This is a genomic window from Exiguobacterium antarcticum DSM 14480 (assembly GCF_000685865.1).
In the GTDB taxonomy this organism is placed as follows: domain Bacteria; phylum Bacillota; class Bacilli; order Exiguobacteriales; family Exiguobacteriaceae; genus Exiguobacterium_A; species Exiguobacterium_A antarcticum.
On the sequence record NZ_JMKS01000005.1, the window covers coordinates 230,686 to 461,371 of the forward strand.

At 45.9% G+C, this 230,686-nt stretch carries 210 protein-coding genes, 17 tRNA genes, 3 rRNA genes and 3 pseudogenes (2 of these 233 running past the window's edge); 177 read left to right on the forward strand and 56 right to left on the reverse strand.

The features are described from left to right. On the reverse strand, window positions 1-908 hold the 5' portion of the coding sequence (locus P404_RS0112450; protein ID WP_014969655.1) for a glutamate-1-semialdehyde 2,1-aminomutase. It extends 391 nt beyond the left edge of the window; 908 of the gene's 1,299 nt are visible here — the first part of the coding sequence; its start codon is at window positions 906-908; its stop codon lies off the left edge, out of view. A 174-nt stretch (window positions 909-1,082) separates the two neighbouring features. Here P404_RS0112450 and perR point away from each other — a divergent pair, with 174 nt between their 5' ends. Further along, on the forward strand, window positions 1,083-1,505 hold the full coding sequence (perR, locus tag P404_RS0112455; RefSeq protein ID WP_251027441.1) for a peroxide-responsive transcriptional repressor PerR: 423 nt from the start codon (window positions 1,083-1,085) through the stop codon (window positions 1,503-1,505). A gap of 14 nt (window positions 1,506-1,519) precedes the next feature. Here the strand turns inward: perR and P404_RS0112460 are convergent, their stop codons facing one another. After that, the gene (locus P404_RS0112460; protein WP_012369565.1) at window positions 1,520-1,882 is read right to left on the reverse strand and encodes a DUF2614 family zinc ribbon-containing protein; all 363 of its coding nucleotides are present in this window, start codon (window positions 1,880-1,882) and stop codon (window positions 1,520-1,522) included. 141 nt (window positions 1,883-2,023) lie between these two features. Here P404_RS0112460 and P404_RS0112465 point away from each other — a divergent pair, with 141 nt between their 5' ends. From P404_RS0112465 to P404_RS0112585, 23 genes are all read left to right on the forward strand, one after another. After that, window positions 2,024-2,893, forward strand: coding sequence for a nucleotidyltransferase-like protein (locus P404_RS0112465; protein WP_026830946.1), 870 nt, complete (start codon window positions 2,024-2,026; stop codon window positions 2,891-2,893). Between the two features lie 344 nt (window positions 2,894-3,237). After that, a 16S ribosomal RNA gene (locus P404_RS0112475) occupies window positions 3,238-4,799 on the forward strand. 167 nt (window positions 4,800-4,966) lie between these two features. Then, window positions 4,967-7,882, forward strand: a 23S ribosomal RNA gene (locus tag P404_RS0112480). Between the two features lie 94 nt (window positions 7,883-7,976). Next, window positions 7,977-8,092: ribosomal RNA gene (rrf, locus tag P404_RS0112485) — 5S ribosomal RNA — on the forward strand. The 16S, 23S and 5S rRNA genes sit together here with 15 tRNA genes alongside, the layout of an rRNA operon. 6 nt (window positions 8,093-8,098) lie before the next feature. Then, window positions 8,099-8,173 (forward strand) — tRNA-Asn (locus P404_RS0112490). A 28-nt stretch (window positions 8,174-8,201) separates the two neighbouring features. After that, a tRNA-Ser gene (locus P404_RS0112495) sits at window positions 8,202-8,292 on the forward strand. Between the two features lie 21 nt (window positions 8,293-8,313). Next, window positions 8,314-8,388, forward strand: a tRNA-Glu gene (locus tag P404_RS0112500). Window positions 8,389-8,398: 10 nt separating this feature from the next. Continuing rightward, window positions 8,399-8,472: transfer RNA gene (locus tag P404_RS0112505), tRNA-Met, on the forward strand. 8 nt (window positions 8,473-8,480) lie between these two features. Next, window positions 8,481-8,556 (forward strand) — tRNA-Asp (locus tag P404_RS0112510). Between the two features lie 7 nt (window positions 8,557-8,563). Next, a tRNA-Phe gene (locus P404_RS0112515) sits at window positions 8,564-8,639 on the forward strand. A gap of 28 nt (window positions 8,640-8,667) precedes the next feature. Further along, window positions 8,668-8,751: transfer RNA gene (locus P404_RS0112520), tRNA-Tyr, on the forward strand. A 5-nt stretch (window positions 8,752-8,756) separates the two neighbouring features. Further along, window positions 8,757-8,827 (forward strand) — tRNA-Trp (locus P404_RS0112525). 13 nt (window positions 8,828-8,840) lie between these two features. Then, window positions 8,841-8,913, forward strand: a tRNA-His gene (locus P404_RS0112530). Window positions 8,914-8,923: 10 nt separating this feature from the next. Further along, window positions 8,924-8,995 (forward strand) — tRNA-Gln (locus P404_RS0112535). Between the two features lie 7 nt (window positions 8,996-9,002). Further along, window positions 9,003-9,077 (forward strand) — tRNA-Gly (locus P404_RS0112540). Window positions 9,078-9,083: 6 nt separating this feature from the next. Next, window positions 9,084-9,157, forward strand: a tRNA-Cys gene (locus P404_RS0112545). A gap of 32 nt (window positions 9,158-9,189) precedes the next feature. Beyond that, window positions 9,190-9,270: transfer RNA gene (locus P404_RS0112550), tRNA-Leu, on the forward strand. Window positions 9,271-9,274: 4 nt separating this feature from the next. Then, a tRNA-Gly gene (locus tag P404_RS0112555) sits at window positions 9,275-9,345 on the forward strand. A gap of 37 nt (window positions 9,346-9,382) precedes the next feature. Then, window positions 9,383-9,453 (forward strand) — tRNA-Gly (locus tag P404_RS0112560). An 87-nt stretch (window positions 9,454-9,540) separates the two neighbouring features. Next, entirely contained in the window at window positions 9,541-10,701 is a 1,161-nt protein-coding gene (gene queG / locus P404_RS0112565; protein ID WP_014969657.1) for a tRNA epoxyqueuosine(34) reductase QueG, read from the forward strand. Beyond that, window positions 10,676-11,164, forward strand: a complete 489-nt coding sequence (locus P404_RS0112570; RefSeq protein ID WP_026831249.1) for a methylated-DNA--[protein]-cysteine S-methyltransferase — start codon at window positions 10,676-10,678, stop codon at window positions 11,162-11,164. The genes queG and P404_RS0112570 overlap by 26 nt, the downstream gene beginning before the upstream one ends. Continuing rightward, entirely contained in the window at window positions 11,164-11,637 is a 474-nt protein-coding gene (trmL, locus tag P404_RS0112575) for a tRNA (uridine(34)/cytosine(34)/5-carboxymethylaminomethyluridine(34)-2'-O)-methyltransferase TrmL (protein ID WP_014969659.1), read from the forward strand. Before P404_RS0112570 ends, trmL begins: the two co-directional genes overlap by 1 nt. A 242-nt stretch (window positions 11,638-11,879) precedes the next feature. Next, window positions 11,880-12,446: a DUF5366 family protein gene (locus P404_RS0112585; RefSeq protein WP_014969660.1), complete on the forward strand. Its 567-nt coding sequence runs from the start codon at window positions 11,880-11,882 to the stop codon at window positions 12,444-12,446. 1 nt (window position 12,447) lies between these two features. On the opposite strand, the gene P404_RS0112590 is transcribed toward P404_RS0112585, so the two are convergent. After that, window positions 12,448-14,223, reverse strand: coding sequence for a transglycosylase domain-containing protein (locus P404_RS0112590; protein WP_026830947.1), 1,776 nt, complete (start codon window positions 14,221-14,223; stop codon window positions 12,448-12,450). Between the two features lie 205 nt (window positions 14,224-14,428). Between P404_RS0112590 and P404_RS0112595 the strand changes: the two genes are divergently transcribed. From P404_RS0112595 to P404_RS0112610, 4 genes are read left to right on the forward strand one after another with little or no spacing between them, the layout of a single operon-like run. Then, window positions 14,429-15,589 carry a glucose-1-phosphate adenylyltransferase gene (locus tag P404_RS0112595; protein WP_014969662.1) on the forward strand — a complete coding sequence of 387 codons (1,161 nt, stop codon included), beginning with the start codon at window positions 14,429-14,431 and terminating at the stop codon, window positions 15,587-15,589. A gap of 13 nt (window positions 15,590-15,602) precedes the next feature. After that, a complete protein-coding gene (glgD, locus tag P404_RS0112600; RefSeq protein WP_026830948.1) occupies window positions 15,603-16,703 on the forward strand; it encodes a glucose-1-phosphate adenylyltransferase subunit GlgD in 1,101 nt (366 codons plus the stop codon). Window positions 16,704-16,717: 14 nt separating this feature from the next. Beyond that, the gene (glgA, locus tag P404_RS0112605; RefSeq protein ID WP_026830949.1) at window positions 16,718-18,169 is read left to right on the forward strand and encodes a glycogen synthase GlgA; all 1,452 of its coding nucleotides are present in this window, start codon (window positions 16,718-16,720) and stop codon (window positions 18,167-18,169) included. Between the two features lie 28 nt (window positions 18,170-18,197). After that, entirely contained in the window at window positions 18,198-20,624 is a 2,427-nt protein-coding gene (locus P404_RS0112610; protein ID WP_026830950.1) for a glycogen/starch/alpha-glucan phosphorylase, read from the forward strand. 42 nt (window positions 20,625-20,666) lie between these two features. Here the strand turns inward: P404_RS0112610 and P404_RS0112615 are convergent, their stop codons facing one another. After that, the gene (locus P404_RS0112615) at window positions 20,667-21,482 is read right to left on the reverse strand and encodes a sulfurtransferase (RefSeq protein ID WP_236624401.1); all 816 of its coding nucleotides are present in this window, start codon (window positions 21,480-21,482) and stop codon (window positions 20,667-20,669) included. 106 nt (window positions 21,483-21,588) lie between these two features. Here P404_RS0112615 and P404_RS0112620 point away from each other — a divergent pair, with 106 nt between their 5' ends. Both P404_RS0112620 and P404_RS0112625 read left to right on the forward strand, forming a co-directional pair. After that, window positions 21,589-23,325 carry a phospho-sugar mutase gene (locus tag P404_RS0112620; protein WP_026830951.1) on the forward strand — a complete coding sequence of 579 codons (1,737 nt, stop codon included), beginning with the start codon at window positions 21,589-21,591 and terminating at the stop codon, window positions 23,323-23,325. A gap of 156 nt (window positions 23,326-23,481) precedes the next feature. Beyond that, on the forward strand, window positions 23,482-24,378 hold the full coding sequence (locus P404_RS0112625; protein WP_026830952.1) for an aldo/keto reductase: 897 nt from the start codon (window positions 23,482-23,484) through the stop codon (window positions 24,376-24,378). Window positions 24,379-24,454: 76 nt separating this feature from the next. On the opposite strand, the gene P404_RS0112630 is transcribed toward P404_RS0112625, so the two are convergent. The 5 genes from P404_RS0112630 to P404_RS0112650 all read right to left on the reverse strand — a co-directional run bounded on the left by P404_RS0112630 (window position 24,455) and on the right by P404_RS0112650 (window position 28,417). Then, complete coding sequence (locus P404_RS0112630; protein WP_014969669.1) at window positions 24,455-24,643, reverse strand: hypothetical protein; 189 nt, start codon at window positions 24,641-24,643, stop codon at window positions 24,455-24,457. 141 nt (window positions 24,644-24,784) lie between these two features. Further along, the gene (locus P404_RS0112635) at window positions 24,785-25,432 is read right to left on the reverse strand and encodes an amino acid ABC transporter permease (protein WP_034770010.1); all 648 of its coding nucleotides are present in this window, start codon (window positions 25,430-25,432) and stop codon (window positions 24,785-24,787) included. Next, complete coding sequence (locus P404_RS0112640; protein WP_026830953.1) at window positions 25,432-26,193, reverse strand: transporter substrate-binding domain-containing protein; 762 nt, start codon at window positions 26,191-26,193, stop codon at window positions 25,432-25,434. The genes P404_RS0112635 and P404_RS0112640 overlap by 1 nt, the downstream gene beginning before the upstream one ends. Before the next feature lie 161 nt (window positions 26,194-26,354). Continuing rightward, window positions 26,355-27,461 (reverse strand): ABC transporter ATP-binding protein, encoded by a 1,107-nt coding sequence (locus P404_RS0112645; RefSeq protein ID WP_014969672.1) that lies wholly within the window; start codon window positions 27,459-27,461, stop codon window positions 26,355-26,357. A gap of 122 nt (window positions 27,462-27,583) precedes the next feature. Further along, window positions 27,584-28,417, reverse strand: a complete 834-nt coding sequence (locus P404_RS0112650) for a PucR family transcriptional regulator (RefSeq protein ID WP_026830954.1) — start codon at window positions 28,415-28,417, stop codon at window positions 27,584-27,586. Window positions 28,418-28,488: 71 nt separating this feature from the next. Here P404_RS0112650 and P404_RS0112655 point away from each other — a divergent pair, with 71 nt between their 5' ends. Both P404_RS0112655 and P404_RS0112660 read left to right on the forward strand, forming a co-directional pair. Then, window positions 28,489-29,625 carry a DUF445 domain-containing protein gene (locus tag P404_RS0112655; RefSeq protein WP_026830955.1) on the forward strand — a complete coding sequence of 379 codons (1,137 nt, stop codon included), beginning with the start codon at window positions 28,489-28,491 and terminating at the stop codon, window positions 29,623-29,625. Window positions 29,626-29,645: 20 nt separating this feature from the next. Next, window positions 29,646-30,023, forward strand: a complete 378-nt coding sequence (locus tag P404_RS0112660; protein WP_012369586.1) for a YlbF/YmcA family competence regulator — start codon at window positions 29,646-29,648, stop codon at window positions 30,021-30,023. Window positions 30,024-30,069: 46 nt separating this feature from the next. On the opposite strand, the gene P404_RS0112665 is transcribed toward P404_RS0112660, so the two are convergent. The 3 genes from P404_RS0112665 to P404_RS0112675 all read right to left on the reverse strand — a co-directional run bounded on the left by P404_RS0112665 (window position 30,070) and on the right by P404_RS0112675 (window position 32,406). After that, window positions 30,070-30,288: a YhzD family protein gene (locus P404_RS0112665; RefSeq protein WP_014969675.1), complete on the reverse strand. Its 219-nt coding sequence runs from the start codon at window positions 30,286-30,288 to the stop codon at window positions 30,070-30,072. Window positions 30,289-30,345: 57 nt separating this feature from the next. Beyond that, the gene (gene dinB, locus P404_RS0112670; RefSeq protein WP_236624402.1) at window positions 30,346-31,425 is read right to left on the reverse strand and encodes a DNA polymerase IV; all 1,080 of its coding nucleotides are present in this window, start codon (window positions 31,423-31,425) and stop codon (window positions 30,346-30,348) included. Between the two features lie 69 nt (window positions 31,426-31,494). Beyond that, window positions 31,495-32,406 (reverse strand): magnesium transporter CorA family protein, encoded by a 912-nt coding sequence (locus P404_RS0112675; protein ID WP_026830956.1) that lies wholly within the window; start codon window positions 32,404-32,406, stop codon window positions 31,495-31,497. Between the two features lie 106 nt (window positions 32,407-32,512). On the opposite strand from P404_RS0112675, the gene P404_RS0112680 reads away from it, so the two are divergent. Together P404_RS0112680 and namA are read left to right on the forward strand one after the other, a co-directional pair. Then, the gene (locus tag P404_RS0112680; protein ID WP_014969678.1) at window positions 32,513-33,433 is read left to right on the forward strand and encodes an HD domain-containing protein; all 921 of its coding nucleotides are present in this window, start codon (window positions 32,513-32,515) and stop codon (window positions 33,431-33,433) included. 60 nt (window positions 33,434-33,493) lie between these two features. Then, window positions 33,494-34,516, forward strand: coding sequence for an NADPH dehydrogenase NamA (gene namA / locus P404_RS0112685; protein WP_026830957.1), 1,023 nt, complete (start codon window positions 33,494-33,496; stop codon window positions 34,514-34,516). A 64-nt stretch (window positions 34,517-34,580) separates the two neighbouring features. On the opposite strand, the gene P404_RS0112690 is transcribed toward namA, so the two are convergent. The 5 genes from P404_RS0112690 to P404_RS0112710 form a co-directional block, all read right to left on the reverse strand. Next, on the reverse strand, window positions 34,581-35,495 hold the full coding sequence (locus P404_RS0112690) for a peptidylprolyl isomerase (RefSeq protein ID WP_026830958.1): 915 nt from the start codon (window positions 35,493-35,495) through the stop codon (window positions 34,581-34,583). A 321-nt stretch (window positions 35,496-35,816) separates the two neighbouring features. Continuing rightward, window positions 35,817-36,908, reverse strand: coding sequence for an IS200/IS605 family element RNA-guided endonuclease TnpB (gene tnpB / locus P404_RS0112695; RefSeq protein ID WP_026830959.1), 1,092 nt, complete (start codon window positions 36,906-36,908; stop codon window positions 35,817-35,819). A 199-nt stretch (window positions 36,909-37,107) separates the two neighbouring features. After that, window positions 37,108-37,677, reverse strand: a complete 570-nt coding sequence (locus tag P404_RS0112700) for an HTH-type transcriptional regulator Hpr (protein ID WP_026830960.1) — start codon at window positions 37,675-37,677, stop codon at window positions 37,108-37,110. An 84-nt stretch (window positions 37,678-37,761) separates the two neighbouring features. Continuing rightward, window positions 37,762-38,103, reverse strand: a complete 342-nt coding sequence (locus P404_RS0112705; protein ID WP_014969682.1) for a hypothetical protein — start codon at window positions 38,101-38,103, stop codon at window positions 37,762-37,764. A gap of 122 nt (window positions 38,104-38,225) precedes the next feature. Further along, window positions 38,226-38,651 (reverse strand): HIT family protein, encoded by a 426-nt coding sequence (locus P404_RS0112710; RefSeq protein WP_034774517.1) that lies wholly within the window; start codon window positions 38,649-38,651, stop codon window positions 38,226-38,228. Between the two features lie 219 nt (window positions 38,652-38,870). Between P404_RS0112710 and P404_RS0112715 the strand changes: the two genes are divergently transcribed. Next, entirely contained in the window at window positions 38,871-39,851 is a 981-nt protein-coding gene (locus P404_RS0112715) for a TcaA second domain-containing protein (RefSeq protein ID WP_209548429.1), read from the forward strand. A gap of 87 nt (window positions 39,852-39,938) precedes the next feature. Here the strand turns inward: P404_RS0112715 and P404_RS0112720 are convergent, their stop codons facing one another. The 4 genes from P404_RS0112720 to P404_RS0112735 are packed head-to-tail and all read right to left on the reverse strand — an operon-like array spanning window position 39,939 to window position 41,061. Next, the gene (locus tag P404_RS0112720; protein ID WP_014969683.1) at window positions 39,939-40,190 is read right to left on the reverse strand and encodes a GlsB/YeaQ/YmgE family stress response membrane protein; all 252 of its coding nucleotides are present in this window, start codon (window positions 40,188-40,190) and stop codon (window positions 39,939-39,941) included. A 32-nt stretch (window positions 40,191-40,222) separates the two neighbouring features. Then, window positions 40,223-40,474 (reverse strand): GlsB/YeaQ/YmgE family stress response membrane protein, encoded by a 252-nt coding sequence (locus tag P404_RS0112725; protein ID WP_014969685.1) that lies wholly within the window; start codon window positions 40,472-40,474, stop codon window positions 40,223-40,225. Between the two features lie 32 nt (window positions 40,475-40,506). Continuing rightward, entirely contained in the window at window positions 40,507-40,758 is a 252-nt protein-coding gene (locus P404_RS0112730) for a GlsB/YeaQ/YmgE family stress response membrane protein (protein WP_014969685.1), read from the reverse strand. A 51-nt stretch (window positions 40,759-40,809) separates the two neighbouring features. After that, window positions 40,810-41,061 (reverse strand): GlsB/YeaQ/YmgE family stress response membrane protein, encoded by a 252-nt coding sequence (locus P404_RS0112735; protein ID WP_014969685.1) that lies wholly within the window; start codon window positions 41,059-41,061, stop codon window positions 40,810-40,812. Between the two features lie 329 nt (window positions 41,062-41,390). Between P404_RS0112735 and P404_RS0112740 the strand changes: the two genes are divergently transcribed. Both P404_RS0112740 and P404_RS0112745 read left to right on the forward strand, forming a co-directional pair. Further along, the gene (locus P404_RS0112740) at window positions 41,391-42,131 is read left to right on the forward strand and encodes an ABC transporter ATP-binding protein (protein ID WP_026830964.1); all 741 of its coding nucleotides are present in this window, start codon (window positions 41,391-41,393) and stop codon (window positions 42,129-42,131) included. Continuing rightward, on the forward strand, window positions 42,128-43,267 hold the full coding sequence (locus tag P404_RS0112745) for an ABC transporter permease (RefSeq protein WP_014969687.1): 1,140 nt from the start codon (window positions 42,128-42,130) through the stop codon (window positions 43,265-43,267). Before P404_RS0112740 ends, P404_RS0112745 begins: the two co-directional genes overlap by 4 nt. A gap of 98 nt (window positions 43,268-43,365) precedes the next feature. On the opposite strand, the gene P404_RS0112750 is transcribed toward P404_RS0112745, so the two are convergent. Continuing rightward, the gene (locus tag P404_RS0112750) at window positions 43,366-44,661 is read right to left on the reverse strand and encodes an ammonium transporter (RefSeq protein ID WP_026830965.1); all 1,296 of its coding nucleotides are present in this window, start codon (window positions 44,659-44,661) and stop codon (window positions 43,366-43,368) included. Between the two features lie 117 nt (window positions 44,662-44,778). Here P404_RS0112750 and P404_RS0112755 point away from each other — a divergent pair, with 117 nt between their 5' ends. From P404_RS0112755 to mscL, 7 genes are all read left to right on the forward strand, one after another. Continuing rightward, window positions 44,779-45,081: a MerR family transcriptional regulator gene (locus tag P404_RS0112755; RefSeq protein WP_014969689.1), complete on the forward strand. Its 303-nt coding sequence runs from the start codon at window positions 44,779-44,781 to the stop codon at window positions 45,079-45,081. Window positions 45,082-45,224: 143 nt separating this feature from the next. Further along, window positions 45,225-46,271, forward strand: coding sequence for a uroporphyrinogen decarboxylase (gene hemE, locus P404_RS0112760; RefSeq protein WP_026830966.1), 1,047 nt, complete (start codon window positions 45,225-45,227; stop codon window positions 46,269-46,271). Continuing rightward, window positions 46,268-47,200 carry a ferrochelatase gene (gene hemH, locus P404_RS0112765; protein WP_014969691.1) on the forward strand — a complete coding sequence of 311 codons (933 nt, stop codon included), beginning with the start codon at window positions 46,268-46,270 and terminating at the stop codon, window positions 47,198-47,200. The genes hemE and hemH overlap by 4 nt, the downstream gene beginning before the upstream one ends. After that, on the forward strand, window positions 47,190-48,608 hold the full coding sequence (gene hemG / locus P404_RS0112770; RefSeq protein WP_026830967.1) for a protoporphyrinogen oxidase: 1,419 nt from the start codon (window positions 47,190-47,192) through the stop codon (window positions 48,606-48,608). Before hemH ends, hemG begins: the two co-directional genes overlap by 11 nt. A 139-nt stretch (window positions 48,609-48,747) precedes the next feature. Continuing rightward, window positions 48,748-50,208, forward strand: a complete 1,461-nt coding sequence (gene cls / locus P404_RS0112775) for a cardiolipin synthase (RefSeq protein WP_026830968.1) — start codon at window positions 48,748-48,750, stop codon at window positions 50,206-50,208. A gap of 72 nt (window positions 50,209-50,280) precedes the next feature. Continuing rightward, a complete protein-coding gene (locus tag P404_RS0112780; protein ID WP_236624404.1) occupies window positions 50,281-51,174 on the forward strand; it encodes a Cof-type HAD-IIB family hydrolase in 894 nt (297 codons plus the stop codon). 21 nt (window positions 51,175-51,195) lie between these two features. Next, on the forward strand, window positions 51,196-51,573 hold the full coding sequence (mscL, locus tag P404_RS0112785) for a large-conductance mechanosensitive channel protein MscL (protein ID WP_026830969.1): 378 nt from the start codon (window positions 51,196-51,198) through the stop codon (window positions 51,571-51,573). Window positions 51,574-51,665: 92 nt separating this feature from the next. Here the strand turns inward: mscL and P404_RS0112790 are convergent, their stop codons facing one another. After that, window positions 51,666-53,840 (reverse strand): ATP-dependent helicase, encoded by a 2,175-nt coding sequence (locus P404_RS0112790; RefSeq protein WP_026830970.1) that lies wholly within the window; start codon window positions 53,838-53,840, stop codon window positions 51,666-51,668. A gap of 246 nt (window positions 53,841-54,086) precedes the next feature. Here P404_RS0112790 and P404_RS17670 point away from each other — a divergent pair, with 246 nt between their 5' ends. Continuing rightward, entirely contained in the window at window positions 54,087-54,560 is a 474-nt protein-coding gene (locus P404_RS17670; protein WP_236624405.1) for a GNAT family N-acetyltransferase, read from the forward strand. 70 nt (window positions 54,561-54,630) lie between these two features. On the opposite strand, the gene P404_RS18275 is transcribed toward P404_RS17670, so the two are convergent. From P404_RS18275 to P404_RS0112815, 3 genes are all read right to left on the reverse strand, one after another. Then, window positions 54,631-56,186, reverse strand: a protein-coding gene (locus P404_RS18275; protein ID WP_236624308.1) for an IS3 family transposase whose coding sequence is annotated in 2 segments (ribosomal slippage) — window positions 54,631-55,547 and window positions 55,547-56,186 — 1,557 coding nt in all. Because the reading frame shifts where the segments join, the coding sequence is not laid out codon by codon here. A 110-nt stretch (window positions 56,187-56,296) separates the two neighbouring features. Continuing rightward, on the reverse strand, window positions 56,297-57,757 hold the full coding sequence (locus P404_RS0112810) for a glycoside hydrolase family 32 protein (protein WP_014969697.1): 1,461 nt from the start codon (window positions 57,755-57,757) through the stop codon (window positions 56,297-56,299). Between the two features lie 93 nt (window positions 57,758-57,850). Then, entirely contained in the window at window positions 57,851-59,449 is a 1,599-nt protein-coding gene (locus P404_RS0112815; RefSeq protein WP_026830971.1) for a sensor domain-containing diguanylate cyclase, read from the reverse strand. 241 nt (window positions 59,450-59,690) lie between these two features. Here P404_RS0112815 and P404_RS0112820 point away from each other — a divergent pair, with 241 nt between their 5' ends. Further along, entirely contained in the window at window positions 59,691-60,608 is a 918-nt protein-coding gene (locus P404_RS0112820; protein ID WP_026830972.1) for an ABC transporter ATP-binding protein, read from the forward strand. Further along, window positions 60,586-61,329: an ABC transporter permease gene (locus tag P404_RS0112825; protein ID WP_014969700.1), complete on the forward strand. Its 744-nt coding sequence runs from the start codon at window positions 60,586-60,588 to the stop codon at window positions 61,327-61,329. The genes P404_RS0112820 and P404_RS0112825 overlap by 23 nt, the downstream gene beginning before the upstream one ends. Before the next feature lie 63 nt (window positions 61,330-61,392). Here the strand turns inward: P404_RS0112825 and P404_RS0112830 are convergent, their stop codons facing one another. Continuing rightward, window positions 61,393-62,019 carry a YczE/YyaS/YitT family protein gene (locus tag P404_RS0112830; protein WP_014969701.1) on the reverse strand — a complete coding sequence of 209 codons (627 nt, stop codon included), beginning with the start codon at window positions 62,017-62,019 and terminating at the stop codon, window positions 61,393-61,395. Between the two features lie 169 nt (window positions 62,020-62,188). Between P404_RS0112830 and P404_RS0112835 the strand changes: the two genes are divergently transcribed. The 15 genes from P404_RS0112835 (at window position 62,189) to P404_RS0112905 (ending at window position 77,259) form a co-directional block, all read left to right on the forward strand. Beyond that, window positions 62,189-62,752, forward strand: a complete 564-nt coding sequence (locus P404_RS0112835) for a glycerol-3-phosphate responsive antiterminator (RefSeq protein WP_014969702.1) — start codon at window positions 62,189-62,191, stop codon at window positions 62,750-62,752. A 190-nt stretch (window positions 62,753-62,942) separates the two neighbouring features. After that, window positions 62,943-63,767: an MIP/aquaporin family protein gene (locus P404_RS0112840; protein WP_026830973.1), complete on the forward strand. Its 825-nt coding sequence runs from the start codon at window positions 62,943-62,945 to the stop codon at window positions 63,765-63,767. A gap of 34 nt (window positions 63,768-63,801) precedes the next feature. Further along, window positions 63,802-65,292 (forward strand): glycerol kinase GlpK, encoded by a 1,491-nt coding sequence (gene glpK / locus P404_RS0112845; protein WP_014969704.1) that lies wholly within the window; start codon window positions 63,802-63,804, stop codon window positions 65,290-65,292. A gap of 133 nt (window positions 65,293-65,425) precedes the next feature. Next, on the forward strand, window positions 65,426-67,081 hold the full coding sequence (locus tag P404_RS0112850) for a glycerol-3-phosphate dehydrogenase/oxidase (RefSeq protein WP_026830974.1): 1,656 nt from the start codon (window positions 65,426-65,428) through the stop codon (window positions 67,079-67,081). Window positions 67,082-67,217: 136 nt separating this feature from the next. Then, the gene (locus P404_RS0112855; RefSeq protein ID WP_014969706.1) at window positions 67,218-67,901 is read left to right on the forward strand and encodes a DsbA family oxidoreductase; all 684 of its coding nucleotides are present in this window, start codon (window positions 67,218-67,220) and stop codon (window positions 67,899-67,901) included. Between the two features lie 30 nt (window positions 67,902-67,931). Next, on the forward strand, window positions 67,932-68,921 hold the full coding sequence (locus P404_RS0112860; protein WP_014969707.1) for a lipoate--protein ligase: 990 nt from the start codon (window positions 67,932-67,934) through the stop codon (window positions 68,919-68,921). Window positions 68,922-68,972: 51 nt separating this feature from the next. Continuing rightward, complete coding sequence (locus tag P404_RS0112865; protein WP_014969708.1) at window positions 68,973-69,860, forward strand: SDR family oxidoreductase; 888 nt, start codon at window positions 68,973-68,975, stop codon at window positions 69,858-69,860. Window positions 69,861-69,984: 124 nt separating this feature from the next. Then, complete coding sequence (locus P404_RS0112870; RefSeq protein ID WP_026830975.1) at window positions 69,985-71,529, forward strand: fatty acid--CoA ligase family protein; 1,545 nt, start codon at window positions 69,985-69,987, stop codon at window positions 71,527-71,529. Window positions 71,530-71,793: 264 nt separating this feature from the next. Beyond that, complete coding sequence (locus P404_RS17675) at window positions 71,794-73,275, forward strand: IS1182 family transposase (RefSeq protein WP_236624406.1); 1,482 nt, start codon at window positions 71,794-71,796, stop codon at window positions 73,273-73,275. Between the two features lie 16 nt (window positions 73,276-73,291). Further along, window positions 73,292-73,726, forward strand: a complete 435-nt coding sequence (locus P404_RS0112880) for a methylglyoxal synthase (RefSeq protein WP_014969710.1) — start codon at window positions 73,292-73,294, stop codon at window positions 73,724-73,726. 97 nt (window positions 73,727-73,823) lie between these two features. After that, a complete protein-coding gene (locus P404_RS18515; RefSeq protein ID WP_014969711.1) occupies window positions 73,824-73,979 on the forward strand; it encodes a hypothetical protein in 156 nt (51 codons plus the stop codon). A gap of 126 nt (window positions 73,980-74,105) precedes the next feature. Further along, complete coding sequence (locus P404_RS0112890) at window positions 74,106-74,771, forward strand: response regulator transcription factor (protein WP_026830976.1); 666 nt, start codon at window positions 74,106-74,108, stop codon at window positions 74,769-74,771. Window positions 74,772-74,782: 11 nt separating this feature from the next. After that, window positions 74,783-76,141, forward strand: a complete 1,359-nt coding sequence (locus tag P404_RS0112895; RefSeq protein ID WP_236624407.1) for a sensor histidine kinase — start codon at window positions 74,783-74,785, stop codon at window positions 76,139-76,141. A 119-nt stretch (window positions 76,142-76,260) separates the two neighbouring features. Beyond that, window positions 76,261-76,746: a competence protein ComK gene (locus tag P404_RS0112900; RefSeq protein ID WP_014969714.1), complete on the forward strand. Its 486-nt coding sequence runs from the start codon at window positions 76,261-76,263 to the stop codon at window positions 76,744-76,746. 102 nt (window positions 76,747-76,848) lie between these two features. Beyond that, window positions 76,849-77,259, forward strand: a complete 411-nt coding sequence (locus tag P404_RS0112905) for a hypothetical protein (RefSeq protein WP_014969715.1) — start codon at window positions 76,849-76,851, stop codon at window positions 77,257-77,259. Between the two features lie 101 nt (window positions 77,260-77,360). Here the strand turns inward: P404_RS0112905 and P404_RS0112910 are convergent, their stop codons facing one another. Together P404_RS0112910 and P404_RS0112915 are read right to left on the reverse strand one after the other, a co-directional pair. Next, entirely contained in the window at window positions 77,361-77,702 is a 342-nt protein-coding gene (locus tag P404_RS0112910) for a hypothetical protein (protein WP_014969716.1), read from the reverse strand. A 59-nt stretch (window positions 77,703-77,761) separates the two neighbouring features. Next, entirely contained in the window at window positions 77,762-78,142 is a 381-nt protein-coding gene (locus tag P404_RS0112915; RefSeq protein ID WP_014969717.1) for a truncated hemoglobin, read from the reverse strand. Window positions 78,143-78,477: 335 nt separating this feature from the next. Between P404_RS0112915 and addB the strand changes: the two genes are divergently transcribed. The 9 genes from addB (at window position 78,478) to P404_RS0112960 (ending at window position 93,982) form a co-directional block, all read left to right on the forward strand. Continuing rightward, entirely contained in the window at window positions 78,478-81,909 is a 3,432-nt protein-coding gene (addB, locus tag P404_RS0112920) for a helicase-exonuclease AddAB subunit AddB (RefSeq protein ID WP_026830977.1), read from the forward strand. Continuing rightward, window positions 81,906-85,457 (forward strand): helicase-exonuclease AddAB subunit AddA, encoded by a 3,552-nt coding sequence (addA, locus tag P404_RS0112925; RefSeq protein WP_014969719.1) that lies wholly within the window; start codon window positions 81,906-81,908, stop codon window positions 85,455-85,457. Before addB ends, addA begins: the two co-directional genes overlap by 4 nt. 148 nt (window positions 85,458-85,605) lie before the next feature. Continuing rightward, a complete protein-coding gene (locus tag P404_RS0112930) occupies window positions 85,606-85,983 on the forward strand; it encodes a response regulator transcription factor (protein WP_014969720.1) in 378 nt (125 codons plus the stop codon). Next, window positions 85,964-88,528, forward strand: coding sequence for an ATP-binding protein (locus tag P404_RS0112935; protein ID WP_026830978.1), 2,565 nt, complete (start codon window positions 85,964-85,966; stop codon window positions 88,526-88,528). The genes P404_RS0112930 and P404_RS0112935 overlap by 20 nt, the downstream gene beginning before the upstream one ends. A gap of 62 nt (window positions 88,529-88,590) precedes the next feature. After that, window positions 88,591-88,971 (forward strand): DUF1516 family protein, encoded by a 381-nt coding sequence (locus tag P404_RS0112940; protein WP_026830979.1) that lies wholly within the window; start codon window positions 88,591-88,593, stop codon window positions 88,969-88,971. A gap of 153 nt (window positions 88,972-89,124) precedes the next feature. After that, window positions 89,125-90,123, forward strand: a complete 999-nt coding sequence (locus tag P404_RS0112945; RefSeq protein WP_014969723.1) for a class I SAM-dependent methyltransferase — start codon at window positions 89,125-89,127, stop codon at window positions 90,121-90,123. 106 nt (window positions 90,124-90,229) lie between these two features. Next, window positions 90,230-91,720, forward strand: coding sequence for a phytoene desaturase family protein (locus tag P404_RS0112950; protein ID WP_026830980.1), 1,491 nt, complete (start codon window positions 90,230-90,232; stop codon window positions 91,718-91,720). After that, window positions 91,717-93,189, forward strand: a complete 1,473-nt coding sequence (locus P404_RS0112955) for a phytoene desaturase family protein (protein WP_026830981.1) — start codon at window positions 91,717-91,719, stop codon at window positions 93,187-93,189. The genes P404_RS0112950 and P404_RS0112955 overlap by 4 nt, the downstream gene beginning before the upstream one ends. Further along, the gene (locus tag P404_RS0112960; protein ID WP_026831250.1) at window positions 93,155-93,982 is read left to right on the forward strand and encodes a phytoene/squalene synthase family protein; all 828 of its coding nucleotides are present in this window, start codon (window positions 93,155-93,157) and stop codon (window positions 93,980-93,982) included. The genes P404_RS0112955 and P404_RS0112960 overlap by 35 nt, the downstream gene beginning before the upstream one ends. Before the next feature lie 441 nt (window positions 93,983-94,423). Here P404_RS0112960 and P404_RS0112965 read toward each other — a convergent pair whose 3' ends face one another. From P404_RS0112965 to P404_RS0112995, 7 genes are all read right to left on the reverse strand, one after another. After that, window positions 94,424-95,896 (reverse strand): phytoene desaturase family protein, encoded by a 1,473-nt coding sequence (locus tag P404_RS0112965; protein WP_014969727.1) that lies wholly within the window; start codon window positions 95,894-95,896, stop codon window positions 94,424-94,426. Between the two features lie 13 nt (window positions 95,897-95,909). Then, window positions 95,910-96,986 carry a glycosyltransferase family 2 protein gene (locus P404_RS0112970; RefSeq protein WP_026830982.1) on the reverse strand — a complete coding sequence of 359 codons (1,077 nt, stop codon included), beginning with the start codon at window positions 96,984-96,986 and terminating at the stop codon, window positions 95,910-95,912. Further along, window positions 96,983-97,681 (reverse strand): lysophospholipid acyltransferase family protein, encoded by a 699-nt coding sequence (locus tag P404_RS0112975; RefSeq protein WP_034774526.1) that lies wholly within the window; start codon window positions 97,679-97,681, stop codon window positions 96,983-96,985. Before P404_RS0112975 ends, P404_RS0112970 begins: the two co-directional genes overlap by 4 nt. Further along, complete coding sequence (locus P404_RS0112980) at window positions 97,650-98,405, reverse strand: carotenoid biosynthesis protein (RefSeq protein WP_026830984.1); 756 nt, start codon at window positions 98,403-98,405, stop codon at window positions 97,650-97,652. The genes P404_RS0112975 and P404_RS0112980 overlap by 32 nt, the downstream gene beginning before the upstream one ends. A 121-nt stretch (window positions 98,406-98,526) precedes the next feature. Beyond that, complete coding sequence (gene pssA / locus P404_RS0112985; protein ID WP_201723121.1) at window positions 98,527-99,273, reverse strand: CDP-diacylglycerol--serine O-phosphatidyltransferase; 747 nt, start codon at window positions 99,271-99,273, stop codon at window positions 98,527-98,529. Window positions 99,274-99,294: 21 nt separating this feature from the next. Further along, window positions 99,295-99,762, reverse strand: coding sequence for a Cys-tRNA(Pro) deacylase (gene ybaK, locus P404_RS0112990; protein ID WP_026830986.1), 468 nt, complete (start codon window positions 99,760-99,762; stop codon window positions 99,295-99,297). Continuing rightward, complete coding sequence (locus P404_RS0112995; protein WP_026830987.1) at window positions 99,722-101,104, reverse strand: MATE family efflux transporter; 1,383 nt, start codon at window positions 101,102-101,104, stop codon at window positions 99,722-99,724. Before P404_RS0112995 ends, ybaK begins: the two co-directional genes overlap by 41 nt. A 197-nt stretch (window positions 101,105-101,301) precedes the next feature. Between P404_RS0112995 and P404_RS0113000 the strand changes: the two genes are divergently transcribed. Beyond that, window positions 101,302-102,075, forward strand: a complete 774-nt coding sequence (locus tag P404_RS0113000) for an enoyl-CoA hydratase/isomerase family protein (protein ID WP_026830988.1) — start codon at window positions 101,302-101,304, stop codon at window positions 102,073-102,075. 78 nt (window positions 102,076-102,153) lie between these two features. Here the strand turns inward: P404_RS0113000 and P404_RS0113005 are convergent, their stop codons facing one another. Then, window positions 102,154-103,305 carry a cation:proton antiporter gene (locus P404_RS0113005; protein ID WP_026830989.1) on the reverse strand — a complete coding sequence of 384 codons (1,152 nt, stop codon included), beginning with the start codon at window positions 103,303-103,305 and terminating at the stop codon, window positions 102,154-102,156. Between the two features lie 119 nt (window positions 103,306-103,424). Beyond that, window positions 103,425-105,212 (reverse strand): glycoside hydrolase family 13 protein, encoded by a 1,788-nt coding sequence (locus tag P404_RS0113010; protein ID WP_026830990.1) that lies wholly within the window; start codon window positions 105,210-105,212, stop codon window positions 103,425-103,427. A gap of 457 nt (window positions 105,213-105,669) precedes the next feature. Between P404_RS0113010 and P404_RS0113015 the strand changes: the two genes are divergently transcribed. The 7 genes from P404_RS0113015 to P404_RS0113045 all read left to right on the forward strand — a co-directional run bounded on the left by P404_RS0113015 (window position 105,670) and on the right by P404_RS0113045 (window position 115,422). Next, window positions 105,670-106,929, forward strand: coding sequence for an extracellular solute-binding protein (locus P404_RS0113015; RefSeq protein WP_026830991.1), 1,260 nt, complete (start codon window positions 105,670-105,672; stop codon window positions 106,927-106,929). Window positions 106,930-107,044: 115 nt separating this feature from the next. Beyond that, window positions 107,045-108,397 (forward strand): carbohydrate ABC transporter permease, encoded by a 1,353-nt coding sequence (locus tag P404_RS0113020; RefSeq protein ID WP_026830992.1) that lies wholly within the window; start codon window positions 107,045-107,047, stop codon window positions 108,395-108,397. Beyond that, window positions 108,397-109,230, forward strand: coding sequence for a sugar ABC transporter permease (locus P404_RS0113025; RefSeq protein WP_012369657.1), 834 nt, complete (start codon window positions 108,397-108,399; stop codon window positions 109,228-109,230). Before P404_RS0113020 ends, P404_RS0113025 begins: the two co-directional genes overlap by 1 nt. A gap of 23 nt (window positions 109,231-109,253) precedes the next feature. Next, window positions 109,254-110,783, forward strand: a complete 1,530-nt coding sequence (locus tag P404_RS0113030) for an alpha-amylase family glycosyl hydrolase (protein ID WP_026830993.1) — start codon at window positions 109,254-109,256, stop codon at window positions 110,781-110,783. Between the two features lie 34 nt (window positions 110,784-110,817). Further along, window positions 110,818-111,846, forward strand: a complete 1,029-nt coding sequence (locus P404_RS0113035) for a LacI family DNA-binding transcriptional regulator (protein ID WP_026830994.1) — start codon at window positions 110,818-110,820, stop codon at window positions 111,844-111,846. A 231-nt stretch (window positions 111,847-112,077) separates the two neighbouring features. Further along, window positions 112,078-114,378 carry a glycoside hydrolase family 65 protein gene (locus tag P404_RS0113040; RefSeq protein WP_026830995.1) on the forward strand — a complete coding sequence of 767 codons (2,301 nt, stop codon included), beginning with the start codon at window positions 112,078-112,080 and terminating at the stop codon, window positions 114,376-114,378. A 192-nt stretch (window positions 114,379-114,570) separates the two neighbouring features. Next, window positions 114,571-115,422, forward strand: a complete 852-nt coding sequence (locus P404_RS0113045; RefSeq protein ID WP_026830996.1) for a YitT family protein — start codon at window positions 114,571-114,573, stop codon at window positions 115,420-115,422. A gap of 97 nt (window positions 115,423-115,519) precedes the next feature. Here P404_RS0113045 and P404_RS0113050 read toward each other — a convergent pair whose 3' ends face one another. Beyond that, the gene (locus P404_RS0113050) at window positions 115,520-116,329 is read right to left on the reverse strand and encodes a Cof-type HAD-IIB family hydrolase (RefSeq protein ID WP_026830997.1); all 810 of its coding nucleotides are present in this window, start codon (window positions 116,327-116,329) and stop codon (window positions 115,520-115,522) included. 194 nt (window positions 116,330-116,523) lie between these two features. On the opposite strand from P404_RS0113050, the gene P404_RS0113055 reads away from it, so the two are divergent. The 15 genes from P404_RS0113055 (at window position 116,524) to P404_RS0113125 (ending at window position 128,941) form a co-directional block, all read left to right on the forward strand. After that, window positions 116,524-116,718: a YjzD family protein gene (locus tag P404_RS0113055; protein ID WP_012369663.1), complete on the forward strand. Its 195-nt coding sequence runs from the start codon at window positions 116,524-116,526 to the stop codon at window positions 116,716-116,718. Between the two features lie 63 nt (window positions 116,719-116,781). Continuing rightward, window positions 116,782-117,915: a beta-aspartyl-peptidase gene (gene iadA, locus P404_RS0113060; protein ID WP_026830998.1), complete on the forward strand. Its 1,134-nt coding sequence runs from the start codon at window positions 116,782-116,784 to the stop codon at window positions 117,913-117,915. 13 nt (window positions 117,916-117,928) lie between these two features. Next, window positions 117,929-118,420: a thioredoxin family protein gene (locus P404_RS0113065; protein ID WP_014969747.1), complete on the forward strand. Its 492-nt coding sequence runs from the start codon at window positions 117,929-117,931 to the stop codon at window positions 118,418-118,420. Next, a complete protein-coding gene (locus tag P404_RS0113070) occupies window positions 118,413-119,192 on the forward strand; it encodes a phosphatidylserine decarboxylase (RefSeq protein WP_026830999.1) in 780 nt (259 codons plus the stop codon). Before P404_RS0113065 ends, P404_RS0113070 begins: the two co-directional genes overlap by 8 nt. 56 nt (window positions 119,193-119,248) lie before the next feature. Continuing rightward, the gene (locus P404_RS0113075; RefSeq protein ID WP_026831000.1) at window positions 119,249-120,598 is read left to right on the forward strand and encodes an ArsB/NhaD family transporter; all 1,350 of its coding nucleotides are present in this window, start codon (window positions 119,249-119,251) and stop codon (window positions 120,596-120,598) included. A 263-nt stretch (window positions 120,599-120,861) separates the two neighbouring features. After that, entirely contained in the window at window positions 120,862-121,446 is a 585-nt protein-coding gene (locus P404_RS0113080; protein WP_014969749.1) for a YqeG family HAD IIIA-type phosphatase, read from the forward strand. A gap of 141 nt (window positions 121,447-121,587) precedes the next feature. Beyond that, window positions 121,588-122,694 (forward strand): ribosome biogenesis GTPase YqeH, encoded by a 1,107-nt coding sequence (gene yqeH, locus P404_RS0113085; RefSeq protein WP_014969750.1) that lies wholly within the window; start codon window positions 121,588-121,590, stop codon window positions 122,692-122,694. Beyond that, entirely contained in the window at window positions 122,694-123,482 is a 789-nt protein-coding gene (aroE, locus tag P404_RS0113090) for a shikimate dehydrogenase (RefSeq protein ID WP_014969751.1), read from the forward strand. Before yqeH ends, aroE begins: the two co-directional genes overlap by 1 nt. A 1-nt stretch (window position 123,483) precedes the next feature. Continuing rightward, entirely contained in the window at window positions 123,484-123,777 is a 294-nt protein-coding gene (gene yhbY, locus P404_RS0113095) for a ribosome assembly RNA-binding protein YhbY (protein ID WP_026831001.1), read from the forward strand. Then, window positions 123,774-124,343, forward strand: a complete 570-nt coding sequence (gene nadD, locus P404_RS0113100) for a nicotinate-nucleotide adenylyltransferase (protein ID WP_026831002.1) — start codon at window positions 123,774-123,776, stop codon at window positions 124,341-124,343. Before yhbY ends, nadD begins: the two co-directional genes overlap by 4 nt. Beyond that, window positions 124,333-124,908, forward strand: coding sequence for a bis(5'-nucleosyl)-tetraphosphatase (symmetrical) YqeK (yqeK, locus tag P404_RS0113105; protein WP_014969754.1), 576 nt, complete (start codon window positions 124,333-124,335; stop codon window positions 124,906-124,908). The genes nadD and yqeK overlap by 11 nt, the downstream gene beginning before the upstream one ends. Further along, on the forward strand, window positions 124,905-125,252 hold the full coding sequence (rsfS, locus tag P404_RS0113110) for a ribosome silencing factor (RefSeq protein ID WP_014969755.1): 348 nt from the start codon (window positions 124,905-124,907) through the stop codon (window positions 125,250-125,252). The genes yqeK and rsfS overlap by 4 nt, the downstream gene beginning before the upstream one ends. After that, window positions 125,252-125,980: a class I SAM-dependent DNA methyltransferase gene (locus P404_RS0113115; protein ID WP_014969756.1), complete on the forward strand. Its 729-nt coding sequence runs from the start codon at window positions 125,252-125,254 to the stop codon at window positions 125,978-125,980. The genes rsfS and P404_RS0113115 overlap by 1 nt, the downstream gene beginning before the upstream one ends. 190 nt (window positions 125,981-126,170) lie before the next feature. Beyond that, window positions 126,171-126,782: a ComEA family DNA-binding protein gene (locus tag P404_RS0113120; protein WP_026831003.1), complete on the forward strand. Its 612-nt coding sequence runs from the start codon at window positions 126,171-126,173 to the stop codon at window positions 126,780-126,782. Further along, window positions 126,782-128,941 carry a DNA internalization-related competence protein ComEC/Rec2 gene (locus P404_RS0113125; RefSeq protein WP_026831004.1) on the forward strand — a complete coding sequence of 720 codons (2,160 nt, stop codon included), beginning with the start codon at window positions 126,782-126,784 and terminating at the stop codon, window positions 128,939-128,941. Before P404_RS0113120 ends, P404_RS0113125 begins: the two co-directional genes overlap by 1 nt. Before the next feature lie 35 nt (window positions 128,942-128,976). Here P404_RS0113125 and P404_RS18280 read toward each other — a convergent pair whose 3' ends face one another. Then, window positions 128,977-129,138, reverse strand: coding sequence for a YqzM family protein (locus P404_RS18280; RefSeq protein WP_012369678.1), 162 nt, complete (start codon window positions 129,136-129,138; stop codon window positions 128,977-128,979). A gap of 102 nt (window positions 129,139-129,240) precedes the next feature. On the opposite strand from P404_RS18280, the gene holA reads away from it, so the two are divergent. Together holA and P404_RS0113140 are read left to right on the forward strand one after the other, a co-directional pair. Next, window positions 129,241-130,242 (forward strand): DNA polymerase III subunit delta, encoded by a 1,002-nt coding sequence (gene holA, locus P404_RS0113135; protein ID WP_014969759.1) that lies wholly within the window; start codon window positions 129,241-129,243, stop codon window positions 130,240-130,242. A 12-nt stretch (window positions 130,243-130,254) separates the two neighbouring features. Then, complete coding sequence (locus P404_RS0113140) at window positions 130,255-130,692, forward strand: GNAT family N-acetyltransferase (RefSeq protein ID WP_014969760.1); 438 nt, start codon at window positions 130,255-130,257, stop codon at window positions 130,690-130,692. A 107-nt stretch (window positions 130,693-130,799) separates the two neighbouring features. Here the strand turns inward: P404_RS0113140 and rpsT are convergent, their stop codons facing one another. After that, window positions 130,800-131,060: a 30S ribosomal protein S20 gene (gene rpsT / locus P404_RS0113145; protein WP_014969761.1), complete on the reverse strand. Its 261-nt coding sequence runs from the start codon at window positions 131,058-131,060 to the stop codon at window positions 130,800-130,802. A 233-nt stretch (window positions 131,061-131,293) separates the two neighbouring features. Here rpsT and lepA point away from each other — a divergent pair, with 233 nt between their 5' ends. The 15 genes from lepA (at window position 131,294) to P404_RS0113230 (ending at window position 148,867) form a co-directional block, all read left to right on the forward strand. Continuing rightward, window positions 131,294-133,117, forward strand: a complete 1,824-nt coding sequence (gene lepA, locus P404_RS0113150; protein WP_014969762.1) for a translation elongation factor 4 — start codon at window positions 131,294-131,296, stop codon at window positions 133,115-133,117. Between the two features lie 66 nt (window positions 133,118-133,183). Next, window positions 133,184-134,329, forward strand: a complete 1,146-nt coding sequence (gene hemW, locus P404_RS0113155; protein ID WP_014969763.1) for a radical SAM family heme chaperone HemW — start codon at window positions 133,184-133,186, stop codon at window positions 134,327-134,329. A gap of 331 nt (window positions 134,330-134,660) precedes the next feature. Beyond that, a complete protein-coding gene (gene hrcA / locus P404_RS0113165) occupies window positions 134,661-135,698 on the forward strand; it encodes a heat-inducible transcriptional repressor HrcA (protein ID WP_014969765.1) in 1,038 nt (345 codons plus the stop codon). Window positions 135,699-135,722: 24 nt separating this feature from the next. Further along, window positions 135,723-136,286: a nucleotide exchange factor GrpE gene (grpE, locus tag P404_RS0113170; RefSeq protein ID WP_014969766.1), complete on the forward strand. Its 564-nt coding sequence runs from the start codon at window positions 135,723-135,725 to the stop codon at window positions 136,284-136,286. A 55-nt stretch (window positions 136,287-136,341) separates the two neighbouring features. Beyond that, on the forward strand, window positions 136,342-138,168 hold the full coding sequence (gene dnaK, locus P404_RS0113175; protein WP_014969767.1) for a molecular chaperone DnaK: 1,827 nt from the start codon (window positions 136,342-136,344) through the stop codon (window positions 138,166-138,168). A gap of 134 nt (window positions 138,169-138,302) precedes the next feature. Next, window positions 138,303-139,409, forward strand: coding sequence for a molecular chaperone DnaJ (dnaJ, locus tag P404_RS0113180; RefSeq protein WP_014969768.1), 1,107 nt, complete (start codon window positions 138,303-138,305; stop codon window positions 139,407-139,409). Window positions 139,410-139,432: 23 nt separating this feature from the next. Further along, window positions 139,433-140,380 carry a 50S ribosomal protein L11 methyltransferase gene (prmA, locus tag P404_RS0113185; RefSeq protein ID WP_014969769.1) on the forward strand — a complete coding sequence of 316 codons (948 nt, stop codon included), beginning with the start codon at window positions 139,433-139,435 and terminating at the stop codon, window positions 140,378-140,380. Between the two features lie 4 nt (window positions 140,381-140,384). Continuing rightward, complete coding sequence (locus P404_RS0113190) at window positions 140,385-141,131, forward strand: 16S rRNA (uracil(1498)-N(3))-methyltransferase (RefSeq protein WP_026831005.1); 747 nt, start codon at window positions 140,385-140,387, stop codon at window positions 141,129-141,131. A gap of 5 nt (window positions 141,132-141,136) precedes the next feature. Further along, complete coding sequence (mtaB, locus tag P404_RS0113195) at window positions 141,137-142,471, forward strand: tRNA (N(6)-L-threonylcarbamoyladenosine(37)-C(2))-methylthiotransferase MtaB (protein ID WP_026831006.1); 1,335 nt, start codon at window positions 141,137-141,139, stop codon at window positions 142,469-142,471. A gap of 337 nt (window positions 142,472-142,808) precedes the next feature. Then, window positions 142,809-143,504 (forward strand): 23S rRNA pseudouridine(2604) synthase RluF, encoded by a 696-nt coding sequence (rluF, locus tag P404_RS0113205; protein WP_014969772.1) that lies wholly within the window; start codon window positions 142,809-142,811, stop codon window positions 143,502-143,504. Between the two features lie 59 nt (window positions 143,505-143,563). Then, window positions 143,564-144,439 (forward strand): EamA family transporter RarD, encoded by an 876-nt coding sequence (gene rarD, locus P404_RS0113210; protein WP_026831008.1) that lies wholly within the window; start codon window positions 143,564-143,566, stop codon window positions 144,437-144,439. A gap of 22 nt (window positions 144,440-144,461) precedes the next feature. After that, on the forward strand, window positions 144,462-145,346 hold the full coding sequence (gene rarD, locus P404_RS0113215; RefSeq protein ID WP_014969774.1) for an EamA family transporter RarD: 885 nt from the start codon (window positions 144,462-144,464) through the stop codon (window positions 145,344-145,346). A gap of 75 nt (window positions 145,347-145,421) precedes the next feature. Then, window positions 145,422-146,087, forward strand: coding sequence for a deoxyribose-phosphate aldolase (gene deoC, locus P404_RS0113220; protein WP_014969775.1), 666 nt, complete (start codon window positions 145,422-145,424; stop codon window positions 146,085-146,087). Window positions 146,088-146,243: 156 nt separating this feature from the next. Continuing rightward, window positions 146,244-147,221 carry a BMP family lipoprotein gene (locus tag P404_RS0113225; protein ID WP_026831009.1) on the forward strand — a complete coding sequence of 326 codons (978 nt, stop codon included), beginning with the start codon at window positions 146,244-146,246 and terminating at the stop codon, window positions 147,219-147,221. Beyond that, window positions 147,218-148,867: a methyl-accepting chemotaxis protein gene (locus P404_RS0113230; RefSeq protein ID WP_014969777.1), complete on the forward strand. Its 1,650-nt coding sequence runs from the start codon at window positions 147,218-147,220 to the stop codon at window positions 148,865-148,867. The genes P404_RS0113225 and P404_RS0113230 overlap by 4 nt, the downstream gene beginning before the upstream one ends. Window positions 148,868-148,930: 63 nt before the next feature. Here P404_RS0113230 and P404_RS19055 read toward each other — a convergent pair whose 3' ends face one another. Together P404_RS19055 and P404_RS0113245 are read right to left on the reverse strand one after the other, a co-directional pair. After that, complete coding sequence (locus tag P404_RS19055; protein WP_034774534.1) at window positions 148,931-150,139, reverse strand: murein hydrolase activator EnvC family protein; 1,209 nt, start codon at window positions 150,137-150,139, stop codon at window positions 148,931-148,933. 327 nt (window positions 150,140-150,466) lie between these two features. Further along, the gene (locus P404_RS0113245) at window positions 150,467-151,216 is read right to left on the reverse strand and encodes an SDR family NAD(P)-dependent oxidoreductase (protein ID WP_014969779.1); all 750 of its coding nucleotides are present in this window, start codon (window positions 151,214-151,216) and stop codon (window positions 150,467-150,469) included. 172 nt (window positions 151,217-151,388) lie between these two features. On the opposite strand from P404_RS0113245, the gene P404_RS0113250 reads away from it, so the two are divergent. The 3 genes from P404_RS0113250 to P404_RS0113260 all read left to right on the forward strand — a co-directional run bounded on the left by P404_RS0113250 (window position 151,389) and on the right by P404_RS0113260 (window position 153,180). Then, window positions 151,389-151,823 (forward strand): YkvA family protein, encoded by a 435-nt coding sequence (locus P404_RS0113250; protein ID WP_026831011.1) that lies wholly within the window; start codon window positions 151,389-151,391, stop codon window positions 151,821-151,823. A 133-nt stretch (window positions 151,824-151,956) separates the two neighbouring features. Further along, complete coding sequence (locus P404_RS0113255; protein ID WP_014969781.1) at window positions 151,957-152,541, forward strand: DedA family protein; 585 nt, start codon at window positions 151,957-151,959, stop codon at window positions 152,539-152,541. 12 nt (window positions 152,542-152,553) lie between these two features. After that, window positions 152,554-153,180 carry an HAD family hydrolase gene (locus P404_RS0113260; protein WP_026831012.1) on the forward strand — a complete coding sequence of 209 codons (627 nt, stop codon included), beginning with the start codon at window positions 152,554-152,556 and terminating at the stop codon, window positions 153,178-153,180. A 43-nt stretch (window positions 153,181-153,223) separates the two neighbouring features. On the opposite strand, the gene P404_RS0113265 is transcribed toward P404_RS0113260, so the two are convergent. Beyond that, window positions 153,224-154,273 (reverse strand): PTS sugar transporter subunit IIC, encoded by a 1,050-nt coding sequence (locus P404_RS0113265; protein ID WP_014969783.1) that lies wholly within the window; start codon window positions 154,271-154,273, stop codon window positions 153,224-153,226. A gap of 199 nt (window positions 154,274-154,472) precedes the next feature. Here P404_RS0113265 and P404_RS0113270 point away from each other — a divergent pair, with 199 nt between their 5' ends. After that, entirely contained in the window at window positions 154,473-155,471 is a 999-nt protein-coding gene (locus tag P404_RS0113270; RefSeq protein ID WP_236624429.1) for an NADP-dependent oxidoreductase, read from the forward strand. A 60-nt stretch (window positions 155,472-155,531) separates the two neighbouring features. Here the strand turns inward: P404_RS0113270 and P404_RS18615 are convergent, their stop codons facing one another. Next, window positions 155,532-155,693 carry a hypothetical protein gene (locus P404_RS18615; RefSeq protein ID WP_014969785.1) on the reverse strand — a complete coding sequence of 54 codons (162 nt, stop codon included), beginning with the start codon at window positions 155,691-155,693 and terminating at the stop codon, window positions 155,532-155,534. 276 nt (window positions 155,694-155,969) lie between these two features. Between P404_RS18615 and P404_RS0113280 the strand changes: the two genes are divergently transcribed. The 13 genes from P404_RS0113280 (at window position 155,970) to pulA (ending at window position 173,519) form a co-directional block, all read left to right on the forward strand. Beyond that, on the forward strand, window positions 155,970-158,612 hold the full coding sequence (locus P404_RS0113280) for a glycosyltransferase (RefSeq protein ID WP_026831014.1): 2,643 nt from the start codon (window positions 155,970-155,972) through the stop codon (window positions 158,610-158,612). Beyond that, window positions 158,612-159,616 carry a class I SAM-dependent methyltransferase gene (locus P404_RS0113285; protein ID WP_236624409.1) on the forward strand — a complete coding sequence of 335 codons (1,005 nt, stop codon included), beginning with the start codon at window positions 158,612-158,614 and terminating at the stop codon, window positions 159,614-159,616. Before P404_RS0113280 ends, P404_RS0113285 begins: the two co-directional genes overlap by 1 nt. Continuing rightward, complete coding sequence (locus tag P404_RS0113290; protein WP_236624410.1) at window positions 159,508-160,830, forward strand: glycosyltransferase family 4 protein; 1,323 nt, start codon at window positions 159,508-159,510, stop codon at window positions 160,828-160,830. Before P404_RS0113285 ends, P404_RS0113290 begins: the two co-directional genes overlap by 109 nt. Next, a complete protein-coding gene (locus tag P404_RS0113295; RefSeq protein ID WP_026831016.1) occupies window positions 160,827-162,065 on the forward strand; it encodes a glycosyltransferase in 1,239 nt (412 codons plus the stop codon). Before P404_RS0113290 ends, P404_RS0113295 begins: the two co-directional genes overlap by 4 nt. Before the next feature lie 302 nt (window positions 162,066-162,367). Next, on the forward strand, window positions 162,368-163,660 hold the full coding sequence (locus P404_RS0113300) for a nucleotide sugar dehydrogenase (RefSeq protein ID WP_026831017.1): 1,293 nt from the start codon (window positions 162,368-162,370) through the stop codon (window positions 163,658-163,660). Then, on the forward strand, window positions 163,657-164,457 hold the full coding sequence (locus P404_RS0113305) for an ABC transporter permease (RefSeq protein WP_026831018.1): 801 nt from the start codon (window positions 163,657-163,659) through the stop codon (window positions 164,455-164,457). Before P404_RS0113300 ends, P404_RS0113305 begins: the two co-directional genes overlap by 4 nt. 11 nt (window positions 164,458-164,468) lie before the next feature. Continuing rightward, complete coding sequence (gene tagH / locus P404_RS0113310) at window positions 164,469-165,299, forward strand: teichoic acids export ABC transporter ATP-binding subunit TagH (RefSeq protein WP_014969792.1); 831 nt, start codon at window positions 164,469-164,471, stop codon at window positions 165,297-165,299. Between the two features lie 14 nt (window positions 165,300-165,313). Further along, window positions 165,314-166,423 (forward strand): non-hydrolyzing UDP-N-acetylglucosamine 2-epimerase, encoded by a 1,110-nt coding sequence (wecB, locus tag P404_RS0113315; RefSeq protein WP_026831019.1) that lies wholly within the window; start codon window positions 165,314-165,316, stop codon window positions 166,421-166,423. Next, window positions 166,420-166,914, forward strand: coding sequence for a hypothetical protein (locus P404_RS0113320; protein WP_014969794.1), 495 nt, complete (start codon window positions 166,420-166,422; stop codon window positions 166,912-166,914). Before wecB ends, P404_RS0113320 begins: the two co-directional genes overlap by 4 nt. Beyond that, window positions 166,904-168,292, forward strand: coding sequence for an MBOAT family O-acyltransferase (locus tag P404_RS0113325; protein ID WP_026831020.1), 1,389 nt, complete (start codon window positions 166,904-166,906; stop codon window positions 168,290-168,292). Before P404_RS0113320 ends, P404_RS0113325 begins: the two co-directional genes overlap by 11 nt. Window positions 168,293-168,307: 15 nt before the next feature. Then, window positions 168,308-169,492 (forward strand): DHHW family protein, encoded by a 1,185-nt coding sequence (locus tag P404_RS0113330; protein WP_014969796.1) that lies wholly within the window; start codon window positions 168,308-168,310, stop codon window positions 169,490-169,492. 12 nt (window positions 169,493-169,504) lie between these two features. After that, window positions 169,505-170,428 carry an LCP family protein gene (locus P404_RS0113335; RefSeq protein WP_014969797.1) on the forward strand — a complete coding sequence of 308 codons (924 nt, stop codon included), beginning with the start codon at window positions 169,505-169,507 and terminating at the stop codon, window positions 170,426-170,428. 178 nt (window positions 170,429-170,606) lie between these two features. Next, a complete protein-coding gene (pulA, locus tag P404_RS0113340; RefSeq protein ID WP_026831021.1) occupies window positions 170,607-173,519 on the forward strand; it encodes a type I pullulanase in 2,913 nt (970 codons plus the stop codon). Window positions 173,520-173,588: 69 nt separating this feature from the next. Here the strand turns inward: pulA and P404_RS0113345 are convergent, their stop codons facing one another. After that, entirely contained in the window at window positions 173,589-174,842 is a 1,254-nt protein-coding gene (locus P404_RS0113345; RefSeq protein ID WP_026831022.1) for a dicarboxylate/amino acid:cation symporter, read from the reverse strand. Window positions 174,843-175,152: 310 nt separating this feature from the next. Here P404_RS0113345 and rpsU point away from each other — a divergent pair, with 310 nt between their 5' ends. From rpsU to P404_RS0113450, 23 genes and pseudogenes are all read left to right on the forward strand, one after another. Beyond that, window positions 175,153-175,326: a 30S ribosomal protein S21 gene (rpsU, locus tag P404_RS0113350; RefSeq protein WP_012369719.1), complete on the forward strand. Its 174-nt coding sequence runs from the start codon at window positions 175,153-175,155 to the stop codon at window positions 175,324-175,326. A 21-nt stretch (window positions 175,327-175,347) separates the two neighbouring features. Further along, window positions 175,348-175,794, forward strand: coding sequence for a GatB/YqeY domain-containing protein (locus P404_RS0113355; RefSeq protein WP_014969801.1), 447 nt, complete (start codon window positions 175,348-175,350; stop codon window positions 175,792-175,794). Between the two features lie 184 nt (window positions 175,795-175,978). Next, window positions 175,979-176,500: an NfeD family protein gene (locus tag P404_RS0113360; RefSeq protein WP_026831023.1), complete on the forward strand. Its 522-nt coding sequence runs from the start codon at window positions 175,979-175,981 to the stop codon at window positions 176,498-176,500. After that, the gene (gene floA / locus P404_RS0113365; protein ID WP_014969803.1) at window positions 176,497-177,480 is read left to right on the forward strand and encodes a flotillin-like protein FloA; all 984 of its coding nucleotides are present in this window, start codon (window positions 176,497-176,499) and stop codon (window positions 177,478-177,480) included. The genes P404_RS0113360 and floA overlap by 4 nt, the downstream gene beginning before the upstream one ends. 13 nt (window positions 177,481-177,493) lie before the next feature. Beyond that, entirely contained in the window at window positions 177,494-177,964 is a 471-nt protein-coding gene (locus tag P404_RS0113370; protein ID WP_014969804.1) for a hypothetical protein, read from the forward strand. 224 nt (window positions 177,965-178,188) lie between these two features. After that, the gene (locus tag P404_RS0113375; protein ID WP_014969805.1) at window positions 178,189-179,151 is read left to right on the forward strand and encodes a PhoH family protein; all 963 of its coding nucleotides are present in this window, start codon (window positions 178,189-178,191) and stop codon (window positions 179,149-179,151) included. Between the two features lie 107 nt (window positions 179,152-179,258). Continuing rightward, window positions 179,259-179,867, forward strand: a pseudogene (locus tag P404_RS19125) (HD family phosphohydrolase); the annotation flags it as partial. 90 nt (window positions 179,868-179,957) lie between these two features. Continuing rightward, window positions 179,958-180,530: pseudogene (locus tag P404_RS19130) on the forward strand (HD family phosphohydrolase); the annotation flags it as partial. Further along, entirely contained in the window at window positions 180,525-181,250 is a 726-nt protein-coding gene (locus P404_RS19135; RefSeq protein WP_414085601.1) for an HDIG domain-containing metalloprotein, read from the forward strand. The pseudogene P404_RS19130 and the gene P404_RS19135, both read left to right, overlap by 6 nt. Further along, window positions 181,247-181,723 carry an rRNA maturation RNase YbeY gene (gene ybeY, locus P404_RS0113385; RefSeq protein ID WP_014969807.1) on the forward strand — a complete coding sequence of 159 codons (477 nt, stop codon included), beginning with the start codon at window positions 181,247-181,249 and terminating at the stop codon, window positions 181,721-181,723. Before P404_RS19135 ends, ybeY begins: the two co-directional genes overlap by 4 nt. Further along, window positions 181,720-182,070, forward strand: coding sequence for a diacylglycerol kinase family protein (locus tag P404_RS0113390; RefSeq protein ID WP_014969808.1), 351 nt, complete (start codon window positions 181,720-181,722; stop codon window positions 182,068-182,070). Before ybeY ends, P404_RS0113390 begins: the two co-directional genes overlap by 4 nt. Window positions 182,071-182,119: 49 nt before the next feature. After that, window positions 182,120-182,518, forward strand: coding sequence for a cytidine deaminase (locus P404_RS0113395; protein ID WP_014969809.1), 399 nt, complete (start codon window positions 182,120-182,122; stop codon window positions 182,516-182,518). Then, window positions 182,511-183,419 (forward strand): GTPase Era, encoded by a 909-nt coding sequence (era, locus tag P404_RS0113400; RefSeq protein WP_014969810.1) that lies wholly within the window; start codon window positions 182,511-182,513, stop codon window positions 183,417-183,419. Before P404_RS0113395 ends, era begins: the two co-directional genes overlap by 8 nt. Window positions 183,420-183,422: 3 nt before the next feature. Then, window positions 183,423-184,172: a DNA repair protein RecO gene (gene recO / locus P404_RS0113405; RefSeq protein ID WP_014969811.1), complete on the forward strand. Its 750-nt coding sequence runs from the start codon at window positions 183,423-183,425 to the stop codon at window positions 184,170-184,172. 285 nt (window positions 184,173-184,457) lie between these two features. Beyond that, window positions 184,458-185,348 carry a glycine--tRNA ligase subunit alpha gene (gene glyQ, locus P404_RS0113410; protein WP_026831026.1) on the forward strand — a complete coding sequence of 297 codons (891 nt, stop codon included), beginning with the start codon at window positions 184,458-184,460 and terminating at the stop codon, window positions 185,346-185,348. Beyond that, complete coding sequence (glyS, locus tag P404_RS0113415; protein ID WP_034774540.1) at window positions 185,341-187,401, forward strand: glycine--tRNA ligase subunit beta; 2,061 nt, start codon at window positions 185,341-185,343, stop codon at window positions 187,399-187,401. The genes glyQ and glyS overlap by 8 nt, the downstream gene beginning before the upstream one ends. Before the next feature lie 19 nt (window positions 187,402-187,420). Beyond that, window positions 187,421-188,050, forward strand: a complete 630-nt coding sequence (gene ccpN / locus P404_RS0113420) for a transcriptional regulator CcpN (protein WP_014969814.1) — start codon at window positions 187,421-187,423, stop codon at window positions 188,048-188,050. 14 nt (window positions 188,051-188,064) lie between these two features. Continuing rightward, window positions 188,065-188,874: a pyruvate, water dikinase regulatory protein gene (locus P404_RS0113425; RefSeq protein WP_026831028.1), complete on the forward strand. Its 810-nt coding sequence runs from the start codon at window positions 188,065-188,067 to the stop codon at window positions 188,872-188,874. 138 nt (window positions 188,875-189,012) lie between these two features. Further along, the gene (gene dnaG / locus P404_RS0113430; RefSeq protein WP_026831029.1) at window positions 189,013-190,806 is read left to right on the forward strand and encodes a DNA primase; all 1,794 of its coding nucleotides are present in this window, start codon (window positions 189,013-189,015) and stop codon (window positions 190,804-190,806) included. 34 nt (window positions 190,807-190,840) lie between these two features. Next, window positions 190,841-191,926, forward strand: coding sequence for an RNA polymerase sigma factor RpoD (gene rpoD / locus P404_RS0113435; RefSeq protein ID WP_012369736.1), 1,086 nt, complete (start codon window positions 190,841-190,843; stop codon window positions 191,924-191,926). Between the two features lie 154 nt (window positions 191,927-192,080). Next, complete coding sequence (gene cccA / locus P404_RS0113440) at window positions 192,081-192,422, forward strand: cytochrome c550 (RefSeq protein ID WP_014969816.1); 342 nt, start codon at window positions 192,081-192,083, stop codon at window positions 192,420-192,422. A gap of 128 nt (window positions 192,423-192,550) precedes the next feature. After that, window positions 192,551-193,267 carry a tRNA (adenine(22)-N(1))-methyltransferase gene (locus P404_RS0113445; protein ID WP_014969817.1) on the forward strand — a complete coding sequence of 239 codons (717 nt, stop codon included), beginning with the start codon at window positions 192,551-192,553 and terminating at the stop codon, window positions 193,265-193,267. Continuing rightward, complete coding sequence (locus P404_RS0113450; protein WP_026831030.1) at window positions 193,267-194,382, forward strand: Nif3-like dinuclear metal center hexameric protein; 1,116 nt, start codon at window positions 193,267-193,269, stop codon at window positions 194,380-194,382. The genes P404_RS0113445 and P404_RS0113450 overlap by 1 nt, the downstream gene beginning before the upstream one ends. A 51-nt stretch (window positions 194,383-194,433) precedes the next feature. Here the strand turns inward: P404_RS0113450 and P404_RS0113455 are convergent, their stop codons facing one another. Then, a complete protein-coding gene (locus tag P404_RS0113455) occupies window positions 194,434-195,381 on the reverse strand; it encodes a 4-hydroxy-3-methylbut-2-enyl diphosphate reductase (protein WP_026831031.1) in 948 nt (315 codons plus the stop codon). 144 nt (window positions 195,382-195,525) lie between these two features. Here P404_RS0113455 and P404_RS0113460 point away from each other — a divergent pair, with 144 nt between their 5' ends. The 8 genes from P404_RS0113460 to P404_RS0113495 all read left to right on the forward strand — a co-directional run bounded on the left by P404_RS0113460 (window position 195,526) and on the right by P404_RS0113495 (window position 203,871). Then, window positions 195,526-197,289, forward strand: a complete 1,764-nt coding sequence (locus tag P404_RS0113460) for a sensor histidine kinase (protein WP_026831032.1) — start codon at window positions 195,526-195,528, stop codon at window positions 197,287-197,289. Further along, window positions 197,286-198,239, forward strand: coding sequence for a sugar ABC transporter substrate-binding protein (locus tag P404_RS0113465; RefSeq protein WP_014969821.1), 954 nt, complete (start codon window positions 197,286-197,288; stop codon window positions 198,237-198,239). Before P404_RS0113460 ends, P404_RS0113465 begins: the two co-directional genes overlap by 4 nt. A gap of 68 nt (window positions 198,240-198,307) precedes the next feature. Further along, the gene (locus P404_RS0113470; protein WP_014969822.1) at window positions 198,308-199,660 is read left to right on the forward strand and encodes a DEAD/DEAH box helicase; all 1,353 of its coding nucleotides are present in this window, start codon (window positions 198,308-198,310) and stop codon (window positions 199,658-199,660) included. A 146-nt stretch (window positions 199,661-199,806) separates the two neighbouring features. Further along, window positions 199,807-200,706 carry a deoxyribonuclease IV gene (locus P404_RS0113475; RefSeq protein WP_014969823.1) on the forward strand — a complete coding sequence of 300 codons (900 nt, stop codon included), beginning with the start codon at window positions 199,807-199,809 and terminating at the stop codon, window positions 200,704-200,706. Window positions 200,707-200,726: 20 nt separating this feature from the next. Further along, on the forward strand, window positions 200,727-201,347 hold the full coding sequence (locus tag P404_RS0113480; protein ID WP_014969824.1) for a hypothetical protein: 621 nt from the start codon (window positions 200,727-200,729) through the stop codon (window positions 201,345-201,347). Between the two features lie 118 nt (window positions 201,348-201,465). After that, window positions 201,466-201,702: a FeoA family protein gene (locus tag P404_RS0113485; RefSeq protein ID WP_026831033.1), complete on the forward strand. Its 237-nt coding sequence runs from the start codon at window positions 201,466-201,468 to the stop codon at window positions 201,700-201,702. Continuing rightward, window positions 201,699-203,675, forward strand: a complete 1,977-nt coding sequence (gene feoB / locus P404_RS0113490) for a ferrous iron transport protein B (RefSeq protein ID WP_034774544.1) — start codon at window positions 201,699-201,701, stop codon at window positions 203,673-203,675. Before P404_RS0113485 ends, feoB begins: the two co-directional genes overlap by 4 nt. 13 nt (window positions 203,676-203,688) lie before the next feature. Next, window positions 203,689-203,871, forward strand: coding sequence for a FeoB-associated Cys-rich membrane protein (locus P404_RS0113495; protein WP_026831035.1), 183 nt, complete (start codon window positions 203,689-203,691; stop codon window positions 203,869-203,871). Between the two features lie 73 nt (window positions 203,872-203,944). Here the strand turns inward: P404_RS0113495 and P404_RS17680 are convergent, their stop codons facing one another. The 3 genes from P404_RS17680 to P404_RS0113510 all read right to left on the reverse strand — a co-directional run bounded on the left by P404_RS17680 (window position 203,945) and on the right by P404_RS0113510 (window position 207,893). Then, window positions 203,945-204,118 (reverse strand): XapX domain-containing protein, encoded by a 174-nt coding sequence (locus tag P404_RS17680; RefSeq protein ID WP_014969827.1) that lies wholly within the window; start codon window positions 204,116-204,118, stop codon window positions 203,945-203,947. 74 nt (window positions 204,119-204,192) lie between these two features. Then, on the reverse strand, window positions 204,193-206,352 hold the full coding sequence (locus P404_RS0113505; RefSeq protein ID WP_026831036.1) for an RNA degradosome polyphosphate kinase: 2,160 nt from the start codon (window positions 206,350-206,352) through the stop codon (window positions 204,193-204,195). Next, entirely contained in the window at window positions 206,349-207,893 is a 1,545-nt protein-coding gene (locus P404_RS0113510) for a Ppx/GppA family phosphatase (protein WP_026831037.1), read from the reverse strand. Before P404_RS0113510 ends, P404_RS0113505 begins: the two co-directional genes overlap by 4 nt. A 222-nt stretch (window positions 207,894-208,115) precedes the next feature. Here P404_RS0113510 and P404_RS17685 point away from each other — a divergent pair, with 222 nt between their 5' ends. The 5 genes from P404_RS17685 to P404_RS0113535 all read left to right on the forward strand — a co-directional run bounded on the left by P404_RS17685 (window position 208,116) and on the right by P404_RS0113535 (window position 213,714). Beyond that, a complete protein-coding gene (locus tag P404_RS17685) occupies window positions 208,116-208,883 on the forward strand; it encodes a metal ABC transporter ATP-binding protein (protein WP_014969830.1) in 768 nt (255 codons plus the stop codon). After that, window positions 208,880-209,749 (forward strand): metal ABC transporter permease, encoded by an 870-nt coding sequence (locus P404_RS0113520; RefSeq protein WP_014969831.1) that lies wholly within the window; start codon window positions 208,880-208,882, stop codon window positions 209,747-209,749. Before P404_RS17685 ends, P404_RS0113520 begins: the two co-directional genes overlap by 4 nt. After that, window positions 209,721-210,143, forward strand: a complete 423-nt coding sequence (locus tag P404_RS0113525; RefSeq protein WP_014969832.1) for a Fur family transcriptional regulator — start codon at window positions 209,721-209,723, stop codon at window positions 210,141-210,143. Before P404_RS0113520 ends, P404_RS0113525 begins: the two co-directional genes overlap by 29 nt. A gap of 88 nt (window positions 210,144-210,231) precedes the next feature. Continuing rightward, entirely contained in the window at window positions 210,232-211,677 is a 1,446-nt protein-coding gene (locus P404_RS0113530; protein WP_051590520.1) for a bifunctional ADP-dependent NAD(P)H-hydrate dehydratase/NAD(P)H-hydrate epimerase, read from the forward strand. Between the two features lie 189 nt (window positions 211,678-211,866). After that, window positions 211,867-213,714: a GGDEF domain-containing phosphodiesterase gene (locus P404_RS0113535; protein WP_026831039.1), complete on the forward strand. Its 1,848-nt coding sequence runs from the start codon at window positions 211,867-211,869 to the stop codon at window positions 213,712-213,714. Window positions 213,715-213,851: 137 nt separating this feature from the next. On the opposite strand, the gene P404_RS0113540 is transcribed toward P404_RS0113535, so the two are convergent. The 6 genes and pseudogenes from P404_RS0113540 to P404_RS0113560 all read right to left on the reverse strand — a co-directional run bounded on the left by P404_RS0113540 (window position 213,852) and on the right by P404_RS0113560 (window position 218,139). Beyond that, window positions 213,852-214,928: a diguanylate cyclase gene (locus P404_RS0113540; protein WP_026831040.1), complete on the reverse strand. Its 1,077-nt coding sequence runs from the start codon at window positions 214,926-214,928 to the stop codon at window positions 213,852-213,854. Window positions 214,929-215,188: 260 nt separating this feature from the next. After that, window positions 215,189-215,356, reverse strand: coding sequence for an IS3 family transposase (locus P404_RS18825; protein WP_256439755.1), 168 nt, complete (start codon window positions 215,354-215,356; stop codon window positions 215,189-215,191). Beyond that, a pseudogene (locus P404_RS19000) lies at window positions 215,339-215,533 on the reverse strand (transposase); the annotation flags it as partial. The gene P404_RS18825 and the pseudogene P404_RS19000, both read right to left, overlap by 18 nt. Before the next feature lie 161 nt (window positions 215,534-215,694). Beyond that, window positions 215,695-216,279, reverse strand: coding sequence for a 5' nucleotidase, NT5C type (locus P404_RS0113550; protein WP_014969834.1), 585 nt, complete (start codon window positions 216,277-216,279; stop codon window positions 215,695-215,697). Window positions 216,280-216,363: 84 nt separating this feature from the next. Continuing rightward, a complete protein-coding gene (ispG, locus tag P404_RS0113555; RefSeq protein WP_014969835.1) occupies window positions 216,364-217,473 on the reverse strand; it encodes a flavodoxin-dependent (E)-4-hydroxy-3-methylbut-2-enyl-diphosphate synthase in 1,110 nt (369 codons plus the stop codon). Between the two features lie 192 nt (window positions 217,474-217,665). After that, window positions 217,666-218,139, reverse strand: coding sequence for a hypothetical protein (locus P404_RS0113560; protein ID WP_236624412.1), 474 nt, complete (start codon window positions 218,137-218,139; stop codon window positions 217,666-217,668). Between the two features lie 222 nt (window positions 218,140-218,361). Here P404_RS0113560 and P404_RS0113565 point away from each other — a divergent pair, with 222 nt between their 5' ends. The 13 genes from P404_RS0113565 to P404_RS0113625 form a co-directional block, all read left to right on the forward strand. Next, window positions 218,362-220,002, forward strand: coding sequence for a Na/Pi cotransporter family protein (locus tag P404_RS0113565; RefSeq protein WP_014969837.1), 1,641 nt, complete (start codon window positions 218,362-218,364; stop codon window positions 220,000-220,002). Window positions 220,003-220,121: 119 nt separating this feature from the next. Continuing rightward, window positions 220,122-220,195, forward strand: a tRNA-Met gene (locus P404_RS0113570). Between the two features lie 11 nt (window positions 220,196-220,206). Continuing rightward, window positions 220,207-220,280, forward strand: a tRNA-Ile gene (locus P404_RS0113575). Window positions 220,281-220,411: 131 nt separating this feature from the next. Then, on the forward strand, window positions 220,412-221,872 hold the full coding sequence (locus tag P404_RS0113580; RefSeq protein WP_014969838.1) for an alpha-amylase: 1,461 nt from the start codon (window positions 220,412-220,414) through the stop codon (window positions 221,870-221,872). A gap of 93 nt (window positions 221,873-221,965) precedes the next feature. Further along, a complete protein-coding gene (locus tag P404_RS0113585) occupies window positions 221,966-222,574 on the forward strand; it encodes a superoxide dismutase (RefSeq protein WP_014969839.1) in 609 nt (202 codons plus the stop codon). A 140-nt stretch (window positions 222,575-222,714) separates the two neighbouring features. Then, on the forward strand, window positions 222,715-224,787 hold the full coding sequence (locus P404_RS0113590; RefSeq protein ID WP_014969840.1) for a peptidoglycan D,D-transpeptidase FtsI family protein: 2,073 nt from the start codon (window positions 222,715-222,717) through the stop codon (window positions 224,785-224,787). Between the two features lie 224 nt (window positions 224,788-225,011). Beyond that, window positions 225,012-225,956 (forward strand): PstS family phosphate ABC transporter substrate-binding protein, encoded by a 945-nt coding sequence (locus P404_RS0113595; RefSeq protein ID WP_014969841.1) that lies wholly within the window; start codon window positions 225,012-225,014, stop codon window positions 225,954-225,956. Window positions 225,957-226,051: 95 nt separating this feature from the next. Continuing rightward, the gene (gene pstC / locus P404_RS0113600; protein ID WP_014969842.1) at window positions 226,052-226,990 is read left to right on the forward strand and encodes a phosphate ABC transporter permease subunit PstC; all 939 of its coding nucleotides are present in this window, start codon (window positions 226,052-226,054) and stop codon (window positions 226,988-226,990) included. A gap of 1 nt (window position 226,991) precedes the next feature. Then, on the forward strand, window positions 226,992-227,900 hold the full coding sequence (gene pstA / locus P404_RS0113605) for a phosphate ABC transporter permease PstA (RefSeq protein ID WP_014969843.1): 909 nt from the start codon (window positions 226,992-226,994) through the stop codon (window positions 227,898-227,900). A gap of 100 nt (window positions 227,901-228,000) precedes the next feature. Next, window positions 228,001-228,777: a phosphate ABC transporter ATP-binding protein PstB gene (gene pstB / locus P404_RS0113610; protein ID WP_051004083.1), complete on the forward strand. Its 777-nt coding sequence runs from the start codon at window positions 228,001-228,003 to the stop codon at window positions 228,775-228,777. Window positions 228,778-228,793: 16 nt separating this feature from the next. After that, on the forward strand, window positions 228,794-229,456 hold the full coding sequence (phoU, locus tag P404_RS0113615) for a phosphate signaling complex protein PhoU (protein ID WP_014969845.1): 663 nt from the start codon (window positions 228,794-228,796) through the stop codon (window positions 229,454-229,456). A gap of 108 nt (window positions 229,457-229,564) precedes the next feature. Continuing rightward, window positions 229,565-230,302 carry a DUF4912 domain-containing protein gene (locus tag P404_RS0113620; RefSeq protein WP_026831043.1) on the forward strand — a complete coding sequence of 246 codons (738 nt, stop codon included), beginning with the start codon at window positions 229,565-229,567 and terminating at the stop codon, window positions 230,300-230,302. A gap of 39 nt (window positions 230,303-230,341) precedes the next feature. After that, window positions 230,342-230,686, forward strand: the beginning of a protein-coding gene (locus P404_RS0113625; protein ID WP_014969847.1) for a 1,4-alpha-glucan branching protein domain-containing protein. It continues 1,839 nt past the right edge of the window; only the first 345 of its 2,184 coding nucleotides appear in the window; its start codon is at window positions 230,342-230,344; its stop codon lies beyond the right edge, outside the window.

Consider the following 230,686-nt stretch of genomic DNA (forward strand, 5'->3'; position numbering starts at 1 on the left):
CCTGCTTGATAGGCGGGACCAAGTGGGGCGACGTGTTCCATGATATCTTGACGCCCCCCATAGGCTCCAATCGGTAAGCCACCCCCGATGATTTTTCCGAGTGCCGTCATATCAGGACGGATGTTTAACAGTTCCTGTGCACTTCCATACATGAAACGGAACGCAGTGATGACTTCATCGTAGATGACGAGCGCACCATGTTCATGCGTAATGTCGTTGATGGCCTGAAGGAAACCGGGTTGTGGTTCGACGATTCCGAAATTGCCGACGATCGGTTCGACGAGGACACATGCGACTTGATCGCCCCACTCTGACATGATTTGACGATACGACTCAATGTCGTTGAACGGTGTCGTGATGACTTCTTTGGCTGTTGCTTTCGTCACACCCGCCGAGTCAGGCGAACCGAGTGTCGCCGGTCCACTTCCCGCTGCAATCAGCATCAAGTCGGAATGACCGTGGTAACAGCCACTGAACTTGACGACCAGTTCACGTCCGGTGTAGGCACGAGCGACACGAATCGTCGTCATGACGGCCTCCGTTCCGGAATTCGTGAATCGAACTTTTTCGAGTGAAGGAATTGCTTGCTGGAGCTTATGAGCGAAATCGATTTCTAAACGATGGGGTGTTCCATATAATAAACCGTTTCGTGACGCGTTTGTGATTGCTTCCGTGATATGTGGGTGACCATGACCGGTGATGATCGGACCATAAGCTGCTAAGTAATCGATATACCGATTGCCGTCGACATCGAAGAAGTAAGCCCCTTCACCACGTTCCATATACACCGGAGCGCCACCTCCGACTGCTTTATAAGAACGGGATGGGCTGTTCACACCACCGACGATACATTTTTGTGCCACTTCATATAACGCTTCAGAAGTTTTGCGACTTGTTTGAGTTGACATGAGGATTCCTCCAATCATTGATACGTGAAAAATATCACGATACGATTGTATCATGTCCGTCAAACGTGGAGCAGAGCCGTTGACGGAAAGAAAGAATGTAGGTAGACTAATTATAAAGATTACAATCTAATAATCAATGAAAGATAGAAATGAGGGGATGACGTGGCGAACGAAATGCTAGATGACGCAGTACGCTCTTTACGTGAATCAGGCGTTCGTATGACACCACAACGTCATGCGATTTTGGAATATTTAACGACGGGACATACACATCCGACAGCAGATGAAATTTATCGTGCGCTCGAACATCGTTTTCCAAATATGAGTGTGGCGACAGTTTATAATAACTTACGGGTATTCCGAGAAAAAGGAATCGTGGAAGAAATGAATTATGGAGATGCTTCGAGTCGCTTTGATTTCGTGACGACACGTCATTATCATATGATTTGTGAAGGTTGTGGAAAAATCGTCGACTTTAATTATCCGGTATTAGATGATGTGGAGACAGTTGCTGCGCACTTGACAGGATTTAAAGTAGATCGTCACCGTCTCGAAGTCTACGGGACTTGTCCCGATTGCCAATCGAACGTGCACTAAAAAACGAGCTTCCTTTAGCGGGGAGCTCGTTTACTGTGTTTATTGTATTTTTCATCAAATTCTTTTCCTTCGAGGTTTCGATCCATCGTCAATGGTTCGTCGCAATGCATACATAAATCAACCCGACCGAGAACTTTTGTTTCTTTCCCGCAGTTCGGACACGTGACGACTGCTGCTTTCGTCGACGTTAAACCAATCAAGAAATAGAGAGCTGTACTCGCTAGGACCATTACGAATCCGACGAGCATTAAAATGACCATGATGATTTCAAATTGTTTTAACAAAAGACCACCGTACATGACGAGCATTCCGCCAAACACTAAGAACATCGCTAAGTTACGGGCACGATTTATTTTGTTTTTACGTTGTTTTTTCACATGAATTCCCCCTGTAGCCAGTCTAGCATATTGTTGGAGCGAGTCTGAAGCAGGAACGATTGATTTTTTGTCGAAAATGGTAACGGACGAACGATCAAAAATCAGCAGGTCGAGTATGGAGTAGAGAAGGGTGAGAAGGAAATGGAGCAAGCAACACGAACGATCTATTCAGAATATGCCGCTTATCCGGACACACAAGGAATCATTTCTGTTGAAAAAAGACAGCCGCGGGACTCGTTGACCGATCAATTTGATGTCTTACTTTTAGTGATCACGCGAGACCCCTCCATTGAATGGACGGTCAAACATTATCGTCTGGATACATTACGAGTTTCATTACAACTCGTACACGAAGACGTGTTGTCGCGTTGGATGGTTTTAAATGCAAACCGACGGGCCGTGCATTGGATATCAGAAGGTTCGATTATCTTTGAACGAAATGACTATTTGACGAATTTGAAAAAGCAGTTATTAAATTTCCCGGAAACAGAACGGTGTTTACAGATGTCGTTATCATTCGCGAAATTGTTACGCCGTTTTCAAGATGGAAGAAACTTGTTCAGTCGTGGAAGTTATTACGATGCATATACACACGTCCACCATGCCCTGCATCATCTCGCCCGGTTATCTGTCTTGGAAAAAGGGGTACATCCGGAAGTCATCGTTTGGGAACAGGCACGGTTGGATGATCCGGATGTCTATAAGTTGTACGAACAATTATTATTAAGTGAAGAGACGCTAGAACAACGGATTCATCTTGCGTTGATTGGTTTAGAGCATTTGTTACAATCGAAAGTGTTGTCAGGTGGTAAGTATTTATTTGAGGTCATGCGAGAACGTGATCGTCCTTGGACGATGTATGAATTGATGGAGGAACAACGTCTGGAAGAATTAAAAGTCGACTTAAGTAGTCTGATTGATTTCTTTATCCGTAAAGGATTAGTTCGGATTTCTTATCAGCGAACAAAGGGATTAGGCGTTGAACTTGTAACGTATGAACCGGTCGTCTAATCGACCGGTTTTCACAATGAAAAAAGAAAAGATTAGGAAACCTATATATAGAAGGAAAAAATAATTCCCATTCTTTTTTAGAAAAATAGTTGACGTTGTTATCTCGAGATAGTATATTAATACATGTCGACAGGCGCATGCCGAAGACGCGATGAAAAACAATAAGGGAAAAACGATTGACGCATAAGTTGTTTCGTGATATCTTATTAAAGTCGCTGAAAACGACACGACGAACTTTGAAAACTGAACGATGAGGCAAAAAACGTATCTTCGGATACAAACAATGAATGAAGCGCAAGCTTCGTCAACGTGACTCCGGTCACAAAAACGAGCAAGTCAAACACTTTATGGAGAGTTTGATCCTGGCTCAGGACGAACGCTGGCGGCGTGCCTAATACATGCAAGTCGAGCGCAGGAAGCTCACGGAACTCTTCGGAGGGAAGTGAGGGGAATGAGCGGCGGACGGGTGAGTAACACGTAAGGAACCTGCCTTAAGGATTGGGATAACTCCGAGAAATCGGAGCTAATACCGGATAGTTCTTCAGACCGCATGGTCTGATGATGAAAGGCGCTTCGGCGTCACCTTGAGATGGCCTTGCGGTGCATTAGCTAGTTGGTGGGGTAATGGCCCACCAAGGCGACGATGCATAGCCGACCTGAGAGGGTGATCGGCCACACTGGGACTGAGACACGGCCCAGACTCCTACGGGAGGCAGCAGTAGGGAATCTTCCACAATGGACGAAAGTCTGATGGAGCAACGCCGCGTGAGTGATGAAGGTTTTCGGATCGTAAAACTCTGTTGTAAGGGAAGAATAGGCGTGAGAGGTAATGCTCACGCTATGACGGTACCTTACGAGAAAGCCACGGCTAACTACGTGCCAGCAGCCGCGGTAATACGTAGGTGGCAAGCGTTGTCCGGAATTATTGGGCGTAAAGCGCGCGCAGGCGGCCTTTTAAGTCTGATGTGAAAGCCCCCGGCTCAACCGGGGAGGGTCATTGGAAACTGGAAGGCTTGAGTACAGAAGAGAAGAGTGGAATTCCATGTGTAGCGGTGAAATGCGTAGAGATGTGGAGGAACACCAGTGGCGAAGGCGACTCTTTGGTCTGTAACTGACGCTGAGGCGCGAAAGCGTGGGGAGCAAACAGGATTAGATACCCTGGTAGTCCACGCCGTAAACGATGAGTGCTAGGTGTTGGGGGGTTTCCGCCCCTCAGTGCTGAAGCTAACGCATTAAGCACTCCGCCTGGGGAGTACGGCCGCAAGGCTGAAACTCAAAGGAATTGACGGGGACCCGCACAAGCGGTGGAGCATGTGGTTTAATTCGAAGCAACGCGAAGAACCTTACCAACTCTTGACATCCCCTTGACCGCTTGAGAGATCAAGTTTTCCCTTCGGGGACAAGGGTGACAGGTGGTGCATGGTTGTCGTCAGCTCGTGTCGTGAGATGTTGGGTTAAGTCCCGCAACGAGCGCAACCCCTATCCTTAGTTGCCAGCATTTAGTTGGGCACTCTAGGGAGACTGCCGGTGACAAACCGGAGGAAGGTGGGGATGACGTCAAATCATCATGCCCCTTATGAGTTGGGCTACACACGTGCTACAATGGACGGTACAAAGGGCAGCGAGACCGCGAGGTGGAGCCAATCCCAGAAAGCCGTTCCCAGTTCGGATTGCAGGCTGCAACTCGCCTGCATGAAGTCGGAATCGCTAGTAATCGCAGGTCAGCATACTGCGGTGAATACGTTCCCGGGTCTTGTACACACCGCCCGTCACACCACGAGAGTTTGCAACACCCGAAGCCGGTGAGGTAACCGCAAGGAGCCAGCCGTCGAAGGTGGGGTAGATGATTGGGGTGAAGTCGTAACAAGGTAGCCGTATCGGAAGGTGCGGCTGGATCACCTCCTTTCTAAGGAAAACGTCCCGTAAGGGACATGCCCATCGTTCAGTTTTGAGAGCTCGTCTCTCAGTCTCGATAAGAGACACTCGCACCTTGAAAACTGAAGACATCAACAAGACATCAAATTTTTTATAACCATGTCATTAGACGTGTGTTCTTAGAATACCAAAATGCTAGATCAAGGTATGAAGGGCGTACGGTGGATGCCTTGGCACTAGGAGCCGATGAAGGACGCGACGAACAGCGATATGCTTCGGGGAGCAGTAAGTATGCTTTGATCCGAGGATTTCCGAATGGGGGAACCCACCATCCGTAATGGGATGGGACATGTTACATGAATACATAGTGTAGCGTGAGGCAGACCCGGGGAACTGAAACATCTAAGTACCCGGAGGAAGAGAAAGCAAATGCGATTCCCTGAGTAGCGGCGAGCGAAACGGGAACAGCCCAAACCGGAGAGCATGCTCTCCGGGGTTGTAGGACACTCTATACGGAGTCAAAAAGGAAGACAGTAGGTGAACGACCTGGAAAGGTCGGCCGAAGAAGGTGACAGCCCTGTAGCTGAAACTGTTTTCCCTCCAGAGTGGATCCTGAGTACGGCGGGACACGTGAAACCCCGTCGGAATCCGGGAGGACCATCTCCCAAGGCTAAATACTCCCTAGTGACCGATAGTGAACCAGTACCGTGAGGGAAAGGTGAAAAGCACCCCGGAAGGGGAGTGAAATAGATCCTGAAACCGTATGCCTACAAGTAGTCAGAGCCCGTTAATGGGTGATGGCGTGCCTTTTGTAGAATGAACCGGCGAGTTACGATAGCGCGCGAGGTTAAGCTGATGAGGCGGAGCCGTAGCGAAAGCGAGTCTGAATAGGGCGCCATAGTGCGTTGTCGTAGACCCGAAACCAGGTGATCTACCCATGTCCAGGATGAAGGTCAGGTAACACTGACTGGAGGTCCGAACCCACGCACGTTGAAAAGTGCGGGGATGAGGTGTGGGTAGCGGTGAAATGCCAATCGAACCTGGAGATAGCTGGTTCTCCCCGAAATAGCTTTAGGGCTAGCCTCGAGGTTGAGAGTTCCGGAGGTAGAGCACTGATTGGACTAGGGGCCCCCACAGGGTTACCGAATTCAGTTAAACTCCGAATGCCGGCAACTTATACTCGGGAGTCAGACTGCGAGTGATAAGATCCGTAGTCAAGAGGGAAACAGCCCAGACCGCCAGCTAAGGTCCCAAAGTGTATGTTAAGTGGAAAAGGATGTGGCGCTGCCTAGACAGCTAGGATGTTGGCTTAGAAGCAGCCACCATTCAAAGAGTGCGTAATAGCTCACTAGTCGAGTGGCGCCGCGCCGAAAATGTAACGGGGCTAAACATACCACCGAAGCTGCTGATTCCGTAAGGAATGGTAGGGGAGCGTTCCAAACCGCTGTGAAGCTGTACCGTAAGGAGCAGTGGAGCGTTTGGAAGTGAGAATGCCGGTGTGAGTAGCGAAAAGAGGGGTGAGAATCCCCTCCGTCGAAAGCCCAAGGTTTCCTGAGGAAGGCTCGTCCGCTCAGGGTTAGTCTGGACCTAAGCCGAGGCCGAAAGGCGTAGGCGATGGATAACAGGTTGATATTCCTGTACCACCGATCCACCGTTTGAACAATGGGGGGACGCAGGAGGATAGTGACGCATGCGGATGGAAGTGCATGTGTAAGTTTCGAGACCGTCTGATTGGCAAATCCGTCAGGCACCAAAGTCGAGGAACGATGCGGAGTCCCGTAGGGACGAAGGTCACGATTTCACACTGCCAAGAAAAGCCTCTAGTGAGGTGGAAGGTGCCAGTACCGTAAACCGACACAGGTAGGCGGGATGAGAATTCTAAGACGCGCGGGATAACTCTCGTTAAGGAACTCGGCAAAATGGTCCCGTAACTTCGGGAGAAGGGACGCTCTACATTGAGTAGAGCCGCAGTGAATAGGCCCAAACGACTGTTTAGCAAAAACACAGGTCTCTGCTAAATCGCAAGATGACGTATAGGGGCTGACGCCTGCCCGGTGCTGGAAGGTTAAGGGGATGGGTTAGCGCAAGCGAAGCTTTGAACCGAAGCCCCAGTAAACGGCGGCCGTAACTATAACGGTCCTAAGGTAGCGAAATTCCTTGTCGGGTAAGTTCCGACCCGCACGAAAGGCGTAACGATTTGGGCACTGTCTCAACGAGAGACCCGGTGAAATCATAGTACCTGTGAAGATGCAGGTTACCCGCGACAGGACGGAAAGACCCCATGGAGCTTTACTACAGCCTGATATTGAGGCTTTGTGCATGATGTACAGGATAGGCGGGAGACGTCGAGACCGGAGCGCCAGCTTCGGAGGAGTCACCCTTGGGATACCGCCCTTCATGCATAGAGTCTCTAACTCGCAGCCGTCATCCGGCTGGAGGACCGTGTCAGGCGGGTAGTTTGACTGGGGCGGTCGCCTCCTAAACAGTAACGGAGGCGCCCAAAGGTTCCCTCAGAATGGTTGGAAATCATTCGTAGAGCGCAAAGGCAGAAGGGAGCTTGACTGCGAGACCTACAAGTCGAGCAGGGACGAAAGTCGGGCTTAGTGATCCGGTGGTTCCGCATGGAAGGGCCATCGCTCAACGGATAAAAGCTACCCTGGGGATAACAGGCTGATCTCCCCCAAGAGTCCACATCGACGGGGAGGTTTGGCACCTCGATGTCGGCTCATCGCATCCTGGGGCTGGAGTAGGTCCCAAGGGTTGGGCTGTTCGCCCATTAAAGCGGTACGCGAGCTGGGTTCAGAACGTCGTGAGACAGTTCGGTCCCTATCCGTCGTGGGCGCAGGAAATTTGAGGAGAGCTGTCCTTAGTACGAGAGGACCGGGATGGACGCACCGCTGGTGTACCAGTTGTTCCGCCAGGAGCATCGCTGGGTAGCTACGTGCGGACGGGATAAATGCTGAAAGCATCTAAGCATGAAGCCCCCTCCAAGATGAGATTTCCCTTTGAGTAATCAAGAAAGACCCCTCAGAGACGATGAGGTAGATAGGTCACGGGTGGAAGCATGGCGACATGCGGAGCTGAGTGATACTAATCGGTCGAGGCCTTGTTCTAGCAGATGATCTTGTTGATGACTTCAGTTTTGAGGGCGCGAGCTTTTCAAAAAAGTTCTTGACGTTATGGAAACATAATGTTAAGATGATAGATGTCTGGTGGCGATAGCCAAGTGGTCACACCCGTTCCCATGCCGAACACGGAAGTTAAGCACTTGAACGCCGAAAGTAGTTGGGGGCTTCCCCCTGTGAGGATAGGACGCTGCCAGGCGATCGTTCCGCAATAGCTCAGTGGTAGAGCAACCGGCTGTTAACCGGTAGGTCGTAGGTTCAAATCCTACTTGCGGAGCCATTATATTTACTTCTTCACCACAAGCAATGGAGAGCTGTCCGAGTGGCCGAAGGAGCACGATTGGAAATCGTGTAGGCGTCATAAGCGTCTCAAGGGTTCGAATCCCTTGCTCTCCGCCATAACATTTTCAATTTTAAGATGGCCCGTTGGTCAAGCGGTTAAGACACCGCCCTTTCACGGCGGTATCACGGGTTCGATTCCCGTACGGGTCACCATTTTTATTAGCGCGGGGTGGAGCAGTCTGGTAGCTCGTTGGGCTCATAACCCAAAGGTCGTCGGTTCAAATCCGGCCCCCGCAATTACATACGGTCCTGTGGTGTAGCGGTTAACATGCCTGCCTGTCACGCAGGAGATCGCGGGTTCGAATCCCGTCAGGACCGCCATTGTTAAGGCTTTGTAGCTCAGTCGGTAGAGCAGAGGACTGAAAATCCTCGTGTCGGCGGTTCGATTCCGTCCAAAGCCACCATATGATTTTCAAATGATTTTCCCATTGTGGGGGGGTAGCGAAGTGGCTAAACGCGGCGGACTGTAAATCCGCTCCCTCGGGTTCGGCGGTTCGAATCCGCCCCCCCCCACCACTCTTAGGGGCATAGTTTAGCGGTAGAACTACGGTCTCCAAAACCGTCAGCGCGGGTTCGATTCCTGCTGCCCCTGTTTTATTATTATGGCGGTTGTGGCGAAGTGGTTAACGCACCGGATTGTGATTCCGGCATTCGTGGGTTCAATTCCCATCAGTCGCCCTTTTATTATTGGGCTGTGGCCAAGTGGTAAGGCACTGGATTTTGATTCCAGCATGCGAAGGTTCGATCCCTTCCAGCCCAGCTTTTGTGCGGAAGTAGTTCAGTGGTAGAATACGACCTTGCCAAGGTCGGGGTCGCGGGTTCGAATCCCGTCTTCCGCTCCAATAAGTGGCGCCATAGCCAAGTGGTAAGGCAGAGGACTGCAACTCCTCTATCGTCAGTTCGATTCTGACTGGCGCCTCCAATTTCTAATTTAATGTTTATGCAAGAGATTGTGCCGGTGTGGCGGAACTGGTAGACGCGCACGACTCAAAATCGTGTTCCTTTGGAGTGTCGGTTCGATTCCGACCACCGGTATCTTGCGGGTGTAGTTTAGTGGTAAAACCTCAGCCTTCCAAGCTGATGATGAGGGTTCGATTCCCTTCACCCGCTTTTACCTTTGTTACAATCTCAAGATTCACCTGATTATGCGGGTGTAGTTTAGTGGTAAAACCTCAGCCTTCCAAGCTGATGATGAGGGTTCGATTCCCTTCACCCGCTTACCTGAAAAGAGCAACGTGTCGTTTTTAATTGACACATTGCTCTTTTTGTTTAGAAATGAAAAAATGATGGGAAAGGAGCGATATGATGGATGGAGCGGCATTAAAAGCTCAGTTGCAGGCGTATGCAACGGAAATTGGGATTGATGAATTCCGTGTCACGACGGCAGATCCTTTTTTAGTGATGAAACAACGACTCATTCAACAACAAGAAAAGGGATATGCGTCGGGTTTTGAAGAACCTGATTTAGATCGGCGAACAACCCCGACGCTGTTATTGGATGATGCAGTATCGATCATTGCGATTGCCGTTGCTTATCCAAGTAAACTAAAGGATGCTCCACGTGGCAAAGAAGGGGAACGACGTGGAATTTTCGGTCGTTCTTCCTGGGGGCTGGATTACCATCAAGCTTTAAAAAACCGGCTCATGCTTCTCGAGGAAAAAATACACACACTCTCTCCAGGGAGTCAGACACGTTCGATGGTCGACACAGGAGAGTTAGTCGACCGGGCAGTCGCAGAACGGGCGGGAATCGGATTTAGCGGAAAGAATTGTTCGATCATCAGTGAGACCCACGGCTCCTATCTCTATCTAGGTGAGCTGATCACAGATTGTTATCTGCCGCCAGATGAGGCGGTAGAAGAGTTGTGTGGATCCTGTACGAAATGTATGGATGCTTGTCCGACAGATGCACTGGTCGAGCCCGGTGTAATTGATGCGAAACGCTGTATCTCGTTTATTACACAAACCAAAACGCTGATTCCGGAAGACTTCCGTTATGCGCTTGGAAATCGGTTATATGGCTGTGATACGTGTCAACAAGTCTGTCCCTACAATCGAAAAAAACACGCAACGCAACATGCAGAACTTCAACCGGATCCAGAACAGGTTAAACCGTTACTGATTCCATTACTGTCACTCAGTAACCGGGAATTCAAGACACGATTTGGTTCCTTATCTGGTGCATGGCGTGGGAAAAAACCGATACAACGAAATGCGGTTTGCGCTTTGGTTCATTATCAGGACCGGACGGCACTTGATGCCTTACGCACGATGGCAGAAACGGATCAGCGGGAAGATATGCGTGCTTTAGCAATTTGGGCAATTGGAAGAATTTCCGGTCAAGAAGCCGAGGGATATGTTCAAGATCGTTTGTCGGTAGATGCGGCAAACGATGTTCAAGTAGAAGGAGCACGTTTACTCGACGAATGGAGGGCGGAACGTGCCGTATCATCAACTGAAGTGTAGTTTTGGTGAACTGCTTGTCGCCTGGAATGATGATGAGCAAGTAGTTTATCTAGATTTTGGGCTCGACAAGACCCGCCTTGGACGCTATCTTGGGAAAGATAGTTATGAGCAAGCACCGTTACCGGAAACACTTGCCGCGGCATTCGAAGCTTATGAGAACGGATGTCCGGAGGCATTTGATACGGTTCCTTGCCGCCTAGACGTGACGGATTTTCAACGACGTGTCTTAACGGCACTGCGAACGATTCCGTTCGGACAAACGGCAAGCTATGGACAACTCGCACGGATGATTGGTTCTGACAAGTCAGCTCGTGCTGTTGGCGGAGCACTCAATCGAAATCCAATTGCTTTGATTTATCCGTGCCACCGGATCATCGGGGCATCCGGTAAGATGACAGGTTTTGCTAGTGGTATTGCCCAAAAAGAAGCGCTACTTGCGCACGAGTCAGGAGAGAATATTTAATGGCTATTCATGTAGTAATGTATCAACCAGAAATCCCGCAAAACACAGGAAACATCTCACGGACATGTGCGGCGACACATTCGGTCTTACATTTAATTCGTCCACTCGGTTTTTCGACGGATGACAAACAACTCAAACGAGCAGGCCTTGATTATTGGGAGTTCGTAGATGTGCGTTACCATGATTCGTTAGAAGAGTTATGGAGCAAACACCCGGACGGGACGTTTTATTACATCACGAAGTATGGCGAAAAATATCCTAGCCAAGTGGATTTATCCAATGTCGAAGAAGATTACTTTTTTGTATTCGGACGTGAAACGAAAGGACTCCCTTTAAACGTCATCGATGAAAATCTCGACCGTTGCATTCGTCTGCCGCAGTCGAATCTCGTTCGTTCGTTGAATGTATCGAACACAGCGGCCATCATTGTGTATGAAGCGTTACGCCAGCAAGGTTACGCAAACTTACTATGAATCAACAAATCCCCCTGTCCCGAACTAACGGGCAGGGGGATTGTTTTATTCGTTACCTTCAGGTTTTTTGTTGTAGCCTGCGGTGAAAATCGCTGTCAAGAAAGCGAGACTAACGCCTACCATTAAAATAAATGCCATTTTTGCTTCCCCCTTTAGTCTCAATAACCGATATAATCTATTATAGTATACTTGTTAGTGTAATTGTGTGCTACATATGAATTTTCTATGAATGGAGACCGAACATGCGGACGAACGTCTACTTATTGAGTTATGCCCCTTTGATCAGTATCTTGCTGTTTAGCACGTCACTTGCGATTGCTACGTCCGAGCTGGCGCTTACTTGGTTAAACGATGTCGGGGTATATGACGAGCTGCTGCAAATCCTCAGTGCACGGAATACGAAGTTGTTGGTCTGGCTTGGTTTTTTGATCGTCTATTTCATGATTTTCAGTTCCTTGAAACTGATTTCCGATACGATCAATCAGCTTGGATTTGCTTTTTTCATCAAAGAGCAAGTTGGAACGACTTTGAGCCTGTTACGTCCGGGCAGTATTTTATTATTGATTGGCGGATGTATCAGCTTTGCCTTCATGACATCGTTCCCACTCGTCTGTCTGGTATTAGCGATCTCTTTTTTGATTTACTTTTTCTTTTACGTGTTTCAAATCAGTAAGATGACGACTTCAGCAGGAGCAATCGGATTAGTTGTATTTCTTTTTCTCGCCTGGGGTATGCTGTTGGCTGGACTTGCATGGGTCGGCTTAAGTTTATTCAATTCACTTGGAGAAGCGGTCCTGTTCCCGAAGTGAATCATCGTAAGATTTCTGCCCATGTCTTGACTTGAAGCGTGCTGTTGGCTTCAACAGGAAAAGCTCGAGGAAGATCCGCGCCGAGCCAAATGCCACCAACGTGTTGATCCTTCATGCCGACGAACCACATGTCCTTGTTATCGTTTGTCGTGCCTGTCTTTCCACCGATATAGGCAGGCCGTGTATCATAGCCGAGACGTCCGGTACCGTACGTCATGACGTTATGGAGTCCTTTCCGTAGTAACTGGTTCGTTCGACTGGACCAAATCCGGTCCGTCTGCAGCGAATGGCGGTAAAGAGTCCCTTGATCCGTCGTGATGGTCCGAATCATCGAGGACGGACTGTAGAGGCCATCGTTGACGAACGTCGTATAGGCATTGGTGAGCTCAAGCGGACTGACGCCATATTTCAGGCCGCCCAGAGCACTGTTGTATGAATTGTCTTCATCGGTCCATTGACTGAACCGAAACGGTCGAATCGTCTTTAACCCTTCGTTAAACGAAACCGCAAAGGCACGTAAGGCCGGCGTATTATAGGAATAGGCGATTGCATCCGCAATCGTCACGCGCCCGAGTATCCGGTTACTGCTATTTTGTGGACAATATCCATCAAAACAGACGGGGCTTCCGTCCAAGCGACTCGTTAACGTTTTTTTCGTTTTTTCGAGATAGGGTCCATAGACGAGTAACGGTTTTAACGTTGATCCAGGTTGTCGATAAGACTGGACGGCTCGATTCAGTTGTCCCGGTAAAGTCGATTTGTTCCCGACGAGGGCCGTGACTCCACGGGACCTTCCGTCAATTCCGACGTAAGCGCCTTCAATCGGACTGGGAAGTTGTTGAATCGCTTGTTTCGCCCGTGTTTGTTCCGCAGGGTCGAGATAAGTCTCGATGACGGCACCATGCTGATGCAGATATTGTTTCGCCTCTGAGGAACTGATGTTTTGGACGGAAGCCGTGTGACGAATGGCTTCCGATACACTAGCATCGATGTAGTCCGGATAACGGATCAGAGGTTTACGGAACGTGACTTGAACCGGTTGCTTACGTGATTTGCTTGAGATATCACGTGTCTGTTCTAACGCCTTTAAGATCCGTTGTTGCCGTTTACTCGTATTTTTCGGGAAACGTAACGGATCATAAAGGGACGGATTGTTCGGAATCGCAGCTAAATAACTGACTTCCGCCCAGTTCAAATCGGTGGCATGTTTGCCGAGATACGACGTCGCGGCCAACTCGATCCCGTAGATATTATTGGCAAAGTAGGCTTGATTGACATAGGCTGTCAAAAGTTCTTTTTTTGAATATTTTTGTTCGAGTGAAATCGAAATCAAGATTTCTTTTATTTTTCTAGTATATGTTTTTTCAGTGGAGAGATACGTCATTCGGGCTAATTGTTGGGTGATCGTACTCCCACCCTGGCCTTTACTATCACCCGTTTGGTTTTCTGTGAAGGCCCGTAAAATGCCCGTGATATCATACCCGTCATGCTGGTAAAATCGCCGGTCTTCAATCGCGATGAAAGCCTGTTCGATTTTTGGTGGTAACGCACTTGGCGTTAAATCGTTTCGTCGTAACCCATCGTATAATTCAAGGCGCTCTTTTTGATACGTGACGGTAATTGGTTGGTAAGAAGACAGAGGTCGATCGGTCGTCTGTTGATCCGCCCAAGTGAATAAATCCGAAGCGACGTTTAACTGATCACGAACCGAAAATAATGTCATGACTAAACCAAGTGCTAAAGCAACTACTAAAACATATCCTGTCGTAATTCTCATGTAAACTCCTTTCAAAAGGCATTTCATCCCTATTATCGGTCTTTTTTAGGGAAAACAGTAGAATTTTTTAGAAATTTGTATTTTAATAAATCTATTTTGCAGGAATGTTATATTAAAAAGAGAAAAGGTGGGTATATAAGAGTATCTGTATAAATTAGATCATACGACTATTGTAAAAAAAGAGCATGAAACTGGAGGGGACGAAATGGCTAAAAAGAATGTCGTCGCGATGTTGCTTGCGGGCGGAGAAGGAAAACGTCTAGGAGCACTTACGAAACATACTGCAAAACCGGCGGTCGCGTTTGGAGGGAAGTATCGGATCATTGATTTCCCATTATCGAACTGTACGAACTCAGGAATCGATACAGTAGGGGTTTTAACACAATATGAACCACTCGAACTCAACCGTTACCTTGGAATCGGAAGTGCGTGGGATCTCGACCGACGAAATGGCGGATTAACGATTCTTCCTCCGTACCAGGCCCAAAACGGAAAGAACTGGTATGAAGGGACGGCTAACGCCATCTACCGGAATATGAGTTACATCAATCAATACCATCCCGACTATGTGCTCGTGTTGTCAGGGGATCATATTTATAAAATGGACTACGAAAAAATGATCGAAGAACATCGCCAAGGCGGAGCAGACGTTACCATCTCTGTCCGTGAAGTCCCATGGGAAGAAGCTCCGCGCTTCGGGATTCTAAATACAGATGACGATCTTCGAATCAATGAATTCGAAGAGAAACCAGAAAACCCAAAATCGAACTTAGCGTCGATGGGGATTTACGTCTTTAACTGGGATATCTTGAAACGTCACTTGATTCAAGATGCAGGCGATGCGGAATCAAGCTTTGACTTTGGAAAAAACATCATTCCGAACATGTTGTTTGAAAACTTGAACATTCGTGCGTATAAATTCAAAGGGTACTGGAAAGACGTAGGAACAATTCAATCACTTTGGGAAGCAAACATGGACTTGCTTGCAGCAGACCCTGAGTTTGATCTGTACGAACCTTCATGGAAAGTACATTCCGTCAACCCGAATCAACAACCACAATACATTGGAAATAACGCCGAGATTGAGACTTCGATCATCAATGAAGGATGCCATATCGAAGGTGAAATCAACCATTCGGTTCTGTTTTATGGAGTCGATGTCGCAGAAGGATCACTTGTCAAGGATTCAGTCATCTTCCCGAACGTCAAGATTGGGAAAGACGTCACGATTCACCGGGCGATTCTCGCGGACGGTGTAGTGGTGGAAGATGGTGCGACGATCGGAACACCAAATGGTGAAGTGTTCGTCATCGAAGCCAACAGCGTCATCAAGAAAAATGAAGTCATCAAAGAAGCGATCCAATAAGGGGGAAGTACCGATGAAAACAGATTTACTAGGGGTTATCAATCTGAGCGGAGAAGAAGGATTCTTTAAAGAATTGACAGAACACCGAAACCTAGCCGCTGTACCGTTTGCGGGTCGTTATCGGTTAATCGATTTCACGTTGACGAACATGGTTCAAAATGAGATTGCGAATATCGGTGTCTTTACACTTGAAAAATACCGGGCAATGATGGATCACCTCGGTTCCGGTAAGGAGTGGGATTTGGACCGTTCGAACGGTGGACTCTACATCTTCCCACCAGCCTTATCGCAAGATGCGCATGAATTCCGCGGCGATCTGTCGAACTTCCATTTACACCGTGACTTCTTCTTACGGAGTAAAGAAAACTATGTCGTCATCTCTGGATCAAATATCTTGTCGGCAGTCGATTATCGCGATGTCCTCCGGGAACATAAAACATCGAATGCAGACATCACGGTCGTCTATACGAAACGTGATTTACCATGTAACTATTGCCGTCCGATCCGTTTCAGTGAACAAAACCGAGTGACGGCAATCGGTTCACGTGGATATGAACCGTCAGATGAGACGTTCTACATGGAGACGGTCGTGCTTTCAAAAAACCTGTTTGTCCGTCTCGTTGACGAAGCGATCGGTCGCGGAGAATATGATTTACTGCAAAGCATCATCCGTTCGCAGTTAAACCGACTGCATGTCCATGGTTACGAACATACAGGGACATCACAAGTCATTCATTCACTTCGTTCGTACTACCGCGAAAGCATGTTGCTGCTCGAACAGTGGGGAGCGATCAACGATTTCCAACATGTCTATACGAAGATCAAACACGAACCACCGACCCGTTACTTACCGGGATCAACGATCAAGAACTCACTGGTTGCAAACGGCTGTAAGTTAGAAGGGACCGCGACGGACAGCATTCTCTTCCGTGGAGTCAAGGTCGGGAAACATGCCCGCATCAAAAACTCGATCATCATGCAAAAATCAATCATCGAAGAAGGCGCTGTCGTCGAATACGCGATCCTTGACAAAGAGGTAACGGTTAAACGTGGACAAGTCATCCGCGGAACGGCTGAAGAACCGATTGTCATCAAAAAACAAACAATCGTTTAAAAGGGGATGTCATCATGAAGGTATGGTTTGCTGCCACAGAAGCGACACCATTCATCAAGACAGGGGGGCTAGCTGACGTCGTCGGCTCGCTCCCTTTAGCGCTTGCTGAAGAAGGTGCGGAAGTTTCGGTCATCTTGCCGAACTATGGTCAAATAAAAGAGCAATATAAGTTAGAGATGGAGTTTCTGTTTGATTTCATCGTTCCAGTCGGGTGGCGTCAACAATTTGGCGCAGTCCTACGCTTGAAACAAGATGGCGTGACATTTTATTTCATTGACAATGAATATTACTTCAAACGGGATGGCGTGATTTACGGTCATTATGATGATGCCGAGCGGTTCGCCTATTTTTCGAGAGCAGTTCTCGAAATGGTTCAACGTGTCGAAGAATCGGAAGTACCGGATATCATTCATTGTCATGACTGGCAGACGGGTGTCCTTCCTGCCTTTTTACGGATTCATTATCAACACCTCAACCGCTATCATGACATCAAGACAGTCTTTACGATCCATAACCTGCAATACCAAGGTGTTTTCCCGGAAGAAGTCCTGGGCGATCTGCTTGGTCTTAGCCATGAACACTTCACGGCAGACGGTATCGCACACAATGGTCTGGTCAACTACATGAAAGCGGGACTTGTGCACGCCAATCAGATTACGACGGTCAGTCCGTCCTATCGTGATGAAATCATGGATCCATACTACGGTGAGACGTTAGAGCCCGTTTTACAGCATCGTGCAGTAGATGTGCGGGGGATTCTTAACGGAATCGATTACCGACAGTTTAGTCCTGAGACGGATGAACATTTAGTGGAAAACTATGATGTCAAAACGGCAGAAGCCGGAAAAGCCGTGAACAAAGCTGCGTTGCAAGAAGAACTGGGATTACCGATCAATCCCGATGTGCCACTCTTTGGATTTGTGTCGCGTCTCGTCGACCAAAAAGGAATCGATTTACTCGCGCATATCTTACCTGACCTATTTGAACTGGATGCCCAGTTCATCATCCTTGGTTCAGGAGAAGCGGAGTATGAAGGATTATTCCAGCACGCTTCAACGATTCGTCCGGATAAAGTAGCCTCGTATATCGGATTTGATGTTGGGCTAGCCCAACGGATTTATGCCGGAAGTGATGCGTTCTTAATGCCGTCTCGTTTCGAACCGTGTGGACTCAGTCAATTGATTTCGATGAAGTATGGTTCGTTGCCTGTTGTCCGTGAAACAGGTGGGTTACGCGATACGGTTCAACCGTTTAATCAGTTCACATTAGAGGGAAATGGTTTCTCGTTCTCGAATTATAATGCACAAGAGTTTTTAGATGCGATCAAACGAACGATCGATACGTATCATGATAAGCCGGTCTTCCAGCACTTGATTGAAACAGCGATGGAAGAAGATTTCAGTTGGATTCGTTCAGCTGACGAGTATTTGGCGCTTTATCGTTTAATCGCACCGTCTGTCGACTGATTGGGATTACGGGAAATGGGGTTTTTTGATGTTCAAAGACAAAGAGAAGTTCAAGAAGAGGTTTAATGAACGATTTATTTCGATGCATGGTAAGGCGATGGAAGATGCGACAGAAAATGATGTCTATCAGACGTTAGCTTACATGGTGCGGGAATACGTTACATCGGACTGGATGCGGACAAAGGAAACGTATATTCATAAAAAAAGCAAACAAGTCTATTATTTTTCACTTGAATTTTTACTTGGTCGGTTCCTGTACAACAACTTGCTGAGTCTAGATGTGTTAGAAGACGTCCGGAGTGGTCTTGAAGAACTTGGGTATGATTTGGCAGACTTGACGGAAGAAGAACCGGAACCGGGGCTTGGGAACGGGGGACTAGGGCGTCTAGCGGCCTGTTTCCTTGATTCACTCGCAGCACTCGGCTTGCCTGGTCACGGAAACGGGATCCGCTACCAATATGGTCTCTTCAAACAAAAGATCATCGACGGATATCAGGTCGAGTTACCGGATAACTGGCTGAAAAACGGCAACATGTGGGAAATTAGACGGTCGGACAAGGCTGTTGATATCCCATTTGGCGGTCACGTCTGGTTAGAAGAAGTCGAGGGTGGTGGTTATCGTGTCCACCACGAGCCAGCTGAGATCGTCCGGGCTGTCCCGTATGATATGCCAATCGTCGGATATCAAAATGGGATCGTCAACAATCTGCGCCTCTGGAGTGCAGAGTCTCCGTACGACGACGATGAGCTGTTGAATCAACACCGAGGAAACTATAAAGATTTGCTCGTCCACAAACAATCGATCCAGACGATTTCTGAATTCTTGTATCCAGACGATACGACGTATGAAGGAAAAGTCTTACGTCTGAAACAACAATATTTCTTTGTCTCAGCCGGATTACGAAGTATTTTGTTGTCACATAAAAAACGCAATACATCGTTTAAGCATCTTGGAAACCAAATTGCGATCCATATCAACGATACGCATCCTGTCGTGGCGATTCCGGAACTGATGCGGATTTTGATTGATGAAGAGGGATATGCCTGGGAAGAAGCGTGGCGGATTACGAAAAGCGTCATGTCGTTTACGAACCATACCTTACTTTCGGAAGCACTGGAACGTTGGCCGGTCGATCTGTTCCGCAATCTGTTGCCGCGTATCTATCTGATCATCGAAGAAATCAATCGTCGGTTCTGTAAGGATGTGCTTGATAACTATCCCCACTTGGAATCGAACATGGGAGAAATTGCCATCATAGCGGACGGTATGATCAACATGGCGAACTTAGCGGTCGTTGGGACACATTCGACGAACGGTGTCGCACAGATTCATACGGAAATCCTGAAACAACGGGAAATGCGTTTGTTTTATGAAATGTTTCCCCTTCGTTTTAACAACAAGACGAATGGCATCACACACCGTCGTTGGTTCTTGCTGTCGAATCCGACACTTGCGAATCGTGTCACCGAGGCGATTGGGGACAGTTGGATCAATCATCCGTCAGATTTACAAAAATTGACGAAGTTTGCTGAGGATCCGATACTTCAACAAGATATCCAAGCAATCAAACTAGCGAGCAAAAAAGAGCTAGCCGAGTTGATTGAAACAGAAACGGGAATCGTCGTCGATCCACATTCGATTTTTGATGTCCAAGTGAAACGACTCCATGCGTATAAACGACAGTTACTTAATGCTCTGCACATTCATTCTTTGTATTATCGCCTAAAAGAAGACAAGTCGTTTAAGATGACACCCCGGACATTTATTTTTGGGGCAAAGGCGGCACCGGGTTACCACTACGCCAAAGAAGTCATTCGGTACATCAATGCGCTTGCTAAACTCATCAATACGGATCCGGAAGTCAGTCCGTACATGAAAGTCGTATTCCTTGAGAACTACCGCGTCTCATTAGCCGAAAAGATTTTCCCGGCGAGTGATGTCAGCGAACAAATTTCAACGGCCAGTTATGAAGCATCTGGCACAGGAAACATGAAGTTTATGATGAACGGAGCCTTGACGGTCGGGACGCTTGATGGAGCGAACATCGAGATCCGTGACGAGGTCGAAGATGCGAACATCTTCATCTTCGGACTGACGCCGCAAGAAGTCATGAATTATAAGCAGTACGGAGGATACAGTGCGTACGATCAGTACAGTGCGCAACCGGAACTTCGTCGCATCATCGACAGCCTTGTCGATGGCTCTGTATTCCCGACAGGTGAATTTCAGGCGATATATGATTCCTTGTTGACCTACAATGACGAGTATTTGATTCTAAAAGATTTCCTATCGTATCAACAAGCACAAGAACGAATTGGTCGCGCGTACCAAAATCCGGAAAAGTGGTACAAGATGGTCATCATGAATATCGGGAAATCAGGTGTCTTCTCGAGCGACCGGACGATCAAGGAATATGCAAACGCGATCTGGAATATCAAGCCAGTCCAAATGTAAAGAAAGTCCGATCGGAATCGGACTTTCTTATGATAATCAGGTTCACTTAGTGATGTCATTTGTCTGACTGATCCAGTCGCTATAGGATCCAGCGTATAACCTGACATCGGTTTTCCCTAATGCATGAAGGGCTAGGACGTTGACGCAGGCCGTGATACCGCTACCGCAATATAGAATCGGTGAATCGGCATCAAGAAGGTCGGCGTACAGTTCTTTCAGGTCTTCTGCATCCTTTAAGCGTCCGTCAGGTGAAATCGCGTCTTCAAAAAAACAATTTACAGCACCGGGAATGTGACCGGCAATCGGATCAATCGTTTCGTTCTGACCACGGAATCGATCCGGTGAACGGGAATCCACGAGGAGTGTCTCTTTCGAACGGTGTAATACTTGTTCGTAATCTACGAGCATCGCGTCTTGGAAATCTGCTTGATAGCTTGAACGTTCAAAAGTGATCACGTCATCGCTCATCGGAAAATCAAAGGCCAGATAAGAAGACAGTCCACCTTCAAGGACAACGACACGTTCATGACCAGCCCATTTCAATAACCACCAGGCGCGGGCGGCATAAGGGAATCCATCATCGTAGAGGACGATAAAATCGTCTCGATGTATCCCATGTGATTCTAACGTCTGAATCCATTGTTCCTTAGAAGGCAGCGGGTGGCGTCCTCCTGTTGCGGCACGGGGCCCGGATAAGTCGGTTGCTAAATCCATGTATTGTGCGCCCTGAATGTGACTCGTCTGAAAGGCTCCCCGGCCGTAATCTGGATGTTGCAGATCATAACGACAATCAAACCAACGAATCTGATCGGTATGAACAAGTTGCTGCAAGTCTGTCATTTGAATGGTTGGAAACATAAACATCACCTCGACCCTTTCTAAAGTAATCATATGAAAGGTGACGCGTTACCGCAAGTCGTAACTAAAAGTCTCAAATAAACGAAATCAAAGGAGTGGACAGCATATGTCATGGAAAGAAACCTATCAAAAATGGAATCAGTTTTCTGGACTGGAAGCAGAACTCAAACAGGAACTGACAGCTCTTGCAGCCGATGATAAAGCGGCAGAAGATGCCTTTTATAAAGAATTAGAATTTGGAACAGGTGGTATGCGTGGAGAAATCGGCGTCGGAACGAACCGGATGAACGTCTATACGGTTCGTAAAGCGTCACAAGGATTTGCAGATTTCATCAAAGCGGAAGGGGCAGAAGCGGTCGCACAAGGAATCGTCATTGCCCACGATTCCCGTCACTATTCTCCAGAGTTCGCGTTAGAAGCAGCGAAAACACTTGCAAGCAACGGAATCAAAGCCTATTTGTTTGACGGTCTCCGTCCGACACCCGAATTATCGTTTGCGGTACGTGAACTTCGTGCAGCAGGTGGGATCGTCATTACAGCAAGCCATAATCCGCCGGAATATAACGGGTATAAAGTGTACGGTAATGATGGTGGACAGTTACCACCAAAAGAAGCCGATGATCTTGTCTCGTACGTCGATCAAGTCGCGGACGAGTTGGCGATTGAACTCGAAGCAGAAGAAGTCTTACGGGCAAACGGATTGATTGTCCGTGTCGGTGAACAGTTGGATGATGCGTATCAAGAACAATTAAAAACGATTCGTGTGTTACCAACGATTCAAGACGAGTTGACAGCACCTCTAAAAATCGTCTTCACACCCCTTCATGGAACAGGGCTCGTACCGGTGACGGTTGGTCTGAAAAATTACGGTTTTGAACACGTGACGGTCGTTGAAGAACAAGCGAAGCCAGATGGGGCGTTCCCGACGGTATCTTCTCCGAATCCGGAAGAGCATGCTGCCTTTACATTGGCTATCGAATACGGAAATCGTGTCGATGCAGACGTCTTACTCGCAACGGATCCAGATGCCGATCGTGTTGGCGTCGCAACACGTGATGCGAATGGCGAGTGGGTGGTGCTGACAGGGAATCAAACAGGTGCTTTGTTATTGGACTACATCCTGTCCCAAAAAGCGGCACAGGGAACATTGCCGAAAAATGGTTTTGTCGCAAAAACAATCGTCACGTCCGAGCTCGGTGCCTTGATTGCCCGCCATTACGACTTGCACGTTGAGAATACGTTGACTGGATTCAAGTTCATTGGAGAAAAAATCAAACAATACAATGCCTCTGGTGAATATGAGTATTTATTTGGCTATGAAGAAAGCTACGGATATCTAATCGGTGACTTCTGCCGGGACAAAGATGCCGTCCAGGCGTGTCTCCTTGCAGCAGAGATGGTAGCATACCATAAGAAGGAAGGACGGACACTCTATGAGGCATTACAAGCCATCTATGAGCAATTCGGTTATTTCGAAGAGTCACTTCGTTCGTTGACGTTAAAAGGAAAAGACGGAGTAGAACAAATCGGACGCATCATGGATACGTTCCGGGAACATCCACCAAAACAAGTTGCTGGTGAAAAAGTTGTCTTGTTTGAAGATTACGATGCAAGCATTGCCCATGATTTGATTCAGCATAAACCGTCGCCCATCAATCTACCCAAATCAAACGTCTTGAAATTCACGTTAGAAGACGGATCATGGTTCTGCCTGCGTCCTTCCGGTACTGAACCGAAAATCAAGTTTTACTTCAGCGTGACGTCTCCTGACGCAGCCGAAACATCGCGTAAACGTCAAATGATTGAAGATGAAGTCATGCAGGAAGTCGAACAAATTCAATAATCCAGCCTAGATGGAAAAGCCGACAAAAGGAACAGCATGTTTGTCGGCTTTTCGTATGGTTTCCTCCAAAAAGAAAGCGTAGGCCGTGCAACCGTTATCAATATCATGTAGAGTGAACGGTGAAGCAAGAAATCGAGATAGAGGAGATGACGTATGATGGAACGAATCCACTTAACAGAAGAACTTTCATTTTCAAGAATTGTTCATGGTCTATGGCGGTTAAACGAATGGAACATGACAGCAGAAGAACGACTTACACTAATCGAACAATGTCTGGAGCTTGGGATTACCACCTTTGATCACGCAGATATTTACGGGGACTATACGAATGAACGGTTGTTTGGTGAAGCGTTGGCACTTAAGCCAGAACTCCGTGATCGCATGGAAATCGTTACGAAAACAGGAATCAAGATGAAAGGGAATCACTTTTCACAGCAAAAACTCTCTTTTTATGACACGACAAAAGCACATATCATTGATCATGCGACACGTTCGTTAAAAGAACTGGGTGTCGAGTACATTGATACGTTATTGATCCACCGTCCGGATCCGTTGATGGACCCTAATGAAATTGCCGAAGCATTCGTCGAGTTGAAGGAATCAGGAAAAGTCCGGACCTTTGGATTATCGAATCATTCACCGGCACAACAGAGTTTGATTCAATCCCGTCTACCTTTCATGCTCGTGACGAATCAGCTCGAACTATCTGTCGCAGAGCTCAAACATTTTGAAGATGGATCAGTTGATCTATGCCACGAAAACGAAATGCCGGTCATGGCATGGAGTCCACTCGCAGGCGGGCGTTTGTTCAAGGAAGAACAGTTTGCACCGTTACGTGAAAAATTAGAAGAAATCGGGCGTGACCTTGGGGCGAAAGATATTGATGAAGTCGCCTATGCGTGGTTGCTGAAACATCCAGCACGCATCATGCCAATCGTCGGTTCAGGTAAAATCGAGCGCATCGAATCAGCGGTTCGAGCGACGCGTCTTGACTTGTCTCGTGAGCAGTGGTTTGAAATCTTAAAAGCATCCCGTGGACGGGACGTCGATTGAAAAATAGCCTTCGGGCTATTTTTTTGCAAAAAAAGTCCCATCTCAAGGGGGAGTTGAGATGGGAGTATCTATAGGGTTATGCTTCGAGGCGAAGCATTTCCTGACGATATTTATCTAGACGTTCTTTACTAGCAACAACGGCTGCTTGATCACTGACTTGGATAGCATCGAAGAGCGTACTGAGCTCATAATCGATTTCGAGGCGTAGCACTGGAATCCGCTGCTCTGCATCTTGTCTACGGAAAGCTTCAATTACTTGTTTCATCTCGGCCACGCTCCTTTTAAAATTATCAGATAATTCTGATTTTTTTTAGTATACTTGATTATTCCCGACTTGCCTAGTATTAAACCCTAAAAAGATTAAAAAAATACACTTGGAATGTGTAATCATTCCAAGTGTATAGAATTATTCCGGAATACTGAATCGTGCTTCGAGTCGATGCTGAACACCTTGAATCAAGGTAGACATGATCCAATAAATCGCTGCCGAGAACAGTAGTAAGGGCATGACGAGATACGTCGTCGCCGAGATTTGATCGGAGACATACGTCAGTTCTTCAACAGCAACAATCGTCCCGAGTGACGTCGATTTAATGATATCGATGACCGAGTTCGAAAGAGGCGGAATGGCACGAGACAAGGCTTGCGGAAGAATGACGTCCTTGAACGTCTTACGGCGTGGAATGCCGAGTGAATCAGCCGCTTCCCATTGTCCACGGTCGACAGATGAGATGGCTGCCCGGAATGATTCCGAAATGTAAGCCGAGAAGTGAAGCGATAGACCGAACGCTAACGCTTGAAAACCAGTCAGTTGCAGTACGACGAGACCATTATATAAGATCAGAATTTGAAGTAACAATGGGGTTCCTCGGAAAAACGAGACATACAATCGTGCGAAGCCGCTTAAGACGGCGAAGCGGCTATCCCGCATGACAGCAAGAATCAGACCAAGAAAAAGCGCAAAGACGATGGCAAATCCACTTGCAAGAAGTGTAGTGCCAATCGCCTTTCCGTAGACGTCCGCGTTATCACGGACGATTGTAAACAATTCCATCACTTACTGATGTCCTCGTTAAAGTATTTTTTCCCAAGATCTGCGAGCGTGCCGTCTTCTTGCATCTCTGCGAGTGCTTTGTTGAAGTCTTCCGTATACTTGCTGTTTTTAGCCATCATCAGACCAGATTCGTTTTTATCAAACGTCTCACCGACTGCTTTCACTTTATAACCCGCTTTTTTGAGTTCCGTTAAGACAAACAGACGGTCGTTCATAGCAGCATCAACTCGACCTGCTTCAAGGTCTTTTAAGACTTGGTTCGCACCTTTATAGTATTTCACTTTTGCGCCAGCTTCTTCAGCCGTTTTAGCGTAAAGTGAACCTTGTGTCGAACCAACGACCTTTCCTTTGAGATCATCAAGCGTTTTGATATCGTTTGTTTTATTGTTGACGATGATTGTTGAACCAGAAACCGTATAGGCATCAGAGAAGACGTATTTTTCTTTCCGCTCATCCGTGATTCCCATTTGGTTCGCGATGACATCGATCCGTTTTGAATCAAGTGCTGGAATCAATCCTTTGAAGTCCATCGCTTTGTACTCGACTTTATAGCCGGCACGTTTTGCGACTTCATTCATGACTTCGATGTCATAACCAGTAAGCTTTCCTTTTTCTTTATACGTAAATGGTGGGTACGTTGCTTCCGTCCCAACTGTCACGATTTTTTCATCTTTGTTTGCTTCTTCGTTAGAAGCGCCGCACGCCGCTAACACCCCCGCTGTTGATAGTGCTGCTACTGCTAGCTTTAGTCCGTGTTTCATAGCGCTCTCTCCTTTAATAAATAAATGATTTCAATTCCTAGTTTTCGAATAGGATTAATTTAAGACTACAAGCAGTATCATACAAAGTTACAGGAACGTCTGTCAATAAAAAAGACTGCCCATGAATGGACAGCCTGACTACGGTCACTGAATCTCGAAGATTAACGGATTGTTGCTTCTGTTGCCGCGTCGAAGAAATGTGCTTTCGTCATATCGAAGAAGAGGTCTAAATCTGAACCCATCTCAACGTGTGAACGCGAATCGACACGTGCCGTGAATGCCTGGTTTCCGACTTTTGAATAGAGATAAGATTCAGCGCCCATCAATTCAGAGACTTCGATGTGAGCTTGGAAGCGGTGTGCTGTTTGCGTATCTTGATAAATCAATTCAGCATGAATGTCTTCCGGACGGATGCCGAGAACAAGATCTTTACTTGTATAACCACGTTCGCGGAGAACTTTCATTTTGCCTTCTGGGACTTCGAATTTCTCTTCTGTGCCTGTGACATGGAACAGACCATCTTCAGCGAGTTTTCCAGTCAAGAAGTTCATCGATGGGGAACCGATGAAACCTGCGACGAACATGTTATCCGGGTGATCATATACTTCTTTTGGTGTACCGACTTGTTGGATAAGACCGGCTTTCATGATGACGATCCGTGTAGCGAGTGTCATCGCTTCCGTCTGATCGTGTGTCACGTAAATCGTTGTCGTCTCAAGACGTTTGTGCAACTGGATGATTTCCTTACGCATTTGCACACGAAGTTTTGCATCCAAGTTCGAGAGTGGCTCATCCATCAAGAAGACTTTAGCATCACGGACGATGGCACGACCGATCGCGACACGTTGGCGTTGTCCACCCGAGAGGGCTTTTGGTTTACGCTCCAAGTATTCTTCAAGTCCAAGAATTCGGGCTGCATTGTCAACACGTTGTTTGATTTCGTCTTTTGGGAACTTGCGCAGCTTCAGTCCGAATGCCATGTTGTCATACACGTTCATATGCGGATATAGGGCATAGTTTTGGAAAACCATTGCGATATCACGATCTTTTGGTGCCACGTCGTTCATCCGTTTGCCATCAATCGTAAAGTCTCCACCTGAAATTTCTTCAAGACCAGCAATCATTCGAAGTGTCGTTGATTTCCCGCAACCTGATGGTCCAACAAACACGATGAATTCTTTATCTTTAATATGAAGGTTAAAATCATCAACCGCTTTTGCTGTTCCAGAATAAACTTTATCAATATGATCAAGACGAATATCTGCCATGTGTACATCCTCCTGTAAATTAAGTAATCGATTAATATAACGCTTACAAGGATTAGTATAGGAGAAAAGGGCAAAAAAGCATATGGACAACATGACTAAATGTAACCGTTATCATTTGGTCACTATGCTACAAGTAACAATGTGTACAAAAACGTAGCTCCTTCGAAGGAGCGTATATCGATTTCCGTTTGTTCGGTCAACCGGTCGAGTCGGTACTGCAGGCTATTACGATGTAAAAAGAGATGTTTTGCCGTCAGTGACACATTGAGATTAGCGCGACAAAAAGCATGGATGGTTTCTCGCGATTCATATTCGAGTGGCGTGATGAAACGTTGGGTCAACTCATGACGGATCTCCGCAGATAAGAGAACCAATCGTGTCAGCGCTGGAAGGAACCGTTCGATATGCAAAAGTGGAATTTCTCGTAAGGCGGCCTGCTCTAGGCGAAACTGAGTAGCGATATCACCGGACTTACGTTGTTGTCCGATCAACACTTTCCCATCGATCAGAAAATCAGATTGGAGTGCTGTAAAAAAGTCGTGAAGATCCTCTTCAGGAACAGTTTCTTCACGTTCGATGACGACAAGACGATTGGCGGTCAGTGGAATGATCAAGCTGGATGAATGAAAAAAGGAATACAGCAACTGCTGTAAATCTTCACTAGTCCGTTCATCCAGTTGTTCAAACAAAAAATGAATCATCCGAAAGGGAGAGGGTTCTTCTGCTTGATTTCGTTCCAGTCGATGGCGCCAGGAGGTGACTTGATCAGAACTCGAGGTGACGACGCGTTCCGCAAGCAAGTCGAGCAAGTCTGCTTCTCGAGTCGTTAAGATGGTATTTTCGACACCGAACCGAAGTCCATCTGCCAACTGATATACGGTATACTTATCGGTACAGTAAACAGTGGGATCGGTCGAAAGGTGATCTTTGAATAAGACGGTTAATTGTTGTAACATACGAGGCGCCTCCTTAAAAAAATTCTACTTTGACTTTACCACAATACTAAAATTGGAAGGAACGAGAACCTATGCAAGTGGAAGTAGATTTTATCCTGAAAGCCATTGGAATGATCTTGATTGGAGCATTGATCGGGGCGGTCACCAATCATCTCGCGATTCGGATGTTGTTTCGGCCGCTCGAAGCGAAGTATATCGGAAAGTACCGGATTCCATTTACACCCGGATTAATTCCGAAACGACGTGATGAATTAGCAGCAAATCTCGGACGAACGGTCGTCAAACATTTATTGACGCCGGAAGGAATCAGCAAGCGGCTTCAGCAGCCGGTCGTATATGAAGCGATTACCCGAATGATTCAGCAGGAGTTACAGAAGTGGACGCGGTCGACGATAACGATTCGTGAAATCGCTGAACGGTTCGTCACGAATCCGGAAGAAAGATTGCACCATCAAATGGAACGGCGGATTGATCAGGAATTGGCAACAATGGTAGACGCAATTAAAACGGCACGACTATCAGAAGTCATCGGGGATGGTGGGACAACAAAAATCAAGGCCGCAATTCCTGGAATTGTCGAGGCGTTACTTCATCAAACCGAACAGTATTTTGAAAGTCCTGCCGGGAAAATGAAACTGGAAGAAACCGTCGCTCAGTTCATTCAAAGCAAATTAGGCGGAGGAATGTTCGGGATGTTGCTTGCCAATGTCAATATCGTCGAAATGATTCAACCGGAACTTAAACGGGTAATACAAGGAAAGTCGACACACCAATTCATCAGTGAAATGGTCGAACAAGAAGTCGGTACATTATTAGAACAGCCGGTCGAATCACTCCTCGAGGTGGAGACGGAACGACAAATCACCGAGCGGATGAAATCAGAGATTTTAACGCGTATTCCATTGACGAAATTATGGGATACGCAATTGCACGAACTACTGGAACCGTTCGAAGCCCGGATCAGTCAAGAGATGGTACCGGTGCTTTCTAAACAAGTGGTGGTCCGCCTGGTCGAACAAGTCGAGAGAATCCTGGCGACACTAGATCTCGAAACGATTGTCCGGGAAGAAGTTGATTTACTTGATACGGCGTATCTGGAAGAAATCGTCTTGTCGATTTCAAGAAGGGAATTCCGGGCTATCACTTGGCTTGGAGGACTGTTAGGTGGTTTAATTGGAGTAATACAAGCGATACTTCTTATCGTTTAACTAAATTGGAGGGTTCAAACATGTCTGAAACAAACTTATACGATCATGCTTACACACTCGAGCGTGCACTTCGCGAAACATCAGAATACACGACATTAAAAGATCTTTATGCTCAAGTCAATGCGGATCCGATGTCAAACGAACTATTCGCTTCATTCCGGAATGTTCAACTGGAATTACAACAAAAACAAATGCAAGGTGAAGAAATTACACCTGAAGATATGGCATCGGCACAAGCGAAGATGCTGGAAGTCCAAAACAATCCGTTGATTGGTCAACTGATGCAGGAAGAACAACGCATGCACACGATGCTGACGGAAGTGACACAAATCATCATGAAACCGCTCGAAGAACTATATGCGCCGATGATGGAACAAAATCAAGACGACGTTCAGTGAAAACATAAAAAAGCCTCGGCTCCATTCAATTGGACCGAGGTTTTTGTTATGACGTTTTTCCTGTTGGAACGAGACGAGGAAGGTAGGCCCGTTCAAAATGAATCAACTGTCCGGCACGGGTCACGCGTGCCCCGCGATGTTCCAAGTCTGCTTCTTTCAGACGACGGATGCCTTCCTGACGTGCCTCTGCATCTGAAGGGGCGTCAAACGTATCATCCAGTAACGTGTCTCCTCGATCTGAAAATGCGGTAATCGTATAAAGCATGGCTGATTCCTCCTTGTCGGAAATGACTAACTTAAGTGTAATGAATAGTGGTTCATTTTACAAGTAGGAATCAATATCTTGCCACGTCAACTGTTTAGAAGGAGAGGGGGACTCAAGATGACTGACACTCATCCCGATTAAACGAATCGGACCTGTAAATTCAATTTCATTAAACAACTTGGTCGTAACGCGTAGTAACGTTTCCTCATCAGCCGTTTCTTCTAAAAACGTATACCGTCTAGATCGGGACTGAAAATCTTCCGTTTTCCATTTAATCGTGACGGTTCGGCAGACCAGTTCCTTTTGATTAAGTGTCTTGACGACTGATAGAGCTTCACGTTTCAACGTCTCAAAAATGGTATCGATATCTTCTGTATCTTCTTCGAATGTACTTTCGGAGCCGATTGATTTCCGTTCACGGTGCGGCCGGACCATTCGTTCATCTTCTCCATGCGCCATCGTATACAGTTCGGTTCCCCGATCCCGACCGAGCAGGCCCCGCAGTTCGGCAATCGGCGATTGTTGGAGATCTGCGACCGTGTTGAAACCATGTTTCCGAAGCGTTTGCTCGGTTACTTTTCCGACCCCATGTAAATCCCCGATCTCTAATCCTGATAAAAATGGTAAAACAGCATCCGGAGGCAAAACGGTTAATCCGTTCGGCTTTTGATGACCGGAGGCAATTTTGGCGACCAGCTTTGAGTTCGATACGCCGGCAGAAGCGGTCAAACCTGTCCGTCGTTTGATTTCCGTCAGGATGTACTGGGCGATATGCGTCGCGCTCGTCATCTGCAGGTTATTTTCTGTGACATCAAGATATGCTTCATCGAGTGACAGTGGTTCGACGAGTGGTGTGACTTCTAGGAACAACTCCATGATTTGGGCACTGACAGCACGGTACACTTCAAAACGAGGGCGCAGGAAAACTGCCCGTGGACACAGTTGGAACGCTCGTCGAGATGGCATGGCGCTGTGAATCCCATATTTTCGTGCTTCATACGAACACGTTGCGACGACACCCCGCGCATGAGGAGGACCACCGACGATGACGGGAACACCTTTTAGATGTGGACGGTCGCGTTGTTCCACGGATGCATAAAAAGCATCCATGTCGACATGAATGATTTTTCTTCCCATCATCGTCTCCTCCTTTCCTTCAATCTGATAGTTCGTTACACTAAGTATAACGAACTTATGTTCTGTTATCTATTTTTTTACACTCGACTTCTTGTTTGGCATGCGGACGAGCGCTCCTAACCAGCCACGGCGTTTCATCCAATAAAAGATTCCGCCGGTCGTGAGGAAAATCAAAAACAAGGAACTCGCGTATCCATATTTCCAATCGAGTTCCGGCATGTTTTTAAAGTTCATTCCCCAAATTGCGCCGAGGGCCATCATCGGAGTTGCGACGGCCGTGAAGATCGTTAAGGCTTTCATGATTTCGTTTCCCCGGAAGTTCGACACGGTCGTCGAAAGATCGAGCAATACTTCGATGTCTTTCTGATAGTGCTCGATCAACATCAAAAGCCGTTCGACACGTTTTTCTGCCAGTCGAAAGGCAAAGGCATCCGAATACGTGGTGTGTCGGATGAAGGCTTCAGGACCGGCCAAAACAAGCTCACGGAACGGAACGATCAAATCAGACCAATTTTCAATCGTGTCACGTAATCCGAAGATGCTGTCGAGCGAATTTTCGTCAATGCTTCCCCGGAGTTCATCTTGTCGTAAAAAAAGTTCCGTCTCGAATGCATCGATGCCGTTAAAGTACGTGTTCATTTGAAGGGCGAGAATCGAATAAAAGGCTTCAAAAGGTGTCGTCGCCTGATAGGGTTTGACCAAAGAGACGGTATGGTCCGATAAACCAATCGTGATCAGTTCCGTAGGTGAGACATAATAACAGATGGAACGGCGATCACTTTTATCATCAGGATTTTGCCAAGTCACGATTGATCCATATAACACGTCGAGTTCGACGCGTGTAAAGTTCATGTCTTTCGTTCGAAGTTCAGTCAACCAGTCTAGTTTAGATGAAGTCGTGTGTTCAAGCTGGCTGAAGTGTTTTTCGTATGCGGCAAGTGTCGGATAACGATGCCAGTTGAATCGTAAGTTGGATTCCATGTTTTGAGCTCCTATATAGTAAAATGGTAAAGTGATAGATGACGGTCAGATGGCTGTGTGAATATACCCGCCAAAAATGAATTCAGATAAAAGGACGTGTTGTGAAATGAAAGGTATCGGTCAGTTAGCAATTGGAGAAATGCTCGATCAGCGAGTCATGATCAAGCAGGCATTAAAAGGAATCGCGGCAAACGGAAAACCGTATCTGACATTAATCTTAGCAGATAAGACCGGTGAAATTGAGACAAAGATGTGGGATACGAGCGATCTTGATAAATACGCGCCAAAGTTTATCGTCCATGCTGCGGGTGAAGTGATGGATTACCGCGGACGGACACAATTGAAACTGAAACAGATTACGGTTCTTGATGAGACGAACGTTGAAGAGTACATTCAGTCCGCACCGCTCCCGCGTGAACAAATCGAAACCGAGGTCCTGAGCTTCATTGAGTCGATTCACCATGCCGACATGAAAAAGCTAGTTAAACATTTAGTCATCAAGGAATTTGATGCATATTTCACGCATCCCGCAGCGGTCAAAAATCATCATGCCTTCTACTCGGGGTTATCGTATCATGTCCTGTCGATGTTGAAGTTAGCAGATCAAATCGCACGTCTTTATCCGACGTTGAATCGAGATTTATTGATTGCTGGTGTCGTCTTACATGACTACGCGAAAATCAAAGAATTATCCGATCCTGTGACACCAGAGTATACGCTCCCAGGGAAATTGGTGGGTCACATCTCGTTGATGGTGGCCGAATTAGGAAAAGTCGGTGCCGAGTTACAAATCGATGCCGAGGTCTTGACGGTCTTGCAACATTTAGTTCTGAGTCATCATGGTCGTCCGGAGTGGGGATCGGCTGTCGCACCACAAATGCGCGAAGCAGAAGTCCTGTTTTTGATTGACAACTTAGATGCTCGGATGACGATGATGGATCGTCTACTGGAGTATGTAGAACCCGGACAATTTTCGGAGCGGTCGTTTGCGCTGGATAATCGGTCATTTTATCGTCCGAAACTCTAATCAGTGAACAACATACGAAGAGCGCAGAAATGATTTTAAATTGATCAGAGGAGTGAAAGCATGAAAACCAAGTTATTTGAAGCTGTCCAAATTGGACGAGTTCTGTTCCGAAACCGTGTCATCATGGCACCGATGTGTATGTATAGTGCAAAAGAAGATGGGTTAGTAACGGATTGGCATGTCACACATTACGCGTCACGTGCCGTTGGTGGTGTCGGTGGTGTCATCTTGGAAGCAACGGCAGTCACACCGGACGGACGGATTTCAGCGGGGGATTTAGGCGTCTGGTCAGATGATCATGTCGAAGGATTACGCCGGATTGCCGATCAAGTGAAGGCAGCCGGTGCAAAGGTGGGTGTCCAATTGGCACATGCCGGACGAAAAAGTACGACGGCAAAGCCACCTGTTGCCCCGTCAGCCATTGGGTTTGATGATTCGTACGAGGAGCCACGTGAATTGACGCTTGAAGACATCGAAATCGTCAAACAACAATTCGTCGACGCTGTACTTCGAGTGGAGGAGGCAGGTTACGATTTCATCGAATTGCACGGTGCGCACGGATATTTGATTAATACCTTTTTATCTCCGCTGTCGAATAAACGACAGGATCAATATGGAGGATCAATGGAAAATCGGATGCGCTTCTTATTAGAAATCATCGATGCGATTCAAGAAAAGTCGAACATCTCGTTATGGGTTCGGATATCTGCTGCCGATCATGCAGAAGGTGGGATGACGGCTACAGACTATATCCCACTGGCCGACGAATTACTGAAACGAAAGATCGATTTGCTTGATTGCAGTTCAGGTGCAGTGGTGGCCAATGCGGTACCTGATGTGTATCCGGGGTATCAAGTCCCGTATGCGGCTGAAATCAAACGAGCGACAGGCATGAAGACGGGAGCAGTTGGTTTGATCACAACAGCGACACTTGCGGAAGAAATCGTTCGCAGTGAACGAGCCGACGTCATCTTGCTCGCGCGTGAGCTATTACGTCAACCGTACTGGGTCTATCACGCGGCAGCAGAGCTCAAGGACGAAGTGAGTTTGCCGAAACAATATGAACGGGCTCCGATTCGTTAACGAGAATAAAAAGTAGAACCAAAAAAATCCCTGCCTTCCAAGATGGAAGCAGGGATTTTTAAGCTTATTGTTGTTGCTGTTGCATTTGTTGTTGCATTTGCTGTTGTTCTTGTTTGTCGAGATCAAAAGCATCTTTGAAGTCTTTGTTTTCGATTTTAACATCGTATTTTTTGATCAATGAACGATAGATATCGTTTGGATTGACTTGAGCAGCTTTTTCTTCTGCTAATGCTTTTTTGATACGATCTGATTCTTTTTCGAGCGTAAAGTCTTTTTTCTCTTTACGATCCGTTACTTTAATGATGTGGTATCCGAATTGCGTTTTGATTGGGTCAGAAACTTTACCTTCAACGCCATCTTTGAAGGCATAGTTTTCGAACTCCTCGACCATTTTACCTTTTGTGAAGTATCCGAGGTCGCCGCCCTTCGTAGCACTACCTGTATCTGTTGATTTTGCTTTTGCGATTTTTGCGAAATCGCCACCGTCATCCAATTGTTTTTTGATTGCTTTTGCGTCTGCTTCTTTTTCAACAAGGATATGGCTTGCTTTAACTTCGACTTTTTCTTGATTAAAACGGTCTTCGATTTCTTTATCCGTTACTTTTGATTTCGCAGATTTTGCTTCAGTCAACAGAAGTTGTGTGCGAAGGACTTTTTCAAATTCTTTTTCGTTTTTGATTCCAGCGGTTTGCAGTGTCGTATTGAACTGTTCCTTATCCGGGAACTGATCTTTCGTCTTTTTGACTTCTGCATCGACTTCTTTGTCCGTTACTTTTTTGCCGTATTCTTTTTCGAGCAACTCGTTCATTGTTTGTTGGAAAGCAATTTGTGCACCTGCTTTTTGATAGGCTTCTTCTTGGACGTCCGCTTTATTGACTTCGCCACCTTTGTAGTTGATGACGGCTTCGTCGTTTGAACCACATGCTGCTAATGTGAAGACACTTGCTACTGCTGCTACGCTTAAAAGTTTCTTTTTCATACATACACCCCTAATTTACCATTTATTTCAACCGTTATATCATATCATATCTTCGTTATCTTGACAGCTTTCCTCAAAATCGAAAGTGATTTGTTCTTACCCCATGCTATCATAATCATTACATCGTGAGACGACTATTTTTGTGGGAAATTGTGAAGGACCTGAGCGTTTTGAGACAAAACGGTAAAAGGAACGTCACTGTGAACAACTCACCACTTATTTGCTTCGCAAATTGAAGTGGGAGCTTCTTGGGAAGACCGTACTTTTACGAGCTACGATTATTTACCAAGCTCATCGGATGGTTCCCACCCTGAAGGGTTTTCAGTCTGCTAACATCAACAAGTTGATACTTGCGTTGATATCTCGATCATGATGCACACCACAAACACATACCCACTCGCGCACATCCATTGTTTTCTTCTCACCTTTTACTCCACAAGAAGAACAGATTTGGGTCGAGGCGAACCATTGATCCGCTTTGATAAGTGTTCGCCCATAGAATGTGCATTTGTATTCCAGCTGTCGGACGAACTCATACCAACTGACATCTCCAATCGATTTGGCAATCTTATGGTTCTTCATCATGTTCTTCGATTTAAGTGTCTCGACGACGATGACTTGGTTATCGTCAACCATCCGTTTCGACAGCTTATGAAGAAAATCTTGACGTTGATTTGCAATCTTTTCATGCTTCTTGGCGAGGATCATCCTAGCCTTCTCTCGGTTCTTACTCCCGATTTTCTTGCGGGACAGGGCGCGTTGCGCCTTCTTTATCTTCTCTTCGGACTTTCGAAGAAAACGAGGATTGTCAACTTTCTCAGAAACCCTCTCATCATTTGTCATGATGGCGAAGTGCTCCAAACCAAGGTCGATTCCTACTTTATTCTTGGCTGGAACCCATTGCTCTTCGGCTTGATCTACAAGGATGGAGATGAAGAATTTCCGGGTCTTCGTCATCGAGACCGTCGCGGACTTGATCACACCATCAAACGGACGATGTTGTGTCAACTTCACAAAACCGATTTTAGGAGGTTTCACCTTACGATCTTCGATGCGGATGCTTCCCTTCAGATTGTTTGTTGTGTAAGAGGCTCGGTCGTTGTGCTTCGATTTGAACTTCGGAAACCCGACAGACTGATCTCGAAAAAAGTTGTGATACGCCTTGTTTAAGTCCATCTGAGCGTTCGCAAGAGAAAGACTGTCGACTTCTTTGAGGAAAGGGAATTCGGGCTTGTACTTCGCTGGGGTTGGGAGCTTCTGCTTCGCGTCAGGATTGAGCTTCGAATCTTCGTACAATCGGATACGCTCTTCGAGCATCTTATTGTAGACGAAACGGACACAACCGAACGTCTTCACGAAATATTCTTGTTGGGGTTTCGTCGGATAGAGTCGAAACTTGTACGCCTTTAGCAAAGCAATCACTCCTTTCAATTTGATTCGTTATACTCATTTTATCGAACGATTGGAGTCTTGAAAAGACAGGCGATTCATCTCCCACCTACGCTGGGTTTCACCATGAGACGCTTAGAGGTGGGAGAATTCTCGCTAAATTTAGTTAAAAAAACAAAAAACGTCCTAGGCCCTGGAGGCTTAGAACGTCGGTGCTAACATCTCAGGCTTTCTTGATGGATTCGACGACTGGATCTTGTGGGCGACGATCGGCTTCTTCTGTAATCATTTTGGATGTTTCGGCAAAGATGTCCATAAAACTATCGCCGTACAGACGACGGACAATCGCAGATATGTCGGTCAGCTCGGGGAATTTCCCGTAAAGCTCTTGAAGCGGTAACGAAGCACGGAACACACCATTTTCCTCTGGACGGAACGCTTGAATCGTTTCAAGTAACAAACTTTCGCCTTCCGGTGTCAGTTGGACGTAGGTATTTCGTTTATCGGTCTCTTTTTTAGAAAACGTTAAAAGACCACGGTCTTCTAATTTTTTCGAAAAGTTAAAGGCCGTCGAAACGTGCATCACACCGTATTTTGCAATTTCAGAAATCGACGCACCACCTAAGGCATGAGAAATCCATAAAATATGGTGTTCGTTAATGTTTAAATCAAATGGCTTGATCCAATTTTGCCAATCTTTTTCTACCGTTTTCCATAGTGCTTTGCTCAGTTGGACAATTTTATGACTGTATAACAGTGCTTCTTGTCCAGGATATAATTTTTCTTGTTCCATATCTGACTCATCCTTTCGAAAGGTGACAATGGCTCAAACGCGCAAAATGCAAACTATACAAAAACAAATCGAAGCAGTGGATCTTTACTGTTGGGGAGTGAGATGATTGACGTCTTGTTTTGCCTCATCGGCAAGTTTTTGAAGACGTGTCAGCGATTCTTGAACCTCTGATTGATACTGAGAGACATCTTTTGTTACTTCTTCTTTAAACGTCATGCCAGAAAGTTTGGCTGTCTCTATTAGATTCTTTCCCTCCTGCGTCAAATCCTGCACGTTCGTTACGATTGTAGAATAAGAATTTCGACGTTGTTTACCATTCGAAGAGTCACTTTTAGTACCTTGGCGAAGCGCCTTCAAACCGTAAAAAGTCACAAGCGACAGCGTAGCACCAAAAGCGACCCAGTTACGATGGGGACGCTTCGACATAGTTTACCTCCTTTTTGATATTAAAATATTTGTTTCATATTATTTTACCGAAAATCCGATATTGGAAACCTATTTTGGCAATATTTCTAAAATGAGTCAGTAATTGATCTGTTTTTCAGTCATTATAGACGGCTTTTGATCGATTCAGCGATTGTAGCTAACTCTTCAGCCGTATAGTCGTCGTTATGAACTTCCCATTTGGCGCCAAATCCATCGTGCTTATCATGGCGGGGGATGAGATGGAGATGGAAGTGGGAAACAGACTGTCCGGCTACCTTTCCCGTATTCGAGAGAATGTTCATTCCGGCTGCTCCTGTTTCTTGTTGCAAGGCGCGGCTGATTTCTGGAACAGCTGCAAAAACGGCTTGAGCATCTGCTTGAGATAAATCATAGACATTGTCTGCGTGTTGTTTTGGGATGACGAGGGTGTGACCTTTCGTGACTTGAGATAAATCAAGAAACGCTAGAACCTGTTCATTTTCAAATAATGTGTAGCTTGGAACTTGATGATTTGCAATCTTACAGAAAATACAGTTTTCTTTTTGCAATGAGCTCACTCCTTTAATATAGATGTAGTATCAGTATACTCGAGGAAATCCGTCTTGCGGGCGATTGACAAGGATATGAAGGGTTTCTAAACTAAAGGAAATCGTCGGAACAAGAAAGTAGGGGAAATTGAAATGCCATCTCGCATCACCGCATACGAAAAAAAGAGAAAAAGAAATCAACGGATAGGTCTCATTGGCGGCATCGTACTTTTGGTACTTGTGATGGCTTGGTTTGGCTGGAGCCAGGTCCGACCAGCAGCAGAACGTCAACAGACAGATGAAGTATTTAAAAAGGCGCTACAAGAACGGGATCGTAAAACGTTTCAGGAACTGATCTACCTCAATAACAAACCGCTACAGATGGCGGATAGTAATCGACTCATGGACTGGTTCTTGGCAGATCCGCAACGACTCGACCGTGCTGTCGCTGAAATCACGTCTGACCAAAAAAAATATCCACAAAAAACGAAAAAAACAGCGGAACAAGATTTATTTGCACTGAAAAAACAAGCCGGACGATTTTGGTATGATACCTATATCCTTCATTTGAATAAGCAAACATTAGAAGTGACAAGCGATACTGAAGGAACAGAAATTTCAATCGAGGATGCACCGGTCGGAAATCTGAATCAGGAAAAACCATTAACAATTGAACGATTTCCAGGAGAGTATGAAGTTTCAGCCCGCGTTGAAGCAAACGGTAAAACCGGACGTGCGAGTAAAATTGTACAGCTGGGTGACCAAAAAACGACGACGATTGCTTTTCAGCTGGCCGAGCAAGTTGCTCCGGATCAAAAAGAGCAATATGGTATCGATATTGAGAAATTACTAGAGGCAGAAGTCAAGGCAAGAACAGGTAAAACGGTCGAACAAATGACGGATTATATCGGTCAAAGTCAAAAAGAAGTGGAGCAGACGTTTGGTCCACCATCAACACGTGTCGCGAATAAGACAACCTATGACGGATTTGAAGTGACCTATGACAAACAAGAAGTACAAAGTCTGTTGATTGATTTAAATAAAACACCTTCCGAACTCGAAGCGGTAGCGGGAAAACCGCAATCAAAAGCAAAAGAATCGGTTGGGACGGTCTGGAAGTACCCGGCAAACTTTTTTGAAGAGTTGTTAGGATGGTTAAACATTAAGTCAGAGAAACGTGTCATTGAGCGATCAGGTAAGATGTGGCTTGAATTACGGTGAATTTTTTAGATAGAGGTCTCATATCAAAAACAGACGAAAAACCACTAAAGACAAAGCGTCTTTAGTGGTTTGTTGTAGTAAATTAGATTATCGTTTGTTGACCGCACGAAGGATGAACGAAACGATTAAGATTAAGATGATTGCACCTAAGATAGCAGGTACGATGGCGAAGCCAGCGATATCTGGTCCCCAGCTACCGAACAATGCTTGTCCGATCATTGAACCAACAAAACCTGCGATGATGTTACCGATAATTCCACCTGGTACATCTTTACCGAGAATAAGACTTGCTAACCAACCAATAATACCACCAACGATTAAAGCCCATAAGAATCCCATTTAAAACACTCCTTTTAAATTTAGTAGTCTAATTATTTACGACGAACTGAACGAAGAACCAACGATACGATGAAGATCAAGATGACTGCACCTAAGATTGCTGGAATGATTGCGAAACCAGCGATATCTGGTCCCATTGTACCGAAGATTGCTTGACCGATCATTGCACCGACGAAACCTGCGACGATGTTACCGATGATACCACCTGGTACATCTTTCCCGATAATAAGACTAGCTACCCAACCGATTAATCCACCGACGATTAAAGCCCATAAGAATCCCATTTAAAACACTCCTTTTAAATTTAGTAGTCTAATTATTTACGACGAACTGAACGAAGAACCAACGATACGATGAAGATCAAGATGACTGCACCTAAGATTGCTGGAATGATTGCGAAACCAGCGATATCTGGTCCCATTGTACCGAAGATTGCTTGACCGATCATTGCACCGACGAAACCTGCGACGATGTTACCGATGATACCACCTGGTACATCTTTCCCGATAATAAGACTAGCTACCCAACCGATTAATCCACCGACGATTAAAGCCCATAAGAATCCCATTTAAAAACACTCCTTTTGTAAGTTTACGTTCTGATTTGTTATTTCGATAAATTATTTACGACGAACTGAACGAAGAACCAACGATACGATGAAGATTAAGATGACTGCACCTAAGATTGCTGGAATGATTGCGAAACCAGCGATATCTGGTCCCATTGTACCGAAGATTGCTTGACCGATCATTGCACCGACGAAACCTGCGACGATGTTACCGATGATACCGCCCGGTACATCTTTCCCGATGATGAGACTAGCTACCCAACCGATTAGCCCGCCAACGATTAAAGCCCATAAGAATCCCATTTGAAACACTCCTTTTCTTACTTAAGATTTACCTGTTTTCAGGTAGTTGTAAACACATTGAAAGATGAAAGTCTTTAAATACTCTTTAGTAAGCGAGGTAAATTATTAAAAGTAAAATGGCTAGACGATTATACCAGTTACCTCTCAAAGAAGTTTGTATTTAAAATACTACTTTCAATTTTTGTAAGTCGTTTTCATATATTGATGTAACGATTACACTTAGAGTAATTACCGTAAAAAGATGTATTCAAACCTTTTCTTAATAAAAAAAATGATCAGGAGTAGAAAAGTGAGAATGATTTGTCTAGGATAGTTAATGAAGGGAGTGCATGATCGTGTTATTAAAAATAAATGATTTGTCAGGTGGGTATGGATCCAAAAAAGTGTTGCATCATATTGATATAACAGTAAAACAGGGGGAATTGGTTGGACTGATTGGTTTGAATGGTGCCGGTAAATCGACAACGATTAAGCATATCCTCGGTTTGTTACCTGTGAAATCGGGAGAAATCTTAATTAATGGTGTCAGTTTGGAAGCAGACGAACAAACGTATCGAAAACAAGTAGCCTATATTCCGGAACAACCGATGTTATACGAACAATTGACGTTGCGGGAACATCTACGGTTGATGGCACAAGGATATGCCGTTGATGAAACAACAGCGGAAGAACGAATCATCCATTATGCTACGCGCTTACGCATGACGAAACAATTGGAATGGTTTCCAAGCGTTTTTTCTAAAGGGATGAAACAAAAAGCGATGATTCTCTGTGCACTGATCACGGGAAGTGAACTTTTGATTGTCGATGAACCGTTCGTAGGACTCGATCCGTTAGCGATTCGTGAACTGTTGGTGATTTTTAGTGAATTAAAAGCAGATGGAAAAGGGATTTTGATGTCAACTCATATACTAGAAACGGCGGAACGACATTGTAATCGATTCATCTTGTTACATGAAGGCCATATTGCAGCGGAAGGAACGACGGAAGAATTACGGAACCGGTATGAACTCCAGCAAGGTTCACTCGACGACATTTATGTAGCGGCCATCGAGGAGGCGGAACGATGACCAGTTCCGCACTATGGAGAACACGTTATCAAGCCGCGATGGCAGAAATGACAAAGTACACGCGGTACATGGCGAACGGCGGATTGTTATTTACGGTTTACTTCGTGGTTTTATACGGACTGGTCGTCTATGGTCGATTTTTGGATCAAATCGATCCTGATTTCCCCGGGCACCTCCTCATGGGGGGGTTATTCATTTTATTAGCATTCTACCGATCAGCACGAACATTTTTAGTTGAGGCCGATCAAGTATTTTTATTGCCTAGTCTGCCACGTTTAGATGGATATATGAAACGTGTCCGGGTATACAATGCTCTGTACGGAATGATCCGGGTGATTCTCCCGTTTTTAGCGGTCTCTGTTCTATATGTACGGACAGAACAGACGACAGCTGGCGAATTGATTTTGTTATTCGTCTCTTTAGGGATGATTGGAGCTGCTGCGAACTTATCGAAACTAGAAGGAATCAGTCATCGGATCGTTCTTTTGTATGCGACAGGTGCAGGAGTCCTCGTCATGCTGGACATGGGATCGTTCAGTATCGTCGTTACGAGTTTGTTGTTGCTTACGCTTCACCTCAAAAAACAAGAACAGTTACCTTTGATGGAATGGATTACGCTCGAGCAGGAATCACGTGATCGGTTTTACCGGATTGCGAACTGGTTCGTGGATGTACCGCGTTTGTCAACGACCTATAAGCGCCGACGTCTGTTAAGTCATCTCGTCGAGAAAATCGGATTTGATCAGAAGCGAACATTTGATTATCTCTACATGAAACAATTTATCCGAAGTACAGACGGAATTGGTTTGATTGTCCGATTGACATTGATTGGTGCAGTGTTCATGTGGCTTGCAAAAGACAGCGGGTGGCTCGTGACGTTAGCGATTCCGGCGTTCAGTGGATTGACGAGTTTTCAACTTGCACCGTTTACCCGGGCGATTGATTCTCATCTGTTGACACGCCTGTTACCATTTGGAGATGCGGTATCTTCAAAACGAAAAGTCATCCGTGTCGCGTCATTCTTACAGGTGATGGTCCTCACACTGGCAGGGGTTATTCTCAGTGGTGAAGTTACTGTTTTTGTAGGGGCAATCGTGGCACTTGGCATTGGCGAGTACTATGCGCGAAAAAAATAAGTAGATGGCTTCACGCGCTTTTTTAGGCGAACAATGAGACCCGATTCCCGTCCGAGCAGACAGGGAATCGGGTCTCATTTGTTTGACGAAACAACTGGTTAGTTGACCTTCTCCGTTGTTTCTTCTTCGTAAGCCTTTTTCAACTCTTTGCTGATGGGAGCGGGAAGGTCGTAAGACGCCTGTCCGTGTTCAGCAACATCCAGTCCACGTAACTCATCTTCCCGGGTAATCCGTAGACCAATCGTGACATCAAGCAGTTTGAGGAAGGCGTAGCTTAAAACGCTGACGATAACGACGGCGAAGACGACACCCAGTGCCTGTACGCCAAGTTGCGTAAATCCGCCACCGTAAAACAGTCCGGCTTGACCGATTCCTGTAATTTCAACGAGTCGTGGTGAAGCGAAGAATCCGGTTGCAAGTGTTCCCCAGATGCCGGCTACACCATGAACAGAAAAAGCACATAACGGATCATCGACACGACGGGCAAGTAAGATGCTTGTTCCATACGTGATGACACCAGCGAGGAAACCAATGACGACAGCTGCCCACGGTTCGACGAAGGCACAAGCAGCCGTGATGGCGACGAGCGCTGCGAGGACACCGTTGATGATCGAAGGGATATCTGCGACCCGTCGATGCCAGAAGGAAATCGCAAGTGCGCCGAGTGCACCGGCTGCTGTCGCAAGAAGTGTCGTCAAGGCGACATAGCTGAAGAATCCATCGGCAATCGTCAAGGTTGAACCAGCGTTAAATCCGAACCAACATAACCAGAGGATAAAGGCACCAACGACAGAATAGATGACGTTATGACCAAGCAGTGGTGTTGTTTCTGCGCCAATCCGCTTTTTCAAAATTAAGGCCGCGACAAGTGCCGCAATCCCACCTTGCAAATGGACGACCGTTGATCCAGCGAAATCTTGCATACCGAGTGAACCAAGAAAACCACCGGCCCAAACCGAACGAGCGATGATTGGATAGATGATGGCAACGAAAAATGTACCGAACAACAGATAAACCGAGAGTTTGGCACGTTCTGCAAAACCACCCCAAGCAATTGCTAATGACACGGCAACAAAGGAAAGTTGGAAAAGAAACTTCACATCGATTGTCACATTTGACCAATCAAGACTTGAGAACCCACCTTGAAGGAAAAAACCTTCCGTTCCGATCAAGCCAGGTCCATCTCCGAACGTTAATCCAAAGCCAATCGCCCAAAAGGCGAGGGCGGCGACGGAGAAACTAATCAACTGTTTGATAGCGACGTGTCCAGCATTTTTAGCTCGTAACATCCCTGTTTCAAGTAGTAAAAACCCAATCTGCATCGTAAAGACAAGTAAAGTAGCGAATAAGACATAAAACGTATCAACTGAGACTAACATTTCTTCTAGATTCATCATCGTTCCTCCTTTATCAATTTAAAGTATGTGTTTACTTTAGACGGAAATCCTTTCCAAGAAACGTCTTGTGTCAGAAAATCTGACATGGTATTTTGGAGGAAAGGAGTGACGAAGATGAATTACCGGGAGAAAAAGGTGATGACGATCGGTATTGTCTGTGAATTGACCGGTTTATCAGAACGTCAAATTCGTTACTATGAAGAACGGAAATTGATTTTCCCAGAACGGACGAACGGGAAAACAAGAAAATATTCATTTACCGATATTGAACGACTAGTAGAAGTCGCGGAGAAAATCGAAGAGGGTTGGCGGACGCATGAAATTCGTGAAAAAGATCGGAAAGTGACCGAACAACAACGCTCGGATTTGATTCGTGGACAATTGAATGCAGCGTTTGGTCTTTATAAGAAACGGTGAACATTTGATGAACGGGTAACGGAACTGTAATTTTGTAAACGATTTATTGGCACACCGTTCTGAATTTCAGATATAATGTTTCTGTGTTCACAAACTTATCGTGTGTTATTTTAGGGCGTTAGAACGAGTATAAAGGGGTAGTTATGATGAAAAACTTTAATGATACATTTTTACGAGCCATTCGTGGTGAAGAGGTAAGTCATGTACCCGTCTGGTATATGCGACAAGCAGGTCGTTATCAGGCAGAGTATCGTGAAATCAAGAAAACACGGACGTTGTTTGAGATTACACATGATTCAGAGTTATGCGCGTACGTCACGGAGCTACCTGTCAAACAACTAGGGGTTGATGCAGCGATTCTCTATAAAGACATCATGACACCTTTACCATCGATGGGCGTTGATGTCGAAATTAAAAGTGGGATTGGTCCTGTCATCGCAAATCCGATTCGGACGATGGACGATGTGCAAGCCTTACAACCATTCAACAAAGAAGACATTCCTTATATCTTTAAGACGATTGAACTGTTACGTGAGCGTCTCGAAGTTCCATTGATTGGTTTCTCTGGGGCACCCTTCACGCTAGCCAGTTACATGATTGAAGGTGGTCCGTCGAAAGGCTATCACAAAACAAAAGCATTGATGTATGGTCATCCTGATGTATGGCATGCTTTAATGGAGAAACTCGGAGACATGGTGATCGAGTATATCAAGGCACAAGTCGATGCAGGCATTCAAGCCTTCCAAATCTTCGACTCGTGGGTCGGTACGACAAGTCGCAAAGATTACGTCCTGTATATCAAACCAACAATGGAACGGATTTTTACTGAGTTAAAAGAAACAGGCGTTCCAATGATCATGTTTGGTGTCGGAGCAAGTCACTTAGCAGAAGAATGGCACGACTTACCGCTAGACGTCGTTGGACTCGATTGGCGTCTGTCGATCGACGAAGCCCGTGAACGTGGACTGACGAAGACATTACAAGGAAACCTTGATCCATCCTACTTGCTCGCACCTTGGGAAATTCTCGAAGCCAAAGCAACGGAAATTCTTGATATGGGAATGAAACGTCCCGGATTCATCTTTAATCTCGGTCATGGTATCTTCCCGGAAGTCGATCCGGAAGTCTTAAAACGTCTCACTGCATTTATCCATGATTATTCGAAAGAAAAAATGGGGGTAGCGAAATGAAAACACTAGGATTACTTGTCATGGCGTATGGTACGCCGTATAAACCGGAAGACATCGAACGTTATTACACGCACATTCGTCGCGGACGGAAACCGTCTCCAGAAGCATTGGCTGAACTGACAGAACGGTATGAAGCGATTGGTGGTGTTTCACCGCTTGCGCAAGTCACGATTGACCAGGCAGAGGAATTGCACCGCCAATTGACAGAAAAATATGCAGGTGAGATCGAATTCAAGCTGTATCTGGGTCTGAAGCACATCGAACCGTTCGTAGAAGATGCGGTCGAGCAAATGGCGAAAGACGGCATTACGGAAGCCGTTACGGTCGTACTGGCACCACACTATTCGACGTTCAGCATCCGTTCATACAACGGTCGGGCGAAAGAAGTAGCGGATAAACATGGTATTCATCTGGCGTCTGTTGAATCCTGGTATAAAGAAGAAGCATTTATTGACTGGTGGGGGACAGAAATCCGGAAAACATTTGACGCTTTACCGGTTCCGGAAGAGAAAGCCGTATTGGTCGTATCAGCACACAGTTTACCGGAAAAAATCATTGCAAACGGTGATCCGTATCCGGAACAATTAAAAGAAACGGCAGAATTGATTGCAAAACGTGCGGGCGTCCAACATATGATTACCGGATGGCAGTCAGCTGGGCAAACACCAGAACCATGGCTCGGACCAGACGTTCAGGATTTAACACGTGACGTCTATGAAGCAGAAGGCTATGAAGCGTTTATCTATGTGCCAGTTGGCTTCGTCGCAGATCATTTGGAAGTCTTATTCGATAATGACTACGAATGTAAGGTCGTCTGTGACGAACTTGGAATTCACTATGCCCGTCCGGCTATGCCGAATGCGGATCCTGCCTTCATGAAAGCCGTGACAGAAGCTGTTTCAAAACAGGTTGGTAGTTATGTCAAGTAAACGTCTCGTCATCGTCGGCGGTGGTATTACCGGTCTTGCCGCTGCCTATTACGCAGAACGTTCTTTTCCGAACTTAAATATTACGTTACTCGAAGCAGGAGAGCGTCTTGGTGGTAAAGTCGCGACGTATCGGGAAGATGGATTTATGATTGAACGTGGACCCGATTCATACGTTGCACGAAAACACATCTTGACGGATTTGATTGAAGCGATTGGGCTTGGGGATCAACTAGTCCGGAACAATACATCACAAGCCTTTATCCTGGATCCGGTTGGTCTCCATCCGATTCCAAAAGGATCGGTCATGGGTATTCCGACAGATTTGGAACTGTTTCGAGAAACCACATTATTGACAGAACAGGAAAAACAAGAAGTCACGGACTTATTGTTACATCCTTCTGAACAGTTGACGATTCCGGAACACGATATCCCGCTTGGTGAGTATTTACGACCGCGGTTGGGGGATGCTTTAGTCGAAAAATTGATTGAACCGCTGTTATCGGGTATCTATGCTGGAAACATCGATAAAATGAGTACGTTTGCGACATATCCTCAATTTGTCGCAAACGAACAAAAAGCCGGTTCCTTGTTTGAAGGGATGCGTTTGATGCGTCCGCTAGATCAAACTCCTAACACGCCACAAATGACAATCAAAGCGACTGGACAATTTTTATCATTAGCAACCGGTCTTGAGTCATTGATTGAGCGGTTGGAAGAAACGTTAGAACAATCCGAAATCCGTCTGGAAACACCGTTGCTTGAGATTACACGGGAAGACGGACGCTACCGCTTGAAGACGGATCATGGTCCGGAATATGCGGATTATGTCCTCTTGACGATTCCGCATCCTCAAGTCGTTCAGCTATTACCGGAGGCGCATGTACCGGAACTCGAACAGTTGACGACCCATTCGACAGCGACGATCACCCTGATTTTTGATCAGCAAGAATCGTTGCCGATCGAAGGAACAGGGTTTGTCGTTAATCGCCGAGCACCGTATTCGATCACAGCCTGTACGGCGATTGATCAAAAATGGAATCATTCGGCACCAAACCATACGGTCTTACGTGCCTTTGTCGGCCGACCGGGCAATGATCATCTTGTTCATGAATCGGATGAAACTCTGCAGAGAGCTGTTTTGCAGGATTTAGAAAAAATTTGCAATCGGAAATTAGAGCCGAAACAAGTCATCATCAGCCGATTAATAGATGGTTTGCCTGCTTATACCGTCGGACATGCGGAACGGACACAACGTGTTCGGGATGAAGTGTCGGCAAAGTATCCAGGCATCTATCTCGCAGGTCTTGCTTACGATGGTGTCGGCTTACCTGACTGCGTTGCCAGTGCAAAAACGATGATTGAATCGATTGCACTGGAACAATCACATGCTGGCGAGTCGATCAACTGACTTTCATGTTTTCATAAAGTGTACGAACATCAGGATTGTTCTGATGTTTCGTACACTTTTTTGTTTCAATCTCTACAAAAATAAGGAATAGCTTATACATTGGGGAAAAGTCCTGACAGACACGAAGGAGGGGATTGCTTTGCTTGAGATTTTAAGCACGTTTCTCGTCATTTTGGCGTATGGATTGATCATCATGAATCTGTTGGCCGTCGTCACCGTCATCTTTTTAGAACGGCGCGATATCGGTGCAACGTGGGCCTGGGTCTTGATTCTGTATTTTGTGCCGCTCATTGGATTTCTCATCTACTTATTTTTCGGACGCCTCTTGAAAAAAACGGACTTCTATCATGTCGAAGAGAAGGAAAAACAAGAACAGGCACGGCGTGTGGCATTACAACTTGAAGAGCTGAATCATCCGCAGACACAGATGCGTCATCCTGCTGTCGTACGGTATGACCAGTTGATCCGAATGAATTTAATGTCAAACGACGCGTTACTCAGTTTTAAAAATGAGGTCGTGATTTTATCGGATGGAGAACAAAAATTCAATCGGATGATGACTGATATTTTGAACGCGAAATATGAAATCAACATTCAGTACTACATCATTCAAAAAGATTCGTTAGGACAGGCGTTGATCGCAGCACTGACAAAAAAGGCGAAAGAAGGGATAAAAGTCCGGTTACTTTATGATGCCGTCGGTTCGCGGGATTTAGGACGAAAAGATTTCAAAGAGCTGTTGCTTCATGACGGGGAAGTGTTTGCCTTTTTTCCACCGACGATTGGTTTGATCAACTTTCGGCTCAACAATCGGAATCACCGGAAGTCGTGTATCATCGACGGAAGAATCGGCTACATCGGAGGATTTAATGTCGGGACTGAATACCTCGGGATTGATGATAAGTTTGGGTACTGGCGGGATACGCATTTCCGGTTAGAGGGAGAAGTCGTACACGACCAGTTGGATCGTTTCATTCTCGACTGGAATCAGGCGAGCGACAGTTACACGGCCAAAGAATTTTTCCGTTATGGCACGCATTCGGTCGAACAGGCCTTGCCGATGCAAATCGTGACATCCGGACCGAACTCGAAAACAGAGCATTTAAAAAATATGTTAATCAAGATGATTTCGTCAGCCAGACAATCCGTTTATATCCAATCGCCTTATTTTATCCCGGACGCGAGCTACATGGATGCCTGCAAGATGGCATTATTATCAGGGGTAGAACTGAGAATCATGATCCCGAATAAACCGGATCATCCGTTTGTCTACTGGGCGACGACAGCAGCAGTCGGAGAACTGATTGATTACGGGGCAAAGATCTACACGTATGAACCCGGATTTCTACATGCAAAAACGATTGTCGTCGATCAAGAAATCGCATCAGTCGGAACGACGAACATCGACGCAAGGAGCTTTAGGTTGAACTTCGAGATGAATACCATCGTTTACGACGCAAAGGTCGCAAGCGCACTAGCCCGTTTGTTCGAAGAGGATTGTCTTGTCTGTGAACGATTGACTGCTGAGAAATACGCAGAACGGTCACGCATGATTAAATTCAAAGAGAGTATCTCGCGACTGCTGTCCCCGATTTTGTAGTGTGAGAAGAAGGGCGAAAACAGGAAAAGGACAAGAGAAATGGTATAGTGTAACTGAAAAAGACAAAGGAGAGTGAACGTTTTGGCAAAAGCAATCAAATTATTGATCTCAGACATGGATGGTACGGTATTATCCAGCAAACAGAAAATAGAACCGGAAACGATTGCCGCGATTCAAGCGGCAAAAGAAAAAGGTATTGAATTTGCGATTGCGACAGGACGAAATTACTTAAACGCTAAAGAATTGACGGATCAGGCAGGAATCGTTTGTCCGATCATCGCATCAAACGGTGCACGTGTCTTGACGGTTGACGGAGAAGAATTAAGTGCAACGACATTGACGGCTGAACAAGCGCAACAGATTTATGGCATCATCAGCCAATATGAAGTCTTCTTCGAGATGTTTTGTGATCAAGGTCTTGTCACCGCTCAAGGATCAACGATTGATGCAGCCTATGATTCGCTCAAGGAGATGAGTGAAGAAAGTGATCGTGCGAAAGATGTCCTCGAGTTTTTCCATAACCGATATTATGTCAATGAAGACGTCAAGATGATTGATGGATTCCGGTCGTTCATTCGGAATCAAGCAGGGCAAGTCTTTAAATTCATATCGTTTTCATTTGATCAAGACTTGATGAAAAAGATTTGGAAAGAGATTGAAGAAAAAGTGGACGGCATTTACGTAACCTCATCCGGTCATGATAACATCGAAGTCATGGCACTTGGTGCTGATAAAGGCACGGCTGTCAAAACACTGGCGAAACATCTCGGCGTATCCATCGACGAGGTGGCAGTGATCGGCGACAATCTAAATGATGTACCGATGTTCAAGGTTGCTGGAATGGCGATTGCGATGGGGAATGGTCACGAAGAAGCGAAAGCAATCGCCCATCAAGTCACAAAAACAAATGATGAGAACGGTGTTGGTTACGCGATTGGCCAATTGGCGGACAAAGCGTGGACGTAACGTCGGAGGAGGTCACCAACCGTGTTCAAAGCGTTTAAGGAGTTTGCGTTTCGCGGAAATGTGATTGATTTAGCCGTCGGCGTGATCTTGGGAGCCGCTTTTAGCGGTATCATCAAATCTTTAGTCGACAGCATCTTCATGCCGCTGATCGGAATAGTGATCGGTGGGATTGACGTGAAAGAGTTATCAGTGACGGTCGGGAAAGCCAAGTTGCTTTACGGACAGTTCCTTCAGGCAAGCATCGAGTTCATTTTGATTGCCTTTGCTTTATTTTTGTTCGTCAAGGGCATCAACAGCTTCCGCCGGAAAGAGGAAGTCCCAGCAGAAGTGGTCGTTCCGACAACGGAAGAAAAGTTATTGACCGAAATCCGGGATGCGTTAGTGCGTCGCAACGATTGACGACTAAAAAGAATCCGTAAAAAAAGGAAAATCGCTCATTCTTAGCTGCAGGACTACGCCTGATAGTTAAGAAGTAGAGCGATTTTTTTAACTTAGAGAATCGTTAACAAGTGATTTTCAGAGCAAACTTGCAGGGATAGTTGTTTGTCGATGCCTTTATCGAATTGAATGTCGAGTACATCATCCATTACATGAATAATCGTACCGTCACCAAACGCGGTATGACGGATCCGCATGTTTTGCTGAACAGGCAAAATAGGGATGGACGCTTTTTCAGTTACCCGTTGACTCCGCGCGTGTGCTATTTTGGCGGTGTCATTTGGATGAAGAATGTGCCGGATATTTCCGATGAACAGGGACTCTTCGACCGGCTTTGATTTATACCGGTAGGACAACAAATGAAGGTCGTGACGTGCCCGTGTCATACCGACATAAAATAAGCGGACCGCCTCTTCCATCTCTTCTAACTGCCCGTCTTTGTAAGACTTGATATTATCAGAGGACGGAAGTACCCCGTTGATCAAATCAATCATGAAGACCCGATCGAATTCAAGACCCTTTGCACTATGAAAAGTCGACAATGTGACGGCATTCTGATGTTTATTTGATTTTGCTTGCCGCATCAATTGTTCAAGATGCAGGATACGTTCCTTAAAAGCAAGCGCCGTCGGAAGGTCACTTGCGACATTTTCAATCGTATTAAGCATCTCGAGCAGAAAATCAATGCTGAAGCCAAGACTATCACTCATTTTTTTAAGGTTTTTTTCATAACCGAGTTCGTTTCGGATCAGCGTTAATGCCGATGCAGGTCGAGCCGTCCGAATGGCAGCGAAAACCGATTTGATGGTCTTTAATTGTTTCTTTTGATAAAACTTCATCTCGACATGTTGGATCAATAAATCAAATACATTTTCACCATTTCGCAGCTCATATAAACGTTGGAGTTGGACTTTCGAGATGTAACCGGCGAACTTCGTATGGATTTGTGCCAATAGATCAACGTCTGAAGGATCATTCGCCAGTTCAATGAAATGTAAGATATCCTTTAAAACCCAATGGCTAAAGAATTTATGGTCGATGTCCTTGATATAAAAAGGAATCCCTGCCAGATCAAGTGCGTTCATGACATTGATCGAAGAAGAATTGTTTCGATACAAAATCGCGACTTCCTGATAATTAGTTTCTTCCCGTAAGTGACGAATGACATAACGGGTCTGGTCTTCATAGGCAGGTAATGTTTCCACGACAATCGGGCGGGAAGAAGGGTTTTTTGTAAACATTTTTTTAGGATGCCGGACTTTATTTCGTTGAATGAACCGATTGGCCGTCTCGACGATTTCTTGCGAAGAACGGTAATTCTGCTCCATATACAAGACGGTAGCATCCGGGTACGTATCCTTAAAATGGATGATTTTAGAGACATCTGCTCCGCGCCAGCTGTAAAGGGTTTGGTCATCATCGGCGACGACACACAAATTGTTGTTCGGTAATGCTAATTTTTCAACAAGCTGGTGTTGGACCAGTGAGGTGTCCTGGCTTTCATCCGTCAAAATGTACTCAAATCGTTGTTGATACGTCGCTAACAATGAAGCATTTTCTGCTAAAATCGTATTGGCATACGTCAACATATCATCAAAATCCATTAAAGGGTGAAGCGGATCACGTAGTTTGAATTGTTCATAAGCAAGATAGATTTCCGGAAAATGTTTGATGGTCGTTTTTAACGTTTCGAGATCTTTTTGTGACAACAAACGGTTTTTGACAAATGAAATCATCCGCAACAATTCATCCATCTGATCTTCCGTGATGACGCTCCGATTGATGTCTTGAAAAATTCGACGGAGGATCATCCGTTTATGCAACGGTTGTTCGGAACGGGGAGAAGATGATTTCTCGATTGCCCCTTCGATGATCGTATAATGAAGGCGATTCGTTGCCGCATAGTCACGAACAACCTGAAAGGCAAAGCTGTGAATCGTCGAAAAAGAAGCGGTCGTTCCGATTAGATGATGGAACCAGTCGTGAAAACGTTCTGCCATTTCGTGAGCAGCAGCTTTACTGAACGTTAAACCTAAGATGGATCGTGGATTCACTTTTTTTTCAAGAATCAAATAAGCAATTTTAAAATTCAACGTTGTTGTTTTCCCGGATCCCGGGGAAGCGAGTAATAGAAGGGGACCTTGATCATGTTCAATCGCTTGGCGTTGCACATTGTTTAGCTTGGTTCCGGTTTCAAGCTCCATACGTTCGAAAAAGTCTGTCGACATCGTTTTGTTCACCTCTTACATCTGTAAACTCAAATTTCTCTTCTTAGTTTAGCATTTTCAGTTCGACAATTGATTAAGTCTACAAAAGAAGTGGAATAGAAGTAAAGAGAAAACCTTTCAGTCAACATCCCTCAAACATTGGCTAAAGACATCTAGAACATGTAAAATGTAAATAGATGTAAGGAGAGAAGCGTATCTCTTCGATTAATGGAAGGCGGAAAAAATATGTCTCAAGTGAAGTTAGTTATGTATACCAATGAACACTATGAACAATGTGATGCATTTATTCTTCCGGAAGAACAAATCCAATTTACGACATTTCCGACACAGGTGGTGTCAGAAGCGTTAGAAAATCCCGATAAATTTCCGGTTGTCATTAAAAAGGATACAGAAGTCGTCGGTTTTTTCATCCTGCATTTACATCCTCCCAAAACACATCGGACAGATGAGAAAAGTGTACTGTTGCGTGCCTTTTCGATTGATGCCCGGCATCAACAGCAAGGATATGCGAAAGAAGCGATGATGCAGTTGCCGGCCTTCGTGAATAAACATTTTCCTGAAGTGACAGCCATCACGTTAGCCGTCAATAAAAAAAATATCGCAGCAAAATCGTTGTACTTCAAGACAGGATACGTCGATACGCTGCAGTCTGTGATGGGACCGATTGGAGAACAGCATATCTTAGCATTTGATCTTCAAAAAGAAATCACATTCGGATAAAAAAAGCACACTCCTCAGTTCAAACTGAACTGCTCCCCGTCAAGTAGACAGGCGAAATAATAAAAATCTTTTAAACGGCTTGAGCCCTGAATTCCAGCGGACTCAAGCCGTTTAGTCGTTCTTGGTATCGTTCTTCGTTATAGAATCGAATGTATTGCTGAATCGCATGACAGAGTTCGTCGAACTCCTCAAACTTATGTAGATAATAACTCTCACACTTCAATGCGCCCCAGAACGATTCCATCGGACCATTATCGATGCATTTACCGACACGAGACATACTTTGTGTAATGCCTGCTGCTTTCGTCATTCGACGGAAAGCATGCGACGTATATTGAAACCCACGATCGCTATGTAGAAGTGGTTGGCTTTCTGGTGCGCCCTGAAGGGCGCGTTCAAGCGTATCGAACACGAGTTGATTGTTATTCGAATGACCGATGACAAACGAACGAATGGATCCGTCGTACAGGTCTAGAATGGCACTTAGATACGCCTTTTGGGATGCGCCATACTTCAGTTCCGTGACATCCGTTACCCATTTCTGATTCGGTCCCGCCGCATGGAAATCACGATTCAGGATATTCTCTGTCGTCTGTTGAGGAAGGTGGCGCATATATTTGGGACGCTTTCGACGGATGACACAGTAGATTCGGGCAACGCCCATCAAGCGACGGATTCGCTTCGAGTTGACGTTTCTGCCAAAGCGACGTTTCAGGTTCAGTGTCATTCGGCGGTATCCGTAAATTCCGTTCACCGAATAGTGAATCTGGCACATCTCTTCGATGATCCGTGTGTTCTCGGTCTCCCGTACCGTCGGTACACGATGTAACCATTTATAGTAAGCTGCACGCGAGATACCCGCAAGGTCACATAAGGCTACGATGGGATAACCGAATTGCGCTGCGAATGACTGGATCGCCTCGTATTTATCTCGATTACGAACTTGGCTTAACGTGACCTCCTCTCGATCTCCTCTAACTTTTTTAGGAAAGCGTTCTCCATTCGCAGACGCTCATTTTCTTTCTCGAGTTGTTTCATTTCAATAGTGAAACGTTCTCCAGCGGTCAATTCTTCCTTCGGTTTCCGACGTCCCCGGCGGTCCAACAGTGCGTCTATCCCGTCTTTCTCGAACTTCCTTACCCAGCTGTAGATTTGTTGATACGAGACCCGATGGGTCTTCATGGTGTGTTGATAGTCTTTCCCGTTCTGTATGCAGTCCATAACTGCCTCGACGCGCTCTTCGAATGTTGTTTTTCTTGCTTTGGTCATAGTGAATCGCTCCTTCAACGGTTTCCCTTGAGTACTATGACCAGTATACTGGCTAATCCATCTTTGAAGCACGCTCTTACTCGAGATGCCGAATCTTAGCGTGGCACTCCTGAGTGATTCCTCACGGTCTAGCACTGCGCGTACGGCCTGTGTTTTCAGTTCTTCTGAATAGCGTGTCCATCCCGTTCTATTACTTAGAGCTGAGGCACCACCGTGACGGTATCGTCTTCGCCAAGTATTCAACGTATCGAGTGAAAGCTCGAAGAGCGACGCAATCTCCTTTAACGTATATGTTCCGTTATCGTACATCTGTATGATGTGTATTTTTTCATCAAGCAAAAATTTAGATGTGGCCATAGAAAAAGCTCCCTTCAAAAGTAGACAGTTTTGTTATTTCAACTGTCTACTTTTGTGGGAGCATATCAAACTGAGAGGAATGTGCTTTTTGCTTGTTTAAACATCGATAGTCAGAGTGCATAAATCGCAAGGTGGGCAGTTGCTTTACCGCTTAAGACAATTCCTTGACTGGTTGATTTCGGGAAGATACGGGCAGAAGCCACCGCTTCTCCGTCGTTCAAGAAGACTTCGATCGACGAACGGTCGACGAACAGCCGCAGCGTGTGCAGTGGTTCAGTTAACGGGATGGAACGCGTCGTTCCGTATTCGATAGCGGGAACCTCTGCGCCAGACCGTGTACGATCCATTGTAAATCGTTTCGTCTGTGTATCATACCGCAGAATCGTTTCTTCTTGCTCACTCGCACGAACCTTTAATTCGAACTGTCCGGAAGAAATAGCAAGATGAGACAGGACCAGTTCAAAGACTTCCGCTTGGACAGGACTTGCCTGTTGTTCGACTACAAGATGTTGTTCATACAGGGTGTCTTTTCGTAGAGAGGTTAGTTCGCGGACCGGATTTTGGCGTAAATGCCCCTGTTCGAGTGTCAATTCTCGTGGCAGTGTCAAAGCGTGCGCCCATTTATAACGATCACTTGGATACGTGATATCGGGTAAACCCATCCAACCGACGAGAATCCGGCGACCGTCTGCTGCTAACGTCGTCTGGGGTGCATAAAAATCAAAACCAAAATCAAGTTCTAAAAAGTCTTCATGTTGATAAGACAGATTCGGGAAGTCGACCGTCTGACCGATGAAGTAACCGGATTGGAAAATGTTTTGGTAGTGGTCCCCTGTCGGTTCGATGCCTTGTGGACTAAAGAGCAACAATCCGTGCCCATCCAGCTCAAAATAATCGGGACATTCCCACATATAGCCGAAGTCCGGATAACGTGTATTCAGTTCTCCGAGTAACATCCAGGATTCAGCATCTTCCGAGTGATAGACGACCGTAGCGCCGGTCAAATCATTTCGCTGGGCACCGATGATACAATACCATGTCCCTTGATGTTGGAACACTTTTGGATCCCGGAAATGTTCGGTATAACCATCAGGTACCGTTGCGATTGCTGGCGGAAGATGTTTTTCAATCCGACCATCTGAACGAAGATGTCCAACGATTTGGCTTGTATGCCGGACCCAATCCTGATCGCGTTTATTGCCTGTGTACATGATATGGACTTTATCATCCTTGACGAAGCCACTACCAGAGTAGGCACCATGCGAATCGGGATCATCATTTGGGATCAGTGCCGCGCCTTCATCGAACCAGTGAACCAAATCCTTTGACGTCAGATGATACCAGTATTTTAATCCATGAACCGGTCCGAGTGGGAACCATTGATAAAATAGGTGGTACGTACCATCGTGATAGACAAAACCATTCGGGTCATTTAACAATCCGGTTGGTGGTTGAACATGAAAAGAGAAGCGCCAAGGGGATGTCCGGACTTCTTCTTTCATGAGTTGGTACACTTCCGGTGCGAGATCGGAGAGTGGGCGGTAGCGTGCTTCGCGTGTCCACTGATTCATGCTGTCAGCTCCTTGTTGTAAGTAGTTGTGTAGTTTCTTCTATTTGTTCACATTACGGAGAACGGTCTGGCTTGTCAATCGTGTCCATCACTATTACTGATGGAAGGTGAGGCGACTTTTACCGTGTTTTTTAGAATCGTATAATGCCATATCGGCACGTTGGATGACATGTTCAATCGACTCTTCAGATGAACGGATGGCGACACCAATACTTGCTCCGATCTGGAGTACATGTTGGTTTAGGACAAACGGATAGGAAAGTGTATGGATGATATCTTTTCCATAACGATCAATCTCCTCAAGTGAAAGTATTTCATTAAGAATGATCAAAAATTCATCACCACCAAGGCGTGCCACCATGCCCTCGTAACGGAATGATTTTTGGAGACGATCGGCGACTTCAATCAGGACAAGATCTCCCATCGCATGCCCATACTGATCATTGATGGCTTTAAAACCATCTAAATCAAGATACAAGTAGACTTGGTTATAGTCTTTGAGCGACAACAGATCTAAGTAATCCGATAATCCGTTGCGATTGGGTAAACCGGTTAAGGCGTCATGTAAAGCGAGTGATTCATACGTTGTCCGTTCTTGTTCCGTATATCTTAACGTGGTCGTCAATTGACGTAATGCAATCGAAAGAACCTCCACTTCACGAATTCCTTTGTGGTATGGAATCGATTTTAACGGATCATGCTGCATCGCTTCTGCTGCCTGAGTAATCTGTTGTAAGGGACGAGTCAGCAGTCTCGCGACGAACCAACCGATGAGGGCTGTGAGGAGCGATGCAATTAAACCGGCAATCAGAATATACGTTTTTAGTGTACTGGCATCTGAGAAAGCGACCTGACTCGGCTGACGGACGAGGACAGTCCAGCCGAGACCATCATAACTTTTATACCCTTTACTTTTAGCCAGACCTGTCAAATACTCCTGACCATTTTTCCAAGTCGACACTTGGTAACCGGCCTGATTTCCTGACAAGAAGGAAGCGGGGAGCGTTTTACCACGCCACTGCTCCGGACCGAGTAAGACCGTTCGATTTTGTTTACTGACAATAAAGACTTCAACATCCTTGATCTGAGCCGTCGAACTTTGGAAACTCTGTTCGATTTCCTTCGCCCATTCAAAACTCAGATGCGCTGCGAGAACACCAGTCAGTTTTCCATTCGTAAATAAAGGTGTGCTGATATCAACGAACTGTAAAGGCTCACCACTAGGGTTCGGGAGTAATTTGGCAAGCAAGACGGCATCATGGACGTCACCGATAAACGGTTTTTTTTGTGCTTGTTGAAAGACCGGACGCTCTTTGATCGATTGACCTTCTAAAATTGTTCCGGTTGAAGCAAGGACTTGACCATCGGGTGCGACAACACCAATCCAAGAAAAGTCAGGAATTTGTTGTTGCAGTTGCTGTAGCGTATCACGGGTTTCCTCTGTGTTCTTAGGTTGCTGAATCGTGGGTAATGTCCGCAATACATTGACTTCAGCCGTCCGTGACCACATGTAATGATCGAGTTTATCGGATAACTGATAAGCGGTTGCAGACAAGGTCGTGCCTACTTCTTCTTTTAATCGGTCGGTCGCGCGGTGACTGATTAAAAACGTCAAACAAAGTGTCATGATGAAAAATAGAACGGCAATCAATAAGGCAAGTAAGGCATCAAAACGAATAGACCAGTTGTGCATACAATAAACTCCATTTCAAGAACGAGATAGGTAAGGAAGATCTTTTTTAACATTTTAACATAAGCGATTTATCTGGTTTGATTTAATTCAAACTTTATGGATTATCGTCACAGGGCAGACAAAGGTCGTCGTTAAAGTAAAATGGAATTGGAAGCGGATTACATAATTGTAAGAATAGGAACTTTTTTATCTGTAATGACGTACACTAGAACAAGAAGCGCAAGCAAGAGGAGGAAAAAAGATGCTGAAAATTGAACATGTGTCAAAACGGTTAGGAAAAGAAGAAATTTTAAAAGACGTCAGTTTTGAAGTATCACCGGGAGAAGTATTTGGATTTCTAGGACCAAACGGTGCCGGGAAAACAACGACGATCCGTATCATTACCGGGCTGCTCGAACAAGACGCGGGGACGGTCACCGTCAATGGTTTTGATGTCGTTCAGGAACGTTCGAAAGCGTTGACACAAATCGGGGCAATCGTCGAAAATCCTGCATTTTACCCATACATGACCGGAAAACAAAACCTTGTCCAAGCGAAAAACCTGATTCCCGGCCTTGCGACGGTTGATTATGAGGCGTTGGCGCAACTCGTTGGTCTAGAAGGAAAACTTTCGAAAAAGGTCGGCGAATATTCCCTGGGGATGAAACAGCGTCTAGGAATCGCACGTGCCCTGTTACATAATCCACGTGTCTTGATCCTGGATGAGCCGACGAATGGGCTGGACCCAGCGGGAATCGCAGAACTACGAGAATACTTACGGAAAATGGCGCGGGAACAAGATATCGCCATTCTGATTTCGAGCCATATGCTAGGTGAAATGGAACAGATCAGCGACCGGTACGCGATCATTGATCAAGGGGTCATCAAATCCGTCGAATCCGTCCGAAATGAGACGGGAGCAAAAATTTTAATCCGTGTACCGGAAGCAACTATTCTGGATGTGATCGAAGTATTGCGGGCCGCTAATTATCCGGCAGAACGCTGGAAGGACAAAATTGTCATCACGGCACCTGAAAGTGAGACACCGGCGATCGCCCGACTGATCGTTCCGATTGCTGATCTACATGAACTGACGGTCAAGCGTCAGACGCTCGAAGAACAATTCTTACAAGTGACGAAAAAAGAGGGGGATTCACATGCTTTCGCTCATACAAAATGAATGGATGAAATGGTGGACGATGAAAAAATCGAAAATCGTTTTAGCACTATACCTTGTCATCGCCGTTGGACTGGTCATCATCGCTAAAACCAATGACTTTGATTTTACGCGAAGTGAATATTACACGTTGGTTTCGACGATCTTGTTTGGATTGCTTGGAATCATCACGATTGTCTTCACGGCAGAGACAGTCGGGAACGAGGTCCGTTATGATACGATGAAACATCTGTTGATGAGTCCGTACTCGCGGATGACGATTTACTTCTCGAAATTACTGTTTTCGATCTTGATCATGCTCGGTCAATTCCTCTTTATCGCCCTGATTACGTATGCGGCCTCGTTTGCCTTTTCTGAAACAGGAGAAACACTTCAATTGCGAGATACGGTCTTGGCGCTCGTCAACCCGATCTTCACGATTTTCATGACGTTGTTCTTTTCGCTTGTCTTCCGCTCCGTCGGGATGATCATCGGCTTTACGGTCTTGGCACAATTCTTTACCTCGATTGTCGGAAATGTTTTGTTAGCATTCAAACCGGAAATCGCTAAATGGATCGTCTTCATGCATTTGGATTGGTCGATGTATTTTAAAGGTGCATTGACATACGGGATGGCTGAACCGATGGGAACGACGCTGACATTTTCAATCATTTTTGTCATCGCCCATATCTTAGTCTTATTCGGTAGCTCGATCTTGATTTTCCAAAAAAAATCGTACCTGTAAGCCGATTCGTCCAAAAACAGATCCTCTCCCTGCGAGAACATCAGCAGGAAGAGGATCTGTTTGTCATTGGACACGACGCGTGATGGGAAAGGCGTTTTGGAAAAACTCGATCAACGGACCATTCAGCAACAAGAAGACAAACGTTCCGACACCAATTCCAATCAGTTCGTGTTCGACGAGTGACAGGATGCTCGCAATCAAAAAAGGGATTGCGAGGCTGACTGTCGCACCGATTGATGTACTTTTAAACCGGCTAATGAGTGATTTCATCAAATAGTCGGGTGGCATCAGGACAAAACCGATTTGCAAATACAAAGCCAGACCAAGTGAAATCAACGGCATCCCGATCACCATGTAGAGGATACGCATCCAAAGTGTCGTTGGTATATAAAGCAATTGATGAATCGATAAGAAAAAGTCAATCGCCGTTCCAAACAGGATGACTAAGGAAAAACTAAGTAGGATCGTCCACCAACTAAATCGACTACCAAGAATCAAGGCACTTCCAAGTGCCAAAACGTGTAAGACGACAATCGCCAGCCCGACGGTCAAAGGCGAGAGGCGAGCTAAGGCTTCGCTTGCAGATGTCCAAGGGGCGCTACCGATAGCGGCAGTCACCATAAAACTATTTCCGAGTGCGTTGATCAAGATGGAAAATAAATAAATGAGGATTCGTTTTTGTTGACTCATGGGAGGCACAGGCAAAAAAGACTGCGCTTCTCACCTCCATTTCAAAGCAGTATCGTTAAGGTATACCCTATTTTAATCGTTCTTTTCACTCGTTTTCATGAAAAGAAGATTGCGAAAAGTCTTGAAAAGGCGACATACTAGGAAGAAATTAAAGAAATGGGGATACGACATGACATACTTCGGTCAAAAGATTTTACCGTCCGTCAGAAAGTTAGAAGACTTTGAAAAAATGTTGAAAAGTCCGTATGAATACGGTGTGTTACTCGAGATGCATGTCTCGCGATTAAAAGCTGTCTACGAATTAGCACATCGTTACGATAAAAAAATGTTTTTGCATATGGATTTAGTGCAAGGATTAAAAAATGATGAGTTTGCGACGGAATATGTCTGTCAAGAACTGAAACCATATGGTGTCATCTCGACGAAGGCAAGCGTCATCGTAAAAGCGCGTCAGAAAAAGGTGAAGACGATGCAACGAATGTTTTTGCTCGATTCGAGTTCACTCGAAAAAAGTTATCACTTGATGGAACGGACACAACCAGACTATATCGAAGTATTGCCTGGCTTGATGCCGAAGTATATCGCAGAGGTCAAACGAAAAACCGGGAAACTAGTCTTTGCCGGCGGATTGATCGATACGGTTGAGGAAGTGGAGCAAGCAATCGCAGCTGGTGCATCGAGCATCACGACCTCAAATAAAGAATTGTGGCGATACTTTGAACCAGGTAAATGAAAACGCTATGATAAAAATCACCTAAACCGTTTGACAGCGTTTTCATCGATTGTTATAGTGAAAACAAGTTGATACGAAGTGACGGAGAAATCGGAGATTCACGCTTTCATGTTTTTTGAGAACATTCAAAAAGCCGAGGCGCGAATCTCTTTTTTTGTTGCTTCTTTCACATACAAAGGGGGAAGAACACATGTCACCAGTACTAGCAGAATTTTTAGGAACGGCTCTTCTTGTTGCACTTGGGAACGGTGTCGGAGCAGGTGTCACGTTATCGAGATCCTATGCAAAAGATGCAGGATGGATCGTCATCACCTTCGCCTGGGGATTTGCAGTCGCTTTATCCGTCTATGCAGTCGGGCAATTTAGTGGGGCTCATCTTAATCCGGCCGTGACGTTAGGTCTTGCGTTTGATGGTTCGTTTGCCTGGTCAGATGTTCCCGGCTACATCATTGCCCAACTATTAGGTGGGATTGTTGGTGCCAGTATCGTGTTTGTACATTACTTACCGCACTGGGCGGAAACAAAAGATCCGGCAGCAAAACTGGGTGTCTTTGCGACATCACCTGCGATTCCGCATACGTTTTCGAACGTGATGAGTGAATTGATCGCAACGTTTTTACTGGTCGTCGGGATTTTGTCGATTGGTGCCAATACGTTTTCAGATGGTCTGAATCCATTGATCGTCGGCTTCCTGATCGTCAGTCTCGGGATGTCATTTGGCGGTACGACGGGATACGCGATGAACCCGGCACGTGATTTAGGTCCGCGAATTGCGCACTTCCTTCTGCCGATTGCAGGAAAAGGTTCTTCGAACTGGGGCTATTCGTGGATTCCGGTCATCGGTCCTATTCTTGGCGGTAGCCTCGGCGGATTGTTTTATCGGTCTGTCTTCTCGGGCAAAGATACACCGGCATTTGTGGTCGTTGGACTTGTGACGATTGTCATATTAGGCTTATGCTATAGATTCGGTGTTCGTCCGAATAAATCAACGTCAGTGAAGTCGAAGTCAGCTTAAGCTTAACTTACTAGATATAAAGGATGGGGAAAAGATGGAGAACTACATTTTGTCACTAGATCAAGGAACGACGAGTACACGAGCGATTTTATTTAATCGGTCAGGTGAAATCGTTCATTCCGCACAACGTGAGTTTACACAGTATTTTCCGAAGCCGGGTTGGGTTGAACACAACGCCAACGAGATTTGGGGGAGTGTCCTTGCTGTCGTTGCGACCTGCCTAACGGAAGCCAACGTCAAGGCCACACAAATCGCTGGAATCGGGATCACGAATCAACGCGAAACAGCGGTTGTCTGGGAGAAAGATACAGGGAAACCGATTTATAATGCAGTTGTCTGGCAATCAAGACAAACAGCTGGAATTTGTGATGAATTACGAAATGCTGGACATGCGGATTTGTTCCGTTCTAAAACAGGTTTGCTGATTGATGCGTACTTCTCTGGAACAAAAGTCAAATGGATCCTTGATCATGTCGAAGGGTCACGTGAACGGGCGGAACGCGGTGAGCTGTTGTTTGGAACGATCGATACGTGGTTGATCTGGAAGCTGTCTGGTGGAAAGGCTCACGTCACGGACTATTCCAATGCGAGCCGGACGTTGATGTATAACATCCACGAACTCCAGTGGGACGATGAGTTGTTAGCGATTCTCGATGTTCCAAAAGCGATGTTACCGGAAGTTCGTCCGTCTTCTGAAGTGTATGCCCATACAGCGGGTTATCATTTCTTCGGTGAATCGGTTCCGATCGCGGGCGCAGCGGGTGATCAGCAAGCTGCCTTATTCGGTCAAGCCTGTTTTGAAAAAGGTATGGCAAAAAACACGTATGGGACAGGGTGCTTCATGTTGCTCAATACGGGTGAGAAAGCCGTTTCATCTGAGCATGGTCTATTGACGACGATTGCGTGGGGGATTGATGGAAAAGTCCAGTACGCCCTTGAAGGGAGTATCTTTGTTGCTGGTTCAGCGATTCAATGGCTACGGGATGGTCTTCGCCTCATTAATGATGCCAAGGAAACGGAAGCATATGCGACGCGTGTGACGTCATCAGAGGGTGTTTATGTCGTTCCAGCATTTGTTGGTCTTGGAACGCCTTACTGGGATAGTGATGTCCGCGGTGCTGTTTTTGGTTTGACACGTGGAACAGAAAAGGAACACTTCATCCGAGCGACACTTGAATCGCTTGCCTATCAGACGCGTGACGTCTTGACGGCGATGGAGCAAGATTCCGGGATCGAGATGTCGACCTTGCGTGTTGACGGGGGCGCGGTCAAAAATGATTTCCTCATGCAATTCCAGAGTGACATCATCCAAGCACCAGTCGAACGTCCGGAAATCAATGAAACGACGGCACTCGGTGCTGCCTACTTGGCAGGACTAGCGGTTGGTTTCTTCGAAAATCAAGAACAGATTGCCGCGCAGTGGCAGATGGATCGCCGTTTTGAGATGGAGATGGCGGAACAAGAGAGTGAAGATCTTTACCACGGTTGGAAAAAAGCTGTACAGGCTACGATGTTGTTTAAGTAATGTGAGATATGTTATAGTAAGAACAAGTTAATAAACCGGTCGGAGAATATGGAGAGACCACAGCAACAGTTGACACCGTCAGTCTGTTTGTTGTGGTCTCTTTTTTTTCGAACCTAAACAGGGGGAACTATTCATGGCAAACCAATCATTTTCAAGCAAAAACCGTGCAGACGTCTACAATCGATTGACACGTGAAGAACTGGATCTACTTGTTGTAGGTGGAGGAATCACAGGAGCGGGAATCGCATTAGATGCCGCGTCACGTGGTATGAAGATCGGACTCGTTGAGATGCAGGATTTCGCAGCCGGAACATCAAGTCGTTCAACGAAATTGGTGCATGGTGGTTTACGTTATTTGAAACAATTCGAAATTCAAATGGTTGCGGAAGTCGGAAAAGAGCGTGCCATCGTTTATGAAAACGGACCACACGTCACGACACCGGAATGGATGTTGTTACCGATGCATAAAGGCGGCACATTCGGACCGTTCAGCACATCAATCGGTTTACGTGTCTACGATTTCTTAGCAGGAGTCAAACGTTCAGAGTGGCGTTCGATGTTATCGGCGAAAGAGACACTGGCAAAAGAACCGCTCGTCAAGCAGGATGGTCTAAAAGGTGGCGGTTACTACGTCGAGTACCGGACAGATGATGCCCGTCTGACGATTGAAGTCATGAAAGAAGCGGTCGCGCACGGCGCCCGTGTCGTCAACTATACGAAAGCCGAAGAGATTCTCTATGAAGCCGGTAAAGTAGCCGGTATGCGCGTGACGGATCTTGAGACAGGTGATGTCCATGAAATTCGTGCGAAAAAAGTCGTCAATGCAACAGGTCCTTGGGTCGATGAGTTGCGCGAAAAAGATGGCTCAAAAGTTGGAAAACAACTTCGTCTGACGAAAGGGGTCCATGTCGTCATCGATCAATCGAAGTTCCCGTTAAAACAAGCCGTCTACTTCGATACACCGGACGGTCGGATGATCTTTGCCATCCCACGTGAAGGAAAAGCCTACGTCGGGACGACAGATACGTTCTTCGATAAAGATACAGCCCATCCGAAGTTCACGGTTGAGGATCAAGAATACGTGCTGGACGCGATTCATTACATGTTCCCGGATGTCAAAGTGACAGCGGAAGATGTCGAATCAAGCTGGGCCGGTGTTCGTCCGTTGATTTACGAACAAGGAAAAGATCCATCAGAGATTTCACGGAAAGATGAAGTCTGGCAGTCCGAATCAGGCTTGATCACGATTGCCGGCGGGAAACTGACAGGTTACCGTAAAATGGGCGAACATGTCGTCGATCTTGTCGCGAAACTATTAAAACAAGAAACAAACCGTGCTTATGCCCGTTGTTCAACAAAAAACATGCCGATTTCAGGCGGACACGTCGGGGGAGCGAACGGGTTTGCGAAGTTCCTTAAAGCACAAGCGCCGGCAAACGGATTGACTTCGGAAGAAGTTTTGTTCCTCGCGAAACGTTACGGATCAAACTTACCGGAAGTACTTCGTTATGCCGCTGAATACGATGGCGCAGAAACAGAGTTGCCACGTGATGTCTACGCCCAGTTACACTACGGAATCGACCACGAGATGGTCGCGCGTCCAATCGACTTCTTCATTCGTCGGACAGGTGCGGTCTTCTTTGATATCGCTTGGGCACGGACACATAAAGAGGCGGTCATCAAAGAGATGACGCGTCACTTGAACTGGACGTCAGCACAAACGGCACAGTATACAGAAGAGTTAGAATTAGAAATCAACGATGCAGCACACGCGCTCGTTACAGAATAAATGATTTTTCATCAAAACTCCTTCGCTTGCGGGCAAAGGAGTTTTTTGGCATAACGTGAAATCAGATTCATTGCACGCAATCGTTCCGGGGATTATGCTAAACGTACAAAATCATAAACAAAGGAGCTGGAACAAGATGAAAGTGGAAGTCTGGTCAGATTATGCGTGTCCGTTTTGTTACATTGGAAAAAAACGTTTGGAAAAGGCAATCGAGGAAAACGGAGTTACAAATGTAGAGGTGGAATTCAAGAGTTTTGAACTCGATCCAACAGCACCGGCACAACCGACGATGGGATTATACGAAATTTTGGCATCCAAGTACGGCACATCGGTCGAACAAGCCCAAACGATGTCGCAAGGTGTCGTCGACGCTGCGAAAGCAGATGGTTTGATGTATGAAATGGACCGTGTTATCCCTGCCAATACGTTTAAGGCGCATCGTCTGACTCAATTCGCCAAAAAACATGGTAAAATGGATGAGGTATCGGAAGGATTGTTCCAAGCCTACTTCATGAAGGGCGAGAACTTAAACGACGATTCGATTTTGACGCGGATTGCGACCGAAGCCGGTTTGGAGACAGCATCCGTCGAGGCATTTCTTTCATCTGACGAGTCGTCCGATGAAGTTCGCCAGGAAGAAGACATGGCTCGTGAACTTGGTGTCACGGGGGTGCCATTTTTTGTGTTCGACCGGAAATACGCCATCTCAGGTGCCCAACCGGTAGAAGCGTTCAGCCAAGTATTGGACCGGGTCCAACAGGAACAAAAAGTAGAAATCGTAGCCGAGGGTGATGCCTGTGGTGTGGACGGCTGTAACTAAATTCGATTGTAAAAGGAGAACCTGAAACTTATGAAATTCATTTTTCATCCAGAAATTCACGATGCACGGATTAACCTTGCCGTAGAGGATTTCATCTTAAACAACCTGAACGTCAGCGAAGAGGATTATTTCCTCTTTTACATCAATGGTCCATCGATCATCGTCGGTAAAAACCAAAACACGAATGAGGAAGTGAACTTAAAGTATGTCGAGGAGAACGGGATCCATGTGGTCCGTCGCCTGTCGGGTGGTGGTGCCGTCTATCACGACCACGGAAACTTGAATTTCAGTTTCTTGACGAAAGATGACGGGGATTCCTTCAACAACTATAAAAAGTTCACGGAGCCGGTTGTACAAGCGTTGCATAAACTCGGGGTCGAGGCAGAATTATCAGGTCGAAATGATATTCATGTCGGCACACGAAAAATCAGCGGTAATGCCCAGTTTACGACAAAAGGCCGCATGTTCAGCCATGGCACGCTGATGCTTGACTCAAACATTGAAGAGGTCGTCAATGCTCTGGTCGTCAGTGAAGAGAAAATGCGTTCAAAAGGAATCAAATCAGTCCGCAGCCGTGTTGCGAACATTTCAGAATTTTTGACGGAACCATTGACGATGGATGAGTTTGTCGCCCATTTACTTGAGTCCATCTATGAAGGAAAAGAAATGGAACGTTATGTGTTGACGGATGAAGATTGGGCGAAGGTCCATGCGATTTCCGCAGAACGGTACGGGAACTGGGACTGGAATTTCGGTAAATCGCCGAAGTTTGATGTCATCCATAAAAAACGTTTTCCGATCGGCACAATCGATTTTCGTTTAAATGTGAAAAAGGGAATCATTGAAGAAGCGAAGATCTATGGAGACTTTTTCGGGGTCGAGGATGCATCGGAAATTGCTCAGGCATTAGAAGGAAAACGCTACGATCGAGCGTCGTTACGTGAAGTGTTAAGTCAGTATGAGCTGAAGAAATATTTTGGTGCCGTCGAGCTAGATGAGGTACTTGACGTTTTAGCATAAGCTTTTTTGGGAAAACTCTTTCTATCAACTTGCATAGGGGGAGCTTTTTTCATGGGCTACAATAAAGATAACTTTTTAGAGGGTACGTTAACGGATTTCATCAACTTTGAAAAAGTCTCAGAAGGATTACCTAAAACGGAAGATCAACAACCGTTACCATACTATGAGCGGGACGATTACCGTGCTGCTGGAAAATTAAAAGGCAAAGTCGCGATCGTGACAGGTGGTAATTCAGGAATCGGACGTGCCATCTCGATTGCCTATACATTAGAAGGTGCTAAAATCGTCATCGCGTTTTACGGCGATCAAGAAGGCGCAGAAGAAACAAAAGCGCGTCTTGAAGAACTCGGCGGCGAAGTGTTACTTTCACAAGGTGATATCGGTGATGGGGAATATTGTGAAGAACTCGTCAAAAAAACGATTGCACGATTTGGTCGTTTAGATATCGTCGTCAACAATGCGAGTATGCAAAAACCAGAAGAATCATTGCTCGACATCACGGACGAATCGATGGAAAAAACATTCAAGACGAATATCTTCGGGATGATGCGCTTAGCGCGGGCCGCACTACCTCACTTGTCACTGGGGTCAGCCATCATCAATACGACGTCGTCGACAGCGTATGAAGGAAATCCATTGCTGATTGATTATTCGTCGACGAAAGGAGCCATCGTCAGCTTTACACGTAGTCTGTCGATGAACCTTGCGAAACAAGGAATCCGTGTCAATGCGGTCGCACCAGGTCCGATCTGGACACCATTGATCACAGACACATTCCCGGACGAATCGGTGAAGACATTTGGTAAAAATACACCGATGGACCGTCCCGGACAGCCGGCAGAAATGGCGTCAGCCTACGTGTTCCTAGCATGTAACGATTCAAGTTATATGACGGGTCAAGTCCTTCATCTAAATGGCGGCGTCATCGTCAACGGTTAAAAGAAAGAACGTGAAAACGTTTCCATAAAATGCTACACTATCCATACAGGCGGACACGTCATGAATGGATTTTTTTTACGTTAAAAATGAACGGTTATTCATTCGAAGGGGGAAGCGAGTTATGATGGGATTGATTCATTCGGTGGAAGAAACGGCCCGGCAACGTCCGGACAGTATTGCCTATGTGTTTGAAGATACCGCGGTAAGTTACCGGGAATTTGTTGAGAAATTTCACCGGGCGGCAGGAGCACTTGAGGCGCACGGAATCCGTAAAGGGGATCATGTTGCGTTGATACTTGGAAATAGCCCGGCTTTTTTAGTGGGTTATTATGCAGTGATGAAACAAGGAGCGATTGCGATTCCGATCAATCCGACCTATACACCGGATGAGCTGGGGTATATCTTGATGAACGGGGATGTCAAAGGAATTTTAGGAATCGCACCACTTGTCGAGGCCGCGAAGGATCGTTTGATTCATTTGCCGCACCTCGCTGTTGTCGTATCCGTTCCGTTTAATGGTCAAATCGGTCCGGATGAGCAAATCGGGAAAGTTCGTTTCACGACACTGGAGGCATGGCTTGAAATTGAACATCCGATTCAAGAGGTGACGTATGAACCGGATGAGACGGCTGTCATTCTGTATACGAGCGGTACGACCGGGAAACCGAAAGGGGCGATGTTGTCCCATCGGAATTTAACGTCGAATGCCCGTTCGATTGGAGAATACTTACATGTTTCGGAACGAGACCGGACGCTTGCGGTCTTGCCGATGTTCCATGTCTTCTGTTTGACGGTGGTCGTCAATGCCTCACTCGCCCATGGAGCAACCGTCATCATCGCTCCTCGCTTCTCACCGCAGGAGACATTTGAACTTGCTAAAAAAGAACAGGTGACGATTTTTGCAGGAGTGCCAACGATGTATAACTTCTTATTGCAGACCGTCAAGGCTCATCCGGAGTACACCCATCACTTCGATTCGATTCGCCTGTTCGTTTCTGGTGGGGCAAGCTTACCGGTCCCGTTGCTGCAAGCATTTGATCAGACATTCAACTGCCACATTCTTGAAGGATATGGTTTGTCAGAAGCTTCTCCCGTCACCTGTTTTAATCCGTTGAACGGTGTCCAAAAACCAGGATCGATCGGTCCTTCGATCATCGATGTCGAAAATAAAATCGTTGACGAATTAGGACAGGACGTTCCGGTTGGACAAGTCGGCGAATTGATCGTTCGTGGTCCGAACGTCATGACAGGTTACTATAAAATGCCGGAAGAGACGCAGGCGACGTTAAAAGAAGGCTGGCTCTATACAGGTGACCTGGCAAGACAAGATGAGGACGGATACTTTTATATCGTCGATCGAAAAAAAGATATGATCATCGTCGGAGGATACAACGTCTATCCTCGAGAAGTCGAGGAAGTCCTATACCAACATCCGTCTGTCGTGGAAGCAGCAGTCATTGGTGTGCCGGACGAAGAAATGGGTGAAGCGGTCAAAGCATTTGTCGTCGTACGCGAACCGTTGACGGAATTGGAAGTACTAGATTTTTGTGCGGTCTCACTCGCGAAATATAAATGTCCGACACGGATTGAATTCATTGATCAATTACCACGAAATACGACTGGTAAAATTTTACGGACGGTCTTAAAAAAACAACCGACGAATTCATGAGTCAAAAAGTAGAAGGAAGAACTTCAGGTTTCTGAAGTTCTCAGACTGAAGACAAAGTAGTGGTTTTTCTCTTAATCGGGAAGAACCGCTTTTTTTGTTCGCTTCGAATCGTTTTCCTGGGACAAGCATCGCGCCGCATCGCTTCGCTGCTGGGTCGCTCCTGCTTGTTTTTCCCTAGGAAGCGATTTCGAGCGAACAAACGCTTTTTCTTTCACGCTTCCGGGTATACAACTAGCATAGATATTCGAAAGAGGAGGAATTCTTATGATGGGAAAAAGAGGCCAACATCATCGTTCTGAGAACATCACCATCACATTGGAACAATTGGTCCCGCAGGACCATCTCGTTCGAAAAGTAGATCAGGTCATGGACTTTGAATTCATCTATCCTTTAGTAGAGAAACTGTATTGTGAAAATAACGGAAGACCCAGTATCGATCCTGTTTTATTGATTAAGATGGCGCTTCTCCAATACTTGTTTGGTATTCCATCGATGCGTCGGACCATCAAGGAGATTGAGACGAACGTCGCATATCGGTGGTTTCTCGGAATCGGACTGGATGAAAAAGTGCCTCATTTCTCTACTTTCGGAAAAAATTACGTCCGGCGGTTTCAGGACACGGATGTGTTCGAAACCATCTTTTATCGTATCCTCTCACAAGGTGTCGAAGCTGGGTTCGTGGACCCTTCGGTCCTATTCATGGATTCCACACACATCAAGGCGAACGCAAATAAACGGAAGTTCACGAAGAAAAAGATTGTCCGTCGCGCTATCCAACAGTATAAAGAAGAACTCGACCTGGAAGTCAACGAGGATCGGGTACTGCATGGAAAAAAGCCCTTCGCCCTCAAGGAGAGCCGTCTTGAAACACGCGAAATCAAGGAAAGTACAACAGATCCCGAGAGTGGTTACTACGTGAAGGGGGAACGTGAACAACTATTCGCTTATTCTTGTCATACAGCTTGTGATCGAAACGGATTCGTACTTGGATTGATCCTCACACCTGGAAATGTACATGATAGTAAAATGCTTGAACCTCTTCTTGAATCCGTCACTCATCATTTCAATCAGCCATTCGCCGTCGTAGCCGATTCTGCTTACAAGACAGTCCAGCTCGCACATCATCTCCTTCAACGAAACATCTTACCGGTTTTTCCTTATACACGCCCCAGAAGGGTGAAGGGAATGTTCAAAACGAAAGACTTCTATTACGACGAATACTATGACTGTTATTTGTGTCCCGACAATCAAGTTCTTCGTTATCGGACGACCAATCGAGAGGGGCATCGGGAATACGTCTCTGACCCAACGATCTGTGCGTCGTGCTCTTTTCTTTCACAGTGCACGAAGAGCCAAGAGAATAAAAAAATGATCCTACGCCATATCTGGCAGGAAGCAATGGATGAGGTGGAGCATTTGCGGCATACTTCTGTGAACCGGGCATTGTATCGAAAACGACAGGAGACCATCGAACGTGTCTTCGCAGACGCAAAAGAAAAGCATGACATGCGTTGGGCCCGATATCGTGGTCTGAAAAAAACAATGCTACAAGCGATGCTTACTTTTAGTGCCCTGAACCTCAAAAAATTGGCGAACTGGTCATGGGATTCCGGTGGGAATCCTTGTTTTCAACATCACTTTTTACGACTACATAAGACAAACCCTCATTTCAACGTTGAAATGAGGGTTTGTCTACGATCTGAAAACTTCAGGTTTCTGAAGTTCTTTTTGTGTGCATATAGGTAAGGAAGGGGGAAAAGATATGAACATTGCTTTGATTGCACATGATGAAAAAAAGGACGAAATGATGATGTTTACACGGGCGTATGAAACCTACTTCGCCAAAAATACATTGTATGCGACGGGGACGACGGGGCAACGAATCATGGAAGCGACGGCATTATCCGTTCACCGCTGTAAGTCGGGACCACTTGGAGGAGACCAAGAAATCGGTGCGATGGTCGCACGGGGCGAGATTGATATCGTCATCTTTTTACGGGATCCTTTGACCGCCCAACCCCATGAACCGGATGTCTCAGCCTTGATCCGCTTATGTGACGTCTATGATCTGCCGCTTGCGACGAATGTCGGGACAGCTGAAATTTTGATTAATGGTCTGGAGCAAGGTGAGTTTAAATGGCGTGAAATCATTCGAAAACGACATGAAGTGGAACAACAGAAATTTTTAACCGATTAAATCTGTGAGAATGCTTCTCATTTTCTATCAAGCATGATATAGTCGTATTGAGGATGATACTGATTATCAATTGCGATAGAAAAGGGTGGCGAAAACAGTGGAAATTATTTTAATGACTGGCGTAACAGTCTTACTTGGTGGCGGCGCAACGTTCCTAGCACACGTAGTGAAAACGGAACGTCGTCATGTATCGGCGAATGTTAAAACACATGTAGAACGTGCGACGTATCCATCGTTGCGTCTCGTAAAATAATTTTTTTGTGACGTGCGCCTCTCTTTTCTAAAAAGAGAGCGTTTTTTTTGTACAATTTTTGATTCTCCCATAATTTTGCGGAAATCCTTTGTTACACTAAAAAAAACAACTTAAGCAGGAGTGATGATGATGCATACGATTTATTTAGTGGACGACGAAGTAAACCTGAACCGTGTTTTAGTCAAGTATTTGGAACAAGAAGGTTGGCAAGTTAAATCGTTTACATCAGGAGAAGCTGCAGCATCGGCCATCATCGAAAAACCTGATTTATGGATACTTGACATCATGTTACCCGACGTAGATGGTTTTCAGTTAATTAAGCGGATTAAAGCCCATGATGAGACGACACCCGTCATATTCATCTCGGCTCGTGACGAAGACATCGATAAAATCATTGGACTGGAAATGGGGTCTGACGATTATATAGCCAAACCATTTTTACCCCGCGAACTGGTCATTCGTGTGAAGAAAATTCTAGCACGGACCTATGTAACACCCAAAACAGGAGTCATCCGGTACGGAGATTACACGATTTATCCCGAAAAACGGATTATTGAAGAAAATGGTCAGGAAATTGATTTGACCTCAAAAGAATATGACTTATTGATTTTATTTGCGACGCAGATTGGGACGCCGATGTCCCGGGAGCAAATCCTGATCAGTGTATGGGGCGATGATTATTTCGGATCAGATCGTGTCGTCGATGATCTTGTGCGGCGTGTCCGTAAAAAACTGTCGAAACTTGAACTGGAGACGATTTATGGGATTGGGTATCGTCTGGTGGCTGCATGAAAAACCGGAGTTTGGGTTTTCAGATTTGGGCGATGTTCTTACTCGTCATTGCCACTCTTTCAATCGTCATTTTGGTCGTCATCCGGTCATCCATCGGCAACTTTATCGATGAACAAGTCTATGCGACGCTTGAAAACAGTGAAGTCTTTTTCTCGGAAGATGCTTCCGTCATCGAGATGCTGCAAGAAAATCCGATTGAATTTGATCGACGCAAACAGGAGTCACGATCCGTCAATGTCTTGTTGTTATCGAAAAATGGGAAGTTGTATTATGGTGGTGCACCGCAACAGTTAGTGAATCAAATGTATCGGGATGCCATCAATCAAGAGGATAAGATGGAAAAATATACGACACGTCTTGACAAGGAAGATGTCTACTACAGTATTCTGAAGATGGAAATAAAGGGTGAGACCTATTACCGGGTCTCGTACGTCTGGGATGCCTATCGTCAAGAACTGATTACACAATTATTTTCAAAGATTGGCTGGGTTGTCGCGATTGTCAGTGTCCTGACATTGTTCATCGCTTTTTGGTTAGCTCGCCGATTGACGCATCCGTTGATTGAAATCGAAGGGGCGGTCGGGAAAATTGCAGCCCAAAAGTGGGATACTCCGTTGCCACTCGACCGGGGGGACGAAATCGGACGGCTGGCCCGCTCGGTGGACGCGATGCGAATGGATTTAGAGAAACAAGACAAAGCACAAAAGTCCTTACTCCAAAACATCTCGCACGATTTAAAAACACCGATCATGGTCATTCGTAGTTATGCCCAATCGATTTCGGATGGGATTTATCCAGATGGAGATTTGACGGGGTCCGTCTCTGTCATCGAAGAGGAAGCTGAACGGTTAGAGAAGAAAGTAGCTGCCTTGTTGTATGTAACGAAACTCGACTATTTTGAACTGGATCGTTCAAAATGGGATCATGTGGATTTAGATCGGATGGTTCATCTGCTTCAAAAACGGTTTGTCGGGACAAAAGTGTTGACCTGGAAAATTTCCGGTGAAGCCGGCATCGTCTTAGGGGAAGGTGAACAGTTGCGGGTCGCACTGGAAAACGTGTTGGACAATGCGATTCGTTATGCAGAGACGACGATTGAGATTCGCTTATCCGGAACAGCAGAGACAGCGACGATTGAAATCGAAAACGACGGTCCGCCGTTAGAGACGTCGTCACCACTATTCCATCAATTTTCTCGTGGGAAAGAGGGAAAATTTGGTCTTGGTTTGTATATCGTCAAGCGGATTGTCGAGCGGCATGAAGGAACAGTGACGATTGAGAATAAGCCGTCGGGAAATGAAAAAGATAAAGTTTGTGTGAAATTTAATTTTCCACGTCATTTTCAGGAACAGTCAGCTGAAAAAAAATAAGATCTTCAAAAACGAGATAGTCATATCTCGTTTTTTATTTTGGGAAATAATCCTGACACCTAAACCGAATCGTGTGGAATTTGATATAACCAACTTAATACAGGAAGGGAGAAATCAAAATGCGACATAAAATTACGGAAGAAACATTAGCACTGATTCCAAAGTACGGTCCGTATGGTGAACCACAAACTTTACTTATTCAAGAACAATCAGAAGTTGTATTAGAGGGGCATCCGATCAAGTTGATTGAAGAATCATGTTTGTATTTTGGTTCATCGATGCGGGGACGAATCGAGGCGGCACGCCATATTTTGGGGCCGAATCGAAAAACGCCGGTTTTGATTGACTGGAAAGCACAGACAATCTTTTTCCCGACGACAGCTAAGGAAAAAGCAGAGTGCATCTGGATCAACTTTAAACAGATGAAAACGGTCCAGAAAATCGGTAAAACCGTCCAAGTTGAGTTTCAGACAGGACAACGGATTGATACGGATGCTTCTGCCTACAGTATCGAACGACAACGGATTAAAACGTTAGAACTGGCTTACGAAATGCAACGAAGATTTCAAGAAGAACGACCAATGACGTTTAATAAAGCACGATAAGTGGAACAATCTAACAGGAATCATTACTTAACAAAGCGAATAGGAATGAATGAACGAGAGAGAGCCTAAAGGGAGGTGAAGCGGTCAAATGACCGCTGCACAATGAATGAATCATACGAATGGTTAAACAGAAGAAAATTACAACCTGGATTTGGTGTGAATGGAGGACGACGTTTCATCAGTTCGCGAATCGTCCGTCCGGAAAATACACCAGGTAAACGCGTTAAGGGTGTCAAACGAGCCCGTCAACTAATCGTCGATGACGCAGGAAATCGACGTTGGGTGACGAAACGGATTGTCGTAACAGATGCAGCAAAACATATGACGATCAATCGTCGCACATCCGTTGCCCAAAAAGAAGTAACGGAATCCCGTCTGCAACAAGTCAAACAAAAACTGACGTCGAAAAAAGTGCTTTTACCTGTACTGGCGGCAACAGGACTAGCGGTTGCGGGTGGCGTATTGGCATACGTCCTGCGTCGAAAAAAACGAAACACGCCCGAACAGAATTAATGAGCTTGTAATAGGTACATGCAAAAAGCCGTGCTCCCCATCAACTGATTGGGGGAACACGGCTTTTGCATGAGTAAACAGTCACAAGACGAATACGTTTTTTACAAGAATCGTTTACGAATCGACGTCGCGAGTGCTTTTTCAGAAATCTCTTCTAATTCTTTTTGGTTGGTCGGATCAAAACTGTCATTGTAGAAACGGCCGACAAACTCTACGCGATCATAATCAAGTTCTTTGAAAATCAAATGTTTATGATCATCATAGAAGACAACACGGTAATAATCAGAACCACGTTCAAGCGTAACGAGTGCGCGTATGTGTTCGAGTCGTTTCTGTTCATCGGACTTTTCTTCTTCGACAGGTTCCTCTGTCGTTTTGGCAGCCTCTGCTTGTTCGAGGGCACTCTTTACCAATTCACTCTTTTTATCTTGTTCTTCAGTCATAGTTATCGCCTCCACTTTTCATTTTACATTGAAATGTACCGATGAGAAAGAAAAATCCCTTATCCGTCTTGATGAGCATCGCAAATCCGAAGAACATTCATTGCACCAATCCGAAGACGTTCGATTAAAAGAGCAGCGGCTTCTTGATTTTGGATCGTCTCCTCGATGGCAGCAGTCATCAGTTCGATCCATCGTTCAGCATGCACACGTCTGATCGGTAAAAGACGATGAATCATCGCCAGGTTCATCCGTTCATCGTACAACTCATACTGCTTTGGACCACCCGTGAGCTGAGTCAAAAAAACGATTTGTGCGTGCTCGACACGTTGTCGATCAGCAGGGAATAAGGGACGGAGAAGGTCATCGACATAAACACGTTCATAAAACCGCATAACAAGTTGTTCGATTGCTGGTTGTTTTCCGAGTTTCTCGTAGAGCATGAATGTCCCTCTTTCCATTAACTATTCCTTTGAAATACATTATTATCTCAATCTTTACCCGCTTTTTGCAACTACTGACCAAAAGTTAAGGAATCTAATCGTTTCATCAAGGAAACCTTCGTTTCAAACCGGACGTTTGTTCGTATTTATGCGATAATCATACATATAAGAAAAAATGACGTGAAGCGACAACTCATGTCGCATTAACTAATAAAGGAAGTACTCGCAGCATCCGAACACAAACAGCAACGCAAACATTCGCCGACACTATACAAAGGAGGTGAAGGCCGGCTCCTCCCAAGACGGAAGTCAGGGAGCTACGCCGGCTGGAAACTATGAATTATATGCACTTAGGTCGTGCCGGTACAGGTAAGACTACCAAGTTAATTGAGGACGTCGTCGAACGACTCGTGAAGCAGCCATTAGGACCTCCGATTTATTTTATCGTCCCTGATCAAATGTCATTTGAAATGGAGCGGCGGATTGCGACCGATCCGCGTCTGTCCGGTCTTGTCCGAATGGAAGTCATGAGCTTACGGCGATTTGCCTTTCACATCATCCGTGATCATGGAAACCAAGCGATTCCTTTCTTAGACGAAACGGGGACACAACTTTTATTGCGACAAGTCGTGGAAGAAGCGGAAGAAGAGTTAAAAATCTTCAAACGGACTAAAAACATGCCCGGTTTTTATAAAGGATTGGATGAATTGATCGCATCGTTTAAACGTTCCTTAGTGGATCCTGACATGTTGCGTCAAATCAGCAGTGCTTCACCTGAACGTTCTCCTAAGCTAAACGACTTGGCGTTGATTTATGAACGGTTCACAGAACGGATTGCGGACAAAGCCCTCCATGCAGATGATTATTTTACGACACTCATCGATCTGTTACCGGAAGCGAATCTAAATGAGGCATGCGTATTCGTCGATGGTTTTTATGAATTTTCCTTACAGGAGCAACTCGTGTTACTCCGTTTGATGGAACTGACACAAGAAATGCATCTCAGCTTTACACTCGATGTCGAGGACGCCTATGCCAAACAGTCTGAATTTGGTGTATCACAACGGTGTTATATGCAGTTGATTGAACAGATGAACGAACGTCAGATTGAGCATGAAGAAATTCATTACGAGCAGCCTGTTAAATTCAAGAGCGCAGGATTACGGATGCTTGAACAAGCATTACTTTCACCGGGGTATCCGGCTGTCGATGAAGAAGTGGACGGATTGACGATTGTTGCTGCGGTAAATCGTCAGGTCGAGGCGGAAGCGGCTGTCAGAAAAGCTATCCAATTCGTACGGCAAAATGGATACCGCTTTAATGAAATTGCCTTTCTCGTGCGTCATCTCGAACCGTATGCGGATCATTTAGAACGGGCTTTCCAATTGTATGATATTCCGTACTTTCTGGACCAACGGGAATCGATGGTTCATCACCCGATCGTCGAACTAGTCCATGCGGTCCTCGAAATCGTCATGACAGGTTATCGGGAGGAGTCTGTTTTTCGATTGCTAAAAACAGAACTGATTCCGCTGCCGGCAGAGGACGCGCGATTAGCTCTCGATCGATTAGAAACCTTTGTGCTCGAACGAGGAATCAAAGGGTCGATGTGGAAAAAACCATGGCAACTCAAACGTCGTCTGGCGGATGAAGTCAGTTTGACGGATGATGAATTAAAAGAAGAACTCGAGTTGAACGAGTGGCGTCAATTTTTGATTGAAGCGATTGAACCCCTTGAAAAACGCTTTAAGGCTTCGAAGACGATGAGCGAATATACGCGGGCCTTATACCGTTTTTTAGAAGAACATCAGCTGACGGATCGTTTGATGGTCTGGAAACAGCAGGCGCTCGAGGCAAATGAATTGAGTCAGGCACGGGAACATGATCAAGTGTATGAAGCGGTACTACACCTTTTTGAACAACTAGAAGCAGCAGCTCCTGAGACGGTTTTGTCTACTGAACTATTTGTTCAAATGGTTGAGACAGGACTTGAAAGTCTTCGTTTCTCGCTTGTTCCTCCGTCACTCGATCAAGTGATTGCAACGGACTATGTCCGAGGTCGTTTACAACAGGTCAAGGTAGTCTTTTTACTTGGTGCAAACGATGGCTTGATTCCACTGGTGGAAGATCAATCGAAGCTGTTATCGGAAGGGGACCATGACTTTTTACATGATCAAGGGATCCCGGTCGGAAAAGCATCACTTGACGTGTTTGATGACGAGTTGTATTACCTGTACCAAGGTGTAACGGCACCAAGCGAGTCCTTGCATATCAGCTATGCACTTGTTGACGAGGATGGAAAGGCACTTCAACCGGCCTCGATCGTCAAACAAATCAAACGTCAACTCCTGCAGGACCGTCCAGTAAAAACCTATTTTGCGGAGGCCGGCGACCATGTACCGGATGATCAGCTACAGTTTGTGACGAGTCCAGACCGGGCAGCAGCTGCGACGGCAATTGAGTTAAGACGATTGCAACGTCGTTATCCGATTCAACAATCGTGGTTTGATGTCTACAATCTGTTGCTTGAGAACGGACGAGGGCGAGAACGGATGGCCCTGTTCTCGAGTGCGTTATTTTATCAGAATCAGGCAAAACCCTTGCCGGACGATTTAGCTCGGACCTTGTATGGGGACACGATCAAAGCGAGTGTTTCACGGTTTGAAACATACAATGCGTGCTCCTATAAACATTTTGCTCGCTATGGATTACGGTTAAAGGAACGGAAATTGTATAAATTCGAAGCGCCAGACATCGGGAACCTGTTCCACGGGGCACTCAATGATCTATCGATGAACATCAAGGCGTCAGGGAAACACTGGCGTGAACTCGATGATGAGTCGTGTAGTACCCTCGCAAAAGAGGCCGTCGAAAAAGTGACACCAGAAATTCAAAATGCGATTTTAATGAGTTCGAACCGATTCGGATACATCAAGAAAAAGTTGACCGATGTCGTCGAACAAACCGCAAAAATGCTTGTCAAACAAGCGGAACGGTCGGATTTCGAACCGGATTTATTTGAGATTAGTTTTGGGAATGCGATGTTTCCACCACTTCGGTTCACATTACCGGATGGAACAGAAATTGAATTTACGGGTCGAATTGACCGAGTGGACCAAGCGACGATCGGCGATCAGCTGTACGTCCGGATCGTTGACTATAAGTCGAGTGCCAAAGAGTTGGACTTTGCTGAAATTTATTATGGATTGGCGATTCAGATGCTTTTGTATTTAAAAACCGTCGTCGAACAGTCCGAAGTTCTATTTGATCGACAGGCCAAACCAGCCGGTGCCTTGTATTTCCATGTCAAAAATCCGATGTTACGTGGTGATTTGTCTGCTGATGAAACTGAGCGCAGTCGATTACTCCTCGAATCGTATCAGATGCAAGGTGTCATCGTTGAAAACGATGAGGTGTTGCGTGCGATGGATCAGATTGCATACGATGAACGAAAAAAATCACCGCTTGTCAAAGTGACATTTACGAAAACGGGTCTTCATAAATCGCATACGAAAGGTGTCGTCAAGGAAGAAGAGTTGAATGCCTTGATGGATCATGCCTGGGATGAATTGAAAACGAGTAGCCAATCAATGTATGAGGGGGATATTGCAATTGATCCGTTTGATTATCAAGAACGGACACCGTGTACGTTTTGTGAATATCGCTCCGTCTGTCAGTTTGATGAGTCACTTGGAAATGACTACCGCCAACTGGACACGTTGTCGGAAAAAGAAGTCTTGGAACGGTTGAAGGAGGAGACAGAATGAGTGTGCAATGGACGGATGAACAGCAACAGGCGATTGATGCGAGGGGAGGACATATTTTAGTCTCTGCCGCTGCCGGTTCAGGAAAAACAGCTGTATTAGTGGAACGGTTGACACAACGTGTCATCAATCAAGATGATCCATTGACGGCAGACCGGATGCTTGTTGCAACATTTACGAATGCAGCCGCAAAAGAGATGAAAACCCGTGTCATCGAAGCGATCGAAGCAAAGATAAAACTAGCCCCGGACGACATTTATCTGAAAAAACAACGGCAAATGATGAACCGGGCTCAAATTACGACGATTCATTCATTCTGTTTGTCCATCTTACGAGAAAACTATTACCGGATTGGTCTTGATCCTGCTTTTCGGATTGCTGAAGAAGCGGAGTTGTTATTGCTACAAGATGACGTACTAGAAGAAGTGTTTGAGAGCTTCTACGCAGCGGCGGATCCCGCATTTTATGAACTGATTGATAGCTATACGTCAGATCGAGACGATCAAGCGATGTTGACATTGATTTCGAATCTGTATCGTTTTTCCCGTTCACTTCCGGATCCTGAAGCCTTTTATGATCATTTGATTGCTCAGTACGATCAACCGATTGATCCGGATGAATCCACGTTATTGACGCGATTGCTTGAACTCGAATGGGAACGTGTCGCGCCAGTCGTCAACCGGTATCTGGAACTGTCCTATCGTTTACGGCAATCGGGATACGATGAGATGGCTGAGATGCTGATGCAGGATGTAGCACCGATGCGACAAATCAACCCACAAACTGACCGGTGGACGACCATTGCCCTTGCCTTCCAAGCGGTCGAGTTCGGACGCTGGAAAGGTGTACGTGGAGATGAAGAGATGAAACTGTTTCAAGCAGAACGGACACGACTCGTCAGTGATTTGAAAAAAATGCGGGAGTTGTTCGTTGAAAAGGACGGAGTCGACTATCTAGAGGACTTACGTTCACAGCTGGGGCATGTCCAAATGATCGTTATGTTGGTCCGTCATTTTTCGACCGCTTATCTAGAAGCGAAACAACAGCGCGGAATCGTTGATTTTTCGGATCTTGAGCATTTTGCGTTAGCGATTTTGGAACAAGATGGGGAAGCGACCGATGTTGCCCGTTTGTTGCAAGAGCGTTTCGTTGAGGTATTGGTCGATGAATATCAAGACACAAACGAAGTACAAGAACGGATTTTAAAACTCGTTTCGAAATCGGATGAGGCGACAGGTAATCTGTTTATGGTCGGTGACGTCAAACAGTCGATTTATAAATTCCGTCATGCTGAACCGGGGTTATTTCTCAATAAGTTTAAACGATTCCGACTAACCGATGTCGGGACACGAATTGATTTAACGAAAAATTTCCGGAGCCGTTTAGAAGTGTTGGACGGAACCAATCATATTTTCCGTCAGGTGATGGATGAAGCAGTTGGGGAAATTGATTACGACGAAGCGGCTCATTTACGATTGGGGAACCTGGGTTATGTCGAGTCGAACCAGGTAGAGCCAGAATTGTTGCTGGTTGATCAGACGGATACGAATAAAGAAGAACTCGAAGCACAAGTCATCGCAACACGAATCATTGAGATGGTAAACGATGAAAATCCGTATCTTGTATTCGATGCCAAACAAAAGCGATTCCGTAAATGCGAATACCGGGATATCGTTGTCCTCGTGCGTTCGAGAGGAAAACGGGTTCAGGCACTCGTCGATGTGTTTGAACAATATGAACTGCCGGTATACGCCGATACGACAGGTGGTTATTTCCAAGCAACTGAAATCCAAATCATGATGGCGTTATTAAAAACGATTGATAACCCGTTACAAGACATCCCGCTAGCCGGTGTATTACGGTCGCCGATTTTTGGATTGACGGATCGGGATTTAGGGCGTATCCGTGCCAAATCGAAAGAGACTACTTTTTATGAAGCGGCAGTGTTGGTGGCGCAAGAGGAGACACCGCTAGGGTTACGGGTGGATGAAGCACTTACACGATTACAACAATGGCGTACGGAAGCACGCGGCAAATCATTGGCGAGCCTGATTCGTTCCTTGTTCGATCAGACAGGGTACTTCGAGTATGTCGGTTGTCTGAACGGTGGACGAAGCCGGCAAGCGAACTTAAATGCGCTCTATGAACGGGCCAATCAGTATGAAGCATCCGGTTATCGGGGGTTATACCGATTTTTACGTTTGATCCACCGTCTAGTGGAACGAGGGGAAGATTTTTCAGAAGCCCGTTCTTTAGGAGAAGATGAGGACGTGGTCCGAATCATGACGATTCACCAGTCAAAAGGGTTGGAGTTTCCTGTGACAATCGTCAGCCAGCTCGGAAAACAATTTAATAAACAAGATCAGATGCAAGCAATCCAATTACACAAAACGTATGGGATTGCCCTGGATGCGATTGATCCAATTAAACGTCTTCGGTCCGGAACCTTGCTGAAAGAAGTCATTCGTCGCGAGATGGACCGTGAGATGAAGGCAGAAGAGATGCGGGTGTTATATGTCGCGATGACACGTGCTAAAGAAAAGTTGATCTTAGTAGGGGCAATCAAAGGACTGGAAGAGCAACTTTCGAAGTGGCAAGATCAACCGCTGGATGAGTTGCTTTTACCAGAAATCGATCGACGTAACGCCAAAACATATGCCGACTGGGTCGCACCAGCCGTCCTTCGGAAATTCATGTTAGACGAGCAGGAACAACAGTGGTCGCTCCGAATCATGACGCGAGATGACATTGCACCGTATCAAGAATTGACGAAAATGATTGATCAACTCGAGCATGTCCGAGCGCTCGAAAAAATTGATCATGTCGGGAACGAGCCGTTCAAACAACAAATCGAAGCGGCATTTGCCTATCAATATCCGTATCAAGTTGCTACTGATACGGCCGCCAAACAAACCGTCACAGAGTTAAAGCGGACGGAACAGCTAGAACGGGCTGCATTTGAATCGACATACCGTCAATCGACCTATTACCGGACACCCCAATTTTTAGGTCCGACATTGACAGGGGCTGAACGGGGGACCGTTCTGCATTTAGCGATGCAGTTGTATGAAGCTGGTCGAACCATCGAAGATCAGATTGTTGACTGGGAACGAACAGAACGGATTTCTGCTTTAGAAGCCGGTACGATGCGAGAAGCGATTCCGGAGCTCACGACGTTCCTGTCTTCAGCGATCGGACAGCTGTTTGAACAACGCTTGGCGACAGGGGATGTTTACCGGGAACTGCCGTTTACGTATAAAATTGATTCGGCGCGTTTCCGGAAGGACTGGCATGGTCCGAGTGACCAGGCTGTCATGCAAGGAATCGTGGATTGTTTGATTCAGGACGGTGAGACTTATATCCTGTTGGATTATAAATCCGATCAAGTGTTTGAGGCGATTGATGGTCAGGATCAGCATGACTTGTTACGAGAACGGTATGCAACGCAGTTGAATCTGTACCAAGAAGCTTTGGAATCGATTTTAAAAATCACGATTTCCCAAAAATTGATTTACGCTTTTGCACTCCATGAAGTGATTGAAATTCATTAAGGGACCTACGTCTAACGAATCGTTTCTGTCACTTATCCAGTGATCGGAGCTAGTTCGTTAGACGATTTTCATTTCTAAATATGAAAGAACTGTGTAAAATGAGAAGGTATGCAAAAAGATCAGTGATATTAATTAGGAGGGTTTATAGATGGCACGTATATTATTAGCAGAAGACGAAGATGTGTTACGTATGCTGGTATTAGATACATTGGAAGATGAAGGATACACAATCGATGAAGCGACGGATGGGGACGAAGCCTATCAGAAAATCATGAGTCAGCATTATGACTTGGTTTTACTGGATTACATGATGCCTGGCATGACAGGGATCGAAGTCATTGAAAAGGTCCGCCGTCATCCGGATAAACAACACTTGAAAATCATGATGTTAACAGCAAAAAGTCAACAATCCGACCGCGAACGGGCAGAAGAAATCGGAGCCAATTACTTCTTTTCTAAACCGTTCAGTCCGTTGGAATTAATTGATGTCGTAGGAGGAATATTGAGTGATCATCCAGTGGATTAATCGGAAAATCGGACGCCAGTTGATGGCATCCTTTTATATCGTGTTAACGACACTGATGATTTCTTCACTGATTGTTTATAATTATACCGATACGAAATTACAAGAAACACGACAAAAATTAGAAGATATCAGAGACCGGAGCGCACGTGCCGGCGCGCTGTGGGAAGAATGGCAAGACTTGCAATTCAATATGCGGGGATATGCCCTCATCGGTGATCGGGAAATTTATCAGAAGATGGTAGATCAACGAGCGACGATTGATGAACAAACACGTTGGTTCGAGGAAAATGCGATTTATACACAAGGCAAAGATTATGCACGTTCCTCACGTGAACTGTATGCCTATTATTTTGAATCGATTTTGCCGTTGATTGAATCCTACGTCGAAGCAAAGGAAACAGGCACCGTAGATGAATCCTTTTTACGCGGAACGACGTTGACGTCGCTACCGCTTGGGAAAGAGTTGTTAGCAAGCGGACGAATTAAGCTAGACGGTGCTGGAAACATCGATGTCTTGTCTGAAATCAATAAAAGTGAGCTGGCGCTTGGTGGTTACCGAGAGTTTTTGGAAGAGTGGTCAGAAACGACGAGTGGTCAACTCGAACGAGAAATTCAGACGACACAATTGATCTGGTTATCGAATATCGTCGTTCTAGTCGGTGTCTTAATCTTCTTGATCTATCCGTTTATTCGACGCATTACGGCGGAACTGCTATCGCTCGTTAAAAATAGTGAACGTCTTGCGAGTGGAGAAGATGTCTCGCGCGTGAAAATACCGGATCGTACAGATGAGATTGGTATTTTGGCAGTATCGTTTAACCAGATGGCGAGTTCAATTTCAGATAACAAACAGCATTTGTTAGCAAAAAATGAAGAATTACAGGCGCAACAAGAAGAGTTACAGGCACAACAAGAAGAATTGCAGGCCCAGCAGCAAGAACTTGAGGAAGCGTTGGAACTGACGATGCGAAATGAACAACATCTCCAATATCGAAATGATTTGACGGAAACACTGGCAGCGCGAGAAGCATTGACGGCTTATCCAGAAATCATCGAGAAATTGGTCACAATCACTGATTCTGAAATTGGAGCGCTTGTATTCGTCGATGAAGGCGCCGCCTATTCAATCGTGACACATGGCATGACGGAAGAATTATCCGAACAGTTATTAGGTGGCGATTTTTCTTTATTAAAACGAGCAGAATCACTAAAAAAAGCGGTTCATTCGTCGAAACAAGTTGCGAGTGACCATCCGTTACCATATCCATACTACATGTATGAGACGGCTGTGCCGATTCTTGATCCGGCGTCGGAAGAAATCATTGCCTTCATCTATCTTGTCCGTTACCGTGATCAGTTTACGAACGAACAGATGCGTGACGTCATGTCATTTTCACGTCAATTGTCGCTTTCTTTGTTACGGATGCGGTTATTTGATGAAATGAATCGGGAAAAAACCAAAACGGAGCGAATCCTCGATTCGATTCGAGAAGCAGTCATCTATATCGAACCGGGCAAACAGGAAGTGTTCGTGAACCGTCCCTTGTACGATTTGTTTCCAGAACTCCAACACGGAACGACGAAGACGGAAACCCTCCAAGGATGTCTGGATACGATCCGTGCTGTCGTCGATGAACCTGAAACCTTCTCGCGTTATGTGGAAGGGGTCTTACAAGGAGAAGTTCCGAAAAATAGCCTTCAGTTTTCGATTCGCCAGCAAGTCGTATTCATTCATTTTTATGTAGAACCGATTGAAATTGATGGAATGCGAAAAGGGACGATGCTTGTATTACGTGACGTGACGAAGGAAACGGAGATGGATCGACTCAAATCCGAGTTGGTCTCGACAGTGTCCCATGAATTGCGGACACCGTTATCGTCGATTTATGGTTTTACCGAATTGATGTTGAACCGGGATATCGATTTATCAAAACAAGACCGGTATTTAAAGACGATTCATTCGGAAACGGAACGATTGGCGAATCTTGTCAATGACTTTCTAGATGTACAACGGATGGAATCAGGAACCCAGTCCTATCAAAAGAGACCGCTTGATTTACGTCCTTTATTGGAGGAAACGACCCAATTCTATGCGGCCTCAACGACGAAGCATACGATTACGTTCCGTTCATTCAATGAGACGGGTCCATGGATTGAAGCGGATGAAGAGAAGATGAAACAACTGATGAATAATTTACTGAACAATGCCGTCAAATATTCACCGTCTGGTGGGACGATCGAAGTCGTGTTAACAGCCGATCAGCACCATGTCCAATTCACCGTACGCGATGAAGGAATCGGTATTCCGAAAACGGCTCTAGCGAAGTTGTTCGAAAAATTTTATCGGGTCGATAATTCGGATAGTCGAAAAATCGGAGGAACCGGTCTCGGACTTGCCATTTGTAAAGAAATCGTCGAAGGACATGATGGGGAAATATTAGTGGATTCGGTCGAACGGAAAGGTAGTCTCTTTACCGTAAAATTACCACAAATGGTCACTTCTCATTCCGCCGTTTCGGAAATGATTGATATGTCAGGAAAATAACACTAGGTCTCATGCTGAAAATCAGCTACGATAAATAAGGAATGATAAAAGGGGGAACAAAAATGCCGATTACTGCATTTGTATACACACACGTCTTATTATGGGTTTTATTGTTGGTCACATTTTTTGTTGCGTTTTCGATGTATAAGAATGGTAAGAGTGCTGCTAAGGGCGTACACATGGCGTTTCGTTTGTTATTGCTGTTGACGTTCGCAACAGGTCTTTACCTGTACATCAAGATCATGGGAATGTCTGCTAATCCAGATGGCTTGTACCATGCAAAGATTACAGCAGGAATTCTTGTTTTGATCTTTGGTGAGTTGACACTCGTTCGTCTGAAAAAAGGCAAAGCCTATTCTGGTTTCTTGCTTGGGTTTGCTGTCCTCGTTCTTGTGACGATTTTCCTTGGGTATTCGTTGCCATACGGTATGCAATTCTTTTAAACGATACTGGGCTGTTGAATGAAGAGGTACGGATCGTTCGATTGACTGAAATACACGTTTTGTCCATTTGCGACGAAACGTGTATTTTTTTTGGTTACAATTTGTTGTTATTTGGGAAAAGGGATATATTACGCAGTCGAGAGGGGAACGCTTGTGGCACAGTTGAAAGAATGGACAAAAGTTTTCCGGGCAAGAAAATGGATGAAACGGGCAGAGCCAGTCTTACCGTTATGGCACGGGTATATTGGATACAAGTATGGTTTGTTTGACGTCCTAGGGTCAGGTGCAACGCAAGCGGAAGCACAAATCCGATTAAAACAACCGCTGACGACAGAAGCCTTGTCGCGTTGGTTTGAAGTCGGTCTAGCCGTCGGACACTTAAAAAAGAAAGATCTTCGTTACACGGCGACACGCCATGTCTTACCGGAGTTATCGAAATCAGATGATCGAAGTATCGGTTTTATGTTATCCGAGTTAATGGAATTGCATCTGCCTGCACTATTTTCCTATCCACAGTTTTTAGAAGACGGTCAACAAAAGACATTTAATGGTGAAGAACACGGGGATATCGTTGCTGAAACGTCTGCTTTAGTGGAGACCGTTGCCTTTCCTGCTGTGCGACACATTATCCGTAGTCAAAATGTGACGTCCTTGCTTGACATCGGTTGTGCCTATGGAGGGTACTTACGTAAAATACATGAAGCATTACCAGAGTTGCGACTAGCAGGAATCGATATCGAGGAATCTGTCATTGCGGAAGCAAAACGGCGAGATACGACAGGTGAAATTGATTTTGTGGTCGGGGATATCAAAAGTTTTGAAGTGAAAGAAACATATGATGGTGTGATGATGAATAACATTCTGTATTACTTCCCAAAAGAAGAACGACTTCGTCTTCTAGAAGGCGTTCGGCGTTTCGTCAAAGATGCGGGAACGGTCATCCTCGTCACGCCACTGCGGGACAGCGAGTATGGGGCTCCTTTCTCTGCTGCGTTTAACGCGTTCATGACGCTACATGACAATCTTTATCCGTTACCAGGCAAACAAGAATTGACGGAACAACTACATGCTGCCGGTTTCGAAAATGTATCGATTTCACCATTTTTGAAAGAAGGAGCTTGGTATATCGTGACTGCAAACGCCACTTCCTAAAGGAAGCTTGGCGTTTTTACAGTTTTAGGACAGTTCAAATTTGTGGGGAGTAGTATGTGATTAGTATAATAGTTAAAACAAGTAGAGAGAAAAAGGAGAGATTCGTGTGAAGCAGCGTGTAGCCGTTATTGGAGCAGGACCCGGAGGACTCGCGTGTGCGATGTTGCTTGCGGGCAGAGGAGTAGACGTGACCGTGTACGAAAAACAACCGATTGTTGGTGGACGGACATCTCGTGTACAAGTAGGTGACTATCAATTTGATCGCGGACCCACATTTTTGAATATGCCGCATATTCTAGAAAATCTTTTTACGAGTATCGGTCTAAAACTGAGTGATTATTTAGAACTGAAGGCCCTTGATCCTATGTATACGCTATACTTTAACGGGGGCAACGATCATTTCACGATGACGACGGACCGTGACCGGATGAAACAGACGATTGAACATCACTTTCCTGGAAATGGGGAAGGCTATGATCGTTTCATGGCAGAACAGGCATTGAAGCTTGCCAAAATGATGCCGATTTTACAGACGAAACACGATAAACTAACGGATTATCTGTCGCCACGTGTCATCACGGCACTGCCACGTCTCTCGTTAGGACGTTCCCTATATGATGTTCTCTCTGACTATTTTACGAGTGAAGAATTAAAATATGCCTTTACGTTTCAAGCCAAATATTTAGGGATGTCAGCATGGGAATGCCCAGGCGGTTTTTCGATTTTATCTTACATGGAGCATGCTTACGGTGTCCATCATCCGATTGGAGGAATGAATCAGATTCCGGAAGCGATGAAACGGGCAATCGAAGAATTAGGTGGAACGGTCCATCTCGATACAGGAATCAGCCAGCTGATTTTAGACGGAAAAACAGCGACGGGCGTAATACTTGAGTCGGGCGAACATGTTTTATACGATGACGTCGTCGTCGGTGCAGACTTTGCACATGCGATGAACCATCTTGTTCCGGAAGGTGTCCTGAAAAAATGGTCACGTCCGAAAATTGATCGAAAAAAATTCTCGTGTTCGACGTTCATGTTGTACTTAGGTGTCAATCAAACATTTGATGCCCCGCACCATACGATTTATTTTGCTGATGATTACGAAAAGAATGTTCGTGAGATGACACAGACATTAGAATTATCGGAAGATTTTTCATTTTATGTCCAAAACCCTTCTGTGATCGATTCGACATTGGCTCCGGAAGGAAAATCGGCCCTTTACGTGTTAGTTCCGGTTCCAAACAACTATTCAGAACTTGATTGGGCGATTGAAGGACCGAAATTACGTCGCCGCGTCCTTGATGCGCTAGAAGACCGTTCTCCGTACAAAGGGGTCGAAGCGGCAATCGAGGTCGAAGAAATGTTTACACCGGATGACTGGGAAGCAATGGGAGTCCATCAAGGTGCTACGTTTAACCTGGGACATCAACTGACACAAATGATGTATTTTAGACCACATAACCGCTTTGAAGAATTGGATCATGTGTATTTAGTCGGCGGCGGAACACACCCTGGAAGCGGACTTCCGACCATCTTTGAGTCGGCCCGGATTACAGCAGACTTATTGACAAGCGAAGTAGGTGTTGGAAAATGAAAATCGGATTTGTAGGAGCCGGTGTCGGAACGTTACATGCGGCGTTATTGTTAACGAAACGATACCCTGAAATCGAGATTACTATTTTTGAAAAGGAAACACGTGCGGGTGGACGACTTGCATCAGTCGATTTTGAGTCGGGTGGACGAATTGATCAAGGTCCGACAATCGTCTTGATGCCTGGAAAACTTCAGGAACAACTGAAGGAAGCAGGTCTGGAAGGTGTGGAACTAAAACGGATTGATCCGCTATATGATCTACACTTTGATGATGGGACAGTGGTCACGAAACAGGCAGATGTCGTCGATCAGGCGATTGCGATTGAACGTCAATTCGGAGAAGGCCGTGGTTTTCAAGAATTTATGAATCAAAAATCAAAGGATTATGACGTTAGCGTATCGAAATTTTTAGAACGGAGTTATTTCCGTAAACGTGAATTGTTGCACCCTAGTATGCTAGCACCACTGGTGAAGATGCATGCGATGGAGACGGCACATGATCATTTAAAACGTTTCTTTAAAAGTAAATATCTCAGAATGGCCTACAGTTTTCCAACTTTTTATATCGGTGGGAATCCGTACACGACCCCATCGATTTATGGTTTGATTCCTTACCGGGAGCAAGAAGAGGGTGTCTGGTACGTCAAAGGTGGTTATTTTTCCTTGGCGGAACGAATGTATGAGGCATTAATTGAACGAGGTGTCCAGTTCAAGTTTAATCAATCCGTCGAACGTGTAATGATTAGAGAAGGACAGGCAAAGGGGCTTATTGTCGAGGGGCAAGAATATCATTATGATAGCGTCGTATTAAATGGCGAATTTCCGCTGATGGAATATCTGGTCGAAGGGAAACAACCTAAAAAATATGTCCCGTCTGGTGGTACATTATTGTTGTACTTTAAGATACACGGAAAAGTCGATTTGCCAGTGCATCGTTTTTTGATGCCAAGTGACTTAAAACCCTTGATGACATCGATTTTTCAGAAAGATGAGTTGCCAGAACATCCGGCTGTCTATCTGTTTAATCCAAGTAAGGTAGATGATTCGTTAACTGAAGCGGATGACAGCGTTGTGTATGCGTTAGTTCCTTCGCCACGTGGATATGATCAGGAAAAATATGAAGCACATGGATTCATCGATCAAGTTTTAGCAAAAATCGAACAGCATCTTCCTGGTTTCCAAAGTCAAATTGCAGAAATGAAGATCCGCACACCTCAAGATGCACAAGATTTTGGATTGTATGAAGGGGGCAGTTTTGGAATCGCTCCGACGATTCGCCAATCAGCTGCTCTAAAAACCCAAGCAAAACCGTATGCTGATATTGAACGGTTGTATGCAGTAGGCGCATCTGTCCATCCGTGTGGAGGCGTTCCGATCGTCATGATGGGAGCGACATTACTTGTCAATCGAATGGAACAAGAGATGAGGTGGAAAAATGGATACAGTGACGAACGCATACGTAGTATGTGAACAGACGATTCAAAATGGGTCAAAAACCTTTTATAAAGCCTTTTCCCTATTACCGAAACAAGATCGGATGGCCGTCTATGCGATTTATACGTTTTGTCGGTTTCTTGACGATACGGTGGACGAGTCAGCGACGCCAAAAGAAAGCTTAGCCGAATTCTTGGAGGAATTTCGTCAGTTCCGATCGGGTCAACACATTGACAAACCACTCTGGATTGCGCTTTCTGATGTATTTACTAGATATGAGATGGATGAAACACCATTTTTGGAATTAGCAGAAGGTATGCGGTGGGATATTGAGAAAAACCGCTATCATTCTTTGGAAGAAACAGAAAAATATAGTTATTACGTCGCGAGTACGGTCGGTTTGATGTTACTCCCGATCCTTGCACCAGGACAACCTGAGTTACGAGATTCAGCAATCCAGTTGGGCATTGCGATGCAACTCACGAATATTTTGCGTGATGTCGGTGAGGATGCGAAACGAGGTCGCGTCTATCTTCCTGAAAATTGGATGGACGAATATAGTGTCACGACAAACTCCTTACTAGCAGGAACCCCATCCGGAGACTTTGCTGGTCTTTGGGAAGCATTGGCGTTCCGAGCCGAACAACTGTATGATGCAGCGACTCCGTCTTTTGAACAGTATCCGAAAGAAAGTCGTCGGGCATTAAAAGTAGCGGCTTTACTTTATCGTGGTATTCTAGATGCGGCGCGCGATAATCAATATGATGTTTTTACGAAACGTGCCTACGTCAGTCGTTGGCAAAAAATGAAATTGCTCGCAACGATTTGATGTCACTGCTTAAAAACTCCATAAAAAAAAGACCTTGGCGGGGACCAAGGTCTTTTTTTATTGAGTTTAGACCGGGGAGTCTAAACCTGATCTGTGTGTACATGATCGGATACATACTTCCAACAAGGCAGGTCAGCGATCCACGGGGATGAATCTGTTGGTGATTGAGCTGCCTGTAAACTAGTCAGGATGAGACGATCTAAGGGGGAACGTCGTAAGTCATGCCGAGTAGTTTACGGTGGTGTATCTTCTGAACAAGTGGGTCTTGAACAAGCTATCAAGACACAACAGATATGTTAAGTTCCTAAACGCTTTTGACTCGGGGAAGTCACCATGCGCTTGATTGAGGATGTGGGGTCAATCACTACCTCTTGAACTCGAAGTAATCGTATCAAATCTAAGTTGTCCGTACAAGTAATTGATATGCAATTCACATAACGTTCACAGGGTGGAAGCGACGGCGGACACGATTCGTTCGCTTGCCAGTTTTCCTGAAAGCGTCACCATTGGACTGCCACCACCGGGATGCGTCGATCCACCGGCAAAAAACAAATTGTGAACATTCTTTGAACGGTTGCTCGGACGCATGAAAGCACCACGCGTTCCGTTCGATGAAAGACCGTACAGTGAGCCGTGATATGCTGAAAATTTCTGTTCGATGTCTTGTGGTGTGATCCGTTGCTCAAACAGAACATCAGACGTAATATCGATGCCGAAGTGCTGCAGACGCTGATCAATGATCTTGTCATACGTGTCAAAATCGATGATGGGTCCTTTATGGGTAGCAGGGGCATTGACGAGCACAAACAAATTATCACCGGCAATCCCCATTTCCGGTGCAGTGACCGAAGAGTTGGAAATATAAATCGTTGGTTCCTCCGCGTAACGGTGTTGATCAAACAGTGCCTTGAACTCCGCTTCATAATCGGAAGAGAAAAAGACATTATGATGTGCCAATCCCTCGATGCGACGTGAAAGTCCGATACAGCGGACATACGCAGAAATCGATGGTTCCATCTGGGAGGGGGTTGGATTTTTAAAGTCCGGTCGGATCGTTTCTGAAATCAAGCGAGGATATTGCGTCAGGAGATCCCCGTTTAAGACGATGAAATCAACGGACAGATAATCGATATGATTTAGTTCGATTTCTGTTGCCAGCTGGTTCGTGACTTCGATTTGTGTCACTTCTTCTCCTAATCGGAAGACGACACCAAGTTCGCGTGCACGACGGGCAAATCCTTCGGCAATCGCAGTGTTTCCTCCGTGCGTGAAGTAGACACCGTCATTGAGTTCAAGATGAGCAATCAAACCAAATGTTGCCGGTGCCTGAAACGGACTACTGCCAATATAAGTCGCATAGCGATCAAGTGCTTGGATCAGCTGGGGATCCTTAAAATATTTTTTGTGTAGCCCATGTAAGGTCTTTAACGGGTGTACTTTCGTCATATCGCGTAACAAAGAAAAATTGAAATAAGAATCGATATTAACGAAAAATTGTTGTTTAGCAATCTGGAAAAGGTGTGCGACTTCTTCTTGATAACCCGTGATATCGTTTTTAGCGAGCTGCCCGTTCGTGAAGCGGTCGACTTCGGTTCGCATAGCTTCGCGTCCAGTCGCAAACGTCAAGGTCCGACCATCTGGAAAATGGTTGACGGTATGACGTGCCAATTTTTCAAATGTAAAATAATCATCAGGGTCTGCACCCGACTCTAAGATGACAGATTGAAAAATTTCAGGCATCGTGATGGTGTTTGGACCAAAGTCAAAACGATGACCGTCCGCGGTAATGGGCATCATCTTTCCACCAATATGTTCGTTGCGTTCGATGACAGTGACCTTAAATCCTTTTGAAGCGAGGGAAATCGCGGCACTTAAGCCACCTAACCCCGCACCAATGACTGCAATATGTTTCATACGTAACGCCTCCTTAAGAATATGTCCGACCTTTCCAACTGATTTCCCTTTTCTTGAGTCTTCGAATCATTGCCGTTGCGAGCAGTACTACATAAAGGACCGTCGCCACCGGATGCCAAAACCAGGCATGAGAAATTTGAGCATTTCGGTCAATCCGGTAACGGGCTAACAAGAGGAAGAATAATGCGCCAATCGTGAAGAACGATGGGAACAAGATGGCCAGTGGTAAGATGGTGGCCTGTGCGAGATAAAATAGAAGAAAATAGCTGCCGATCAAGTACGAATCATTCATCCCCCGAAAGACATTTTTCAGAAAACCTTGCCAGACATCAGGATTGGTCGCATACATATCACAGCTGACGTATGGAGCAACATGAACGAGGGTCGTCGTGAATCCGTTTCGTTTGAAGGTCCGACACAGTTCTAAATCATCGACGAGCGCCATTTGAATGGATTGATGACCACCAACTTGTTCATAGGCTTGACGTTCCACTAAGACGACCATCCCGTTTGCAGCGGCAAACGCAGGATGTTTGACTTTCCGGAAGGGGATGGGAAGATGTTGCGCAATTAACACATGTTGCATTGGAATCAGACATTTCCCTAAAAAAGTCGGAACAGGAAACGAAGGAAAACCGGATAAAAAGACAGCTCGTTCTTGTTTCATCGTCGCATACAGTTTAGGGATCGTCTCTTTTGTCAACGTGATGTCGGCATCTAAAAACAACAGATACTCTTCTTTTGACGCCAAAGCGAGTTGGTGGCAGGCATGGACTTTTCCGGCCCAACCAGTCGGTAAGTCAATCCCGTCAATCATCGTGAAACGGTCATCTGCGCCGATCTGCTCGAGCAACAAATCGCGTGTCCGGTCGGTCGAACGGTCTTCATATAAATACACATGTACATTAGCGTGGAGTGCTTGTTTCAGTGATGTCATTAATTTTTCGACATTTCGTTCTTCGTTTCGAAGTGGAATGCAGACCGCAAGACTTGGAGGTGCAACGGGTCCTGTTAGCTTTGGTAAAAATGCTAGATTGAGGAACGTGTAAAGACAGACTAAAACAGAAAAGATAAAAATACCTATAATCATTTTCGGATGGCCTGTAACCACTGTTCTGTTTTGACGGGCAGTGGATCCTTTCGTTCAGTTAAAAGTTGATACGCGGTTGTCTGTCCTTCAATCGCATCAGAGCGGACATCGTCATAGAGCGAAGTCATCGCATCCGTTAAGTATTGCATTTGGACGGATGAACGATCGTTAGGCAATTGAATCTTTCGCGTTCGAATGTAAACATCCGGTTGTTGCTCATGCCCAAACGAATAATAAAATGAAAACAAGGAAATCGACGGAGCACTTTTTGCTAAATGGGTCGCTCCACTGCTCAACTTGAGTGGCCGTTCTTCTTGATGTCGTTCTTCACCTTGTGGAAACATCCAGACGCTACTGCCGTTGGCCAGTTGATCCTTCGCATATTGAAGGCTTTGTTTAATTTCTTTATATGAGCTGCGATCGATTGAAAATCCACCGAGCCGTGTGAAAAAAGGAAACCGTGCGAGTCCTTGTTGGTCGATCATGACGTAAGGGTCATGATGAAGAGTTGTCTGATCGAGGTGGAACAAAATCATTCCATCCCACCACGAACCATGAGTCGCAAGCATTAGTCCCGGTGTCGGCAAATCATCCGCCCGGTATAAGATACGATGAAATTGTTTTCGAATCAAACGTTGTTTGACATAGAGATGAAAAGTGTACTCAGCTAATTTGTTTTTGTTTGCTTTTTGCAAAAAGAATACCTCCTCGTGTGAGCCAATACGTGAGACCGGCGAGGAGACTAATCATCGTGACGCCGTAAAGTCCCGCAACACCTGCCGTCAAACCGAACAATGCATGGAGCATTAAGAATAGATACTGATTGTTTCGTTCCAGTTCCGCGAGGGTGACTTTTTGTTCGAACCGAGCAAGCAGTAGTGAGAAGAACAGGGCCGTCCCGTACCAACCAAAGAAGTTTTGGGTCGGGATATCGTAATACAAACCACCGTCTTGCCAAAGCCAATACGATTTGACGTTTGCAGCAACGGGGTCGATCGCTAAATCCAACCAGACTGCAAACAGCGGGACTAAGATCACTGTGTTATAACGAAACGGAAACCGACGTGAGAAGGCAAGGCTAGCTCCCATGACAGATAACCAGGCGGCGCCGATCGTGATGGGTACACCAAGCAGTTGAACACCAAAGTCCGCTTCATAAGCATATGTACCAAACGGCCAACCGGTGTGTACACCAATGGACTCGATCCCGATTGACCCAAAAAAGATGACTGGAATGATGAAGCGACCTTTTGGGAGGACGTCCCATAAGTAAAGGGCGGCATACAAACCAGAGGCGAATAAAAAGACCGCATTTGCCCATTCAAGCCAAGGAGGAAGTAACGAAAAACCAACTAAAATCAAACCGATGACAAACCAAATCGTAAAAAATAACCAGAGACGTTTTTGAAAAACATTCATAGTGTCTGTCCTCCATATCCAAGTATTCTGATGTAAGTATACCTGTACAAAAGGGAAACGAGCCAGAAATGAGGTGTGATTGCAATAATCAAAAAAAAACAAACCGGGATACGGTCTGTTTTTAATCGATTTGATGATTTTTTTGTTTTTTCTTCTTGATGAAAGAAAATAGCAGGAACGCGACATAGAGAGGAACGGCGACAAACCAAAACGTCGACCACTCATTGCTTCTCGCAATCATGACATAAGTAACGTAAAGCAGCGTAAAAGTGATGACGAAGGTATGTCGTGGAACCGGAATGTCTTTAAAGCTTGGAATCTTCACACGACTGACCATGAGGAAAGCGAGTGCAGTGAACACAAGCGGAACCATCAAATCATTCATTCGTCCACTGAACAGCGTGACAACGGCCAACATGCCTCCGGCAGCGGTAATCGGTACACCGGAAAAGTAGGCAGAAGCTACGTTTGTTGCTGAAAGGTTGAAGCGTGCTAAACGAAACGCTCCAAATAAAGGGAACAAAGCTGCAATCAATAAACCGATTTCTCCAAAATCATAAAAATAAGTGTAATAAGCCATCATAGCGGGGGCGACACCAAACGTCACGACATCAGCAAGTGAATCCAATTCCTTTCCGAAGTCGCCTGCGACGCCAAGCATCCGGGCAATTCGACCGTCCAAACTATCGAGCATCATCGCAATGACAATCAGTAAGGTCGCATTTTGAAAGTCTCCTCGAGCAGCCATGACAATGGCAAGAAATCCACAGTATAAATTTCCGAATGTAAAGAGATTCGGAATCGAGTTACGTACACGTTCTTTCCACAAAATGATTCCTCCTGCCACATCTTCGATACTATCCATCATATCATAAATTTCCAGTACGTATCAGCGGTTCGTGAAGAGAATCCCATTCGTGAATGTTAGAAAATCGTCAGGAGCTAATTTAATCTGCCAGCCACGTTTACCAGCGGAAATGATCATATAGGATTGACCGACTGCCCGATCCGATAAGAGGACGGGAAATGTTTTTTTAGCACCAATCGGGGCGACACCTCCTCGGATGTACCCCGTCAGTCTCATTAAATCGTTCATAGGCACCATTTGTACTTTTTTTGTGGAAAGCGCCAGTGCTACCGCCTTCAAATCTAACTCTTCTTCTCCAGAAATGACGGCAAAAACATGTTGTTTTTGGTCTGTTTCTAAAACAAGAGTTTTAAAAATAGATGAAAGCGGGTAATTAATCTTCCTAGCCACATTTTGAGCGGATAAATCCTTTTCATCGACAGTGTAAGAAAGCAAATCAAATGGAACATCAGATTGCTTCAGAAGTCTTGCGACGTTCGTTTTGCTCATGTTGATCTCCTTTGACGACAGCATATTGTGCCCATTTCCGGCTGTTCCAACGTTTCATGGCGAAAATTCCGCGGAACCATTCATCGGCAGAGAAGGCGATCCAAATACCAAGTAGTCCAAGTCCGTACTGAAGTCCAAGTGTATAACTGAGGACAACGGCGATTCCCCACATCGAAAGGATACCGATGGCTACCGGGAAGCGGACGTCTCCGGCTGATTTCAAAGTTCCCATGAGTACGATATTCATGGCACGGCCCGGTTCGAGGATGACACTTGCCCAAAGCAATGGAATGCCGATGGCGATGATTTCAGGACTTGAAGTAAATAAAGACATAATCGATGTTCCGAATGAAGCGAGAGCTACAGCAGAAACAAAACTAGCAAACACCGCGATTTTTAATGTTTTTACAGCACGTTTGTGTGCTGCTTCAAATTGTTGTGCCCCCACTTGGCGGGCGACAAGCAATTGTGTTCCTTGTGCAATCGCTAAAGTGAATAAGAAACAAAGCATCGTAATGTTTGAGACGTAAACACGTGCAGATAGGGCGGACTCGCCAATCGTCGCAATGAACCCGGTAATGATGAGTTGAGAAAATTGGTACGAGACGCCTTCGCCAGCAGAGGGAATGCCGATATTCATGATACTTTTGATATCACGACGATTAATTTGAATTAAATCTTTTAGTTTGAAACGTAATGATAGTTTGCGGTAAACGACGAAAAACAGAAGGACGACTGCGACTGTCCGAGCGATGACGATTGACCAAGCGACACCGGCAACACCGAGTACGGGAATACCAAACAGTCCGAGGACGGCGATGACGTTACCGAAGGCACTGACAAAGTTCATCAACAACGTGACATACATAGCATTTTTCGTAAAACCATGACTTCTTAAGATGGCACCTAACGTTAAGGAGATAGCTTCTAAAAACAAGAAGAGACCAACAATCTCTAAGAAGGTTTCGCCGTAAGCTAATGTTTTTCCTTCTAATGAGAAGAAACCAAGTAATTGTTTGCCGAACAAGGCAACGAGAACAGAAATGATTAAGCCGATATATAAATTAATGGAAAAAGCAGATCGTGCAGTTTGACGAGCATCCTGGACTCTTCTAGCTCCCAGGTATTGTCCGATGATAATCGTAGCTCCAACAGACGTAATGTTAAATAAAATGATGAAAATATTGAGTACCTGATTGGAGACACCTACGGCAGCAGCTGCACTGTCCGAATAGTAACTAAGAATCAGGGTGGCGATGATTCCTAGGCTCATATGAAGCGCGATTTCAATGAATAGTGGCCAAGTAATTTGGAATAATGATTGTTGTTTAGCTGTTTTCATAAAATAAATTCCCCTTTAAGTCCTTAAAACGTATTGTCTTTCTGTATCTTTTGGAAACTATACGCCTTCAATTTTCATAATGAAAGAGTAAAAACAGTCCTTTCATAAAAAAGTAGGAGATTTAAAAGGATTTTCATAAAACATCACGAATACATCATAATGAATTGATATTCATTTTTAGGATGGAGGGGAATGGAGTGAAAAGTGAGGTCGATTATCTAGTAAAAGGGCACATCGCGACGATTACGTTGTCACGTCCTGAACGATTAAATGCGCTCACATCGACGCTTTTGACAGAATTAGCAGAATCAATCGAAGAAGCGAATCAAGATGAAAGTGTTCGGGTAATTGTTATGACGGGAAAAGGACGAGGATTTTGTGCCGGACAAGATTTAAAAACTGTCCAACCTGGCATGGATCATGGTGAGTATTTAAAGAATTATTATCATCCGGTCATTCGAGCGCTGGCAACAACAAATAAACCAACCGTTGCCGCTATCAATGGTGTCGCTGCAGGAGCAGGTCTTTCCTTGACGTTAGCGTGTGATTTTCGGCTTGTACGGGAGGATGCGAAACTATCTTTAGGATTCATCAACATTGGGTTGGTACCTGATGCGGGAGCACCTTATTTCTTACCACGATTGATTGGAAGTGCCAAAGCATTGGAACTGGCCTTATTAGGTGAGACGATTACAGCGCAGCAAGCGTATGATTATCATTTAGTGACAAAAGTCGTCGAAGCGGAACAGTTTGAAGATGAGGTAACTGCTTTTTCAGAATTTCTTTCCAATCGCCCAACAAAAGTCATCGGCTACATTAAACAATTGCAGGCGGCGAGTTCAGAATCGACGTTAGAAGACATGTTGGCTCAGGAAATCATCTATCAATCGCGTGCGGGTAAAACGGAAGACCACCAACAAGCAGTTCAAGCTTTTCTTGAGAAAAAAGCGCCGGTTTTCGTCGGGCGTTGACGAAACGGTTCTTATATAATAATTCTATCAAAAACGAGACCTTCCGACTATTTAATCGGAAGGTCTCGTTTTCAGCGCTTATTGCATCTTTTGTTTGATTTTCTTAGCGGTCGCATGTGTTCGATCGGTCAATCTACTAGAAATACGGAACAACATGATCCCAAGAAAGGCGGATACAAAAATGTACAGACCAGTCAAGGTCACAAAAGCTCCACTAGCAAGCGTAATGAATAAAATCGAAAATTCTCCACGCGGTCCTAAACAAAACCCGGATTCAATCGCATGGTAGTTAGAGAGTCCAAACGATCGTCCTCCTAGGAAACCAACAAGGAACTTCGACAAAAGTCCCCAGACGACAAGGGCAAAGAAAAACCAGTCTAATGGAAGTCCTTCCGTCATCTCAAACGACATTCCGAATGAAATAAAGAATAATGGTAAAAGCAAATCTTGAAATGGTGTTACAAGCCGTTTTAAATAGCGCGTCTCTTTGATTTCCGTCAATAAAATCCCGACGATGAATGCACCGAGGACTTCGGACAAACCAAACATGATCCCAATTCCTGAAAAGGTCAAAATTAAGCCGATGATGCCGATTCCGGCGTCTGGATGACGATAGAGAGAGTCAACGACTTTGGATTTTTGACGAATGAAGACGGTTAAAAAAATCAAAGCACTGAACAAGAATACAAAACCAAGGAAAATCGTTCCGACCTTCATGAAGGTGAATTCTTGTGTTCCGAGGACAAATGGAGCTGTTGTTAACAAAAGTGGGGCCGCCAAGTCTTCAAAGATGAGCAAAGAGAGTACGAAGCGATTCACATCTTTATGTTTATCAGGTTCACGATCGAGTAAGCGGGCTGAAATCGAAGAACTTGTCGCATACAGGACACAACCGATTAAAAATGCTTCCGGTACAGAAAAACCAAAAGCTAACGTTAAAAGGAAAGTACCACCAAAAGATAACAAAAGATCAATCAGTCCCGCTTTCCAAATGTTTCGGAACTGAATAATCAAATCGGCGACAGAAAACTTTAAACCGAGCAAAAAAAACAGAACAATGATACCCGCTTCTCCACCAAGTTTTAGTTCTTCAGGAAGATCGAAATAAAGACCAAGTACAATCCCGATTAAGATGAAGGCTAAGATGCTTGGAAGATGAAACCGTTCGCTCAGATAACTGACGGCAAACAGACCAATCAAGATGAGTCCAGTGTAAAAAATTAATTCCATGAGAGAAGAATCACCCCTTTCTTATTTTTATTTACCCTAAATTGAAAAAATAAATGAGCTTATCATACAAATGAAAAAAGACAGTCTTTTCGCAAAAAAGCGAAAAGACTGTCTTCAGATCAAATGACTTGAATAATTGTTCCGGTATACGGAGCAAGTGTCACATCCAATGAAGGAAGCGGCGTGTTCGAAAAGAGATCCATGCCTTGTCCAGCCTGAGGAGCTGGAATCGTTGCTTGGTGGTTTGAGTTGTTGAAGTAGACATAATAGGTCCCATCTTGACTCATTCGACGCATGACGATGGTATTGGTTTCATCGTCAGCGTGGACAAAGGAAATATGTCCGTGATTGGCCAGTGTCTTATGGTGGCTTCTCAAATGAAGCAAATGTTTTGTATACATCAACAGATTTAAATCCTGTTCTGCAGTATCCCAAGGCATACACTTTCGGCAACCTGGATCTTGATCGCCACCCAGTCCGATTTCGTCACCATAGTAGATGACCGGGCTTCCAGAGAACGTCAACATCGATAATAAGAGTAACCGCATTTTATTTTTATCATTGCCGGCTCGTGTCAAAGCCCGTGGCGTATCATGTGAGCCAATCAAATTAAACGTCACTTCGTTGACATTCATCGTATTCGAGAACAGGACATGCGACATATCATTGGCATAGGCAGAAGCGGTCGTCTTATCGAGAGCAAAGAAGTTTAAGGCAGCGTTCGTAAATGGATAGTTCATGACGGCATCGAATTGATCGCCGAGCAACCATTCTTGGGAGTCGTGCCAAATCTCTCCAAGAATATACGTATCGGGATTCGCTTCTTTGACGACGTTTCGGAAATCGCGCCAAAAGGCATGATCGACTTCGTTCGCGACATCTAATCGCCAACCGTCGATCCCAAATTCTTCGACCCAATAACGAGCGACATGAAGCAAGTAGGCTTTTACTTCCGGGTTTTCCGTATTGAATTTTGGCATTTCCGGGACAAACGCAAAAGTATCATAGTTGGGCATAGGTTCTGTCACCAGCGGGAAGTTACGCAGGTGGAACCAATCTCGGTAAGATGAATTGCTACCATGTTCTCGAATGTCAGCAAACGCCTTGTGGTGGAAACCAGCATGATTAAAGACGGCATCAAGCATGATTCTGATTCCTTTTTCATGGAGCAGATCCACCATTTCCTTGAACTTTTCTTTTGTTCCGAATTGAGGGTCAATCTCGAGATAATCAATCGTATCGTATTTATGGTTTGATTTGGCCTCAAAAATTGGGCAGAAATAGATTCCTGTAACGCCTAACTCTACGAGATAATCAATCTTATCAATCACACCTTGAAAATCGCCACCGAATAGATTGGTCGTCGTCGGTTCAGTACTGTTCCAAGGCAGTGTGCCGGCAGGATCATTGGCCGGGTCACCGTTCGCAAAACGATCAGGGAAAATTTGGTACCAGACCGTATCTTTGACCCAGTCAGGTGCATGAAAGACGTCCACTTTATTCAAATAAGGGACACAGAAGTAGTAGCCAGTATCATCTAAAGGTTTTTCATCAAACCAGCCACGTTCTGTGAAAACATGGCTTGACTGTCCGTCGTGTAGGCGAAAACCATAGCGGAGACGGCGAAATGGAGGAATGACATCGATGAACCAGTAATCAAACAGTTCATCAGAACCACTGCGTGTCATCGGAGTCTCGAACGTATTCCAGTAGTTAGCCTTAGACGGATCAAAATTCCAGTCAGCATCATCTGGATTTTCAGTATGCCAATCGTACGGGTCACCCCAGATCAACTCGACGTGATTGACATCATTTTTTTTAGTTTGTAATCGAATGTGAATGGTTTTTTCATCATATTTGTAGACGAATGGAGACATGGCGCGGTGGAAAACGGCTTCTTTCAGCATTGTGGTCACTCCCTAAGTGCAATCGCTTGCATTATAATGTAATAGTCCTCGACCTAAGAATAGTGAAGCGCTTTCTTAAAGTCAATTGGAATTCAAGAAAAAGATGACGGATTAAACAGAAGACGCGTATACAATGCAATCGATTGCACCTGTTTGTGCAAAAGGTCTAAATGTAAACGTTTTCTTTTTAAATCGATTTTACTAATACAGACAAACCGTTTTCGAAAAAAATTTTAAATAATCTTTTTGAAATGTAGGAAAATATTTAATAAAAAGGACTTGTCAAAAGGATTTTAGATTGTATAATAAAAATGTAAAGGTGATGCAAACGTTTTCATAAAACGCTTACAACCCCTCGGTTGTTATCACGAGAAAATGGTTGTGCCTTTATGCAAACGTTGTGCATCAGAACTTATCATTCGTACGTTAACTTGGGGAGGAATTTTCAAACATGGAAATCAAAAAATTAGTAGCAGGTCTTTCGGTATCTGTCATGGCAGTCGGTGCTCTTGCAGCATGTGGTGGTGGCACGGATTCAGGTTCTTCGGACACAAGTTCAGAAGGCGGAAAAAAACCAGCTAAAATCGTCATCTGGGAAGATACAGAAAAAGCTGAAACAACAAAAGCAGCTGCTAAAGCGTTTGAAGAAAAAGAAGGCGTCAAAGTTGAAGTCAAAGAAGTAAAAATGACGGATCAACAAAAGAAAGTCGCTCTTGACGGTCCTGCTGGAAAAGGTCCTGACATCATTCTCCTTCCACATGACCAAATCGGAACAGTTGTTGACCAAGGGTTGATCGCTGAACTCAAAGACGGCGAAAAAGCACTTGAGCCATTTATCGATACAGCGAAATCAGCAGTAACGTTTGACGGAAAAGTATACGGTTATCCAAAAGCAGTCGAAACACCAATTCTTCTTTTCAACAAAGATGAGTTAAAAGAAGCACCTGCTTCAATGGATGACTTGTACAAGATTTCAACAGATCAGAAAAAAGACGGCAAATACGGTTTCCTCGCACTTTGGGATAACTTCTACTTCGCACACGGTCCGATTGGTGGATACGGTGGATACGTCTTTAAAGATAACGGTGGAAAACTTGATCCTGCAGACATCGGCCTCAATAATGAAGGCGCAGTCGAAGGAATGGACTACATCGGCAAATGGTACAAAGAAGGTCTCTTCCCGAAAGGTTTGATCGGCGGTGGCGGTGGTCAAGCAATGGACCAATTGTTCGGCGACAAAAAAGCAGTCGCAGTCATGAACGGACCATGGGCAGTCGCAAGCTACAAAGAAAAAGGTATCAACTTAGGGGCAGCAGCTCTTCCGAAGCTTCCTAACGGCGAAGCAATCAAAACATTCGTTGGGGTAAAAACATATGCCGTTTCAGCATACTCAGAAAACGCAGAGTGGGCTGAGAAGTTCCTCGCATCACTCACTGGCGAAGAGAATGCCAAAGCGATGTTTGAGAAATACAACGAGATTCCACCAGTAACAGCACTTCAAGAAGATGCAACGATCAAAGACAACGAAGTCGCAGCAGCTGTCTTCGCACAATCTAAAGATGGTGTTCCAATGCCGAACATCGCTGAGATGGGTCAAGTTTGGGAGCCGATGGCAGCAGCACTTCAACTCGTTGCAACTGACAAACAAGATGCCCAAAAATCAGCTGATGATGCTGTCAAACAAATCAAGCAACAAATCGAAGCAAACAATCAGTAATCAACTGAATCGATGAGACAGAATTAAAGAGAGGGGGATCTTCGATTCCCCCTTATCTTTATGGTTGGAAGAGAAGCCTGAGGTCAGACATGACCTTTGGAAAGGAGAACAGACGATGGCGGCCATTGCGACACCAAAACCAACAAAGACACCAGAACCTAAAACGAATCACCGGACGATTGCGGCGGTGATATCGATCGTTCCTGGATTGGGGCAACTGTACAACAAACAATTTTTAAAAGGCGCGACTTTTTTTATCGTCGTTCTATCGTATTTTTTAGTTAACTTCGAACTGTTTTTTAAAGGAGCTGGGAACGGTCCTGGAGATCGCGGTGCGATTTGGGGATTGATTACACTCGGTGAGGTACCAGGCGTAAGGGGGGATCACTCGATCTTCTTGATGGTCGAGGGAATCATTGCATTGATTCTGCTTGTGTTTGGTATCGCCATTTACGTCTGGAACTTTATCGATGCGTATCGGATCGGTAAGCTCCGTGATATGGAATTAGAAGTACCTTCTTTGAAAATGCAGCTCCGGAACTTCCGTGATAATGGATTCCCGTATGCCATGCTGATTCCATCGTTGGTTCTCCTAGTCTTTACGGTCGTCTTACCATTGATCTTTACATTTTTGATTGCCTTTACGAACTACAAGTTCAATAACTCACCACCCGCAAAACTCGTCGACTGGATTGGAATTCAAAACTTCTTGAACATCTTTACAGTGGATATCTTCCGAGACACGTTCATCAGTGTATTAGGATGGACCTTGATTTGGACAGTCGCTTCGACAACCGGTGTCATCGCGATCGGAATCGGTCTTGCTGTCTTATTGAATCAAAAAGGCTTAAAGGGAAAACGATTCTTCCGTTCGATTTTGATTTTATCGTGGGCAGTACCAGCGTTCATCACGATTTTGATCTTCCGTTCGATGTTTAATGAAACGTTTGGTGTCTTCAATACGACATTACTTCCGGCAATCGGATTAGACGGTGGTGTCGAGTGGATGACGGATCCGACCTATACACGACTCGCTTTGATCGGTATTCAGTGGTGGCTCGGATTCCCGTACATCATGACGTTGACGACGGGTATCTTACAGTCGATTCCAGAGGATTTGTATGAAGCAGCGACGATTGACGGAGCGACTTCAGGCGAAAAATTCCGTTTGATTACGTTACCGATGATCTTGTTTGCAACAGCACCGATCTTAATCACGCAATATACATTTAACTTCAACAACTTCAACATCATCTATCTCTTTAACAACGGGGGACCGGCTGTTCCGGGTCAATCGGCTGGCGGAACGGATATCTTGATCTCCTGGATTTACAAACTGTCGCTTGGTTCGAATCCGCAATATGGATTTGCCGCAGCGATTACGCTCGTGTTGTCGTTCTTTATCATGACGATTGCCGTCATTCAGTTTAAACGTTCAAAATCATTCAAAGATGAGGATATGATCTAATGAGAAAACAAAACCGAATCAATATGGCGTTGTCATACCTCATTTTGACGATCGCCTCGATAATTATCGTGTATCCACTGCTATGGGTTGTCGGGACATCACTGAACCCGGGGAAAAGCATCACTTCTGATATCTTCCCAAGCAATCCGACATTGATCCATTACTTTGACTTATTTGATGCGACACAAACGGATTACGGCATGTGGTACTTAAACACTATCAAAATCGCTGTGATTACGATGGTTGTCTCGGTGGCATTGATTACGTTGACGGGATACATTTTTTCACGGTACCGGTTCGTCGGCCGGAAAAATTCACTGATCTTGTTCCTCGTGCTGCAAATGGTGCCACAATTCGTTGCCATCATCGCGATCTACGTCTTGTTGAACATGTTGCAGTTGTTTGATACACATTTGGCATTGATTCTCCTCTACGCAGGTGGCGCGATTCCGATGAATACGTATCTTGCAAAAGGATATTTTGATACAATACCAAAGGAACTAGATGAAGCGGCACGGATGGACGGGGCAGGACATCTTCGGATCTTCTGGCAGATCATTCTTCCACTCGCTAAACCAATGGTCGCGGTTATCGCCTTGTTTAACTTCATGGCACCATTCAACGATTTCATCTTGGCATCACTCGTTCTCCGTTCACCGGAGAAACAGACGTTAGCCGTTGGACTCTACAACATGGTTTCAGAGCAATTTGATAATAACTTCACATTGTTTGCGGCAGGTGCCGTGTTATCAGCAGTACCAATCGTTCTCCTGTTCTTCGCTTTCCAGCGCTTCTTCGTATCTGGACTGACAGCAGGTGGAACGAAAGGGTAATCAATCAAGGGGGAATCAGCGGCATGAGACGAGGCGTGATGCTTCTCCTCTTGCCGCTTCTCTTGTCTATCGGAATATTTCCGCAGACGAGCGAAGCAGCAGGATGGGAAAAAGAACGGATGTATTTCATCATGGTCGACCGGTTTGAGAACGGTGACCCGAGTAACGATCTAGAAGCAAATTCCGATGATCCAAAAGCCTTTCAAGGTGGCGACTTAGCAGGGGTCACAAAACGTTTGGACTACATCAAGGAACAGGGGTTCACATCGATTTGGTTGACACCAATCTTTAAGAACCGACCGAACGGATACCACGGATACTGGACGGATGATTATTATGAAATCGATCCACATTTCGGGACAAAAGAAGAGTTCAAGACATTGGTCCAGGAAGCGCATAAGCGTGATCTTAAAGTAGTGCTTGATCTGGTCGTCAATCATTTAGGACCTAACCATCCACTTGTTGAGGAAAAACCAGATTGGTTCCATAAAGAACAAACCATCATAAACTGGAACAACCAAGCAGAAGTCGAAAACAATTGGTTATTTGACTTGCCAGACTTCAATACGGAAAATCAAGAGGTCGTCAACTATTTGATTGATGTCGCCAAGTATTGGGTCGATGAGACGGGAATTGATGGCTATCGTCTTGATACCGTCCGGCATGTTCCACCCGGTTTTTGGGAAAAGTTCATTCCGGCCGTCAAACAAGATCATCCGGATTTGTTCTTGCTCGGAGAAGTATTTGACGGGGATCCACGAAAGATTGCGACGTATTCAAAATTAGGATTTGATTCCGTCACGAACTTCCCGTTTTATTACGGCATCAAAGATCAATTCACTCGAAAAAATGGTTCGGCGGAAGAGTTGGATTCGGTTTATAATCGAGATACTACGTTTAACCCGAAAGCGATGTCTTTAGCGAACTTCATTGATAATCATGACTTAAAACGCTTTATCACAGAAGCGAAGATTGGTGGAGCCGAAGATGAGGAACGTCAACTGCGTCTCGCGTTGTTTGCCTTGTATGCAGCACCAGGAATGCCGATTGTCTATCAGGGGACAGAAGTGGCGATGCCTGGTGGAGACGATCCAGGAAATCGGATGATGATGGAGTTCGACAAAAACGATAAGATGCAAGAATATGTACAGACGTTAAACAAGATGCGTGATGACTATTCTGCCTTTGAAACAGGTAAACAGCGAATGGTCGCGAAAACCGATCATATGGCTGTGTTTGAACGAAAAACAAAAAATCAGACAGTCCTGTATGCGATTAACTTAGGGGAAAAGAAAACGACATTACGTGTAAAGGCATCAGAAGTGGGTGACGATCAACGATTACGGGGGTTACTGTTCTCGGATGTCGTTCGCCAAGATGGTGATGCGTATGAAGTGACGCTTGATGCGAACAGTGCCAATGGATATGTGATCGAGCGTTCGCAAGTGAATTGGGTCTCGCTTGTTGCAATTGGGTCAATCGCACCGATTCTTGCCTTAATCATTTTGTTCGTGCATCGAAGACGGATCAATCGGACGAAGGAAACACTCTAAAATACATTTGTAGGGAAATGATGAGGTGAAAGGGATGCAAGTAACAATCAAGGATGTCGCAAGAGAAGCAAATGTCGCGCCCTCTACTGTATCGCGTGTGATTGCAAACAGCCCGCGGATCAGCCAAAAAACGAAGGAACGTGTCCGTCAGGCGATGGAGGAGTTGGGATACTATCCAAACGTTCATGCCCGGAGTCTCGCGAATCGGACAACCCAGGCAATCGGTCTTGTCATGCCAAGTGCGGCGACGAAAACACTTCAAAATCCATTTTTCTCAGAAGTGATTCGGGGTATCAGTACGAAAGCACATCAAAACGGATACTCGCTATACATGACGACAGGTGTCTCGGAAGAAGAAGTATACGAAGGTGTCGTCTCGATGGTTCAGGGTCGTCGAGTCGATGGGGTCGTCGTCTTGTATTCACGGACGGATGATAAAGTCGTCCAGTTTTTACAGGACTCTAAATTTCCGTTCGTCGTCGTCGGTAAACCGTTTAGTGATTCTTCCCATGTGACGTATGTGGATACGGATAACTACCTCGCAGGGCGTGAAGTCACAAAATATTTACATCAACTCGGTCACGAATGTATCGCCTTTGTCGGTGGATCACAGGACTTAGCGGTCACACAGGAACGTGTTGGTGGATACAAAACGGCACTGATGGAAGAAGGCATCCCGATTCATGACTCGTATATCGTCAGTGCGCCGTTCATGACGACAGGCGGGGCCGATGCCGTCAAACGTTTGATGTCGCTTGAACATCCGCCGACTGCTGTCGTTGTCAGTGACGACATGATGGCACTTGGTGTCATGAGTACGCTCAATGAGATGGAAATCAGTGTCCCCGATCAGATGGCAGTCGTCAGTTTTAATAACTTATTCATCGCGGAGTTCTCTAGTCCCCCGTTGACATCAGTCGAAATCAACATCTTTGGTCTTGGATTTGAAGCGACGAATTGTCTGATCGAACAGATTAATGAAGAAGCGACACCTTACGGAAAACGGGTCATCGTGCCTCATTATCTGGTCGTTCGCCAATCATGTGGTGGAACCGCCAAGTAAGTCTTAAACACCATCAGTCCATCACGGACCGGTGGTGTTTTTTTTGAGGGAAATGCCGTGAAGAGGGCCGTCTTGTCCAAAATAGAAAGAGACGCAGAAAAAGAATTTTATTTTCGTGCAAACGATTGCATTAGTGGTTATTATGTGTAAAATAAAGAAGGTAGAGAATATTAAAACGCTTACAAAAAGGCTTGTGCGTCCATGTGATTAAGAATGAAGGAGCGACTTAAAATGAAACGATTATTTGATATTAACGAATGGAAGATTACAGAACAAGGATTCCATCCGGAAGATAACCGTCTAGCTGAATCGATGACATCGATTGGGAACGGACATATGGGAATGCGAGGGAACTTCGAGGAAGATTATTCGGGCGATACCCATCAAGGCATGTATGTCGCCGGTGTCTATTATCCGGACAAGACGCGTGTCGGCTGGTGGAAAAATGGCTATCCAGAATACTTTGCAAAAGTATTGAATGCCGTCAACATCATGGGTATCCGTGTTTCGATCAACGGAAAAAACGTTGACTTGAACGAATGGGATGTCGTTGATTTTAAACGCGAACTCGATATGCAACATGGTGTCCTCACGCGGACGATGTTGATCAAAAATGGAACCGAAGAAACGAAAATCGAAGCAAAACGTTTTTTCTCGATCGTCGATAAAGAGCTTGCCGGACTCCGGTATACCGTCACTCCTGTTAACTTTGACGCAGAAATCGTCATCGAATCCTACCTTGATGCGGATGTCGAAAATGAAGATTCGAACTACGATGAAAAGTTCTGGCTCCCCGTCGAACATGGAGCAGAGGAACGGTTTGCCTATGTCACGTCTAAAACGAAAAAACTGGATTGGCATGTGACGGCAGCAATGATTACAGATGTCGAAGGAGCAAGATGTGAAGTGCTTGAAGGCACATTGCAGTACGTTTCGAATCGCTTCACGAAGCAGGTACCCGCGGGAGAATCCGTTACAGCTGAAAAGTTGGTTGCACTCGTGACGAATCGTGATTATGAAATCGAGGACTTGCTTGCTCAGGCGATGAAACGGGTCAATGATGCGTTCGAAGCTGGATTTGATCATGTTCTGGCTGACCATGAAGCAGCCTGGTTAAAACATTGGGAAGAGGCAGACGTAAAAATCGAAGGCGATATCGAAGCCCAACAAGGTATTCGATTCAATATCTTCCATATGTTCCAGACGTACACAGGAGAAGACTCCCGTCTAAACATTGGACCAAAAGGGTTTACGGGAGAAAAGTATGGCGGTGCGACATACTGGGATACAGAAGCCTACTGTCTCAACTTCTACCTCGCGACGTCGAAGCCGGATGTCGCTTGGAACTTACTCAAATACCGTCATAACCAATTGCCGCAAGCAAAAGAAAACGCGGATAAGAATGTTGGAATGAAAGGTGCCTTGTATCCGATGGTGACGATGAACGGAGAAGAATGTCACAACGAGTGGGAAATCACGCACGAAGAGATTCACCGCAACGGGGCGATTGCTCACGCTATCTACAACTATACGAACTATACAGGTGATACGTCATACCTTGGACAATATGGATTTGAAGTGCTCGTTGAGATTGCGCGTTACTGGGCGAGTCGTGTCAACTATGTGCCACATAAAGACGTCTATATGATCTTGGGTGTAACAGGACCAAACGAATACGAAAACAATGTCAACAACAACTGGTACACGAACCTGATGGCAGCCTGGTGTCTTGAGTATGCCCAAACGGTTCACCGTCATTTAGAACAAGAAGAACCGACACGGTTGGAAGAATTGATGCATCAGCTCGCGTTGACGGATGAAGAATTGGCGCACTGGGCAGATATCGATCAAAAGATGTATTATCCAAAAGATGACTCTGTGCCGGACGTCTTCATGCAACAGGATGGTTTCATGGATAAGGAACAAATCATGGTCGCAGATCTTGATCCGAAACACTTACCATTAAACCAAAACTGGTCGTGGGACCGTGTCTTACGTTCCGTCTTCATCAAACAAGCGGACGTCTTACAAGGGTTATACTTCCTGACGGATCGTTTCTCTATTGAAGAGAAAAAGAAAAACTTTGATTTTTACGAGCCGCGGACGGTCCACGAATCGTCGCTCTCGCCGTGTATCTATTCAATCATCGCGGCAGAAGTCGGGTATGAAGAAAAAGCAATGGAATTATATCAACGTTCGGCGCGTCTCGATCTTGATAACTACAACAACGATACAGAAGACGGTCTACACATTACGTCGATGGTCGGATCTTGGATGTCAATCGTCCACGGATTCGCGGGACTTCGTGTTCAAGACGGTGCCTTGTCCTTTAAGCCGATGTTGCCAAAAGGCTGGACAAGTTATTCGTTCCGGATGCAATGGCGCGGTCATCACATCCTCGTGCACGTCAAACAAAACGAAGTATCTATCGAGCAGAATATCGGCGAGGCATTTACGTTGCAGCTACATGGTGACAGCGTAGAAGTTCCGGCAGAAGGTACGGTTACGATTCCAGCATCGATGACAGTATGACAAAAATTCCGACATGGTCAGCATGTCGGAATTTTTTTAGTTTTTCCTAAACGTTAAGTTGTGTTCAACTTCCGAAAATGAGAGCGGTACCAAAAAAAGAAATACAATTCTTTCGTCTTCTTGACTATCCGGACTCATTTGTTATGTGCTAAAGTGTTCCAAGATAGTTTACGAATGAGAGGAGAACAAGGTGTGACAGCGGTTGTAAAGGAAAGTATCTTAAAGGTAATTGTCGCCTCGATTGGCGGGTTCGTCATTGCTTTAGCAATGAACTGGTTCCTGATTCCAAGCGGAGTTTATTCAACAGGATTTACAGGACTCGCCCAGATTTTAACGCAGACCTTACAGGGGACGGCATTCGCTTTTGGTGAAAACGTCTGGTTCTTAGTCCTGAATCTGCCGTTGATTGTTTTAGCATGGATCATGTTAGGACGTAGTTTTACCATCGTTACCTTGATTTCAGTTTTGGCGACGACGATTTTTATTGGACTGATTCCACAGTATGCTGTCATTCCGGGTGATCAGACACTAAATGCTGTATTTGGCGGTGTGTTGCTTGCGATTGGAACAGGAATCACGATTAAATTCGGGGCCTCGACGGGTGGATTTGATATCGTTGCTTTGATTTTTGCTCGTTTTTCCGATCGAAGCGTCGGGCTGTATCTGTTTGTCCTCAATTTCTTGATCGCGATACTCGCAGGTGCGTTGTTTGGTTGGTCGACAGCGCTCTATACGATTGTCTTCATCTATGTGACATCAAAAGTCGTCGATGAGATCCATACGAGTAACCAACGCCTGACGATTTTCATCATTACCAATCATGCCGATGACATCACGACGGCACTCCATCAACATATCATTCGTGGAATCACACAGATGCCATCGATCGGGACCTATTCAAGAGCGGAGAAGTCGACGCTGATGATGGTCATCGAACGACATGAATTACGGGATGTCGAACGGATTTGTCGTGACGCGGACGAGACGGTTTTCATCAATGTCGTCGCAACAGATTCAGTCGTTGGCTATTTCCGAAAAGGGTAAGGGTATAGCGTATGAATCAACGGTCCTTGAAGGACACGAATAAGCCGTCTTCCTTGTCGTATAGACAGAGAAGACGGCTTATGTTGTTTAGGATGGCTTAAATCAGTCCGAGCACATGCTTCAGATAGTAGGTAATCCCGTCTTCTTGATTGGTTTTTGTTGTCCCGTTGGCGATTAGCTTGAGCGGACCAATCGCATTGCCCATCGCGACACCATGACCCACGTAATCGAGCATTTCCAAATCATTTTCTTCGTCACCAAAGGCGACGATCTGTTTTTGATCAATGCCGAGATATCTTGAAATCTGTTGGAGACCAATTGCTTTACTCGTTCCTTTGCGCATCACTTCGACCATATATTCAGGTTTAATCCACTGCCTGTTCAAGACCGTTTCGGCATGGATGCTCGACAACTCAGAACGGATGTCTTGGACGTGTTCACCTTTCGCATGAATCAGTAACGATGTCGGTTCGTGTTGTAAGACCTTTCGGAGGTCACCTGTCGTCACGGATAAAGCATGGTCCGTATAAAATTCATAAATACCGACCGGATCACGTTGGAAATAAACATGATCGGTCACTTCACAGACGATATTCTGCGTTTTCGTCTCGGATACCGATTCTAAAATATGCTGAACCGTCTTCAGTGGAATCGGATGGTGACTGACTTCAAAGTGTTGATCGTGTGGATGATGAACAAGCCCACCATTGAAATTGACGATCGGTGTCGTCAGACCGAGTTCGTCGTAATAGCGTTTGGCATGTCGAAAAGGACGTCCGGTTGCGATGACGACTTCATGACCGTTTTCCCGAGCGGTCCGTAAAGCCTTTAAGTTCGTTTGACTGATTGTCTTGTCGTCACGTAGTAAAGTACCGTCTAGATCGACGGCGATAAGATGACGTTGCATAAAATAACCCACTCCACTCTTGATTCATTATGTTTACTGTAGCATATCCCTCTAAAAAACATCTGGAATTGCCTGCTTTCCAGAATCAAGAAAGCGTTTAAAAAAAACAGAGAAAAGCTGTCTGTCGTACTAAAAAATGATATACTACAAAACGTAGGACATTAAAAAGTAAGCTAAGAAATGGAGGGGGAAGAATGCGTTTTCTCGTTACATTCTTCTGGTCGTTCTTACTCGTGAACACAGCCGTGTTCATCGTATCAGCGGTCGATGCAGTCACGTACAACTTCGGATTTGCGACAGCTATGTCAGTCGTGACTTCACTTGTCGTCTTCGCACTTGATGCAGTCAATGAAGATCTTGGTCTTGGTCAAGGGACAAAGGCAGAATAAGTTAAAAGCGAGATATCGTCATTCGGACGATAGGCTCGCTTTTTATGGTTTAGGAGGCAAGCGATGATAATTCTTAAAAATGTAAGTGTAGCAGGTGAATCCACCGATGTATGGATTGGGGCAGGTAAGGTTCTGGCAATCGGATCCTATGCCATCGATGAACGGTTGATTACAGAGACCATCGATGGGACAGGGAAACAGCTTATTCCCGGTTTGATTGACGGACATGTCCATCCGATTGGTGGAGGTGGAGAAGGGGGATTTGCGACGCGGACCGCTCCTCTTGTGGCAACAGACTTCTTAGCCGGTGGCGTCACGACCGTCGTTGGTCTGCTTGGGACGGACGGCTGGACCCGGACAGGGATGGACTTACTTGCACACGTTCGTGGGTATACAAGTCAGGGCATCCGTCCTTTTTTATTGTCCGGTAGTTATGCCGTGCCCCCTGTATCAATTACGAATTCAATTGCCGAAGACATTCTTTTAATCAACGAAGTCATCGGCATCGGTGAGATTGCGATCAATGACCATCGTTCGACGCAACCGACTGTCGAAGAGTTAGCGCGTCTCGCTTCACAAGCCCGGATTGCCGGTCTTCTAAAAGGAGTCAACGGAACGATGAATGTCCATATCGGTGACGGCAAACAAGCACTTCGTTTACTGGAAAAAGTGGTCGAAACAACAGACATTCCCATCACACAATTTTTGCCGACGCACATCAATCGAAGCGAACGGATTTTCGAAGCCAGTTTAAGGTGGGCCAAACAAGGTGGGCGAATCGATTTCACGACGTGTACGACGGAGGCCTTCATTCAAGAAGGGGAATTACCGGCAGGACTTGCATTAAAACGTACGCTCGATGCGGGTATTCCGCTCGATCAGATTACGATGTCGAGTGATGCCGGAGCCAGTCTGCCTGCGTTTGATGAGAACGGAAAACTGTTGCGTTTAGAGACAGGAAAACCAAACTCGATTCTTGAAGCAGTCCGTGATGCCGTCCGGCACGGTGTTCGACTGGAGGATGCAATCCAGACGGTCACGTTGAACGTCGCACGGGCATATGGGATTTCTGGTGGAGAAATCAAAATAGGAGAACGCGCTGATCTGTTACTGATTGATGACGCTTTGCAAATCGATACGATTCTTGCGAATGGGCGTGCTATAATGATTCAGAAAAAATGGCTTTTGCCAAGATGACGGAGGGATCGATGTGTCAAAGAAGTCTAACCGTGTCAAACCAACAAAAAAACCGCAATCAAAAGCCAATTGGATTACAGCTGGTGTCATTGCGCTAATCGTCTTACTCGGAGCGGGCCTGTTACTGTTCATGGACCGAGAAGATTCGGCTTCTAAAAACGGAAACTTAACTGCAAGTCAAGTGTCCGATAAACTGCAATCCGGAGATGAGTTCTACACATACTTTTATCAAACGGGATGCGTCCATTGTGAAAAAGTAAAACCGTACTTAGTTCCGCTCGGCGAGAAGCAGGATATTCCGTTCGAACAAATCGATCTTGCAGTTGAGCAGTCGGCTTGGGATACGTTTGCCATCGAAGGGACACCGACCGTCGTTCATTTTAAGGATGGAAAAGAAGTCAGCCGTGTGTCAGGTGAGCAGACAGAAGAAGCGTATAAAGAATTTTTTGCCGGTAAAGACGTTAAAAATTCAGAAGAAGAATCGTCAGGTGATTTAAATGATTAAAAAATGGTTTTTTACTCAACTGTTTGAGTTGAACGGACATCCAGTAGTTGCGAAACAATTACGGCGATTTGCAATGAGTCCAGCGAGTCGACCATTGATCCAACCGTTCGTAAAGATGTATGACCTGCAGATGCAAGAAGCAGACCAACCGCTTGATTCATATAAAACCTTACACGACTTGTTTGTCCGACACTTAAAAGAAGATGTCCGTCCGATTGACGCGTCTCCGAACGCCTTCGTCAGTCCGTGTGACGGTATGTTATCCGTCGTCGATGATTTGACGGAAGACAGTCGGTTTGTGGTAAAGGGTCAAACCTATTCGGTGTCAGAGTTACTCGGTTCGCACCACGAAGCTCAGAATTATGTTGGCGGACGCGTCATGATCTTTTATCTCAGTCCACAAAACTATCACCGGGTCCATGTACCGATCGATGGCATGGTTCGGACAAGCTATACGCTAGGACGCGATTCAGCGCCTGTCAATGAGCTGGGACTCGAGTATGGGAAACGTCCGTTGACACGAAACTACCGACGTGTGACCCGAATTACCCAAGGAAAACACGCACTCGAACACGTCATGGTCGGAGCATTGAACGTCAACACGATCGTTCAGACGAACCCACGTCGTGAAGTCAAACGTGGCGATGAGTTTGGTTATTTTTCGTTTGGTTCGACGGTCGTCTTGATCTGTCCGAAAGATGCTGTCACGCTAGCGGGCGACATCACGGGCTCCGTCCTCATGGGGCAACAAATCGGTCACTGGAATTCATGAACACGAGACGCTCTCTCTACAAGGGAGCGTCTCGTCATGCTTAGGAGGAATCTGTCATGCAGATTTTGATGTTTACAGAAATGACGAACTCATCGCTTCAAGTATATGGAGCCTTATTTATTTTTTTAGTGACGTATGCCTTTATCATCAGTGAAAAGGTGAGTCGAGCGATCGTCGCGCTGCTTGGTGCACTAGCAATGGTGATGTTCGGAATCGTGGAGCTCGAATCCGCTTTATTCGAATACGTCGAATGGGGAACGATCGTCTTACTAATTGGGATGATGATTCTTGTTACGATCGCCAATCAATCAGGGTTATTTGAATACATTGCGATCCGAGCAGCGAAACGGACAAAAGGAGACCCCATTAAAATTTTAATTATGTTGTCGGTATTGACGGCGTTTGGGTCGGCATTTTTAGATAATGTCACGACCGTCCTCTTAATTGTTCCGATTACGTTTTCGATTACAAAAGTCTTGAAAATCAAGCCCTTTCCGTTCCTTCTAGCAGAAGTTTTGTTCGCGAACATCGGCGGAACGGCGACGCTGATTGGAGATCCTCCGAATATCATGATTGGGGCAGCGAATCCTCATCTGACGTTCAACGCCTTTTTATGGAATCTAGCCCCATTGATCGTTGTACTTACGGTCGTGACGATCGGTATTTTATATCTGATTTTCCGGAAACAGTTGCATGTCGAACCGGAAAATCAACAAAAATTGATGGAAATTGATGAAAACAGCTATATCATCAGTCGTAAACTGGTTTTACGCAGCAGTATCGTTTTGTTGAGCACGATCGCGTTGTTCGTCCTGCACCCAGTCCTTGGTCGTATCGGGATTCATCTCGAAGCCCCCGCGATTGCGATGCTTGGAGCGACCGTGTTGATGTTACTGACGATTGAAAACAATCATCAGTTAGAAGAAGTGTTCGCTCGGATCGAATGGACGACGATCTTTTTCTTTGCCGGTCTGTTCATTTTAGTCGGAGGGATTCAAGAAGCTGGAATCATTCGCTTCTTGGCCGAAAAAACAATCACGTTAACAGGTGGAGATATCAATACGACCGCGACTGCCGTCCTGTGGTTATCTGGGATCGCAAGTGCGACGATTGATAATATCCCGTTTGTCGCGACGATGATTCCACTCATCAACGATGTCGCAACTGGAATCGGTCTATCGCCGGACAGTCAACAAGTCGAGGTGTTATGGTGGTCGCTATCGCTTGGGGCCTGCTTGGGTGGGAACGGGACACTGATCGGTGCATCTGCCAATGTCATCGTGGCAGGGTTGGCCACGCGACAAGGTGAGAAATTCACGTATGGACGGTTCTTATTGTATGGAGCGCCGATCACACTCGTGACACTGATTTTATCGCAACTGTATTTGTGGATTCGTTATTATTAACAGTCGATGATACAGGCGGCGGACTCAAAAGTCATTTTTACAGAGAACAGTGTGGTGGATTAAAATCTGCCACACTGTTCTTGTCTAGGAAAAAATCACTTGGTTCACGCGACTCGTGCAGGGAAAGGGGATTACCTTTGGGTTAACCCCTTTTCGTTTGGTCGTCGCTCTATCAAATTGATTGTGCTATAATCGAACGATAAGAACATAACTGTTTCTTAAACTTAACTATAGAGCTAGACCATCATCTGGAGGTTTTATTCGTGTTTAAACGACTTTATCCAAAACATTTTGTAGCGTCGATTTATGATATTGACTTAGAAATGTTAAAACGAAACGGTGTCAAAGCAATTTTAACGGATCTCGATAATACACTTGTCGCTTGGAATATTGCCGATGCTCCAGACGAATTGGTGTCATGGCTCGATATGGTGAATAACCAATATGGATTTGACGTCATCATCGTCTCGAATAACAACGGCGATCGAGTCAAGAAGTTTGCGGATCCACTTGGCCTACATTATATTGCACCGGCACGTAAACCATTACCGATCGGTTTCAAACGGGCGCTGACGGAATTCGGTTATCACGCGAAGGAAGTTGTCTTCCTTGGGGATCAACTGTTTACGGATGTGTTAGGCGCAAATTCAGTAGGTATCGAAGTGATCCATGTTCAACCCGTCGTCAAGACAGACGGTGTCGTCACAAAATTTAATCGCCTGATGGAACGCGTGATTTTTCGACGGATGAAACGTAAAGGGATCTATAAATTGACGCAACGTGTCAAAGAGGATCCAGCAGTGTTAAAACATCCAATTGAAGCGATTCGTCAAGATAAGCAACAATGACCCTGTCATACCGGTAGATGAAAGGATAGGCAGCAGTCGCAGCATGTACGGCAAAAGGTCGGAAGTTACGCTCTTGGAGTGGCGAGCAGGGCGCTACGTTGAATAGAGAAGGGAAAGTTCCCGATGCGGCTCAACACACACATGGAAGAAATCAATTGCGCAGGCTGTGGTGTCGCGATCCAAACAGAGGATCCGAAAGCACCTGGTTATGCGCCTAAATCTGCACTTGACCGTGAAATGGTCATCTGCCAACGTTGTTTTAAACTCAAGCACTACAACCAAATTCAAGACGTCGCATTAACGGACGATGATTTTGTCAAAATTTTAGATGGAATCGGTCAAAAAGATGCACTTGTCGTCAAAATCGTTGATATTTTTGATTTCAACGGAAGTTGGTTACCAGGCTTACATCGTTTTGTCGGAAAAAATGATGTATTATTGGTCGGAAACAAAGCCGATCTCTTACCGAAGTCACTTAATCCGAATCGTCTGATGAACTGGATGCGCCAAACATCGAAAGAACTTGGATTACGCCCAGTGGATGTCCATCTGATCAGTGCGAAAAAAGGACACGGTGTGGACGAACTGGCAGAAAAAATCGATTATTACCGTAAAGGACGCGACGTCTATGTCGTCGGCTGTACGAACGTCGGTAAATCGACTTTAATCAATCAAGTCATCAAACGATTCGGGGAAGAAGAAGAGGCGGTCATCACGGTCAGTCACTTCCCGGGAACGACGCTGGATCTGATTGACATCCCACTCGATGATAACTGTAACCTCTACGACACGCCAGGAATCATCAACCATCATCAGATGGCGCATTATGTGGATGGAAGAGACTTGAAATTGATTACGCCTAAAAAAGAAATCAAGCCGCAAGTGTTCCAAATCCATCCGCAACAAACGTTGTTCTTCGGTGGTCTGGCTCGTCTCGACTACATGGAAGGAAACAAACGGTCATTCGTCATCTACATGTCGAACGACTTGAAGGTCCATCGGACGAAGCTCGATAAAGCGGACGATCTGTATGCGAATCATAACGGAGAACTGTTGTCCCCTCCGAATGAAAAAACGCTTGAGATGCTTCCTCCGCTCGTTCGACACGAGTTCAGTCTCCGCGACAACATGAAGACGGATATCGTCTTCAGTGGACTTGGCTGGGTTGCTGTTCATGGAAAAGGCGGACGAGTTGCTGCTTACGCACCAAAAGGTGTTGCCGTCTCTCTACGTGAGGCGCTCGTCTGATGCATTTTGCTGTCATCGGTCATCCGATTGCCCATTCACTTTCGCCCATGTTGCATGAAACATGGCTGAAGGCGGCTGGGCTTTTCGGCTGTTATACCATGGTGGATGTCGAAGCAGACGCATTAGAGTCACTTGTCATGCGACTACGAAATCGGCAGTTGGATGGAATCAATGTCACGATTCCATATAAAACGGCGATCATTCCCTTTCTCGATCGCTTAGAGCCTGCTGCTGCGCGTGCAGGAGCGGTCAATACGGTCTATTGGGATGGGGATGAACTGGTTGGGGCCAATACAGATGGCATCGGATTTGCGCGTGCCTTAGCAACACAGGGAACGACGACAACGAATCTATTGGTGATTGGTGCCGGTGGAGCAGCCCGTGGAATCATTCCGGCATTATCCGGGCGTGTGACCGTCATGAATCGAACGGATGCGACGGCGCAACAGGTCGCGACTGAATTCGGATGTAACAGTATCCCGTGGTCGACGGTCGTGGATTTAACACCGTACGATGTCGTCATCAATACGACATCGGTCGGAATGGCGCCTCATCTTGAAGTGATGCCGATCGAGTTGACAGAGACGACGGCCTTGATTTGTGATATTATTTATCGACCGACTCCGACCCGTCTCTTGCGTGAAGCAACCGCAAGCGGACTTGCTACATTAGATGGTGTCTTGATGTTCGTACTACAAGCAGCTGAAGCGTTTGAACGTTTCACTGGTCAAAAACCTGATCTCGCACTTGGCGAACAGGTGATTAGAAAGCAATTGGAGGAATCATAAGATGTTAACAGGTAAACAAAAACGGTATTTACGGGCAACTGCCCACGATTTAAGCCCGATTTTCCAAGTTGGAAAAAATGGAGTCGGTGAAGCGATGTGTGCTGATTTGATGGACGCACTCGAAAAACGTGAATTATTGAAAGTACAAGTCTTGCAAAACTGTGCGGAAGCACCAAAAGATGTCGCGTCGGAACTCGTTGACGGAACAAATGCAGATTTGGTACAAGTCATCGGTAAGGTCATTGTTCTCTATAAAGAGTCGAAAGAGAATAAGACACTTCAATTACCACGATGAAGATTGGTCTGATGGGCGGGACATTTGACCCGCCGCATATCGGACACCTGTTGATCGCAGAACAAGCGAAGGAACAACTTGGACTCGATGAGGTCTGGTTTTTGCCGGCAAAACTTCCGCCGCATAAACAATCGACAATCACGAGTGCAACGAAACGACTTCAGCTCGTTCAAGCCGCGATTCAGTCCAATGAGGCCTTTTTTGTATCGGATATTGAATTTGAACGTGAAGCGAAGTCGTATACGTTGGATACGATTCGTGAACTAAAGAGTCGGTATCCGGAACAGGATTTCTTTTTTTTGTTAGGCGCCGATTCGTTAGTCAATCTGGATACTTGGTACCGGGCGGAAGAATTGTATGAAGAAATTCGCTTTGGGGCTGTTGCCCGTCCAGGAAATCAGTATTTGATACCGGAGGGTGCCCGGGTCACAGCCGTCGATATGCCGTTGCTTGAAGTATCTTCGACCGATATCCGGCAACGGGTCGCAAGAGGACGCAGCATTCGTTATCTTGTACCGGAACCGGTCCGACAATTAATCGAGGAGTGGAAACTCTATGCGACTTGAAGAAGCCAAACAAATCATTGAACAGACCTTACCGGAAAAACGGTACATTCATACGTTAGGGGTCGTCGAGACGGCGATTCAACTGGCGCAACAGAATGGAGTTTCAAAAGAGCAAGCCGCATTAGCCGCAATGCTACATGACTACGCCAAGTATCGGAATGTATCCTATATGCGTACGATAGCAGTCGAGTTAGGTTTGGATGATTTATTGATGTATGACGATGAATTACTGCATGCACCGATTGGGGCAGAACTCGTCAAGCGTGAGCTTGGGATCGAGGATGCATCCATCTATCAGGCGATTGCGAATCATACGACGGGTGCGCCTAATATGCCGTTACTCGATCAAGTGATTTTCGTTGCGGATGCCATTGAACCGAACCGGAATTATCCGGGTGTCGAACAACTCCGGCAGATTGCACAAAAAGATTTGACGCAAGCGGTCATTGCGACACTTGTGCAGACGATTGAATTTTTATGTAAAAAACAAACAGTGATTTTTCCGTTGACGATTGAGACGTACAATGCGTTCGTCGCGGAAAAACGAAAGGGGACCGTCCTATGACAGTCGAACAAGAATTAAAATTAATCGTAAATGCTATTGATGATAAACGTGCCGAGGACATCGTCGTACTCGACATGTCGAAAATTTCACCGATTGCGGATTACTTCGTCATCTGTGAAGGGAACTCCGAAAAACAAGTTCAAGCGATTGCACGTGAAGTAAAAGAAGTTGCTCACAAAAACGAATTGCCGATCAAACGACTCGAAGGAATGGATGCGGCACGTTGGGTCCTCGCTGACCTTGAAAACGTCGTCGTCCATGTGTTCCACCGCGATGACCGTGACTATTACAACCTCGAGAAATTATGGGCAGATGCTCCTAAAGTAGAAGTCGAGATCGACTAATGGCGTACGAACAGTTTGCGTATGTCTATGACGAACTGATGCAAGATGTTCCGTACCCCGAGTGGGTGGCGTGGGTCCTCAAACATGTGGAGCCAGGGAAAACAGTTGCTGATATTGGTTGTGGTACGGGAACAGCGACGTTGTTACTCGCCGATCATTACGATGTCACAGGCGTCGATTTGTCAGAGGAAATGCTTGAAATCGCTCAAGAAAAGGCGATGGAAACAGGACGACATATTGACTTTTGGGTACAGGACATGCGGGAACTCGAACTGCCGGCACCGGTCGATGCGATTACGATTTTGTGCGACTCGTTGAATTATCTGCAAACAGAAGCAGATGTCAAACAGACGTTTGAGAGTATGGCACGTTTGCTACAGGACGGTGGATTATTGTTATTTGATGTCCATTCGCCACATAAGATGGAGACCCTTTTCAACGGGAAAACATATGCGACCCATGCCGAACAAAGTTCGTATATTTGGTTTGCCGATCCCGGTGAGTCTCCGTTGTCCGTCGTCCATGAACTGACGTTTTTCATTGAAGGGGAAGATGGACGATATGACCGTGTCGACGAAACGCATCACCAACGGACGTATCGACCTGAGCAGTATATCACCTGGTTACGCGAGGCGGGTTTCCGTGTGCGTGCGGTGACGGGCGACTTTACGTCCGATGCTCCGACCGAGACAGCTGAGCGCATTTTTTTCGTCGCTGAAAAACTATAAGAGTTGCCAAGACCATCAACCAAGTCCAGGTTGATGGTTTTTTTTGCGTTAATCGCGAATAGCCGCAAATAATCGCCCATAAGGAAGGACGGACGGCGATTAGTGTTCAAGAGACGGAGGAGAAAAAGAAGTTAACGAAAAACGATGGTCGCGGAAAAATTGATACAGTCGAAAGACAGGAGGGATACTGATGACGATTCCACGCTTACAACAATTTGCTACTGGAGCAGTAGTCGTGTTACTACTTATCGTATTATTCGTTCCACTGCCTTCTTGTTCGAACGAAGCGCTTGTTGAAAAACCAGCGATCGTCAAACATGAACAGGATGCACAGGCGGAAGATCAATCAGAAGAGCAGCTTCTCCAAAAAAAAATCATGGTCGACATCAAAGGAGCCGTAAAACGTCCCGGACCGTATTCCTTCCGTCTCGGGGACCGGGTTCAAGATGCCGTCAAGCGAGCAGATGTGACAGCGGAAGCAGACACCCATCAATTGAATCTAGCTGCACGTTTGATTGACGGTCAGGAGTTGATTGTTCCGACTAAAAAGAAGGGACGGTCGTCCAAGTCCAAGTCACCGGAAAAAACGGCGGCCGATGTCCCGAAAGGACTGCTTGACTTGAATGCGGCGACGGAAGAACAGTTATTAGAAGTCCCTGGTATCGGTCCGGCGAAAGCAACTGCGATTTTACAATACCGAGAGGATAAGGGTGGATTTGCGACATATGCAAATTTAGGGGACGTCAAAGGCTTTGGACCGAAGACGTTGGAAAATCTGAAAGCCTATTTGATTGTCTACTAATGCCTCTATTTCCTTTGTTTTTTATCATTCTGCTCATTGCCTGCAAAGAATCCCTCTGGTTCGTCGCGGTGCTCGCAAGCATCGGAGTCCTCAAAGCATGGTCGCTGTCGACGTTTCATCTACTGACAATCTGTGGACTGAGTCTGCTTTTCCTGTTTCATGTCGTCACGCCTCCCACGTTAAAAGAAATCACGGTCATCGACATCCTTGATGCCAAACAGAACGGAGACCGGATTCGTTATCTGGCAGAAGCGCAAACACAAACAATCGTCGTCGCGGCAACGCTTGATGATGCAACGCATCTTGATTACGAACGGATTGGACAGCGCTGTGAGGTGACGCTAAAAGAAGTACCTGTCCTGCCGAGGATGAACGAGGGTGGTTTTGATGAGGCACGCTGGATGCGGACAGAACAGTTACGAGGGAAGTATGAGGTCGAACAGTGGGGAGACTGTTCCGAGACACCGGGATATGAAGCGAACGGACGCCGCATTCGACAACGATGGATGGCGCGGATTGAGCAACTTCCCATCAAACAAGCCCTTTATATCGAAGCACTTGTCTTAGGAGAAGACCGTCTGATGGATCAGACGACGCTAGAGCGGTTCAAGAAGTTTGGATTACTCCACGCCATCGTGATTTCCGGCTCGCACATCGCGTTTTTGATTTGGACGATGTTATGGGTCTTAAAGAAGCTCCGATTGACAAGGGAGCGTCGATACGAGTTCCTCTTAGCATTGTTACCGCTGTACGGTTGGTTGACAGAATGGAGTCCTCCGGTGACACGTGCTGTATGTGTCGCGATGTTCCTCTTGTTTTGCTATCGCATCAGCCGCCGACCGGACCCTTTGATGGTCGTTGCTTGGGTAGCGTCCCTTCAATTAGCGGTCTCCTTTACTAGCTTATATGATGTTGGTTTTCAATTGACGGTGGGGTTAACGATTTTTCTCTTATTGTCCCGTAACTTGTGGGAAGGCATCCCTCGTCCGTGGAACTGGTTGTTGATCAGTATGTGGGCACAAGTCATGACGAGCCTGTTTTTACAACTAACGGAGCAGACGGAACTTTCCGTCTGGTCTCCAGTGTTGAATATCGTCTTAGGGGGATGGATTGAATGGATCATCCTACCGCTGTCGTTTCTCGCGAGTGCGACCATCTTGCTGCCAACGTCGACGACGATCATTCCTCTTCATGGTCAAGCCATTTCATTACTCGATCAGTCCTTAGCATGGGTAGAACGATTACCGTTGTCTTCGCTAGCACTGCATCTGTTACCACTCCCGCTCTGGGCGGCTGTCGTAGCTGGTGTGTTTTCGGGGTGGTGGGTAGCTGAACGCAAATGGTTCGGGCATGTGATCCCGCTACTGTGCCTCGCATTAGCGAGTACATGGATGGATGTGCGGACAGGGGAACGGATTACCTTTCTTGATGTCGGACAAGGGGACAGTACGGTCGTCGAAAAAGACGGGGAGACGTTTGTTGTCGATACAGGCGGTGCGTATTCACTCTCGAAACGCCCTCCTTTACGCCCCTTCGATCCAGGTGGGCAAATCGTCGCTCCTTTTCTGTATACACGATCTGAGAAGCAAATTGACGGTTTGATCCTGACCCACGCCGATCACGACCATATCGGTGGTCTTGTCGGACTACTGCAGAAAGTACAGGTTGATACGATTTACCTGGGACGATACGATAACGAAGACGAGAAACGACAAGAATTGGTCAAAACGATTGAAGCGACGGGGGCACGAGTTGAATTCGTCCGATCCGGGCAACGGATTCGCCCCTGGTTGCGTGTCCTTGCTCCGCGAGGGAGTGAGGAGGAAGAAAACGACCGTTCGATCGTCCTGCTGGCCGATGTCGCAGGAAAGCGGGTTTTATTGACAGGAGATGCCAGTGTCGATGAAGAGGAGGAGTGGTCAGTCGGGAAAGTAGACATCCTGAAAGCCGGACATCATGGTTCAAAGACATCGACAGGAAAAGAATTGTTGGAACGGACTGACCCGGAGATCGTCATCATTTCAGCCGGACGAAACAATCGGTATGGTCATCCCCATGCAGAAGTACTGGAGCGAATAAGAGGTCGGACCATCATGCGGACCGATCAAGAAGGAATGATAACTTGTTCAGCAACGGGTTGTGAACCTATGCTAAAATAAAAAACAGCAACCCCCCAAGGTTGCTGTTTTAGTGATTATAGACTTAAGAATTTGATTACAACGCCAATGATGAACAAGACTGCGAAAAAACCGAACGATGCGCCAAAACCGACGGCAGAGTCAAGCGCGTCATTACGTTTTGATTGAATATCGTTTTCAAACGCATTCTCACTTGGTGGGCGTACTGAATGTGCCATGCTGCATTCCCCCTAAAAATAGATTCCGCTTCTAGTATAGCGGAATAAAAGAGGATTATCTATGATGAAGTTAAGAACAAACTGTGAAATGTGGTGGGGAAGATGAAAACTCCTTGGCTTGTCAACGGAAAACTGGCGAACCTTTATTTATTATACGGAACTGAACGGCACCTTTTGGAAGAATGGGAACGTGAAATCGTGAAAGCTGCCTTGCCGGACGGCGAGCGGTTTGATTATATGAAAATCGATTTGAATGACCAGCCGCTCGATGCCGTACTCGATGAAGCAGAAACCGTTCCTTTTTTGAGTGACTACCGTGTTGTCATTGCAAAACCGGCGACTTTTTTAACGGGAGCAAAAGATAAAAAAACACATAACGTCGACCGGTTAGCGGAATACATCATCAAACCAGCTGATTATGCGATCGTCGTCCTGATTGTCGAAGCTGAGAAACTGGACGAACGTAAGACGATCGTCAAACGTCTAAAAGATCGTGCGGTATTGCTTGAAGCGAAAAAACCAACAACGGAAGAATTATTTCGTTTTGTGATGGACGCGGTTAATGACAAAGGATATCGAATGGAACGCCCGGCCATCGAACGACTGATTTTTTTGACGGGTGAGATGTGGGCGACGCTGACACATGAACTGGATAAACTGATGCTGTATGCAGGAGATCATCCGACGATTGAGCTGGAGGATGTGAATCTACTTGTCCCGCGGACGTTGGAAGACAATGTATTTCAATTGACCGATTATTTGATGAAACGCCAACTCGAACCAGCGATTCGTTTGATCCGTGATTTAGAGAAGCAAGGTCAGGAAGTATTGGCTTTACTTGGATTGATGGCGCGTCAATACCGGATGATGCTCTTAGCGAAACGGTTAGCCGAGCAAGGTTATGGAGAGCGACAAATCGCTTCGAAAGTCGGTGCCCATCCTTATGCCATCAAACTGGCATTACAATCCGGAAAACGATTTACGTTCGCCCAGCTCGAACAAGCCTTGATTGCCATTACGACGACGGACGAAGGGATGAAGACCGGACGAGGCGATAAACGCATTTTATTTGATGCGCTCGTCGTTCGATTAGCAACTTTGTAAGGAGGAGATTACGTGGAAATTCGAATGATCCAAGCATCCGAAGTGATTCCGCTTCGACATGAAGTCTTACGTCCGCATCAACCGATCGAAGCATGTATGTATCCGGATGACCATGCGGAAGAGACATTCCATCTCGGTGGAATCAAAAATGGGCGTGTTGTTGCAATTGGTACATTTTCAAAACGTTCGTTTGAACAAGATTCTGAATTGACGTATCAATTGCGCGGGATGGCGACGAGTCCTGATGTTCGGGGTGAAGGGTTCGGGAAGGCATTGATTGAAGAAGCGCGAAACGTGTTAGTCGAACGACAAGCGCGTGGTTGGTGGTGTAATGCCCGACTCGTGGCAGTTCCATTCTACGAGCGGATCGGGCTGACCATCGCAAGTGAATCGTTTGAAATTGAAGGAATTGGCCCGCATCATGTGATGGTCGATCGATTTAAAGCTTGAAGAAAACCACCTGACAGTACTCTGGCCAGGTGGTTTTTAGACATAAAAAAATCACCACTGGAGCAAGCTCCAAGTGGCGATCGATCACTGTATTCTTCAGAAAAGAATTAAAGTGCGTTTACGAGTTTAGCGAGACGTGATTTGTCACGACCAGCTTTGTTGCTGTGGATAAGACCTTTAGCAGCAGCTTTGTCGATTTTCTTAGACGCTGTGTTGAAAGCTACGAGCGCTTGCTCTTTGTTGCCTTCAGTAGCGAAAGTTTCGACTGCTTTGATTGCTGAACGCATAGACGATTTACGTTGTACGTTAGCGACGCGGCGTTTTTCAGCTGTTTTAACACGCTTGATTGCTGATTTAATGTTAGCCATGGATGATTCACCTCCAAGAAAACTCATTCGAGATTTATATTCGCATATCTGCATTTATCGTTCAACAGAACAAACACAATTGTAGCAAACGTTTTTCTTAAAAGCAATAACAGCTCTAGGGTTTCTTTGGATTTTTGTTTTTTGGGAAAACAAAACGAGATGGTACACCCCGTGTGATTTTTGGTATAATGAAGCGTATGTACGTTTGACTATAAGGTAAGGTGACTATAAACATGAATAATGCAGACCGTTTAAAGCGGCAAAAAAGTATTCGAAATTTCTCGATCATCGCCCATATTGACCACGGGAAATCGACGCTTGCAGACCGTATTTTAGAAAAAACAGGTGCTTTGACATCACGCGAAATGAAAGATCAGACGCTGGATGCGATGGACTTGGAACGTGAACGTGGAATTACCATTAAATTGAATGCCGTCCAGTTGAAGTATACGGCAAAAGATGGTGAGGAATATATCCTCCATCTGATCGATACACCGGGACATGTCGACTTCACATATGAAGTATCACGCTCGCTTGCTGCTTGTGAAGGCGCTGTACTCGTCGTCGATGCGGCGCAAGGAATCGAAGCCCAGACGCTTGCAAACGTCTATTTGGCGCTTGATAACGATTTAGAAATCTTGCCGATCATCAATAAGATCGATTTACCGTCGGCGGATGTAGAACGTGTCCGTCAAGAAATCGAAGACGTCATCGGACTCGATGCGTCTGAAGCTGTTCCGACGTCGGCGAAAGCCGGAATCGGAATCGAAGAGATTCTCGAACAAATCGTCGCAAAAGTTCCGGCACCAACAGGAAATCCGGAAGCACCACTCGAAGCGTTGATCTTTGATTCATATTATGACGCCTATCGTGGTGTCGTGGCATCGATTCGTGTCGTCAACGGGACGGTGAAAATCGGTGATAAGATTCGTATGATGTCGACAGGAAAAGATTTTGAAGTCCTTGAACTGGCCGTATCGACACCAAAACCACTTCGTCAGAAGGAATTGACAGTCGGAGACGTTGGAACATTATCGGCGTCCATCAAAACGGTTGGAGACGTCCGGGTCGGAGATACGATCACGCTTGCGAAACAGCCAGCTACTGAGGCCTTACCGGGCTATCGGAAAATGAATCCGATGGTGTACTGTGGTCTCTATCCGATTGATGCAGCACGTTACAATGATTTACGGGAAGCGCTCGAACGTCTTCAGTTGAGTGATGCGGCCCTCGAATTCGAGCCGGAAACATCACAGGCTCTTGGATTTGGTTTCCGCTGTGGATTCCTTGGTATGCTTCACATGGAAATCATTCAGGAACGGATTGAACGTGAATTTAACATCGATATGATCACGACGGCGCCATCGGTTATTTATCATGTGACGACGACGGCTGGGGAAGTTCTCCACGTCGATAACCCGTCGAAGATGCCAGAACAACAAAAAGTCGAGTTCATCGAAGAACCTTACGTCAAAGCGGCTGTCATGACGCCAAACGATTATGTCGGGGCGATCATGGAACTGTGTCAAAAGAAACGTGGGACGTTCATCGATATGGAATATATCGATACGGCACGGGTCAAAATCACATACGAACTCCCGTTGTCGGAAATCGTTTATGATTTCTTTGATCAGCTGAAGTCGAGTACAAAAGGATATGCATCACTTGACTATGAATTGATCGGGTACCAGCAGTCACGTCTCGTCAAGATGGACATCCTCTTGAACAATGAAAACGTCGATGCCTTGAGCTTCATCGTTCACCGTGATTTTGCGTATGAACGAGGTAAGGTCATCGTTGATAAATTAAAAGCATTGATCCCACGGATGCAATTTGAAGTACCGATTCAAGCAGCGGTCGGAACGAAGATTGTCGCCCGTTCGACAATTAAAGCGTTGCGGAAAAACGTTCTTGCGAAATGTTATGGTGGAGATATTTCACGGAAACGTAAATTGCTTGAGAAGCAAAAAGAAGGTAAGAAACGCATGAAGATGGTAGGCTCGGTAGAAGTGCCGCAAGAAGCCTTCATGTCGGTTCTATCGATGGATGAAGATTGAGGAAATAAACCAAGGGGGCGTCTAACGCACCCTTTTTCTGTTTAAGTTGAGAAAGGATGAGGCGAAATGACACCACGCGCCGCATATGTCCACATTCCATTTTGTGAACATATTTGTTATTACTGTGACTTTAATAAAGTATTTTTAAAAAACCAACCGGTCGCCGAGTATCTCGATGCGTTAGAACGGGAAATCGAACTCACGTTACAGCAGTACCCAACCGACCGCCTCGAAACGATTTTCATCGGCGGAGGAACGCCGACCGCGTTGAATGAACCCCAGATGCAACGGTTGATGGACATCATTACAAAACATTTGCTTCCGTTAACGGATGAGACGCTTGAATATACGGTCGAATCGAACCCGGACGGCGTCTCACCCGAAAAACTCGACATCATGAAAGCGGGAGGGGTCAACCGGGTCAGTTTTGGTGTCCAGTCGTTTGACGACGGATTGCTCGAGCGGATCGGACGGACACACCGGGAGGCGAAAGTCGCGGAGACGCTTGATCACGCAGCGAAACGGTTTGATAACATTTCCGTCGATCTGATGTTCGGACTACCGAATCAAACGCTCGAACAAGTTAAATACGATGTCGAACGGGCTTTACGGTTGCCGATCACCCATATCTCATCCTATTCCTTAATCCTTGAGCCGCATACGGTCTTTGCGATTCAAGAACGCAAAGGAAAGTTACCTTTGCCGACACAGGATTTAGAAGCCGATATGTATCGCTTGATGATCGAGACGATTGAAGCAGGTGGCTTAAAACAATATGAAATCTCGAACTTCTCCTTACCGAATCGGGAAAGTCGTCATAACCGGGTTTACTGGGAGAATGACGAATACTACGGATTTGGGGCTGGTTCCCACAGTTACATCAATCAGACACGTCGGGCGAACATCGCACCGATTCCACACTACATCAAAGCGGAAGGGTTACCGGTCCGTAATGAAACACTGTTGACGATAGTCGAACGGATGGAAGAGGAAATGTTCCTTGGTCTCCGGATGAAGGAAGGCGTATCCGAGAAACATTTCGAACACAAGTACGGACTGTCCCTCGACAAAGTGTTTGGGAAAACGATTGCGAAGTTATTGCCACGCGGATTAGTCGAGCGGACAGCGACACACATCCGCTTGACGGATGCAGGTGTACCGCTCGCCAATGAAGTGTTTGCCGAGTTCATCGGGGAAGCGGAGATGGAATAACGAAAAATCAGCACGATGACAGGTTCAATTTCGACAACAAAACGGCGTCCATACGAAAGTATGCAGACGCCGTTTTATTTTTTGGATTTTCGCAAGAAGTATGCTGTTGTTCCAAGGACTGCGATGAAGACCCAGACGAACACGCCGGCCATTGCAAACAGTTCTAACATCTCACTCCTCCTTTTGGTTGTTTGTTTCACTGTATCGCAGAATGGGAAAGTCTTCAAAGGGTTCAGCAAATTGGTTGACATCATTTCCGGGATTCCTTATAGTAAAGATGTAATTAGCACTCGTTAAAAGTGAGTGCTAACAAAATAAGGTGGTGAAGAAGGTGCTGACGGATCGCCAATTGTTGATTTTACGTGCAATCGTCGATGATTATATCAAAACCGCTCAACCCGTCGGCTCACGGACGCTCTCGAAACGGAGTGACGTGACGTTCAGTTCCGCGACCATTCGAAATGAGATGGCGGACCTCGAAGAGATGGGATTGATTGAGAAGCCACATACATCTGCTGGCCGAATCCCATCCGAGCTTGGATATCGATTTTATGTCGATCATCTGATTCGTCCGGAAAGCATCTCACCGCAAGAGGCAAAAGCATTAAAATCGTTATTTGCCCATTCCGTGAATGAAAATGATCGGTTGATCAGACATACAGCGGACCTGTTGAGCGAATTGACCCATTATACGACGCTTGTATTAGGACCAAAAGAAGAAGGGCAACGCCTCCATCACTTAGAGTTGATTCCGTTAGCGGAAGGACGTGTCGTCATCGTTCTCGTGACCGAAACGGGGCATGTCGAACATAAAACCCTTCAGTTAGCAGAAGCACTTTCACGAGAGGCAGCAAGTCGCCTGATGGAACGGTTGAACCAAACGTTGCGCGGTACACCGCTGAGTCAGCTTCGTGTACGTCTGTTAGAAGAAATCAGACGGTTTCGTTCCGAACATTCGGAACAGACGACGTTGCTGTCAAAAGCACTTGATATCGTCCTGATGGATCAAGACAACGAACGTCCGTTGATTTATCTGGGCGGTAAAGCAAATATGTTTGACCAACCGGAATTTCAAGATGTCGCCAAGTTGCGACCTGTTCTTGAGTTGATTGAACAACAGGAAGCATTGTTTGATTTCTTGAGTCCGAATCTCGATAATCAGATTTTGATTACGATCGGTAGTGAAAACAATGTCGATGCCCTGAAGGACTGTAGTGTGATTCGTGCGCATTATTCCGTAGACGGGATTTCGCTTGGCACACTTGCGCTGATTGGTCCAAAACGGATGGATTACAATCGAGGCATCAATTCGATCATTCATCTTCTCCAAGCATTCCAAACCGAGTTGCGTAAAAACAGCTTGGATTGAATATAGAAAGGGGCTCGATTCAGAGTGGAAGAAAAAGAGCAGAATCAAAACCTCAATAATAATGAAGAAGTTACCGAACAAGCAACAGAAACAGTCGAAGTAACGGAAGAAGAGGTCGTTCAAGCTGATCTCGTCGAAGAAACACCGGCTCCTGATTTTGAGGCACAACTTGCGGAAGCAAAAGCGTCAGAGTTACGTCTTCGGGCAGACTTTGATAATTTCAAACGCCGGAACCGGATTGAAGCAGAAAACCGGGCGAAGTATTCTTCGCAAGCGATCGTCGAGAAATTACTCCCGCTCGTCGACAATTTAGATCGTGCACTTCAGATTGAATCAGACAATGAAGAAACGAAATCTGTTTTAGCGGGTGTTGAGATGGTCAAACGACAATTGGTTGAGACGCTTCAAAATGAAGGTGTCGTTGAGATTCCTGCCGTTGGCGAAGCATTTGATCCAAACTTACACCAAGCTGTCGTTCAAGAAGCAAGTGACGAACATGAATCAGGCGTCGTCACGGCCGAGTTCCAAAAAGGGTACAAGTTACACGATCGTGTCATCCGCCCAAGTATGGTTAAAGTCGCAGAATAAATAAGAGTACCATCTGGTTTCACTACACTAACTATTCGAAGGTGAGGAATTTATCATGGCAAAAATCATTGGTATTGACTTAGGAACTACAAACTCATGTGTCGCAGTAATGGAAGGCGGAGAGCCTGTCGTTATCGCAAACGCAGAAGGAAACCGGACAACACCATCTGTCGTTGCCTTTAAAAACGGCGAACGTCAAGTCGGTGAAGTCGCAAAACGTCAAGCGATCACAAACCCAAACACAATCATGTCGATCAAACGTCACATGGGAACAGACTACAAAGTCGAGGTTGAAGGTAAGGACTACACACCACAGGAAGTCTCAGCCATCATTCTTCAAAAATTAAAAGCCCAAGCAGAAGACTACCTCGGTGAAAAAGTTACAGAAGCGGTCATCACGGTTCCTGCTTACTTCAACGATGCAGAACGACAAGCAACAAAAGATGCAGGTACAATCGCTGGTCTTGACGTTAAACGGATCATCAACGAACCGACAGCAGCAGCACTTGCATACGGTCTTGAAAAAGGCGAAGACCACACGATCTTGATCTATGACTTAGGTGGCGGTACGTTTGACGTCTCGATCCTTGAACTGGGTGACGGTGTCTTTGAAGTTGTTTCAACAGCTGGTGACAGCCGTCTTGGTGGAGATGACTTTGACCAAAAAATCATCGACCATCTTGTCGCAGAATTCAAAAAAGACAATGGAATCGATCTTGCTCAAGATAAAATGGCACTTCAACGTTTGAAAGATGCTGCTGAAAAAGCGAAAAAAGACCTGTCAGGTGTTTCTTCGACACAAATCAGCCTTCCATTCATCACGGCTGGCGCAGCAGGTCCACTTCACCTTGAAATGACATTATCACGTGCGAAATTTGACGATCTGACTGCTGACCTCGTCGAACGGACGATGGCACCAACACGTCGCGCACTTAGCGATGCTGGCATGACTCCAGATAAAATCGACAAAATCATCCTCGTTGGTGGATCAACACGAATCCCAGCGGTTCAAAAAGCAGTTCAAGACTTCACAGGCAAAGAATCATTCAAAGGCGTTAACCCGGATGAAGTCGTTGCTCTTGGTGCAGCAGTTCAAGGTGGCGTATTGACAGGTGACGTCAAAGACGTTGTTCTTCTTGACGTGACACCACTCTCACTCGGAATTGAAACAATGGGTAGCGTGATGACGAAACTGATCGATCGTAACACGACGATCCCGACTTCTAAATCACAAGTCTTCTCGACAGCAGCTGACAACCAGCCAGCCGTTGATATCCATGTTCTTCAAGGGGAACGTCCGATGGCGTCTGACAACAAAACGCTTGGTCGCTTCCAGTTGACAGACATTCCGCCAGCACAACGTGGTGTACCACAAATCGAAGTTAAATTCGACATCGATGCAAACGGAATCGTTAACGTATCAGCCAAAGATCTTGGTACAAACAAAGAGCAATCAATCACGATCCAATCATCAAGCGGTTTGACTGAAGCGGACATCGACCAAATGGTCAAAGATGCAGAAGCGAACGCAGATGCGGATAACAAACGTAAAGAAGAAGTGGAACTTCGTAACGAAGCCGATCAACTTGTCTTCGCGACAGATAAAGCAGTCAAAGATCTCGGTGAGCAAATTGACGCAGCTGACAAAGAAAAAGCAGAAGTAGCAAAAGAAAAAGTCACAACTGCCCTTGCGGGAACAGACATCGAAGCGATTCGTACGGCAAAAGACGAATTGTCGACAGTCGTTCAAGAGTTGACACAAAAAGTCTACGAAAACATGGCTCAACAACAAGCGGGCGCTGAAGGCGCACAAGCTGGTGGACAAGATGACAACGTCATGGACGCAGAATTCGAAGAAGTCGACGACAAAGACAACAAATAATTCAATCGACCGATCTTTCGGGCGCTAGAGAGAGCCAAAGCGTAATCCGCGCTTTGGCTCTTTCCATGTCGCATGAAGTTCGGTAAAATCAAACAGTATGAAATGAATCGGAACCAAAGAGAGGAAGAATGCACGTGGAAAAACGCGATTATTATGAAGTCTTGGGCGTCGCGCGCGATGCCTCAGCAGCAGAAATCAAACGAGCTTACCGAAAGTTAGCTCGTACGTATCATCCGGACGTCAATAAAGAGGCGGATGCCGATCAAAAATTCAAGGAGCTTTCTGAAGCATACGAGGTGTTATCGGACGATAATCAACGCGCCCGTTATGATCAGTTTGGTCACCAAGATCCATCACAAGGTGGAGCTGGCTTCAGCGGAGCTGAAGGATTTGGCGATATCTTTGATATGTTCTTTGGTGGCGGTCGCCGTCAAGATCCGAACGCACCACGTAAAGGACAAGACCTCCAATATGTCGAAGAAATTGACTTCATGGAAGCTGTCTCGGGTGTCGAGAAAGTCATCACGATTCCAGTCGAAGAGGATTGTGGCACTTGTCACGGTTCAGGCGCTAAACCAGGCACGCATCCAGAAACGTGTAAGCGTTGTGGTGGATCTGGTCACATCAACGTTGAACAAAACACGATGTTTGGTCGTGTCGTGAACCAAACAACATGTTCGACATGTCACGGACGAGGTCAAATCGTCAAAGAACCATGTGAAACATGCCGTGGTGCCGGTCGCGTTCGTAAAAACAAAGATGTTCGTGTCAAAATTCCAGCAGGGATCGATAACGGACAACAGATTCGTCTTGCTGGTAAAGGAGAAGCAGGCGTCAATGGTGGACCGTTTGGTGATCTGTACGTCGTCGTCCGTGTCCGCGAACATGAATTGTTCGAACGGGTGGATGATCACATCGTCATGGACATGCCACTGACATTTGCCCAAGCGACACTTGGGGATGAAATCGAAGTGCCGACCGTTCATGGAAAAGTGAGCCTCAAGATCCCAGCAGGCACACAAACCGGATCACGTTTCCGTCTGCGGGGCAAAGGGATGCCAAACGTGCGTTCAGGACATCAGGGGGACCAATACGTCAATGTCGTCATCATCACGCCGAAAAACCTGACTGATCGTCAAAAAGAGTTACTGCGTGAATTTAATGAAATCAGTGATGAAAAAGGTGTCGAGGAACAACACGAAGGCGTATTCAGCCGAATCAAAACATTCTTTACAGGGTGATCACTAAAGGAGCGTGACAGATAATGAAATGGTCGGAAGTCAGTGTCCATACGACACAAGAAGCGATCGAGGCAGTCTCGAATATTTTACATGAAGCAGGAGCGAGTGGGGTCGTCATCGAGGATGTAGAGGATTTCGAAGTGATGTCACACCGTGAAGATAACTTCGGTGAAATTTGGGATGAGAAGAAACGGGACGAATATCCGGATAGCGGCGTCCTCGTCAAAGCGTATCTTGCAGAAAGTAGCGATTTGACGGATACGATCAAAGGAATCGAACGTGATATTCAAATGCTGACGAAATTCGGTCTGACGATTGGTGCAGGAACTGTCACGCTCACTCAAGTGGATGAAGAAGACTGGGCACATTCGTGGAAACAGTTTTATAAACCGGTCAAGATCAGCCGGCATTTGACGGTCGTCCCGATGTGGGAGGACTATACACCACAACCGGATGAGAAGATCATCGAACTGGATCCCGGAATGGCATTCGGAACCGGAACACATCCGACGACAGTCCTCTGTATTCAGGCGATCGAAAACTATCTCCAAGACAACGACCGGGTCGTTGATGTTGGTACGGGTTCCGGTGTCCTGGCGATTGCAGCGGCTAAACTCGGAGCAAAAGACGTCTTTGCGCTTGATTTAGATGAAGTCGCGGTTCGTTCGGCAACGGACAATGTGGCATTAAATCAAGTCAGTCAACAAGTCACCGTCCGTCAAGGCGATTTGATGAAAGAACTGAAAGAACCGGTTGAGTTGATTGTCGCGAATATCTTAGCTGAAGTCATCTTATTGTTCGTAAACGATGCCTATGAACTGACTTTGCCGGGCGGTCACTTCATCGCTTCCGGCATCATTGGTCAGAAAAAAGACATGGTGCGTGACGCGATGGTGGAAGCCGGATTCACAATTGTCGAAACGACGAAGCTTGAAGACTGGGTCGCAATCATCGCGAAACGTGAGGCTTAAGCCGATGCAACGATATTTCGTCGAACAGACCGCACGTGCGGGAAACACCTTTACACTGTCAAAAGACGACGCCCATCATATGAAAAACGTCATGCGGATGGATGTCGGTGATGAGATTTTAGTGTTGGACGGAACAGGACTGTTTCGTTGCCGACTTGAGCAGCTCGAAAAGCAAACGGCCGTCGCGGAAATGATTGAAGAATTGCCAATCGAGACGGAACTCCCGATCCACGTGACGATTGCTTATGCGTTACCGAAGGGTGATAAGATCGAACTCGTGGCACAAAAAGCGACCGAACTTGGAGTTCATCAACTACTTGTTTTTGAATCGGCCCGTTCTGTCGCCAAATGGGACGCCAAAAAAGTTCCGAAAAAGCTGGAACGACTCGAAAAAATCGTCAAAGAAGCAGCAGAGCAATCATACCGGGCGCACTTGCCGACGGTTGAGTATGTGACGTATGATGAAGTCCTACAAAGTACTACTGATTATACGGCGTGTCTGATTGCCTATGAAGAATCGGCGAAAGAAGGGGAGGCGTCAGCCTTCGCTTCTACGCTGTCGCGGCTTCAGTCCGGCGACTCCTTATTGGTTGTGATTGGTCCGGAAGGTGGACTGACGGAAACAGAAGTAACGCGTTTAACCGCTGGTGGTTTCGTGCCGGCATCACTCGGACGACGGATTTTACGGACGGAAACGGCACCACTCTATGTCCTGTCCGCCGTATCGTATCATTTTGAATTGAAAGGGTGAGTGAAATGGCAACTGTTGCCTTTCAAACGCTTGGTTGTAAAGTCAATCATTACGAGACAGAAGCCGTCTGGCAACTGTTCAAGGATGCGGGATATGGACGTGTTGACTTTGCAAATCATGCCGACGTTTATGTCGTCAATACATGTACAGTAACAAATACGGGCGACAAAAAGAGCCGCCAAGTCATCCGACGGGCCATCCGTCAAAATCCAGACAGTGTCATCTGTGTCACCGGTTGTTACGCCCAGACATCTCCCGCTGAAATCATGGCGATTCCCGGGGTCGATGTCGTCGTCGGGACGCAGGACCGGCACAAGATGATTGGTTACATCGAACAATTCCGCGAAGAACGGATGCCGATCAACGCCGTCGGTAACATCATGAAGGCAAAAGTCTACGAAGAACTCGACGTCCCGGCATTTACGGACCGGACGCGGGCTTCTCTGAAGATCCAAGAAGGTTGCAACAACTTCTGTACGTTTTGCATCATTCCTTGGGCACGCGGTCTGATGCGTTCACGTCAACCGGAAGATGTCTTGAAACAAGCACAACAACTAGTGGATGCGGGCTATAAGGAAATCGTCCTGACCGGTATTCACACGGGCGGTTACGGGGAAGACCTCAAAGACTATAACTTGGCGAAATTGTTAAAAACGCTGGAGTCCGTGACAGGTCTCGAACGGCTTCGGATTTCTTCGATTGAAGCGAGTCAAATCACAGATGAAGTACTGGACGTCTTAAAAGATTCGCCGATCGTCGTCCGGCATCTCCATGTTCCGATTCAATCGGCATCGGATACGGTCTTGCGCCGGATGCGCCGGAAATACACGATGGCGGAGTTTGGTGAACGGATTACTCGCTTAAAAGAAGTCTTGCCGGATTGTGCGATCACGTCTGACGTCATCGTCGGTTTCCCGGGGGAGACGGAAGAAGAGTTCATGGAGACGTTTAACTTCATCAACGATCACAAGTTCAGCGAACTGCATGTCTTCCCGTATTCGAAACGGACCGGAACACCGGCTGCGATGATGGAGGATCAAGTGGATGAACACGTGAAAGAACAACGTGTCGCTCGGTTGATTGCCTTATCGGATCAACTGGCGAAAGAATATGCTTCGAAATACGAGGGAGAACTGCTTGAAATCATTCCGGAAGAATTTTCGGAAGAAGCAGGGGGTCGTCTCGTCGGCTATACCGACAATTACTTACGTGTCGCGATCGAAGGGGACGAATCATTGATTGGTCAACTCGTTCGTGTCAAAATCACTAAAGCGGGTTATCCGATGAACGACGGACAATTCGTCCGCGTCATGGAGACATTAAAAGAACAAGCGATCTGAAATGGGGGCTGACTCAAAAGTCATCCTCTACAAAGATAAGGGTGGCAGAATAATAATCTGCCACCCTTATCTCGTAAAAAAAAGAATTACTCGTTACACGCAACTCCTACAGGAAAAAGCGCATTTTTGCGCTGTCAGAGACAAACAAGACCAGCTTTCCTGCCTGAATGAGGCAGGAAAACTGGCTTGTGTCTCGCCTGAGGAAAGGGCGTGAAAAGACGAGTAATTCTTTTTTTGAGTCAGCCCCTTATTTTTGGAGTGACAAATTATTTTGTTTTCAAGTAACGGATACGCTACACTGAGTAAAGATTATAAAAGAGAAAGAGGACACAAACTTATGCGAATCAATAAATTCATCAGTGAAACAGGATATTGTTCCCGGCGGGCTGCCGATAAATTAATCGATGCCGGACGTGTGACGATCAACGGAAACGTGGCCGAGCTCGGCTCGCAGGTCGAAAAAACAGATGCCGTCGAGATTGATGGACAACCGTTACAAGCGAAGCCGGAGCTCGAGTATTTGATCTTAAACAAACCGGTCGGGATCACGTGTACGACAGAGCGTGACATCGAAGGCAACATCATTGATTTCGTCAATCATCCGAAACGGATTTTCCCGATTGGGCGACTCGACAAAGATTCCGATGGATTGATCATCTTGACGAACGATGGGGATATCGTCAACCGGATTTTACGGGCGGAAAACAACCACGATAAAGAATACATCGTAACGGTCGACGCACCGATTACGGAAACGTTCATCGAAGGTATGGCGAGCGGCGTCGACATTCTTGGAACGACGACGAAGGAATGTGTCGTTGAACAGCTCGAGTCGCGGACGTTCCGAATCGTTTTGACACAAGGGCTGAACCGGCAAATTCGCCGGATGTGCAAAGAATTTGGTTACCGGGTCAAACGCCTGCAACGTGTCCGGATCATGAACGTCGAACTCGGTGATTTACCGATTGGTGAATGGCGCGACTTGACGGAGTCAGAAATGAAGACATTGTTCCAGATTCTTGATCAACAATAAGCTGAAAAAGTCGCCATGATGATGGCGGCTTTACTTGTATATACATAAGGAGGTTCATCGTGGATAAACGGGGAATGAGTGCGACCTTCGTCGCCTACGTGATTGGAGGATTGTTACCGATCTATAAACTGTTTGCGGATGAGGTACCGGCATGGACGGTCGTTTCGATTCGCATCATCAGTGCCTTTGTCTTTGTCAGCCTGTTATTACGGATGACCAAGAAATTCAAGCATGTCAAACAGCTTTGGAAAAATAAACGCCAGCGTAATACCGTTCTCGCGGCTGGTCTCGTCCTTGGTGGGAACTGGACGCTCTATCTGTATGCAATCGGGGAAGGGTATATCGTCGAGTCGTCACTCGGCTACTATATCAATCCGCTCGTCAGTGTACTGTTCGGACTATTGTTTTTCGGAGAACGTTTAAACCGGGCCCAACTACTGGCAATGGTCAGCGCTATCAGCGGTGTCCTGATTTTGACGTTTGGGTACGGAAAGTTTCCGATCATCGCGTTTTCACTCGCGGTATCGTTTGCTTTTTATGGTGTTCTCAAGAAAAAGGCGGCAGCGGAACCGTTGTCCGGTTTATTTCTCGAGACGTTGGTGACGTTACCATTTGCTCTAATGACGCTTAGCATCACTGGTTCAAATCCAATGGCTTTACCGACAGAATCCTTATTTGCCATCATCATGCTGGGTGTAGCAACCGCGATTCAATTGATGTTGTTTGGATACGGTATGCCGAAAATTCCATTCGTCTATGTCGGGATATTACAGTATATCGCCCCGACGTTGACGTTGGTGTTGGGTGTCTTTTTATTCAATGATATCTTCACGACGATTCATTTGATCGCCTTCTTGTTTATCTGGTTGGCTGTAGCCTTATTTACGATCAGCGGGATTTCAAATGGTCGGATCAAAATGAAAAAAGTGTCGTAATCCAGAAAAGAGGAAATGAACAATGAATAAATCGGGCTTAATCGCAACATTAGCCGCCTATGTCATTTGGGGATTGTTGCCGATTTACTGGAAGTTGCTCGCAAGCGTCTCGAGCGAAGAAATTTTAGCACATCGGATTGTCTGGTCCTTCATCTTTTTGATGTTGTTACTATACGTCCAAAAAGCATTACCAAAGTTCGCGGGAGCCTTAAAAAATCCATTTACACGTCGACTCTTTTTTCTAAACGGACTGATCATCAGTATGAACTGGTTCATTTATATTTGGGCAGTCAATCATAATTTTATTGTCGAGGCATCACTTGGGTATTACATCAATCCGATTGTCAGTATCATCTTCGGAGTATTCTTTTTTCGGGAAAAACTATCGCGGATTGAATGGCTGGCGATTGTACTTGCGACGATCGGGGTCTTGATTTTGACGATTGGTTACGGGAAATTTCCTTGGATTTCGCTGGCGCTTGCTTTCAGCTTTGGGTTTTACGGTGTCGTCAAAAAACAACGCCCGCTTGAATCAACCGTCAGTCTGACCATCGAGACGTTGGCACCGTTACCGATTGCGATCCTATTTTTAGGTTACATGGGGATCAGTGGACAAGAGACGTTTACTTCGTCCGGCTTCGTAACGATCGGGCTCGTTTTGACGGGAGTCATCACGGCTGTGCCCTTGTTATTGTTCGGTTTTGGCGCCCAACGGATTCCGTTTACGGTCGTTGGTTTTCTTCAGTTCGTCGCCCCGACCTTGTCGCTTGCGATCGGTGTCCTCCTGTACGACGAACCCTTTACACGAACACACTTGATTGCGTTTACATTCATTTGGTCGGCTGCTTTGGTCTTTACGCTAAACGGATTGTTGATTCGGAAAAAACAACTGCGAAAAGTCGCGTAAAAAGATAGAAGTCAGACTTCTCACGTGATAGAATGGAAACAGAGTCTAAGGGATACCCTTAAGGAGGAACTAATCATGAATTTAGCAGGAATGATCGACCATACAGCGTTAAAAGCAGAAACATCACGTGCTCAAGTCGAAACACTTTGTAAGGAAGCACTCGAATACAAATTTGCAAGTGTCTGTGTCAACCCGACAAACGTAGCACTCGCAGCAGAACTCTTAAAATCAGATGATGCAGTTAAAGTCTGTACCGTCATCGGCTTCCCGCTTGGTGCCAACACACCGGAAGTCAAAGCATTTGAAACACAAGATGCGATCAAAAATGGTGCAACGGAAATCGACATGGTCTTAAACATCGGTGCGTTAAAAGACGGCGATCTTTCACTTGTCGAACGTGACATCCGTGCCGTTGTCGAAGCAGCAAACGGAACACTTGTCAAAGTCATCTTCGAGAACTGTCTCTTAACAAAAGAAGAAATCAAAACGGCTGCTGAATTGTCAGTTAAAGCAGGCGCAGACTTCGTCAAGACATCAACTGGTTTTTCAACAGGCGGCGCAACGGTAGAAGATATCCGTCTGATGCGTGAAACAGTGGGTCCTGACATCGGTGTGAAAGCTTCAGGTGGTGTCCGTGATTTCGAAGGCGCAAAAGCGATGATCGATGCAGGTGCGACACGAATCGGTGCTTCTGCCGGTATCGCGATCGTCACAGGTGGTTCTTCAGACAGCGATTACTAAGTTAAACATAAAGAAATGTGCGCGTCCTTTTTTCAACGAAAGTTGGGAAAAGGACGCTTTTTTTGTTGTGGGATAATTCTGAATTTGATTTTAAGGTTAAGAAGTCAGACATCCCTTCCGATAATCCAGTGTAGAACAGTGGAGGGAAGTGGAAAAATGTCAAAACGAATCGGGTTATCCGGACTTGCACTGACGATGGGTCTAGCAGGTTGCGGCAGTGTCATCGATGATCCTCAGCAAGCAGTCAAGGAACGACGCGAAATGGCAGTCGTGTTGTCTGATGTAGGATTAGGCGATCAATCATTCAGTGACGCTGCGATGAGTGGGATGTCGTTGCTTCGGGAAAAAGAAGATTGGTTCATCGATTATAGAGAATTGAGTGAAACGAAGTCATATGGCGTCGCTTTTGAGACATTGGCCAAACAAAAGCCGACCGTTGTCGTAGGTCTTGGTTTCATGGGGCAGGCAGATTTAGAAAAAGTCGCCAAACGTTATCCGAAACAACAGTTTGCGATTATCGATGCGGTATCTGAGTTGCCGAACGTCTTATCGGTCACATTCAAAGAAGACGAGGGAAGCTACTTAGCCGGGGCAGCAGCGGCGATTCAGTCAGAAAGTGAAACAATCGGATTCATTGGTGGGATGAAGTCGCCTCTCATTGAAAAGTTCGAAAAAGGATACGTGGCAGGGGCAAAAGCTGTCAATCCAGATATCCGTGTCCTGGTCGATTACGCGGAAGACTTTGCCGCACCGGATAAAGGAAAACAACTTGCGGATGCCCAGATGAAAAAAGAGGCGGATGTGTTGTACGCCGCAGCCGGTTTAACCGGGAGCGGCGTCCTCGAAGCTGCTGAGAAAAAAGGTAACAAAGCGATTGGTGTTGACAGCGATCAGACGGCGATTGCACCGGATGCGGTCATGACATCGATGCTGAAACAAGTTGATCTCGCGATTACGAAAATTGGGGATTCGGTAAAAGAGTCGGGTCTCCAGTCGGGTCAAATCGTCTTAGGTGTCAAGGACGGCGCAATCCAGCTCGCACCGATTCGTAATGTCAGCTTCACACCAAAAGAATTACAGCAACTCGAACAGCTGAAACAACAGATTCTTGAAGGGAAGGTGGACGTGCAATGACGTTACGGAAACGCTTTTTAGTATCGACACTCGTGACGATTGTCAGTGTCGTCGCCTTGATGGGCTGGACCTTATTCGAACTACGACAAATTCAATCCTACAACGAAGATTACGGCAAACAGTTAGTCGAGATTTCAGAACTCGAGACAAAATTACTGTACGAGCAGGCTGCTTGGAACCGACTAGCCAGTCAACCTTCAGAAAATCAGAAGGAGCAAGCGCTAGCGTTGAGTAAAAAAAATGAAGCTGCATTGAATTCGCTTCAAAAAGCGTACTTGATCGATCGTTTTCAACAAGATTTGGACCGGGCTAAAATGAAATATACGACGTTATCCTCGGAACGGGAGACATTGCTAAATGAGTTGAATCCGATTACGATTCGATCATATGCTGCCCGAATCGAAGGGGTGTTAAGTGACTTATATACGTTACATACGAAGAACGGGGAATTTTATGATGTCTTACAACAAGAGGCAAAAGACAAGACCTTGAATCTGACGCGTTCTGTCCTGATTGCGACATTCGTTCTGCTGATTGCTTTAGCACTGTACAATTGGTATTTCGCACGGAGCATCACACGACCGATCAGTCGTGTCGTAAAAACGGCAGAACAGATTTCGCAAGGGGATGTGTCACAACAATTAAAAATCTCGGGGCGAACGGATGAAATCGGTCGACTTGAGTCAGCAATCGCCCAGATGCAAGGGACGTTGCATGGGGTCATCGGAACGATCAGTCAAACATCGACGACGATCAATCAGATGAGCGAACAGGCGACGGCCGAAAATGCCAATATCGTTGAAGTATCTGGAAACATGACGCATGCCATTAACGAGATGGCGAGCGGGACCCAGACCGTCTCCGACGATTTACAGACGACCGTGAGTACGATCACGGATATGAGCAGTTTATTTGAACAAAGTGAACATCGGGCCCAACAGGCGTTAAGCCAAGGACAACTTGCCGATGCGACGATGGGGAAAAGTGCAAGAATCATGCAAGAGCAGGCAGAATCATTAGAAACCGCTTCGCTTCAAAATCGAGAGCTTGGTCACCAACTTGCCGGGTTTTTACAACAAACCCAACAGATTGAACAGATGGCGCAACTTGTCTCGAGTGTATCTGCCCAAACGAATCTCCTTTCATTAAATGCGGCAATCGAGGCAGCCCGAGCGGGAGAAGCCGGGCGTGGATTTGCCGTCGTTGCCAGCGAAGTGAAGAAGTTGGCTGATGAGACACACCAAGCGACACGATCGATCTTTTCACTCGTGCGTTCGATTCGAGCAGACGGTGCGGTCTTACAAGACGCTTTGCTTCGATCCGAAAAAGAACAAGAACATCAAGTACAAAACTTTGCTGAAGTCAAAACGGCGTTTGAAGAAACAAGAAGTCATGTCGGAGAAGTCACGGAAACGTTACAGTTCATGGCGACACAGCTCGTTCACTCGAAACAACAAGCCAATCAGGTCGTCAATCAGGTCAGTTCGGTCAGTGGTGTGATGGAAGAATTAGCTGCAGGGAATGAAGAAGTCGCCGCATCAATGCGTGATCAACAAGCTTCATTTGAACAGATTCATCAACTGATGTTAGAACTGGAACAAACGACGATGTCACTCGATCAACAAACAAGTCAGTTCAAACTGTAATTCGAAAGGATACACCAAAAACCCTCACCGGACTTATTCCGGTGAGGGTTTTTGCATCAACTGTTAGAAAAAGTCACTTGGATTCAGTTCGTTCGTCCGACCATTGGCATTATATTGATAACCGCCATCATGAATTTCAAAATGAAGATGGGGACCTGTCGAGTTTCCGGTACTGCCCAGTTTTCCGATTTGTTGGCCTTGTTTGACCTGTTGTCCTGCTTTTACGTTCAACGCGTTCATATGTGCATAGACCGTCGTATAGGTTTTTCCGCCAATGCTGTGCGACAAGTAAACATGGTTGCCGTAAGGACCACCAGAGCTTGCCTGAATGACAGTCCCGTTCGCCGAGGCGATGATGGGGGAATTAACGGGACCGGCTAAATCAATCCCGTTATGATAAGCGTATCCATTACCTCCACTCGCGGCACCCATGCCTTGGGAGATGGAACCAGTTGCCGGTTTGATGAATTTACCTTTTGCTTTTGAGAGCACTTTTGTACTTGTTTTCGTGATGGAAGCAGCTTGTTTTTCGGCTGCTCTTGCGGCACGGGCAGCAGCTTCTTGGGCTTTTAATTGTGCGGCGGCATCCTGTAAGCTCAAGATGTTTGTTTCGATCGACCGTTTTTCTGTTTTTAATCGACTGAGTAACGCTGTCCGTTTGATTTTTTCGGCTTTGAGTTCACGTTGTTTCTTTTTTAGCAGTATCCGATCATCGATCAAATCCATCCGCGTCTGCTTCAAGTCTTTTTGAGCAAGTGCCAATTGATGTTTGTTTTGTTCGTAATCTTTTAACAAAGAAGCATCGCTTTCGGCAATCGTGTTAAAAGCATGGAATCGACTGATCATATCGCCGACATCCTTAGCACCAAAGACGGCTTCGAGTAACGGATCATCGTCTGCTTTGGATTGTCGGACGGCTAAGCGATCGCCTAACATTTTTTCTTGTTTGTTGATCTTTTCTTTTAAGGTACGGATTTTTTTTTCCAATTGATTGATCTGTTTACGGTTGTGATTCATTTTTTGTTGATTCTCGACGACCTGCAATGTCAATCCATTAATCTGCTGATCGAGTGCATAGACCTTTTGTTGTGCTCGTGATAATTGTGTTTTTTTCTTGGAGAGCGCTTTTTTTTGTTTCGATTGTTGTTGTGTATGCTGTTGTTGTTTTTCTTTATAAGAACTCGTTGCCCCAACTGGATGCACCAGCGGGCTGAAGAGTAGTGTCATCGTCATGAGTGAAAGACCAAGCGTTTGCTTTAAAGAGGATTTCATAGGTAGACCGTTCATTCCTTTCTGGATGTTGTACATGTTTTGAAATGATACCTGTTCTACTCTAACAAGAAATGTCTCCAATCATCGTTACAGTTTCATTAAAAATATTATATGGGAATTATCAGGAGGTGATATTTTTTATCAGGAGCGATTAAGTTATAGTGACAACAGTTAAAGAAAACCGCTTGAAGAAAGGAAAAGATGAACAACACAAAAAAGTGAATGAAGACATTCACTTTTCATGAGGACCTGATATGTTTTTGTAACATTAAGAAAAGGGCATTAAAAAAGGTTTAAGTCCGTTGGAAAAAGGTTACTAAATCCGATTCACTCTTCGTAAATCATCTTTCGTGTCATTCCACCATCGAGGACCAACGTCTCACCTGTTAAAAAGTCATTTTCCGGATCTGTTAAAAACAGGGCCGCTCGTGCGACATCTTCCGGTTTTCCGACCCGACCAGCCGGGTGTTGGCTATGATCTTCTGGTGATAGTTCATGATAATTACCAGTCTCAATCCAACCGGGAGCAATCGCATTGACGAAAATCCGGTCCGGTCCTAAGGAAACGGCAAGCGCATGTGTCAAGGCAACGATACCACCTTTCGTAGCGGCATAAGATTCCGTATCCGGTTCGGACATGAAGGCGCGGGTCGAAGCCAGGTTGACAATCCGACCCCCAGCTGAATTCTTCTTCAGATAAGGAGCTGCGGCTTTTGTCGTCAAAAAGATACTGCGAAGATTCGTGTGTTGAACCCGATCCCATTCATCGAGTGATAGTTCAAGGAGAGGTTTTCGGACGATGATGCCCGCATTGTTAATGACGACATCGATGCGCCCTGTATGTTCGATGGCCTTATCGATCAATAGATCGACATCCTGTTCATCCTGGACATCTAGATGATAAAAATAAGCCGTTCCACCATCTGCTTCGATTTCTGATGCAAGATCATCACCTGTCATTTGGTCGATGTCTGCTAAAATGACTGTTGCTCCTTCTTTTGCATAGGTTTTGGCAAGTGTCGCTCCAATGCCGTTAGCGGCACCGGTAATGATGACGGTATGGTTGACATGGTTCATCTGAATCACTCCTAGGATGAGATCATATATCTAAGTAGACTTGCTTTATTCAAATAGCCGAAAATGAATCGATTAAAACCTACTGAAGACAAGGTGAGAGGATTATGAACATCACCTTTAGGGAACATAAGCAATAGCTGACTTTACTATTATGTGAATGGGGGATTTTTTGATGGATTTATCAAATCAAAAGCTCGAGACAGAACAAGAAAAATACGCAAATGAAGCTAAGTCGTATATCAATCAACCGAAAAAGACCAATTCCATGCTAAGACGAGCAACTGATAAAATAAATAAAAACTCAAGTTTATCAGTCGTGTTTTCTCCAGTCCGTTTATTGATTGATATGGTCCGGGCTTATCAATCAGGCGAATATCGAAACATTCGTCGGACGACGATTTTGAAAGTAATCGGTGCATTGATTTATCTCGTGTCGCCGATTGACCTCATTCCAGACTTCGTCCTTGGATTTGGATTCGCGGATGACATCGCGCTTATCTTATTCGTGACGAAAACCGTCTTTGAGGAATTGACACGCTTTAGTGATTGGCAGGACGAGCAACAAAAAGCACGCACACAACCACTCCAAAGTGAAGACGCCTATTGAGCATGTTCAGCCTGTTGTTGACTATGAGTCAGCAATGGGCTTTTTTGTCGTGAAAAAACGTGATTTCTGTACGCTACCTGAAAAGTTCGTTACACTAAAGACAGAAAAAGTTTTCGAGGGAAGGAGGTATGTGATGGCTTGGCACTCATGGGTTGAATCATATGGCTATTTCGGGATGATGTTGACGTTGATGTTTCCCTTTTTACCGAGTGAAGTCCCACTTGCCTACGCGGGTTATCTTGTTCATACGACTGAATTTAACCTGATCATCATGTTAATTGTCGCGGTCATCAGTTTTGTGATCAGTCAAAACATCTTTTTTACGATTGGACGGCTCGGAAGTGACCGCCTGCTGACACGTGTGTTTAAGTGGTTTCGGATTTCTGAAACGAAGATGAACCAATTTCAACGCCAAATGGATACACGGGGGCGCTTCATCCTCTTGTTGTCACCGATGTGGCGGATGGGATTTGCGATTGGAGCAGGATTAACGGGTGTCTCACGGTTGACGTTTACGATTGCGACGACGATTTCTTTTTTTGCCTGGTCGGTCTTTTTTATCTGGGGCGGAAAAAAACTGGGACACGGTATGATGGGACGACAACATGACCTGCACCACTACATACCTTGGTTGATTGGTCTTGTTGTGTTCGGAGCGGGGTACCTGTATTTCCGGAAAAAAACGTTAATGAAAAAACAAGAGGTATTAAAAAAATAGAGGAGTGTTCCTATGGCAGTGATTTTATTTGATATTGACGGTACGCTGATTGATTCGACAACTCAAATGACCGAAGCGATTCATTTGGCGATGGACGATATGCCACATCTCGTCAAACCTTCAAAAGAGAGTGTGCAATCGAGTTACGGATTAGCGGGGAGTGCCTTTTGGCGTCAGGCAATTCCAGATGCATCAGAGGAAGACATTCGGGCGATTCGGAAAAAACGCCACCATCATTTGGAACAGACGATGGTTGGACAAAAAATTTTATTTGACGGAATCCGGGATCTGTTAGCTGAACTGACAAAACGAGGACATATCGTATCGACAGCGAGTAACTGTGGTGTCCACTATTTAAATCTAGTCCTCGATGGTCAATCGATTCGTTCATATTTCACGAGTCCCAAATGTTTAGAGTCCGTCAATGGGAAACAAAAAGCTGATATCCTAGCTGCACACCGCGAAGAGTTTGGGGATGTCGAATATGTGATGGTCGGCGATCGTTCTTCTGACGTCGAAGCAGCACGACTCGAACATATGCCTGTTGCGATTTGCCATTTCGGATTTGGGACGGAAGAAGAATGGAAAACGGCTGATTATCAACTGGATACACCAGCCGATCTCTTGAAATATGTCTAACAAACAAGAAGCAGCCGCGTCAGCGAGCTGCTTCTTTTTCGTATCAATCGAAATCTAACCGATACTGTTCCGGATTCGTCCACGGCCGGAAGCGGCGAAAGAGTTGGTGGAACAGCAGACAAAGGACAATCGGTAGGACGATGAATAATCCGAAAACGAGAATAACATTCACCCAGGTCCAACCACCTGCCATCAAGTGTAAGGCGTTGATGGGACCAATCAGACCAGACATGCCGAAGCCGGCACTGAACGGAGTTCCTTGGATACCAAGCCATCCGGCTAACCCACCGAGAACAGCTGCACTGCAGATGACAGGAACAATCATGAGCGGATTTCGAATGAAGTTCGCCATTTGGATTTTGGGAGATCCTAAAAAATGAGCAATCGAAGTCCCTCGTGAATTAGCTTGCCAGCCGGCGATAGCGAGCCCGAACCCAGCCGCACAGACACCAAGATTAGCAGCACCTGCTGCAACACCAGACAGACTAATTGCTGTTGCGATACCGACTGTCGAAAGCGGGGAAACAATCAGGACAGAAAAGCTGACAGCCAAGGCGATTCCCATCCAGATCGGTTGGAGGATGGTGAATTGTGTTATCAATTGACCGATGCCGGCTGTGATTTTAGTGACGAACGGATAAGTAAGGACGCCAATTCCACCTGCACCGACGATGATCAAGGTCGGAATGACGAGTACGGTGTATGTCTTAAAACGATTGCCAATCCATAAAACGAGTGCTGTCGCGATGGCTGCCGTCAATCCGGCATTGATGACATCCCCCGTTCCGACAAATAAATAACCAGCCGTCTCGGTGCGGCTCGCGACTCCGGACCCCACGACGGTCGCAAGACCAATCGAGGTCGTTTCAATCGGTGTTGTCTTAAACTGCATCGCAACGGCGACACCGATCACCATCGGCAACAACCGCATCGCGAGAGCCGTCGAGTCGATGATATGTTGTGCGGGAGAAAAGTAAGGAAGCAAGGCTTTGGCAAGTTCGCCCAGCAATGCCCCGGGAATAAGAGCAACTAAAATACCGATACTGAGACCGTTCAATACGTGTACACCGAATTGCCGGTCAAACCGTTTCATGGTCGTGTTGATGAAAATCCACTCCTTAATGTATTGCTTTTATGCATAACAGTATAAAAGCGATGAATTGTGATTAATCATACGAAAGACCTTGCAGTACGTCAAGAGGAAAATGGAATTTTCTGAAAAAAGAAAAGCAAAGTATTCGCACTTCCAGAATAGGACTGCTAGAGTGAAGAGGTAAAAAATCGGGGAGGTAATAGTTATGTCAGAACAACAAATCGTATTAGCGAACAGACCAGACGGACGTCCGACACGGGAGACGTTCCGGTATGAATCAATTGAATTGAACCCACTGAAAACCGGTCAAGTCCTGTTAGAAACGCTTTATATCTCAGTCGATCCGTATATGCGTGGGCGGATGAATGATGCCCGTTCCTACTCGCAACCCTTTGAACTCGGTGCACCGATTCAAGGTGGAGTCGTCGCGCGGGTCATCGAATCCAAAAGTGATCTTCTCGCAGTTGATGATATCGTCGTCGGGATGCTCGATTGGGCGACGAAAAAAGTCGTCGATGCGAAACACGTCCGTAAGATCGATGCGACACTGGCTCCTGTCTCGACGGCACTTGGTGTGCTCGGCATGACAGGCATGACCGCTTATTTCGGCTTGCTTGATATCGGTAACCCACAACCCGGGGAAACGGTAGTGGTTTCAGCAGCGGCAGGCGCAGTCGGCTCGATTGTCGGTCAAATCGCTAAAATCAAAGGGGCACGGGTCGTCGGGATTGCCGGCAGTGCTGAAAAGATTCAATATCTTAAGGATGAACTTGGATTTGATGAAGTCATCAATTATAAAACCGAGCAAATCGGAGAAGCATTGGACCGGACATGTCCGGACGGAATCGATGTCTACTTTGAAAATGTCGGCGGTGAAATTGGTGATGCGGTTCTCGATCGTCTGAATCCATTTGCCCGTGTCCCGGTCTGTGGAGCAATTTCCGGATACAATGAAAAAGAGAATGTCGGTCCACGTGTTCAATCAAAACTGATCATTGCCCGCGCACGGATGCAAGGTTTCCTGGTCGGGGATTACGGCAAACGTTTTAAAGAAGCGGCGGAACAACTTGGTCAGTGGGTCAGCAATGGGGAGTTGAAGTACGAAGAAACGATTTTTGAAGGCTTTGATCAAGTCCCAGACGCATTTCTTGGTCTGTTTGACGGTTCGAATACCGGAAAATTGTTAGTCAAGTTATAAGAATACGTCAAAAAGGTTTTGCTTTCCTGACTGGAGAGCAAAACCTTTTTTTGGTCTGATTTATTGATCAGCAGGATTTGTCTTTAATTCTTCGACGTCTGGATCCGGATGCTGTGTTTCTGCCGGTTTGATCCCTGGATCAGATGTTTTTGCTGGTTCTGGATCCGGGTGTAAGCCGACATCCGCTGTTTCGTTTGGCAAGTCTTGTTTTTTATCCGTCATGAATGTTCATCCCCCTTGTCTTCGATATTTTTATATGTACCCGAAATATGGATTCTAAAAACGAAACAGACAGTTTGATGAGATTGATGTTTTGTGGCAAAACAAGACACGAACAAACTCGACTCCACACAATCGCATCCTCATTTGATGACAAATGTAAGGAAACAGGCCAGTTGCTTCACCAAGTCTTTACAAAAACCTTGCACGACCTTTAAGTCCTCTTTGAACTGGTCTCGTAGACTGAAACAGAGATGAATGAAGGAAGGGTGTATACGCGTGAGTGAACAAAAGTGGAAAAAAAGCATTATTGAACAATTAAACTGGGTGCGGACCGAACAGAAACGAATCCAATCGGCACCGGCGGCAAACCGTGCTTCAGTCGAGGGATTGAAACAGCTCGAGGTCTTACGGATGAAAACAACGGTTCGTCCTAAGTCATCACCACTTGAATCAAAAACGAAGCGTTATCACCAAGAAAGCAACAGGGAGTTGCTGAAGGAGATTGCGTATGAGGAAATCCCCGTGACGGGTGGCTCGCGTTATTACGAACGCCGTCCGCTTGAGGTGGCGATTGTTTGTTCAGAGTTCATGCATGCCTATTATCAGGACGCGTTACATTTACATTATGTCAATCCGGCAACGTTTACGGACGTCTTTGAGAAACCGATTGATCTGTTTCTCGTCGTTACGTCCTGGAAGGGTTTAAACGGTGAGGATTGGAAAGGGGTTGCGACACCAACCTCTAAAAAACGGCAGCGTCTGCTCGACATGATGAAGCAGGTGAAGGCAAAAGGAATTCCGGTTGTCTTCCAGTCGACGGAGGATCCAAGCAACTTTGACCGGTTCAGTGATTTGGCGAAAGCAGCCGACTATATCTTAACGTCAGACGAGGCGATGATTCCGGAATACCAAGTACTCTGTGGACATGATCGGATTGAAGCGACATCGTTTGGTGTCAATCCAATCATCCACAATCCGATTGGAGCGACACGAAGCCGCAAAAAACATGTTCTGTTTGCCGGCAGCTGGATGGCGAAGTACCCGGAACGTGTCAAGGATACCGAGATGCTATTTGATGGTGTTTTACGTTCCAATCACACACTCGATATCGTTGACCGCAACTACCAGTTAAATTTACCGGACTATCATTTTCCGGAACGTTACGTCTCGCGTGTTGCTCCGGCGATTCCCTATGATGCGTTGCAACAGGTCAGCAAATGTTATGACTGGGTGTTGAATCTAAACAGTATCAAGTACAGCAAAACGATGTGTGCGCGTCGGGTCTATGAATCGCAAGCACTCGGCAATCTGATTTTGTCGAACTACAGTATCGCCGTCAATAATGATTTCCCGAACGTCTTTACCATCCATGACCACCGAGAGGTGCAGGCGATTCTCGAACGGACGACACAAGGCGAGATTGATCGGCTCCGGGCGGAAGGGATTCGTTCCGTCATGTCGTCGCACACGGTCTATGACCGGATCGATCAATTGACGCGACTTCTCCAGCTGGAGATGCCGCCGGTAAAGCGGACACTCCTCGTCATCCTGCGCAATGCGACGCCGGAACTGGAACAGATGTTGACACGTCAATCAATCACAGCTGATGTAATCTGCCGCGAAGAAGACTTGACCGGAGCGCTTTATGCCGCAGCGGATCTCGTGACTGTGCTCGACGGTGCGGAATCGTACGGAGAGTACTATTTGGAAGACTTGGTGAACGGGTTCAAATACAGCGATGTGTCGATCACCCGCAAAACGTATACTGACGAAGCTCATTTCGTGATCCGGGAAGCCGCGGGTTCGACGGTGAACGCCATGATTTGGCGTGAGGCATTTCCGTATGAACAGTTCACCGAAGGAAAGATTGAGGGAGCGACCTTATTCCTGGATGCGCTCGAGTGGAACGAAGGTGGCGGTACAGCTGTCATAGAATCACCTGTTTTATCTGTCGTCGTCCCTATCTTTAACAATGGAAAGTATCTGACGTATAAATGTTTTGCCAGCCTCAAACGGATGGATCGGTTTGAGGAGGCGGAAATCATCTTAGTGGATGATGGATCGACGGATCGATTTACCCGTCAAGCGATCGATCGTCTGGCACGACGTCATGGGAATGTCGTGACCTACCTGTTTCCGACAGGCGGAAGCGGCAGTGCCTCGCGTCCGCGAAATAAAGGGGTCGAACTGGCCCGCTCGGAACGGATTGCTTTCCTTGATCCCGACAATGAGGTCTTAAGTGATCGGTATGCCGAATTGTTAGCCGAGTTGGATCAAGATCAGACACTCGACTTTGCCGTGGGACATATGAAGAAGTTGGCAGAAAAAACGAGTATCATCGCGTTGCCGAAGATCCGTAAACAAGGGCGGACAGTATGTGATCAACCGAAAGCCTATTTGTTAGAACACCGATTTGCCGTCCAAAGTATCCAGGCGTTGGTCGTCAACCGCCGTTTTCTGCAGGAACATCAACTGGAACAGGTCGTCGGAGCCGTCGGACAAGATTCACTGTTTTTCCAAGAGATGATGCTGCACGCAAACCGTGTCTTGCTTGTTAATCGTGTCATCCATTATTACTATGCCGCGGTTGCCGGTTCGACCGTCAACTCGTTGACGGTTCGTTTCTTCGAACGGAGTGTCGTCCGGGAAAAGGCACGGGCAGAAAAATTTGCCCGTTACGGTGTGCTCGATGCCTATAAGGCGACACGTTTTGAACATTTCTTTGAGCATTGGTATTTAGTGAAGCTACGGTATTGCAGTGATAAGGATTTTGCTCCTAGTGTCGCGTTACTGCGAATGATTGTTGCTTTTTACGAACCAATGAACTTAACGAACCCGCTGATTCGTCAATTCGTTGAGTTGGCGGACATGAAACGGACGGATGCGATTCAAACATTATTACTGGAGGAGGTCAGATGATGCAGACAAAACAGATGATGCGACCGAAAGATGAAATTCGGGCCGCCTATTATGATCAACTCGGTGTCGCATTCGGCAAAAAAGTCCGTTCGCGGGTCCACTGGATCATTCGGGAAACAAAAGGCAATCAAATTCTCGATATCGGTTGTTCCGGTGGATTGGTCCCGATTCTGCTCGGACGTGAAGGGAAGCAAGTTGTCGGTATCGATGTCTCGCCGGAAGCAATCGTGGAAGCGACGGCGGCATTAAGGGAAGAGGCACATTCCGTTCAAGAATTGATTCATTTGGAAGAGGCCAATCTGATGACATTCCAAACGTCTCAACGATTCGATACGGTCTTGATGACCGAGGTTTTAGAACATATCGGGGAACCGGAACGGTTTGTGGAAAAAGCCTGTTCCTTCTTAAAACCCGGTGGTCGGCTTGTCGTGACGGTTCCGTTCGGCGTAAACGATTATGCCGATCATAAACGGACGTACTATTTACAGCATCTGTTGGAACAATTAACACCGTACGGGACGATTGAACAATTGGAACGCATCGATAAATGGTTGGGTGTGACGTTGACGCTTCACCCGGAAAAACAATACTCGCGCACCGTCACGGAACAAGAAGTCAGCTGGCTCGAAACAGCATTCGAAGCGGTCGAACGGTTACATCTCACGGAAATCGTCCGCTTGAAGCAACTCAATAAAAAATGGGAACAGAAGCAACAAAAACAAGCGGAGATCGAGCTGGAACATACGGAGTTGATATCAGAGCGAGATCAACTCGCCCAACACATCATGGAGAAAGAAGAAGCGATTGAGTTGTTGACACAACAGTATCAGTTGGTGCTCGCACGATACGAAGGGGCACTTGTGTCGAATCTGGATGTCTTGGAGGCGAATGCAGAATGGAAATCAAAATACCGGTCACTCGCAAATTCAAAGCTCGGAAAAATCGTCATCCGTTACTGGAAATTCAGACGAAACGTAAAGAAACGACGGGGCCGGAGACGATGAACGTCCTGATGATTTGTCAAAATTTTTATCCGGAAATCGGCAGTGCTGCGAACCGGATGAAAAATATCTTCAAACGGATGGAGCAACAAGGCAGTGAGGTCCATGTCTTGACGTCGGAACCGCTCTATCCGACGGCTGAATTGTATACAGATGCAATGTTCTGGGATGAGCCGAGCTTAGATGCTGCCAAAATCACGCGGATTCAGCCACGTGATCTTCGGGCGACGACGAATTTATGGCGCAGACTTCACTTATTCATTGAACAGTTCGTCTTAGCTGTGCAAGAGGTACGTCATGATAAAAAACAATATGCCTACATTTATGCGACGACACCGTCGATCTTCATGGGACTGGTCGGAGTCGTCGCCAAACACCTTAAAAAAGCACCACTGATTCTGGATGTTCGCGACCTATGGCCGGAATCACTGGTCGGTGTCGGGATCACGAAATCACGGTTGCTATTAGCACCGCTCTACTGGCTCGAAAAATGGATGTATCATCAAGCGGATCAAATCGTCATCAACAGTGAAGGATTTCGGTCCTATATCGAAAGCAAAGGAATCGCCTCGGAGAAGATTCACTACATTCCAAATTCGATTGAAGAAAATGAATGGTTGATCAAACGGCGAAAAGTGTCGGAACAAGTCCGCGTCGTCTATACCGGCAACATCGGGCTGGCGCAGGATGTCTTTTTATTGCTCGATGTCGCAGAACAATTAAAAGAAGATGCCCAGATTGAATTCCATGTCGTCGGATACGGGTATCACAAGGAAAAATTTGAAGCACACGTCTTAGAGCGTGGACTGACGAATATTCATTTCATGAATGCGATGCCACGATGGGATGCGCTGAAACAACTCGCCAAAAGTGATATCGCCTTTGCGACGTTAGTCGAGAGTACGGCGTTTGATACGGTAACGCCAGGTAAGATCATCGACTACATGGCGATGGGGTGTGCGGTTGTCGGAGCAGTCTCGGGACACGCTGCAAAAGTGATTGAGGACGCAGGTGCAGGGTTCGTCTCCCGCGAGCGCAGTCGCGAAAAAATCGTCGAGCATATTCGTTATCTGGCGGAACATCCGCAAGCACGCAGCGCGATGGGGCAATCGGGTGTACGGTATGTCCAGGCTCATTTTGACTGGGAGCAAAATCAAGAGCGGTTGTTTGAGGCGATCCGCCAAACCGATCTTCAGATACTAGGGGTGAGCAAATGAAACGAGTCGGTATGTTTGTCTGGAACACGTTTACGAATGACGCCCGTGTCTTACGGGAATGTACGGCGCTCGCTGAAGCTGATTACCACGTTGATCTGTATTGTCTCAATGATGGAAGCTTACCTAAAATGGAACACCATCCGGCAGGGTTTCGCATCCTTCGCATCGACCGGACGCCACCACTTGAAACCATCCTGCGCCGGATCCGCAAGCGTAATCCAATTACGCTGATGGCCGGCGCAGGATTGCTGTTGTTATTTCCTTGGCTAATCCCGGTCTTATTGATTCTGTATGTGTTGCAGAAAAGTCGATTTGTCCGCTACGCGCTTTACAACAGCTTCGGAATCGTCCGCATGACACGTGCGGCGCGCAAGCATTCGTATGACATCATGCACGCAAATGATTTAAACACGTTACCACAGGCAATTTTTTCCGCAAAAGGAGCTAAAATCGTCTACGATTCGCATGAGGTCCAGACAGACCGGACAGGTTATGGAAAAGGACAAGGTCTATTCGAGCGTCACTTGTTACGTTTCGTGGATCGAACGATTGTTGAGAATGAGACACGAGCCGATTATCACGCGTCACTGTATGGAGAACGGCCTGCCGTTCTCCATAATTACCCGTTCTATCAAGAATTTGTACCCAGCCCACGACCGTTACATCAAGAACTTGGTATTAGTGAGGACGAACCGATCCTGCTGTACCAAGGCGGTATCCAGGAAGGACGGGGGCTCGAACGACTGATTGAAGCGATGCCTTTTATCCGAAGCGGGACGTTACTGTTCATTGGTGACGGAAAAATCAAGACGCGGCTTCAAGAGTTAGCGGCGCAATCCCCGGAACGAGAGCGGATTCATTTTCTGAATAAAGTACCCCTCGATCAATTACCAACTTATACGGCAGCTGCGACAGTCGGTTTTCAAGTCTTACAAAACGTTTGTTTTAATCATTATTCCGCTTCTTCGAATAAGTTATTCGAATACATGGCAGCACTCGTTCCGGTCGTTGCGGCAGATTTGCCGGAAATCCGTCGTGTCGTCGAGACGGAAGCCGTCGGGTTACTCGTTGACGTCGAATCTCCGGAAGCGATTGCTGTTGCCGTAAACCAAATCGTCGAGGAAGACGGCTTGCGTCAGGCGATGAAAGAACGGACAAAGCAGGCGCGCCGGAAATACAACTGGGATAAAGAAAAAGGCCGGTTGTTGCATGTCTATCGTGAAATGATGAGGTGAATGAACGAGAAAGATGGCGGAAATCAATCAACATGCAGGCAAATCCACGACAGGAAGCAACGAAATGGACCGGATTCGGTTGTTTGTTTGACGAATGAAAAGAATCTTCGTCGATTATTTACAAGCTTTACAAAAAGGATAGGAAACGTCTTGAATGTAAGGTCTGTGAAGAATGGTTTAAGAGATGGTTAGAACCATTGGAAACACAAGCAATTGTCGTTATGGTCTAGTTACAGCCACGACACAGCCGGCGTTTTGCCGGCGTGAAGGACTAACTCGTAACTAGATGGAGGAATGACAAAATGAAACTTTGTACAATTGGACTCGGATATATTGGATTACCTTCTTCAGCCATGTTTGCAGATCACGGAACGGACGTCGTCGGGGTCGACATCGACCCACGCATCGTCAAGATGTTGAATGCGGGAGACATTCATATCGAAGAACCGGGACTCGAGGACGTCATCAAACGTGTCGTCGCAAACGGAAAGTTTCGGGCAACGTTGACACCGGAACCGGCAGATGTCTTTTTGATTGCTGTTCCGACACCGAATTTAAATGACACCTATAAATCATGTGACTTGAAGTATGTCCTTGCCGCTGTTCGGAACATGTTGCCGCACGTTCAAAAAGGGAATGTCCTCATCGTCGAATCAACGATCGCACCGCGGACGATGGATGATCATGTCCGTCCGTTGATTGAAGCAGCCGGCTTCGTCATCGGAAAAGACGTCTTTGTCGTTCATTGTCCGGAACGTGTGCTTCCGGGACAAATCCTACATGAGTTGATTCACAATAACCGGATTGTCGGTGGATTGACACCGGCGTGTGCGGATGCCGGTGCGGCCGTCTATGAAACGTTTGTCCAAGGTGAAATCGTCAAGACGGATGCGAAGACGGCAGAGATGTCGAAGTTGATGGAAAATACGTTCCGTGATGTCAACATCGCCTTAGCGAACGAATTGACGCAAGTCTGCCATAAGCTTGAGATCAATGTCCTGGATGTGATTGAGATGGCCAACATGCATCCACGTGTGAATTTACATCACCCGGGACCCGGTGTCGGTGGACACTGCCTGGCGGTTGACCCATACTTCATCGTCGCCAAAGCACCGTCCCTTGCGCGGATCATTCATACGGCACGGGAAACGAACGTCAATATGCCGCACTTCGTCGCGGAACAGGCAGAACGCCTTGTTGCGTCGCACGTGCGACCAAAAATTGCCGTGTTCGGTGTCACATATAAAGGAAACGTCGATGACATGCGCGAAAGTCCGGCTGTTGATGTGATCGAACAATTGATTGACCGTGGACTCGATGTAGCAGTCTGTGACCCACACGTCGCACGTTCGATTTCGTCACGTTTTGAGCTCGTCGATGAAATCGAAGCAATCAAAGGGGCGGACCTTGCGCTTGTACTCGTCGATCATGACGAATTCAAACAGTTTGATTCCCGACGTCTGGCGAATCAGATGCGGACACCGGTCTTATTTGATACAAAAGGTATCGTCCAGCCGCTTGAAGACATCACCGTATTGAACTTCGGCAACTTGCATACGTATCAAACGACGGAAGTGGATGCGAAGGCGATATGAACGGGGTTGGCACAATTGGGAAAGAGTTGAAAGATCATTTTTATCTGATCTTTCGTCTTTCGCTTTATGAAACGAAAAGTCAATACAGCATGCAATATCTCGGTTGGTTTTGGGAAATCATGACGCCGCTCCTGCAGATTGGTGTCTACTGGGTCGTGTTTGGCTTCGGGATCCGTGGAGGAAATCCGGTCGACGGGATTCCGTTCGTCTTTTGGTTGGTCAGTGGATTGATCGCCTGGTTCTTCATCGGCAGTACGATTCCAAGCGGTTCACGATCGATTTACGGGCGGGTCGCCCTTGTTTCGAAAATGCATTTTCCCCTAAGTACGATACCGGCCTATGTCATCCTGGCACAATTTTACCGTCACCTCGCGATGATTGTCCTGACGATCATTCTCGGCATGGCCTTTGGTTATTTTCCGGGGTGGCATACGTTGGAATTGTTGTATATCGTCCCGGCAGGCGTCATCTTCCTGTATGCGGTCTCACTGTTATTGTCGGCACTGGCGACGATGATTCGAGATGTCCAAAACATGGTGACGTCAGCTATCCGGATGTTGATGTATTTGACACCGATCATGTGGATTCCACCGGACCACAGTTTATTCAAGACCTTGTTGATGATCAATCCGCTCGTTTATTTGATCGAAGGATATCGTTCTGCTCTGATTGGAACGGGATATTTACTGGATCACGTCTGGTACGGTGTCTACTTCTGGACCATCACATCCGTTTTATTAATAGTAGGAGCAGCGGTCCATCTACGATTCCGGCGGTACTTCATTGATTATGTCTAGGAGGAAAAACCATGAGTCACGTCGTATTCGAAAATGTTTCAAAACGCTATGTCTTGTATGCCCGACCGATTGATAAATTAAAAGAAGTGTTGTTCGGTAAAGTCAGCGGCAAACCGTTTTATGCATTAAAAAACGTCTCGTTTTCCGTCGAACAGGGGGAAATCGTTGGTGTGGTCGGCATCAACGGGAGTGGGAAGTCGACCTTGTCGCATCTGCTCGCAAACGTCACACCACCGACATACGGGCGTGTGACGCTTGGCGGGAAGTCGGCGTTGATCGCGATTTCCAGTGGTCTCAACAATCAGTTGACCGGACGGGACAACATCGAACTCAAAGGGTTGATGATGGGACTGACGAAAAAACAAATTCAGGCCATCACACCGGACATTCTCGAATTCGCCGACATCGGCGACTTCATTGATCAGCCCGTCAAGACGTATTCGAGCGGGATGCGGGCACGTCTTGGTTTTGCCATTTCCATCAATATCAATCCGGATATCCTCATCATCGATGAAGCCTTATCGGTCGGTGATCAGACATTTACGGAAAAATGTCTGGATAAGATGCGAGAGTTTCGGGATCAGGGCAAAACAATCTTTTTTGTCAGTCATTCCTTAAATCAAGTCAAAAGTTTTTGTACGAAAATTCTTTGGCTCGAGTATGGAGAGGTCCGGATGTTCGGACCAACGGCAGAAACAATGGCGGAGTATAACAAATATTTATACTGGTACAAGCAACTGACAAAAAAACAAGCCACGCATTATGTCACGAAAAAAAGAACAGGGCGAAGTGATGAGATCGAGCGTTCGACACGCGGTGAAACGATCGAGTTGTCGTCATGAATAATAGATAGGGGATGGAACGAATGAAACGAGTCATGTTAGTGTTCGGAACGAGACCGGAAGCGATCAAGATGGCGCCTGTCGTCAAAGCGTTAGAAAAACGAGAAGGCGTCGAACCGATTGTCGTCGTCACGGCACAACACCGGGAGATGCTCGACCAAGTCCTTGAATTGTTCCAAATCGTTCCAGACCATGATTTAGACTTGATGCGACCACGTCAGACACTTGAAGAGATGACAGCACGGATTTTAAATGCGATGCGTCGTGTCTTAGAAAAAGAGCAACCGGATTTGGTGTTAGTCCATGGGGATACGACAACGACATTCGCTGCTTCGCTGGCGGCCTTTTATCAGCAGATTCCAGTAGGTCATGTCGAAGCCGGATTGCGGACGTATCAGAAGTATGCACCGTTCCCGGAAGAGATGAATCGTCAACTGACAGGCGTGCTCGCTGATTTTCATTTTGCGCCGACCGAGCAAGCAGCGGAAAATCTGCGCCGTGAAAATAAACAAAGTCCGATCATCGTCACGGGAAATACCGTCATCGATGCGTTAAAAACGACGGTTTCTCAGGACTATACACATACTGTGTTGACTGATCTCGAAGCAAGTGGACGTAAGTTGATTTTGTTGACCGTCCATCGACGGGAAAATCATCTCCAGTTGTCGCGTATCTTTGATGCCATCGAACGATTGGCAGACAGCCATCCCGACATCGAAATCATCTATCCGGTCCATCCGAATCCAATCGTACTCGAGGCGGCGGAACAATTGAAACATCACCCGCGAATTCGGTTGATCGAACCGCTCGATGTCTTTGATTTTCATAACTTAGCAGCCCGTGCGACCTTGATTTTGACGGATTCTGGCGGGATTCAAGAAGAAGCGCCTTCGCTTGGCGTACCGGTACTTGTCTTACGCGAGACGACGGAACGTCCGGAAGGTGTCGAAGCGGGAACGTTGAAACTCGTCGGGACGGATCCGGAACGCATTTATACAGCGGGACATCTGTTACTGACGGATGAAGTCGCCTATGAAGCCATGGCGCAAGCGGCGAATCCATACGGAGACGGTCATGCGGCAGAGCGGATCGTTGATGCGATTTTGAGTGAGGTACCGGTATGACTGCTCGCTCACTTGAACTGGCAAGCTATCAGTTCTTTCCGCAGGGGAATCGAGAAAAAATTCTACTAGAAGAAAATGCAGAGGGTGTCTGGTTCGATTTTCAACAGGCGGATCCGACGGATAAATTGTACATTCAACTGTTTGATCAAGGGTTTCAATATCCGCCGTCGAAGCTGTATCGCGCAGACGCAGCATTTGAGCAAGCGGATGTCATCACGATCACCTGTGAGCTCGAAGCAAATCAATCGTGCGACATCCAAATCTTCAAGATGCAGTACGGGCAAAAAAAACGGATGCACTCAGAAACCGAATGGCTGACTTTAGACGGTCCGACGACGTGTTCACTTCAACTGAAGCGAATCAAAGGAGCCGATTATTTCAAGATTGCCTTCAAATTTTTACTTGAAGGGGATATGCGGGTTCGGTTGACGGCACTACACGTCAACCGGCTTGTTCCGATCAAGCAGGAGGAATCCTATCATGTTATTTAGTTCGACGATTTTTTTATTTTTATTCTTACCAATCGTGTTGCTTGTCTACCACTTGTTGCCTCGCGTGTTTCGAAACGGCTGGCTCCTCGTAGCGAGCCTTTTCTTTTATGCCTGGGGTGAACCGAAGTTTGTTTTGCTGATGCTGACCAGTATTCTGATTAATTACCTGTTTGCGTTGGCTGTACACACGTATCGCACACGAATTGGTGTCAAATGGATCATGTTCAGTATGATTGCCGTCAACCTTGGTTTACTCGGTTGGTTTAAGTACAGCGGTTTTTTTGTTACGTCACTCAATGAGACGTTCCAAACGTCCTTGTTTGTCCCGGAAGTCGTTTTACCAATTGGGATTTCATTTTTCACTTTCCAAGCGATGAGTTATGTCATCGATGTGTACCGTCAAGCGGGGAAGGTCCAAAAAAATCCGCTTGATCTTGCGCTCTATATCGCTTTGTTTCCCCAGTTGATTGCCGGTCCGATTGTCCGTTACGAAACGGTTGCGGACGAAATCAACCATCGGCAGGAAACATTGCCGGAATTTGCACAAGGTGTCCGTCGCTTCATCATCGGTTTATCGAAAAAGCTGATTTTAGCCAATGGATGTGGACAGGTCGCGGACACGATTTTTAACATGAAGGATTTATCGATGGGACTCGCCTGGATTGGGATCATCGCCTATGCCTTACAAATTTACTTTGATTTTTCCGGATACAGCGATATGGCGATTGGACTTGGATTGATGTTTGGGTTCCATTTTCTTGAGAACTTTAACTATCCCTATATCTCAAAATCTGTCTCTGAATTTTGGCGTCGTTGGCACATTTCGTTAGGTTCTTGGTTCCGGGACTATGTTTACATTCCACTTGGCGGAAATCGGGTCTCACCGTGGAAGCAGTATCGTAATCTCGGAATCGTCTGGATGCTGACCGGACTGTGGCACGGTGCAAGCTGGACGTTCGTTGCCTGGGGGGTCTACTATGGGATCTGGATCATGCTCGAGAAAGCATTCCTTGGGAAACTGTTGGCACGGGTTCCGGTGTTCGCGACCGTCTGGACACTCGTGCTTGTCTTAGTCGGTTGGGTCTTTTTCCGGGCAGAAACGTTCCCGGAAGCGATCACATACATCCAAGCGATGTTCGTCCCAGATGTGTTGTGGGATGACCGCGCCAGTTATCAACTCGTCCAAAATGGTGTCATCTTAACGCTTGCTTGTTTTGCTGCGACACCGATTCCAAAGCGGATCGGAGAACGATTTGTCGAGTCAGCGGGTAAGGTTGGACAGACAGTGCAGTATGGTTATGCGATGGTCTTGTTGTTTCTCGCGACATCGGCGCTTGTCGCAAGCACGTTCAATCCCTTTATTTATTTCCGTTTTTAGAAAGGAGAAGACGAAATGGCACAACCAATCGAACGTAAACCAACAGAAGTCGGTCAACCGTCCTCTTCCTTTGAACGGACGATGATGTGGCTGACGACAATCAGTTTTTTCGTCATCCTGATGACGATCGGGGTGGGGACGATCCTTCGGGAAGACCGGGGCAGTTCCCAGCTTGAAAATCGAGCGCTTGCTCAGTCCGTCGAGCCGACTGTCCAAGGCATTACTTCGGGTGACGACATGGTGAAGATGGAAAATTATTTCACGGACCAATTACTATTGCGCGGCACCTTTGTTGAGATGCAGGCAGGATTGTCTAAAAATGTCTTGCGGCAACCGTTTCGTAACGGCATTTACACGGCGAAAGACGGTTACTTGATTGAGCCGAGCCAAGCGGCGCAACCGGTCGTCCCTGACGCCTTTCAACAGTTCACGCAAGATGTTGGCCGTCCGGTCTTCTTTGCACTCGCACCGTCGAAAACCGTCATTGCAGAGCGGGACGGAATCATTCCAAGTTATGTCGCTTCGAATGCGGAACAACGGTACGAAACGATGCAAGCCGGGTTCACGAAAGCGGGCATCACATCGATTCCCCTCGACGCGTTACGGTTATCCGATTACTTTAAGACAGATCACCACTGGAATGTAGACGGCGCCTATCAAGCCTATGGTGAAATCATCCGGACGGTCGGGAAAATCGAACCGACGTTAAAAAAGGTTGAAGTGGACCCTGAATCAAAACGATCGTCGGAATATCCTTACTTTGGTTCACTCGCCCGCAAGACGACACTGGCGTATGCGAGCACAGGAGACATGATTGAATATTACGACGCGAATCAATTCAAGGGAATTGATGTCTGTTATGACAAGGCGTGTGGACAACCTTTGATTGATGAGCAGTTCATCAAGGAAGAAGGAGACTATGCCGATCGGTATGAAGTGTTCATGCGCGGCAACCACGGCATTTTATCGATGACATCGAAGACGAAGGGACCAAAATTACTTGTCCTCAAGGACTCGTTTGCGAATCCTGTCCTCCCATTTCTCGCCAAGAGTGCCAATCTGGAAGTCGTCGATATTCGGTACGTCACTAAAGATTTTGATGCTTCTGAATTCGCGAAGCAAAAAAACGTCGATGCCATCGTCTTTTTACACAATGCGAACATCGCTGGCTTGATGAAGACGTATCAGCAGAAATTGTAAGGGAGGTGCCGCATGAGATCACGTCTACGAAAAAAGCAACGGCCGATTGGCTGGCGAATCGTGAGTGCCGTGTTGTTATTGTTTGTCTTAACGATCAGTGCGACGACAGGATATGCATTTTTAAAATTTCAGCAAACAGCTGATGCGTTCATCACGCCATTAAAAGGGGAAAAAAAGCTTCCGCTCGAAGTGATGCAACCGGTCAATGTATTATTGATTGGAGTGGATGAACGAAAGAACGATCCAGGACGCGCCGATGCGATCATGTTGCTATCGTTTAACCCGAAAACAAAACAAGCAACCTCCCTTTCGATTCCACGTGATATGCAGGTGACGCTTAAAAACGGTGAGAAAACAAAAATCAATCACACGTATGCTTATGGCGGGGTCGAAGAGACGATTGAAACGGTCGAGCAGACGTTTGAGACTAAAGTCCCGTACTATGCCAAAATCAATATGGATGGATTGATTGAACTCGTTGATGCGGTTGGCGGGGTGACCGTTGACAATCCAGCTGCCTTCAGTTGGAACGATCGACGTCTGCAGAAGGACTACGCTGAAGGGAAAATCAAACTGGACGGACTCGAGGCGAGTGGATACGCGCGGATGCGAAAACAAGATCCGCTTGGGGACATGGGACGGCAAATCCGTCAACGTCAAGTGTTAGAGGCAGTCGGCATGAAACTTGCCGGTCCTGATGTTCTGACGAATTTAGAAGAAGTCAGTCGTGTCCTGAAAAATAACTTCAGTACGAATATCACGTTTTCAGAGGCGGCTCAACTGGCGCAAGAAAATCAAACCGGTTTTGAACGTCTAAAACCGTTGAAACTGGACGGTGAAGGATACATCGCGAGTGATGGTGTCTGGTATTTCTTTGCCTCGGATCAATCGATGCAAGAAGCCAGACAGGAAATCGATGAAGTGACGAAAAGTTAACGACACCACTGTCAACGACTGACGCAAGAGGGCATTCCTTTTGTGCAGTCTTTTTTAGTGTTCCTGTTGGTCCAAAAGTCTTATTTTCTTTAGCGGACTAAAATAAGCTTTGACAGAACTGCAGAACGAATGGAAAATGGAAATGAAAACGATTACATAAAACCAAGGAGGATACGGTATGAATCGATTGAAGTCAGTCTGTGCAGTTGTGCTAACGTTTGCACTGATATTTAGTTTATTTCCAGTAAACGGTTTGGCACTGGAAAAAGGAAAATCGACACTCGTCATCATTCACTATAAAGAGGATAAAACGTCACAAAAAGATTGGAATCTCTGGTTATGGGCCAATGGACCGGATTACTTCCCGAATAAGGCACACGCTTTTAATGGCGAGGATGCTTATGGAAAGATCGCAGCTTATGAATTTCCAGTCGATCAACCGGAAAAAATTGGTTTCATCGTCCGGGATGACGATTGGAACAAAGATGCTGGTTCAGAAAGCGACCGGTTCATCACAAAAGACATGATCAAAGACGGCGTCGCAGAAGTGTGGATCGAGTCAGGTAGTAAAGAGGTATCACCTGTCAATCCAACGGGTGGTAGTGACGTCGAATCCGTCAATACGAATATTCATTATTACCGTTACGATAATGATTATGACAAGTATGGAGTATGGGCATGGCCAAATGCTCAAGACGGAAAACGGTTTGAATTCGACGCTCAAGATGAGTTTGGTGCTGTTGCCAACGTCACACTGGCGAACACGACAAAGGAACGTCTTGTCGGAATCATTCCTCACATCGAAGGCTGGTCGGAAAAAGACGGCGCGGATCGTTTTTATTACGCGGGAGCAAAAGACATTTGGCTGATCGAAGGCGATCAGACCGTGTATTACGGTAAACCGGACATCGACCGGACACCAAAATTCACAAGCTTTTTAGCCGATGATTTTAAGAAGATGACGCTCAAAACGAATTCACCGATGACGGCAGAGGATCTGAAAACATTAACGTTCAAAGGTCTTAACAATCCGGTCGTGAAACAGGTAGATGCGAAAACACTTGAAGTCACGGTAGCATCGGACATTGATCTCGCGAATATCGTCACCGTGTCACATCCGGTGTTTGGCGAAGGAATCTTAGAAGCAGGGAAAATCTTGCGTTCCGATGCCTTCGATCAAAAATATGCGTATGACGGTAAACTCGGCACTTCGTACCAAAAAGGCAAAACGACGTTCCGTGTCTGGGCACCGACTGCCCAAGCTGTTGAACTCGAGCTGTACAAGTTACCGAAAAAACAAGCGGCAACAACAAAAGATATCGTCCGTGAAGTCAAGATGGTCCGTGGCGACCGTGGTGTCTTTACGGTCACCGTCAAAGGAGACCTTGACGGAACAGGGTACACATATGAAGTCAAACATGCCAAAGAAACGACACGGGCAGTTGATCCGTATGCGACGGCTGTTGCTGTCAACGGGGACCAAGGGGTTGTCGTCGATTTAAATGAAACAGATCCAAAACGTTGGACGAAAACAAAAATGCCATTAAAACAAGCGACGGATGCCATCATTTACGAAACACATGTCCGTGACTTGTCGATGTTCGACGTCACGGGGACTACGTATGATTCAGGCATCAAACAAAAAGGGAAATATCTTGGCGTCGTCGAACCCGGCACACGTTTGATGAAAGACGGCAAAAAAACAAAAACGAAGACCGGTCTTGATCACTTAAAAGAACTCGGAATCACCCATGTCCAGTTCATTCCTGTGTATGATTTCAATACGGCTTCTGTTGATGAGACAAATCCACTCAAAACATACAACTGGGGCTATGATCCGAAGAACTATAATGCACCAGAAGGTTCGTACGCAACCAATGCCTATGATCCGAAAGTCCGGATCAAAGAGATGAAACAGATGATTCAAGGGTTACACGACAACGGATTACGTGCCGTGATGGATGTCGTCTACAATCATATGTTTGACGCAAAAGCCTCGAACTTGGATAAAATCGTTCCAGGGTATTACTACCGCTACACAGAAGGCGGCGATTTAGCGAATGGAACGGGTGTCGGTAACGATACGGCTTCTGAACGGAAGATGATGCACAAATTGATCGTCGATTCGGTTGACTACTGGGCAAAAGAATACCGTTGGGATGGATTCCGCTTCGATTTGATGGGGATTCATGATGTCAAAACGATGAATGCCGTCAAACGGACGACAGCGAAAATTGATCCGTCGATCCTCGTCTTTGGGGAAGGTTGGAGTTTAAGCACACCACTCCCGGAAGCGGACAAGGCCAATCAGACGAATGCCAAACAGATGCCGGGTATCGCACATTTCAACGATAACTTGCGTGATGCGATCAAGGGCAGTGTCTTTGAAGATACGGAAGCTGGTTTCGTCAACGGCAAGACGGGTCTTGAAACACGAATCAAACGCGGAATCGTTGGTGAGATCGCCTACAACAAAGACATCACCGGATTTACAGCAGAACCGGGTCAAGCGATCACGTATGTCGAAGCCCACGATAACCACACATTATGGGATAAGTTGAACTTAACGAACCCGACGGATACAGATGCAACGAAAACCAAAATGCACCGTCTCGCGTCAGGTATTTTACTGACGTCACAAGGAACAACATTCATCCACGCAGGGCAGGATTTCATGCGGACAAAAGGTGGCGACCACAACTCGTACAAGTCACCGGACTCCGTCAACCAGCTCGACTGGAAACGAAAAATGGATCGTCAAGCCGATGTCGATTACATGAAAGGACTGATCCAAGTCCGAAAAGCGAACCCAGCGCTTCACTTAGGTTCAGCAAAAGACATCCGACGTTATCTGACGTTCAACGACGCACCGGAACAGGTCGTTGCCTATCAGTTAGCGGATGAGGCACCACAGCAAAAAACTGACCTCTACGTCGTCCACAATGCGAAACGTCAAGCGGTCAAGATGACGTTACCAAAAGGGACATGGCATGTGATCGTCGATGGTAAGACGGCAGGAACGAAAACACTTAAAAAAGTGTCTGGTAGCCTTACGGTCGATCCGCTCAGCTCGTACGTATTAAAAAAATAAAGACTAAAAAACGAGCCGCCCCTGTGAATGACTCACAGGGGCGGCTCGTTTTTTAGAATCAAGGAAAAATTAAGCGTAACGCTCGTCTTCTTCCTCTTCTTCTTTTAGGTTATCTTTTTCTGATTTCGCAACGATGACAGCACAGGCGGCGTCACCTGTAATGTTGACGGCCGTCCGCATCATATCAAGCAGACGATCGACACCGATGATCAAGGCGATCCCTTCGACAGGGAGGTTAACCGATTGCAGGACCATCGTCAACATGACGAGACCAACACCCGGTACACCAGCCGTTCCGACAGACGCAAGTACGGCAGTCAAGACGACCGTCGCCAGTTGCGCAGGTGATAAATCAACTGCATAGACTTGGGCAATAAAGACGGTTGCGACCCCTTGCATGATCGCCGTTCCATCCATATTGATCGTCGCACCGAGCGGTTGGACGAAACTGGACACAGAACGCGGAACCTTCAGTTCACGCTGTGCTGTTTGCATCGCAACCGGTAACGTCGCGTTCGACGATGAGGTTGAGAAGGCAAACAACATGACAGGAGCAAACTTTTTGAAGAAGAAAAACGGGTTCATCTTTCCGAGCAACGAGACAGTTGAGCCGTACGTCAACAAGGAATGAACGACAAGTGCCAAGATAACGACTCCCATATAGAGTGCCATTGCTTTCAGTGAATCAAATCCTTGTGCACCGACGGCCGAAGCGATCAAAGCAAATGCGCCGAGCGGTGCCATCTTCATGACGAGACCGATCAAGTACGTCATCAAGTCGTTACCTTGTTCGATGAACGAACGTAACGTCGAGGCCTTGCTACCGAGGAATGTAATCCCAAACCCGATGAAAACGCTGAAGACGATCAGTTGTAACATGTTGCCTTCTGCCATCGAAGCAATCGGATTCGTCGGGAACATCCCGACGATCGTATTGATCAGGCTGGTATCCGGTAGATTTCCTTGATCATACTTTAAATTGTCTGTCGCGAAATTCCCGAACGTCCCTGGTTTGATTAATAAAGCCAAGCCAAGGGCGATGACGATCGCAACAGCCGTCGTCGTCATGAAATAGCCGATTGCCTTTCCGCCGACACGGCCAAGTTCTCTTGGATTCCCAAGGCCCATGACACCAAGTGAAATTGAAAAGAAGACGATCGGTACGACAAGCATCTTGATCAGGTTCAAGAAAATCGTCCCGATTGGTTGGAGCGCATACTTATTCAATCCTTCATAGATTGATTTGTCCGGTAATGTCGCGAGAATGATTCCGAGGACAATCCCGAGAACCAATCCCCAAATGATTCGTTTGGCTTCTTTCATAAATGAGAACAACTCCTTTTTCAGATAACTGTTTATATTTTGACACATCATTCACTGTTTTGACAAAACATTTCATAAATATTACGGAAGCGCTTACAAAATATTTCGGTTTTTTTCAGCAAAAAATCATGAATCTGTTGTAAATAATCAGGCGACGTGAGAGGATAGAAAAGAACAAAAAGGAACATCTCAGGAATAGATTAAAACCGGTCAATCAACTATTGACCATTTTGTATATTCCTACTATAATGTTGTATGACGTGTCTGACACGTTTCCTTTAGTCGGTAATATCGGAGGGAGGGAAAACTAGTGGAAACTCGTGTACGTAAAAATGAATCACTTGAAGACGCACTTCGTCGCTTCAAACGTGGTGTTTCAAAAGATGGTACGCTTGCTGAAGTTCGTAAACGTAAACACTACGAAAAGCCAAGTGTAAAACGTAAGCTTAAATCGGAGGCTGCGCGTAAGCGTAAGAAGTTCTAACGTTAGAGAGGGTGTATCCTCATGAGTCTTCAAGAGCGTTTGACAGTGGATATGAAGGAAGCCATGCGCGCGCGTGAGAAAGATCGTCTCACGACGATTCGGATGGTGAAGTCGTCCCTGCAAAATGAAGCGATTAAACTCGGTAAGCAAGAATTAACTGATGAGGAAGAGCTAACTATACTCTCACGTGAGATGAAACAGCGCAACGACTCCCTCCGAGAATTCGAACGCGCTGATCGTCACGACCTCGTCGAGAAGATTCAAGCAGAGATAATCGTGCTCGAAGCTTATATGCCAAAACAACTTTCTGAAGAAGAAGTCCAGGAAATCATCGATGCAGCGATTGCGAAGACGGGTGCCTCGGCTCCTTCTGATATGGGGAAAGTAATGGGGATCGTCATGCCGCAACTTAAAGGTAAGGCGGACGGTGCCTTGATTAATCGTCTTGTTAAACAACAATTACATTAATCGGTTTTAAAAGGTGTCCTGCGGGACGCCTTTTTTTTTTTTTTTTTTTGAGTTATTAGAATTTTCGGAACTTAAAAGAGTTCTGAAACCTTTTTTGAGATGAAAGCGTATATAATAATAGTAACAACGAACCATGCTCAGAATGAAGAAACATCGTATGTCGTCTGATTCCGATGAAAAAGGGGTGAACGAAGTAATGTCTTTTAGCTTAGGGATGATTTTAGCGGTCTTCATGATCGGTGTCATCATGTTGCTGATCGAAATATTCGTGACAGGATTCGGTATTTTTGGTGTGCTTGGCATCGGTGCTGTCCTCGCGAGTTTAATCATGGCCGGAGCAACGGTTGGTCAAGTTGGTCTCGCGATAGGATTGGCAGTTTTTTTATCACTCGCTGCTGGGTTTTGGGCGTATCGTCGGATTAAATCAAACCAATCGCTCTTATGGAGAGGCTTGATTTTGACGGATTCGACATCGTCGGAAAAAGGATATCTATCTCATCAAGACAAAGAACAACTGCGCGGTAAGGTCGGGATTAGTTTGACCCAGCTTCGCCCTGCAGGAACGATTGAAATCGACGGGAATCGTGTCGACGCCGTCACAGAAGGTAGTTTCATCAACTCGGGCGAACAAGTCGTCGTCCAAGACGTCACCCACGGACGAGTCATCGTTCGAGTCCAAAAAACGAAGGAGGAGTCACTCACATGACACCTGAACTATTGACCATTTTACTCATATCGGGAGGAATACTTATTTTCCTCGCAATCTTCTTTACGCTTGTCCCCATTCCACTCTGGATTAGCTCGCTCGCTGCTGGAGTCCGTGTCTCAATCTTCACGTTAGTCGGGATGCGACTGCGTCGTGTCACACCATCAAAAATCGTGAATCCATTAATCAAAGCCGTCAAGGCCGGCATCGACCTCAATACAAACCAACTGGAAAGTCATTACCTGGCCGGTGGTAACGTTGACCGTGTCGTTAACGCCTTGATTGCGGCACACCGGGCGAACATCGAACTAAGTTTCGAACGAGCGGCCGCGATCGATTTAGCTGGGCGGAACGTTCTTGAAGCCGTACAGATGTCCGTTAACCCAAAAGTCATCGAAACACCATTCATTGCGGGTGTTGCGATGAACGGGATTGAAGTAAAAGCAAAAGCGCGGATCACGGTTCGGGCCAACATCGACCGTTTAGTTGGTGGTGCGGGTGAAGAAACTGTCATCGCGCGTGTTGGTGAAGGTGTCATCTCGACGATTGGTTCGTGTCAGGATCAAAAAGAAGTGCTCGAAAATCCTGAAATGATTTCTCGGACCGTCCTTGCGAAAGGTCTGGATTCAGGAACAGCGTTTGAAATCCTCTCGATTGATATCGCGGACATCGATATCGGTAAAAACATCGGAGCGGTTCTTCAGACGGATCAGGCGGAAGCCGACAAAAACATCGCCCAAGCGAAAGCCGAAGAACGTCGTGCCATGGCGATTGCAAGCGAACAAGAAATGAAATCACGTGTCGAAGAAATGCGCGCCAAAGTCGTGGCGGCAGAAGCAGAAGTCCCACTTGCGATTGCAGAAGCATTACGTGACGGCAACTTCAGCGTGATGGATTATGCCAACTACTTGAACGTGACAGCTGATACGAAAATGCGTCAAGCGATTGGTGGTCAATCTTCGCCGAATGACTCACAATAAAGGGTGATCTAGGATGGAAAGTTTAATTTGGGTCGGATTGATGATCGCCTTTGGTGTCATCTCTGTCATCTCCAAGGCAGCTGATCAGAAAAAAACGAGTTCTTCAACACGAGTTCCCTCGAAGGAATTTGGCGACTATGTCAAAAAAATGGTCGATCAGGTCGAAACGCGGTTACCGGAGGAACGTGATCTGCCTCCTGCGATCAAGCGGAAACAACAAAAACAAACACAACCGGTCAAACATCAACGGACTGAATTGCAACAACGATTGGATGAACGAGATCGTCTGAAAGCACAAAAACAACAGTCGAAATCGAACATCGGTAAAATCACGGGGAGTATTGCAAGCGATGAGATTGGTACACGACGTAATCGGCAAAAGGGTATGCATACGACACAGGAAGAAATTCGCCAAGCCATCATTTGGAGCGAAGTCCTTGGACCGCCGGTTTCGAAACGTTCCTCGAAAACGCCGCCTCGTTGAAAAAAGTGATCCTCGTTTTTTTACGAGGGTCACTTTTTTGCTTCAAGGAGCCGTCTGTTAGTGGTCACGATGAACCGCTGGGAATCAAGATGCGGTAAAACTAGGAAACAACGTGTTGGGGATGGGTTTTTCTTTCCATCTATTCTTTGGAAATGCTAAAGTGGACTAGAATAGACTTATAGAGATGACATACTGTTATCCATCATTAGGAGGCCAATCATAACGTGATATTTAATGAAAGAATCCCATTTGCATTTTCGAATTCAGAACAGATTCAAGCATTCGTAGGACCGAACGATGCCGTACTAAAAACGATGGAAGCGGAACTGGATGTGCAACTGACACCCCGGGGAGATGAATTACTGGCGCAGTCAGAAGAAGAACGGTCTGTTATTTTAGCTAAACAGGTGGTCAGTGTCTTAAAACAGCTTGTTGATCGAGGTGCTGTCTTGACGGAACGTGATGCAACCAGTGCGATTCAACTCGCTCGACAAGATCGTGTGGATGAATTACTGGAATTGTACGATACGGTCATTCATACGAATCATAAAGGAAAACCGCTGCGTGCCAAAACACTTGGGCAGGCCCGTTATGTCCGGGGGATCGAAAAATGTGACCTGACGTTTGGGATCGGACCAGCCGGGACCGGGAAAACGTATCTTGCCGTCGTCATGGCGGCACGTGCCTTGAAGGAAGGGTACGTCAAACGACTGGTGCTAACACGACCAGCGGTAGAAGCAGGTGAGAATTTAGGGTTTTTACCAGGTGACTTAAAAGAAAAGGTCGATCCGTATTTGCGTCCGCTCTATGATGCGTTACATGATGTTCTCGGAGTCGAGCATACCGCCCGTTTGCTGGAACGTGGTGTGATTGAAATCGCGCCGCTCGCCTATATGCGGGGACGGACCCTCGAGCACGCCTTTGTTATTTTAGACGAAGCACAAAATACGACACGAGAACAAATGAAGATGTTTCTGACACGTCTCGGATTCCATTCGAAGATGATCGTCACAGGCGATTTGACACAAGTCGATTTACCGCGCGGGAAGGCATCCGGTTTACAAGAAGCCTTAAACTTACTCGGAAATGTCCGGGGCATTCACTTTGAACACTTCAGCTCGGCTGATGTCGTCCGACATCCACTTGTTCGAAAAATCATTGATGCGTATAGTCAAGAACTCGGCTAACACGCAATAGGTGAGTCTTAGGGTGGAAAGGAGACGAACGAATGCGGAAAGTAGGTATATGGATTGGTCTGTTGACGCTTGGGTTTTATATCATCATCTCAACGATGATGTATGTCAGTGTCCGACCGGAAGCGTTATCGGCAGAACCATTTTCGATTGCGGAAGAAGATATCCGGTCACCGCTGACGATTGAAGACCGTGAAGCAACACGGTTACTCAAAGAAAATACCGTCGCAGCAATCGACAGTCAATATACGATTAAACAAGAATACGCAACACAGCAGATTGATAAAATCGAACAGCTGTTTGCGGGTCTTAAAGGTATCAAGCAGGCAGAAGATATCGGACGAATCAAACAGCGTCTCCGAGGGACGGAAGCTGCTGACTTGCTACAGGATGATGAGTTACGTTTGCTTGCAACGTCATCGAACTCGGTCCGAAGCACGGTCCGTGACGTCGTCATTACGGCGATTGAAGAAGCGATGCGGCAACGGATTTCTTCTGACGGTGGTGAAGTCTCAGAAGCCCGTGAAAATGCACGACTTGACATTGAACGGTCGCCGTTGTCATTTTCGATGAAGGCAGTTGGAAAAACGTTGACCGATCAATTGATCGTGACGAACTACGTCTATGATCCGGAAAAAACAGAACAACTACGTAAGCAGACGAACGAAAAAGTCGAACCCGTACTGATCTCTGAAGGTGAAGTCATCGTCAAACGTGGAGAAGTCATTTCTCAGGATGCGTACCGGCAACTGCAACTCGTTGGATTGATTTCTGATCGTCAATCCTTTAAGCCGCTGCTTGGGACATTGATTTTAAGCGCACTGATGACTATATTATTATTCGGATTCATCGGTCGTTCGAATCTCCGTTATGCGAAGATGGGTAAGGTGAAACTATTTAGTCTCGTCTATCTAGTCGTCATTCTCCAACTCATCGTCACATACGGGATGGCGTTTTTAGCGGATGACATCAATCCAGCTCTCTATCTACTGACACCAACAGCTTTTTCAGCACTTGTCCTACGTAATTTGCTGAACGAACGAATTGCCTTATCGAGTACACTGTTCATGGCGCTAGCGGGGACCTTTTTCTATAGTGTGAATCAGAACTTCAGCTTTAACATTGCGATTTATTTATTGGTCGGGGGATTGGTTGCGACGTATTTTCTGCGGTCCAGCTTGTCGCGCCGACGGATTTTCATCAGCAGTTTGACGATTTCTGCGGCCAATATCGCTGTGTTCCTCGCGTTTGTCTTAATGCGTAGTGGGCAACTGGAACTAAAAGAAACATCGATTTTGATAGGGTTTGCGATTGCAAGTGGCGTCTTAAGCGCAATCTTAGCCATCGGATTATTGCCGTTCCTTGAGATGACGTTTGGTATCTTGGCGCCCACCCGTCTTCTTGAACTACTAAATCCGACGCATCCGTTACTGAAAAAATTATTGGTCGAGGCACCCGGAACCTACCATCACAGTATGATGGTCGCGAACCTGGCTGAGACAGCTTGCGAAGCGATTGGGGCCGATGGATTATTGGCGCGTGTTGGAGCTTACTATCATGATTTAGGCAAAACCCGTCGTCCACTCTACTTCATTGAAAATCAACATGGTCTTAATCCGCACGATCGTCTGAAGCCGGAAGAGTCGGCACGCGTCATCCTGGCGCATACGGACGATGGAGTTGAACTGTTGGAAGAAGCAAAATTACCGAGTGTCATCGTCGATATTTGCCGGGAACATCACGGGACCTCGTTATTACGTTATTTTTACGTCAAGGCGACGGAACAAGGGGAGGTCGACGAAGCCGATTTCCGGTATACTGGTCCAAAGCCACAATCGAGAGAAGCGGCTGTCATCATGATTGTCGATTCGATCGAAGCGGCGGTTCGTTCCATGAAAGCACCGACTGAAACAGGAATTCAAGAATTGGTCAAAAAAATCATTCGTGAAAAGTTACTCGATGATCAATTTTCAGAATGTGACATGACGACACGTGATATTTATCGCGTCGGTGAGAGTGCGTGCCACACATTATCTGGACTTTTCCATGAACGAATTGAATATCCTGAATTAAAGAAAGAGGAACTGACATGAACATTTATACAACAGATGAAGGTACATTGTTGACGGAAGATCAGATGAAGTTGGTCGAGTCGATTTTAGTCTATACGGCAACGGAAGAAGAGGTGGAACAAAACAGTGAATTGTCGGTCACATTTGTGACAAATGATGAAATTCAGCAGATTAACCGGGAGTGGCGTGGGAAAGACCAAGCGACAGACGTCATCTCGTTTGCGATGGATGAACTCGGAGAGGATGAAATCGATTTTCAACTGCTTGAAGACGAACCGGTTGTCCTCGGGGATTTAATCATCTCGGTCGAACGATGCCGGGAGCAGGCCGCGGAATACGGTAATCATTTTGAACGGGAACTTGGATTTTTAGCCGTGCATGGTTTTTTGCATCTGCTCGGGTATGATCACATTGAAAAAGCAGATGAAGACATCATGACAAAGCGTCAGGAGGAAATCCTGCATCACTTCGAGTTGTATCGAGGAAAATTGTGAAGACGTGGTGGTTACCGTTTGTTCATGCGATGAACGGGATACGCCAAGCTGTCAAGGAAGAACGGCATATGAAAGTCCACTTCCTGATTGGTCTGATTGTTTTACTCGTTGCCTTTTACTTACCACTGACTTCGACGGAACGGGCCATCTTGTGTTTAACGGTGGGGGTCGTGCTCAGTGCGGAGATGTTTAACACGGCATTCGAGCGAACCGTCGATCTCGTGACACAAGAGTGGCATCCGTTAGCCAAAGCGGCGAAAGACATCGCGAGTGGTGCCGTTCTTGTGTTGGCGCTTACATCAATTGCGATTGCACTATGCATCTTCGTTCCATATTTGGTACAATAAGAATCCGGCCTTTTTTGGCCAACAAAGTTGCTAAAAGGGGAAAAATGACATGAAAACAGAACAATTACTCGAACAAGCGAAACTCGCACGCGAAAAAGCATATGTTCCTTATTCAAAATTCCAAGTCGGCGCTGCCTTGCTTACGAAAGACGGACAAGTATTCCACGGTTGTAACATCGAAAATGCAGCATACGGTCTTTGCAACTGTGCTGAACGGACGGCTATCTTCTCTGCATGGGCACAAGATGCACGTGAATACGCAGCGATGGCTGTCGTGGCAGATACAGAAGGACCTGTTGCACCATGTGGACAGTGTCGCCAAGTCTTATTTGAGATGTGTGATGCCGATATGCCTGTCTACTTGACGAACCTGACGGGTGATGTCACGGAAACGACGGTTGGTGCCCTCCTACCAGGTGCATTCACGAAGGGAGATCTTCATGTTTAAAGAAGGATTTAAATCAGGATTCGTCTCGATCATCGGTCGTCCGAACGTCGGGAAATCAACATTCTTGAACCGTGTGATTGGTCAAAAAATCGCCATCATGTCGGATAAACCACAGACGACACGGAATAAGATTCAAGGTGTCTACACGACAGACGACTTGCAGACGATTTTCATTGATACACCAGGGATCCATAAACCAAAACACAAACTCGGTGATTTCATGATGAAGGTCGCAACCAATGCGTTGCGTGAAGTCGATGCGATTCTCTTCATGATTAATGTGACGGAACCTAAAGGAAAAGGGGATGAGTTCATTATCGAGAAGCTAAAAGATCTCGATACACCAATCATCCTCGTCATGAATAAAGTTGACTTGATTCATCCAAACGACATCCCGCCAATCATCGAATCGTATCAAAACGAATTGGATTTTGCGGCAGTCGTCCCAATTTCGGCGCTCCAAGGTAACAACGTCGAACCTCTTTTACAAGAGATCGCGAAAATCCTTCCAGAAGGACCAATGTATTACCCGGCAGATCAAATTACCGATCACCCGGAACGGTTTATCATCTCGGAGATGATTCGTGAGAAAGTCTTGCAAAAGACGCGTGACGAAGTCCCGCACTCGATTGCTGTGGCGATTGATCAGATCAAGACACGGGAAGACGGCAACATGGTCGACATCCATGCGACGATTTTGATTGAGCGTGATTCACAAAAAGGAATCATCATCGGTAAACGTGGTGCCTTGTTAAAAGAAATCGGGTCAGAAGCCCGGACGGATATCGAGATGTTACTCGGGACAAAAGTTTACCTCAACCTTTGGGTGAAGGTGCAAAAAGACTGGCGGAACAAAGCCGGACAATTGCGTGAACTCGGTTTCCGGGACGACGAGTATTAAGCGATGATTGATAAGGCGGAAGGGCTTGTATTACGCACGGTCGTGTATGGTGAATCAAACAAAATCATTACGCTGTTAACACGTGAATATGGCAAGCTCGCCGTCATGGCCCGTGGTGCGAAAAAACCAGGCAGCCGTTTTAACGCTGCGAGTCAACCGTTCATTCGGGCGGTTTACGTGTATCCACGTTCACGTGGTCTCGGTCAATTGAAGTCAGCCGATGTCATTACCGGATATTCGAACATCCGCCAAGATGTTTTTTTGATGGCCTATGCGATGTATGTCCTGGAACTGGCGGATAAGGCACTGGATGAACGGGTACCGCAACCGGCACTGTATGACTTGTTCGTTGATGGTCTAGAGGCGATGAACGAAGGACTTGATCCGGACGTCGTCTCGTTTATCATCGAACTTCGATTACTTCGGCATCTAGGAATTGCGCCACATCTAAACGGCTGTACGATTTGCGGCAGTGCCGAAGCGCCATTCGCGTTTTCACTGAACCACGGTGGCTTATTGTGCAGGCGGCATCGGCACGAAGATGAGCATGCTGTCTATTTGACGGAATCGGTCGCTAAGATGCTCTATGTATTTTCCGTCTATGATTTTTCCCGGATCGGTAAGGTTGAAGTGAAGCCGGAAACAAAACGTTTGTTACGGCAAATCATGGATGCTTATATGGAACGGTACAGTGGTCTTCGTCTTCGTTCGAAACGGGTTCTGGATCAATTACTCAATCTCGGAGACGATTGACAGACTGGTCGATCGTTCGGTAGAATAAGTGCGGAAGAACTAACTAAACGAACACGATGAGAAAAAGGAGTAACACCTGACGTTCAGTCAAGCGATTTCGGGATAGTGTGAGCCGAAAATGAATTAGGTGTGAACGGCATTTTTGAGTGTTCCTGATCAAAGAGTGGCATGCTTGTCATGCAAGTAGGGTGGAACCGCGGGCTTGTCTCGTCCCTATGTACAACCTTGTTGTACATAGGGACGTTTTTGCGTTCCCGCATAAATTTGGAGGTGGAAGTCTTGAAGATGACAGTACAGGAAATGATCTTAACACTGCAAAAGTTTTGGGCTGAACAAGGCTGCTTGACGATGCAGGCATATGATGTGGAAAAAGGTGCCGGGACGATGAATCCGATGACATTTTTACGGAGTCTCGGACCAGAACCATGGAACGTCTGTTACACAGAACCATCACGACGACCGGCGGATGGACGTTACGGAGAAAATCCGAATCGTTTGTATCAACACCATCAGTTCCAAGTCATCATGAAACCGTCACCGGATAACATTCAGGAATTGTACTTACAAAGTCTTGAACTGCTTGGGATCAATCCGCTTGAACACGATATTCGTTTTGTTGAGGATAACTGGGAGAATCCGACGTTTGGTGCAGCGGGTCTCGGATGGGAAGTTTGGTTAAACGGAATGGAAATCACGCAGTTCACCTATTTCCAACAAGTCGGTGGGATCGAATGCAGTCCGATTGCTGTTGAAATCACGTACGGAATCGAACGTCTCGCGTCCTATATCCAGGACGTCGAAAGTGTGTTTGATTTAGTGTGGACGGACGGATTCAAATATGGCGATATCTTCTATCAGCCGGAATTCGAGCATTCAAAATATACGTTTGAGACATCGGATGTCGACTTGTTGTTTACATTGTTTGATCAATACGAAAAAGAAGCAAACCGAGCGCTTGATGAAAATCTGGTGTTCCCAGCCTATGACTATATCTTGAAGTGTTCACATGCCTTTAATCTATTGGATGCCAAAGGTGCGATTTCCGTCACGGAACGGACAGGGTTCATTCATCGTGTAAGAAACATGTCACGCCGTTGTGCACAAAGCTTCATCGAAGAACGGGAACGGTTGGGATTCCCATTGATTAAATCGAAAGCAGGTGAATCGCATGCATGAATTATTACTTGAAATCGGTCTTGAAGAAATGCCGGCTCGTTTTGTCCTGCAGTCGGAAACACAATTAAAGGACCGGATTAAGACGTTCTTGAAAGAAGCGCGGATTACGTTCGAGACGATTGAATCGTTTTCGACACCACGCCGTCTTGCGGTCCTCGTCACGGGTATGTCGGAGCGTCAAACGGACTTAGAAGAAACGTTGAAAGGTCCTGCTAAGCGGATTGCTCAGGACGAAGAAGGTAACTGGACCAAAGCGGCACAAGGGTTTGCACGTGGAAAAGGATTGACGACGGAAGACCTGTTCCTCAAAGAAGAAAAAGGTGTCGAATACATCTTTGCGACACGCAAAGAAGTAGGGCAGGAAACAGCGACATTGATGCCGGGATTAAAACAGATCGTCGAAGCGATGTCCTTCCCGAAAAACATGCGTTGGAGTACCCAGTCCTTACGTTACATGCGTCCGATTCGTTGGATGATTGCCTTGCTTGACGAGCAAGTCATACCGTTTGAAGTGGCCACTGTCGAGACGGGACGGACGTCACGCGGACATCGTTTCCTTGGTCAAGACATCACGATCTTACGTCCAAACGCGTATGTCGAGGCGCTCGCAGCAGAACATGTCATCGTCAGTTATGACAAGCGTCGTCAGATGATTGAAAAACAAATTCAAACATTGAGCGAACAGGAAGGTTTTGACGTGCCAATCGACCCAACCCTTCTCGAAGAAGTGACGAATTTGGTCGAATATCCGACTGCTCTGTTTGGTGCGTTTGATGAAGCCTATCTCGAACTACCGGAAGAAGTGCTCATCACGACGATGAAAGAACATCAACGGTATTTCCCAGTGAAGAAAGACGGAACATTATTACACTATTTCGTCACGGTCCGTAACGGAAATGCAAATCATCTGGAGAACGTCGCACGTGGTAACGAAAAGGTCATCCGGGCACGTCTTGCGGATGCCCAGTTCTTCTATGAAGAAGATAAAAAAGCGGATATCGATGCGCAGGCAGCACGGTTGGATAAAATCGTCTTCCATGAAAAACTCGGAACGACAGGCGAAAAAGTCCGCCGTGTTCGTGAGATGGCCTTACAACTTGCCGATCGTTTCGGAGCAGAACAGGCTAAAGTGGAACGCGCCGGAACAATCTATAAGTTTGATCTCGTCAGTCAAATGGTCTACGAGTTTACAGAACTCCAAGGGATGATGGGCGAACGTTATGCCAACATGAAAGGCGAAGATGCAGAAGTTGCAGCATCGATTCGTGAACATTACTTACCACGGTTTGCTGGGGATGAAAGTCCAAGCACGGCAACGGGAACAGTATTAGCTGTTTTGGATAAGATGGATAGCGTCGCCGGTTTCTTTGGTGTTGGTATGATTCCAAGTGGTTCTGCTGACCCTTATGCGTTACGACGCCAAGCGCAGGGGATCGTTCAGATTCTTTCAGACCGTCAGATTGACATGACGTTGTCGGAACTGATTGAATTCGTTGTCGCGGCACAACTAAAAGCAGGGCTTTATCAAGCCGATGCAGAACAAGTAAAAGCAGCGATGGAAGACTTCTTCAATCAGCGCCTGAAATTCCGTCTGTCGGAAAAAGGTCATCGTCATGATGTGATTGAAGCGGCACTTGAACCCCAGTTGACGGTCGAAGCAAATGAAAAACGAGCAGCGATGCTCGAACAGGCGACGCAACGTCCGACGTTTAAGAAAACGGTCGAACAGCTCAGCCGTGTCTTGAACATTTCGAAAAAAGCGGAGACCGTGGTCACTGTCGATCCGACACTTTTTGAAAATGAAGCGGAACGTGCGTTGCATGAACAGATCGAACAGCTGATTCCAGAAATTGAAGCAGCCGTCGAAGTCTCTGACTATGAACGGGCGATTCAAGTACTCGAAGCTAGCGTGCCGACGATCACTGCCTATTTTGACGGGACGATGATCATGGCAGATGATGAAGCGGTTCGGACAAATCGCCTTAGCGAGATGAAACGATTTGCGACGGCAATCGAAAAAGTCGCACGATTCAATGCACTCACTTTAGTGTGAATAAAGGACGGATGAGCCGATGAAGTTAAATGAACGGCAGAAAAAAATACTCCAAATCGTCAAAGAAAATGGTCCGATCACAGGAGAGCAGATTGCGTCTGAACTCTCCTTGACCCGGGCGACCTTACGTCCGGATTTATCGATTTTGACGATGACAGGGATGCTAGAGGCACGTCCGCGCGTCGGCTATATGTATGTCGGTAAAAAAAATGCGTCGATGTTACACGAAAAACTGGATACGTTGACGGTAGGCGAATTCATGTCTTCTGCGAAAGTCATTCATGAAGGGATGACGGTGTATGATGCGATTGTTCACTTGTTTCTCGAAGACGTCGGCTCGTTGTTCGTCGTCGGAAAAGATCATGCCCTAGTAGGCGTCTTGTCCCGAAAGGACTTTTTACGTGCTGCGATCGGGAATCAGGAGCTTGACTCGTTACCGGTCAACATCATCATGACCCGGATGCCGAACTTGACCGTTTGTGAAAAATCAGAGACGTTGATCGGTGCCGGAATGAAATTGATCGAAAAACAGATTGATTCGATGCCGGTCGTCGAACAAGTGGACGGGATCTTAAAAGTTGTCGGACGCATGACGAAAACGAATATGACAAAAGTATTAGTCGCATTAGCACGAGATGAAGAACTTTAAGAGGAGGTTCGCAGATGAGACAACGCATTTATGTAGTCAGTGACTCGGTTGGTGAGACGTGTGAACTCGTGGTGCGGGCAGCCGCGATTCAGTTTCCGGAACAGGCGATCGAAACCGTCCGGATTCCCTTCGTCGATGACGATCAAGTCATTTATGATCTTGTGTTACATGCGAAAGAAGAGCAGGCGACGATCGTTTATACGATCGTTCAAGCGACGCACCGGCGTCTGCTTGCGGAGACGGCGCATGCTCATGACGTCAAAGCAATCGATTTGTTAGGTCCTTTGCTCGATACGATGGAAGAACGCCTCGGCATGCAGCCGAAGGAAGAGCCGGGTTTGATTTACCGGCTAGATGAAGAATATTTCCGGAAAATCGAAGCGGTCGAATTCGCCGTGAAATACGATGATGGACGCGACCCGCGGGGAATCAAACGAGCGGACATCGTGTTGATCGGTGTGTCGCGCACATCGAAAACACCACTTTCTCAGTATTTAGCATTAAAACGATATAAGGTTGCTAATGTGCCGCTCGTCCCGGAATCGATTCCGCCAGAGGAACTGTTTGATATTCCAAAAGAAAAATGTTTTGGATTATTGATTTCTCCTGAAAAGCTGATTGATATTCGGATGGAACGGTTACGCTCACTTGGCTTGAAGCCGGAAGCCGCTTACGCGCAAATCGACCGGATTAATCGAGAACTCGACTATGCTAAAAAATTGTACGACCGGATTGGGTGTCAGGTCATCGACGTGACGAATAAAGCAGTCGAGGAAACAGCCAATTTAATCTTGACCGGGATTTCCGGCAAATCACATGACTAGTAAAGTGATGATTCACGTAGTATACTAATCTAGCTGCTTAAATGAGATGATGTAACTTTTCTAATGAAACGGAACGAGTATTCGTTCCGTTTCATTGCGGGTATATGTATATAAACGTTCGAAAGGAGAGGTGACCGATTGAAACGGCTTCCTGACGAATTGGTTGACCAAGTCCGACAAGCAACGGATATCGTTGAATTGATATCAGAACGTGTAGAATTAAAAAAACAAGGGAATCGTTATTCAGGGTTATGTCCATTTCATTCTGAAAAGTCCCCTTCTTTTTCTGTTTCTCCGGATAAAGGCATGTATTATTGTTTTGGTTGCGGAGCAGGGGGCAATGCGATTACGTTCGTCATGGAAACGGAAGGGATGAGTTTCCCAGAAGCCGTCACGAAGCTCGCAGATCGAACGGATATCAAATTACCAGAGTTTGAACGATCTGATCAAACGGAATCGACACCAGATCAAGAAAAGAAATACCGGATGCGGGAAGCTCACCGAATCGTAGCGGATTTGTATCATGAAGTCATGTTACAGACGGCTGCCGGTGATGTCGGGCGAGAATACCTGGAAAAACGGGGGATTCAAGAACCTGCCATGCGGGAATTCAAGTTAGGGTATGCACCTGATCAAGAACGATTCACAGTCGACTCGTTGGCAAGAAGAAATTTTGATCTGGATGAAATGGTAGAAGCTGGGCTGATTTCTGTAGGTAGAGATGGCGATTATCGCGATCGGTTCAATGGTAGGGTGGTATTTCCAATTTCAGATCGTGATGGCACGATTGTTGGATTCAGTGGACGCTCCATTGACGGAAGAGACCCGAAGTATGTCAACACAGCGGAAACCCCACTCTTTAATAAAAGTGAATTGTTATTTGGTTTTGCACAAGCACGTGGTGCGATGCGTAAAAGTAAGCAAGTAGTGCTAGTGGAAGGGAATTTAGATGTTGTACGTGTCGCTCAAGCGGGTATACCCTATACGGTAGCCTCTTTAGGGACGGCCTTGACACCGATCCATGCTCAAAATCTGGGGCGAATCGTCGATGAAGTCATTGTTTGTTATGACGGAGACAAAGCCGGGCGTGCCGCAACCTTAAAAGCGTTACGCCTGCTAGAAGACATTGCGGTCGATTGTTCTGTCATTCGTCTTCCGGATGAGGAAGATCCCGATTCTTTTATTGGGACACAGTCGGAAGAGTCCTTTCTTCGTTTAATCGAACAGGAGCGGATTTCAAGCCTTGAATTTAAATCTTTTTATTTTCGGCAAGGAAAAAACCTCCGATTAGAAGGAGAACGGGTCCGTTATATTGAAACTATGCTTGAGGAGATTGGTCGGACGGCCAATCCATTGTTACGCGACATCTATTTAGGGAAACTAGCGGAAGAGTTCCACTTGTCGAAAGAATCATTGCTGTCACAAGTTAAACCGTTGCAGACGCAACACATTAAACCAAAACAAGAACGACGGCAAGAGACACAAGTAGTTACCTCTTCCCCTCAAGACCGCACCTTCTCGAACTGGAAACGAGCAGAACGATTTTTGCTTGCGTATATGATTCGTTCAGAGGAAGTTGGCCTTGAGGTACGTGATCAGCTTGGTGTGGCATTTAACGATCCGGCCCATCAATTGATCGCAGGAAAACTATATGAATTTTACGGAGCAAATACCCCAGCGGATCCCGACCGGTTTCTGACGATGCTTCACGATGCTTCGCTTCAGCGAATCGTAGCCGATCTAGAGTTTATGTTAATGCCGGAATATGATCCGGATTTACTGAGTCATTATATTCGTGCCGTTCAAAACGAACGACAACGACGGATGCTGGACGAGGAAAAGTCGCAGTTAAGTCAACAAACAGATATCCGTGCTCAAGCGGAACTAATGCAGGCGATCATCGAACGGAAACGGCGTTTGAAAGATCGGTGACCTGTTGCATGATGTGGAAGGAGTGTATGGTTCGATGGCAGAAAAAGCAAGATCAGAAGCAGAAATACTCCGTCTCGCGAAGGATGAACTAATCGCGCTCGGACACAAGAATGGTGAACTATCGCATCAAAAAATCGAGGATAAACTCAGTTCGTTTGAATCGATGGATGCACAACAATTCGAAGAGTTCCTTCAATTGCTCGAAACCGAAGGCATCAAGGTCAACAACGATGGAACAGGGGACGACAAGGAAGAAGCCGACTTAAACGATCTATCTGTTCCGCCAGGTGTCAAAATCAATGATCCGGTCCGGATGTACCTGAAAGAAATCGGTCGAGTGGATCTTTTGAATGCAGAAGATGAGGTCGAACTCGCAAAACGGATCGAACAAAATGATGAAGAAGCCAAAAAGCGTCTAGCTGAGGCCAACCTGCGTCTTGTTGTATCGATCGCAAAACGTTATGTCGGTCGCGGCATGTTGTTCCTTGATTTGATTCAAGAAGGAAACATGGGATTGATCAAAGCGGTTGAAAAGTTTGATTATACTAAAGGATATAAATTCTCGACGTATGCCACGTGGTGGATTCGTCAGGCCATCACACGTGCGATCGCTGACCAAGCACGGACGATCCGGATCCCGGTTCATATGGTTGAAACCATCAATAAATTGATTCGTGTCCAACGTCAGTTGCTCCAAGATCTTGGACGTGAACCGACACCGGAAGAAATCTCAAAAGAGATGGAAATTACGCCGGAGAAAGTTCGGGAAATTCTCAAGATTGCTCAAGAGCCGGTTTCGCTCGAAACGCCAATCGGGGAAGAAGACGACTCACATCTCGGAGACTTCATCGAAGACCAAGATGCGACAGCACCTCAGGACGCAGCAGCGTATGAGTTGTTAAAAGAACAGTTGGAAGATGTACTCGATACATTAACGGATCGGGAAGAAAATGTCTTACGTCTGCGCTTTGGTCTGGATGACGGTCGGACACGTACACTTGAAGAAGTTGGGAAAGTGTTTGGTGTCACCCGTGAACGAATTCGTCAAATCGAGGCAAAAGCATTACGTAAATTGCGTCATCCAAGTCGTTCGAAACGTCTCAAGGATTTCCTCGATTAATTTTAAAGTGTGAAGAAAATATGAAATTTTAGTGAGAAGGGAGAAAAAGTTTTGTTTTTTTCTTCCTTCTCTGTTTTTTTTACAGTAGAATAGTAACGGGGAATACCATTCAGTCACCAACTTGGTTGGGTATAGAATATGGGGGGGAATCCAAATGCGTAATCCGTTAGTACCGTTCGCAGCGATTGCGATCATCGCCATCATCGCCATGATTTCATTGTCATACTTTGGGGTCGATCAGGTAAAACAAGCTGAAAAAGGTCCATCAACAGCTGAAATGAAGCCGGAAGATCTGTTTGCATCAAAAGGATGTACAGGATGCCACGGTGGAAATCTTGAAGGTGGAGCAGGTCCGAACTTAACTAAGATCGGCGCGAAGCTGAAAGAAGAAGAAATTAAAGAAATCGCAATCAACGGTAAAGGGCAAATGCCTGGTGGTCTTGCGAATGATGAAGAAGCCACTGTTTTAGCGAAATGGCTTGCTGAAAAGAAATAAGTCGATCAACATCTGTCTCTTCTCCGAGATAGATGTTTTTTGTTGTCCTGCTACATCAGGTGACTATTTCTTTTTTTCATCAATTCGGCTATTTTTAAAAGAGATTGAACAGAGGAAGGATGAAAGAAATGCAAACGAACGTCATACTCGACCAACGCTTACAAAAAGTAGTGTCCTATATTCCACAAGGGGCGGTCTTAGCAGACATCGGTTCGGATCATGCCTTTGTACCATGCTACTGCATCCAACAAAACCTAGTCGAACGGGCAATCGCGGGTGAGGTCAATCTTGGACCGATGGAAGCAGCGCAAGCACAAGTGGCGCTTGTCCAGCTAGAAGAAAAAATCGAGGTCCGACTTGGAAGTGGTCTCACAGTTTTAAGACCAGGCGAAGCGACGGCCATTACGATTGCTGGAATGGGCGGGACATTGATTGCGACGATTCTTGAAGAAGGAAAAACACATCTATCAGGAGAGGAACGTCTGATTCTCCAACCGAATGTTGATGCCGTTGATGTCAGAAAGTGGCTTTTAGCGAATGGATATGCCTTGTTATCCGAAGCGATCGTCAAAGAAAATGAAAAGATCTACGAAATTCTTGTCGCCCAAAAAGGCGAAGAGTCCTTATACGCCGATAATCTTGAACGACGGGAATGGGAACTGTTTTTTGGTCCTCAACTCACACGGGAAAAGGCGCCTGCTTTTGTGGAGAAATGGCAAACGGAAAAACAAAAACGGCAGTATATTCTAGAACAGATGCGTCGTGGAAATGATTCCGAAGTATTGCAGGGAAAAATCGAGACGATCGAGCGGCTGATTCAAAAAATGGACGAGGTGACGGGGTAATGGCGAACGGACAACAGATTATCGAACAATTCGAATCGTTTGCACCGAAGAAATTCGCTTTTGAAGGAGATCCAATCGGATTACAAATCGGAACACTGAACAAAGAAGTCAAACGTGTGCTCGTGACACTCGATGTCTTAGAGTCTGTGGTCGATGAAGCGATTGAAAAAAACATCGACTTGATCATCGCGCATCATCCACCGATTTTCAGCAAATTAGCGAAAGTCACGGATCAATCAGCGGCGGGACGAATCGTCATGAAATGTATCCGCCATGATATTGCTGTCTATGCAGCGCATACGAACCTGGATGTTGCGGAAGGAGGTGTCAACGATCTGATGGCAACTGCCTTAGGGTTGACCGATACAAGCGTATTGGCACCTTCTTTCGAGAATACCGTCTATAAACTCGTTGTCTTCGTTCCGGAATCAGCAGCTGAACAGGTCGCTGAAGCTCTTGGAAGAGCAGGAGCAGGGCATATCGGCGCATATAGCGACTGTCAGTTCCACAGCACGGGCATCGGTCAGTTTAAACCAACAGCGGATGCCAATCCGTATAGAGGTAAGCCGGGGCAGGTGGAACGGGTGACAGAAGTCCGAATCGAAACGATCGTAACGGAATTGAATCAGAAACAAGTCATCCGTGCGATGAAAAAAGCCCATCCGTATGAAGAGGTGGCGTATGATCTGCTCCGTCAAGAGATAGCAGCACCCTCACTCGGTCTGGGACGGATCGGATATCTAGAAGAAGCGATTCCACTGAAAGCATTTGCCGAACACGTACGGACAGCCTTCGCTGTTGAGAACTTACGTTTTGTTGGAGATGAAAACCGAATGGTCCGTAAGATTGCCGTATTAGGGGGGGATGGGAATAAGTATGTGTCAACGGCTGCTTTTGCGGGGGCCGATGTGTTAGTGACAGGTGATTTGTATTTCCATGTCGCTCACGATGCGATGGCACTTGGCCTTGCTGTCGTCGATCCGGGACATCACGTCGAATCGGTCATGAAACAAGGAGTGGTTGATCTCTTGACGGAACGGTTCGACAAACAGAACATCAAAGGTGTCGAACTGTTTGTGTCCGTGACCAATACGAATCCATTTCAATTCCTATGAAAAAACGATTCCCACCGCCTGAGACGGTTTGGGAATCGTTTTTGTTTGAGATTAAAGAATTTTGACTTTCGGTAAGATCCGGCGCAGCTCAAGGAACGGTGTTTTGTCATGTGTGCTGATATCAGCAGGGTCATACTGCTGTAAGAAGTCGATGACTTTTTTTGTGATCGGCGTAGGTGTTGAAGCACCTGACGTCACACCAACTTGATGTACACCTTCGAGCCACGATAGATCAAGTTCTGTTAAATCGCCAATCCGGTGAGCCGGAGTCTCGGCGATGTCAAACGACACTTGAGCCAAACGATTGGAGTTATTCGAACGTGGATCTCCGACGACGATGACTAAATCACATTCACCGGCCTGCTCAGCGACAGCTTCTTGACGTACTTGCGTCGCATTACAAATTTCATTATGGACTTCGACATGTGGATATTTTTCGCGAACATGTCCCATCAACGCTTGGACGTCCCATTGACTCATCGTCGTCTGATTCGTGACAATGATTTTTTTCGTCGCCAGATGAGCTGGTAAGGCTTCGATATCCTCCACTTTTTCGATGAGGTGAACGTGTTCTGGTGCTACACCAACTGCGCCTTCAGGTTCCGGGTGACCATGTTTGCCGACATAGATGACTTCGTAATCGTCTGCAACGACGGTCCGGATCAAATCATGGGTCCGGGTGACATCAGGACAGGTCGCATCGACGACTGTCAATTTCTTTTCGGCAGCCCGTGTATAGACCGCTGGTGAAATGCCGTGCGCCGTAAAGATGACCGTACCTTCTTGAATCGTTTCGAGCGCTTCTAGGCGATCGGGACCATCTACGGTCAAGACACCCATTCGTTCGAATTCACGAGTGACATGGGCATTGTGGACGATCATACCCAAAATATGAATAGGTCGCGGCAAATTTTCATTCATTGCGGCTTGTTGGGCAAGTTTCATTGCATCAACAACACCATAACAGTAACCACGAGGACTGATTTTTTTTACAAGCATAGTCTAGATTCTCCTTTAGTATAGAAAGAGTGATTATGTAGAGTGTACCATTGATTCAAGTTGAATGAAAATAGAGGAGTCTGCGTCGGGCGGATAACATGATATACTATTTGAGTTGTAATGAATGGAGGAGGGGGTGGAAAGATGGAGACGAAAAAGATGATGCGGTCCTATTTTTTCCAGATCACGGCTGTATTATTCATTCTTATTTGTCTTGTCATCTCAGCACTTGCCTTCACGGCGGATCGTGTGACGATTTCACGAGTGGAACAGCAGACAGAAAAGCAGAGTGAAAAAAGTGTTGAAGTCTCGAGCAATGCACTTCGGGATAGTATTGGAAATTTACACGAAAAAACCATGGGTCTTCAATTGAATGTCACCAATATGAAGAGCCTCGAGCGGGCGATCCGTGACACGAACTTGCTTGATATCGATACCGGCTTTAAGAGTTTCTTTTATTATGACCGGAAAACCGACAAGATTACATGGTTCTCAAGCGAAGATCGTCGCATTCCGGAAGCGTCCGTTCGACGAGATGATGCTTTTTTACAGGCTTTAACGAGTACGGATTTTCATATGAGTAAACGGTATAAGCTGGACAGTGACTATTTGTCTTATATGTATGTACCTGTCCGGAATGGGAACGAACGTGTCGGCGTGTTTGGCGGTGGACTCAGTCTGATGAATTCCGTCGTCTTTCGAAATTCACTTGAATCGTTTGATGATGACACGATGGCGTACCTTTTTAATAGTCAAGGTGAACCACTTGCGACGTCAAGAAATCTGGTCACGGATCAAGAACGTGTCTTGAGCCAAAGTGTCGTTGACCGTGCCTTTCAGAGTACAAAACCATACGAAATCTTTAGTACGAATAAAGACATGTATTATTTCGCGCGTGATTTGAAGGTGACGGACTGGAAAATACTAGTTCGAACGCCGCGGAGTGTATTTTACGAACCGGTCTATACGACACGCCAACAATATTTGGTCATTGCGGCACTCACATTAGTATTGAGTCTGATCGTCGGCTATTTGATGTCGCGGCAATTGACGGCACCGTTACTGGAATTGGTTCAAAAAATCGAAAAAAGCACGACACCTCAACCGATCACTCTTGAACGGTCTGGTTCAAATGAAATCAAGACGTTGGTCTCTGCCTATAATGAATATGCACAACGGATGGAGCATGCGCGGCTCGAGCAGCTCAGTCAACAACAAGTCATCCTGCATCAAGAAAAGTTAGCATCACTCGGGCAGCTGGCAGCAGGGATTGCCCATGAAATCCGAAATCCGTTGACACCAGTCAAGATGGCACTTCAGCTCTTGTCGGAAGAAAAACAAAATAACCCGGATATGATGCAGATTGCCTTATCGGAACTGGATCGTGCCAATCAGTTGATCCAGACGATGCTTGATTTATCAAAAAATGATAGCACGGCGTTAGAAATGATCCAGATTGATATGAAAAAGCTGATGGAAAAGCTGACATTCATTCTCGAATCAAAATCACATCCATATGAAGCGGATTGTAAAATCTATACGCCGGCACACATGCCGTCACTGTATGCCTCTGAAAATGGATTGTTGCAGGTGTTATCGAATTGTATCGGAAATGCCCTCGACGCTGTCGAATCAAAAGGCATCGATGGCATCTGCCATGTCCACCTGCACGTTTATCCGGATCAGTTTGTGTTTATCATTCAGGATAATGGAGTCGGGATGGATGCGGAGCAGATTAGTCTGATTGGGCAAGCATTTAACACGTCTAAAATCAATGGGAATGGTTTAGGGTTATTCATGTCGAGTCAAATCGTTCGCCAACACAATGGACGGATCGAAGTGGATAGTAAAGTCGGAGTCGGAACGACCGTTCAGCTGTTTTTCCCAAGGCGGGGTGAGCAAGCATGAGGTTCAATAAATCGTGGTTATTTGTTTTAATCATCTGGATTTCGTCCGTTCTCATCATTTCGAATCTGTTTGTCCAAAAGGAAACCAATCCGAAGCGGGACGTCATCGGTTTTACGGTCGTCAATGATAAACATGAATTTGCGCAACGGCTGATCAATGCTTTTAAAGCAGAAGCCAAGGCGAACAAATACGAAGCACTTGTTGCGACCTCACAAAATTCACGAATCAGTGAACGGGAACAAATCTTAGAATTCATCCAACTAAAAGTGGATGCGATCTTCATTACGACACTAGACGATGTCTATATCGGCAGTGCGATTGAAGAGGCTAAACAAGCAGGGATTCCGGTATTTGCGATTGATCGGATGATTCGTTCAGATGCCGTCGTCAGTTCCATCACGTCGAACAACCAAGTAATCGGGGAGCAATTGGCTTCCTATATGAAAAATGAGTTGATTAGACGAACCGGACAGGCGAAGGGCCGCATCATCGAGATTGCCGGTACGGCAAACGTCTACACGACAAATGAACGACACCGGGGATTTTTAAAAGGAATCGAGAACGAACCGGGTCTTTCCATCATAAATTCAGCTAGCGGAAACTACGATCCCGTCACATCGGAGCGTGTCATGCAACAGCTGATTGAGTCAGGAATCGCGTTTGATGCCGTCTACTGTCACAATGATGATATTGCGATGGGGGTACTCGAAGCATTGAAAAAAGCGAACATTTCCGGAAAAATAGTTGTCGGAATTGATGGGAATCGTGCTATATTAGAAGCTGTTGACATGAAATCGATGGACGCGACGGTCGTCCAGTCCGCTGAAGAGATGATGAAAGTTGCCTTCAGCGCGTTGAAGCTTCATACGAAAAACAAAAAAATTCCTGATCGTTTCTATACGTATTCCTATTTGTATGACGGTAGTAGACCAATACCCATGTTGAACTAAAGAAATAGATGGTGAAGGCGGACGATTCGCCTTTAATTGTTAAAGAAAGAGAAAGGATGGTGACAAATATGAATGGATTCAGCCATTTTGATTTGCACCCGTTCGTCGTCGAAGCACTCGAAGACGCACGTATTAAAAAACCAACCGATATTCAATCCCGGATCATTCCGGCAGCGCTCAAAGGGCGGGATATCATTGGACAATCACAAACTGGAACAGGAAAAACGTTATCGTTCCTGTTACCAATCGTTCAAAACGTCAATCCAGCGTCACAGGAAATGCAGGCGATCATCGTTGCACCGACACGTGAACTCGCTTGGCAAATTCACGAGGAATTGAAATCAATCCTCGTCAAACAACCAGACTACATCAAAACGAGTCTGATCACAGGTGGAATGGACCGCGAACGTCAAATTGGACGTCTCAAAGTGTCTCCACAAATCGTCATCGGAACACCGGGCCGCATTTTGGATCTGTTTAAAGAGCAAGCCTTGAAACCACATTTCGTCAAACATTATGTCATTGATGAAGCGGATCAAATGCTCGATATGGGATTCTTACCAGAAGTCGACCGGATTGCGCAAGCTCTCCCAGAGAAATTGCAAATGATGGTTTTCTCAGCAACGATTCCAGAGAAACTGCAACCGTTCTTAAAAAAATACATGAACAACCCACGTTATGCACATGTGGATCCAAAACAACAGACAGCTAAGAAAATCGTCCATCATACCGTTCCTGTCAAACACCGTGATCGTTCTGATTTGGCATTGAAACTGGCAAAGGCGCTTAACCCGTATATCTGTCTTGTCTTTACGAATACAAAAACAGAAGCAATTGAACTTGAAGCCCTCTTCCTTGAAGCGGGACTCAATGTCGGTTCGCTTCACGGTGACTTACCGGCACGCCGTCGGAAACAAGCCATCAAGGAAATCAATGAAGCGAAGTACCAATACGTCATCGTGACGGATCTTGCAGCGCGTGGTATTGATATCTCAGGTGTCTCGCATGTCATCAACCATGGTATTCCAAAAGATCTTGATTTTTATGTACACCGCGTCGGACGGACAGGTCGTGTCGACCAAGACGGTTTGGCTTACACGCTATTCGAAGACCATGAGAATGGTTCAATCAACCGCTTAGAGGATCGTGGCATTGAATTTACGAACGTCGATGTGAAAAGCGGTCAAGTCAGCGAAGTCAAAGAACGCCGCCGTGCTAAACCAAACATGAAGACAGCCGTTTCGAAAACAGCACACAGTCGTTTATCTGGTGAAGCTGCAAAAGCGAAAAAACGCGTAAAACCAGGTTATAAAAAGAAACACCAGTATAAGCTGAAAGAAACAGCAAAACGCGAACGCATCAAGGAACAACGTGGAGTTGGTCGTGCCGAGCGTAAGGCGAATGCAAGCAAATCAAAATAATGAATCTGCGGCGAATTCGTCGAGGATCAACCCTTTAAGCAAAGTTCACGGCATCGATCCGTGGACTTTGTTTTTTAGCATGGCTAAAGGTTCTTGTTTTTTTCGACATTTGGTACACTAGGAACAGAAGAAAGGTGGAAATTCGAATGAAAATTGGTTCACATGTGTCCCTCTCAGGGAAAAAGATGTTGCTTGGTGCGAGCGAAGAGGCGGCATCTTACGGAGCGACGACGATGATGGTCTATACAGGAGCACCTCAGAACACAAGACGAAAGCCGATCAGTGACCTCCGGATTCCGGAAGCCTTATTGCACATGGAGGCGAACGGGATTGAAGAAATCGTTGTCCACGCGCCTTACATCATCAACTTAGGAAATACGACAAAACCAGAAACATTTGAACTGGCGGTATCCTTCTTAGCAGAAGAGATTCGTCGGGCAGAAGCGCTTGAAAAGGCGAAGCATATCGTACTTCATCCGGGAGCCCATGTCGGCGCAGGAGAAGAAATTGGCATCAAACGAATCATTGAAGGACTCAATGAAGTGTTGACGGGAGATGAACAAGTCAAGATTGCGCTTGAGACGATGGCTGGAAAAGGATCGGAAATCGGAAAGACGTTTGAAGAGATTGCAGAAATCATCGCCGGTGTAACCCATAATGATCGTCTATCTGTTTGTCTCGATACATGTCACGTCCACGATGCCGGATACGACCTTGTCCATGACTTGGACGGGGTACTCGAACAATTTGATCGAATCGTTGGCATCGACCGCCTTGGCGTCATTCATGTCAATGATTCAAAAAACATCCGAGGTGCTAAAAAAGACCGTCACGAAAACATTGGTTTTGGTGAAATCGGATTTGATCCGTTACATCGGATCGTACATCACCGGGACTTGGCACATTTGCCAAAAATTCTTGAGACACCGTATATCGGACTTGATCCTAAAAAGAAAGTGGCTCCGTATCAAGAAGAGATTGCGATGTTACGCTCGGGGAATTTTGATGCCGAGTGGCGTTTACCACTGATCGGTACATCCATTTAAACGAGAGAGGTGTCTGTCGCGTGTGTCATCTACTAATCATAGAAGAGTCGGAATTTGCCTTACGTCAAGCGGTTGTCACGTATTATGAAACCAAAGAGCCGTTTTATTTGCCGGCAGAGTTATCCGAAGGGGAAGAAGTTTTTTTGGCAACGAAGGATGGAATCATCGCTTACGCCGAAGTCCTGTTCAGCGAATATACAACACGTCCTGCCGACCCTCACTGGTTGAGGGAGGCGGATGAACAAGAACAGACGTATGCTTGTCTGGATTTGATTAGTGTCGATTTACGTCATCCGTTGTTAGGTTCTTCGCTTCTAGGTTTAAAGATTACCCCAGGACAGATGGATCCGAAAATCAGACAATGGTTGGTAGAAGCATGGCAGGCGGGTCATTTCGAGTCTGATGTGACGACCATCGAACAGGCGAAAGAACGTCGGATGGAACGGTTTCGGGAACGGAATCACCTGACGCCTTTAGAAAAGACCTGTGAGCTTTGTGGAAACACACAGCAATCGATCCTGGAATGGCACGAACATCAAGGCCATTTCCAAACGGTATGTCCGACCTGTCATCGGTTGGCACATCAAGGGTTGCATGAAATCAAGGATATTGCAGCGACATCAGATGAATCATCACCGTAACAGTAAGCAACCCGGATGTTCATCTCCGGGGTGCTTACTGTTTTTTAGATGGTGTCCTCATGATATAATCAAGACTGATAATTATTATCAGTGAAAATGGAGTACTGGAGGAAAGGGCATGACTGATTTAGCAATGATTCCAATTGATCAACCTGTTGTGATGACTGACTTGAACAAAATAGAAGATCGACTCCGAAGACGGCTACTTGCGCTTGGATTTTATGAAGGATGTCCGGTCGTCGTCAAAAGACGAGCGAGCTTTCATGGTCCTTTGACGATAGAACAACGTGATCACCATCAAATGATTGCGATCCGAAGAAGCGATGCCAAGAATATCGGAGTGTTCTCACCATGACTCAAAAAATCGCCCTGTTAGGGAATCCAAATACCGGGAAAACGTCTTTATTCAATCGATTGACAGGATCGTACGCTCATGTCGGAAACTGGTCTGGTGTAACGGTCGATAAAAAGGTCGGAAAACTGCACGGAAATCGAGGGCAGTTGATTGATTTACCGGGGATATATGATCTCGATCCACTGTCAGCAGACGAAGCAGTTGTTGCCCGTTTTTTGATGGAAGACTCGTTTGACGGCATGATCAATATCATCGATGCTTCCCAGCTGGAACGAAACCTACAACTGACGGCACAACTTCTGGAAATCGGAAAACCCATTCAGATTGGGTTAAATATGATGGATGTCGCGCGTAATCGAGGAACGACGATTGATGCCAAACAATTAGCAACCGCACTCGGTGTCGATGTGTTTCCGATCGTCGCAAGAACAGGAGACGGCTGTGAAGTCTTGTTGTCGTCCATCGCCAACAAGGCGAACACACCTTTACGAATCGACTATGGTCCGGAGACGGAACAAGCCATCACGACGATTATCGAACAAGCCGGGTTGCTAGAAAATGAACGTTGGATGGCCGTTCAATATTTAGCAGGCAATCGGGTATTCGTCGAATACCTTGAAACAAAAGCGCCGAGCATCATTGAAGTCCGGAAACAGTTGGAACATCAGCTCGGTCGGTTCATTCATGCGCATATTACCGAGTGCCGAAGAAACTGGGCAATCGCCATTCGTGCGAGCTCCGTCGTCGAAGAAAAGTCAGAGCGAAAAACGTGGACGGATCGGATTGACGCAGTCGTCACACATCCGATTCTTGGATTACCGATTTTCTTTGCGGTGTTATACGTCTTATTCCATGTCACGTTTAACTGGATTGGAGCCCCCTTGTCGGATTTGTTGGCAACGGTCATTGAAGGCCCGATTTCGACGGGAGTCGTCTTTGTGCTGACACAACTTGGTGCATCCGGCTTCATCCAAGATTTATTAATCGATGGGGTCATCGCAGGTGTAGGTGGCGTCTTGGTGTTCGTACCTCAAATCTTTGTGTTATTTTTCTTCATCTCGTTTCTTGAAGATTCCGGATATATGGCGCGTGTCGCAATCGTCATGGACCGGTTCATGCAGATGGTCGGATTGAACGGGAAAAGTTTTATCCCGATGATCATTGGATTCGGGTGTAATGTTCCTGGGATCATGGCAGCACGGTCCGTAGAAGAAGAGCGGGAACGACTGGTGACGATCTTCATTTCACCGTTCATGTCTTGTTCGGCACGATTACCGATTTACGCTGTATTCGCAGGAAGCTTTTTTGCGAGTAATCAGGCATCGATTGTCTTATCACTTTATATTCTTGGTATCGTGTTAGCATTGCTTGCGGCAAAAGTGTTTTCAAAAGTCCTTGCGGCCGAAGATGCAACGAGTTTATTTTTAGTTGAACAACCACCATATCGTGTTCCACAAGGGTTAACGTTATGGCGTAGTACTTGGCAAAAAGGGAAAGGATTCGTCCGGAAAGCAGGGACGTTCATCTTTGGCGGATCGGTTGTCATCTGGTTACTTGCCTATACCGGACCAGGGGGCTTCGATGTCAACATGAATGACAGTTTCCTGGCGATGATTGGTGGTCTGATTGCAATGTTATTGATCCCACTTGGTTTTGGCACATGGCAGGCAGGAGCCGCCTTGATTACAGGTTTCTTAGCAAAAGAAGTCGTCGTCTCGACGATGGCGATTATTTATGCTGTAAATGAATCAGAACTCGGACGGCAATTGTCCGGACAATTTACACCGCTTAGTGCATACAGCTTCATGGCATTCGTTTTACTGTATGTGCCATGCCTTGCAACCGTAGCGGTCATTCGCCGAGAAGTCGGTAGTGTAAAATGGACCTGGATTGCGAGTCTGTACGGATTGTTTGTTGCGTATGGGATTTCGTTTTTGATTTACCAAACGGGACAAGCCCTAGGATTTTCTTAAGGGAGGAATGACGATGCATCTGATCGACTTGTTTATTGGTCTACTCGTATTTGGTTATGCGGGTTTTTCGTTAGTCCGCTTCACGAAAAAAGCGAAAAAAGGAAAATGTGCGACCTGTGAGGTAGAGCCGACCTGCAAAACAGCTTGTGATGACGTCAATTGGGACAACGTCATTGCAGAAGCATTAAAAAAATAACTAAAAAGCGTTTTTCTTGTCCAATCGGAGAAGAAAAACGCTTTTTATGTGGAACGCACTGCACGTTAGGCAATCAGAACGGCCAACGGTCAGCAACGAATAAAAATACTTTCATACCAAGAAACACACCGAAAATCCCGACGATGGCCGGAAAAACGGGCGGAGCGGGAATTGGCAGTTTGAGAGCCGTGAAGACGACGCCACAGATGATACCGGCTAGCAAAGACAATAAAATTTGTTGAAGCATGAGGTCCAGTCCTTTCTTCATATGAAAAACGCTTACATGTTTATTATATGAAGATGTCTGACGTTAAACAACGATTATTTTTTGGAAGAATTCGGATCAAAGGTGATCTTCTCTTCTGATTTCTCAACCGGAATCCATTTTTGATCCAAAGGACGATCAAAAGAAGGTTTTGCTTTCAATTTTCCATTTGTATAATGTTGAATCAAAATTTGTGATTCGCAAGATTGTTTACCCTTAGTGACATAGTGATAGACACCATGTTCATCTTGCTCGCGTGCCTTGACGTTATCGGCTAACGTCAGCGCCAAACAATCCTTGATATAGTTTTTCTGTTCTTCATCGATGATCGGGAAAAGAATTTCAATCCGTTTCCGCATGTTCCGAGTCATCCAATCGGCACTCGAACAATAGATCAAATCGTCGCCATTATGGTGGAAATAAAAGATTCGTGAATGTTCGAGATACCGGTCGACAACCGATGTGACACGAATATTTTCCGAGACGCCTTTGACTTGCGGACGAAGACAACAGACACCTCGTACGATCAATTCGATTCGGACACCGGCTCGCGAAGCTTGATACAGTTTTAAGATGATATCTTTTTCCGTCAAACTGTTCATTTTAGCGACGATTCGTCCATTTCCATGTTTTTTATGGTATTTGATTTCTTCGTCAATCAACGATAAAAATTTCTCGAGCATCGAGTTTGGTGAGGTATGGAGCGCATTCCACTGTGGCTGCTCCCCGTAACCGGATAACCAGTTAAAGAAGTTCGTGGCATCTTCAGCAATCTGTTCGCGCGCTGTCAGAAGACCGATATCCGTGTACAACTTAGCCGTGGAATCATTATAGTTCCCCGTTCCAAGGTGGACGAATCGTTGGATGCGTCCTTCTTGCAGGCGGACGATCAATGTGATTTTAGAGTGGGTCTTTAAATCACTGTAACCATAGATGACGTGGGCTCCTACTTTTTCTAATTGTTTGGCCCATTCGATGTTTTTCGCTTCATCAAAACGTGCCTTCAATTCGACGAGGACCGTGACCTGTTTTCCGTTTTCAGCAGCCGTTTTGAGCGCTTTGATGATCGGAGAGTCCCCGGAGACACGGTACAACGTCTGTTTGATAGCCAGTACGTTTGGATCATTGGCAGCCTGGACGATCAACCGGACGACAGGATCAAACGTATGGTAGGGGTGATGCAGCAGATAATCCTGTTGTAATATTTGATCGAATAAATTTTTTGATTTTTCTAGAGCAGGAGGTTCGACAGGCATGATCGTCTGATAAATCAAATGATCGTATTCAACACCGATTTGACTGTAAAACGCAAAGGCAAATGTTAGATCGATGGGTCCATCGACGGCATAGATATCCCGGTCTTGTAGATCCAACACATCACGTAGCATATTCAGTAAATTCGTATTGATGGCATTTTTTTGGATTTCGAGCCGAATTCCAACTCCCCAACGGCGTTTCTTCAGTTCTTTTTCAATCAATTTCAATAAATCATGGGTCCCTTCTTCATGGAACGGCAAATCAGCATTCCGGGTAATCCGAAACGGCATGGCGGATAATACGCGATAGCCTTTGAACAAGGAATCGATGAACGAGATGATGACATCTTCCAGTAAGATGACAGCCGTCGTTTCTTCATCATCTACCGGTAAATCGACAAACCGTGGCAAGACGGCAGGGACCTGAACGATTGCTAAATTTCGTTTCGAGCCGTCTTCCGCTTCGAGTGCCGTCGCGATGTTCAATGATTTTGACGACAACATCGGGAAGGGGCGGTAGGCGTCAACAGCAACGGGCGTCAAGACCGGGAAAACTTGTTCTCTAAAAAAGGCTTTGACGTATTCCGCTTGGATTTCATTTAATTCTTCATGTTTTAAAAAGGAGACACCTTCTGTCTTCAAGGCTTGGGTCAATTCTTTAAACGCTTCATACTGCTGATCGACAAGTTCTTTTGTTTTTGTTGCGATGGCCCGTAACTGTTGTTTTGGGGTGAGGTATTGTTTATTTTCCGGTTTATTGAATCCTGCTAACACTTCGTCTTTCAGTCCGCCCACACGAACCATATAAAATTCATCCAGATTGGAACTGAAAATCCCTAAAAACTTAAAGCGTTCCATTAAAGGATTTCGTGTATCGAGGACTTCACCTAATACACGTTCGTTGAATTGTAACCAACTGATTTCTCGGTTGTTGAAGAACTCCGGGGAGTCAATCTTCATATAAGGCCGCCTCCTTTAGTATCTAACTGAATAGACCGGTCGATGACACGTTCTAAATGTTTTTTTTGTTTTTCTGCTTTTTCGACTTCAAATCCATAATCATGATCACCCGTATCAAGAATGATGCGGATATTTTTTCCATCCTTTTCTAGCGCAAGCTCGACACTATTGACGGCTCGACGTTCTGTGACATCAAGTGCCTCCGTCAGTTTCAAGATTGAACCAAGTAAATCAAAACGTTCGATTGATTTATCGGTAAACCAATCCTTAAAAGGTTTCAAGAGCTGGTGCATCCGTTTAGAAGAAGAATAAGAACTGACGAGGGCTAGCGCCAGACGATCTTTATGGGTCATGCCTTTTAAATCGGTATTCGTCAAAAGATAAAAGGTCTGATTGGAACGTGTATCTGGATTGATATATTGTCCGCAGTACAACAGTCGGCTTGCCGAATCGAGTAATCGTAAATCGGCGGCCCGTTCCGGAATGATATCGAGTGTGACGAGTTGTCGATAAATCGATTTAGCGATCGTACCCAGGTAGTTCGTTCGGTCCCGGTTGACCTTGTAATCACTCTCGAGCTGGTAAAGACTTTCCTCCCGAACGTTTTCGATACGCCGTTGATTCTGTTCCCGTAAATCATATTCATAGACCAGCCCTTCTCGCAGCCCGTAATTACTCATCACAAACTGATCAGCTTCGATATGTAACGCCAGCTCATGAATCGCAATCAACGCAGGTAAAAAGATATCAACCCGGTCTTTGGATAATCCTTCAATTTTCGTGAGATGTTTAGGTGCTTTATCTTCCAGCTCATCAATCAATTTTCCTAATTCCTTTGCCCGGACTTGATATTGATGAATCCCGTGTAAGGGATAATCCATGGTCGACTGATGGATTCGGACGAAGTTTCGGGCTGAACCACCCACGCCAATCAGTGGGAGCTTTTTGTTTTTAAGCCAAGGAATATCATCGAACTGTTCCCGTAAAAATTTGATTAATTTTTTTTGTTCACCCGATGTCATCGTTTCTCCAGAGAGAAACTGACGTGTCAAGGTGACGGCACCAAACGGAAAACTGTGGTACGCGACCATTTCACGATTTTCGATCAACGTGACTTCCATCGAACCACCACCGATATCGACCGAATAGCCATCCGTTAAAAAGGTGGAGTTGATGATGGCGAAGAAGCCATAATAGGCTTCCTGCTCATCCGAAAGGACACGCATCGTAAACGGTGTTTCTTGTTCAACGGCATGAATGATGTCTTCGCGGTTACTGGCATTTCGAATGGCGGCTGTCGCGACACAAATCGTCTCTTCGACGAGGTGGGTGACGCCGATTTCGTAAAAACGTTGTAACGTCTCACACAACAAGCGAATTCCTAGTGGATCTAATGCACCGTCCTCATCAATATGAGCGGATAGTCGAGCCACGACCTTGACATTGATTTTTTCGATGTATCGACCGGAATCGATTGGATGGAAAATGACGTATCGGATCGAGTTGGATCCGATATCGATGACTGCTAATTCGTTTTTCAAAAGAAATCCGCCCCCTTTCACTTATCAATCCGTCTTTTCCCGAATCAAGGATTCTGAAAACGACAGCTTGTATACTTTCATTGTACATTGTGCGTCTGTCAAAAACCGTCCGTTCACAAAAAAGTTACATCAGTTGCACCGGATGACGGCTGGGGCTATAATAAGACAGTTGATAAGACGTAACTATTCCGTTTTAACATGAGACGGAAGGAGAGAATAGACATGACTGAACCAATTATTGAAATCAAGCAACTCACGTATGATTATCCTGATCGACGTGTTTTAAATGAAGTGACATTTGATGTCGAACAAGGTCAATTTCTCGCGATTGTCGGAGAAAACGGTTCTGGGAAATCGACCTTGATTAAATGTATGCTTGGATTATTAAAGCCGACGGGTTCGATTCGTTTGTTCGGACAGGATCAAGCAGCCTTCAGTGACTGGTGGCGAATCAGCTATGTGTCCCAAAAAGCAGCATCGTTTAATTCAGGTTTTCCGGTGACGGTCGCCGAGGTCGTCGAGATGGGACTGTATGCCAAAAAAGGGCTGTTCCGTCGTGTGACGAAACTCGATCGCCAAAAGGTCAAGACTGCGCTGGAAACGGTCGGGATGTGGGATCGTCGTGATTCGAAAGTCGGAGACCTGTCCGGTGGACAACAACAACGGGTTTTCATTGCACGGGCACTCGTCAATGATCCGGACTTGATGATTTTAGATGAACCGACGGTCGGAGTCGATCAACGGTACGTCAAAGAGTTTTATGAAATCTTAGAGGAATTACGGCGTGATAAAAAGCGGACGTTCGTACTCGTGACGCATGACATTCACTTCGTCAGTAAACTCGTGACGGATGTGATCCACCTTGTCGACGGACGGCTTGGTTGTAACTGTGGTATCAAGGAATACTGGGAACTCGATGAACAGACGATTCGTTCGCTTTACCCAGTCCCTGGACGCGTCTTAGTCCACCAAGGGGAGGTCGTCCAGTGATTGAAGCGTTCATGACACTGAAGTTTTTACAGTACGCCCTCATTGCGGCGGTATTAATCGGGTTTACGGCACCGTTGATTGGCTCCTTTGTCGTCGTCCGGCGGATGAGTCTGATTGCGGATGCGTTGTCACACGTCACGCTCGCCGGGATTGCGCTCAGTCTGTTGATTTCCGGGATGGTTGCGAGCCTGGCCGATTTGAATCCGCTTTATCTTGGTATCGTGACTTCGGTCATCGCCGCCTTGACGATTGATTGGCTCCGGGCAAAATATAAACACTTTCAAGAACTGGCCATCCCGATCATCATGGCGACAGGAATGGGGCTCGGGGCAATCTTCATCAGCCTCGCCAACGGCTTTTCGATGGATCTCGTGTCCTTTTTGTTTGGGACCGTCTCAGCTGTGACCTTGACGGATGTGTATACGATTTTCATCGTCACGGGAGTCGTGATTGTGTTTGTCATCGCATTTTATAAAGAATTACTGTTTTTATCATTTGACGAAGAACAAGCTCGTGTTTCCGGGATTCGCTTGCGACTAGTTCATATCCTCTTTATGATTGTCGTCGCCTTGGTCATTGCAATCAGTATGCGGGTCGTCGGGATTTTGTTAGTATCGAGTTTGATCACGTTACCGGTCGCGGCAGCGCTTCGTTTTGCGAAAAGCTTTAAGGCGACGATTTTCTATGCGATCGTATTTGGGGAAGTCGCAACGATCACCGGCTTGATTCTTGCCTATCAGTTTGATTTGGCACCAGGTGGGATGATTGTCATGTTGGCAGTGATCGAACTGATTCTCGTCATGATCATTGAACGGTTTTGGATCGGAGGGAAAACGCATGAAAAAAAACATCGAACAAGCGCGTGAACGGATGAAGGCATCCGGCTTTAAGATGACACCGAAACGACTGGACTTGTTAGCCTATCTGTTCGAAGCCAACCGCTATGTCAGCGCGCGGGAAGTCGCAGAAGAGTTACGCCTGTCACATCCTTCGCTCAGTTATGATACGATTTATCGAAACTTAAATGACTTTGCGGAAATCGAAATTTTAGAGACGACGGAACTGGATGGGGAGATGAAGTACCGGGCGGCGTGTCAGTCTGGACACCACCACCATCATTTGATTTGTCGGACCTGTGGAAAGACGGAAACATTAGATGTCTGTCCGATGCAATGGGTTGCGCCGATCAAAGACTCAGGTTTTGAAGTCGAAGATCATAAGTTTGAAATTTATGGACGCTGTGCGGCGTGCCAACAATAGGTAAGTGGATCATGAAGAAGTCCTTTGCGTTTGCAAGGGGCTTTTTAGCTTGAAATGAGCCAAAACGGGAATAGGACGAACAGAGGTGATGGAGATGATTTATGATACGCATGAAGCGAGGCAAATCGATGAGTGGGCAAAGACGTCCGGATTGCCCCTTGAGGTGTTGATGGAACGTGCTGGTAGTGAAATTGCAAAACAAATCAAAGAACACCATGATGCCGACGAACGAATCTTGATTGTGTGTGGCACCGGCAATAACGGTGGGGACGGCTATGTCATCGGTCGCGAACTGATTCGTGACGGTTACGATATCACGCTTCATGCGCCGTTTGGAGAACCGAAGACGGCAACGGCTCGGCTGCACACGCGATATGCTGAAAAATTTGGTCTTGTTGCCGAGGGGATTTGTGGTCAATATGATGTGATTGTCGATGCGGTATTCGGGACAGGTTTTGATGGTGCACGTTTCACGAAATCAGTAACGGATTTGTTTGCTTGGGTGCAAGAGCAACAGCAACAAGGGGCTAGACTCTACGCGGTCGACATACCGAGTGGTATTCCTACGGATCAAACGAGTGATTTTTCAGGGCAAGGACTAAAAGCAGATGCGACGTTTTGCCTGCATGCCTTTAAGCGATCTGCATTTTTAGTAAAGACGGCCCCGTTTTTTGGACAGTTGAAAAAAATTGATTTAGGATTACCAGCTTTTGGAGGATGGTCTTTGTATGACGAGTCGATTGAACCGTTGTTGACGCGAAATCCATACGGACATAAAGGAACTTACGGGACGGGGTTATTGATTGGAGGGAGCGAGACGATGCCAGGATCGATTCAGTTGGCCACACGTGCAGCGCTGCGAACAGGAATCGGGAAGTTACAAGTCGCAACCGTCCCGTCGGCTCAGCTCGGATTGATCATCAATGCACCGGAAGCGATGATTCTCGATCAGACGACGGAAACCATTCAAGGTATCGTCACTCAAGTCGACGTCGCTGGCATTGGACCAGGTCTATCTTCTGAGTTTACTTCCGAGTGGATTGATCTGTTGCTTCGGCAAGATATCCCGGTTGTGCTTGATGCGAGTGCACTCATTCGGGACAGTTATCCAGAACGTCAAGCGGCAATCGTCGTTACGCCACATATCGGTGAATTCGCCCGTATGACGAATCAAACGGTCGCGGAGGTTCAAGATGATTTGTTTGAACAAGCAAGTGCGTATGCGATGCTCCATCAAGTAATCGTCGTCTTGAAATCGCACGTCATCTTGATCGCGAAACCCGACGGTGGCGGATATGTGATTGCCGGTGCATCGAGTGGATTAGCGAAAGGTGGAAGTGGTGATACGTTGTTTGGCTTGATTACAAGTTTACTTGGTCAACGAAAACATTATCAGCACTTTTCGATCGAACGATTGATTGCGATGGGGGTGTCTTGGTATGCTCAAGCATCAAAACAAGTCGAACAACGGATGCATCCGAGTAGCATCGTCGCGACAGACTTGATTGAGCAGTTAGGTAAAGTGGAGGGCTGATCTATCATCTGGAAATAGACGAGCAGACATCCACTTTTAAGTGGAATCGTATACGACATGTTCCTGACTCCTTTAATTGAGAGGGGACATGTCTTTTTGAGTGATGATTGCTAGGAGTAGAATGACAGGAGTATCATGAAGTGATGTCGAAAAGTTAAAACAGACATTCCGAAAGAAAGGAGGAGACGGATGCCGATTCAACCAATCGATGAGATCGTTCGAAACCAACAGCGGTGGATTGGAAATTTTGCGTTGTTTTTAATGAGTGCAGGAGCACTGGTTTATTTGGGAACGACAGATACGGTCATTCAAAACGCCTACTTGGATCGTTCGACCATCGTAACTGTCCTGCTTTGTATCGGTCTGATCACGTTTTTGATCAGTCGTAGTCAATTGTCGAATCGTTACCAATCCCATTTGCTATCTATCATGTTACTGATTATTCCAGTTATATCAATTAGTATGTTACCGTACGCAGCCGTCACGGTCTGGGCCAGTTGTTTTATATTTTTGATGATTGCCTTGATTGCGTATGACCGGGTCATGATTTGGTATGCCCTTCTCATCATTGCCTCTACGAACGTGTACGTCATGTTCCGTTCGGAGACGGTATCGGTTGAGATTGATCCGACCGATCATTATGCCAGGCTGGGAATGATCGGGATCGCGATTTGTATCGCCCTGATTATCAATCATCTCCATCTTCGTAATTTAAGTCGTCTCCAGCTATTGGCAAACCAATTACACGAGGCGGCACGTCATGATTTGCAAACACAGCTACTGAACATGCGGGGACTAGAAGAACGTTTTTCAGAGACATCCCATCAGCACCTCTTATTAGTCGGCGTGCATCTTGAAAATTATTATGAATTGGCCCGATATTTTGGGGACGAGATTCAAGAGCAGGTTTTATTGGATTGTATTGACCGTCTGCAAACCCGACTTCCCCCATATTTGACGATTGTCCGGGTCGAAGGAGGGACGTTGGTTGTCGTGATGGAAAAGCCGCCTGGTGTGTCTTGTCAGGAGGAGATGGAACTTCTCAGTCAGCAGATGTCGGCCCCCTATCAAGTCGAGCGGCATCAGATTTATGTGAATCTATATCTCGTCATCGATGATGGGGAAGTCGATCAAACCAGCATGACGAAACGAATCCGGCAAATCACGTCAGCACTTCAGGAAAGCGTCCAAAACTCAGAAAAGGTCATGTGTCTGAATCAGGACTGGCGGAACGAACAGGCCTTACGAGTGGCGGCGGCTCAAGCGTTATCGCAAGCGGATGTGAATCGGGATTTTTACCTGGTGTATCAATTACAATATGATTCTGAACAGGAACGTTTTATTGGTCTGGAAGCACTGGTTCGTTGGAACACCACTATTACGGGAGCCGGACGACCGACGATTTTTATTCCGATTGCTGAAAAAAGTGATTTGATTATCCGTTTAGGTGAGTGGATTTTTGAAGAGGGATGTAAGACAAGAAAACAGTTGATTGGTCTTGTCTCAGACGATTTCAGCTTGTCGGTCAATGTTTCTCCCCGCCAGTTGACACATGATTCGTTTATGGCGTTCATTGAGCGGATGTTGCTGAAATACTCTTTAAAACCAAAACAAATCAAGATTGAAATTACGGAAAGTCAGTCGTTGGATTTTGAAAGTCAACCGATTCTCCGGGCATTACGGCGTATCAAGACATTGGATTTCCCCGTTTCGTTAGATGACTTCGGGACAGGTCATGCTTCTTATCATGTGCTCGAACGCCTGCTGCCACTTCGTCAGTTAAAAGTACCTAAACAGTTTATCGAACAGATTGAAGAATCTGAAAAACGGCAATCGATTCTAGAATCGATTTTTCAACTCAGTCAATCGATGCATGTCGAGTGTATCGTCGAAGGAGTCGAGACGGGAGAAGAAGTTCAAATCGCTAAGGATATTGGGATTCATCTGTTTCAGGGCTACTTTTTTGCGAAACCAGTATTGCTGGATGAAATCATTTGTTTGCTGAAAACAAAACAAACAGGACTGACCCAAAAGTAATCCCGCGCTTCACACGTTCATTCCGGGAGGAGTCGTGTAAGACGCGGGATTTTTTCTAAACATGAAACGTCGGAACTGAATTTAAGTCCGCCCCGAGTTCCGTGTAAAGTTCGACATGTACGATTGATTGTTCTGATTTAGTTCGAATACAAGTAGGATTGATTTCGTCCATTCTTTTTCGCTTCGTATAAAGCGGCATCCGCCTGTTTAAAGACGGTGCTAGCGGGCTGACGTTGAGCAAAGGCGATACCGGCTGAGACGGTAATCGCAAGGGCGTGATCTTGCATGACGAATGGTGTTGCTGTGACGGTAGTCACGATGTGCTGCGCGAACTCAGTCGGAGAACTACGGAGTGTGTTCGGAAAAATAGCAATGAATTCTTCTCCACCATACCGGCCGATGGTCACCTCATCGGGACATTCTTGTGTTAACAAAACAGAAAAATGACGTAAAACGGCATCACCGACGGCATGACCATACTGGTCATTCACAGCTTTGAAATAATCCAAATCAAACAGGATGACACCCCAGGGAGCTTGTTCGCGTTCTAACGTCGCGACTTTATCCATGATGACATGACGATTTGCTAGCCGGGTGAGTTGATCGGTCGAAGCTAGATAAGATTGATAGGAATAGAGGACAAAATGATCTTGTAGCATATAGGACAAGCGGTAAAATAAAAAGGAAGCAAGCGCCGTGATTAAAAAATACGGCAAGTAAATCGTTTGCCAAGCATGTGTTTCAGCATTTCCGAGTAACATTCTTACTAGGACAAGGAAGGAACCTATCGACACGATTATCGTAAAAAGGTATCCTTTTGGTTTGATGAACCATGTACAAAAAATGACGAGGACGATGAAGCTGACCAAAGTAATGATAGAATTCTCGAGGGCGGTCAGTGATTCACCTATGTCCATTCCAACACGATAGAGTAACAACATCGAACCGGTCGTCATGATGCTAATCGGACCACCGTACAAAGCGGACAAGGCAAGTGGCAACAACCGTAAATCGATGAAAGCACCGTTGATGGAAATCGAGTTATGAATCAATAAAATACCGGTCACGCCATTCGCCAGACCAAAATAAAAGCGGGTAGATACCTTAGAATCCTTTTGGATCGGCAGTCGATTTCGCATCAAATAAAACGTGACCGACAAAATCAAAAAAATGATACAGATGTTCAAAAAAAAGATATTAAGTGTCGAAATCATAAAAAAATCCTTTCGCGTTAGGTACGATAAAAAAATACTATGTAATCTGTCATCGTTGTACGATAGTCTAATCGGAACATACAGAAAAATGGGGCTGACTTTAAAAAGAATCACTCCTTTTTCACACGCTTTGCTCAGACGAGACACAAGCCTGTTTTCCTGCCTCATCCAGGCAGGAAAACAGGGCTTGTTTGTCTCTGAAAGCGCAGAAATCTGAACTGCTCCCCGTCAAGTAGACAGTGTAAATAATTAAAACTCACTCAAGCGGCTTTTGTCCTGAATTCAATAGGACTCAAGCCGTTTAATCGTTTTTGAAAACGCCCGTTGTTATAGAAATATATATAAGCTTCGATGTACGATTTCAGCTCTTCGTAGGCTTGGAAATCACGGACAGCTGCTTGCTTTAGCTCTTTCGTATAGATTTTCAATGAAGAAGATTCCTCGAAAGAAGCCACTCCACCTGAATGCAACCGTGCCTTCCAACGCTCTAACGTACTCCTAGAGACCCGATGGGTCTTACACACTTCCTGGACCGTATACTTATTGGACGCAAGCATTCGGAGTGCCTCTAATTTTTGTTCAACGGAATACTTAGTTCTTGTCATAAAGAAGACCCCCCTAATAGAAAAACAGATTGTTTATTTCATCTGTCTACCTATTGGGGAGCATATCAAAGCGAGTGATTTCTCTTGAACGAGACGAGGGTGACAGAATTGCAATCTGCCACCCTCGTCTGTGTAAAGATTGACTTTTGCGTCAGCCCCATTTATCGAATCGGTGCGAACTTATGGATCGTCTGAACGGCCTCATCCCAAGAAGACACCCGAATGATGTTTTCCGGGACAGGGCGACGATTGTATGGTGCATCAAACAAGATGACCGGAATCGACGTATCTTCCGCGATTTGAATCGCATTTTCTAATCGATCTTCCATGAAAAGATCCAGTGCCAAGTCCCGGACGACTTGAACTTTGTCGTGTGATCCAGTCATGATCAGAGAATCGAGTGGTAACTCGTGTTGTTTGATCCATTCTTCCGTTACCGGACGAACGATTTCCGATCGTGCCGTCACATAATGTAAATCATATTGTTTACGTAAATCCCAAAGATGTTGTTTAACAAGCTCTTGAGGAATCGATTCACGATAGATGCCTAATTCATGACCGGACTTGACCATGAATTCCCAAAACTCAATTTGATCCATCTCCGTATAGGTATGGAGTTCATATTCAGAAGCCATCTCAAAATCAATCGATGTACCAAGATATTTATTCATATAGTTGAAACATGAAGAAGGATGAGTGATCGTTCCATCAATATCTATTCCGATTTTCACTTGAATCACCAACATTCTATAAATTTTCTGCCACTAGTATAACATAGTCGAAAAGATGAGACGAAAAAAGAGTCACTCCGCTCGGAGGACTCTTTTGGATTAAGATTGGCTTGCTTTAGCAGCTTCTTTTTCTGCTTCTTTTTCAAGAACAATCGCATCGATTTCTTTTTTCAATTCTTCTACCATCGTTGCCTCAGGTACTTTTCGGATGATTTCTCCATGACGGAACAACAAACCTTCGTTACGAGCACCGGCAATCCCGATATCAGCTTCTCGTGCTTCCCCAGGACCGTTTACGGCACAACCAAGGACAGCGACTTTGATGTTGACTTGGATTTTATCGATGTAGTCTTCGATTTCTGCTGCGATTGCCATCAAATCGATTTCAATTCGTCCGCATGTCGGGCAAGAAATCAATGTCGCGGCATTGGCTGCGAGACCAAATGATTTCAAGACTTCTTTTGCGACTTTTACTTCTTCAACGGGGTCGGCAGAAAGTGAGACACGAACCGTATTCCCGATACCGCGTGACAGAATCGCACCAAGACCAGCCGCCGATTTTAGTGAACCTGTCCGTAGTGGACCAGATTCCGTGATTCCGACATGAAGGGGGTAATCAAACGATTCAGAAGCGAGTTGATATGCTTCGAGTGCCAGTTGTACGTCAGATGCTTTCAACGAAACGATGATATCATGGAAATCGAGATCCTCAAGAATCTTGATGTGATGCAGGGCACTTTCGACCATACCACGGGCAGTCGGATAACCGTATTTCTCGAGAATATGTTTCTCAAGTGAACCGGCATTGACACCAATCCGGATCGGAATGTTTTTTGCTTTTGCTGCCGTAACGACCGCTTCGACTTTTTCGCGGCGTCCGATATTACCCGGGTTGATGCGGATTTTATCGACACCCGCTTCGATGGCCATGAGAGCGAGTTTATAATTGAAGTGAATGTCTACGACAAGCGGAATGTTGATCCGGCTCTTGATTTCTGCAAGGGCGAGCGCATCGCGTTCTTCTGGACAAGCAACACGGACGATTTGGCATCCTGCTTCTTCAAGACGTAAAATTTCAGCGACAGTCGCTTCGACGTCGTGTGTTTTTGTTGTCGTCATACTTTGAATGATGACTTCATTACTTCCACCAATGACAAGGTCCCCAACACGAACGGGACGAGTCTTAGAGCGATGGACCATTTTCGGCATATCGAAAATCCCCTTTTGCGGCATAACGCCAGATTGTTTATGACTACTTGTACTATCATATCGAACTATTCCCTAAAAATCGAGAAACAAGAACGAAAATCGAACATTTACAATTGTTTAACACGGATTGTGTAAAGTCAATCCGCCGCCGGACGGATTGTCGGTCGGGAAAAAATCAGATGCGGCGCCCGGTCACCGCTGGACCTTGGAAGGGTTCTTTTTTTTACGCGCCTGTACGAGAGGGAGGACCGAATAAAGTATATGCCCTCCTAACAGGACGGATATTCCGATAGTTGTTGCTCCTAATTGATAGAAAAGTACGCCGATCGGAAAAGTCCAGATATTGGCGGCAACCGTATAAGGGAATACTTGTCGAAATGCCCATGGTTTCGGAAGAAGCCATTGGATGAGCCAACGATTCAGATAAGAAACGAATAACAGATACAACAAAACGGCGATTGCGATGAAGATAAAATGAAGGATGAACCAGATCACAAATGGGATCGATTGATCGAGCAGGATGCTATCGATGATCGTCGTCCACAGGGAAATCCACGCTAATCCACAGAAATAAAGGGTGATGTCTGCCAAGCGAGTTTTTAAAAAAACACGATTAGGAATTAGGGTGGTTTGTAAGTAATTAAGTAGTTGACTTAAAAAACGCATGGAAATCACTCTTTCTTCTGTATTGTAACAACTCTTTTTGAATTTAAAATCCTTTTAATGCCAACGTATTTTCTGTTTTAGTACAGATTAATAAAACCTTAACAATCAAATATCGGAAAAACTGTTTACAAGTTCAATAGACCTTTACATAATAGGAGAGGTTGAACGACAGAAACTTAATAAAAAATCAATTCCACTTTTTTTATACGAGGAGATGACAAAATGAACTATGATTTGCAGGAAATGATTTTCACTTTTATTGGTGGACTTGGTATTTTCCTATTCGGTATTAAGTATATGGGAGATGGTCTTCAAAAAACAGCAGGAGACCGTCTGCGGTATATTTTAGATAAATATACGTCAAACCCGCTGCTCGGAATTTTAGCGGGTATTGTCGTCACAGTTTTGATTCAGTCGTCATCTGGTACGACCGTCATCGTCGTCGGTCTCGTCAGCGCAGGTCTGATGAACTTACGGCAAGCGATTGGTGTCGTCATGGGGGCGAACATCGGAACAACGATCACGGCCTTCATCATCGGCTTTAACGTCAAGGAAGCAGCACTCCCGGCGATCGCGCTTGGAGCGTTTCTGATCTTCTTCTTCAATAAAGAACGTATTCAATACATCGGACAGATCTTCTTTGGATTTGGTGCACTTTTCTATGGATTGACGCTCATGGGCGACGGGATGGCACCACTGGAGTCAAGCGAATGGTTCCGCGAACTGACAGTGTCGATGTCAGACAATCCGATTCTTGGTGTGTTTGTCGGAACGATTTTTACGATTCTTGTCCAATCTTCCTCTGCAACGATTGGGATTTTGCAAGAGTTATATGATGGCGGGATGATCGATATCAAGGCTGCGTTACCCGTCTTATTCGGTGATAATATCGGAACGACGATTACGGCGGTTCTTGCGGCACTCGGTGCTTCGATTGCAGCAAAACGGACAGCTGCGGCGCACGTCATCTTCAACATCGTCGGAACGATTCTATTTTTGATTGCTTTGCCTGTATTCTCGAGTTTCATCACCTGGATTACAGGAGCGCTTGATCTTGAACCGAAAATGCAAATTGCTTTTGCACACGGAACGTTTAATGTCGTCAACACGTTGATTCAATGTTGGTTCATCGCACAAATCGCATGGCTCGTCCAAAAAGTCGTTCCGGGTACGGATACGACGGTCGACTCAAAACCACGTCACTTGGATCAAAACATCCTCAATCAATCATCGTCACTTGCATTGAATCAAGCGAAGCTGGAAGTATTGCGGATGGGTGAATTCTCTAAAGAAGCACTTGGTAAAGCACATCGTTATACGCAGTCACATGACAAAAAAGATGTATCAGAAGCAGATCAAATCGAGTATGCGATCAATCATTTGAACACTGAAGTAACAAGTTATCTCGTCAAAGTGGCGGCACATGATCTGTCAGAGCGAGAATCAAACGATCATTCGCTCTTGATGCATGCGGTCAATGACTTCGAACGGATTGGTGATCACGTCGAGAACGTCATCGAACTCGTCGACTTCCAAATCGTCAACCGGATTGTCTTTACGAGTCAAGCGAAAAAAGAGTTGGATGAGATGTATGTCCTGACTCAAAAAATCGTTGAGACGGCCATCAAAGCAGTCGAGCTCGATGATGTCTCGTTAGCACGTCAAGTGCTTGAGTTAGAAGGAAAACTTGATTCCCTTGAACGTTCATTCCGTAAACACCACGTCTTGCGTGTTAATGCAGGGGAGTGTACCGGTCAAGCCGGAATGATTTTCGTTGATTTACTATCGAACTTGGAACGAATTGGCGATCATGCCGTTAACATTACGGACCTCGTACTTGAACAACGTTCAGGAACAGCCTGAATGGGGAGATGAAACAAGAGGAATTTCTGAAAAGAAATTCCTCTTTGTTTTTGTGAGATAGTTTATTGACATTCGAGTTTGATTTTAGTAATCTGATATTAGTTGTTTCAAACTATCATGGCGGTGTAGCTCAGCTGGCTAGAGCGTACGGTTCATACCCGTGAGGTCGTGGGTTCGACTCCCTCCGCCGCTACTATTACTTAAGGACCCTTAGCTCAGCTGGTTAGAGCTGACGGCTCATAACCGTCCGGTCGCAGGTTCGAGTCCTGCAGGGTCCATTGTAGAAACGCACACTCTTTTTTTGAGAGGGTGCGTTTATTTTTGCTTTCTTGGGGAATATTAAAGATATTGTAATAATGTTCATACAATACTATTCATACTATGGCAATTTAAGGGAGAGCGAAGAGAGATGGAACGTAACCATACAATGATGCAGTTTTTTGAGTGGCATGTAGAAAATGATGGGAAGCATTGGCAACGCTTGAAAGAGAGAGCGCCGAAACTGCGTGCTGCAGGCATCACATCTGTTTGGATTCCACCCGCATCAAAGGGGCAATCAGATGAAGATACAGGGTATGGCATTTACGATGTCTATGATTTAGGGGAATTCGATCAAAAAGGAACGGTCCGGACGAAATACGGGACAAAAGATGAATTGATTGAAGCGATACAAGTTGCCCATGAAAATGACATTGCCGTCTATGCAGACGTCGTCATGAACCATAAAGCGGCAGCGGATGAATTAGAAACGATTAAAGTCGTGGAAGTCCACCCGGAAGACCGTTCACAAGAAATTTCAGAAGAATTCGAAATCGATGCGTGGACGAAGTTTACGTTCCCGGGTCGAAACGGTAAATACTCTGATTTCATCTGGACACATGAGTTCTTCAATGGAACGGATTTTGATGCACGTGAAGAAAAAACGGGTGTCTTTAAGATTTCCGGTAAAAATAAAGACTGGAACGACCAAGTGGATGATGAGTTCGGTAACTATGATTACTTGATGTTCGCAAACATTGATTACAACCACCCAGAAGTACGTCAAGAGATGATCGATTGGGGGAATTGGTTCAAAGACACAATCAATTGCCAAGGGTTCCGGTTGGATGCCATCAAACACATCAACTATGAGTTCGTCAATGAATTCGCAAAATCGATGATTGGAGATAATCCGGAAGGTTTTTATATGGTCGGTGAGTTCTGGAAATCGGATTTAGATGATTGCCGTCAATTTTTAGACAGTGTGGATTATACGATCGATTTGTTTGATGTGCCGCTTCATTATAAATTCCATGAAGCGTCGCAACAGGGACAAGAATTTGACTTGACGACGTTATTTGCAGATACACTCGTTGAGTCGCACCCGACAAACGCGGTGACGTTTGTTGATAACCATGACTCGCAACCAGGTGAATCGCTTGAATCGTGGATTGACGACTGGTTCAAACAACATGCCTATGCATCGGTACTCCTTCGTAAAGACGGTTATCCATGTGTCTTCTATGGCGACTACTATGGTGTCCAAGGACCTCATCCGGTCGAAGGCAAAAAAGAGATGATCAATGCTTTGTTGTATGCCCGTTACCATAAAGCATATGGCGAACAAGAAGATTACCTCGACGATCCACATTGTGTCGGTTGGGTCCGTCGTGGTGTCGAAGAATTCCCGAACTCGGGCTGTGCGGTCTTACTGTCGAACGCGGATATGTGTGAAAAACGGATGTTCGTTGGTGAATCACGTGCGGGAGAGCATTGGTTCGATTATACGAATCACCAGGAAGAACCGGTCGTCATCGATGAAGAAGGATTTGGTGTGTTCCCGGTTCCAGGCGGCGGCGTTTCTGTATTCGCTCCACGTGACGAACAGTAATTTATAAGGGTGATTGCTTGCGCCTGACCAACTATTTTTGCTAGTCTTAAAGAGTACTGAAATTCCGAAAATAGGATAAAGGGGGACATGAAAATGTCAAAATTTGAATTACCAGAACTCGGCTACGCTTATGATGCGCTAGAGCCACATATCGATGCTCGTACGATGGAGATTCACCACTCTAAACACCACAACACGTATGTCACGAACGTCAACGCGGCACTTGAAGGGTCAGAGCACGAAGGGAAATCACTTGAAGAGTTGCTTCAAAACCTTGATTCGCTTCCGGCAAACATTCAAACAGCTGTCCGCAACAACGGTGGTGGACATTGGAATCACTCGTTCTTCTGGAAACTCTTGAAAAAGAATGACGGAGCGGCTCCGACTGGCGAACTTGCTTCAGCAATCGACGAGTCATTTGGTTCATTCGATGCGTTCAAAGATGCATTCGCAAAAGCAGCAACAACACGTTTTGGTTCAGGTTGGGCATGGCTCATCGTCGACGGTGGCAAATTGGCTGTCGTATCGACACCAAACCAAGATACACCAGTCATGGAAGGCAAAACGCCAATTCTTGGACTTGATGTTTGGGAACATGCGTATTACCTCAACTACCAAAACCGTCGTCCAGACTACATCACTGCGTTCTTTAACGTCGTTGATTGGGATCACGTTGCGAAGCTTTACGCTGACGCAAAATAAAGACAAGGTAAAAGAATCGGTTTCCCGAAACGGAAACCGGTTCTTTTTTTTATGCGGAAAATGATGGGATAGGTTGTTATGGAAAGTTTCCTTCTATATAATGAAACAAGATGACTTTTTGAACGATAGGGGAGTACGCCATGGCGAAACGAATCACGGTAAGAGGGAAACGGCGGAACCACCTGCCGCTTCGCTTGAATTTAATGTTCTTTGTAGTATTTTTATTGTTTGCGATTTTAATTTTCCGCTTAGGTGTCGTACAAATCGTCAACGGTGAGAAAATATCACGGGAAGTCCAAAAAACAGAGATGATTGCCTCCAAGTACGAGGTACCACGCGGAAAGATTTACGATCGGGATGGACGACTGTTAGTCGATACGATTTCGAAGTATTCAATCGTCTACCGCCGTTCTCAAAACACAAAGGTTGACGAGCGGATTGAGATTGCATCACGCCTTGCAGCCATCATCAAGTTGCCAAAAGACGATTGGAAAGTAACAGAGCGGGATATGAAGGATTACTGGATTGCCGTCAACGGTGACGAGTCAGACCGTCGTTATGAACAAGCGGTTAAAGAGAAGTATCCGGATGCTGAAACACGTGATGAATTATCGATTTCGGAACAAGATCAACTTCGTCTCGATACGATTACAGAAAAAGATATCGACTTTGATGATCAGACGATGGAAATCATCGCGATCAAACACAACATGGAAGTCGGTTACGCCCTTGATCCGCAACTTGTTAAATTAGGCGCGGACGCTAAAGAGATGGCAATCATCGATGAAAACCTGGAAGAGTTAAAAGGGGTTTCTGTCGAGCCGTTTTATGAACGTTCGTACCCTTATGAAGGAACATTACGTAACATCTTCGGGAAATATTCGAAAATTCCGGCAGAGCAACAAGCGGAGTTTAAGGCAAAAGGTTATAGCTTAAATGACCGTGTCGGAACCTCATTCTTGGAACAACAATATGAAGATTTATTACGAGGGAAACCAGCGTATGATGTGTATGAAACGTTTAATGGCGAACCGGTTGGTGAACCAAACCGTGAGGAAGGCGAGTCAGGGAAAGATCTCGTTTTGACGGTTGATGCGGAATACAATAAACAAGTTGACCAAATCTTGCAGCAAGCAATCAAAATGGGTCGCGGCATGGGCAGTGGCTATCTAAAAGAAGGGTATGCCGTCGTCATGAATCCGCAGACCGGTGAAATTCTTGCCATGTCCGGACAAAAACTCGACACGTCAACGAACAAATTTAGTGATGTTGCCATCAATAACGTCTTGACGTCCCTTCAAATCGGTTCGACGATTAAGGGAGCGACGGTTGCGATGGGACTTGAGGAAGGTGTCATTCGTCAAAATGAAGTCATCAACGATGCGCCGATTACGATCGGCGGTACTAAAAAAGGGTCGTATGTCAACATGGGACCGATTACGGATCTGACGGCACTTGAACGTTCATCCAACGTCTACATGTTTAACATCGCGATGCGGATGGCAAATTATCCGAGTAATGGTGTGGCTGGTGCGAGTGTTGATGCAGCGGCGGCGATCATGCAGAACTATTACAGCCAATTTGGTCTAGGTGTCACGACGGGAATTGATTTGCCCTATGAAGCCAAAGGGGTACAAGGAACACCAGACCGTGTCACGCTCTTGATGGACCGAGTGATTGGTCAATATGATGCCTTTACACCGTTACAGGTGGCTCAGTACATCTCGACACTCGCCAATGGTGGGTATCGCGTGCAGCCTCACTTCTTAAAAGAAGTATTGGCTTCGAATTCAATCGAAGATGGAACAAAGCAAGTCGATTACAGCTTCAAAACAAATTACCTGAACCGACTCGAAGTTAGTCAAGCGAACATCGATCACGTTCGCGAAGGGTTACACCGAGTCGTCAAAGGAGAACGTGGTACGTCTAAAATCATTGCTCAGACGGGGATTGATGCGGCAGCCAAAACCGGAACGGCACAGGTCAGTGTGTATGGCGAAGATGGCATCGCACTTCGAGATGGTAGCGGACAACCGGTTCGTTCATTAAACTCGAACCTGGTCGGTTGGGCACCATACGACAATCCAGAGATGGCGTGGGCCGTGTTCCTTCCATATATGGAGCAAGAAACAGTCAACTCGAAGATTGGTCATGATTTAGTCAAAGCATACTTCAACGTCAAGGACGTTCCATGGCAGACTAAGCCAAATTAACTAGTCAAGCGAAGGTGAGGAAACTCATCTTCGTTTTTTTTGTATGGATTGACCTGTTTTTCTAATGAAGTTCAGATTGTAAACGCAGAAATACACGCCTTTACAATTCTTTTACGTTGGATTCATTTTGGTTTAATAGTTCATCCGTAGTATAAGTCTTGTAAGGAAAACGGATATAAAGTCGTAGCGTTACCAGCGACATACTTCGAGGAGGAAAATTAATCATGTCTTGGATGAAAAAAACAGCTCTTATCACAACGGTAGCGTCAATCGCAGTAGTCGGTGCGGCATGCGGAAATGACAAAGGTGGCTCTTCAAGTTCTTCTGATCTTTCAGGAAAGATCGCAGTAGATGGATCTTCAACAGTCTTCCCAATCATGGAAGCAGTCGGTGAAGAGTATTCAATCGAACAACCAGACGTCGACGTGACAGTCGGAGTATCCGGAACGGGTGGCGGATTCAAACGTTTTGTCGTTGGTGAAACGGATCTTTCAAACGCGTCACGTGAAATCAAAGATGAAGAAGCAGCGGAAGCTGAAAAAAATAACATTGAATATACACGCTTATCCCTTGCACTTGACGGTTTGACAGTCGCTGTCAGCAAACAAAATACATGGGTCAAGGAATTGACACTCGATCAACTGAACAAGATGTGGCTCGATCCAAACATCAAGACGTGGAAAGATGTTGATCCATCATACCCGGCAGAACCAATCAAATTCTTCAGCCCGGGTAAAGATTCAGGAACGTTTGATTATTTCGATGAAGAAGTATTAGATGAAAAAGATATGCGTAAAGACGTTCAGCTCTCAGAAGACGATAACGTTCTTGTCAAAGGGGTTGAAGGCACAAAAGGTGCAATCGGATACTTCGGTTATGCCTACTACGCAGAAAATAAAGACAAGCTAAAAGAAGTTCCACTCTCAGCTGAAGGAAAAGATGCGGTTGATCCGACACCAGAAACAATCAATGACCTGTCTTACCCACTGTCGCGTGAGATTTACACGTACGTCAACAACAAATCGTTAAAAGATAAAAAACAAGTCGCCGATTTCGTTCAATTCACAAATGAAAACGCAGGAGACTTGGCTGAAGAAGTTGGTTACGTCAAGATGAAACAAGATCGTTATGACGAAAACGCAAAAGCTATCGAAGACGCAATGAAATAACCATCACCACACGAGGACGGCCCAAAAAAAGGGGAAATTCCCTTTTTTCGGGTCCCGTTCCTATGTAGGCATGATGAAGTAGGGAGCGAAGAAGGATGAATTCATCAAACAAATCGGTTCGCGAGCTGATTCAACAGAACCGACAACAAAAATTTAGCATGAAAAATCTTATGGAACGTTTCATGCCGATCGTACTGTTCCTATGTGCGTTCGTTTCAGTCGTTACGACCATCGGCATCATTCTCACGTTAGTTCTTGAAACGCGTCACTTCTTTGAAGTGGTTTCCATCAAAGAATTTTTCGGCAGTACGAGCTGGTATCCACTTAACTCGCAACCTGAGTATGGAATTTGGCCGCTTGTCGTCGGAACGCTTGAAATTACCGTGATTGCGATGCTAGTTGCCGTGCCGATTGGACTCACTTCTGCGATTTATTTGAGTGAGTATGCATCAGAACGCGCACGCCGTGTTCTCAAACCAATTCTTGAAGTTTTAGCCGGTGTTCCGACAATCGTCTTCGGATTTTTCGCCTTGACGTTTGTCACACCATTACTCGTTAAACTCATTCCGGGTCTTGCAATCTACAATGCCTTAAGCCCGGGGATCGTCGTCGGAATCATGATCATCCCGATGATCGCCTCGATTTCGGAAGATGCGATGAGTTCGGTTCCGAAAAAAATCCGAGACGGTGCGTTGGCGCTTGGCTCAACACGTCTTGAAGTCGCTTTAAAAGTGGTTGTTCCGGCAGCACTTTCAGGGATCATCGCGTCAATCGTTCTCGGGATGTCACGTGCGATTGGTGAGACGATGATCGTAACGATTGCTGGTGGATCGAATCCGACGGCTCTCGTCAACCCGTTAGAACCGGTTCAAACGATGACGGCTTATATCGTTCAGGTCGCACTTGGTGATGCTGGATTCGGTACGATTGAATACTATAGTATCTACGCTGTCGGTACGTTGTTGTTCGTCTTTACTCTTTTGATGAACTTACTCGCGAACTGGATCACGCGTCGTTTCAGAGAGGAGTACTAAGATGGCCTTACCAGAAAAACAACCCGTACAAAAAAAGTTTATCGATCCTGTTGCTGTTAAAAAGTCGATCAGTCAACGCTTGGTCGTCAACAATATCACTAAAATCATCTTCTTGATTGGACTGTTATTTGGTTTAGTCGTGCTTGGTATTCTTCTGTTTGGTGTCGTCCGTGACGGAGCAGCTTGGCTGTCACTCGACTTCCTCCAGAATGCACCGTCCCGCCGACCGGACCGCGCAGGGATCTATCCTGCTTTAATGGGTTCGATCTTCTTGATGCTGTTGATCATTCCGATGATTTTCATTCTCGGAGTAGGCGCCGCGATCTATCTAGAAGAGTATGCGAAAAAAGGACGGATGACGTCATTTATTGAAGTCAACATCTCAAACTTAGCCGGTGTCCCGTCAATCGTCTTCGGATTACTCGGACTGACGTTCTTCGTTCGGAACATGGGCTTTGGATCAACCTTGATTGCGGGAGCCTTGACGCTTGCATTGATGAGCTTACCGGTCGTCATCGTCTCTTCCCAAGAAGCAATTCGTGCGGTGCCACAAGCGATGCGCCATGCATCCCTTGCTCTTGGAGCTTCAAAGTGGCAAACGACGTTCAAAGTCGTTTTACCGGCTTCCTTGCCAGGCGTCATCACGGGGATCATCCTTGCGGTATCACGTGCGATCGGAGAGACGGCGCCACTCATCATGGTTGGTGCAGCCATCTTCATCGCCCGCGCACCAGAAGGAATCTTCTCAGAATTTACAGCGTTACCGATTCAAATCTACAACTGGACAAGCCGCCCGCAGGCTGACTTCCAAGGTCTTGCTGCTGCCGGAATCATCGTCTTGATGGTTATTCTGTTGACGATGAACTCGCTTGCGATTTGGATTCGGAACCGTTTCTCAAAACGATACTAATCGAACAAGTAAAATAAACAACGTTCTGAACCACTAAGGAGGAACACAGATGATGGATACGAAGCTGACGACGAAACCAGCCAAAGAAGGGGCAAAAACGATGAATCAACCAGTAGCTACGCGACAAAGTGTATACCGTGTAAACGATTTGAACCTATGGTACGGGGACGATCACGCCTTAAAAGATGTCAATCTCGATATCAAACAAAATGAAGTCACGGCAATCATCGGACCGTCAGGATGCGGGAAATCGACGTTCATCAAAACGTTGAACCGGATGGTTGAACTTGTACCAATCGTTCGGACGAACGGAGTCATCGAGTACCACGGTCGCAATATCTTTGATAAAGATTATGAAGTCGAAGAATTACGGACATCGGTCGGGATGGTATTCCAACAACCAAATCCGTTCCCAAAATCGATTTATGATAACATCGCCTACGGACCACGTGTCCACGGCGTCAAGAACAAGAAAATCTTAGATGAAATCGTCGAACGGAGTTTACGTGGGGCAGCGATCTGGGAAGAAGTCAAGGATCGGTTGAACGAGAATGCGTACGGCTTATCCGGTGGACAGCAACAACGTCTCTGTATCGCACGTTGTTTGGCAATCGAACCGGATGTCATCTTGATGGATGAACCAACATCGGCACTTGATCCAATCTCGACGTTAAAAGTCGAAGAATTGGTTCAAGAACTAAAAAAAGACTACTCGATCATCATCGTTACGCATAATATGCAACAAGCAGCACGTGTATCGGATAAAACAGCCTTTTTCTTAAACGGTGAAGTCGTTGAATTCGATCAAACAGATCGAATCTTCTCGAATCCGAGTGATAAACGGACAGAAGACTATATCTCAGGACGATTCGGATAACGAGGAGGAACTTTCAATGGCAGCGAACCGGACAATTTTTGGAGAAAACCTGGCAGTACTCGATCAAAAAGTATTTTTGTTAGCCCGTAAGACGATGCAACAGATTGCGACGACGGCGGAAGCATTAGAAAAATACGACCGCGACATCGCACTCAAAGTCATCGAAAATGATAATGAGCTCGATGCCCTCGAACTTGAAATCAATGATGATGCGATTTTGCTGATTGCGAAACAACAACCCGTTGCGACCGATTTAAGACGGTTGATTACAGCGATCAAGATTGCGACCGATTTAGAACGGATTGCCGATTATGCCGGCAATATCTCAAAGGCGGTCTTACGTGTCGAAACATTTCCGTACGTGATTGATATCTCGCTGTTAAAAGAAGCGTTCGAAACGTTACTTGATATGACGGAGACTGCGATCGTCGCCTATCGAGATGGCGATATTGAAAAGGCAAAAGCCTTATCGGAGCTCGATAACATCATTGATGAGACGACGTATAAAGCATTACGTCAATACATGCGTCACATGTCGTTACAGCCAATCGTCGTCGATGAAATCATGCAGTTTACGAATATCTGCCGATACATCGAACGGATGGGTGATCATTTGACGAATGTCGGAGAACATCTCATTTATCTAGAAAAAGGAAAACACTATGATTTAAACAACTAATTGCAGTAGGCTAGAGGGAGATCCTCAGCCTACTTTTTTTTGTAAAGGATTTTGAAACAAGTTTGTAGAATAAGAAAGAAGTGAATAAAGAGAAAGAGGTGATAGGTAATGCTTGAAAAAATCATAAAATTAAAAGAACAGGGACTGACGATTAAACAAATCGCAGAACAAGTAGAATCGACGGAAGGTAAAGTCAAATATGCGTGGAGCAAATACCGGAAGTCATTAACAGAAAACAAAACAGCACCAACGGAAACTGCTACGGCTACTAAACCAAAAAAGAAGAAGGCAGGGGTAACCGTGAGCGCTCCGAAACAAAATGAAATCGTACCTGCACTGACAGCAATTCCTTCATTGGAACGAGATGCTTTTGGGATGGCGACACATTATGAAGATGATATCATGCATGCGATCGTTCAGTCGCCGACAGCGGTCTATGTTTACTGGGAGTTATCCGAATTATCGCGAAAAATGCTCGAGACACATTATCATGCTTCTTTTGATTCGTTCCGCAAAGAGATGCGCGTCATTGATGTGACATTACGGGATTATGAAAAAGGGGAAGCTAACCGGACCTATCAATTCGAATTACCAGAAATGACGAATACATGGTTTGTCCGTCCGTTGATGCCGAATACTACATACATCATCGAATGGGGCATTCAGACGATCGATGGAGATTTCTTACCGGTCCTACGTTCGAAACCGGTTGAGACACCGCGTGATGAACCTGTCACGGAGGGTCGTTTTGCAGAAGTCGTCGCACGTTGGCAGTCTGGTGAAGTAGAACAACCAGAGTGGGTGGAAGTCTTACGTCCATACTCTTACTTTGACCGAGTCCGTTAAGCAAAACAGATAGAAAGCACAAGGAGAGGAAGAACAGACATGCGCAAAGGTTATTTTTCATTAGTCCTACACGCCCATTTACCATACATCCGACACCAGGAAGCCCATCGGCTTGAAGAACGTTGGATGTATGAAGCGATTTCAGAAACGTATATTCCATTGTTATGGGAAATTAATCGATTGGAACGTCCGCTCGGTTGGACGATCAGTATCTCACCACCTGTCATCGAGATGTTGGCGGATTCATTGATTCAAAGTCGTTACGTTGAACATCTTGAAGACACGTTACGTTTGATCGAACAGGAGCTCCAACGTGATTTAATGAAAGAAGAGCGTGATGCACTTTTATTCTATAAAGAACGCTATCATGATTTAAAAGTGACA

Bases quoted from the DNA above. Each gene is read 5' to 3' on its own strand.
- perR (WP_251027441.1), top strand. From the start codon at position 1,083: ATGCTAGATGACGCAGTACGCTCTTTACGTGAATCAGGCGTTCGTATG.
- P404_RS0112465 (WP_026830946.1), top strand. From the start codon at position 2,024: ATGGAGCAAGCAACACGAACGATCTATTCAGAATATGCCGCTTATCCG.
- queG (WP_014969657.1), top strand. From the start codon at position 9,541: ATGGATGGAGCGGCATTAAAAGCTCAGTTGCAGGCGTATGCAACGGAA.
- trmL (WP_014969659.1), top strand. From the start codon at position 11,164: ATGGCTATTCATGTAGTAATGTATCAACCAGAAATCCCGCAAAACACA.
- P404_RS0112585 (WP_014969660.1), top strand. From the start codon at position 11,880: ATGCGGACGAACGTCTACTTATTGAGTTATGCCCCTTTGATCAGTATC.
- P404_RS0112590 (WP_026830947.1), bottom strand. From the start codon at position 14,223: ATGAGAATTACGACAGGATATGTTTTAGTAGTTGCTTTAGCACTTGGT.
- P404_RS0112595 (WP_014969662.1), top strand. From the start codon at position 14,429: ATGGCTAAAAAGAATGTCGTCGCGATGTTGCTTGCGGGCGGAGAAGGA.
- glgD (WP_026830948.1), top strand. From the start codon at position 15,603: ATGAAAACAGATTTACTAGGGGTTATCAATCTGAGCGGAGAAGAAGGA.
- glgA (WP_026830949.1), top strand. From the start codon at position 16,718: ATGAAGGTATGGTTTGCTGCCACAGAAGCGACACCATTCATCAAGACA.
- P404_RS0112610 (WP_026830950.1), top strand. From the start codon at position 18,198: ATGTTCAAAGACAAAGAGAAGTTCAAGAAGAGGTTTAATGAACGATTT.
- P404_RS0112615 (WP_236624401.1), bottom strand. From the start codon at position 21,482: ATGTTTCCAACCATTCAAATGACAGACTTGCAGCAACTTGTTCATACC.
- P404_RS0112620 (WP_026830951.1), top strand. From the start codon at position 21,589: ATGTCATGGAAAGAAACCTATCAAAAATGGAATCAGTTTTCTGGACTG.
- P404_RS0112625 (WP_026830952.1), top strand. From the start codon at position 23,482: ATGGAACGAATCCACTTAACAGAAGAACTTTCATTTTCAAGAATTGTT.
- P404_RS0112630 (WP_014969669.1), bottom strand. From the start codon at position 24,643: ATGAAACAAGTAATTGAAGCTTTCCGTAGACAAGATGCAGAGCAGCGG.
- P404_RS0112635 (WP_034770010.1), bottom strand. From the start codon at position 25,432: ATGGAATTGTTTACAATCGTCCGTGATAACGCGGACGTCTACGGAAAG.
- P404_RS0112640 (WP_026830953.1), bottom strand. From the start codon at position 26,193: ATGAAACACGGACTAAAGCTAGCAGTAGCAGCACTATCAACAGCGGGG.
- P404_RS0112645 (WP_014969672.1), bottom strand. From the start codon at position 27,461: ATGGCAGATATTCGTCTTGATCATATTGATAAAGTTTATTCTGGAACA.
- P404_RS0112650 (WP_026830954.1), bottom strand. From the start codon at position 28,417: ATGTTACAACAATTAACCGTCTTATTCAAAGATCACCTTTCGACCGAT.
- P404_RS0112655 (WP_026830955.1), top strand. From the start codon at position 28,489: ATGCAAGTGGAAGTAGATTTTATCCTGAAAGCCATTGGAATGATCTTG.
- P404_RS0112660 (WP_012369586.1), top strand. From the start codon at position 29,646: ATGTCTGAAACAAACTTATACGATCATGCTTACACACTCGAGCGTGCA.
- P404_RS0112665 (WP_014969675.1), bottom strand. From the start codon at position 30,288: ATGCTTTATACGATTACCGCATTTTCAGATCGAGGAGACACGTTACTG.
- dinB (WP_236624402.1), bottom strand. From the start codon at position 31,425: ATGGGAAGAAAAATCATTCATGTCGACATGGATGCTTTTTATGCATCC.
- P404_RS0112675 (WP_026830956.1), bottom strand. From the start codon at position 32,406: ATGGAATCCAACTTACGATTCAACTGGCATCGTTATCCGACACTTGCC.
- P404_RS0112680 (WP_014969678.1), top strand. From the start codon at position 32,513: ATGAAAGGTATCGGTCAGTTAGCAATTGGAGAAATGCTCGATCAGCGA.
- namA (WP_026830957.1), top strand. From the start codon at position 33,494: ATGAAAACCAAGTTATTTGAAGCTGTCCAAATTGGACGAGTTCTGTTC.
- P404_RS0112690 (WP_026830958.1), bottom strand. From the start codon at position 35,495: ATGAAAAAGAAACTTTTAAGCGTAGCAGCAGTAGCAAGTGTCTTCACA.
- P404_RS0112700 (WP_026830960.1), bottom strand. From the start codon at position 37,677: ATGGAACAAGAAAAATTATATCCTGGACAAGAAGCACTGTTATACAGT.
- P404_RS0112705 (WP_014969682.1), bottom strand. From the start codon at position 38,103: ATGTCGAAGCGTCCCCATCGTAACTGGGTCGCTTTTGGTGCTACGCTG.
- P404_RS0112720 (WP_014969683.1), bottom strand. From the start codon at position 40,190: ATGGGATTCTTATGGGCTTTAATCGTTGGTGGTATTATTGGTTGGTTA.
- P404_RS0112725 (WP_014969685.1), bottom strand. From the start codon at position 40,474: ATGGGATTCTTATGGGCTTTAATCGTCGGTGGATTAATCGGTTGGGTA.
- P404_RS0112730 (WP_014969685.1), bottom strand. From the start codon at position 40,758: ATGGGATTCTTATGGGCTTTAATCGTCGGTGGATTAATCGGTTGGGTA.
- P404_RS0112735 (WP_014969685.1), bottom strand. From the start codon at position 41,061: ATGGGATTCTTATGGGCTTTAATCGTTGGCGGGCTAATCGGTTGGGTA.
- P404_RS0112740 (WP_026830964.1), top strand. From the start codon at position 41,391: ATGATCGTGTTATTAAAAATAAATGATTTGTCAGGTGGGTATGGATCC.
- P404_RS0112745 (WP_014969687.1), top strand. From the start codon at position 42,128: ATGACCAGTTCCGCACTATGGAGAACACGTTATCAAGCCGCGATGGCA.
- P404_RS0112750 (WP_026830965.1), bottom strand. From the start codon at position 44,661: ATGAATCTAGAAGAAATGTTAGTCTCAGTTGATACGTTTTATGTCTTA.
- P404_RS0112755 (WP_014969689.1), top strand. From the start codon at position 44,779: ATGAATTACCGGGAGAAAAAGGTGATGACGATCGGTATTGTCTGTGAA.
- hemE (WP_026830966.1), top strand. From the start codon at position 45,225: ATGATGAAAAACTTTAATGATACATTTTTACGAGCCATTCGTGGTGAA.
- hemH (WP_014969691.1), top strand. From the start codon at position 46,268: ATGAAAACACTAGGATTACTTGTCATGGCGTATGGTACGCCGTATAAA.
- hemG (WP_026830967.1), top strand. From the start codon at position 47,190: ATGTCAAGTAAACGTCTCGTCATCGTCGGCGGTGGTATTACCGGTCTT.
- P404_RS0112790 (WP_026830970.1), bottom strand. From the start codon at position 53,840: ATGTCGACAGACTTTTTCGAACGTATGGAGCTTGAAACCGGAACCAAG.
- P404_RS17670 (WP_236624405.1), top strand. From the start codon at position 54,087: ATGTATACCAATGAACACTATGAACAATGTGATGCATTTATTCTTCCG.
- P404_RS0112810 (WP_014969697.1), bottom strand. From the start codon at position 57,757: ATGAATCAGTGGACACGCGAAGCACGCTACCGCCCACTCTCCGATCTC.
- P404_RS0112815 (WP_026830971.1), bottom strand. From the start codon at position 59,449: ATGCACAACTGGTCTATTCGTTTTGATGCCTTACTTGCCTTATTGATT.
- P404_RS0112820 (WP_026830972.1), top strand. From the start codon at position 59,691: ATGCTGAAAATTGAACATGTGTCAAAACGGTTAGGAAAAGAAGAAATT.
- P404_RS0112825 (WP_014969700.1), top strand. From the start codon at position 60,586: ATGCTTTCGCTCATACAAAATGAATGGATGAAATGGTGGACGATGAAA.
- P404_RS0112830 (WP_014969701.1), bottom strand. From the start codon at position 62,019: ATGAGTCAACAAAAACGAATCCTCATTTATTTATTTTCCATCTTGATC.
- P404_RS0112835 (WP_014969702.1), top strand. From the start codon at position 62,189: ATGACATACTTCGGTCAAAAGATTTTACCGTCCGTCAGAAAGTTAGAA.
- P404_RS0112840 (WP_026830973.1), top strand. From the start codon at position 62,943: ATGTCACCAGTACTAGCAGAATTTTTAGGAACGGCTCTTCTTGTTGCA.
- glpK (WP_014969704.1), top strand. From the start codon at position 63,802: ATGGAGAACTACATTTTGTCACTAGATCAAGGAACGACGAGTACACGA.
- P404_RS0112850 (WP_026830974.1), top strand. From the start codon at position 65,426: ATGGCAAACCAATCATTTTCAAGCAAAAACCGTGCAGACGTCTACAAT.
- P404_RS0112855 (WP_014969706.1), top strand. From the start codon at position 67,218: ATGAAAGTGGAAGTCTGGTCAGATTATGCGTGTCCGTTTTGTTACATT.
- P404_RS0112860 (WP_014969707.1), top strand. From the start codon at position 67,932: ATGAAATTCATTTTTCATCCAGAAATTCACGATGCACGGATTAACCTT.
- P404_RS0112865 (WP_014969708.1), top strand. From the start codon at position 68,973: ATGGGCTACAATAAAGATAACTTTTTAGAGGGTACGTTAACGGATTTC.
- P404_RS0112870 (WP_026830975.1), top strand. From the start codon at position 69,985: ATGGGATTGATTCATTCGGTGGAAGAAACGGCCCGGCAACGTCCGGAC.
- P404_RS17675 (WP_236624406.1), top strand. From the start codon at position 71,794: ATGATGGGAAAAAGAGGCCAACATCATCGTTCTGAGAACATCACCATC.
- P404_RS0112880 (WP_014969710.1), top strand. From the start codon at position 73,292: ATGAACATTGCTTTGATTGCACATGATGAAAAAAAGGACGAAATGATG.
- P404_RS0112890 (WP_026830976.1), top strand. From the start codon at position 74,106: ATGATGCATACGATTTATTTAGTGGACGACGAAGTAAACCTGAACCGT.
- P404_RS0112900 (WP_014969714.1), top strand. From the start codon at position 76,261: ATGCGACATAAAATTACGGAAGAAACATTAGCACTGATTCCAAAGTAC.
- P404_RS0112905 (WP_014969715.1), top strand. From the start codon at position 76,849: ATGAATGAATCATACGAATGGTTAAACAGAAGAAAATTACAACCTGGA.
- P404_RS0112910 (WP_014969716.1), bottom strand. From the start codon at position 77,702: ATGACTGAAGAACAAGATAAAAAGAGTGAATTGGTAAAGAGTGCCCTC.
- P404_RS0112915 (WP_014969717.1), bottom strand. From the start codon at position 78,142: ATGCTCTACGAGAAACTCGGAAAACAACCAGCAATCGAACAACTTGTT.
- addB (WP_026830977.1), top strand. From the start codon at position 78,478: ATGAATTATATGCACTTAGGTCGTGCCGGTACAGGTAAGACTACCAAG.
- addA (WP_014969719.1), top strand. From the start codon at position 81,906: ATGAGTGTGCAATGGACGGATGAACAGCAACAGGCGATTGATGCGAGG.
- P404_RS0112930 (WP_014969720.1), top strand. From the start codon at position 85,606: ATGGCACGTATATTATTAGCAGAAGACGAAGATGTGTTACGTATGCTG.
- P404_RS0112940 (WP_026830979.1), top strand. From the start codon at position 88,591: ATGCCGATTACTGCATTTGTATACACACACGTCTTATTATGGGTTTTA.
- P404_RS0112955 (WP_026830981.1), top strand. From the start codon at position 91,717: ATGAAAATCGGATTTGTAGGAGCCGGTGTCGGAACGTTACATGCGGCG.
- P404_RS0112960 (WP_026831250.1), top strand. From the start codon at position 93,155: ATGGATACAGTGACGAACGCATACGTAGTATGTGAACAGACGATTCAA.
- P404_RS0112965 (WP_014969727.1), bottom strand. From the start codon at position 95,896: ATGAAACATATTGCAGTCATTGGTGCGGGGTTAGGTGGCTTAAGTGCC.
- P404_RS0112970 (WP_026830982.1), bottom strand. From the start codon at position 96,986: ATGATTATAGGTATTTTTATCTTTTCTGTTTTAGTCTGTCTTTACACG.
- P404_RS0112980 (WP_026830984.1), bottom strand. From the start codon at position 98,405: ATGAATGTTTTTCAAAAACGTCTCTGGTTATTTTTTACGATTTGGTTT.
- pssA (WP_201723121.1), bottom strand. From the start codon at position 99,273: ATGATGGATAGTATCGAAGATGTGGCAGGAGGAATCATTTTGTGGAAA.
- ybaK (WP_026830986.1), bottom strand. From the start codon at position 99,762: ATGAGCAAAACGAACGTCGCAAGACTTCTGAAGCAATCTGATGTTCCA.
- P404_RS0112995 (WP_026830987.1), bottom strand. From the start codon at position 101,104: ATGAAAACAGCTAAACAACAATCATTATTCCAAATTACTTGGCCACTA.
- P404_RS0113005 (WP_026830989.1), bottom strand. From the start codon at position 103,305: ATGGAATTAATTTTTTACACTGGACTCATCTTGATTGGTCTGTTTGCC.
- P404_RS0113010 (WP_026830990.1), bottom strand. From the start codon at position 105,212: ATGCTGAAAGAAGCCGTTTTCCACCGCGCCATGTCTCCATTCGTCTAC.
- P404_RS0113020 (WP_026830992.1), top strand. From the start codon at position 107,045: ATGGCGGCCATTGCGACACCAAAACCAACAAAGACACCAGAACCTAAA.
- P404_RS0113025 (WP_012369657.1), top strand. From the start codon at position 108,397: ATGAGAAAACAAAACCGAATCAATATGGCGTTGTCATACCTCATTTTG.
- P404_RS0113030 (WP_026830993.1), top strand. From the start codon at position 109,254: ATGAGACGAGGCGTGATGCTTCTCCTCTTGCCGCTTCTCTTGTCTATC.
- P404_RS0113035 (WP_026830994.1), top strand. From the start codon at position 110,818: ATGCAAGTAACAATCAAGGATGTCGCAAGAGAAGCAAATGTCGCGCCC.
- P404_RS0113040 (WP_026830995.1), top strand. From the start codon at position 112,078: ATGAAACGATTATTTGATATTAACGAATGGAAGATTACAGAACAAGGA.
- P404_RS0113050 (WP_026830997.1), bottom strand. From the start codon at position 116,329: ATGCAACGTCATCTTATCGCCGTCGATCTAGACGGTACTTTACTACGT.
- P404_RS0113055 (WP_012369663.1), top strand. From the start codon at position 116,524: ATGCGTTTTCTCGTTACATTCTTCTGGTCGTTCTTACTCGTGAACACA.
- iadA (WP_026830998.1), top strand. From the start codon at position 116,782: ATGATAATTCTTAAAAATGTAAGTGTAGCAGGTGAATCCACCGATGTA.
- P404_RS0113070 (WP_026830999.1), top strand. From the start codon at position 118,413: ATGATTAAAAAATGGTTTTTTACTCAACTGTTTGAGTTGAACGGACAT.
- P404_RS0113075 (WP_026831000.1), top strand. From the start codon at position 119,249: ATGCAGATTTTGATGTTTACAGAAATGACGAACTCATCGCTTCAAGTA.
- yqeH (WP_014969750.1), top strand. From the start codon at position 121,588: ATGGAAGAAATCAATTGCGCAGGCTGTGGTGTCGCGATCCAAACAGAG.
- aroE (WP_014969751.1), top strand. From the start codon at position 122,694: ATGCATTTTGCTGTCATCGGTCATCCGATTGCCCATTCACTTTCGCCC.
- yhbY (WP_026831001.1), top strand. From the start codon at position 123,484: ATGTTAACAGGTAAACAAAAACGGTATTTACGGGCAACTGCCCACGAT.
- nadD (WP_026831002.1), top strand. From the start codon at position 123,774: ATGAAGATTGGTCTGATGGGCGGGACATTTGACCCGCCGCATATCGGA.
- yqeK (WP_014969754.1), top strand. From the start codon at position 124,333: ATGCGACTTGAAGAAGCCAAACAAATCATTGAACAGACCTTACCGGAA.
- rsfS (WP_014969755.1), top strand. From the start codon at position 124,905: ATGACAGTCGAACAAGAATTAAAATTAATCGTAAATGCTATTGATGAT.
- P404_RS0113115 (WP_014969756.1), top strand. From the start codon at position 125,252: ATGGCGTACGAACAGTTTGCGTATGTCTATGACGAACTGATGCAAGAT.
- P404_RS0113120 (WP_026831003.1), top strand. From the start codon at position 126,171: ATGACGATTCCACGCTTACAACAATTTGCTACTGGAGCAGTAGTCGTG.
- P404_RS0113125 (WP_026831004.1), top strand. From the start codon at position 126,782: ATGCCTCTATTTCCTTTGTTTTTTATCATTCTGCTCATTGCCTGCAAA.
- P404_RS18280 (WP_012369678.1), bottom strand. From the start codon at position 129,138: ATGGCACATTCAGTACGCCCACCAAGTGAGAATGCGTTTGAAAACGAT.
- holA (WP_014969759.1), top strand. From the start codon at position 129,241: ATGAAAACTCCTTGGCTTGTCAACGGAAAACTGGCGAACCTTTATTTA.
- rpsT (WP_014969761.1), bottom strand. From the start codon at position 131,060: ATGGCTAACATTAAATCAGCAATCAAGCGTGTTAAAACAGCTGAAAAA.
- lepA (WP_014969762.1), top strand. From the start codon at position 131,294: ATGAATAATGCAGACCGTTTAAAGCGGCAAAAAAGTATTCGAAATTTC.
- hemW (WP_014969763.1), top strand. From the start codon at position 133,184: ATGACACCACGCGCCGCATATGTCCACATTCCATTTTGTGAACATATT.
- dnaK (WP_014969767.1), top strand. From the start codon at position 136,342: ATGGCAAAAATCATTGGTATTGACTTAGGAACTACAAACTCATGTGTC.
- prmA (WP_014969769.1), top strand. From the start codon at position 139,433: ATGAAATGGTCGGAAGTCAGTGTCCATACGACACAAGAAGCGATCGAG.
- P404_RS0113190 (WP_026831005.1), top strand. From the start codon at position 140,385: ATGCAACGATATTTCGTCGAACAGACCGCACGTGCGGGAAACACCTTT.
- mtaB (WP_026831006.1), top strand. From the start codon at position 141,137: ATGGCAACTGTTGCCTTTCAAACGCTTGGTTGTAAAGTCAATCATTAC.
- rluF (WP_014969772.1), top strand. From the start codon at position 142,809: ATGCGAATCAATAAATTCATCAGTGAAACAGGATATTGTTCCCGGCGG.
- rarD (WP_014969774.1), top strand. From the start codon at position 144,462: ATGAATAAATCGGGCTTAATCGCAACATTAGCCGCCTATGTCATTTGG.
- deoC (WP_014969775.1), top strand. From the start codon at position 145,422: ATGAATTTAGCAGGAATGATCGACCATACAGCGTTAAAAGCAGAAACA.
- P404_RS0113225 (WP_026831009.1), top strand. From the start codon at position 146,244: ATGTCAAAACGAATCGGGTTATCCGGACTTGCACTGACGATGGGTCTA.
- P404_RS0113230 (WP_014969777.1), top strand. From the start codon at position 147,218: ATGACGTTACGGAAACGCTTTTTAGTATCGACACTCGTGACGATTGTC.
- P404_RS19055 (WP_034774534.1), bottom strand. From the start codon at position 150,139: ATGAAATCCTCTTTAAAGCAAACGCTTGGTCTTTCACTCATGACGATG.
- P404_RS0113245 (WP_014969779.1), bottom strand. From the start codon at position 151,216: ATGAACCATGTCAACCATACCGTCATCATTACCGGTGCCGCTAACGGC.
- P404_RS0113250 (WP_026831011.1), top strand. From the start codon at position 151,389: ATGGATTTATCAAATCAAAAGCTCGAGACAGAACAAGAAAAATACGCA.
- P404_RS0113255 (WP_014969781.1), top strand. From the start codon at position 151,957: ATGGCTTGGCACTCATGGGTTGAATCATATGGCTATTTCGGGATGATG.
- P404_RS0113260 (WP_026831012.1), top strand. From the start codon at position 152,554: ATGGCAGTGATTTTATTTGATATTGACGGTACGCTGATTGATTCGACA.
- P404_RS0113265 (WP_014969783.1), bottom strand. From the start codon at position 154,273: ATGAAACGGTTTGACCGGCAATTCGGTGTACACGTATTGAACGGTCTC.
- P404_RS18615 (WP_014969785.1), bottom strand. From the start codon at position 155,693: ATGACGGATAAAAAACAAGACTTGCCAAACGAAACAGCGGATGTCGGC.
- P404_RS0113285 (WP_236624409.1), top strand. From the start codon at position 158,612: ATGCAGACAAAACAGATGATGCGACCGAAAGATGAAATTCGGGCCGCC.
- P404_RS0113290 (WP_236624410.1), top strand. From the start codon at position 159,508: ATGGAAATCAAAATACCGGTCACTCGCAAATTCAAAGCTCGGAAAAAT.
- P404_RS0113295 (WP_026831016.1), top strand. From the start codon at position 160,827: ATGAAACGAGTCGGTATGTTTGTCTGGAACACGTTTACGAATGACGCC.
- P404_RS0113300 (WP_026831017.1), top strand. From the start codon at position 162,368: ATGAAACTTTGTACAATTGGACTCGGATATATTGGATTACCTTCTTCA.
- P404_RS0113305 (WP_026831018.1), top strand. From the start codon at position 163,657: ATGAACGGGGTTGGCACAATTGGGAAAGAGTTGAAAGATCATTTTTAT.
- tagH (WP_014969792.1), top strand. From the start codon at position 164,469: ATGAGTCACGTCGTATTCGAAAATGTTTCAAAACGCTATGTCTTGTAT.
- wecB (WP_026831019.1), top strand. From the start codon at position 165,314: ATGGAACGAATGAAACGAGTCATGTTAGTGTTCGGAACGAGACCGGAA.
- P404_RS0113320 (WP_014969794.1), top strand. From the start codon at position 166,420: ATGACTGCTCGCTCACTTGAACTGGCAAGCTATCAGTTCTTTCCGCAG.
- P404_RS0113325 (WP_026831020.1), top strand. From the start codon at position 166,904: ATGTTATTTAGTTCGACGATTTTTTTATTTTTATTCTTACCAATCGTG.
- P404_RS0113330 (WP_014969796.1), top strand. From the start codon at position 168,308: ATGGCACAACCAATCGAACGTAAACCAACAGAAGTCGGTCAACCGTCC.
- P404_RS0113335 (WP_014969797.1), top strand. From the start codon at position 169,505: ATGAGATCACGTCTACGAAAAAAGCAACGGCCGATTGGCTGGCGAATC.
- pulA (WP_026831021.1), top strand. From the start codon at position 170,607: ATGAATCGATTGAAGTCAGTCTGTGCAGTTGTGCTAACGTTTGCACTG.
- P404_RS0113345 (WP_026831022.1), bottom strand. From the start codon at position 174,842: ATGAAAGAAGCCAAACGAATCATTTGGGGATTGGTTCTCGGGATTGTC.
- P404_RS0113355 (WP_014969801.1), top strand. From the start codon at position 175,348: ATGAGTCTTCAAGAGCGTTTGACAGTGGATATGAAGGAAGCCATGCGC.
- floA (WP_014969803.1), top strand. From the start codon at position 176,497: ATGACACCTGAACTATTGACCATTTTACTCATATCGGGAGGAATACTT.
- P404_RS0113370 (WP_014969804.1), top strand. From the start codon at position 177,494: ATGGAAAGTTTAATTTGGGTCGGATTGATGATCGCCTTTGGTGTCATC.
- P404_RS19135 (WP_414085601.1), top strand. From the start codon at position 180,525: ATGACGTTTGGTATCTTGGCGCCCACCCGTCTTCTTGAACTACTAAAT.
- ybeY (WP_014969807.1), top strand. From the start codon at position 181,247: ATGAACATTTATACAACAGATGAAGGTACATTGTTGACGGAAGATCAG.
- P404_RS0113395 (WP_014969809.1), top strand. From the start codon at position 182,120: ATGAAAACAGAACAATTACTCGAACAAGCGAAACTCGCACGCGAAAAA.
- era (WP_014969810.1), top strand. From the start codon at position 182,511: ATGTTTAAAGAAGGATTTAAATCAGGATTCGTCTCGATCATCGGTCGT.
- recO (WP_014969811.1), top strand. From the start codon at position 183,423: ATGATTGATAAGGCGGAAGGGCTTGTATTACGCACGGTCGTGTATGGT.
- glyQ (WP_026831026.1), top strand. From the start codon at position 184,458: ATGACAGTACAGGAAATGATCTTAACACTGCAAAAGTTTTGGGCTGAA.
- glyS (WP_034774540.1), top strand. From the start codon at position 185,341: ATGCATGAATTATTACTTGAAATCGGTCTTGAAGAAATGCCGGCTCGT.
- ccpN (WP_014969814.1), top strand. From the start codon at position 187,421: ATGAAGTTAAATGAACGGCAGAAAAAAATACTCCAAATCGTCAAAGAA.
- P404_RS0113425 (WP_026831028.1), top strand. From the start codon at position 188,065: ATGAGACAACGCATTTATGTAGTCAGTGACTCGGTTGGTGAGACGTGT.
- rpoD (WP_012369736.1), top strand. From the start codon at position 190,841: ATGGCAGAAAAAGCAAGATCAGAAGCAGAAATACTCCGTCTCGCGAAG.
- cccA (WP_014969816.1), top strand. From the start codon at position 192,081: ATGCGTAATCCGTTAGTACCGTTCGCAGCGATTGCGATCATCGCCATC.
- P404_RS0113445 (WP_014969817.1), top strand. From the start codon at position 192,551: ATGCAAACGAACGTCATACTCGACCAACGCTTACAAAAAGTAGTGTCC.
- P404_RS0113450 (WP_026831030.1), top strand. From the start codon at position 193,267: ATGGCGAACGGACAACAGATTATCGAACAATTCGAATCGTTTGCACCG.
- P404_RS0113455 (WP_026831031.1), bottom strand. From the start codon at position 195,381: ATGCTTGTAAAAAAAATCAGTCCTCGTGGTTACTGTTATGGTGTTGTT.
- P404_RS0113460 (WP_026831032.1), top strand. From the start codon at position 195,526: ATGGAGACGAAAAAGATGATGCGGTCCTATTTTTTCCAGATCACGGCT.
- P404_RS0113465 (WP_014969821.1), top strand. From the start codon at position 197,286: ATGAGGTTCAATAAATCGTGGTTATTTGTTTTAATCATCTGGATTTCG.
- P404_RS0113470 (WP_014969822.1), top strand. From the start codon at position 198,308: ATGAATGGATTCAGCCATTTTGATTTGCACCCGTTCGTCGTCGAAGCA.
- P404_RS0113475 (WP_014969823.1), top strand. From the start codon at position 199,807: ATGAAAATTGGTTCACATGTGTCCCTCTCAGGGAAAAAGATGTTGCTT.
- P404_RS0113485 (WP_026831033.1), top strand. From the start codon at position 201,466: ATGACTGATTTAGCAATGATTCCAATTGATCAACCTGTTGTGATGACT.
- feoB (WP_034774544.1), top strand. From the start codon at position 201,699: ATGACTCAAAAAATCGCCCTGTTAGGGAATCCAAATACCGGGAAAACG.
- P404_RS0113495 (WP_026831035.1), top strand. From the start codon at position 203,689: ATGCATCTGATCGACTTGTTTATTGGTCTACTCGTATTTGGTTATGCG.
- P404_RS17680 (WP_014969827.1), bottom strand. From the start codon at position 204,118: ATGCTTCAACAAATTTTATTGTCTTTGCTAGCCGGTATCATCTGTGGC.
- P404_RS0113505 (WP_026831036.1), bottom strand. From the start codon at position 206,352: ATGAAGATTGACTCCCCGGAGTTCTTCAACAACCGAGAAATCAGTTGG.
- P404_RS17685 (WP_014969830.1), top strand. From the start codon at position 208,116: ATGACTGAACCAATTATTGAAATCAAGCAACTCACGTATGATTATCCT.
- P404_RS0113525 (WP_014969832.1), top strand. From the start codon at position 209,721: ATGAAAAAAAACATCGAACAAGCGCGTGAACGGATGAAGGCATCCGGC.
- P404_RS0113530 (WP_051590520.1), top strand. From the start codon at position 210,232: ATGGAGATGATTTATGATACGCATGAAGCGAGGCAAATCGATGAGTGG.
- P404_RS0113535 (WP_026831039.1), top strand. From the start codon at position 211,867: ATGCCGATTCAACCAATCGATGAGATCGTTCGAAACCAACAGCGGTGG.
- P404_RS0113540 (WP_026831040.1), bottom strand. From the start codon at position 214,928: ATGATTTCGACACTTAATATCTTTTTTTTGAACATCTGTATCATTTTT.
- P404_RS0113550 (WP_014969834.1), bottom strand. From the start codon at position 216,279: ATGTTGGTGATTCAAGTGAAAATCGGAATAGATATTGATGGAACGATC.
- ispG (WP_014969835.1), bottom strand. From the start codon at position 217,473: ATGCCGAAAATGGTCCATCGCTCTAAGACTCGTCCCGTTCGTGTTGGG.
- P404_RS0113560 (WP_236624412.1), bottom strand. From the start codon at position 218,139: ATGCGTTTTTTAAGTCAACTACTTAATTACTTACAAACCACCCTAATT.
- P404_RS0113565 (WP_014969837.1), top strand. From the start codon at position 218,362: ATGAACTATGATTTGCAGGAAATGATTTTCACTTTTATTGGTGGACTT.
- P404_RS0113580 (WP_014969838.1), top strand. From the start codon at position 220,412: ATGGAACGTAACCATACAATGATGCAGTTTTTTGAGTGGCATGTAGAA.
- P404_RS0113585 (WP_014969839.1), top strand. From the start codon at position 221,966: ATGTCAAAATTTGAATTACCAGAACTCGGCTACGCTTATGATGCGCTA.
- P404_RS0113590 (WP_014969840.1), top strand. From the start codon at position 222,715: ATGGCGAAACGAATCACGGTAAGAGGGAAACGGCGGAACCACCTGCCG.
- P404_RS0113595 (WP_014969841.1), top strand. From the start codon at position 225,012: ATGTCTTGGATGAAAAAAACAGCTCTTATCACAACGGTAGCGTCAATC.
- pstC (WP_014969842.1), top strand. From the start codon at position 226,052: ATGAATTCATCAAACAAATCGGTTCGCGAGCTGATTCAACAGAACCGA.
- pstA (WP_014969843.1), top strand. From the start codon at position 226,992: ATGGCCTTACCAGAAAAACAACCCGTACAAAAAAAGTTTATCGATCCT.
- pstB (WP_051004083.1), top strand. From the start codon at position 228,001: ATGAATCAACCAGTAGCTACGCGACAAAGTGTATACCGTGTAAACGAT.
- phoU (WP_014969845.1), top strand. From the start codon at position 228,794: ATGGCAGCGAACCGGACAATTTTTGGAGAAAACCTGGCAGTACTCGAT.
- P404_RS0113620 (WP_026831043.1), top strand. From the start codon at position 229,565: ATGCTTGAAAAAATCATAAAATTAAAAGAACAGGGACTGACGATTAAA.